Origin of the sequence: Streptomyces sp. A 4/2, from assembly GCF_940670765.1 — a bacterium.
GTDB lineage: Bacteria > Actinomycetota > Actinomycetes > Streptomycetales > Streptomycetaceae > Streptomyces.
Genome location: NZ_CALNVW010000010.1, coordinates 282,633 through 453,151 on the forward strand (window position 1 = coordinate 282,633; position 170,519 = coordinate 453,151).

At 70.5% G+C, this 170,519-nt stretch carries 163 protein-coding genes and 1 pseudogene (1 of these 164 only partly in view); 92 read left to right on the forward strand and 72 right to left on the reverse strand.

The annotated features are described in order from the left end of the window. On the forward strand, positions 1-516 hold the 3' end of the coding sequence (gene tsaD / locus NBY69_RS07970) for a tRNA (adenosine(37)-N6)-threonylcarbamoyltransferase complex transferase subunit TsaD (RefSeq protein ID WP_250299368.1). Its footprint begins 606 nt before the window's first position; only the last 516 of its 1,122 coding nucleotides appear in the window; its start codon lies off the left edge, out of view; it ends in the stop codon at positions 514-516. After that, entirely contained in the window at positions 513-770 is a 258-nt protein-coding gene (locus NBY69_RS07975) for a hypothetical protein (RefSeq protein ID WP_250299370.1), read from the forward strand. The genes tsaD and NBY69_RS07975 overlap by 4 nt, the downstream gene beginning before the upstream one ends. Before the next feature lie 46 nt (positions 771-816). Here the strand turns inward: NBY69_RS07975 and NBY69_RS07980 are convergent, their stop codons facing one another. Next, positions 817-1,536 (reverse strand): TetR/AcrR family transcriptional regulator, encoded by a 720-nt coding sequence (locus NBY69_RS07980; RefSeq protein WP_250299372.1) that lies wholly within the window; start codon positions 1,534-1,536, stop codon positions 817-819. Between the two features lie 129 nt (positions 1,537-1,665). On the opposite strand from NBY69_RS07980, the gene NBY69_RS07985 reads away from it, so the two are divergent. Beyond that, positions 1,666-2,343 (forward strand): hypothetical protein, encoded by a 678-nt coding sequence (locus NBY69_RS07985; protein WP_250299373.1) that lies wholly within the window; start codon positions 1,666-1,668, stop codon positions 2,341-2,343. Between the two features lie 51 nt (positions 2,344-2,394). Here NBY69_RS07985 and NBY69_RS07990 read toward each other — a convergent pair whose 3' ends face one another. Next, positions 2,395-4,026: an alpha/beta hydrolase gene (locus NBY69_RS07990; protein ID WP_250299374.1), complete on the reverse strand. Its 1,632-nt coding sequence runs from the start codon at positions 4,024-4,026 to the stop codon at positions 2,395-2,397. A 157-nt stretch (positions 4,027-4,183) separates the two neighbouring features. Here NBY69_RS07990 and NBY69_RS07995 point away from each other — a divergent pair, with 157 nt between their 5' ends. Further along, positions 4,184-4,549, forward strand: coding sequence for a hypothetical protein (locus NBY69_RS07995; RefSeq protein ID WP_250299375.1), 366 nt, complete (start codon positions 4,184-4,186; stop codon positions 4,547-4,549). Here NBY69_RS07995 and NBY69_RS08000 read toward each other — a convergent pair. Then, entirely contained in the window at positions 4,533-5,777 is a 1,245-nt protein-coding gene (locus NBY69_RS08000) for a class I SAM-dependent methyltransferase (protein WP_250299376.1), read from the reverse strand. The genes NBY69_RS07995 and NBY69_RS08000 overlap by 17 nt on opposite strands. Beyond that, on the reverse strand, positions 5,774-6,010 hold the full coding sequence (locus tag NBY69_RS08005) for a hypothetical protein (protein ID WP_374211231.1): 237 nt from the start codon (positions 6,008-6,010) through the stop codon (positions 5,774-5,776). Before NBY69_RS08005 ends, NBY69_RS08000 begins: the two co-directional genes overlap by 4 nt. A 213-nt stretch (positions 6,011-6,223) precedes the next feature. On the opposite strand from NBY69_RS08005, the gene groES reads away from it, so the two are divergent. Together groES and groL are read left to right on the forward strand one after the other, a co-directional pair. Then, positions 6,224-6,532 carry a co-chaperone GroES gene (gene groES, locus NBY69_RS08010; protein ID WP_030084405.1) on the forward strand — a complete coding sequence of 103 codons (309 nt, stop codon included), beginning with the start codon at positions 6,224-6,226 and terminating at the stop codon, positions 6,530-6,532. A 114-nt stretch (positions 6,533-6,646) separates the two neighbouring features. Further along, positions 6,647-8,269 carry a chaperonin GroEL gene (gene groL / locus NBY69_RS08015; protein WP_250299377.1) on the forward strand — a complete coding sequence of 541 codons (1,623 nt, stop codon included), beginning with the start codon at positions 6,647-6,649 and terminating at the stop codon, positions 8,267-8,269. A 161-nt stretch (positions 8,270-8,430) separates the two neighbouring features. Here the strand turns inward: groL and NBY69_RS08020 are convergent, their stop codons facing one another. The 5 genes from NBY69_RS08020 to NBY69_RS08040 all read right to left on the reverse strand — a co-directional run bounded on the left by NBY69_RS08020 (position 8,431) and on the right by NBY69_RS08040 (position 13,874). Beyond that, positions 8,431-9,459 carry a hydroxyacid dehydrogenase gene (locus NBY69_RS08020; protein ID WP_250299378.1) on the reverse strand — a complete coding sequence of 343 codons (1,029 nt, stop codon included), beginning with the start codon at positions 9,457-9,459 and terminating at the stop codon, positions 8,431-8,433. Positions 9,460-9,512: 53 nt separating this feature from the next. After that, positions 9,513-10,370, reverse strand: a complete 858-nt coding sequence (locus tag NBY69_RS08025; RefSeq protein WP_250299379.1) for a carbohydrate ABC transporter permease — start codon at positions 10,368-10,370, stop codon at positions 9,513-9,515. After that, positions 10,367-11,254, reverse strand: a complete 888-nt coding sequence (locus NBY69_RS08030) for a carbohydrate ABC transporter permease (protein ID WP_250299380.1) — start codon at positions 11,252-11,254, stop codon at positions 10,367-10,369. The genes NBY69_RS08025 and NBY69_RS08030 overlap by 4 nt, the downstream gene beginning before the upstream one ends. A gap of 5 nt (positions 11,255-11,259) precedes the next feature. Next, complete coding sequence (locus NBY69_RS08035) at positions 11,260-12,579, reverse strand: sugar ABC transporter substrate-binding protein (RefSeq protein ID WP_250299382.1); 1,320 nt, start codon at positions 12,577-12,579, stop codon at positions 11,260-11,262. Positions 12,580-12,773: 194 nt separating this feature from the next. Beyond that, positions 12,774-13,874, reverse strand: coding sequence for a substrate-binding domain-containing protein (locus tag NBY69_RS08040; protein ID WP_250299383.1), 1,101 nt, complete (start codon positions 13,872-13,874; stop codon positions 12,774-12,776). A gap of 168 nt (positions 13,875-14,042) precedes the next feature. Here NBY69_RS08040 and NBY69_RS08045 point away from each other — a divergent pair, with 168 nt between their 5' ends. Next, positions 14,043-16,091, forward strand: coding sequence for a DUF2264 domain-containing protein (locus tag NBY69_RS08045; protein ID WP_250299385.1), 2,049 nt, complete (start codon positions 14,043-14,045; stop codon positions 16,089-16,091). Then, complete coding sequence (locus NBY69_RS08050) at positions 16,088-17,626, forward strand: right-handed parallel beta-helix repeat-containing protein (protein WP_250299387.1); 1,539 nt, start codon at positions 16,088-16,090, stop codon at positions 17,624-17,626. Before NBY69_RS08045 ends, NBY69_RS08050 begins: the two co-directional genes overlap by 4 nt. 44 nt (positions 17,627-17,670) lie before the next feature. On the opposite strand, the gene NBY69_RS08055 is transcribed toward NBY69_RS08050, so the two are convergent. Both NBY69_RS08055 and NBY69_RS08060 read right to left on the reverse strand, forming a co-directional pair. Next, entirely contained in the window at positions 17,671-18,444 is a 774-nt protein-coding gene (locus tag NBY69_RS08055) for an SDR family oxidoreductase (RefSeq protein ID WP_250299390.1), read from the reverse strand. A 40-nt stretch (positions 18,445-18,484) separates the two neighbouring features. Beyond that, entirely contained in the window at positions 18,485-19,162 is a 678-nt protein-coding gene (locus tag NBY69_RS08060; RefSeq protein ID WP_250299393.1) for an MOSC domain-containing protein, read from the reverse strand. A 79-nt stretch (positions 19,163-19,241) separates the two neighbouring features. Between NBY69_RS08060 and NBY69_RS08065 the strand changes: the two genes are divergently transcribed. After that, a complete protein-coding gene (locus tag NBY69_RS08065; RefSeq protein WP_250299395.1) occupies positions 19,242-20,132 on the forward strand; it encodes a LysR family transcriptional regulator in 891 nt (296 codons plus the stop codon). A gap of 70 nt (positions 20,133-20,202) precedes the next feature. On the opposite strand, the gene NBY69_RS08070 is transcribed toward NBY69_RS08065, so the two are convergent. Next, the gene (locus NBY69_RS08070) at positions 20,203-20,526 is read right to left on the reverse strand and encodes a WhiB family transcriptional regulator (protein WP_250299396.1); all 324 of its coding nucleotides are present in this window, start codon (positions 20,524-20,526) and stop codon (positions 20,203-20,205) included. A 357-nt stretch (positions 20,527-20,883) separates the two neighbouring features. Here NBY69_RS08070 and NBY69_RS08075 point away from each other — a divergent pair, with 357 nt between their 5' ends. From NBY69_RS08075 to NBY69_RS08090, 4 genes are all read left to right on the forward strand, one after another. Then, entirely contained in the window at positions 20,884-21,495 is a 612-nt protein-coding gene (locus tag NBY69_RS08075; RefSeq protein ID WP_003948568.1) for a response regulator transcription factor, read from the forward strand. A 234-nt stretch (positions 21,496-21,729) separates the two neighbouring features. Continuing rightward, on the forward strand, positions 21,730-22,317 hold the full coding sequence (locus NBY69_RS08080) for a sigma-70 family RNA polymerase sigma factor (protein WP_250299398.1): 588 nt from the start codon (positions 21,730-21,732) through the stop codon (positions 22,315-22,317). A 222-nt stretch (positions 22,318-22,539) separates the two neighbouring features. Then, positions 22,540-24,042 carry an IMP dehydrogenase gene (guaB, locus tag NBY69_RS08085; RefSeq protein ID WP_250299400.1) on the forward strand — a complete coding sequence of 501 codons (1,503 nt, stop codon included), beginning with the start codon at positions 22,540-22,542 and terminating at the stop codon, positions 24,040-24,042. A 105-nt stretch (positions 24,043-24,147) separates the two neighbouring features. Further along, entirely contained in the window at positions 24,148-25,272 is a 1,125-nt protein-coding gene (locus tag NBY69_RS08090; protein WP_250299402.1) for a GuaB3 family IMP dehydrogenase-related protein, read from the forward strand. A gap of 83 nt (positions 25,273-25,355) precedes the next feature. On the opposite strand, the gene NBY69_RS08095 is transcribed toward NBY69_RS08090, so the two are convergent. Both NBY69_RS08095 and NBY69_RS08100 read right to left on the reverse strand, forming a co-directional pair. Continuing rightward, entirely contained in the window at positions 25,356-25,883 is a 528-nt protein-coding gene (locus NBY69_RS08095; RefSeq protein WP_250299404.1) for a hypothetical protein, read from the reverse strand. A 115-nt stretch (positions 25,884-25,998) separates the two neighbouring features. Next, positions 25,999-27,249 carry a nucleotide sugar dehydrogenase gene (locus NBY69_RS08100; RefSeq protein ID WP_250299407.1) on the reverse strand — a complete coding sequence of 417 codons (1,251 nt, stop codon included), beginning with the start codon at positions 27,247-27,249 and terminating at the stop codon, positions 25,999-26,001. Positions 27,250-27,465: 216 nt separating this feature from the next. On the opposite strand from NBY69_RS08100, the gene NBY69_RS08105 reads away from it, so the two are divergent. The 6 genes from NBY69_RS08105 (at position 27,466) to NBY69_RS08130 (ending at position 40,171) form a co-directional block, all read left to right on the forward strand. Further along, positions 27,466-29,175: a glycerol-3-phosphate dehydrogenase/oxidase gene (locus NBY69_RS08105; protein ID WP_250299409.1), complete on the forward strand. Its 1,710-nt coding sequence runs from the start codon at positions 27,466-27,468 to the stop codon at positions 29,173-29,175. Positions 29,176-29,644: 469 nt separating this feature from the next. Beyond that, positions 29,645-31,558, forward strand: a complete 1,914-nt coding sequence (locus NBY69_RS08110) for a serine/threonine-protein kinase (RefSeq protein ID WP_250299410.1) — start codon at positions 29,645-29,647, stop codon at positions 31,556-31,558. A gap of 133 nt (positions 31,559-31,691) precedes the next feature. Next, entirely contained in the window at positions 31,692-34,499 is a 2,808-nt protein-coding gene (locus tag NBY69_RS08115) for a protein kinase (RefSeq protein WP_250299412.1), read from the forward strand. A 274-nt stretch (positions 34,500-34,773) separates the two neighbouring features. After that, complete coding sequence (locus tag NBY69_RS08120; RefSeq protein ID WP_250299573.1) at positions 34,774-36,327, forward strand: serine/threonine-protein kinase; 1,554 nt, start codon at positions 34,774-34,776, stop codon at positions 36,325-36,327. 315 nt (positions 36,328-36,642) lie between these two features. After that, positions 36,643-38,265 carry a succinic semialdehyde dehydrogenase gene (locus NBY69_RS08125; RefSeq protein ID WP_250299414.1) on the forward strand — a complete coding sequence of 541 codons (1,623 nt, stop codon included), beginning with the start codon at positions 36,643-36,645 and terminating at the stop codon, positions 38,263-38,265. A gap of 61 nt (positions 38,266-38,326) precedes the next feature. Further along, positions 38,327-40,171, forward strand: a complete 1,845-nt coding sequence (locus NBY69_RS08130) for a GMC oxidoreductase (protein WP_250299417.1) — start codon at positions 38,327-38,329, stop codon at positions 40,169-40,171. A gap of 164 nt (positions 40,172-40,335) precedes the next feature. Here NBY69_RS08130 and NBY69_RS08135 read toward each other — a convergent pair whose 3' ends face one another. Continuing rightward, entirely contained in the window at positions 40,336-41,424 is a 1,089-nt protein-coding gene (locus NBY69_RS08135) for a hypothetical protein (protein ID WP_250299420.1), read from the reverse strand. 541 nt (positions 41,425-41,965) lie between these two features. Next, positions 41,966-42,277 carry a chorismate mutase gene (locus NBY69_RS08140; RefSeq protein ID WP_250299422.1) on the reverse strand — a complete coding sequence of 104 codons (312 nt, stop codon included), beginning with the start codon at positions 42,275-42,277 and terminating at the stop codon, positions 41,966-41,968. A gap of 295 nt (positions 42,278-42,572) precedes the next feature. Between NBY69_RS08140 and guaA the strand changes: the two genes are divergently transcribed. The 5 genes from guaA to NBY69_RS08165 all read left to right on the forward strand — a co-directional run bounded on the left by guaA (position 42,573) and on the right by NBY69_RS08165 (position 48,778). Next, positions 42,573-44,147, forward strand: a complete 1,575-nt coding sequence (guaA, locus tag NBY69_RS08145) for a glutamine-hydrolyzing GMP synthase (RefSeq protein WP_250299423.1) — start codon at positions 42,573-42,575, stop codon at positions 44,145-44,147. A gap of 136 nt (positions 44,148-44,283) precedes the next feature. After that, on the forward strand, positions 44,284-45,084 hold the full coding sequence (locus NBY69_RS08150) for a class II aldolase/adducin family protein (RefSeq protein WP_250299425.1): 801 nt from the start codon (positions 44,284-44,286) through the stop codon (positions 45,082-45,084). A gap of 288 nt (positions 45,085-45,372) precedes the next feature. After that, positions 45,373-46,623 carry a hypothetical protein gene (locus NBY69_RS08155; protein ID WP_250299428.1) on the forward strand — a complete coding sequence of 417 codons (1,251 nt, stop codon included), beginning with the start codon at positions 45,373-45,375 and terminating at the stop codon, positions 46,621-46,623. A 570-nt stretch (positions 46,624-47,193) separates the two neighbouring features. Next, the gene (locus NBY69_RS08160) at positions 47,194-48,126 is read left to right on the forward strand and encodes a hypothetical protein (RefSeq protein WP_250299430.1); all 933 of its coding nucleotides are present in this window, start codon (positions 47,194-47,196) and stop codon (positions 48,124-48,126) included. 148 nt (positions 48,127-48,274) lie between these two features. Continuing rightward, the gene (locus NBY69_RS08165; protein WP_250299432.1) at positions 48,275-48,778 is read left to right on the forward strand and encodes a DoxX family membrane protein; all 504 of its coding nucleotides are present in this window, start codon (positions 48,275-48,277) and stop codon (positions 48,776-48,778) included. Here NBY69_RS08165 and NBY69_RS08170 read toward each other — a convergent pair. Both NBY69_RS08170 and NBY69_RS08175 read right to left on the reverse strand, forming a co-directional pair. Next, complete coding sequence (locus NBY69_RS08170) at positions 48,688-49,032, reverse strand: hypothetical protein (RefSeq protein WP_250299433.1); 345 nt, start codon at positions 49,030-49,032, stop codon at positions 48,688-48,690. The two genes, NBY69_RS08165 and NBY69_RS08170, sit on opposite strands and share 91 nt — an antisense overlap. Beyond that, positions 49,022-50,350, reverse strand: a complete 1,329-nt coding sequence (locus NBY69_RS08175; RefSeq protein WP_250299435.1) for a PspC domain-containing protein — start codon at positions 50,348-50,350, stop codon at positions 49,022-49,024. Before NBY69_RS08175 ends, NBY69_RS08170 begins: the two co-directional genes overlap by 11 nt. A gap of 130 nt (positions 50,351-50,480) precedes the next feature. On the opposite strand from NBY69_RS08175, the gene NBY69_RS08180 reads away from it, so the two are divergent. The 4 genes from NBY69_RS08180 (at position 50,481) to NBY69_RS08195 (ending at position 54,163) form a co-directional block, all read left to right on the forward strand. Continuing rightward, entirely contained in the window at positions 50,481-51,767 is a 1,287-nt protein-coding gene (locus NBY69_RS08180; protein ID WP_250299438.1) for a PspC domain-containing protein, read from the forward strand. Beyond that, positions 51,764-52,462, forward strand: coding sequence for a response regulator transcription factor (locus NBY69_RS08185; protein WP_250299440.1), 699 nt, complete (start codon positions 51,764-51,766; stop codon positions 52,460-52,462). Before NBY69_RS08180 ends, NBY69_RS08185 begins: the two co-directional genes overlap by 4 nt. 424 nt (positions 52,463-52,886) lie before the next feature. Further along, positions 52,887-53,468 (forward strand): HD family hydrolase, encoded by a 582-nt coding sequence (locus NBY69_RS08190; protein ID WP_250299441.1) that lies wholly within the window; start codon positions 52,887-52,889, stop codon positions 53,466-53,468. A gap of 47 nt (positions 53,469-53,515) precedes the next feature. Continuing rightward, positions 53,516-54,163, forward strand: coding sequence for an FMN-binding negative transcriptional regulator (locus NBY69_RS08195; RefSeq protein ID WP_250299443.1), 648 nt, complete (start codon positions 53,516-53,518; stop codon positions 54,161-54,163). Between the two features lie 16 nt (positions 54,164-54,179). On the opposite strand, the gene NBY69_RS08200 is transcribed toward NBY69_RS08195, so the two are convergent. Next, positions 54,180-54,635, reverse strand: coding sequence for an ATP-binding protein (locus tag NBY69_RS08200; RefSeq protein ID WP_250299445.1), 456 nt, complete (start codon positions 54,633-54,635; stop codon positions 54,180-54,182). 92 nt (positions 54,636-54,727) lie between these two features. On the opposite strand from NBY69_RS08200, the gene NBY69_RS08205 reads away from it, so the two are divergent. From NBY69_RS08205 to NBY69_RS08215, 3 genes are all read left to right on the forward strand, one after another. Beyond that, the gene (locus NBY69_RS08205; protein WP_284347896.1) at positions 54,728-55,522 is read left to right on the forward strand and encodes a helix-turn-helix transcriptional regulator; all 795 of its coding nucleotides are present in this window, start codon (positions 54,728-54,730) and stop codon (positions 55,520-55,522) included. A gap of 8 nt (positions 55,523-55,530) precedes the next feature. Next, positions 55,531-55,761, forward strand: coding sequence for a DUF397 domain-containing protein (locus NBY69_RS08210; protein WP_374211237.1), 231 nt, complete (start codon positions 55,531-55,533; stop codon positions 55,759-55,761). A gap of 232 nt (positions 55,762-55,993) precedes the next feature. Further along, on the forward strand, positions 55,994-56,893 hold the full coding sequence (locus NBY69_RS08215) for a hypothetical protein (RefSeq protein WP_250299450.1): 900 nt from the start codon (positions 55,994-55,996) through the stop codon (positions 56,891-56,893). Here NBY69_RS08215 and NBY69_RS08220 read toward each other — a convergent pair. Continuing rightward, positions 56,851-57,498 (reverse strand): TetR/AcrR family transcriptional regulator, encoded by a 648-nt coding sequence (locus tag NBY69_RS08220; RefSeq protein ID WP_250299452.1) that lies wholly within the window; start codon positions 57,496-57,498, stop codon positions 56,851-56,853. The two genes, NBY69_RS08215 and NBY69_RS08220, sit on opposite strands and share 43 nt — an antisense overlap. Before the next feature lie 124 nt (positions 57,499-57,622). Between NBY69_RS08220 and NBY69_RS08225 the strand changes: the two genes are divergently transcribed. Then, entirely contained in the window at positions 57,623-58,318 is a 696-nt protein-coding gene (locus tag NBY69_RS08225) for a hypothetical protein (protein ID WP_250299454.1), read from the forward strand. A 125-nt stretch (positions 58,319-58,443) separates the two neighbouring features. Here the strand turns inward: NBY69_RS08225 and NBY69_RS08230 are convergent, their stop codons facing one another. Further along, positions 58,444-58,908, reverse strand: coding sequence for a LysR substrate-binding domain-containing protein (locus NBY69_RS08230; protein ID WP_250299456.1), 465 nt, complete (start codon positions 58,906-58,908; stop codon positions 58,444-58,446). Positions 58,909-59,127: 219 nt separating this feature from the next. On the opposite strand from NBY69_RS08230, the gene NBY69_RS08235 reads away from it, so the two are divergent. Further along, on the forward strand, positions 59,128-59,520 hold the full coding sequence (locus NBY69_RS08235) for a PadR family transcriptional regulator (RefSeq protein ID WP_250299458.1): 393 nt from the start codon (positions 59,128-59,130) through the stop codon (positions 59,518-59,520). Further along, on the forward strand, positions 59,517-60,107 hold the full coding sequence (locus NBY69_RS08240; protein WP_250299460.1) for an HAAS signaling domain-containing protein: 591 nt from the start codon (positions 59,517-59,519) through the stop codon (positions 60,105-60,107). The genes NBY69_RS08235 and NBY69_RS08240 overlap by 4 nt, the downstream gene beginning before the upstream one ends. A gap of 85 nt (positions 60,108-60,192) precedes the next feature. Here the strand turns inward: NBY69_RS08240 and NBY69_RS08245 are convergent, their stop codons facing one another. Both NBY69_RS08245 and NBY69_RS08250 read right to left on the reverse strand, forming a co-directional pair. Next, positions 60,193-60,474 carry a hypothetical protein gene (locus tag NBY69_RS08245; RefSeq protein WP_250299461.1) on the reverse strand — a complete coding sequence of 94 codons (282 nt, stop codon included), beginning with the start codon at positions 60,472-60,474 and terminating at the stop codon, positions 60,193-60,195. 50 nt (positions 60,475-60,524) lie between these two features. Then, a complete protein-coding gene (locus tag NBY69_RS08250) occupies positions 60,525-61,415 on the reverse strand; it encodes an SPFH domain-containing protein (protein ID WP_250299574.1) in 891 nt (296 codons plus the stop codon). A gap of 449 nt (positions 61,416-61,864) precedes the next feature. On the opposite strand from NBY69_RS08250, the gene NBY69_RS08255 reads away from it, so the two are divergent. Continuing rightward, a complete protein-coding gene (locus tag NBY69_RS08255; protein WP_250299462.1) occupies positions 61,865-63,049 on the forward strand; it encodes an esterase family protein in 1,185 nt (394 codons plus the stop codon). On the opposite strand, the gene NBY69_RS08260 is transcribed toward NBY69_RS08255, so the two are convergent. Then, positions 63,013-64,080 (reverse strand): C40 family peptidase, encoded by a 1,068-nt coding sequence (locus NBY69_RS08260; RefSeq protein ID WP_250299575.1) that lies wholly within the window; start codon positions 64,078-64,080, stop codon positions 63,013-63,015. The two genes, NBY69_RS08255 and NBY69_RS08260, sit on opposite strands and share 37 nt — an antisense overlap. 313 nt (positions 64,081-64,393) lie before the next feature. Between NBY69_RS08260 and NBY69_RS08265 the strand changes: the two genes are divergently transcribed. Further along, on the forward strand, positions 64,394-64,747 hold the full coding sequence (locus tag NBY69_RS08265) for a hypothetical protein (protein ID WP_250299463.1): 354 nt from the start codon (positions 64,394-64,396) through the stop codon (positions 64,745-64,747). 88 nt (positions 64,748-64,835) lie between these two features. Here the strand turns inward: NBY69_RS08265 and NBY69_RS08270 are convergent, their stop codons facing one another. Beyond that, positions 64,836-65,984 (reverse strand): NlpC/P60 family protein, encoded by a 1,149-nt coding sequence (locus NBY69_RS08270; RefSeq protein ID WP_250299464.1) that lies wholly within the window; start codon positions 65,982-65,984, stop codon positions 64,836-64,838. Between the two features lie 332 nt (positions 65,985-66,316). Here NBY69_RS08270 and pcrA point away from each other — a divergent pair, with 332 nt between their 5' ends. Beyond that, complete coding sequence (gene pcrA / locus NBY69_RS08275) at positions 66,317-68,824, forward strand: DNA helicase PcrA (protein WP_250299465.1); 2,508 nt, start codon at positions 66,317-66,319, stop codon at positions 68,822-68,824. A gap of 54 nt (positions 68,825-68,878) precedes the next feature. On the opposite strand, the gene NBY69_RS08280 is transcribed toward pcrA, so the two are convergent. After that, the gene (locus NBY69_RS08280) at positions 68,879-70,525 is read right to left on the reverse strand and encodes a M23 family metallopeptidase (RefSeq protein ID WP_250299466.1); all 1,647 of its coding nucleotides are present in this window, start codon (positions 70,523-70,525) and stop codon (positions 68,879-68,881) included. Positions 70,526-70,741: 216 nt separating this feature from the next. Further along, on the reverse strand, positions 70,742-71,617 hold the full coding sequence (locus tag NBY69_RS08285) for a triacylglycerol lipase (protein WP_250299576.1): 876 nt from the start codon (positions 71,615-71,617) through the stop codon (positions 70,742-70,744). A gap of 329 nt (positions 71,618-71,946) precedes the next feature. Here NBY69_RS08285 and NBY69_RS08290 point away from each other — a divergent pair, with 329 nt between their 5' ends. Together NBY69_RS08290 and NBY69_RS08295 are read left to right on the forward strand one after the other, a co-directional pair. After that, on the forward strand, positions 71,947-72,360 hold the full coding sequence (locus NBY69_RS08290) for a cobalamin B12-binding domain-containing protein (RefSeq protein ID WP_250299577.1): 414 nt from the start codon (positions 71,947-71,949) through the stop codon (positions 72,358-72,360). After that, positions 72,357-72,680 carry a hypothetical protein gene (locus NBY69_RS08295; protein ID WP_250299467.1) on the forward strand — a complete coding sequence of 108 codons (324 nt, stop codon included), beginning with the start codon at positions 72,357-72,359 and terminating at the stop codon, positions 72,678-72,680. The genes NBY69_RS08290 and NBY69_RS08295 overlap by 4 nt, the downstream gene beginning before the upstream one ends. Positions 72,681-72,697: 17 nt before the next feature. On the opposite strand, the gene NBY69_RS08300 is transcribed toward NBY69_RS08295, so the two are convergent. After that, positions 72,698-74,272 carry a DUF5691 domain-containing protein gene (locus tag NBY69_RS08300; protein WP_250299468.1) on the reverse strand — a complete coding sequence of 525 codons (1,575 nt, stop codon included), beginning with the start codon at positions 74,270-74,272 and terminating at the stop codon, positions 72,698-72,700. A gap of 92 nt (positions 74,273-74,364) precedes the next feature. Then, the gene (locus NBY69_RS08305) at positions 74,365-75,786 is read right to left on the reverse strand and encodes an SWIM zinc finger domain-containing protein (RefSeq protein WP_250299469.1); all 1,422 of its coding nucleotides are present in this window, start codon (positions 75,784-75,786) and stop codon (positions 74,365-74,367) included. A gap of 127 nt (positions 75,787-75,913) precedes the next feature. On the opposite strand from NBY69_RS08305, the gene NBY69_RS08310 reads away from it, so the two are divergent. The 5 genes from NBY69_RS08310 (at position 75,914) to sucD (ending at position 83,179) form a co-directional block, all read left to right on the forward strand. Beyond that, entirely contained in the window at positions 75,914-77,017 is a 1,104-nt protein-coding gene (locus tag NBY69_RS08310; RefSeq protein WP_250299470.1) for an AAA family ATPase, read from the forward strand. Continuing rightward, on the forward strand, positions 77,014-79,509 hold the full coding sequence (locus tag NBY69_RS08315) for a DUF5682 family protein (protein ID WP_250299471.1): 2,496 nt from the start codon (positions 77,014-77,016) through the stop codon (positions 79,507-79,509). The genes NBY69_RS08310 and NBY69_RS08315 overlap by 4 nt, the downstream gene beginning before the upstream one ends. After that, positions 79,506-80,678, forward strand: a complete 1,173-nt coding sequence (locus tag NBY69_RS08320) for a VWA domain-containing protein (RefSeq protein WP_250299472.1) — start codon at positions 79,506-79,508, stop codon at positions 80,676-80,678. Before NBY69_RS08315 ends, NBY69_RS08320 begins: the two co-directional genes overlap by 4 nt. 417 nt (positions 80,679-81,095) lie before the next feature. After that, positions 81,096-82,271: an ADP-forming succinate--CoA ligase subunit beta gene (gene sucC, locus NBY69_RS08325; protein WP_250299473.1), complete on the forward strand. Its 1,176-nt coding sequence runs from the start codon at positions 81,096-81,098 to the stop codon at positions 82,269-82,271. 20 nt (positions 82,272-82,291) lie between these two features. Further along, the gene (gene sucD / locus NBY69_RS08330) at positions 82,292-83,179 is read left to right on the forward strand and encodes a succinate--CoA ligase subunit alpha (protein ID WP_250299474.1); all 888 of its coding nucleotides are present in this window, start codon (positions 82,292-82,294) and stop codon (positions 83,177-83,179) included. Positions 83,180-83,283: 104 nt separating this feature from the next. On the opposite strand, the gene NBY69_RS08335 is transcribed toward sucD, so the two are convergent. Next, positions 83,284-84,495, reverse strand: a complete 1,212-nt coding sequence (locus NBY69_RS08335; RefSeq protein ID WP_250299475.1) for a helix-turn-helix domain-containing protein — start codon at positions 84,493-84,495, stop codon at positions 83,284-83,286. Between the two features lie 135 nt (positions 84,496-84,630). Between NBY69_RS08335 and NBY69_RS08340 the strand changes: the two genes are divergently transcribed. Then, on the forward strand, positions 84,631-86,484 hold the full coding sequence (locus tag NBY69_RS08340) for a DUF6350 family protein (RefSeq protein WP_250299578.1): 1,854 nt from the start codon (positions 84,631-84,633) through the stop codon (positions 86,482-86,484). A gap of 106 nt (positions 86,485-86,590) precedes the next feature. On the opposite strand, the gene NBY69_RS08345 is transcribed toward NBY69_RS08340, so the two are convergent. After that, positions 86,591-87,505 carry a hypothetical protein gene (locus NBY69_RS08345; protein ID WP_250299476.1) on the reverse strand — a complete coding sequence of 305 codons (915 nt, stop codon included), beginning with the start codon at positions 87,503-87,505 and terminating at the stop codon, positions 86,591-86,593. Between the two features lie 157 nt (positions 87,506-87,662). Between NBY69_RS08345 and purN the strand changes: the two genes are divergently transcribed. Together purN and purH are read left to right on the forward strand one after the other, a co-directional pair. Next, positions 87,663-88,364: a phosphoribosylglycinamide formyltransferase gene (gene purN / locus NBY69_RS08350; RefSeq protein WP_374211232.1), complete on the forward strand. Its 702-nt coding sequence runs from the start codon at positions 87,663-87,665 to the stop codon at positions 88,362-88,364. Further along, complete coding sequence (purH, locus tag NBY69_RS08355; protein WP_250299478.1) at positions 88,276-89,904, forward strand: bifunctional phosphoribosylaminoimidazolecarboxamide formyltransferase/IMP cyclohydrolase; 1,629 nt, start codon at positions 88,276-88,278, stop codon at positions 89,902-89,904. The genes purN and purH overlap by 89 nt, the downstream gene beginning before the upstream one ends. Before the next feature lie 117 nt (positions 89,905-90,021). Here the strand turns inward: purH and NBY69_RS08360 are convergent, their stop codons facing one another. Then, a complete protein-coding gene (locus tag NBY69_RS08360; protein ID WP_250299479.1) occupies positions 90,022-90,600 on the reverse strand; it encodes an RDD family protein in 579 nt (192 codons plus the stop codon). Between the two features lie 212 nt (positions 90,601-90,812). Here NBY69_RS08360 and NBY69_RS08365 point away from each other — a divergent pair, with 212 nt between their 5' ends. From NBY69_RS08365 to NBY69_RS08380, 4 genes are all read left to right on the forward strand, one after another. Next, complete coding sequence (locus NBY69_RS08365) at positions 90,813-91,667, forward strand: bifunctional methylenetetrahydrofolate dehydrogenase/methenyltetrahydrofolate cyclohydrolase (RefSeq protein ID WP_250299480.1); 855 nt, start codon at positions 90,813-90,815, stop codon at positions 91,665-91,667. Beyond that, positions 91,657-92,448, forward strand: coding sequence for a DUF3017 domain-containing protein (locus tag NBY69_RS08370; RefSeq protein WP_250299481.1), 792 nt, complete (start codon positions 91,657-91,659; stop codon positions 92,446-92,448). The genes NBY69_RS08365 and NBY69_RS08370 overlap by 11 nt, the downstream gene beginning before the upstream one ends. A gap of 481 nt (positions 92,449-92,929) precedes the next feature. Beyond that, positions 92,930-93,919, forward strand: a complete 990-nt coding sequence (locus NBY69_RS08375; RefSeq protein WP_250299482.1) for a malate dehydrogenase — start codon at positions 92,930-92,932, stop codon at positions 93,917-93,919. Between the two features lie 141 nt (positions 93,920-94,060). Then, the gene (locus NBY69_RS08380; RefSeq protein WP_250299483.1) at positions 94,061-94,504 is read left to right on the forward strand and encodes a DUF3592 domain-containing protein; all 444 of its coding nucleotides are present in this window, start codon (positions 94,061-94,063) and stop codon (positions 94,502-94,504) included. A gap of 57 nt (positions 94,505-94,561) precedes the next feature. On the opposite strand, the gene NBY69_RS08385 is transcribed toward NBY69_RS08380, so the two are convergent. Further along, positions 94,562-95,287 (reverse strand): isocitrate lyase/phosphoenolpyruvate mutase family protein, encoded by a 726-nt coding sequence (locus tag NBY69_RS08385; protein ID WP_250299484.1) that lies wholly within the window; start codon positions 95,285-95,287, stop codon positions 94,562-94,564. Between the two features lie 11 nt (positions 95,288-95,298). Further along, on the reverse strand, positions 95,299-95,826 hold the full coding sequence (locus NBY69_RS08390; protein WP_250299485.1) for a carboxymuconolactone decarboxylase family protein: 528 nt from the start codon (positions 95,824-95,826) through the stop codon (positions 95,299-95,301). Between the two features lie 47 nt (positions 95,827-95,873). On the opposite strand from NBY69_RS08390, the gene NBY69_RS08395 reads away from it, so the two are divergent. After that, positions 95,874-97,265 carry a PLP-dependent aminotransferase family protein gene (locus NBY69_RS08395; protein WP_250299486.1) on the forward strand — a complete coding sequence of 464 codons (1,392 nt, stop codon included), beginning with the start codon at positions 95,874-95,876 and terminating at the stop codon, positions 97,263-97,265. 79 nt (positions 97,266-97,344) lie between these two features. Here NBY69_RS08395 and NBY69_RS08400 read toward each other — a convergent pair whose 3' ends face one another. After that, on the reverse strand, positions 97,345-98,187 hold the full coding sequence (locus NBY69_RS08400) for a hypothetical protein (RefSeq protein WP_250299579.1): 843 nt from the start codon (positions 98,185-98,187) through the stop codon (positions 97,345-97,347). 277 nt (positions 98,188-98,464) lie between these two features. Between NBY69_RS08400 and NBY69_RS08405 the strand changes: the two genes are divergently transcribed. After that, positions 98,465-98,737, forward strand: coding sequence for a hypothetical protein (locus NBY69_RS08405; protein ID WP_250299487.1), 273 nt, complete (start codon positions 98,465-98,467; stop codon positions 98,735-98,737). Between the two features lie 21 nt (positions 98,738-98,758). After that, complete coding sequence (locus NBY69_RS08410) at positions 98,759-99,955, forward strand: glutathionylspermidine synthase family protein (RefSeq protein WP_250299488.1); 1,197 nt, start codon at positions 98,759-98,761, stop codon at positions 99,953-99,955. A gap of 115 nt (positions 99,956-100,070) precedes the next feature. On the opposite strand, the gene rocD is transcribed toward NBY69_RS08410, so the two are convergent. The 3 genes from rocD to NBY69_RS08425 form a co-directional block, all read right to left on the reverse strand. After that, entirely contained in the window at positions 100,071-101,276 is a 1,206-nt protein-coding gene (gene rocD / locus NBY69_RS08415) for an ornithine--oxo-acid transaminase (protein ID WP_250299489.1), read from the reverse strand. Positions 101,277-101,385: 109 nt separating this feature from the next. Continuing rightward, positions 101,386-101,757, reverse strand: coding sequence for a hypothetical protein (locus NBY69_RS08420; protein ID WP_250299490.1), 372 nt, complete (start codon positions 101,755-101,757; stop codon positions 101,386-101,388). Then, on the reverse strand, positions 101,750-102,445 hold the full coding sequence (locus tag NBY69_RS08425) for an RNA polymerase sigma factor (protein WP_250299491.1): 696 nt from the start codon (positions 102,443-102,445) through the stop codon (positions 101,750-101,752). Before NBY69_RS08425 ends, NBY69_RS08420 begins: the two co-directional genes overlap by 8 nt. 46 nt (positions 102,446-102,491) lie before the next feature. On the opposite strand from NBY69_RS08425, the gene trpS reads away from it, so the two are divergent. Then, positions 102,492-103,505: a tryptophan--tRNA ligase gene (gene trpS / locus NBY69_RS08430; RefSeq protein ID WP_250299492.1), complete on the forward strand. Its 1,014-nt coding sequence runs from the start codon at positions 102,492-102,494 to the stop codon at positions 103,503-103,505. Between the two features lie 124 nt (positions 103,506-103,629). Beyond that, positions 103,630-104,211 carry a 2'-5' RNA ligase family protein gene (locus NBY69_RS08435; RefSeq protein WP_250299493.1) on the forward strand — a complete coding sequence of 194 codons (582 nt, stop codon included), beginning with the start codon at positions 103,630-103,632 and terminating at the stop codon, positions 104,209-104,211. Between the two features lie 30 nt (positions 104,212-104,241). On the opposite strand, the gene NBY69_RS08440 is transcribed toward NBY69_RS08435, so the two are convergent. Together NBY69_RS08440 and NBY69_RS08445 are read right to left on the reverse strand one after the other, a co-directional pair. Beyond that, positions 104,242-104,997: a decaprenylphospho-beta-D-erythro-pentofuranosid-2-ulose 2-reductase gene (locus NBY69_RS08440; protein WP_250299494.1), complete on the reverse strand. Its 756-nt coding sequence runs from the start codon at positions 104,995-104,997 to the stop codon at positions 104,242-104,244. Positions 104,998-105,145: 148 nt separating this feature from the next. Continuing rightward, positions 105,146-106,498 carry an FAD-binding oxidoreductase gene (locus tag NBY69_RS08445; protein ID WP_250299495.1) on the reverse strand — a complete coding sequence of 451 codons (1,353 nt, stop codon included), beginning with the start codon at positions 106,496-106,498 and terminating at the stop codon, positions 105,146-105,148. A 189-nt stretch (positions 106,499-106,687) separates the two neighbouring features. Here NBY69_RS08445 and NBY69_RS08450 point away from each other — a divergent pair, with 189 nt between their 5' ends. The 4 genes from NBY69_RS08450 to NBY69_RS08465 are packed head-to-tail and all read left to right on the forward strand — an operon-like array spanning position 106,688 to position 109,537. Then, the gene (locus NBY69_RS08450) at positions 106,688-107,167 is read left to right on the forward strand and encodes a phosphatase PAP2 family protein (protein ID WP_250299580.1); all 480 of its coding nucleotides are present in this window, start codon (positions 106,688-106,690) and stop codon (positions 107,165-107,167) included. Then, on the forward strand, positions 107,160-108,152 hold the full coding sequence (locus NBY69_RS08455) for a decaprenyl-phosphate phosphoribosyltransferase (protein ID WP_250299496.1): 993 nt from the start codon (positions 107,160-107,162) through the stop codon (positions 108,150-108,152). The genes NBY69_RS08450 and NBY69_RS08455 overlap by 8 nt, the downstream gene beginning before the upstream one ends. A gap of 15 nt (positions 108,153-108,167) precedes the next feature. Further along, positions 108,168-108,590, forward strand: a complete 423-nt coding sequence (locus NBY69_RS08460) for a GtrA family protein (protein ID WP_250299497.1) — start codon at positions 108,168-108,170, stop codon at positions 108,588-108,590. Beyond that, positions 108,578-109,537, forward strand: a complete 960-nt coding sequence (locus NBY69_RS08465) for a YihY/virulence factor BrkB family protein (protein ID WP_250299498.1) — start codon at positions 108,578-108,580, stop codon at positions 109,535-109,537. The genes NBY69_RS08460 and NBY69_RS08465 overlap by 13 nt, the downstream gene beginning before the upstream one ends. Here the strand turns inward: NBY69_RS08465 and NBY69_RS08470 are convergent. After that, on the reverse strand, positions 109,440-110,675 hold the full coding sequence (locus NBY69_RS08470) for a D-alanyl-D-alanine carboxypeptidase (protein ID WP_326694172.1): 1,236 nt from the start codon (positions 110,673-110,675) through the stop codon (positions 109,440-109,442). The genes NBY69_RS08465 and NBY69_RS08470 overlap by 98 nt on opposite strands. 121 nt (positions 110,676-110,796) lie before the next feature. Here NBY69_RS08470 and NBY69_RS08475 point away from each other — a divergent pair, with 121 nt between their 5' ends. Together NBY69_RS08475 and NBY69_RS08480 are read left to right on the forward strand one after the other, a co-directional pair. Continuing rightward, on the forward strand, positions 110,797-111,051 hold the full coding sequence (locus NBY69_RS08475) for an SCO4848 family membrane protein (RefSeq protein ID WP_250299499.1): 255 nt from the start codon (positions 110,797-110,799) through the stop codon (positions 111,049-111,051). A 161-nt stretch (positions 111,052-111,212) separates the two neighbouring features. After that, positions 111,213-112,769, forward strand: a complete 1,557-nt coding sequence (locus NBY69_RS08480) for an ABC transporter substrate-binding protein (protein WP_250299500.1) — start codon at positions 111,213-111,215, stop codon at positions 112,767-112,769. A 96-nt stretch (positions 112,770-112,865) separates the two neighbouring features. Here NBY69_RS08480 and NBY69_RS08485 read toward each other — a convergent pair whose 3' ends face one another. From NBY69_RS08485 to NBY69_RS08525, 9 genes are all read right to left on the reverse strand, one after another. Continuing rightward, positions 112,866-113,570: a TetR/AcrR family transcriptional regulator gene (locus NBY69_RS08485; protein WP_250299501.1), complete on the reverse strand. Its 705-nt coding sequence runs from the start codon at positions 113,568-113,570 to the stop codon at positions 112,866-112,868. A gap of 11 nt (positions 113,571-113,581) precedes the next feature. Beyond that, positions 113,582-113,974, reverse strand: a complete 393-nt coding sequence (locus NBY69_RS08490) for a thiol-disulfide oxidoreductase DCC family protein (RefSeq protein WP_250299502.1) — start codon at positions 113,972-113,974, stop codon at positions 113,582-113,584. Positions 113,975-113,980: 6 nt separating this feature from the next. Then, positions 113,981-114,406 carry a hypothetical protein gene (locus tag NBY69_RS08495; RefSeq protein WP_250299503.1) on the reverse strand — a complete coding sequence of 142 codons (426 nt, stop codon included), beginning with the start codon at positions 114,404-114,406 and terminating at the stop codon, positions 113,981-113,983. Positions 114,407-114,575: 169 nt separating this feature from the next. Beyond that, positions 114,576-115,085, reverse strand: coding sequence for a hypothetical protein (locus NBY69_RS08500; protein WP_250299504.1), 510 nt, complete (start codon positions 115,083-115,085; stop codon positions 114,576-114,578). Positions 115,086-115,233: 148 nt separating this feature from the next. Further along, entirely contained in the window at positions 115,234-116,001 is a 768-nt protein-coding gene (locus NBY69_RS08505; RefSeq protein ID WP_250299505.1) for a succinate dehydrogenase iron-sulfur subunit, read from the reverse strand. Further along, positions 116,001-117,755 carry a succinate dehydrogenase flavoprotein subunit gene (sdhA, locus tag NBY69_RS08510; protein ID WP_250299506.1) on the reverse strand — a complete coding sequence of 585 codons (1,755 nt, stop codon included), beginning with the start codon at positions 117,753-117,755 and terminating at the stop codon, positions 116,001-116,003. The genes NBY69_RS08505 and sdhA overlap by 1 nt, the downstream gene beginning before the upstream one ends. 26 nt (positions 117,756-117,781) lie before the next feature. Continuing rightward, a complete protein-coding gene (locus tag NBY69_RS08515) occupies positions 117,782-118,258 on the reverse strand; it encodes a succinate dehydrogenase hydrophobic membrane anchor subunit (RefSeq protein ID WP_250299507.1) in 477 nt (158 codons plus the stop codon). A 7-nt stretch (positions 118,259-118,265) separates the two neighbouring features. After that, positions 118,266-118,646, reverse strand: coding sequence for a succinate dehydrogenase, cytochrome b556 subunit (sdhC, locus tag NBY69_RS08520; protein WP_266641247.1), 381 nt, complete (start codon positions 118,644-118,646; stop codon positions 118,266-118,268). A gap of 168 nt (positions 118,647-118,814) precedes the next feature. Further along, on the reverse strand, positions 118,815-119,468 hold the full coding sequence (locus NBY69_RS08525) for a 2-oxo-4-hydroxy-4-carboxy-5-ureidoimidazoline decarboxylase (protein ID WP_250299508.1): 654 nt from the start codon (positions 119,466-119,468) through the stop codon (positions 118,815-118,817). A gap of 173 nt (positions 119,469-119,641) precedes the next feature. Here NBY69_RS08525 and NBY69_RS08530 point away from each other — a divergent pair, with 173 nt between their 5' ends. The 3 genes from NBY69_RS08530 to NBY69_RS08540 all read left to right on the forward strand — a co-directional run bounded on the left by NBY69_RS08530 (position 119,642) and on the right by NBY69_RS08540 (position 122,321). Then, positions 119,642-121,246 carry a glycoside hydrolase family 20 protein gene (locus NBY69_RS08530; protein ID WP_250299509.1) on the forward strand — a complete coding sequence of 535 codons (1,605 nt, stop codon included), beginning with the start codon at positions 119,642-119,644 and terminating at the stop codon, positions 121,244-121,246. Positions 121,247-121,490: 244 nt separating this feature from the next. Beyond that, positions 121,491-121,901: a hypothetical protein gene (locus NBY69_RS08535; protein WP_250299510.1), complete on the forward strand. Its 411-nt coding sequence runs from the start codon at positions 121,491-121,493 to the stop codon at positions 121,899-121,901. Positions 121,902-122,066: 165 nt separating this feature from the next. Further along, positions 122,067-122,321: a hypothetical protein gene (locus NBY69_RS08540; protein ID WP_250299511.1), complete on the forward strand. Its 255-nt coding sequence runs from the start codon at positions 122,067-122,069 to the stop codon at positions 122,319-122,321. A gap of 39 nt (positions 122,322-122,360) precedes the next feature. On the opposite strand, the gene NBY69_RS08545 is transcribed toward NBY69_RS08540, so the two are convergent. Both NBY69_RS08545 and NBY69_RS08550 read right to left on the reverse strand, forming a co-directional pair. Further along, complete coding sequence (locus NBY69_RS08545; protein WP_250299512.1) at positions 122,361-122,597, reverse strand: hypothetical protein; 237 nt, start codon at positions 122,595-122,597, stop codon at positions 122,361-122,363. 7 nt (positions 122,598-122,604) lie between these two features. Then, a complete protein-coding gene (locus NBY69_RS08550; RefSeq protein WP_250299513.1) occupies positions 122,605-123,303 on the reverse strand; it encodes a TNT domain-containing protein in 699 nt (232 codons plus the stop codon). A gap of 389 nt (positions 123,304-123,692) precedes the next feature. On the opposite strand from NBY69_RS08550, the gene NBY69_RS08555 reads away from it, so the two are divergent. The 3 genes from NBY69_RS08555 to NBY69_RS08565 all read left to right on the forward strand — a co-directional run bounded on the left by NBY69_RS08555 (position 123,693) and on the right by NBY69_RS08565 (position 126,217). Next, positions 123,693-124,172 carry a lamin tail domain-containing protein gene (locus NBY69_RS08555; protein ID WP_250299514.1) on the forward strand — a complete coding sequence of 160 codons (480 nt, stop codon included), beginning with the start codon at positions 123,693-123,695 and terminating at the stop codon, positions 124,170-124,172. A 360-nt stretch (positions 124,173-124,532) separates the two neighbouring features. Continuing rightward, positions 124,533-125,201 (forward strand): RNA polymerase sigma factor, encoded by a 669-nt coding sequence (locus NBY69_RS08560; RefSeq protein WP_250299515.1) that lies wholly within the window; start codon positions 124,533-124,535, stop codon positions 125,199-125,201. Next, a complete protein-coding gene (locus NBY69_RS08565; protein ID WP_250299516.1) occupies positions 125,201-126,217 on the forward strand; it encodes a hypothetical protein in 1,017 nt (338 codons plus the stop codon). The genes NBY69_RS08560 and NBY69_RS08565 overlap by 1 nt, the downstream gene beginning before the upstream one ends. Before the next feature lie 215 nt (positions 126,218-126,432). Here the strand turns inward: NBY69_RS08565 and NBY69_RS08570 are convergent, their stop codons facing one another. After that, positions 126,433-127,323 (reverse strand): L,D-transpeptidase family protein, encoded by an 891-nt coding sequence (locus tag NBY69_RS08570; RefSeq protein ID WP_374211234.1) that lies wholly within the window; start codon positions 127,321-127,323, stop codon positions 126,433-126,435. A gap of 241 nt (positions 127,324-127,564) precedes the next feature. Between NBY69_RS08570 and NBY69_RS08575 the strand changes: the two genes are divergently transcribed. Together NBY69_RS08575 and leuE are read left to right on the forward strand one after the other, a co-directional pair. Beyond that, the gene (locus tag NBY69_RS08575; RefSeq protein WP_250299517.1) at positions 127,565-129,163 is read left to right on the forward strand and encodes a methylmalonyl-CoA mutase; all 1,599 of its coding nucleotides are present in this window, start codon (positions 127,565-127,567) and stop codon (positions 129,161-129,163) included. 134 nt (positions 129,164-129,297) lie between these two features. After that, complete coding sequence (gene leuE, locus NBY69_RS08580) at positions 129,298-130,023, forward strand: leucine efflux protein LeuE (RefSeq protein WP_250299518.1); 726 nt, start codon at positions 129,298-129,300, stop codon at positions 130,021-130,023. Positions 130,024-130,107: 84 nt separating this feature from the next. Here the strand turns inward: leuE and NBY69_RS08585 are convergent, their stop codons facing one another. The 6 genes from NBY69_RS08585 to NBY69_RS08610 form a co-directional block, all read right to left on the reverse strand. Then, positions 130,108-131,001, reverse strand: coding sequence for a methyltransferase domain-containing protein (locus NBY69_RS08585; protein ID WP_250299519.1), 894 nt, complete (start codon positions 130,999-131,001; stop codon positions 130,108-130,110). 194 nt (positions 131,002-131,195) lie between these two features. Then, positions 131,196-132,170, reverse strand: coding sequence for an ATP-grasp ribosomal peptide maturase (gene tgmB / locus NBY69_RS08590; RefSeq protein WP_250299520.1), 975 nt, complete (start codon positions 132,168-132,170; stop codon positions 131,196-131,198). Then, positions 132,170-132,394: a hypothetical protein gene (locus NBY69_RS08595; protein WP_250299521.1), complete on the reverse strand. Its 225-nt coding sequence runs from the start codon at positions 132,392-132,394 to the stop codon at positions 132,170-132,172. The genes tgmB and NBY69_RS08595 overlap by 1 nt, the downstream gene beginning before the upstream one ends. Before the next feature lie 141 nt (positions 132,395-132,535). Beyond that, on the reverse strand, positions 132,536-132,835 hold the full coding sequence (locus tag NBY69_RS08600) for a hypothetical protein (protein ID WP_250299522.1): 300 nt from the start codon (positions 132,833-132,835) through the stop codon (positions 132,536-132,538). A 131-nt stretch (positions 132,836-132,966) separates the two neighbouring features. Beyond that, positions 132,967-133,275: a hypothetical protein gene (locus tag NBY69_RS08605; protein ID WP_250299523.1), complete on the reverse strand. Its 309-nt coding sequence runs from the start codon at positions 133,273-133,275 to the stop codon at positions 132,967-132,969. Between the two features lie 100 nt (positions 133,276-133,375). Beyond that, the gene (locus NBY69_RS08610; protein ID WP_250299524.1) at positions 133,376-133,804 is read right to left on the reverse strand and encodes an ATP-binding protein; all 429 of its coding nucleotides are present in this window, start codon (positions 133,802-133,804) and stop codon (positions 133,376-133,378) included. Positions 133,805-134,043: 239 nt separating this feature from the next. On the opposite strand from NBY69_RS08610, the gene NBY69_RS08615 reads away from it, so the two are divergent. The 3 genes from NBY69_RS08615 to NBY69_RS08625 all read left to right on the forward strand — a co-directional run bounded on the left by NBY69_RS08615 (position 134,044) and on the right by NBY69_RS08625 (position 136,102). Next, the gene (locus NBY69_RS08615) at positions 134,044-134,916 is read left to right on the forward strand and encodes a helix-turn-helix transcriptional regulator (RefSeq protein ID WP_250299525.1); all 873 of its coding nucleotides are present in this window, start codon (positions 134,044-134,046) and stop codon (positions 134,914-134,916) included. Beyond that, on the forward strand, positions 134,913-135,134 hold the full coding sequence (locus NBY69_RS08620) for a DUF397 domain-containing protein (protein WP_250299526.1): 222 nt from the start codon (positions 134,913-134,915) through the stop codon (positions 135,132-135,134). Before NBY69_RS08615 ends, NBY69_RS08620 begins: the two co-directional genes overlap by 4 nt. A gap of 308 nt (positions 135,135-135,442) precedes the next feature. Next, positions 135,443-136,102 (forward strand): MSMEG_1061 family FMN-dependent PPOX-type flavoprotein, encoded by a 660-nt coding sequence (locus NBY69_RS08625; protein ID WP_250299527.1) that lies wholly within the window; start codon positions 135,443-135,445, stop codon positions 136,100-136,102. Between the two features lie 42 nt (positions 136,103-136,144). Here the strand turns inward: NBY69_RS08625 and NBY69_RS08630 are convergent, their stop codons facing one another. Beyond that, entirely contained in the window at positions 136,145-137,608 is a 1,464-nt protein-coding gene (locus tag NBY69_RS08630) for an FAD-dependent oxidoreductase (RefSeq protein ID WP_374211235.1), read from the reverse strand. A gap of 38 nt (positions 137,609-137,646) precedes the next feature. Here NBY69_RS08630 and NBY69_RS08635 point away from each other — a divergent pair, with 38 nt between their 5' ends. Next, complete coding sequence (locus tag NBY69_RS08635) at positions 137,647-138,390, forward strand: TetR/AcrR family transcriptional regulator (RefSeq protein ID WP_250299528.1); 744 nt, start codon at positions 137,647-137,649, stop codon at positions 138,388-138,390. On the opposite strand, the gene NBY69_RS08640 is transcribed toward NBY69_RS08635, so the two are convergent. From NBY69_RS08640 to NBY69_RS08650, 3 genes are all read right to left on the reverse strand, one after another. Then, on the reverse strand, positions 138,365-139,501 hold the full coding sequence (locus NBY69_RS08640; RefSeq protein WP_250299529.1) for an acyltransferase: 1,137 nt from the start codon (positions 139,499-139,501) through the stop codon (positions 138,365-138,367). The two genes, NBY69_RS08635 and NBY69_RS08640, sit on opposite strands and share 26 nt — an antisense overlap. Before the next feature lie 146 nt (positions 139,502-139,647). Beyond that, positions 139,648-141,012 (reverse strand): alpha-2,8-polysialyltransferase family protein, encoded by a 1,365-nt coding sequence (locus tag NBY69_RS08645; RefSeq protein WP_250299530.1) that lies wholly within the window; start codon positions 141,010-141,012, stop codon positions 139,648-139,650. After that, positions 141,009-141,992 carry a glycosyltransferase family 2 protein gene (locus tag NBY69_RS08650; RefSeq protein ID WP_250299531.1) on the reverse strand — a complete coding sequence of 328 codons (984 nt, stop codon included), beginning with the start codon at positions 141,990-141,992 and terminating at the stop codon, positions 141,009-141,011. The genes NBY69_RS08645 and NBY69_RS08650 overlap by 4 nt, the downstream gene beginning before the upstream one ends. A gap of 187 nt (positions 141,993-142,179) precedes the next feature. Between NBY69_RS08650 and NBY69_RS08655 the strand changes: the two genes are divergently transcribed. From NBY69_RS08655 to NBY69_RS08715, 14 genes and pseudogenes are all read left to right on the forward strand, one after another. Continuing rightward, on the forward strand, positions 142,180-143,487 hold the full coding sequence (locus NBY69_RS08655; protein ID WP_250299532.1) for a DUF6716 putative glycosyltransferase: 1,308 nt from the start codon (positions 142,180-142,182) through the stop codon (positions 143,485-143,487). Beyond that, positions 143,487-144,785, forward strand: a complete 1,299-nt coding sequence (locus NBY69_RS08660) for an acylneuraminate cytidylyltransferase (RefSeq protein WP_250299533.1) — start codon at positions 143,487-143,489, stop codon at positions 144,783-144,785. The genes NBY69_RS08655 and NBY69_RS08660 overlap by 1 nt, the downstream gene beginning before the upstream one ends. A 76-nt stretch (positions 144,786-144,861) precedes the next feature. Then, positions 144,862-145,785, forward strand: a complete 924-nt coding sequence (locus NBY69_RS08665; protein WP_250299534.1) for an N-acetylneuraminate synthase family protein — start codon at positions 144,862-144,864, stop codon at positions 145,783-145,785. Between the two features lie 20 nt (positions 145,786-145,805). Beyond that, on the forward strand, positions 145,806-146,858 hold the full coding sequence (locus NBY69_RS08670; protein WP_250299535.1) for a hypothetical protein: 1,053 nt from the start codon (positions 145,806-145,808) through the stop codon (positions 146,856-146,858). 360 nt (positions 146,859-147,218) lie between these two features. After that, entirely contained in the window at positions 147,219-148,907 is a 1,689-nt protein-coding gene (locus NBY69_RS08675; protein WP_250299536.1) for a LamG domain-containing protein, read from the forward strand. A gap of 85 nt (positions 148,908-148,992) precedes the next feature. Further along, the gene (locus NBY69_RS37315; protein ID WP_266641216.1) at positions 148,993-149,121 is read left to right on the forward strand and encodes a hypothetical protein; all 129 of its coding nucleotides are present in this window, start codon (positions 148,993-148,995) and stop codon (positions 149,119-149,121) included. A 192-nt stretch (positions 149,122-149,313) separates the two neighbouring features. Then, positions 149,314-149,861, forward strand: a pseudogene (locus tag NBY69_RS08680) (ATP-binding protein); the annotation flags it as partial. A 171-nt stretch (positions 149,862-150,032) separates the two neighbouring features. Continuing rightward, positions 150,033-151,307 carry an amidohydrolase gene (locus NBY69_RS08685; protein WP_250299585.1) on the forward strand — a complete coding sequence of 425 codons (1,275 nt, stop codon included), beginning with the start codon at positions 150,033-150,035 and terminating at the stop codon, positions 151,305-151,307. 140 nt (positions 151,308-151,447) lie between these two features. Next, positions 151,448-152,503, forward strand: coding sequence for a BMP family protein (locus tag NBY69_RS08690; protein ID WP_250299537.1), 1,056 nt, complete (start codon positions 151,448-151,450; stop codon positions 152,501-152,503). A 172-nt stretch (positions 152,504-152,675) separates the two neighbouring features. Continuing rightward, positions 152,676-154,271, forward strand: coding sequence for an ABC transporter ATP-binding protein (locus NBY69_RS08695; RefSeq protein ID WP_250299586.1), 1,596 nt, complete (start codon positions 152,676-152,678; stop codon positions 154,269-154,271). Next, the gene (locus NBY69_RS08700) at positions 154,268-155,398 is read left to right on the forward strand and encodes an ABC transporter permease (protein WP_250299538.1); all 1,131 of its coding nucleotides are present in this window, start codon (positions 154,268-154,270) and stop codon (positions 155,396-155,398) included. Before NBY69_RS08695 ends, NBY69_RS08700 begins: the two co-directional genes overlap by 4 nt. Beyond that, positions 155,395-156,684, forward strand: coding sequence for an ABC transporter permease (locus NBY69_RS08705; protein ID WP_250299539.1), 1,290 nt, complete (start codon positions 155,395-155,397; stop codon positions 156,682-156,684). Before NBY69_RS08700 ends, NBY69_RS08705 begins: the two co-directional genes overlap by 4 nt. Further along, complete coding sequence (locus tag NBY69_RS08710; RefSeq protein ID WP_266641213.1) at positions 156,681-157,070, forward strand: cytidine deaminase; 390 nt, start codon at positions 156,681-156,683, stop codon at positions 157,068-157,070. The genes NBY69_RS08705 and NBY69_RS08710 overlap by 4 nt, the downstream gene beginning before the upstream one ends. A gap of 194 nt (positions 157,071-157,264) precedes the next feature. Further along, positions 157,265-158,548 (forward strand): thymidine phosphorylase, encoded by a 1,284-nt coding sequence (locus NBY69_RS08715; RefSeq protein WP_250299540.1) that lies wholly within the window; start codon positions 157,265-157,267, stop codon positions 158,546-158,548. A 28-nt stretch (positions 158,549-158,576) separates the two neighbouring features. On the opposite strand, the gene NBY69_RS08720 is transcribed toward NBY69_RS08715, so the two are convergent. From NBY69_RS08720 to NBY69_RS08730, 3 genes are all read right to left on the reverse strand, one after another. Further along, on the reverse strand, positions 158,577-159,566 hold the full coding sequence (locus NBY69_RS08720; RefSeq protein ID WP_250299541.1) for a sigma-70 family RNA polymerase sigma factor: 990 nt from the start codon (positions 159,564-159,566) through the stop codon (positions 158,577-158,579). A 100-nt stretch (positions 159,567-159,666) separates the two neighbouring features. Continuing rightward, entirely contained in the window at positions 159,667-160,365 is a 699-nt protein-coding gene (locus NBY69_RS08725; RefSeq protein WP_250299542.1) for a L,D-transpeptidase family protein, read from the reverse strand. Positions 160,366-160,567: 202 nt separating this feature from the next. Continuing rightward, positions 160,568-161,848 carry an MFS transporter gene (locus tag NBY69_RS08730; protein ID WP_250299543.1) on the reverse strand — a complete coding sequence of 427 codons (1,281 nt, stop codon included), beginning with the start codon at positions 161,846-161,848 and terminating at the stop codon, positions 160,568-160,570. Positions 161,849-161,910: 62 nt separating this feature from the next. Here NBY69_RS08730 and NBY69_RS08735 point away from each other — a divergent pair, with 62 nt between their 5' ends. Beyond that, positions 161,911-162,882 (forward strand): LysR family transcriptional regulator, encoded by a 972-nt coding sequence (locus tag NBY69_RS08735; RefSeq protein WP_250299544.1) that lies wholly within the window; start codon positions 161,911-161,913, stop codon positions 162,880-162,882. A 110-nt stretch (positions 162,883-162,992) separates the two neighbouring features. Here the strand turns inward: NBY69_RS08735 and NBY69_RS08740 are convergent, their stop codons facing one another. Then, the gene (locus tag NBY69_RS08740) at positions 162,993-163,757 is read right to left on the reverse strand and encodes an alpha/beta hydrolase (protein ID WP_250299545.1); all 765 of its coding nucleotides are present in this window, start codon (positions 163,755-163,757) and stop codon (positions 162,993-162,995) included. A gap of 103 nt (positions 163,758-163,860) precedes the next feature. Between NBY69_RS08740 and NBY69_RS08745 the strand changes: the two genes are divergently transcribed. Further along, positions 163,861-165,015, forward strand: coding sequence for an adenosine deaminase (locus NBY69_RS08745; protein WP_250299546.1), 1,155 nt, complete (start codon positions 163,861-163,863; stop codon positions 165,013-165,015). Positions 165,016-165,142: 127 nt separating this feature from the next. Then, positions 165,143-165,496 carry an ATP-binding protein gene (locus NBY69_RS08750; RefSeq protein WP_250299547.1) on the forward strand — a complete coding sequence of 118 codons (354 nt, stop codon included), beginning with the start codon at positions 165,143-165,145 and terminating at the stop codon, positions 165,494-165,496. Between the two features lie 79 nt (positions 165,497-165,575). Here NBY69_RS08750 and NBY69_RS08755 read toward each other — a convergent pair whose 3' ends face one another. The 5 genes from NBY69_RS08755 to afsQ1 all read right to left on the reverse strand — a co-directional run bounded on the left by NBY69_RS08755 (position 165,576) and on the right by afsQ1 (position 169,448). Then, the gene (locus NBY69_RS08755) at positions 165,576-165,779 is read right to left on the reverse strand and encodes a PspC domain-containing protein (protein WP_250299548.1); all 204 of its coding nucleotides are present in this window, start codon (positions 165,777-165,779) and stop codon (positions 165,576-165,578) included. A gap of 94 nt (positions 165,780-165,873) precedes the next feature. After that, positions 165,874-166,407: a VanZ family protein gene (locus NBY69_RS08760; RefSeq protein WP_250299549.1), complete on the reverse strand. Its 534-nt coding sequence runs from the start codon at positions 166,405-166,407 to the stop codon at positions 165,874-165,876. Positions 166,408-166,636: 229 nt separating this feature from the next. After that, complete coding sequence (locus NBY69_RS08765) at positions 166,637-167,242, reverse strand: hypothetical protein (RefSeq protein ID WP_250299550.1); 606 nt, start codon at positions 167,240-167,242, stop codon at positions 166,637-166,639. Then, positions 167,239-168,774, reverse strand: a complete 1,536-nt coding sequence (locus tag NBY69_RS08770; protein ID WP_250299551.1) for a HAMP domain-containing sensor histidine kinase — start codon at positions 168,772-168,774, stop codon at positions 167,239-167,241. Before NBY69_RS08770 ends, NBY69_RS08765 begins: the two co-directional genes overlap by 4 nt. Next, a complete protein-coding gene (afsQ1, locus tag NBY69_RS08775; protein ID WP_250299552.1) occupies positions 168,771-169,448 on the reverse strand; it encodes a two-component system response regulator AfsQ1 in 678 nt (225 codons plus the stop codon). The genes NBY69_RS08770 and afsQ1 overlap by 4 nt, the downstream gene beginning before the upstream one ends. Positions 169,449-169,704: 256 nt before the next feature. Between afsQ1 and NBY69_RS08780 the strand changes: the two genes are divergently transcribed. Continuing rightward, positions 169,705-170,460, forward strand: a complete 756-nt coding sequence (locus NBY69_RS08780; protein WP_250299553.1) for a SigE family RNA polymerase sigma factor — start codon at positions 169,705-169,707, stop codon at positions 170,458-170,460. Positions 170,461-170,519: the final 59 nt, after the last annotated feature.

Here is a 170,519-nt window from a genome sequence, read left to right on the forward strand (position 1 = left end):
CGCGGTCTCACCGGCTCGCGCGACCCCGCGTACGACTTCTCGTTCTCCGGACTGAAGACCTCCGTGGCGCGGTGGATCGAGGCGAAGCGCGCGGCGGGCGAAGAGGTCCCGGTACGTGATGTCGCGGCGTCCTTCCAGGAGGCCGTCGTCGACGTCCTCACCCGCAAGGCCGTCCGCGCCTGCAAGGACGAGGGTGTCGACCACCTGATGATCGGCGGCGGTGTCGCCGCCAACTCCCGGCTGCGCGCGCTCGCCCAGGAGCGCTGCGAACGGGCGGGCGTCCGGCTGCGGGTGCCGCGTCCGGGGCTGTGCACGGACAACGGCGCGATGGTGGCGGCGCTCGGCGCGGAGATGGTGGCGCGGAACCGGGCCGCGTCGGACTGGGACCTGTCGGCGGACTCCTCGCTGCCGGTGACGGACCCGCACGTCCCGGGGACGGGCCAGGGGCACGCGCACGGCCACGCCGTCGATCACGACCACGTGCACGAGATCAGCAAGGAGAACCTCTACCCGTGACGGTCGCACTGATGTGGGAGGCCCGCGCCGCGGACGGCCGGGGCGCCGAACTGCTGGCATGGGCGCGGGCGCAGGTGCTCGACGGGCAGCCGCTGCGCCGCGAGTTCCTGCGCGCCCCGCAGGACCGGGTGCTCGTCCTCACCTGGTGGGACGCCCCCTACGACGCGGATCTGCCGGAACTCCCGGAGCCCGCAGCCGAGTTGGTCATCCGCGCGGTGCACCGCTGGCGCTTCGAATCGGTGGCGGCGGAGTAGTCCGGCTCTTCCGGCGCGCCCGCGCCGGGCGCCGCGTCAGGCGGGTTCAGCGCTTGCTCAGCAGCCCCTCGATGACCGCGTCGAGCTGCTCCGCGATGTCGTACGACTCCGTCATCTCGCGCCAGCGGTCCGCCAGCGCGGTGAGGTGCGGCAGTTCGGCGGCGTCCTCGGCCGTGAGCAGTTCGGGGAAGAGGCGCCCGCCCCCGGGCTGTTCGGCGGCGCGTTTCGCCAGGGCGTTGCGGAAGACGAGGTCGCCGTAGGCGCAGTGCCAGATGGTGCGGTACGCGCGCACTGCCTGGGTCTCACTCAGTCCGCAGGCCAGACCCGAGCCGATGATCTCGTCGACCATCCACAGCGCGGACTTGTCGGTGAGCTCGCCGAGGGTGAGGATCTCCACCACCCAGGGGATCTGCAGCAGTACGTCGTGCATGTGGACCGAGACGGCGAGCATCCGCGCGCGCGGATCCGACGGGAGTTCGGGGCGGGGGAAGCCGTCCGCGATTCCGGCCAGGGTGAGCATCAACAGCTCGTCCTTGTCGCGCACATGGTGGTAGAGCGCCATCGGGGTGACGCCGACCTCTTTGGCGACCCGGCGCATGGACAGGGCGTCGACGCCCTCCTCCTCGATGATGCGGCGGGCGATCCCGACGATCTTCTCCGGCTCGACCCGACGCGGCCGTCCGACAGCTCTCTTGGCGGTCGGACCTGCCTCGCCGTGTGCTCCCCGCTGTGTTCCGGTCGCCGCCGCGCTCTCGTCTCCTGGCACTCGCCCATTCTCCACCTCCCTTCTCCCCTTGTTTCTATACGCGTACAATAATCTGTGAGGGATGAGGAACTCACCGCCTTTCCGAACGAAGCTGATCCCGGCCCCATGCGCTCGCTAGAGTCTGGTGCCGTGTCACTCCCGGATCTCGACCCCGCCCGCCGATACGCCCTCGCGCGGCAGTTGATGAACACGCTGGAAGCCGAATTCCCGGGTTCCGTAGCCGAGTTGCGGGGTTCGCTCGCCTCGGGTGCGGCGGATCCGTACAGCGACATCGATCTCGCCTGGACCGTGCCCGACGCGGATTTCGACGCCTGTCTGGCGGGCGTCGAGGCCTGCCTGGGACGTGTGCGGGACGTCGCTTCGCTGCGCAGCGACCCCGATCTCCAGCGGTCGCGCAAACGGCGGCTGCTGTTCGTCGCCTTCCGGGATCTGCCGCTGTTCTGGCGGCTGGACCTGGAGATCTCGGCGCGATCGGTGGCCGGAGACCCCGCGTACGACCGCGACAACCCTGCGGCGCGCGGCGACGACTGGTCCGCCGCGGCCAGCGCGCTCGCCAATGCCGTGGCCGTCGTCAAAGCGGTGCTGCGCCAACGGCCGGACGTGGCAGCCGGGTTGCTGGAGCGCGGGCTGCGGCGGGTCGGTGTGGCCGGGGACGCGGCAGCGGATGCGGCAGAAGCAGGGACGGCGAGCGGGCGCTGGCAGGCGGGTGTCGTACGGCTCGCCGATGCGGCCGTACGGCACGAGCCCGCCCAGCGCCCCCTCGCAGACCGGGTCAGACGTCTCGCCGCGGAACTGCTGGAGCCCTGAGCGGCGCCCCTCCCGGGCACACCCGCGAGGGACGGACGCCAGGCGCTCGCGTCACGAACAGCTCGTCCCGTACGCCGGGACCTTCCCGTTCAGCAGATACGCGTTCGCCGTACCGTCGATGCACGCGCTGCCCTTGCCGTACGAGCAGTGTCCCTCGCCGCCCTTCCAGCTCACCAGCACGCCCACGCCCCGGCCGAGCCGGTGTGCCATCCGCTCGGCGCCGCCGTACGGGGTCGCGGGGTCGCCCGTGTTGCCGATGACCAGGATCGGCGGGGCGCCGTCGGCGGTCACCTCCATGCGCTTCGTGGCCCCCTCGACCGGCCAGTACGTGCACTGGTTCAGCGCCCAGGCGAACTGTGCGCCGAACAGCGGGGACGCCTTGCGGTAGGCGGGCAACTGCCGCTGGATCTCCGCCTGCTGGACCGGCACGCCGAAGTCCGCGCAGCTGGTCGCCGAGAAGACGTTGTTGCTGTTCGCGTAGTGGCCCTTGGCGTCGCGGCCCGTCATCTGGTCGGCCACGGCCAGCAGCGCGGACGGGTCGTGGCTGCGGAGATACCCGGCCACCGCGCGGGAGATTCCCGACCAGCCGGAGGCCGGGGAGTACAGCGCGCCCTCGATCGCGGTGAGTGCCAGCGAGTCGTTGAGCTTCCGGCCGCCCGGGGCGGTCGCGGGGTGCTTCTCCAGACCGGACACCAGGTCGATCAGTACCTGCTCGACCGCCTTCGGGGTGGAGCGGTGCAGCGGGCAGAGGTACGTGGCGGCCACGCAGGCCCGCGCGTAGTGGTCCAGGGCCAGTTGGAAGCCCTTGAGCTGGTAGAGCGCCCCGTCCTCGTAGTCCTTGTCGGGGTTCATGACACCGTCGAGAACCATCCGGCCGACCTGCTGCGGGAAGAGGTGGGCGTAGGTCGCGCCCAGTTCCGTACCGTAGGAGAAGCCGTAGTAGTTCAGCTTCTCGTCCCCGACGGCCGCGCGGATCCGGTCCAGGTCCCGGGCCACATCGGTGGTCCGCAGGTGGGGGAGAAGCGGGCCGGACTTCTGCTCGCACCGCGTCGCGAAGTTCCGGGTGGCGTCCATCCAGGCCTTGGCCTCGGCCGGGGTGTCCGGGGTGGAGTCGACGGCGTTCAGCGCGTCGGTCTCCCGGTCGGTGAGGCAGTGCACGGGGGCGCTGTTGCCGACCCCGCGCGGATCGAAACTCACCAGGTCGTAACGGGTGTTGAGCTTCGCGAAGGTGGGGCCGAAGGCGGGCAGCGCGTCGACCCCGGAGCCGCCGGGGCCGCCGAAGTTGTAGACCAGCGAGCCGAGGCGCTTGCCGGGGCCGGTGGCGCGGTGCCGGATCAGGGCCAGCGGGACGGTCCTGCCGCCGGGGGCGGCGTAGTCGAGCGGGACGTCCAGGGTGGCGCAGGTCCACCCGGCGCCGGGCGCCTTGCCGCCGCCCTGGTCCACGGAGGGTGCGGGGCAGGCGGCCCAGACCGGCCGCTGGTGCGGCTTCGCCGGGGTGGTGGCGGCTGCCGTGCCGCCGAGCAGCAGGGACGTGGCGGTCGCGCAGCCCACCGCGCAGCCCACCGCGCGGACCACGGCCCGGCGGAGCGGCCGGGCGTACGGCTCGCGGTACGGCCTGCGGGGCGACGAGCGATGGGGCTTACGGGACGTCACATTACGCGGCGTCACATCATGAGGCGTCATGTCGATCATCTTCGGGTGACCGTGCCCGTCGCGCCTCGCGCACGGGCCGTACGGGGGACCCCCGGGCACCCCCGTGAGTTGTCCACAGGCCTACGGCTCCGGACGCACCTGCGCGTAACCTGGAATCGGACACGTACTCCAGGGGGAGGGGTCGCAAGTGCAGTGGTTCTGGTGGGTATTCGCCTTCTTCATGGTGGGCGGTTTCGGCTGGATCGCCGACGCCGGCCGCACCGCGCTGCGCACACGCCACGAGCGCAGGATGGAACGGCTGGAGACGGCCGAGCGGGAACGACGGGAGATCGAGGCCGCGCACAGACCGCCCGAGCCGGTCTGCGGCTGCACGCACCATCTCGCCAAGCACGACCGGCAGGGCAAGTGCCACGAGACCGTCGAGATACCGACGGCCTGGGACGAGAACAAGAAGCCGGTGGGTTTCGAGCCCGGCGTCTGCAACTGCCAGCAGTACGTGGGACCGCAGCCGCTCTCCCAGGTCTACGCGGACGAGCTCACCGACCTGGCGTGACCGCCGTCGCGGGCCGCCCGACGAGCATGGTGGGTGCGCCCGCGACCCGGGTGAGGAAGACCGTCGCCGCGTTCGGCCCCTGTGGCTTCACCTTGCGGCGCACCTCTTCCGGCTCGACCGCCGAACCGCGCTTCTTGACGGTCAGGTTGCCCACCTCCCGCTCGCGCAGCAGGGCCTTCAGCTTCTTCAGACCGAAGGGGAGGGCGTCGGTGATCTCGTAGGCGGTCGCGTACGGCGTGGGGCGCAGCTCGTCCGCCGTGATGTACGCGATCGTCTCGTCGATCAGCCCGCCGTCCAGCTCCTCGGCGGCCTCGGCGACCAGATGGGCGCGGATGACGGCGCCGTCCGGCTCGTACAGGTACCGGCCGAGCGGCCGGACCGGCGGGTCGGGCAGACCGCGGCCGGTGAGGACCGCGCCGGAGGGGAGCAGGGTGGCGCGGCGCAGCCCCGGTCGCGTACCGAACCAGAGCACCGCCTCCTTGACGTCCCCGCCGTCCGAGATCCACTCCGCCTCGGCGTCCCCGGGGATCATCTCGTGCGGGATGCCGGGGGCGATCTTGATGGCTCCGGTACCGCCGCGTACCGCCTCGGTCGCCCAGGACAGCGGTGGTGAGTACGCCTCGGGGTTGAAGATCCGGCCCCGCCCGCCACGGCGCGCGGGGTCGACGAAGACTGCGCCGTGCGAGGCGGCGTCGGACGGGGCGGTGTCGGACGGAGCGGCGTTGGACGGCGCGCTGTACGGGGCCGTGTCGATCTCCTGCACGTCCGCGCAGCGCACCTCGATCAGGTCGCTGAGGCCGAGGGCGACGGCGTTGGCCCCGGCCACGGCCGCCGTCAGCGGATCGCGGTCGACCGCCAGTACGGAGATCCCGGCGCGGGCGAGCGCGATCGCGTCCCCGCCGATGCCGCAGCAGAGGTCGGCGACGCTGCGTACATCCAGCTCGGCCAGGCGGCGGGCGCGGTGTTCGGCGACGGAGCGGCGGGTGGACTGCTCGACGCCGTTGGGCGTGAAGAACATCCGGTACGCGTCCTCGGCCCCGAACTTCGCCACCGCCCGCTGCCGCAGCCGGGCCTGGGCCAGCGCGGCCGTGACCAGTTCGGCCGGGTACGCGCGGCGCAGCCGGGTGGCGACGGCCAGTTCCTGCGCGGGGTCGTAGTCCCGCAGGGATGCCAGCAGGGCGGGGCCCTCGTCGGTGAGCAGCGCGGAGAAGGAGTCGAGGTCGGTCACCGGTCCATTGTGGGCCTTGACCGGTAGAGCGAGTCGAGGGCGATGCTCATGGGGAAGGGGACGGCGAGCCGCCGCACCACCTGGCTGTGGAAGCCGGTCTGCGGCGACCTCGTGACGAGCGCTCCGTCGATGAGCTCGAACCGCGGTGCCGACGGAGGAATCCGGTCCGGATCGTCCACCGTCCAACCGCCGGGCGGTGGAGGGAACCAGTCGGGGAGCGGTTCCGCGGTCATGGCGGCAACGGTGGCGGCGCTCGGACATCGACGGGCCGAATTGGCACTCCGCTTGACCGAGTGCTAACCGCCGTCCTAGTCTCAGTTCTGGCACTCCCCACGGGAGAGTGCCAAATATGGCGACGGGCCGGTCCGGCACCCGCGACGACGGATCCATCCGGTCGCCACCCAAACAGTTCACCCCGTGAGATCTCCGAAGGGGGAGACCGGATCGTGTCGACAACCAGCTCCAAGGTTGCCATTAAGCCGCTTGAGGACCGCATCGTGGTCCAGCCGCTCGACGCCGAGCAGACCACGGCCTCCGGCCTGGTCATTCCGGACACCGCCAAGGAGAAGCCCCAGGAGGGCGTCGTCCTGGCCGTGGGTCCGGGCCGCTTCGAGAACGGCGAGCGTCTTCCGCTCGACGTCAAGACCGGCGATGTCGTGCTGTACAGCAAGTACGGCGGCACCGAGGTGAAGTACAGCGGCGAGGAGTACCTCGTCCTCTCGGCTCGCGACGTTCTCGCGATCGTCGAGAAGTAATTCACCGACGTTTTTCTTGATCTGCGCCCCTGGCCCCCCACATCTGCTGTGTTCGCACACCGAGTGACGGGCACCAGGGGCGCAGTTCTTTTTTGAGAGGACTGAATCAGCTCCATGGCGAAGATCCTGAAGTTCGACGAGGACGCCCGTCGCGCCCTTGAGCGCGGCGTCAACAAGCTTGCCGACACGGTCAAGGTGACGATCGGCCCCAAGGGCCGCAACGTCGTCATCGACAAGAAGTTCGGCGCGCCCACCATCACCAACGACGGTGTCACGATCGCCCGCGAGGTCGAGCTCGACGACCCGTACGAGAACCTCGGCGCGCAGCTGGTGAAGGAGGTGGCGACCAAGACCAACGACATCGCGGGTGACGGCACCACCACCGCCACCGTGCTGGCCCAGGCGCTCGTCCGCGAGGGCCTGCGGAACGTCGCCGCCGGCGCTTCCCCCGCCTCGCTGAAGAAGGGCATCGACGCCGCGGTCAAGGCTGTGTCCGAGGAGCTCCTCGCGACCGCCCGTCCGATCGAGGACAAGTCCGACATCGCTGCCGTCGCCGCGCTCTCCGCGCAGGACAAGCAGGTCGGCGAGCTCATCGCCGAGGCGATGGACAAGGTCGGCAAGGACGGTGTCATCACCGTCGAGGAGTCCAACACCTTCGGTCTGGAGCTGGACTTCACCGAGGGCATGGCCTTCGACAAGGGCTACCTCTCGCCGTACATGGTGACCGACCAGGAGCGTATGGAGGCCGTCCTCGACGACCCGTACATCCTGATCCACCAGGGCAAGATCGGTTCGATCCAGGACCTGCTGCCGCTGCTGGAGAAGGTCATCCAGGCCGGTGGCTCCAAGCCGCTGCTGATCATCGCTGAGGACGTCGAGGGCGAGGCCCTGTCGACCCTGGTGGTCAACAAGATCCGTGGCACGTTCAACGCCGTCGCGGTCAAGGCCCCCGGCTTCGGCGACCGCCGCAAGGCGATGCTCGGCGACATGGCCACCCTCACCGGTGCCACGGTCATCGCCGAGGAGGTCGGCCTCAAGCTCGACCAGGCCGGTCTGGACGTGCTGGGCTCCGCCCGCCGCGTGACGATCACCAAGGACGACACCGTCATCGTCGACGGCGGTGGCAAGTCCGACGAGGTCGCCGGGCGCGTCAACCAGATCAAGGCCGAGATCGAGTCCACGGACTCCGACTGGGACCGCGAGAAGCTCCAGGAGCGCCTCGCGAAGCTGGCCGGCGGCGTGTGCGTGATCAAGGTCGGCGCCGCCACCGAGGTGGAGCTGAAGGAGAAGAAGCACCGTCTGGAGGACGCCATCTCCGCGACCCGCGCCGCGGTCGAGGAGGGCATCGTCTCCGGTGGTGGCTCCGCTCTGGTGCACGCCGTCAAGGTGCTCGAGGGCAACCTCGGCAAGACCGGCGACGAGGCCACCGGTGTCGCGGTCGTCCGCCGCGCCGCTGTCGAGCCGCTGCGCTGGATCGCCGAGAACGCCGGTCTTGAGGGCTACGTCATCACCGCGAAGGTTGCCGAGCTCGACAAGGGCCAGGGCTTCAACGCCGCGTCCGGCGAGTACGGCGACCTGGTGAAGGCCGGCGTCATCGACCCGGTCAAGGTCACCCGTTCCGCGCTGGAGAACGCCGCGTCCATCGCTTCGCTGCTGCTCACGACCGAGACCCTGGTCGTCGAGAAGCCGGCGGAGGAGGAGCCCGAGGCGGGCCACGGCCACGGCCACTCGCACTGAGGCTGAATCACCGCACGGCTGAGGCCCGGCACCCCTGCGAAGGGGTGCCGGGCCTCAGTGCTTTCCGCTTCCGGGCCGTTCGTACGGGTCCGGTTCCCGGATACCCGGCGCTCCCAGGTTGTCCGGGCACCGGGGTTGCCCAGGGCCTGTTTCCCGGCCGGTTACGCGGAGTGGTTCAGGTCCGACGGAAGCACCGGGTCCGCGAACTCCTGCCCGGACGCGTACCGTTCGAGCTCGTCCAGCGCCTGGTCCGCCATCCGGTACAGCTCCCCGCCGAGCGATCCCGCGACATGCGGCGTCAGCAGTACGTTCGGCAGGTCGTAGAGCGGCGATCCCGCGTACGGGGTCTCGGGATCCGTCACATCGAGCACGGCGTGCAGCCGCCCGCCCGCCAGCTCGGGCAGCAGCGCCGCCTCGTCGATCAGCGAGCCCCGCGCGGTGTTGATCAGCGTCGCCCCGTCCGGCATGGCCGCCAGCTGACGGGCGCCGATCATGTGCCGGGTGGCGGGGAGCTGCGGGGCGTGCACCGACACGATGTCGCTGCGGGTGCACAGTTCGTCCAGCGGGACCGCTTCCACCCCGAGCGCGGCGGCCCCGGCCGCGTCGACGAACGGGTCGTACAGCAGGACCCGCAGGTCGAAGGGGCGCAGCAGCTCGATCACCCGGCGTCCGATGCGGGACGCGCCGATGATGCCGACGGTGCGGCGGTAGTTGCCCGCGCCGTCGAGTGCGTCCCGCCAGTCCTGGTCGCCGCGCATCGCGCGGTACCGGTGCGCGGACTGGAGCACCTGCTTGTTGGCGAAGAGGATCGCGGCGAGCGTGTACTCGGCGACGGGCAGGGCGTTGGCCGCGGCGGCCGAGGCGACGGTGATGCCGCGCTCCCAGCAGGCCTCGGTGATGTGGTGCTTGACCGAGCCCGCCGCGTGGACGACGGCCCGCAGCCTGGGCGCCGCGTCCAGGACCTGAGGGGTGAGCGGGGTCGCTCCCCAGCAGGTGAAGAGGACTTCGGCCTCGGCGAGGGCGGCGGCGACCTCGGGGGTGGGGTCGGCGAGGTCGTGGGCGACCAGTCGGCTGTCCGTACGGGCCAGGGCGGTGAGCCGGACGTGGTGGCGCTCGGTGAGCAGGCGCTCGGCGATGCCGGGAGCCATGGCGAGCAGGACGCCCGGCCGATTGTCAGTGGCGTGGTGCATGGTGGTCCCAGTGCTCCTTCTCGGGTGCTCCGGCGGGGGTCAAGAGGCGGGGGTCACTTGACACTTCCGGCTGTCAGGCCGGCCTTCCAGTGCCGCTGGAGGGAGACGAAGGCGACGATCAGGGGGATGACGGCGAGCAGGGACCCGGTGACGACGAGCGGATAGAAGCTCGGCTCGCCGTGGGTGTTGGTGTTCCAGGAGTACAGACCGAGGCTCAGCGGGAAGAGGTTCCGGTCCGAGAGCATCACCAGGGGGAGGAAGAAGTTGTTCCAGATCGCGGTGAACTGGAAGAGGAAGACGGTCACGAACCCCGGCATGACCATGGGAAGACCGATCGACCAGAAGGTGCGCAGCTCGCCCGCCCCGTCGATACGGGCGGCCTCCAGCGCCTCGTTCGGGATGTAACCGGCGCTGAAGACCCGGGCGAGGTAGACGCCGAAGGGGTTGACCAGCACCGGGATCAGCACCGACCAGTAGGTGTTGACGATCCCGATCTTGCTGGCGAGCAGGTACATCGGCAGCGCGAGCGCGGTGGTGGGCACCAGCACGCCCAGCAGGACGAGGCCGAAGAGCTTCTCCTTGCCGCGGAATTCGTACTTGTCGAAGGCGTACCCGGCGGCGACACAGATCAGCGAGCAGACGACAGCGCCGACGCCCGCGTACAGCAGGCTGTTGCCGTACCAGCGGAAGTAGACGCCGTCCCCGTAGGAGGCCAGGTCGGACAGGTTCTGGCCGAGGTTGAAGCCCTTGAAGGAGAAGGCGTTCCCGGCGAGCAGGCCGCCGGTGTCCTTGGTGGAGGCGGTGACCAGCCAGATGAGGGGGAAGAGCATGTAGACGACGGCCAGGACGAGTGCGCCGTTGACCGCGGTCTTCGAGAGCCAGCGGTTCCTGTGCGCGGGGCGGGGGCTCATGCGTTCTTCCCCTTGCGGCCGGTGAAGCGGGTGACGAGGAACGACAGCAGCGCGGCGGCGAGCGCGAGGAGTACGGAGGCGGAGGCCGCGAGCCCGTAGTCGTTGCGGGAGAAGGCCGCGGTGTACGCGTACATGTTCGGTGTCCAGGTGGAGGAGACGGCTGACCCGGAGCCGCTGTTGAGGATCAGCGGCTCGGTGAACAGCTGGAGCGATCCGATGACGGTGAACAGCGCGACCATCACGACGGAGGCGCGGATCAGCGGGAGTTTGATGCTGAGGGCGGTGCGCCAGCCACCGGCGCCGTCCACCGTGGCCGCTTCGAGCACGGACCGGTCGATGGCCTGCAGCGCGGCGTAGAAGATCACCATGTTGTAGCCGAGCCACTCCCACAGCGCGATGTTGACGATGGAGGGGAGAGCACCCGAAGAGGAGAAGAAGTTGAATCCGATGCCGCCGGAGTGCATCGCGGAGACCACCGGGCTCAGTCCGGGTGTGTAGAGGTACACCCAGATCAGTGCGGCGATGATGCCGGGCACGGCGTGCGGCAGGAAGAGCGCCAGCTGGAAGAAGCGCTTGGCACGGGCCAGCGCGGAGTCCAGCAGCAGCGCCAGTGCGAGGGCCCCGCAGACCATCAGGGGGATGTAGATGACGCAGTATCCGAGGAGTACGCCGAAGCCCTCGCGGAAGGCCCGGTCACCCAGCGCCGCCGCGTAGTTGTCGAGACCGGAGAAGACGGACTCGGTGCCGCCGAACCCCAGTCCCGACTGCTTCTCGGTGAAGAGGCTGAGCCAGACCGCGTATCCGATCGGCACCAGCATCACAGCGGTGAACAGGACGTAGAAGGGGGTCAGCAGTATTGCGGCGGCGCGGGTGCGGGCCTTCATTCCGATCAGCCCTCGACCTTCAGGCCGCGCTTCTTCAGTTCCTTGACGGTCGCGTCATGGCCTGCCTTGACCGCGTCGGGGATCGTGGTGCCACCACTGGCCACCTTGCCGAACTCGTCCTTGATCGCGGTGTTCGTGGTGCCGGTCGCCGGGCCCCAGGTCCAGCCCTGCTTGATCGAGGCAGCCGCGGTGCCGAACAGCTGGTAGATGTCCTGGCCGCCGTAGAACGAGGCGTCGAAGGACTCCTTCGCGACGGGCAGCAGCTCCGTGGCGGCCGGGTAGGCGCTCGAAGTACCCGAGGAGATACGGGCCTTGACGCCCTCCTTGGTGGTCGACATCCACTTGGCGAACTCGACCGCGGCATCGACGTGCTTGCTGCCCTTGGTCACGGCCCAGGTGGAGCCGCCGAGCATGCCGCTGGCGGGCTTACCGTCCCAGGACGGCATCGGGGCGACGGCCCACTTGCCGCTCTGCTCGGGCAGCGTCGCCTTCATGACGCCCGCTCCCCAGGCGGCGCCGAGGTAGCCGATGGTGCCGCCGCTCTTCAGGGAATTGGTCCACTCCGGGCTGAACGACGCCTGCGAGCGGATCAGGTCGTCCTTGACCAGGCCCTGCCAGTAGTCGGAGACCTTGGTGGTGGCGGGATCGGTGGTGTTGATCTTCCAGGTGTCACCGTCGGCCTTGAACCACTGGGCCCCGGCCTGCCAGACCATGGCCTGGAAGGTGGTCGGGTCGTCCGGGAAGAAGGTGCCGATCCGGGCCTTCTTGTCGGCCTTCTTGATCTTCTCGGCGGCCTTGCGGAAGTCGTCCCAGGTCTTGGGGACTTCGACGCCGTACTTGGTGAAGAGGTCCTTGCGGTAGTAGAACGCCTGCGGCGACGCGTCGAAGGGGACGGCCCAGTTCTTGCCGCCGAGGGTGGTCTGCTCCACGGCCTGCGGCAGGAACTTCTTCTTGACGTCGTCGGTCATGTACGAGCTGATGTCCTGGAGCGCGCCCTGGCTGACGTACTCCGGCAGCTGCGGGTACTCGATGGAGACCAGGTCGGGGGCGTTGCCCGCCTTGACCGCGTTGGAGATCTTGGCGTAGCCGCCCGCGTTGCCGGACGGGATCTCCTCGAACTTCACGTGGATGTTCTTGTGCGAGGCGTTGAACGCGTCCACGGTCTCCTTGGAGCCCTTGGTCCAGCCCCAGTAGGTGATGTTCGCGGGCTTGCCGTCCGTGGCCTTCGCGGTGTCGTCGCCGCTGCCGCCGCAAGCCGTGAGGACGGCCAGGGCGGTGGCGGCGCCGGCTATGGAAAGGGACGTTCTGCTCCAACTGCGGCTCACAGCGAGACTCCTGAGCTAGCGGCGACATTGACGTTGGCCGTGATCCTTGGCCTCTCAATGACCGAAGTCAAGAGCGAAAGATTGAATGATCGAAAAAAGATCAGAGCGTTATCGGAATCCAGGGTCCGCCGGACGCGCTCCGGGGGCCTGCTACGGGCCGCCCGCCAGCCTGCTACGGGCCGCCCGTCGGCCCCCTACGGGAGCGCGCCGGCCCCGCAGGAAGCCCGTACGTGGAGCCGGGGCAGCAGCGCCAGATGCCTGCCCGGCTCCAGCCCGCGCGGCTCCGTGCCCAGCCGCTCGACCAGCAGCCGGGTCCCGTGCCGCCCCACCTGGCGTTTGGGCGGAGCCACCGCGGTGAGCGGGGTGTCCGCCAGCGCGGCCACCTCGTCGTCGTAGGCCACCAGGGCCAGGTCCTCGGGCACCCGGACACCCAGCTCGGCCAGGCGCTGCACCAGGTGGATCGCGTCCACGTCGTTGTGCACCAGGGCCGCCGTCACCCCGCCCGACACGACGGCCTCCTGCACGGCCCGTACGGCCTCCTCGAAGCGCCCCCGGTCCAGCTCTGCGGGCACCGAGCCGATCACCGGGCGCGGCTGCTCCAGACCCAGCGCACCCAGCGCCTCGTCGTACCCGGCCCGTACGGCCAGCGCCGTCGGACTGTCGGCGCGCGCCACCAGCAGCGGCGCTCCGTGGCCGAGGCCGACCAGGTGGCGCACGGCCAGCAGCACCCCGTGCCGGTGGTCGGAGCAGACCCGGTCCAGATCGTCCAGGGCGCTGCCAGGCGCGGGCTCCCGCTCCAGCAGCACGGCGGGCACGGGCAGTTCGGCCATCCAGTCCCCGTACGCCGCCTGATCGCCCGCGCCCTGCCAGCCGGGCGCGATCAGCAGCCCCTCGGCGCCCGACGCGAGCAGCCCCTCCGTGCGGGCCCTGTCCTGCTCGGGGCGGTAGTCGGAGATCCGCAGGATCAGCCGGGCGCCCGCTTCGGCCGCCGCCTCGTGCGCGCCTCTGATCACTTCGGCGAAGTAGTACGTCGCCGAAGGGGCCAGCAGGCCGAGGACCGGCCCGCCGCTGCCCGCGGACGAGCCCGTCCCGCCCGCGGCTGCCGCCGACTGCGGCCAGGAGACCGACCCGTGGACCCGGTCGAGCAGCCCGCGCTCGGCCAGCGCCTCGACGTCCCGCCGCACCGTGACGGGGGAGACCCCGAGGCGGCCGGCGAGATCGGAGACCCGGGCCGAGCCCTGTTCCCGTACCAGTTCGAGCAGTCGGTCATGACGTTCGGCAGCGCTCTCGCGCACGGCGGCACTCCCCCTCGCGGTGTGGTGGCTCGCTCTCAAGGCGAGACCCTAATGCAATTTGATCGAACGATGGGAGTTTCGATCATTCGTCACTCTTCCATTGACGTTCGATCATTCCCGGGTTCAAGATTCCGGCGACGCCGCAGTCCGCCGCCTTCAGGGAGCATCATGCCCACGCCGACCCCGCACCCAGCGAGCCCGTACACCGGCTGGACCCGCGCGCACTGGGAGAAGGCGGCCGATGAACTCCTGCTGGCGGTACGGCCGTGGGCATCGCCCCGTCACGGCCTGATCAACCTTCCCGGCCTCCGCCCCAGTTGGTCGGGGACGCGTTCCGACGGCCTCGAAGGGTACGCCCGTACCTGGCTCCTCGCCGCGTTCCGGGTCGCCGGGGCGGAGGGCCGGGATCCGCACGGCTTCCTCCCCCGGTACGCCGAGGGCCTGGCGGCGGGCACCGCGCCCGGTCCGGCGGGTGCGGCGGGTACCGCATCGGGTCTGCTGGGGCCGGACTCCTGGCCGCAGATGGCCGGAACCCGGCAGGCCGTCGTCGAGTCCGCGTCCGTCGCGCTGGGCCTGCGCGTCACCCGCCCCTGGCTCTGGGACACCCTCGACGACCGCACCCGGCAGCAGGCCGTCGACTGGCTGCTGCCCGCTCTCGACCCGTCACCGGTGAACAACAACTGGTGGCTCTTCGGCCTCACCGTTGCCGGATTCCTCCAGGACGCGGGTATCGAGACCGACCGGGCCCGCCGGACGATCGACCGCTCGCTGGAGCGCATCGAGGAATGGTGGCTCGGCGACGGCTGGTACAGCGACGGCCCCAACCGCTCCTTCGACCACTACAACGCCTGGGCGATGCACTTCTACCCGGTCCTGCACGCCCATCTCGCGGGCGACCAGGAACTCCTCGCCCGGTACGGGCCCCGGCTGCACGCCCATCTCGACGCGTACACGCGGATGTTCGGCGCGGACGGCGCACCCATGCCGTACGGCCGCTCGCTCACCTACCGGTTCGCCGCCGCGGCAGCCCCCTGGCTCGGCGCGCTGACCGGCCACACCCCGCTCAGCCCTGGCGCCACCCGCCGCCTCGCCTCCGGCACCCTGCGCTACTTCCTGGACCCGGCCGCACCCGATGGCCGTACGCACGAGCGCGCGACCGACGAGCACGGGCTGCTCACGCTGGGCTGGCACGGTCCGTACGCGCCGATCATCCAGACGTACTCGGGCCCCGCGTCCCCGTACTGGGCGTCCAAGGGATTCCTCGGTCTGCTGATGCCCGCCGACCACCCGGTGTGGACGGCGGACGAGGAGCCGCTGCCGTCCGAAACGGCCGACACGGTCACCACCCTGGCCACGCCCCACCTGCTGATCCAGTCCACCGCCGCCGACGGACTCGTACGCCTCCACAACCACGGCAGCAACCACGTGGGCCAGGACGAGGACCCGGGCTACGCCCGCTACGCGTACTCCACCCGCACCGGCCCCACCAGTCCCGCCACTACCACCGGCCCCGCCACTACCACCGGCCCCGCCACCACCGACTCGGGCTCCACGGACGCGGCTGCCGCCGGTTCCGGCTCCGGCACCGATTCCGGTGCCGACGCCACCGAACACGCCCCGCGCGACAACCACTTCGCGCTCCTCACCGACGCAGGACCCACCGTCCGGAGCCCGGCCACCCCCCTGACCAGCGGCTCCGGCTGGGCCGCCTCCGTCACCACCCCGCTCCCCGGCGTACGGATCGTGTCCGCCACCCTCGCCCACGGCCGCGCCGAACTCCGCGCCCACCTGGTCCTCGGAGCCGAGCCGGGAACCCCCGTACGCCAGACCGGCTGGGCCACCACACCGGCCACACCCGTACCGGCCGCACCAGCCACCCCGACACCGGCCGCACCCACAGCACCGCCCGCCTCGCCCGGCACAGCCGCCACCGGCGCACTCACCGCCCAACTCCACCCCGTCCACGGCTACACCGGGACCCCACGGCAACTCGCCGCAGGTTCCACCCTGTTCGGCCCGCGCTCGGACGTCCTCGCGCTCGACGGCCGTACCACCGCACCCGCGTCGCTCTTCGTCAGCCTCGCGTCGCTCACCGCCGAGCCGGACCCCGCCCCCGCGGACACGCTCGCGGACATCCGCGTCAACGACCCCCGCACGATCCATGTGACCTGGCAGGACGGCACCACCGCCGTACTGCACCTCCCGGAGGAATCATGAGACATCGCCGTACGTACACCGCCCTGACCGCCGCGTCCCTCACCGCGCTCGCGGTCACCGGGCTCACCGCCCAGGCCCAGGCGGCGCCCCGGCCCGGCGCCACGTTCCACGTCGACTGCTCGGCCACCGCGGGCAGCCGGAGCGACGGCTCCGTCCGGCACCCCTGGACCACGCTCGACCAGGCCAACGCGCACACCTACGGCCCCGGCGACCGTCTCCTCTTCAAGCGGGGCGCGACCTGTACGGGTTCCCTCACCCCGAAGGGAGCGGGCTCGTCCCGCGCGTCCTTCACGATCGCCGACTACGGCACCGGCCGGGACCGTGCGGTGATCGACGGAGCGGGCACCCACGATGCCGTACTCCTCTCCAACACCCAGTACGTCCACCTGTCCGGGCTGGAGATCACCAACGCCGAGAACCCGGGCAGCGAGCGCAACGCAGTGCGGCTGCGGCTGACCGACTACGGCACCGCGCACGGCTTCGAGATCGACCACCTCTACATCCACGACGTGCGTGGTGGTGACTCCAAGACCCTCACCGGTTCCAGCGCCATCCACGTCGACGTCGAGGGCACCGCCAAGGCGAGCAACTACGACGGCCTGGACATCCACCACAACCGCATCGAGGACGTCGACCGGGAAGGCATCTACTTCAAGTCGACCTTCTCCAAGCGCGATCTGGTCGGCGAGCAGCAGGACCCGAACGTGTACCCGGGCGCCTGGACCCCGTCGACCCGTGTCCGGGTCGCCGACAACACGCTGAAGTCCATCGGCGGCGACGGCATGAAGCTGGACACCACCAGCGGCGCGGTCGTGGAGCACAACCGTGTCGACGGCTTCCAGCTGCGCTCGCCCTCCGCCAACGCGGGCATCTGGACCTTCAACACCGACGACACGCTGATCCAGTACAACGAGGTCTCGGGCGGCGGGAACAGCCACGACGGCATGTCCTTCGACGCCGACGGCGCCTCCAGCCACACGGTCTTCCAGTACAACTACAGCCACGACAACAAGGGCGGCTTCCTGCTGGTCTGCCCCTACAGCGGCGCGAAGACCGTGGACACGGTCGCCCGTTACAACGTGAGCCACAACGACGGCACCCGGCTGCTGCAGAACTGCGCGGGACCGATCCTCAACACCCAGATCTACAACAACTCGTTCTCCAACAAGGAGACGATCCCCGGCTACCTGGTGCAGGACGACAACGGCAGCCCCGCCACCACGCAGCACGAGCAGTACATCCGCAACAACATCTTCGTGAGCGAGGGCACCGGCGGCTACGGCTTCAGCAACCCGACCGCAGGGCTCTCCTTCGACCACAACGCCTTCTACGGCATCGACATGACCCGCCCCAACCCGGGAGGCATCACCGCCGACCCGCTGCTGCGCGATGACTTCAAGCTGGCGAAGGGCTCGCCCGCCCTCGGCGCGGGGACGGTCGTGGCGGACAACGGAGGCAAGGACTACTTCGGCAACAAGCTGAAGCCGGGCGCCCCCAACATCGGCGCCTACGCGGGCCCCGGCACCGACCGTTAGCGGCCGGCGGGACCAACGGTCCCGCGGGACCGGGACGGTCGGTCCTACTGCGGCCCGTACTTGCGGCCTGTCTTGGAGGTGATCCCTCCGAGCAGGCCGCGCGGCGCCAGCTTCGCCGCACCCATCAGAGCCTTGTACCGCGGGTCCGGGATCGACAACGACTTGCCGCGCGCGAGATCCGTGAGCGCGGCAGCCACCAGCTTGTCCGCGTCCAACCACATCCAGCCGGGGATGTTGTCCGTACCCATCCCGGCCCGCTCATGGAACTCGGTACGGACGAACCCCGGGCACAGCGCCATCAGCCGTACCCCCGAACCGGCCAGGTCCCGCGCCGCGCCCTGGGTGAACTGCACGACCCACGCCTTCGAAGCGCCGTACGTCCCGCGCGGCAGGAACGCCGCCACCGAGGCCACATTGACGACGCCGCCGCGCCCGCGGTCCCGCATCCCCGGAACCGCGGCCGAGGTCAGCCGCAGCACCGCCTCGCAGTGCACCTTCAGCATCATCAACTCGTCCGCCACGGAGACGTCGAGGAAGCGGCCCTTGTTGCCGAACCCGGCGTTGTTGACCAGCAGATCGATGGCGTTCCGCGGGTCCGAGAGACGCTCCTCGACCGAGGAGATCCCGTCCTCGGTGGCCAGATCCGCGGTCAGCACCTCGGCCTCGATGCCGTGCAGATCGTGCAGTTCGGTCGCCTGACGCCGGAGCCGTTCGGTATCGCGCGCCACCAGGACGAGGTTGTGCCCGTCCGTGGCCAGACGCCGTGCGAAGGCGGCTCCGATTCCCGCTGTGGCGCCCGTGATCAGTGCTGTTGTCATGGGCGGAACGTTAGACGGTCCCGTAGACGGCGAGCGGCCTTCACTGCCCCGCTACCCCGTACTTGGCGGTGTATGCACGCGCCTCCCGGAGCAGCCCGGACTCCATCCACTCCGCTGCCACCAGCGTGCCCGGCAGCAGCTCGCGTTCGACGGTCGCCGCCCGGAACAGCAGCGCGACGGTGATGTCGTGGTCCGGGCGGTGCACGACCTCGATCGGGTCGCCCGCGGTGAACGCACCCGGCTCGATCACCCGCAGCAGCGCCCCGGGCGCCCCGGCCCGGGTGAACCGCTTGACCCACCCCGGCTCGCCGACGTGATTCTGGAACGTACGGCAGGGGATGCGCCCGCCGGTGACTTCGAGCACCACCTCGGGCCCCACCCGCCACCGCTCCCCGATCAGGGCGCCGGTCACATCGACCCCGCCGGTGGTGAGGTTCTCGGCGAACGCGCCGTCGGCCAGCGGGCGCCCCAACTCCCGCTCCCAGGCGTCGAGGTCCTCGCGCGCGAAGGCGTACACCGCCCGGTCGTCGCCGCCGTGGAACCGCAGGTCGCAGACCGAGTCGCCCTCGACCCCGCCGGCGCCGACCCCTGGCGGCCCCGGCGAGAACACCCGTACGGGCCCTTCGACCGGCCGCTTGTCCACCCCGGTCATCCCGCCCACGGCATCCGTGTACGCGGCGGACCGGGCCTTCCCCACATTCACCGACAGAAGCTTCATGGAGAAAGGCTAGAGGCTCACCATCAAAGCCACTACACGATTATCCGCACCCTCCCCAAGAACCCCTTATGCTCGAATCATGATCGAGGCCCGTCACCTCCGTGTCCTGCGCGCCGTCGCCACCACCGGCTCCTTCTCCGCCGCCGCGCGGGAACTGGGCTGCACCCAGCCCGCGGTCAGTCAGCAGATGAAGGCGCTGGAGGCCTCGTCGGGTACGACGCTGCTGATCCGTACGGGCCGCGAAATGCGCCTGACCCAGGCCGGTGAGGCCCTGGTGCGCCACGCGGCGGGCATCCTCGCCGGGCTGACCGCCGCGGAGGAGGAGGTCGCCGCCATCGCCGGACTGCGCGCGGGCCGCGTACGGCTGGTGTCGTTCCCCAGCGGCAGCTCGACGCTGGTGCCCACGGCCCTGGCCGCACTGCGCGCCGCACACCCGGGTACCCGGGTCTCCCTGGTCGAGGCGGAGCCACCGCGCTCGGTCGACCTGCTGCGCGACGGCGACTGCGACGTCGCACTCGCCTTCCGCTACGGGCCCGCCACGGACGAGTGGGACGACCTGGTCGTGCGCCCGCTGCTCACCGACCGCATGGTCGGACTGGTCCCGGAGGGGCACCGGCTGGCCGATGCGGACACGATCACCGTCGGCGATCTCGCCGAGGAGTCCTGGATCGCGGGCTGCCCGCGGTGCCGCCGCCAGCTGGTGGAGGTCTGCGAGGGCGCCGGCTTCACGCCCCGCATCGACTTCGCGACCGACGACTATCCGGCGGTGATCGGCCTGGTCGGCGCGGGCCTCGGGGTCGCGGTGCTGCCGGAACTGGCGATCGAGTCGGTGCGTCCGAAGGGTGCCAGGACGGTGTCGGTGGAACCGGCCGTACAGCGCGAGATCGTCGCGCTGACCCTGCCCGACCTGGCACAGGTGCCCGCGGTGGCGGCGACCCTGGACCGGCTCGCCCAGGCCGCCACCCGCTGAGCCGACGGCAGGGGTACGGGCCGAGGCCCCCTGAAGGAACGTTTCTCCTTCGGTGAGCTGCGGGTGACCGTCAAGCGGGGCCGGGGCCGTTGGGTGTGGCGGCGGTGATCAGTCGGTTGCGGGCCCGGCCCATGAGTTCCTCGCGTTCGTCCTCGGTCAGCCCACCCCACACTCCGTACGGCTCGCGCACGGCGAGCGCGTGCGCGGCGCACTCGGCACGGACCGGGCAGCGCATGCACACCTCCTTCGCCGAGGTCTCGCGGGCGCTTCGCGCCGCACCTCGTTCGCCCTCCGGGTGGAAGAAGAGCGAGCTGTCCACCCCACGGCAGGCCGCGAGGAGCTGCCAGTCCCATAGATCGGCGTTGGGTCCGGGAAGGCGGGAGAAATCTGCCATTGCTTGTCCCCTTTAAGCCGTGACCGTGCATCCACGATGTAAGTAGATGTAAATATGACTCATTACGAATCTAGTCACAGACACCACCAAAATGGAAGAAGAGCAGCTAAATGGGTCACAACTGCTCAATACGGGCAATTGGGGCGTGGGGCTCTCCTCTGCGACCGTCCCCTCACGTAGAGTGTCGAAGGCGGCGGTCCCGCCCGTAACTCTTTCGAGTGACCATCGTTGAGAGTGCGTGGGCGGTTGAGACAAGAACCACTCGGGCACATGTCCGAGAGGCATCGACCGCACAGGTGACGATTCGTACCCAGCCTGGAGGCCCAAGGTGACGCGCATCAGCTGCGGAGGGCGGTCATGACATCCGTCCTCGTCTGCGACGATTCCCCGCTTGCCCGAGAAGCGCTCCGTCGGGCGGTCGCGACCGTGCCCGGCGTCGAGCGTGTGACCACGGCGGCCAACGGCGAGGAAGTTCTTCGCCGCTGGGGTGCCGACCGTTCGGACCTGATTCTGATGGACGTACGCATGCCCGGTCTGGGCGGCGTCGAGACGGTGCGGCGGCTGCTCTCCGCGGACCCCGGTGCCCGGATCATCATGCTGACCGTTGCCGAGGACCTGGACGGTGTCGCGCTGGCGGTCGCCGCCGGTGCCCGCGGCTATCTGCACAAGGACGCCTCGCGCGCCGAACTGCGGGCGACGGTCACGCAGGCGCTCGCCGATCCGACCTGGCGGCTCGCCCCGCGGCGGCTGCGTTCGGCCGAGATGGGCGCGGCACCCACGCTCACCGCGCGGGAGATCCAGGTGCTCGAAGGGATGAGCCACGGCCGGTCGAATGCGGAGATCGGCCGCGAACTCTTCCTCTCCGAGGACACGGTGAAGACGCACGCCAGGAGGCTCTTCAAGAAGCTCGGAGCGTCGGACCGCGCCCACGCGGTGGCGCTCGGTTTCCGATGGGGCCTGGTTCGTTAGAAGATGACCGGCAGGACCCCCCGTCCGCTCGGTGGCGGACGGGGTGGCGGACGCCCCAACTCTGTTTCCCGCGTGATGCCGCATCCTTGAGTTGTGGAGTTCCTCGGGGACGAGTCGTTCGAGCGGGAGGGGAGGGCGCAGGGGATGAGTTCCGGCGCACCTGCTCATAACGCTTCAGTGCACAACTACGAGCGCGGTGAAGCGGATGGTTCGGTGCCGAGGCACCATGGACCGATGCGCGACGACGAGGCTGCGAATGCCCATGGGGCGATCGGTGCACTCGTTCACCTGGCCGTCGACGGCGACCAGCAGGCGACGCACGATCTGCTGGCCCATGTCCACCCACTGGCCCTGCGCTACTGCCGTACGCGGCTGAACCGGCTGCCCGGTGATGCCCGCCACTTCGTGGAGGACCTCGCGCAGGAGGTCTGTGTCGCCGTCCTGATGGCGCTGCCGCGCTACAAGGACACCGGCCGGCCCTTCGAGGCCTTCGTCTTTGCCATTGCCACGCACAAGGTCGCCGACCTCCAGCGGGCGGCCATGCGGCATCCGGGGTCGACGGCAGTGCCGTCCGACGAGATGCCGGAACGGCCCGACGATTCGCTCGGCCCCGAGGAGCGCGCGCTGCTCAGCAGCGATGCCGCCTGGGCCAAGAAGCTGCTCGCCAATCTCCCTGAGAACCAGCGGGAACTGCTCGTCCTGCGGGTCGCGGTCGGGCTGACCGCCGAGGAGACCGGGCAGCTGCTGGGCATGTCCCCGGGAGCGGTACGGGTCGCGCAGCACCGCGCGCTGAGCAGGCTGCGGGCGCTCGCCGAGCAGTAGGCGGGGCCGATCGGGCCCACCGGGACCGGCGGGGCTGTGCTGTCCGCCGTACGGAAACGCGCCTCTGCACGGAACGCGTCTCCGCGGCCCGCGCGGAGGGCGGCTCCCGCGCGCGGTAGGAACCTCCAAGGATTCCCGATCAGGTCGATCGTGGAATGAGACGCCTCCCGAGCCCGTTAGCATGGACATCCGCACCGATCAAGGCCATATGGGGAAGGTGTCATGACTGCAAACGTCGACGGAGTGCCCGAGAAATTCGCGACGCTCGGGCTGACATACGACGACGTGCTGCTGTTGCCGGGCGCATCGGAAGTGCTCCCGAACGCGGTCGACACCTCGTCCCGCATCTCGCGGAACGTCACCGTGAACATTCCGCTGCTGTCCGCCGCCATGGACAAGGTCACCGAGGCCCGTATGGCCATCGCGATGGCACGTCAGGGCGGCGTCGGCGTGCTGCACCGCAATCTTTCGATCGAGGACCAGGCCAACCAGGTCGATCTGGTCAAGCGCTCCGAGTCCGGCATGGTCACCGACCCGATCACGGTGCACCCCGACGCGACGCTGGGCGAGGCCGACGAGCTGTGCGCCAAGTTCCGCATCAGCGGCGTGCCGGTGACGGACCCGGCGGGCAAGCTGCTCGGCATCGTCACCAACCGTGACATGGCCTTCGAGTCGGACCGCAGCCGCCAGGTGCGCGAGGTCATGACGCCGATGCCGCTGGTCACCGGCAAGGTCGGCATCTCCGGGGCCGACGCCATGGAGCTGCTGCGCCGCCACAAGATCGAGAAGCTTCCGCTGGTCGACGAGGCGGGCATCCTCAAGGGCCTGATCACGGTCAAGGACTTCGTCAAGGCCGAGAAGTACCCCAACGCCGCCAAGGACGCCGAGGGCAGGCTGCTCGTCGGCGCCGCGGTCGGGGCGAGCCCCGAGGCGCTGGACCGGGCCCAGGCGCTGGCCGAGGCCGGAGTCGACTTCCTGATCGTCGACACCTCGCACGGCCACAACAGCAACGCCCTCAACTGGATGGCGAAGATCAAGTCGAGTGTCGGCGTGGACGTCATCGGCGGCAACGTCGCGACCCGCGACGGCGCCCAGGCGCTGCTCGACGCGGGCGTCGACGGGGTCAAGGTCGGTGTCGGCCCCGGCTCGATCTGCACCACGCGAGTGGTCGCCGGTATCGGCGTCCCGCAGGTCACGGCGATCTACGAGGCCGCGCTCGCCGCGCGAGCGGCCGGTGTCCCGGTGATCGGTGACGGCGGCCTCCAGTACTCGGGCGACATCGGCAAGGCGCTCGCCGCTGGTGCCGACAGCGTCATGCTCGGCAGCCTCCTCGCGGGCTGCGAGGAGTCGCCCGGCGAGCTGCTCTTCATCAACGGCAAGCAGTTCAAGTCGTACCGGGGCATGGGCTCGCTCGGCGCGATGCAGACGCGCGGCCAGGCCCGCTCGTACTCCAAGGACCGCTACTTCCAGGCCGACGTCTCCTCCGACGACAAGCTCGTGCCCGAGGGCATCGAGGGTCAGGTGCCCTACCGGGGTCCGCTGGCCAACGTCCTGCACCAGCTCGTCGGCGGGCTGCGCCAGACGATGGGCTATGTGGGCGCAGCCACCGTCGACCAGATGGAGAGCAAGGGCCGGTTCGTCCGGATCACCTCGGCGGGCCTCAAGGAGAGCCACCCGCACGACATCCAGATGACGGTCGAGGCACCGAACTACACCCGGCGCTGAGGCGTACGCACCACCTCGGAAGCCCGCGGGCCGGACGGCCCGCGGGCTTCCGCGCGCGCGTCGGGGATACTGGAACGGCAGACATAGAGGGAAAGGCCACACATCGTGACTGAGATCGAGATCGGGCGCGGCAAGCGCGGCCGAAGGGCGTACGCGTTCGACGACATCGCCATCGTGCCGAGCCGGCGCACCCGGGACCCGAAGGAGGTCTCGATCGCCTGGCAGATCGACGCCTACCGGTTCGAGCTGCCGTTCCTGGCCGCCCCGATGGACTCGGTCGTGTCACCGCGGACCGCGATCCGGATCGGCGAGATGGGCGGCCTCGGCGTACTGAACCTCGAAGGTCTGTGGACGCGGTACGAGGACCCGCAGCCGCTGCTGGACGAGATCGCCGAGCTGGACGAGGAGACGGCGACCCGGCGTCTGCAGGAGATCTACGCGGCGCCGATCCAGGAGGACCTGATCGGTCTGCGCATCAAGGAGGTGCGCGACTCGGGTGTGGTCACCGCGGCGGCGCTCTCCCCGCAGCGCACCGCCCAGTTCTCCAAGGCGGTCGTGGACGCGGGCGTCGACATCTTCGTCATCCGCGGTACGACGGTCTCGGCCGAGCACGTCTCCGGTGCCGCCGAGCCGCTGAACCTGAAGCAGTTCATCTACGAGCTGGACGTCCCGGTCATCGTGGGCGGCTGCGCGACGTACACCGCGGCCCTGCACCTGATGCGCACCGGCGCGGCGGGCGTGCTGGTCGGCTTCGGCGGCGGCGCCGCGCACACCACGCGCAACGTGCTGGGCATCCAGGTCCCGATGGCGACCGCGGTCGCCGATGTGGCCGCGGCCCGCCGCGACTACATGGACGAGTCCGGCGGCCGGTACGTCCACGTCATCGCGGACGGCGGCGTCGGCTGGTCGGGCGACCTGCCGAAGGCCATCGCGTGCGGTGCGGACTCGGTGATGATCGGCTCCCCGCTGGCCCGCGCGTCGGACGCGCCGGGCCGGGGCCACCACTGGGGCATGGAGGCCGTCCACGAGGACGTGCCGCGCGGCAAGCTGGTGGACCTGGGCATCGTCGGTACGACCGAGGAGATCCTGGCCGGCCCCTCGCACATCCCGGACGGTTCGATGAACTTCTTCGGTGCGCTGCGCCGCTCGATGGCGACCACGGGCTACAGCGAGCTGAAGGAATTCCAGCGCGTCGAGGTGACGGTGGCGGACGCGCAGCACAAGCGCTGAGCCCCTGAGGCGGATCTACACGACGGGGCCCCGTTGCCGGAACCGGCAGCGGGGCCCCGTCGTGCGTACGGCGGGAGCGGCGGTCAGGCGGCTGCCTTCCTGGCACCCGAGAAGGCGGCGATGACGCCGAGGGCCAGGAAGACGAACGACATGAAGTCCAGGCTCTCCTTCCAGGCGCTCGACAGCAGGCCGAAATTCTGGAAGAACAGCTCGGACACGGAGACCGGCGCCGACTTGGCGATGATGATGGCCGCGCCGAGCAGTTCGCCGAGGTAGATCGCGACGAGTGCGAGGGCCGCGCTGACGAAGGGAAGCACGGGGTTGCGCCCGCCGACCTTGCCCGCGGCGAAGCCGATCACGAAGCCCACGCCGAGCGCGGCATAGCTCACCTCGCGCTCGATGGCGCCGCCGAGGGCCCCGTAGATCCCTGCGGCGACGAGCGCGACGACCAGCGCGACCACCACACCGCCCGCCAGGTTGTCGCGCACCGGTGCCGGAGGCGGTGCCATCGGGTAGCCGAAGGCCGACGGCTGTCCGGGCTGGGGCTGTCCGGGCTGCTGGGGTGCGTCGTTCGGGTCCGACGGGTACGGCGGTGGCACGGGCTGGCTCATGGTGGGTCCCCCCTGGGACAGAAGCGCACGACTGTGCGAGAAGCGAACGTCGCACGCTAGCAGTCCCCACCGACAATCACCCACGGCATTCCCTCACGGCATTCACCCAGGACCTTCACAGCCGGTGGGCGGCTCCCGCCGGGGTGGCTCCCCTGGTGTCCAGCAGGAGCTGGGCCTTCACGGAGAGGCCCTGGAGGTCGTAGGTGCGGTGCTGCTGGAGCAGAACGGTCAGATCGGCGCCCGCCGCCGCCTCGTACAGCGAGTCGGCACGGGGCACCGGCACGTCGCGGATGCGCCAGTCGGGGACGTACGGGTCGTGGTAGCTCACCGAGGCGCCGAGGTCCATCAGACGCCGGGCGATCTCTCCCGCGGGGGAGTTCTCCTGGTCGGCGAGATCGGGCTTGTACGTCACGCCGAGCAGCAGCACGCGGGCGCCGCGCGCCGACTTGCCGTGCTCGTTGAGGAGGGTGGCGCAGCGCTGGATGACGTACTGCGGCATCCGGTCGTTGACCTGCTGCGCGAGTTCGACCATGCGCAGCGGCCGGACCGTGTGCGGGGGACCGGCGGTGTCCACCGGGACGCCGTGGCCGCCGACGCCGGGGCCCGGACGGAAGGCCTGGAAGCCGAAGGGTTTGGTCTCGGCGCAGCGGATGACGTCCCAGAGGTCCACGCCCAGCTCGTGGCAGAGCACGGCCATCTCGTTGACCAGGGCGATGTTGACGTGCCGGTAGTTCGTTTCGAGGAGTTTGGTCATCTCGGCCTCGCGGGGACCCCGGGCCCTGACGACCTTGTCGCTCAGTCGGCCGTAGAACGCCGCCGCGGATTCCGTGCAGGCGGGGGTCAGGCCGCCGATGACCTTGGGTGTCGCGGCGTAGGGGTGGTTGCGGTTGCCGGGGTCGAGGCGGCTGGGGGAGTAGGCGAGGTGGAAGTCCCGGCCGGCCCGCAGCCCTGAGCCCTCCTCCAGGAGGGGGCGCAGGATCTCCTCGGTGGTGCCCGGGTAGACGGCCGATTCGACGATGACCGTGGTGTGCGGGCGCAGCCGTGCGGCGAGCGCACGGGTCGCGTCGGCGACCGGGGTCAGATCGAGCGCCCGGTCCTCGCCGAGCGGGGTGGGCGCGCAGATGACGGCGGTACGCACCCGGCCCAGTTCGGCCGGATCGGTGACGGGCCGGAAGCCCCCCGAGAGCATCCGGCGGATGTCGGCCGCGCTGAGGGAGCCGTCGACGGGGGTGTGACCGGCGGCGAGTTGGAGGAGTCGGCGTGGGTCGGTGTCGTATCCGATCGTTTCGAGGCCGGTGGCGACTGCGGCCTGGGCGAGCGGCAGGCCGAGGTGACCGAGTCCGATGACGGCGAGATCTGCGGGCATGGGGTGATCCGCTTCCCAATAGCCGGAGGGGGACGAGAGCGCAAGTCCTGTGGACCATGCAATGTCAGGTTAGGAGTAAATATGACCGATTTGCGGTATTGGGCGGGTCCGGGTGTCCGTGTGTTGTCCACAGGCGGTGGCTGAAGTCGGCGAGGGCGGACAGAATCGGTGGTGTGCCGGACACCGTTCTGGCGGCCTGATCAACGGGAGGCAGCAGTGAGGACAGCGACACTGGGGCCCGAGGAGCGCACGGCAGCGCTCGCCGGGATGGCCGAGCGTGAACTGGATGTACTGGTCGTAGGGGCCGGTGTGGTCGGTGCGGGGACGGCGCTGGACGCCGCGACGCGCGGGCTCGCGACCGGTCTCGTCGAGGCGAGGGACTGGGCTTCGGGCACATCGAGCCGGTCGAGCAAGCTCATCCACGGCGGCTTGCGCTATCTGGAGATGCTCGACTTCACGCTCGTACGGGAGGCCCTGAAGGAGCGCGGGCTGCTCCTGGAGCGCCTGGCGCCCCATCTGGTGAAGCCGGTGCCGTTTCTCTATCCCTTGCAGCACAAGGGCTGGGAACGCTGGTACGCGGGCTCGGGCGTCGCGTTGTACGACGCGATGTCGGTCTCGTCGGGACACGGCCGCGGACTGCCGCTGCACCGGCACCTGACGCGCAAGCACGCGCTGCGGGTGGCGCCGGCGCTGAAGAAGGACGCGCTGGTCGGGGCGTTGCAGTACTACGACGCGCAGATGGACGACGCGCGCTATGTGACGACGCTGGTGCGGACGGCCGCGAGCTACGGCGCACTGGCCGCGAACCGCGCCCGGGTCATCGGCTTCCTGCGGGAGGGCGAGCGGGTCGTCGGCGCGCGGGTGGAGGACGTCGAGACCGGTACCGAGTACGAGATCCGTGCCAAGCAGGTCGTCAACGCCACCGGGGTGTGGACGGACGACACCCAGGCGCTGATCGGCGAGCGCGGACAGTTCCATGTGCGGGCCTCGAAAGGCATCCATCTGGTCGTACCGAAGGACCGGATTCATTCCTCCACCGGGCTCATCCTGCGGACCGAGAAGTCGGTGCTGTTCGTGATCCCGTGGGGACGCCACTGGATCGTCGGGACCACGGACACCGACTGGGACCTGGACAAGGCGCACCCGGCCGCGTCCAGCGCCGACATCGACTACCTCCTCGAACACGTCAACTCGGTGCTTGCGACGCCCCTGACCAGGGACGACGTCCAGGGCGTGTACGCGGGCCTGCGGCCGTTGCTGGCCGGGGAGTCCGATGCGACCAGCAAGCTCTCGCGGGAGCACACGGTGGCGCATCCGGTGCCGGGCCTGGTGGTCGTCGCCGGCGGCAAGTACACGACGTACCGAGTGATGGCGAAGGACGCGGTGGACGAGGCGGTGCACGGGCTGGACCAGCGGGTCGCCGAGTGCGTCACGGAGAACGTGCCGCTGATCGGAGCAGAGGGCTACAACGCCCTGTGGAACGCGCGGGCGCGGATCGCCGCGCGCACCGGTCTGCACGTGGCCCGGGTCGAGCACCTGTTGAACCGCTTCGGCTCGATGACCCAGGAGCTGCTCGACCTGATCGTGGCGGACCCCTCGCTGGGCGAGCCGCTGGGCAGCGCGGACGACTATCTGCGGGCCGAGGTCGTCTATGCCGCTTCGCACGAAGGGGCCAGGCATCTGGACGACGTGCTGACCCGGCGTACACGCATCTCGATCGAGACCTTCGACCGGGGGACGCGCAGCGCGCGGGAGGCCGCCGAGTTGATGGCGAAGGTGCTCGGCTGGGACAAGGGCCGGACGGAGAAGGAGATCGCGCACTACGAGAAGCGGGTGGAGGCGGAGCGGGAGTCGCAGCGGCAGCCGGACGACCTGACGGCGGACGCGGCGCGGCTCGGGGCGCCGGACATATTGCCGCTGGGGTGACCGGGTGAGGACGGGCTGTCCGGGCCGGAGGCGGTCCGGACAGCCCGCGGGGGAAGCCCCGGGGCGGACCGGGTCCGCTCAGGGGCGGAACACCTCGCCCAGGACCTGTGGTTCGAGGTCCGGGCTGACGGGTCGTCGTCCGTGTCGGTCCGCATCGTCACGGCGTGACTGCCGGGGGGATCCGTCTTCGGGGACCAGCCGTCCAGCGCCGTGCGCACGGGCTTGACCTCCGGTTCCCGGGGCAGGGACCCGTTGGCGGCGCCGAGCGGCGTCAGCAGCGGAGGGGCGGCCGGGACACGTCCCAGGGCAGGTCCTAGAACCTGTCCGACCAGCAGACGGTGTATCGGCATGGCGGGAAGACCTTCCTCCATGGCCCATGATGGTCGCCCGCGGACCCGGCACCATCACCGGTCCCGGAGTGAGAGACAATGGACGCTCTGCCAGGGCGGGTTGAACGCAGAGGGGACGCATGTCGGAGGCGGAGCAGGCGAAGGACACCAAGGGGCGCCTCCTGGCTGGGCGGTACCGGCTTGGAGAGGTGCTCGGCAAGGGCGGCATGGGCACGGTCTGGCGGGCCGTGGACGAGACGCTCGGCCGCACCGTCGCCGTGAAGGAGCTGCGCTTTCCCTCGGCCATCGACGAGGAAGAGAAGCGCAGGCTCGTCACGCGCACACTGCGCGAGGCGAAGGCGATCGCGCGGATCCGTAACAACGGCGCGGTGACCGTCTTCGACGTCGTGGACGAGGACGACCGGCCGTGGATCGTGATGGAGCTCGTCGAGGGCTGCTCGCTGGCCGAGTTGGTACGGGAGAAGGGTGCCCTCACACCCGTGCGCGCGGCCGAGGTGGGTCTCGCGATCCTCGACGTGCTGCGGCTGGCCCACCGTGAGGGCATCCTGCACCGCGACGTGAAACCGTCCAACGTGCTGATCGCCGAGGACGGCCGCGTCGTACTGACCGACTTCGGGATCGCCCAGGTCGAGGGCGACCCGTCCGTCACCTCGACGGGGATGCTGGTCGGCGCCCCCTCGTACATCTCGCCCGAGCGTGCCCGCGGTCACAAGCCGGGCCCTCCGGCCGACCTGTGGTCGCTGGGCGGGCTGTTGTACGCGAGCGTCGAGGGCGTGCCGCCGTACGACAAGGGCTCGGCCATCGCGACCCTCACCGCCGTGATGACCGAACCGGTCGATCCGCCGAAGAACGCGGGACCGCTGACAGAGGTCATCTACGGGCTGCTCGCGAAGGATCCGGCCCAGCGGCTCGACGACGCGGGGGCGCGGCGGCTGCTCAACGATGTGATCCACGCTCCGGTGGCGCCCGCCGCGGACGAGCCGGTCGCGCTGGACGCCACGCGGGTGGTTCCGCTGCCGCCCGTGCCCGACGAACCTGCGGCTGCGGACCGGTCGGGACGGGCCGGGGCCACGAACCCGTCGAAGCCCGCCAGGCAGCCCAGGGCTCCGAAGCCCGCGAAGCCTCCGCGGTCTCCGAACACCCCCGGCGCCAGGGACACGGCCGCGGCTGCCGCCGACCGGATGCGTGGCGCGCTGAAGTCCGTACGGAACGCCAGGTCCGAGCCCGCTCCGGCCGCGCCCGCGGCGGTACCCGCCGGTCAGGCCGCCCGGGTGCGGGCCTCGCTCACCGATGTCGTACCGCGCCGCACGCTGGTGATAATCGCGGCCGTCGTCGTGCTCCTGGTGCTCGGTACGGTCCTGGCCTTCGCCCTCAACGGGGGCGGCGACAAGGACAACCAGGGCAAGCCCAAGGGTGACAAGGGCACTTCGAGCTCCGCGACGGCCGGGGACGACAGCAAGGACAAGGGAAAGACGGGCGGGCAGGGCAAGAACGGCGGCCAGAACGACGGCAGTACCGCGCCGACGCCCGGCGACAAGGCGACCGAAGCCTCCAAGCCGTCCGCTGACGCCCTGCCCAGCGGGTACAAGAAGGTCTCGGACGGCCGGTTCCACTTCAGCATGGCGATACCCGCGGGGTTCCACCGCACGGGTATCGCCGGGCAGAACTCGGGCGGGATCTACAACGCGTCCGAGGGCGGCTTCCCGCGCGTCCAGATCGACTTCAACAGCTCGCCCGGGAACGACGCCGCCGGTGCCTGGCGGTCCGCGGAGGGCGGTGCTTCCAGGAGCATGGGCGCCTACAAGGGCCTCGGCATCCACGAGGTCGACTACAACGGCTATCCGACCGTCGCCGACTGGTCGTTCGAGCGGGACCAACACGGTGAGCGCGTCCGGGTGCTCAACCGCGGATTCAAGGTGGACGCCCACCGCGGGTATTCCATCATGGTCAGCTGCAAGGCGAGCGAATGGGACGGCGACGCGTGCACCACGCTGCGTAACACGGCGTTCAAGACATTCGCCCCCAAGAAGTGACCCAGGACACGTAAGGTGAGAAGTCGCGGACCGTACGCAGCCGCAATAGGCCCGTAATCGACCGTAATTGACGGTTTGACGTGACCTGAGACCAGTGATGTGACCAGGGAACAGCGCGCTTCGGGGAGGCGTCGTGGACGAGTACGCGGGAAGGGTCCTTGCCGACCGCTACCGTCTTCCGCTGCCGCCTTCCGATGAGTACGAACTGGCGGAGACCCGCGCGTTCGACACCTACAGCGGGCAGGAAGTCCTCGTCCGGCAGGTGCCGTTGCCGGAGGTCGTGGACGCGGAGATGGTCGAAGAGGGCGGCGCCGGGGCGCGGGCCGCCGGCGGGCCCGGGGTGCCGTCGCAGCGGCGGATGTCCGGGCGTACCACCCGGCGGCCCGCCGAACCGGCCGTACTGCGCGCCATCGAGGCGGCCCAGTCCGCCGCGCAGATCCCCGACCACCCCCGTCTCGACCAGGTCTTCGACGTCTTCGCCGAGGGCGGCTCGCTCTGGGTGGTGAGCGAACTGGTCGACGCCAGGCCGCTGGCCGCGATGCTGGCCGAGCGCCCGCTGAATCCGTACCGGGCCGCCGAGATCGCCTCGGACGTGCTCACCGCGCTGCGCGTGCTGCACGCGCACGGCTGGACCCACCGGAACATCACCGCCCGCACCGTGCTGGTCTGTGAGGACGGCCGGGTGGTCCTGACCGGTCTGGCGGCGGGCGCGGCGGAAGAGGCGCTGTGCGGCTACGACCCGGTGCCGGGGACGGATTTACCGGATCTGCCGCAGGCGCTCGCGGCCGGGACGGTCGGAGCGGACGGGCCACTGCCGGTGGAGCAGGTGTTTCCGGTGGAGCGGGCGCTTCCGGTGGAGCGGGCGCTTCCGGCCGGGCCGGAGTTGCCCGCCGGGTACACCCAGGATCCGGGCCGCGAGCAGGCGCGCGAGCACCCGGCGCGCGGCCGGATGTACGACCAGATGCAGGACCCCGAGCGGGACCCGGCGCGGAATCCGGTGCGGAATCCGGTGCCCGGTCAGCAGGCCGCCTCCCGCCAGGAGACCGGGCTGCCCGCCGTCCCGGGCGGTGCCTCCAGTGACATCCGCGCGGCCCGTGCCGGTGCCATAGCGGCCTACCGAGCGGGGGCCCGCGCCGCCGCACGGGTCAGTGAGGACGAACGAGGGGACGAGCGGGGGAGCGAGCGGCAGGGCAGCACCGGGGGCCTCCCGGTCCAGCGGCCCGCGACCGGGGCCGATCCGCGGGAGGCGGGGCGGCAGGAGCCGATGGGCCTCTGGCACGGCGCGGGGCCGCGGTCCGGCGCCGGGGACGGCATGCGCGCCGACGACCTGCGTGACGCCCACGCCCGGGATGCCCACGAGCAGGACGTCCATGCCCGGGACACCCTCTCCCGGGACACCCGGTCCAGAGAGATCCAGGCCAGGGAGATCCAGGCCAGAGAGATCCAGCCCGGAGACACCCATGGACCCCTGACCGCCACGGACCGGCAGGGCTCCGCAGGTCAGCACAGTCCTGCCGATCGCCACGCCCCCGCCGATCAGTACGACTCCGCCGATCAGTACGACCCCACCGCCCAGTACGACCCCACCGCCCCCCGGCACCGCGGTCCCACCACGCCCCTCGCCGCCGAGCGGGCCCGGCAGGCACGTATCACCGTCGTGGGCGCCGTCACCGAACGGTGGGCCCCCGAGCAGGCGGGCCCCGTCCACGGGCACTGGCAGCTCGCCGCCCCCGTCGGGCCCGCGACCGATCTGTGGGCGCTCGGCGCGTTGCTCTTCCGGGCCGTCCAGGGGCACGCCCCGTACCCCGAGGAGAGCGCGGCCGAACTGGTCCAGCTGGTTTGCGCCGAGCCGCCCGCCTTCGCCGAGGAGTGCGGCCCGCTGCGGCCCGTCGTGGAGTCGCTGCTGCGTCAGGACCCCACCGAACGCCCGGACATAGAGGAACTGCGCGGCTGGCTGCGTTCGCTCGTACGGTCGGCGCCGGAGCCGGACGCCGGTCAGCAGATCGTGCCCGTACCTGCCGACGACGCCACGAAGCTGCCGATCGTCCGGCGCCGGGGCGAGCTGGTCCGCAGACGCCGCAACGCCCGCGGGGACGGTACGCACGGCCGTCACCGCCAGCAGAGGAGGAACGGCAGGCGCGGCGACCCGGTGAAGGGCCGGTCCGCGCGGGCGGCGCAGCCCGCGCAGTCGATGCACTCGGTGGAGTCGGGGCCAGGGGCGGGAGCGGCCGGGCAACAGCCCCGGGCGGAAGGCAGACCGCGCTCTCTCGGTCGGACGCTGCTCGTCGTCGTCCTGGTGGTCCTCGTCGCTGCCCTGGTGTACGCGCTGAAGTTCATGCCGAAGGCCGGTGAAGCCGACCAGGCCGTCTCCGGCGCACCCGCCTCCGTCCCGACCGGCGCCGCGTCCGGGCAGCCGGACTCCCCGTCAGCACAGCAGTCGGGGACGACCGGTTCCCCGCAGGGCACCGAGCCCGACAGCGGTGGACCGGCCACCGGTTACGCCCTCCGCAAGGACCCCGAGGGTTTCCAGGTGGCCGTGCACAAGGACTGGGAGCGACGCCCCGTCAACGATGCCGGACAGATCCGCTTTCTCGGCGGCGACTTCGAACTCGTCGTCGTCCCGGGCCGGGACAGCGTCAAGGACGAGGGCGCCGACCCGATGGCGTACCAGCGCAACAAGGAGCGGGAACTCCAGCCGTTCCGCGACTCCACCTGGTCGTCCGCGTCCGGGCTGCGCCGGATCGACGTCGGCAAGCAGGCCATGGCCGAGGGGCAGTTCACCTGGCAGGACAGCAGCGGCCGTGAGGTGTACGTGCGCAATGTGGCGATGATTATCGACGGCCGCTACCACATCGTGCAGGTCATCGGCCCCGAGGCGCAGCGCGACAAGGTCACGGAGATCTACCAACAGGCCATGTCCTCCTACCGAACCGTGAAGTGAGCGGACGTCGAACCGTGAAGTGAGCGGACGCCGAACGGCGAGTTGAGCGGAAGCCGAACCGTGAAGTGAACGGAGTGCCGAACCGTGAAGCGAGCGGAGTACGCCATTCCCGTCACAGTGCGGTATCACGGTCCGCCCCGAGGTTCCACGACCGAATGCCCGTCCGTAACCTGGCAGTCGAGGGAACGGACAGGGGCACGTGGAACACACTCACAGCGCGGACTTGCTGCTCGCCGACCGCTATCGGTTGGGCGAGCTCATCGGTCGTGGCGGCATGGGCAAGGTCTGGCGCGCACACGACGAGGTGTTGCACCGGACCGTCGCCGTCAAGGAATTGACGGCTGGTCTGTACGTGTCCGAGGCGGACCGGGAGGTCCTGCACGCCAGGACGCAGAAGGAGGCGCGGGCCGCGGCCCGCATAAACCACCCCGGGGTCGTCACCGTCCATGACGTGATCGAGTTCGACAACCGGCCGTGGATCGTCATGGAGTACGTCGACGGACCTTCGCTCGCCGACGCGGCCAAGGAGTCCGGACCGCTGGACCCCCGTGAAGCCGCCCGCATCGGACTCCACGTGCTGGGCGCCCTGCGCGCCGCACACGTGGCGGGTGTGCTCCACCGGGACGTGAAGCCCGGCAACGTGCTGCTCGCCAAGGACGGCCGCGTCCTCATCACCGACTTCGGTATCGCCGCGATCGAGGGCGACGCGGAGATCACCCGGACCGGCGAGATCGTCGGCTCCATCGACTATCTGGCACCCGAGCGGGTCTACGGCGAGGCTCCCGGCCCCGCGTCCGACCTCTGGTCGCTGGGCGCCACCCTCTACACGGCCGTCGAGGAACGCTCGCCCTTCCGCCGTACGTCACCGATCTCCACCCTCCAGGCCGTGGTGAACGACGAGCCGCCGCCGCTCACCCGCGCCGGGCCGCTCACGCCCGTCATCACGGCGCTCCTGCGCAAGGACCCCGCAGATCGGCCCGATCCGGTCGAGGCCGAGCGGATGCTGCTGGACGCGATGGAGGGGCGCCGCCCCAAGCAGGCCGAGGCGTACGTCCCGACGCAGACGGTGAGGGAGGGGCTGCTCCAGGACGCGACGCCGACGAGCAAGCTGCCCACGCCCGAGCCGGAGACCCCGGCCGAGCCCGCCCCCACGGCGCCGCCAGCGGCTCCGGTGCCCGCCGGCCGCAAGCGCGGCCGTCTGCGTACCGCCGCACTGGTGGTGGCACTTGCCGTGGTCGTCGGTGGCGGGGCCGGTTTCGCCGTCATGAAGTACGGGAACGGGAACGGCGGTTCCGACAAGGAGGCGGCGCACGACCCCGGGCCGACGACGACCGGCAGTGGACGGACGAGCACGCCGGAGAAGAAGAAGCCGTACAGCGACATTCCCGCCGGCTGGCACCGGGTGACCGAGCCCGAGGGGTACAGCATGGCTGTCCCCGACGGCTGGAAGCGCCAGATGGACGGCTCGGGCGAGATCGACTACACGCCTGACGACGGCAACCACTTCATCCGGATAAGCATCGACACGACGCCCGACTACGCGACCCCGTACCTGCACCAGCTGGCGCTCGAACCGCAGCTGAGCCGGCTGCCCGACTACAGGCGGCTGACGCTGCACGTGAACAACTTCCGCGACCAGGACGCCGCGCTGTGGGAGTTCACCTGGAGAGAGACCAAGGGTCACCCGGGCAGGCGCCGCGCCATAGACCAGATGTACAACGTGGACCACGGGCGGGCCGAGTACGCGATCTACATGGGCGGTCCGTCCTCGGACTGGAACCGCGAGCGGTTCGACACCGTCCTGCGTTACTGGCAGCCGCCGAGCTGAACCGCCGAGCTGAACCGCCGAGCTGTACCGCCGAGCTGAACCGCCGAGCTGAACCGCCGAGCTGAACCGCTGAGCTGAGCCACCGAGCTGAGCCACCGAGCTGAACCGTCGCGCTGCGCGGTGGGGCCCGGCCCGTGGTCCCTGTCCGTCCGCCGGTAGGAACACCTGCGAGGAGACCGCACGGCGGTACCCGTACGGCGTAAGCCCACTGATCAAGGCTTATCCCGCCAGTGATCACTGGCGGGATATGTGGGGACCCTGAAAAGGCGTTACTCACGGGTACCGAAACTCTCCGTCTGGGCATAGCCTCCCCTCATGACGGACTCGCAGGCTCCCACCGCCATGGCCCCCCGGGCCACGAACCCGATCGCCCCCACACCCTCCGGTGCACGCACCGCGGCCGATGTGGTCACCCCCGAGGTGGTCGCGCATCTGACGCGTGGCGTGGTGGGTTCCGGGAGTACGGCCAACCACACCCCCTTCACCGGGGAGAAGCTGGCCGACCTGCCCGAGTCCACCCCTGAGGACGTGGCGACCGCCTTCGAGCGGGCCCGAGCGGCCCAGCAGGCGTGGGCCGCGATACCCGTGCGCACGCGGGCCGCCGTCCTGCTGCGCTTCCACGACCTGGTGCTCGCCCGGCAGGCCGAGGTCCTCGACCTCATTCAGCTGGAGACCGGCAAGGCCAGGCTGCACGCCCACGAAGAGGTCCAGGCCGTCGCCGTCGCCGCGCGCCACTACGGCCGCAAGGCACCCTCGTACCTCCGGCCCAAGGGCCACACCGGCGCGATCCCGACCCTCACGAAGGTCACCGAGCTGCGCCAGCCGCGCGGCGTGGTCGGTCAGATCGCCCCCTGGAACTACCCCTTCGAGCTGTCCATCGGTGACGCGCTGCCCGCCTTCGTCTCCGGCAACGCCGTGGTGATGAAGCCCGACACCGAGACCGCACTGACCGCCCTCTGGGCCCGTGACCTGATCATCGAGGCCGGACTGCCGCCCGAGGTCTTCCAGGTGGTGCTCGGCGAGGGCCCGGTGGTCGGCCCGGAGCTGGTCAAACACGCCGATTACGTCTCCTTCACCGGTTCGACGCGCACCGGCCGCGAGGTCGCCCAGGGCGCCGCGGCCCGGCTGATCGGCGTCTCGCTGGAGCTCGGCGGCAAGAACGCCATGCTGGTCCTGGAGGACGCCGACATCGAGAAGGCGGCGGCGGGCGCGGTACGGGCCTGCTTCTCCTCGGCGGGTCAGCTCTGCATATCGATCGAGCGGCTGTACGTCCACGAGTCGATCGCGGACACTTTCCTGGAGCGCTTCGCGGCCCGCACGAAGGCGATGCGGCTGGGCAACGCCCTCGCGTACGGCGCCGACATGGGCTCCCTCGTCGGCGAGCGGCAGCTGGAAACCGTGCGGCGGCACGTCGACGAAGCGGTGGCCAAGGGCGCCGAACTGATCGCGGGCGGTGTGCACCGTACCGACATCGGGCCGCTCTTCTACGAGCCGACCATCCTCGAAGGGGTCGACACCCCGATGGCGGTCTGCTCCGAGGAAACCTTCGGCCCGGTCGTCTCCGTCTACCGCTTCAAGGACGAGGACGAGGTGGTCGACATCGCCAACGCCACGCCCTACGGCCTCAATTCGAGCGTCTGGACCAGGAACGGCAGGCGCGGCCACGCCGTCGCCGCCCGGCTACGGACCGGCACGGTCAACATCAACGAGGGGTACGCGCCCGCGTACGGCAGTGTGCAGTCCCCGATGGGCGGCATGAAGGAGTCCGGGCTCGGCCGCAGGCACGGCTCGGAAGGCATCTACAAGTACACCGAGGCACAGACCGTCGCCCACCAGCGGATCATGCCGATGGCCCCGGCGTTCGGCATGAACGACGAGAAGTACGCCGCGTTCATGAGCCGCAGTCTCCGGGCGATGAAGGCCTTCCGCCTCCGCTGATCCCGCAGCCGCAGCCCGGCGGTCCCGTCACCCCGTCGCCGATCGTCCACGAGGAGAGTCCATGTCACAGGAGAGCTCTGTCCACGGCCCGGACGAGGGAACCGACGAAGGAACCGCCGCGGCCACCGCCGGGGAGCCGGACGACCAGGTGTACGACTACGACGTCCTCGTCGTCGGCTCCGGCTTCGGCGGCTCGGTCACCGCGCTGCGGCTCACCGAGAAGGGTTACCGGGTCGGCGTCCTGGAGGCCGGCCGCCGTTTCACCCCGGGCACGCTCCCCAAGAACTCCTGGGACATCAAGAACTACCTCTGGGCCCCGGCGCTCGGCCTGTACGGCATCCAGCGCGTCCACCTGCTCGGCAACGTGATGGTGCTGGCGGGCGCGGGCGTCGGTGGCGGCTCCCTCAACTACGCCAACACGCTGTACATCCCGCCCGCGCCGTTCTTCCAGGACCGCCAGTGGGCGTCCATCACCGACTGGCAGGCCGAGCTGGCGCCGTACTACGACCAGGCGCAGCGGATGCTGGGCGTGCGGCTCAACCCGACGATGACGCCGTCCGACGTCCATCTGAAGGCGACCGCCGAGGTGATGGGGGTGGGCGACTCCTTCCACATGGCGCCCGTGGGGGTCTTCTTCGGCGACGGGGCGGATGCCGACGGCAGGTCGAAGGCCGAGCCCGGCACGGCGGTCGACGACCCGTACTTCGGCGGCGCGGGCCCCTCCCGCAAAGCCTGCACCGAGTGCGGCGAGTGCATGACCGGCTGCCGTCACGGCGCGAAGAACACCCTCACCGAGAACTACCTCTACCTCGCCGAGAAGGCTGGTGCGGTCATCCGCCCGCTCACCTCGGTGACCGCGATCACGGAGCACGGCGAGGGCGGCTACCGGGTCAGTACCGTTCCGACGGACGCCCGCAGGAGGACGCCCGAGGTGCTGCGAGCGCGTCAGGTGGTGGTCGCGGCCGGGACGTACGGCACCCAGACCCTGCTCCACACCATGAAGGACCAAGGCCTGCTGCCGCGCATCTCGCCGAAGCTGGGCGAGCTGACCCGTACCAACTCCGAGGCCCTGGTGGGCTCGCAGACCACCGACCGCCGTTACCGCAAGAAGCACGGCGCTCCCCGGGCGGACTTCACCCGGGGCGTGGCCATCACCTCGTCCATCCACCCGGACGGCGATACGCACATCGAGCCGGTGCGGTACGGCAGGAAGTCCAACGCGATGGGCGCGCTGACGATCATCCAGGTGCCCTACAGCTCGCGGCGCGTGCTCGGCTGGTTCGGCAATGTCGCCAAGCACCCCTGGCTGACGGCCCGTTCGCTCTCCAACCGCCGGTGGTCCGAGCGGACCATCATCGGCCTGGTGATGCAGTCCCTGGACAACTCCCTGACCACCCACCGCAAGCGGGCCGGCCTCGGCAAGGGCCTGCTCACCGCGGTGCAGGGGCACGGTGCGCCCAACCCGAAGCAGATCGCCGAGGGCACCCGGGCCGCGACGCTCATCGCCGAGGAGATCAACGGCTTTCCCGGCTCGAACATCGGGGAGCTGATGGGCACCCCGCTGACCGCCCACTTCCTGGGCGGCTGCCCGATCGGCGCGTCCGCGGCGGAAGGGGTGATCGATCCGTACCACCGGCTGTACGGGCACCCGGGCATCTCGGTGGTCGACGGCTCCGCGGTCTCGGCCAATCTCGGGGTCAACCCCTCGCTGACGATCACCGCGCAGGCGGAGCGGGCGATGGCGTACTGGCCGAACAAGGGTGAGGAGGACCCCCGCCCGGAACAGGGCCAGGAGTACGAGCGGCTCGCGGCGGTCGCGCCGAGGTCTCCGGCCGTTCCCGGCGAGGCGTTCGGCGCGCTGAAGCTTCCGTTCCTGGGGATGCCGGTGGTCCCGCCGAAGAAGTGACCGCGCCCCCCCCGCACGGTCAGGACGTCCCGCACGGTCAGGACGGACTGCACGGTCAGGACGAACCGCACGGTCAGGACGAACCGCACGGTCAGGACGGACCGGACGTGCGGGAGGGCTGCACCCCCCTCCGAGTGCAGCCCTCCCGAGTCTGTGCGGGTCCGTCAACCGGTGGCGCCGCGCCCGCGCCGGTGCACGCCGAACACCACGCCCGCGCCGAGCACGACCGCGAACCCGCCGGTGAGCGCCAGGACGGGCAGGGGCGAGGGCGAACCGGTGTCGGCGAGGTCCCCGCGCACGGGAATCACGCGGGTCGAGAGGGCGTGGGGGGCCGCTGTGGGACCGGTGCGCCGCACCTTCCGACCCGTCCCGTTCCCGTTCCCGTCGCCGGCCGGGGTCCCGGCACCAGGACCCCCGCTGCCCGGCCGGGCCCCGGTGCTGCCCGCCGCGAGAACGGTGAACTCCCGCTCGGCGTACGCGTTGTGCACGCAGCCCGATTCCACGTCGACATAGCCGCCGAACCCGAAGGCGAAACTGTCCCCGGCCGGGGCGTCCTGGGCGATCTTCACCCGCAGCGGGATGTCGACGACGTCCCGGGCGCCCAGCTCGGTCTCGCCGAAGTAGACGCCGTAGCCGAACAGTTCCTCGTCGTCCAGGGACTCCCAGGTACCGGTGGTCCGGTCGAAGAACTGGACCGTGGCGTACGGCCCGAGCCAGTCCTTCTCGTCCTCGCTCTCGGAGTAGTTGTCCACCAGGGCGAGCCATTCGACCTTGCCGAGCTTCCGGCCGGTCGGGTTGGCCGCGCTGATCGTGAACGGATGCCAGCCGCTGCCCGCGACGATGCTGCCGGGCAGCCCGGAGATGCTCAGCCGGAGACTGCCCGTGGGATCGGTGACACCGTCGTCGGCCACCGGACAGTCGGCGGGCGGAGTGGTGACCGGCGGAGTGACGGGCGGCGCGGTGGTGGGCGGCGGGGTGACGACGGGCGCGGTCGTGGGCGGTTCCGTCGTGGGCGCCGGCTCGGTGGGCTGCGGGGCGGCGGAGTCCGGCGGGTCCGTGGTGGGCACGACGGCCGGGGGCGTCTCCACGTCGGCCGGAGAACCCACGTCGGCCGGAGCCACGGCCGCAGGCGTCCCGGTGGCAGGGGTCCCGCCGGAGGTCCCGTCCGCGTACGCAGCCGAGGCGGCCAGCAGAGCGACCGGAGCCATGACGGCGGTCGCGGCTGCGGCAGCCATCGTGCGGCGGAGCTTCATGCGGACCTCGTTGCGTACGGGACAGATGCGTTGCTGTGGTGCGGGGGCATACGGATGGGGCCACCAGCGGTACTGCATGAATGACCGGCCACCCCTGTGAATGGTTGCTTCCGTATTCACGGAATTCTTATGTGAGCTGCGTCACGAGAAGAGGGTCCGGGCGGGCACAGCAGTGGGCCCCGTGGAGGCGATTCCACGGGGCCCACTGGTTGCTCAACTGCGGATTGCTCAACTGCGGTGCTCACCTACGGGCTGGGAACCCGTGGACCGGGCTGCCGGTCCCGGGCGTCCCCGGAACCGACCGCCTTGGGTGACCGGACCGCTGTCCCCTGCCGTCCGGTCACGCGCGCTGAGACGTGGTCCCACGACGCACCTGCAGTACGTCACACGTCCCAGCGAAGCCACGCGTGGTTTTCCTCTTCCAACAAGGCCGCACCTGGCTGACACGGACGACTGGACCAACGAAGGCCCGCCGGGCCCGGTCACGCGCCGTACGGGTGAGAGCGGGCCCGAACTCAGATACGGGCTGTCGCCCCGGGTGTCAGATCCGCCCCCGGCACAGCTCCAGAACGGTCATCGCGAGCCCGGTGCCCGCCTTGCCCAGCGCCCCGCTGTAGTGGCCCAGGACCTCCAGCTCGCGCGAGAGGTTCACCCGGCGCCCGCCGGAGGCCGTCCGCGCCTCCTGGATGGTGGTCGACACGGCCATCCGTTCCTGGATCAGGCCGATGATCCGGTCGTCCAGGTCGTCGATGTGCTCACGTGCTCCGGTGATGAGGGCCGCCGCCTCGACGTTGCGGGCGCCGGTCTTCTCCGTACCGGCGGTGGCGGTGCTGGTGGCGGTGTTGGTGCTCATGTCCGTGACTCCTCAAGGGGTACGGCCCCCCGGGCTGCCTCGGTCCGGAATACACAGGCGCCCCGGACCTTGTCGGCCCGGGGCGCCTGGGGAAGTGTTTCTCAGTGGCTCAAGCAGCAGAACCAGAGAACCCACGGCAGCCGGTCGGGCCGGTGCCATAGGTAAAGACGAAGGTCAGCTGCTGATGCACGAGGTCAGTATGGACGGGTCCCGGAGGGAGAGACAACCCGGTTCCGCCGGCCCCGGTAGAATCGACATACCAGACCCCCTCATGTTCCCGCCGGAAGGCCGCCCCGTGCCAGCAGCACCCCCCGCCGCCCCCGAGGTCGTCCTCGTCGTCGACTTCGGCGCGCAGTACGCCCAGCTCATCGCCCGTCGCGTCCGTGAGGCGCGGGTCTACAGCGAGATCGTGCCGTCGACCATGCCGGTGGCCGAGATGCTGGCCAAGAACCCGAAGGCGATCATCCTCTCCGGCGGCCCGTCGTCGGTGTACGCACCGGGCGCGCCCACCGTCGACCGTGCGCTCTTCGAGGCCGGGGTCCCGGTCTTCGGTATGTGCTACGGCTTCCAGCTCATGGCGACCACCCTCGGCGGCACGGTCGACGACAACGGTGCGCGGGAGTACGGGCGTACCGGTCTCACCGTCTCCAAGCCCGCGTCGACCCTCTTCGAGGGCACCCCGGCCGAGCAGTCGGTGTGGATGTCGCACGGCGACGCCTGCTCCGCCGCCCCCGAGGGCTTCACGGTCACCGCGTCCACGGACGTCGTGCCGGTGGCGGCCTTCGAGAACGACGAGAAGAAGCTGTACGGCGTGCAGCACCACCCCGAGGTGCTGCACTCCACGCACGGCCAGCAGGTCCTTGAGCACTTCCTCTACCGGGGCGCCGGCATCGAGCCGACCTGGACCACGACCAATGTCGTCGAGGAGCAGGTCGCGCTGATCCGTCAGCAGGTCGGCACCAAGCGCGCCATCTGCGGGCTGTCCGGCGGTGTCGACTCCGCGGTGGCCGCCGCGCTGGTGCAGAAGGCCATCGGGTCTCAGCTGACCTGCGTGTACGTCGACCACGGCCTGATGCGCAAGGGCGAGACCGAGCAGGTCGAGAAGGACTTCGTCGCCGCCACGGGCGTGCAGCTCAAGGTCGTCGACGCCGAGGAGCGCTTCCTGAACGCGCTCAAGGGTGTCTCCGACCCCGAGACGAAGCGCAAGATCATCGGCCGCGAGTTCATCCGGGTCTTCGAGCAGGCGCAGGCGGAGATCATCGCCGACGCGGGCGAGGACGTCGCGTTCCTGGTGCAGGGCACCCTGTACCCGGACGTCGTCGAGTCCGGCGGCGGCACCGGCACGGCCAACATCAAGTCCCACCACAACGTGGGCGGGCTCCCCGAGGACATCGAGTTCGAACTGGTCGAGCCGTTGCGCCAGCTGTTCAAGGACGAGGTCCGGATGGTCGGCCAGGAGCTGGGCCTGCCGGACGAGATCGTCCAGCGCCAGCCCTTCCCCGGCCCCGGCCTCGGGATCCGCATCGTCGGTGAGGTCACCAAGGACCGCCTCGACCTGCTGCGCGAGGCCGACGCCATCGCCCGCGAGGAGCTGACGGCGGCCGGTCTCGACCGTGAGATCTGGCAGTGCCCGGTGGTGCTGCTCGCCGACGTGCGGTCGGTGGGCGTCCAGGGCGACGGCCGGACCTACGGCCACCCGATCGTGCTGCGGCCCGTCTCGTCCGAGGACGCCATGACGGCCGACTGGACGCGGATGCCGTACGACGTGCTCGGGAAGATCTCGACCCGCATCACCAACGAGGTCGCCGATGTGAACCGCGTGGTCCTCGACGTGACGAGCAAGCCGCCGGGCACCATCGAGTGGGAGTAGTCGCCACCGGGTGACTCCCCGACAGACCGCCGACGCCGCCGCCCGGGATTCCGGGCGGCGGCGTCGTGCTGTCCGGGGGCGGCTCTTTCCGTGCATGACTCTGTTCACCTGCGGTAACGCGCGGTAGCTTCCGGCCATGACTGAACCGGCCATGAGTGAGACGCCCGCCCCCGTACCGGTGGAACACCTGCGGTTCGCGATGCCGCCCGTCCACGAAACGCTCGCCGAGGAGCGCCAGTACCGCAAGGAACGGCTGGCGGGGGCGCTGCGGCTCTTCGCGCAGTACGGGTACGAGGACGGCGTCTCGGACCACATCACCGCCCGCGACCCCGGGTACGCCGACTGCTACTGGGTGAACCCCTTCGGGGTGCCCCTCGCGGACCTCGCGGCGCACGACCTGATCCTGGTCAACGGCGACGGGCAGGTCGTCGAGGGCAGTCGCCACGTCAACCAGGCCGCCTTCGCCGTCCACGCCCAGGTGCACCGGGCCCGGCCCGGTGTCGTCGCCGTTGCGCACAGCCACTCGCTGCACGGGCGGGCGCTCTCCACGCTGGGGGAACTGCTCGACCCCATCACGCAGGAGTCCTGTGCGTTCTACGAGGATCACGCCCTCTACGACTCCTACACCGGCGTGATCGTGGACGAGGAGGAGGGCCGCCGGATCGCCGCCGCGCTCGGTGCCCGCAAGGCCGTCATCCTGCGCAACCACGGACTGCTGACCGTGGGCGACTCGGTCGACGCGGCGGCCTGGTGGTTCGTCACCATGGAGCGCTCCTGCCAGGTCCAACTCGCCGCGCGTGCCGCCGGGAAGCCCGTGCTCATCGACCACCGGAGCGCGGTGGCCACCCGGGAGCAGCTGGGCAGCGATCTGGTCGCCTGGATCAACTACCAGCCGCTGTGGCAGCGGATCAGCCGTACCGGCCCGGACGCGCCGTGAGGGGTCGCGGACGCGCCGTGAGGGGTCGCCCGGAGGTGCTGTGACGGTTGCCCGGAGGCGCTGTGACCGGTCGGCCCGGGGTGCCGGTGCCGTGCCCGGGAACCCGACGCCGGAAGGCGTCAACCTGACGCCTTGTCAATCACCCCCGCTGACCTGACCCGACCTGACCTGCTGCGGGCACCGCCCGCTCGGTGCGGCACAATTCCCTTGAATTGCAAGGAAGTTCACGGGGGCAGGGAAAGGGCGGCGTTCTTCGTGGCGGTGCAGGAAGTAAGACAGGACGACGGTATGCGCGCCGGCGTACACGGCGGCGGCTGTACATGTCCGGACTGTCCGCACGGAGCACGCGAGGGCCACCGGCGGGCCGTCGCGGCATTTCTCGTGAAACGGGACGAACTGGCGGCCGGGCAGGGCCTGCCCACCGCCGTGGCCCACTCGGCGGGAGCCTCGCGCCAGTGGGTGTCCGACGAACTGACGGAGTCGGCGCGGGCGGTGGCCGAGCGCAGCAGGGAGGCCGGGGACGCCTGGTTCCCGCGGGTGTGGCAGCGCACGCTGGTGCTGCTGTGGGGGAGTGTGGTGGTCCTCGCGCTGGCCGAGTCGGCGACCGCGATCGGCGCGGGCTGGAGCGGGGCCCGTACCGCCGGGCTGCTCGCCGCGCTCGTCACGGCGGGGCTGCTGACCTGCGCGGCCCGCTTCCACCGGGCGCGCGGCGGACTCCTGGCCCCGGTGATCGGCGAGGACAACCGGCTCTCCACCTCGCGCGCGGTCGCCGCGTCATGGGTGCTGCTGGTGGTCTTCTCGGTGCTGGTCCTCATCCTCCAGCTCGCCGGAGCGTCCGGGCACCGTGAGCGCGACACCCTGATCGACGGGCTCGAACTGGCCCGGGGCGCGGGCATGGTGACCGTGCTCGCCCTGGTCTGCGCGATCGCCGTGGTGGCGCGGCGCGTGGTGTCCGTGCGGGTGCTGTCGCAGAAGCTCCAGAAGGTGCGCGCCGACCGCCCCCGCGCCGCCGATCTGCTCACCGACGACTCGGGGCGCGGCAGCTTCGCGGACGTGCAGTACGTCCTGGTGAGCACGGTCGCCGCGCTGTTCGCGGCGGTACGGCTGGCCCGCCGCCCCGACCAACTGCCCGACCTGCCGTGGGGGCTGGCGCTCCTGGTGGTGGTCTCGGCGGCCACGTACTTCGCGGGCAAGTACGCGGAGGGCGGACGCCCCGTGGTGCTCTCGGTGGTCCGCGCCCGGGAGGCCGGTGACCTGGACGCCCCGATCCGTACCGGCGACGACATCGAGATCCGCGGCGCGGGCTTCGTGCCGCCGGGCGCCGGGACACCCGACCGGCTGGCACGGATGGTGGTGCGCATCGGCGCGGTGCACGTCCACGTACCGCTGGTTCCCGTGCCGGGCGGCTTCGCCAACCCGACGGACACGGTGCTGACGGTGCCGGTACCGGTGGAGGTCGAGCCGGGGCGGGTGGAGGTACGTGTGATCACGGCGGCCGGGATGGAGACGGCGGCCTGCGAGATCGATGTGACGGATTAACGGTCCGCGATATACCGATTCTCGGTTTTCCAGATATTTCATTTCCGGCGTGTTCCTGAGCGGAAAGCCTGGGGTGGGTGACGGCGGGCGAAACGAATCGTTTCTACGGCCATGAGCACTTCTGACGCTCCAACCACGGCAGGCAAGGGACTTGGTTCCCTGATTCCGCAAGGAAATGCATATAAGCGAAACGAAAGCGTGCCGGGGCCACGTGCTTCGGGTTACCGGCGCGGGAAGCCGCCGTCGCACCGCATGTCGCCGCCGGCCGGATTCGACCGGACCGGATGTGACGGGGAGGCGACGCCGCTGTACGGGGAGTTGGTGAACCTCTGGGCCGCCCGGGGGGCCACACTCCCCGGTGCGCCGGACCCCGACTGGCGTCGTCTGGTCTCCTACCGCCACTTCCAGGAGGAGACGGAAGAGACATTGCGGATGCTCCGGCTCCAGGGTTCTTCCCTGCCCCTCAATTGGCCTAATGGTCAGGTTGTCCCGACGTCGGGGAATTGATCAATGAGGTGAATTTTGGGCTTTGTTAGGTTCTTTTGGCCTAGCTGAGCGTTGGTGCAGACCATGGAGTCCAGGGAATTGTGGGAGCGGCATGCGGTTCTGGCCGATGCCTTTTGCGGCGCGGACGACCATGTGCGCCGTGCACAGTCGGTGTTCGACGGCGCGCAGGCCGAGCGCGCGAGGATGCTGGCTGCCTTCGCCATCACCGTGGGCAGTGACGGCGCGGTTGCCGACATGCTGGGGCTGAACGAACGCGAGGTGCGGGTGGCGCGCCGCACCGTGGGCAAGGACGACGCGCGGTCGCTCGCCGACACGCTGCTCACCAGGCCGTCGGACGAGCAGCCCGAACCGGATGCGGTGCAGCAGGAGGATGCCGATTCCTTCCTGCTTCCCGCCTCCGGGAACCCGGGGTATCCCACGCCCCCGGCGCCCGCGCAGCCCCCCATTCCTCCGCCCCGCACCGAGCAGTTCCCGGCCCCGGCCCCCGATGTGCCGATGGCGGGTCCGGAGTGGTCCCCCGCGCTGGACGCGTTCCTGGTGGAGGGCTGGAACAACGGGATCGACGTCGTCGCGCTGGCGGCCCAACTCGGCATCGAACTGGCGCAGTTGGTCTCCCGGGCCCAGCATCTCTCCGCGGAGGGGCGGCTCGCGCAGGTACGGCGGGACGCGGGCCGCCACCGGCGTACGGCGGGGGACCCGGGGTCCGTCACGCAGCCCTCGCCCGACGCCGGTTACTTCATGGGCCCGCCGTCCGGCGCCGCCTGGCCGCCTCCGGGCCCCGGAGTCATGGCCGCGGGTCCCTGGCAGGGCGACACCCAGCACCAGGTCCCGTACGAGCAGTACGGGCAGTACGGGCAGTACGAGCAATACGGGCAGTACGCGCAGTACGCCCAGCCCGGATACGGGTGGGGTCCCGACGCCTCCGGGGCCCTGCCCCGGCGCGACTGGGACGGCATCCTGCACGACTGGGAACGCTCCTACCCCGCCGACCGCTGACCCTCGTCCGCGCCCCCGTCCGCACCCCCGTCCGCACCTCTCCCAACCCGCCAAGGAAAATCGTGCCTGTGCCACGCCACAGCGGAGGCGCACCACGGGGCAACCGGAGAGGGAGGACCAGATCATGGTTCAGGGATATCGGACGGGTATGCCCAGTGGGTTCGGCGCCGCACGGGGACGCCGTGGCGGTCGCTGGAAGGAGACCGCGCGCCGCCACTCGCTGCTTCCGCTCCGCGTCTTCCTCGGCGTCACGTTCTGCTACGCCGGAATCGACAAGCTCACCGACTCCGCCTTCCTCCACGCGTCGGGCGCCGGCTCGATCGGCGAGCTGATGCACTCCGTGCGCGACTCGGCGGCCGTGCCCGGCCTGGTGGACCTCGCCCTGAACGGCCCGTCCTGCTTCGGATACGCGATCGCCCTCGGTGAACTGGCCGTCGGCCTGGGCACCCTGCTGGGCCTCTTCGGCCGGGTCGCCGCGCTCGGCGGGGCCCTGATCTCGCTCAGTCTCTGGCTGACCGTGAGCTGGCGGTCCACGCCGTACTACTACGGGAACGACCTCGTCTACCTCATGGCCTGGCTGCCGCTCCTGCTCGCCGGGTCGCCGCTGCTCTCCGCCGACGCCTTCCTGGCGGACCGCCGCCGTACCCCGTAGGCGAGCCAGTTGACGATCCCCGCCAGCGCCAAGCCGATGCCGAGCATCGGCAGCGCGGCGCCGGACGGTGTCTCCCAGAGGCCGCCCGCGTCACCGAGGTACACGGTGGCGATGCCCAGCAGCGCCAGCCCCGCGACGAGCTTGCCCGGCCGGAACTCGTGCCGGAACTCGCGCCGGTACGTGTACGGCGGTGCGTACGGGGGCGTCGGCGGGGGCGTCTGCGGGGACTCCCGTCCCGATTGTTCACTTCGCACGGGTCACCTCCGCCTGTCCGACGCCGACTTCCACATACAGGTTCACGGTGCGCGGTGCGCCGCCGATCGCATCGTTGACCGCCTTGCCGACCACCGGTACGGCGGGGAGCGTCACCGTTCTGTCCTGGCCCGGCGAGATGTCGATGTCGTTCGGCCCTTCGCCGGGCAGTTGGACGTCCCCGAGGCCGACCGTGACCTTCAACCGCACTGTCACATTTTTCGGTACGACGACCGTCGCCCGCCCGGCGCCCACCACCACCCGGGTACTCACGGACTGACCCGGCGGCACATCGAGGCCGCCGAGGTTCAGCGTGCCGACGCCCGAGCCGACCTGGTAGCGGGGCCGGACGTCCGCCGGCGAGGTGGGCCGCCAATCCGTGCGCACCCAGTGCGGGGAGACATCCTTCGGCAGCGCGGTCGCCCCGGCCAGCAGCCCGGTGGTGAGCACCACCATGACGAGCGTGCCGCCGCCGGTCCGGCCGACGAACGCGCTGAGCAGCATGCCCAGCCCGAAGACCGCGAGCGCACAGGACAGCCCGATCTGGAGGCTCGTGCCGACCGGGTGGCCGTGCCACGCGAGACCGGTGCCGAGACCGGCCGCGACCAGCGCGAGCAGGAAGACCCGGCCGCCGATGCCGCGCGGCCCGCGGCTCGCCGCCGCCGGAGCGGCGGTCCAGGGGGACTGGCGGGACGGCGGCGGCTCCGCGGCGGAGTCCGAGGGCCCCCAGAGGTAGCCCGAACCGACCGGTCCCGTCGTGCCGTCCTTGACGATCGGGTCCCGCCACCAGGACGGACTGCCCGGCGTCGGCGGCGCCTTCGTCTCCGGCGGCGCGTCCGGCACCTTCTGCCCGGCCGTACCCGAAGCCCCCGGCGCCCTGGTGGCCCCCGGCACCGGCGAGGCCGTCTCGGGCGGCGCCATCCGGCGCCGCTCCGACCAGACCGCGCAGCCCGCGGTGGCCAGCGACAGCAGCGCGGCGAAGACCAGCACCGACACGTAGTGCAGCATCGACAGGAAGAACCCGCACCCGGCCAGCGCCAGGAGCACCGCCGCCATCGAAGCGCCCTCGACCCGGCCGGTCAGCAGCCTGCGCGCCTCGTTCTCGTCCTCGCCGTCCTGCTGGATCACCAGCCAGGCGAACCCGTAGAAGATCAGCCCGACACCGCCGGTCACCGCCAGCACACCGAGCACGACCCGGAAGACCACCGGGTCGAGGTCGAAATGCCTGCCCAGCCCGCCGCACACCCCGGCGACCACCTTGTTCTTCCGGTGGCGCCGCAGTTGCGGTCGCGGCTCGTCCTGCGGCGGCGGCGTTGTCATACGTCCATGGTGACGGTCGTCCCGTGCCGGTGGGGGCCGCGGCGACCCTGGCCGATCCCTGATTTCGCGCGCGGGAACCAGGGGGTTTTCCCTGATGCCCGCACCAGCCCGTACATGTGACGATCGAACCATGCCAGTCGCCCCGCCCCGCCCCGCAGGCGCCGCCGCCTCCGAAGCGCCGGACGAACCACCGCTGCGCAAGCTGTACCGCAGCGCCGAAGGGCGCATGCTGGGCGGCGTCGCGCGCGGGCTCGCCGGTCATCTCGGGGTGCCCGTCTCCTGGGTACGTGCCGCCTTCATCGTGCTCTTCACCCTGGAGGGCCTCGGGGCGCTGCTGTACGTCGCGTTCTGGTTCGTCGTACCGCTCGGCGCGGGCGGCGTCGAAGCGAACCGTTCCCTCTTCGAGGAGTCCCCGGACGGCCGCCGGAAGTTGCTGCGCAAACCGGACGGCGGCCAGATCGTCGCCCTGGTCGCGCTGATCATCGGCGTGGCGATCTTCATCGGGAACGTGGACATCGGCGGCGACGCGAGCCCGTACATCTGGCCCGTCCTGCTGATCGGCGCCGGTGTCGTCCTGGTCTGGCGCCAGGCGGACAATTCGCGGCGCGCCCACTGGACGGAGGTCGGCCGCCGCAGCCGGCTGCTCCCGCTGGGCCGCGCCCTGGCCGGGGTCGCACTGGTGGGCGCCGGTCTGGCCGCGTTCATCGTGATCCGCGGCTCCTCGGCCCAGCTCGGCAACGTCCTCACCGCGACCCTCGCCGTGCTCGCCGGTATCGCTCTCCTCGCGGGCCCCTGGCTCGTACGGATGACGCAGGACCTCTCCCAGGAACGCCTGATGCGCATCCGCGCCCAGGAGCGCGCGGAGGTCGCCGCCCACGTCCACGACTCCGTCCTGCACACCCTGACCCTGATCCAGCGCAACGCGGAGGACCCGGGCGAGGTCCGGCGGCTGGCCCGCGCCCAGGAACGTGAGCTGCGCGCCTGGCTGTACAAGCCCGAGGGCACCGGCAAGGACAAGGACGACGAACCCGAGACCCTCGCGGAAGCCGTCAAACAGTCCGCCGCCGAGGTCGAGGACAAGCACGGGGTCCCGCTGGAGGTCGTGGTCGTCGGCGACTGCCCGCTCGACGAGAAGCTGTCCGCACAGATGCAGGCCGCGCGGGAAGCCATGGTGAACGCCGCCAAGTACGGTGGCGAGGGCGGGGCGGTACAGGTCTACGCGGAGGTCGAGGGCCGTACGGTCTTCGTGTCCGTACGGGACCGGGGCCCCGGCTTCGACCTGGACGCGGTACCGGACGACCGCATGGGCGTACGAGAATCGATCATCGGCCGTATGCAGCGCAACGGCGGCACGGCAAGCCTGCGTTCCGCTCCCGACGGCGGCACCGTAGTGGAACTGGAGATGGAGCGAGCATGACCGAGCCCACCGAGACCGGAGCAACCGCAGAGAGCCGCAGGGTCCGGGTCGTGCTCGTCGACGACCACCGGATGTTCCGTACCGGAGTCCAGGCCGAGATCGGCCAGACGGAGACGACGGGCGTCGAGGTCGTCGGCGAGGCCGCCGACGTCGACCAGGCGGTCACGGTCATCAAGGCCACCCGCCCCGAGGTGGTCCTCCTCGACGTCCACCTCCCGGGCGGCGGCGGCGTCGAAGTCCTGCGCCGCTCGGCCGCGTTGATGTCCGACCCGGAGCACCCGGTCCGCTTCCTCGCCCTGTCCGTCTCGGACGCGGCGGAGGACGTCATCGGTGTGATCCGGGGCGGCGCCCGCGGCTACGTCACCAAGACGATCACCGGCTCCGACCTGGTCGACTCGGTCTTCCGCGTCCAGGACGGCGACGCGGTCTTCTCCCCGCGCCTCGCGGGCTTCGTCCTCGACGCCTTCGCCTCGACGGACGCCCCGCCGGTCGACGAGGACATGGACCGGCTGACCCAGCGCGAGCGCGAGGTCCTGCGGCTGATCGCGCGCGGCTACGCGTACAAGGAGATCGCGAAGCAGCTCTTCATCTCGGTGAAGACGGTCGAGTCGCACGTCTCGGCGGTGCTCAGGAAACTCCAGCTCTCCAACCGCCATGAACTGACCCGCTGGGCTACGGCGCGACGGCTGGTCTGACGGATGGCCGGCCGCCCGGGTCGACGGCCGGGCGACCCGGCCGGAACCCGGGCTCGTCCGGCACCCCGTCCCCGTATCTCTCCCGGTGCTCCCGGGTGGGTTCCCACTCCCTCCGGCAACCCGCGCAGTGCCAGCGCCAGTTGTCCGCAGCCGTCGGCGCGGTGAGGCTGGTGTCCTTCCACAGCGGGGGGCGCCGGGGGCAGTGGGGGCAGTTCGGCGGCTTCAGCACCATGGCTCACTCCTCAGGGATCCGGGTCAGCCTGGTGCGTCGGCGGATCGCGCGCCTCGCGGACGGGGTGGGGCCACTCGTTCGGGGGACGGGGGGCCTCCCCGCGGCTGACAGTGCCCGGAATCGGCCGAGGCCGGGGGCCCTGTACGGCAAGGTGGCGCCGAGGATCCCGCAGAGCGTAGAAGGAGACCGACGGTGACTGACGACCTGTCCTCGGTGGCGCACTTCCTCTTCGAAGCGGGCACGCTCAAGCAGGCGCGGCGCACTGGCTGGTGGATGGCCGGAGTGCGTGATCCGGAGAGCGTCGCCGACCACTCGTGGCGTACCTCGCTGATCGCCTCGATCATCGCGAAGCTGGAGGGCGCGGACCCGGCGCGGGCGGCGTTCCTCGCGGTGTGGCACGACTCGCAGGAGTCCCGTACCGGAGACGTCAACTACCTGGGCAAGAAGTACGCGTCGGGTGCGGACCCCAGGGAAGTGACCGCCGACCAGGTAGCCGGTATGCCGGAGGTCCTCGCGTCCACGGTGCGTGATCTGGTCGCGGAGTACGAGGCCAAGGAGTCGCCGGAAGCGGTCTGCGCCCGGGACGCGGACAAGCTGGAATGCCTGCTCCAGGGCATCGAGTACAAGGCACAGGGGTACGAGAACGCTCAGCGGTGGATCGACAACAGCCGACCTCGGCTGGTCACGGACACCGCGTGCCGTCTCGCCGACGAACTGCTCGGTCAGGGCTCGCTGGACTGGCTGCGGGAGGCGCTCGGAGAACAGAAGCGCTGAACGGCCCCGAAGCTCACCGCACCGCCGATCACGCAAGGAGACCCGCAATGTTCGTACAGCCCTGGGACGCCGGTCTGGACGAAGCCGAGTGGCGGACCTGGCTGGCCGAGGGGCACGACTTCGGGCAGCTGGCCGTCAACGGCCTGCCCGGCCACCCGCCGGTCGTCGTCCCCACCCACTTCATCTGCGACGGGCGCCACCTCCTGGTGCACCTCGCACGACCCAACCCCGTCTGGAAGGCGATCGAGCACGATCCGAACGTCGTCCTCGGTGTCATCGGCGACTACGCGTTCATCCCCGGCCCCTGGCGCGCCAAGGCCGACATCCCGCCCCAGGACGGCGTTCCCACCAGCTATTACGCGGCCGTCCAGTTCACCTGCCGCGCCACGGTCGTCGACGACCCGGAGGCCAAGGCCGAACTGCTGCGCCGCCAGCTCGCCCACTTCCAGCCCGAGGGCGACCACGCCCCCGTCGCCGTCGACCAGCCGCCGTACGGACGGATGCTGTCCGGCATCCGTGGCCTGAGTCTGGAAGTCACCGAGGTGCGGGCCAAGTTCAAGTACGACGACCACAAACCCGTCGAGTACCGGGCCGCCGTCGCCGACCACCTCACCGCGCGCGGCGCGGGACTCGACGTCCCCGCCGCCCGTCAGCAGCGCCGCCGCCTGGACCGCCTCGGTCCCTGGAAACCCTGACCCCGCCAACTGCCCGTCAACGAGCCCGGATCGCGTCGGGCTGTCCCGGCAGGATCTCGCCCGAAACCGGGTCCAGTTCGAACCACACCGTCTTCCCGATGCCGTAAGGGCGCGGCTCCGAGCCCCACGCGGCGGCGAGCGCCGACACCAGCTCGAGACCGCGTCCCGTCTCGTCGTCCTCGGCGGGGTGCCGGAGCTCCGGCAGCGCGTTGCACGCGTCCGTCACTTCGATACGCAGCGTGTCGTCCTCCCGCAGGATGCAGCGCGCCCACACCTCCCGGCCCGGGGGTACGTACGCGTGCCGCACCGCGTTCGTCATCAGCTCGCTGAGCAGAAGGACGGACGTGTCGGCCACCTCGTCCGGCACCTTCCAGGCCCGCATCTGCTCGCTGAGCAGCACACGGGCCCGGCCCACGCTGCGGGGGCGGCGGGGGAGCCGCCATTCGATGTCCTTGGGCATTCCGCTGTTCATGCTCATAGCGTGCCGAGAAGGGAATAGCGTGGGGAGTGACGGCATGTGTACGCAGGGTAGTTGTACACGTGGTGCCCCTGGGAGGCGTGCGAGTGTCGGAGGCGTGGCGGTACTGCGGTAATCAGATCAAGTTGTGGCGTACGCGCGCGGGGGTGACGCGGGATCAGCTCGGTGCGGAGGCCGGGTACAGCTATGACTACGTACGGTCGATGGAGGTCGGCAGGCGTAAGCCGACGCTGAGGCTGCTGGAGGCGGCGGACCATCTGTGTGAAGCGGGCGGGCTTCTGTGTGCGGCGCAGCAGTTCCTGCGGCCGGAGAAGTTCGCGGAGTATTCGCAGGCCTACGCGGAAGCCGAAGAGCGCGCGACTGTCGTCTATTGGTACGAGGTTGCACTCATTCCCGGCCTGTTGCAGACGGAGGCGTACGTTCGTGAGCTGATCGGGAACAGTTGCCCTCCACTCGACGAGGAGACGGTCGACGAACGGGTGGCCGCACGACTGGAGCGGCAGCAGATGCTGGCGGGCAAGCCGACGGTGCTGTTCAACTTCGTTATCTACGAAGCTGCGCTGCGCGCCAAGGTGGGCGGTCGGGAGCTGATGAAGCAGCAACTGCATCACCTGTTGGAGCTCGGGAAGTTGCGCAACGTATCGGTTCAGGTGCTTCCTGCCGAACTGGCCGCGTACCCGGGGCTGGGTGGCCCGTTGGTCCTGCTGGAGACCAAGGAGCACGAGCGGTTCGCCTACGTCGAGGGGCAGGAGACCGGGGTCCTCTACTCGGCGCCAGACAAGGTCAGTGCCCTCACGCAGCGCCATGGAATGATCCGCATGCAGGCTCTTAGCGTTGAGGACTCTGTCCGGTACATAAAGAAGTTGGCGGAGGAGCTGTGAGCAACGTGATGGCCTGGTTCAAGTCGAGCTATAGCAATGACCAGGGTGGCGCGTGCGTGGAAGTCGCCCTTTCCTGGCGCAAGTCCAGCTACAGCGACACCGAAGGCAGCGCGTGCGTAGAGGTCGCCACCTGCCCCGCGATCGTCCACGTCCGGGACTCGAAGCTGGTCGACAGTCCCCAACTCGCCCTCCCCGCCCCCTCATGGGCCGCCTTCCTCGCGTACGCCGCCCGGAACTGAGCGTCGGGATTCGGGGCTCGGGACCCGAGCTTCTTCTGTAAGGAATGGGTGGTCGGGTTCAACCCACCCACCCTCCCAACACCCCGCACACCCGCGCCTCTTGACTTTCGGTGATCGGCTTGCCACGGGCAGTCGTCACCCTCTAGCGTTTGCGGCAACAAACAGCCCCGGCAGGTGTTAGCGCACCGACCGGGGCCTGACCAACAAGATCGAGAACCAAGAAAGCGATCTCATGGCTGTTGCCAATTTTAATGCTGCCCCGTCCGCGTCCGCACACCCCCAGGCCAAGCCGGGGTACGGCAAGCGTTCCGCACCGGACCAAGCCCCGCGCCGTAAGGGCGATTTCGCGCATCTGCCGCCCCGTGAGGCGTACCTCGCCGCGTACATCGACCGGTTGCCCGAAGGCGCCGCGATGGACGTGAAGACCCTGGCCAAGGCCCAGCCGCAGTACGGGCAGCAGGCCGTCGCCGCCGCTCTCAACGCGCTTTCCGCAGCCGGTCATCTGCGCCGTATCCGCAGGTCCGTGGGGGAGGGCCGGACCCAGTGGGTGCAGCGGACGGCCTTCTCGCGGACCGCGCGGGAGGACTCCTGGTGGGCGCGGTTCCTGGACGGTGATGTGCCGCAGCCGGACGTGGTGCCCGCGCGGTCCGGGGCGTACGAGGCGCTGGCGTCCCTGGGGCGGGCCGACGTACGGCTGGTGCTCTCGGCGGGCGAGTGTGGCGCGCTGGAGGAGCAGGCCGGGGTGTGGCTGGCGCGGGACGGTGATCGCGGCCGGTTCGTAAGGGCGTTGACGGCGGGGCTGCCGTCGGAGGTCCATGCGGCCGGGGCGTTCGTACGGCAGCGGCTCACCGACAAGATGCCGCCGGAGCGGATGCCGACCGCCCCTGGTGCGAGGTCCGGGTGGGTCATGGAGTGCACGAACTGTGGCCGCCCGGGAGCCCCCGACGCGCTGCCCGGCGGCATCTGCGCCGAGTGCCGCAGCCTGCCCCCGGAGGAGGTGCACCGCCGGGTGGCGACCCTGCGCGAGGCGGGCGGGCTGCGGTCCGCGCGTACTGCGGGAGGCGAGAGCCGTGCGGGAGTGCGTTCGGCTCAGGTGTCGGCGCTGCGGCGCCGGTCGGGAGTGAACAGGTAGGCGATTGCCATGTTGCTGAGCTCGTCCGCGTACCGGCGCATGGCCGCTTCTTCGGCGGGGTCGGGGCGTACGGAGTTGTGGAAGCAGGCGCCCAGGACGGCGCGGGCCACGGTGTCCAGTGCCTGCTGCGGCTGGGAGCGGCAGATCTGGTCGGTGTAGGGGGCTGCTGCTTCGAGCAGGAGGCGGTGGAGTTCGGTGATGGTGCGGGCGCCGCGATCCAGTGACCTGGTCGCCCGCGTGCGCAGCAACTCGGGGAAGAGGCTGCTGCTGTCGGCGAAGGACTGCAGCAAGGCGTGTGCGTAAGCGTCCATGACGCCGGGGAGTGAGGGCTCGGCCGTACGCAGTTGCTCGGCCACGTACTCCTCCCGGCGCTCCAGCATCCGGTCGGACAGGGCGCTGATCAGCTGCTCTTTGTCTTCGAAGCGGCGGTAGATCGTGCCGACGGAGACCCCGGCGCGTTCCGCGACGCCGGCGATCGTCATCTCCTCCAGGCCGTCGGTGGAGGCGATCTCCTCGGCTGCCCGCAGTACGCGGGCCAGGGTCGCGGCACTGCGGGCCTGCCGGGGCTCCCGGTAGGCCGCTGGACGCTCCGGCTCCTCGGTCATGTCCCGCATGGTAGCGGCGGCGCTCTCACCAGGTCCTTTTGACAATTGATGTACTCCTCGGCCTCCTCGGCGTACGCTCGCGATGCGAACGTGAATTCGCATTCACATTTTAGGAGGTTCGACGATGACCGACAACCAGACTCTCCCGCCCGTCACCGTGACGCTTGAGGCCGGCCCCACCGGCGCCGGGAGCATCGACGACTTCGAGCTCTTCTACGCCCGCCGCGCCCTGGAGCGCTTCCGGACGCTGCTGGGCCGCCAGGGGCTCCTCGACCTTCTGGCCGCGGACATCGAGGAGGGCAACGCCTTCCTGCGCGAGAGCGCTCGCACCTCCGACGGCAGCTTCAAGGCAGGCACCACCGTGCTCACGACGAAGGGCCTCACCTCGGGTGCCTTCCTTGCCTGGATGGACAAGGCGTTCGCGGGTGACGAGAGCGCACTCCTCGCGGCGCACCCCGAGCACTACGTGATGGGCACCGACTCCATCGGAGCGCGCGTGGTGGAGAACATCGGCCCCCACGTCGCCGACTTCTACATGGGCGGCTGGGGAACGGAAGCTCTGGCCTGGGCCGCGGACGCGGACGAACTCCTTCCGGAGTCCGAGTTTCCGCGCAAGATGTCCTCGAACCTCTTCCTGGCCGACGGCACCGTCGTCGGGCGGGCGCTGATCCAGTTCGGTGACACCGCCGACGGCTTCACCGCGAACCTGACGGTCTACTTCCCCGTCACGTGCCCGGACGAGGTCCTGGACCACCACCTGCGGCACTACGCCGTCGAGTTCAGGAACTGGATCACTGCCGCCGCTGCCGCCCGCGCCTGAGATCCCGTGTCGACGCCAGGGCCGCCCCGGCGTCGACACGCCGCGCGGACCGCCCGTCCGAGCGCGCCGCATCCGGCTCGCAGGACCATACGGCCGGCCTCAATTCCATGACCACCGGCTCGGCGTCAACTGCTGGACCGCTGTGCCCCGAGGCCGTCCTCCGCCGGGGCTTTCGGGGTCCGTTCGCGCAGGAGTTGGAGGAATGCGCGGGCGGCGGGTGAGGCGCCGGACGCGGTCCAGACCGCGCGCACCGTTCGCGGAGGCACACCCGTCGTCGCCACCGCGCTCACCCCGGGCATGGTCGCTGCGGTGGCGGCGGGCACCAGGCCGATGCCGAGGTCGCGCGCCACGAGCTGTTCCAGCAGCGCCATGGTGTCGGCCTCGAAGGCGACGGTGCGGGTGACGCCCGCCGCCGTGAAGGCCGCGTCGTTGTGCCGGCGGATGCCGGAGCCGGGCGGCATGTCGACCATGTCCTCCTCGGCCAGCCTGCCCGGCGTCACCTGCGCCGTTCCGGCCAGCGGATGTCCGGTCGGGACGATGGGGGCTGTGGCGGGCGCCTGCCTGCTGGCCTTCGCCGTGCTCGTGCTCATCGCGCTGGCGGTACGCCTGCCCCCGTGCCCCCGTGCCCCCGTGCCCCCGTGCCCCCGTGCCCCCGTGACGCCCTGACCCCGGCCGTACGCGGTCAGGCAGCCGCGGCAGGGTGGGCGCGGTGTGGGCCGTACGGGTGCTGTCGTACCTCTTCCGGCCGCGCGAACCGTGCGGCTGTCCTGGTTGTGGTGTAGGACGCATCGCCTGGTACATTGCTATGCATGGAACGCGGTAAGGCAAGTCCCAAGGCGCCGGAGAAGGTCGAGAGCCAACTCCGCAAAGGGGTTCTGGAGTACTGCGTCCTGGCTCTGATGCGTGACGGGCCCAAGTACGGGGTCGAACTGCTGAGCGCGTTGCAGGACACCGGGACCCTGGCGACCAGCCAGGGCACGGTCTACCCACTGCTGTCACGGCTGAGACGGGACGAACTCGTCGTCACCACCTGGCAGGAGTCCGCATCCGGACCGCCGCGGCGTTACTACGAACTGACCGAGGCCGGGCACGCGGCGCTCGACGAGTTCGCCGGGATCTGGCCAGGATTCCGTGACGCCGTCGACCATCTCCTCACGCCGACCGCCGGGCATCGGCGCGACTCTGGAAAGGCACAACCATGAAGACCGACGACACTCTCGTCCGGGACTACCTCGCGGCCGTCGAGCGCGAGAGCGGGGCGCTGCCCCCGGCAGCCCGCCAGGAGCTCGTCGCCGACCTGGGTGAGCACATAGAGGTCGCGCTCGCCGAACGGCCCGGCAGCATCCGCGAGATCCTCCAGGAGGTGGGCGACCCGCGCACGATCGCCGCCACGGCGCTCCAGGAGCTCGGCCACACCCCTGACGCGCGCGCCCGCAAGCCCCGCCGTCGCCGCTCCCCGGCGTGGCTGCCGATCACGCTCCTGCTGGTCAGCGATGTCCTGCCCTACGCGGCGCCCAGTGCCAATGTCCTGTCCTTGATCAGCGTCGCCTTCATGATCGCTGCCCTCGTGATGGTGTGCCGCGCCGGCCACTGGACGGCGGCCCAGAAGTGGATCGGCCTCACGCTGACCGTCATCCTCCCCGTGGTCCTTCACGTCGTCTGGTACGCCGTCTTCATCGCCCCTGACGACAGCCATCCGAGCGGGGCGTTCCGCTGGACGGTCGTCGCCTTCGTGTTCGTCCTGACACTCGTCGGCTGCGGGTGGCTGTGGCGCACCAAGCGCTCCTGAGTGCACACCTCGGTGCCCACCTCGCAGGCCCGGCGCGGAGTGCGCATCGCCTGCTGAGCTGCTGAGCCGGTGAGCCGCTGAGCCGTTATGCCGACCCGGGCCCGGATTCGCGGCCCGAGGCCGGGGGCCTGCCCCGCCGGGGGATGGCGCCCGCGTCGCGCGGGAGGCGTCCCGCGTCGGCGAGCGCCCCGCGGAGCAGGAACTCGATCTGGGCGTTGGCGCTGCGCAGTTCGTCCGCGGCCCAGCGGGCCAGCGCGTCGTGCACGGACGGGTCCAGTCGCAGCAGGATCTGCTTGCGCGTCCGGGCCGCGCGTTTCGGCGGCGGAGCGCCGGAGGGGCCCGGGGTGCCGGGGGCTTCCTCGTTCACTGGCCCCTCCTCGTTCGCTGCGCCTTCCGCGTTCACTGGCCCTTCTGCGCTCACTGGTAGAGCGAGCCGGTGTTCAGGACCGGCTGGACAGCGCGGTCGCCGCACAGCACCACCATCAAGTTGCTCACCATGGTGGCCTTCCGCTCCTCGTCCAGCTCGACGATGCCCTGCTCGCTGATCCTGACGAGCGCCTGCTCGACCATACCGACCGCGCCCTCCACGATCTGCTGACGGGCCGCCACCACGGCCCCGGCCTGCTGCCGCTGGAGCATCGCCGAGGCGATCTCCGGCGCGTACGCGAGGTGGCTGAACCGCGACTCGATGATCCGCACGCCCGCCGCCCGTACGCGCGCGGTCAGTTCCAGGGACAGCTTCTCGGTGATCTCGTCGGCGTTGCCACGGAGGGACAGCGCGTCCTCGTCGTGCGAGTCGTACGGGTACTCGATGGCGATGTGCCGGACGGCGGACTCGGTCTGGGTGGCGACGAACTTGCGGTAGTCGTCCACCTCGAACAGTGCCTGTGCGGTGTCCTCGACCTTCCACACCACGACCGCCGCCAGCTCGATCGGGTTGCCGTAGGCGTCGTTGACCTTCATCACGGGGGTCTCGTTGTTCCGGACCCGGGTGGAGATCTTCCGCGAGCTGGTCAGCGGGTTCACCCAGCGCAGGCCGTCCTGGCGGATCGTGCCGACGTACCGCCCGAAGAGCTGGATGACACGGGCCTCGCCGGGCGCGACCATCTTCACGCCGGTCATGCAGAACAGCGAGCCGAGCAGGACGACGAGGCCGATGACGATCAGCGCGGCGCCGAGCCCGCCGCCACTGACGCCGCCGCCGATGAGCAGCCCGATCCCGACGACGACGCCGAGCACGGTCAGCAACAGGGCGGCCCCGCCCGCCATGCCGTGGGCCTGGGTCTCCTGGACGTGCGGTGCGGGCATGGCCGGGGTGTCGGCCTCCAGTCCGGCCGATGTGGTGGCGTGGGGTCCCGCCGGGGCCTTCGGGGGTATGCCGGGAGTCTCGGGCGCGCTGGGTGTACCGGGCGTGCCGGGTGTACTGGTCATGGGGTTCTCCGTCCTCGGGCTCCGGCCGTGACCGGTGCCGCCTGATCCTGCTCCCGTGAAGCTGATGCCGTGGGATGCTCTCGTGCAGAAATCAAAGTGATATCTAATTTCTAGCAGGCGCCCCGGGGGCGGGCAAGTGGTACGGGCCCGCCCGGTGCGGTCGCGGAGCAGTCGCTCATATATGTCGTGAGCATGCGCGAACTTGAGCAGTGTCGGGCGGAGAGTGAACGCATACGGACCGTGTCGGTCCCTGACCGCGCGTTACGATGTAAAAAGGGCGCAAAACAGGTAACCCCAACGCGCAATAGGGCATCTTTCCCTGCGTGATGAGCCTGACGGGGACCCCGTTCTTCCTGGCCGCGATCGCACTGATGGTCGTCGCGGTACTGCTGCCCCTGCTGCTGTGGGGACGGGTCGCCGGACCCGTGGCCCTGCGCGGTGCGGCGCGGCTGGTGATGGTGCTGTTCGCGCAGGCGACCGCGGTCCTGGTCGTCTTCGTCGCGGTGAACAACAGCAACGGCCTCTACGACAACTGGGCCGACCTGCTCGGTACCGGCGATCACGTCGTCGCCGCGCCCGAACTGGGCCCGGACGGCCTCGGCGGGCGGCAGTTGGCCGCCGAGCCGCAGCAGCGCGCCGTGTTCAAGCCGGTGAGCGACCCCCGGATGGGACCCGGCGTGCGCCGTACGGTGATGACCGGGCGGGTGTCCGGGGTGCGCGGCGAGGTGTACGTATGGCTGCCGCCGCAGTACAACGACCCCGCCTACCGGCACAAGTCCTTCCCGGTCGTGGAACTGCTCGCCGGGTTCCCGGGAACGGCCACGGCGTGGTTCGGGAACCTCAACGTGCAGACGCAGTTGGAGCCGATGATGAAGCGGGGCACGGTCGCCCCGTTCATCCTGGTGTCGCCGCGGACCTCGCTCCTCGGCAACCAGGACACCGGATGCGCCAATGTGACCGGCGTGATCAACGCCGACACCTGGCTGAGCGTCGACGTACCGGAGATGGTGACCGACAGCTTCCGGGCCCAGCGCGGCGCCCACGGGTGGGCCGTGGCCGGGTACTCGGCGGGGGCGCACTGTGCGGTGAAACTGGCGCTCGCGCACCCTGACCGGTACCGCGCGGCGGCCGGGCTCTCCGGCTACAACGACCCCGCCGCCGAGCACGCGTCCATCACCGCGAAGAACCCGACGCTGCGGCGCGACAACAATCCGCTGTGGATCCTGAGCCACGCCAAGAAGCCGCCGCACACCGCCCTGCTCATCACCGGGGCACGGCACGACGGCTACGACGACGGGCTGGCGCTGCGGGCTCACGCCAAGCCGCCGACCACCGTGCAGGTCGTCCTGGTGACGGGCGGGCACAGCAGGGCGGTCTGGCGGAAGCAGGTCCCGGACGTCTTCACCTGGCTGACCGCCGAGTTCCGGCCGACGGGGCCGCCGGGGCCGACCGGGCCGGCCGGTCCGACGGGCCACTACACGGGACGGGCGGCCCCCACGAAGGGCATCTGATCGATGGGCGCCAGCCTGACCGGGGCGCCGGGGTGCGGGGCGTGGATCATCTGGCCGTTGCCCACGTAGATGCCGACGTGGCTCACCCCGGAGTAGAAGAAGACCAGGTCACCGGGGGACAGCTCGGAACGGCTCACCCGCTGGCCCGAGTTGATCTGGGTGTACGTGGTGCGGGGGAGCGAGACACCCGCCGAGCGGTACGCGGCCTGCGTCAGGCCCGAGCAGTCGAAGGACGACGGGCCGGTCGCGCCCCAGACGTACGGCTTGCCCAGTGCCCCGTAGGCGAAGGCGACCGCTTGCGCGGCGCGTGAGTTGGGCGCCAGGACCGCATCGCGGACCGTCGAGCGGTCGGCGGCGCCGGAGCCGTGCGGGCCCGGCGATCCGTCCGACGACCCGCCCCGGGACTCGTACTGCGCGCGCTCGGGCGCGGAGAGCCGGGCGAGCAGCGCCTGCGCGGAGCGGATCCTGCTCTGCACCGCGGCCTTCTGCTTCTTCAGACCGGCCTGCTGGAGCCGGAGGTCGCCGAGCTTCGTGTGCGCCTCGGACCGCAGCTGCGCGAGCCTCCCGAGCTGCCGCTGCACCCCGCTGACCTCGGTGGCCTGGACGTCGCCCGCACGCTCCACGTACGCGGCCCGGTCCAGGTACTGCGCGGGGTCGGAGGAGAGGAAGACCTGCACGGACGGGGAGACGGCGCCGTTGCGGTACTGGGCGGCGGCCATCGAACCGAGCGCGGAACGGGCGGTGTTGAGCCGCGCGGTGGACCGGGCGGCCTCGTCCCGCAGGGTACGGAGCGACTTCTCCGAGGCCTTGGTCTGCTCCTTCGTCCCGTTGTACTTGTCGGTGGCGACCTCCGCCTCCTGGTACAGCTGGTCGACCTTGGCCTTGACCTGCGCGGGGGAGAGCTGGGGTGCCGCCTGCCCGACGCCTTCGAAGGCGGTGGCGGACGCGGCTCCCGCCAGCGCCACGGTGACGGCGGTCCGGGCCGCGGGACCGGTGAGCGGGCGTTGCTTGGGCTTTCGGTGAGCGGCCACGAGGGCGGTCCCGTCCTTCCGTACGTCCTTGCCGTGCCGACCGACGGCCGCCCGGTTGCGGGACGGCAGTGGGGAGTCGGTCATCTGTGCAAGGACGCTAAACCGGGAGTTACGGGAACGAGACCTCATCGGAGGAAGTGGTCATATCCGACCAGAGGTGGACCGCATGGTGACCATGTCGGACCGTTTGGTTGTCGACGTCACCGGACATCGCGTAGTTCTCCGACCGAAGCCGGGGATGCGGTCCCGGACCGTACGGGAGTGTGCCGGGCGGTGTCGGAGGGCCGGAAGGGGGTGGCTAAGGTCGAATCCCATGGACGTACTGATCAATGCTTTCGTGGGGCTGCACATCATCGGCATCGCCGCGCTGCTCGGCGGATTCCTGACCCAGATGAAGGCGATGCGCACGGGCGAGGCCCGCTTCGGGCCCTCGATGCTGCACGGTGCCCTGACGATGCTGGTCACCGGCGTGGCGCTGGTCGGCCTGAACCAGGCCCAGGGGAACACCATCAACACCGTCAAGATCGGGATCAAGCTCGCGATCCTGGTGGTGATCCTGGGGCTCGTCTACGTGAAGCGTGACGACGACCGGATCGAGAAGCCCCTCTTCGGGGCCGTCGGCGGTCTGACCGTCGTCAACATCTTCATCGCGGTGCTCTGGACCTGAGCGGTCGCGCGCGGCTGTGCGACCCGGCCTGTGCCGCCCGGGCCTGTGTGACCCGGGCCTTGTGCCGCCCGGGTCGCACGATGCCGTCCTATCCGGGCCGCACGCTGCCGTAGATCGGCATGTAGAAGATCGACTCCTCGCGCACGTACGCACCCGGCTTCGGGGCGTGGATCATCATGCCGTTGCCGATGTACATCCCGACGTGGCTGATGTCGTCGTAGAAGAAGACCAGGTCACCGGGGCGCAGATCCTTCGTGGCGACCCTGGTGCCGACGTTCACCTGGTCCCAGGTGGTACGCGGAAGGTCGACGCCGGCGGCCTTCCAGGCGGCCTGGGTGAGACCTGAGCAGTCGTAGGACTTGGGCCCTGTCGCACCCCAGACGTACGGCTTGCCGATCTGCGCGCGGGCGAAGGCGAGGGCGTCGGCGGCCTTGGACGACGTGCTGGAGCCGGTACCGGTGCCGGTGCTGGAACCCGTGCCGGAGCCGGTGCCCGAGCCCTTGGCCTCCTTGTTCTCCTTGGCCTTCTCCGCTGCCGCCTGCTCGCGCGCCAGCTTGTCCGCCTCGCGCTTGGCCTCGGCTTCCTTCTTCTTCTCCAGCGCCGCGAGCCGCGCCTTCTCCTCGGTGGTCAGCTTCGAGAGCAGCTTGCGCGCCTCGGTGAGCTTCGACTGCACCGACTGCTTGCTCTCCTTGAGCGCCGCCTGGGTCTCGGTCAGACCCTCCAGGCTGCGCGCCGCCTCGGCGCGCTTCTTGGCGGCGGCCCGCTGCTCGGCCTGGTAGTCGGTGACGGCCTTCTGCTGGCGGTCGCCGAGCCGCTTCATCAGCTGGTCCTGGTCGAAGTACGACTGGGGGCTGTCGGCGAGGAGCAGCGTCGCCGTGGACGAGAGGGTGCCCTCGCGGTACTGCGCGGCGGCGAAGTTGCCCAGCGTACGGCGGGACTCGTTCAGCTTCGCGGCGCGCTGGGCGACCTGGTCGAGGAGGGTGTCGACCGTCTTGCGCTGGGTGGCCGTGGCCTCTTCGGCCTGGTTGTACCGCTGGGTGGCGGTTCCGGCCTGGCGGTACAGACCGTCGACCTTCTTCTGCACCTCTTCGATGCTCGGCTTCGGCCCGGCGGCGGGCGCCGGGGCCGCGCCGGCGCTCTGGGCGAGCAGGGAGACCGAGGCGAGGGCGGCGGTGGTGACGCCGATGGCCGGGACGGTGCTGAGGACGTGGGGGCGCGGTTTTCGGTGCGATGCCAAGACAGGCATTTCCTTCCGTGGACCGCCTACCGGGTGGGGGGCTTCCGTTCGGGTCACGCCGGATCAGGGGGCGGGGTCTGGCCTGAGCGAGCAAGATAGCCAACTCCTGTGACGGGTGGGAAGGCTGATGTTCGATATGCCCGATACTTTTTCGTGACCTGGTGTTCGGACGCGGTTCGGACGGGCATCGGACGGGCCGGACAGGGCGAGCGGGGTACGGGCGCGGAATCCGGTGCCGGGCCGGTGCCGGGCCGGGCGCCGGGAGCCCCGGGGGCGGGCGTCAGGACGTACGGACCCGGACTGTCACCGGGTCGGCCTAGACTCGGTAGACGATGAGCAGCCTCTTTGACGACAGCTTCCTGGCGAACCTCCAGCCCTCGGAGGAAGAGCCCCCGCCCGCCGAGGACTCCGTCGGCGAGGACCCCTCCGGTGCGGGGCACGCCCCGGAAGAGGTTCCGCACGACCTCTTCGGCGGAATGTTCGACGGGCCCCCGCCCGAGCGCGACGCGTACTACCGCGACGGCGCCCCGCGCCCGGCCGTGGACCCCGCCGCCCTGCTGGAGGGGCTGAACACCGAGCAGCGCGCGGCGGTCGTGCACGCGGGATCCCCGCTGCTCATCGTGGCCGGCGCCGGTTCCGGCAAGACCCGGGTGCTGACCCACCGGATCGGGCACCTGCTCGGCTCACGCGGGGTGCACCCCGGCCAGATCCTCGCGATCACCTTCACCAACAAGGCCGCGGGCGAGATGAAGGAGCGCGTCGAGGAACTGGTGGGCCCGCGCGCCCAGGCCATGTGGGTCATGACCTTCCACAGCGCCTGCGTGCGGATCCTGCGCCGCGAGTCCAAGAAGCTCGGCTTCACCTCGTCGTTCTCGATCTACGACGCGGCGGACTCCAAGCGGCTGATGGCACTGGTCTGCCGGGACCTGGAGCTCGACCCGAAGAAGTTCCCGCCGAAGTCCTTCAACGCCAAGATCTCGAACCTGAAGAACGAGCTGATCGACGAGGAGACCTTCGCCGGGCAGGCGGCAGGGGAGCACCTCCCAGGCCCTTCAGGCTCTGGGGGAGGTTTCGAGAAGACGCTCGCCGAGGCGTACACGCTGTACCAGGCCCGGCTGCGCGAGGCCAACGCCCTGGACTTCGACGACATCATCATGACGACGGTGCACCTGCTCCAGGCGTTCCCGGACGTCGCGGAGCACTACCGGCTGCGCTTCCGGCACGTCCTGGTGGACGAGTACCAGGACACCAACCACGCCCAGTACACCCTGGTGCGCGAGCTGGTCGGCCCGGCAGGGGAGGGCAAGGCCCCGGCCGAGCTCTGCGTGGTCGGTGACGCGGACCAGTCCATCTACGCGTTCCGCGGGGCCACGATCCGTAACATCCTCCAGTTCGAGGAGGACTACCCGGACGCGACCACGATCCTCCTGGAGCAGAACTACCGCTCCACGCAGACGATCCTGTCCGCGGCCAACGCGGTGATCGAACGCAACGAGAACCGCCGCGCCAAGAACCTCTGGACGGAGGCCGGCCAGGGCGCGAAGATCATCGGCTACGTCGCGGACACCGAGCACGACGAGGCCCAGTTCGTCGCCGAGGAGATCGACCGGCTGACGGACGCGGGCGACGCCAAGGCGGGCGACGTCGCGGTCTTCTACCGTACGAACGCCCAGTCCCGTGTCTTCGAAGAGATCTTCATCAGGGTCGGGCTGCCGTACAAGGTCGTCGGCGGGGTGCGCTTCTACGAGCGCAAGGAGGTCCGCGATGTGCTGGCCTACCTGCGTGTCCTGGCCAACCCCGAGGACACCGTCCCGCTGCGCCGGATCCTGAACGTGCCCAAGCGCGGGATCGGTGACCGCGCCGAAGCGATGATCGACGCGCTCTCGCAGCGCGAGCGGATCAGCTTCCCGCAGGCCCTGCGCCGGGTCGACGAGGCGTACGGCATGGCCGCCCGCTCGTCGAACGCCGTCAAGCGCTTCAACGTCCTGATGGAGGAGCTGCGTACCGTCGTGGAGTCCGGCGCCGGACCCGCCGTGGTCCTGGAGGCCGTCTTCGAACGGACCGGCTATCTCGCCGAGTTGCAGGCGTCCACCGACCCGCAGGACGAGACGCGCATCGAGAACCTTCAGGAACTCGCCGCTGTGGCGCTGGAGTTCGAGCAGGAGCGCGGCGACGAGGAGGGCGCGGGCACGCTGGCCGAGTTCCTGGAGAAGGTCGCTCTGGTCGCCGACTCGGACCAGATCCCGGACGAGGACGACGACGGCTCCGGCGTCATCACCCTGATGACGCTGCACACCGCCAAGGGACTCGAATTCCCCGTGGTGTTCCTGACGGGCATGGAGGACGGTGTCTTCCCGCACATGCGCGCGCTGGGGCAGGTCAAGGAGCTGGAGGAGGAGCGGCGGCTGGCGTACGTGGGGATCACCCGCGCCCGGGAGCGGCTGTATCTGACACGTTCGACGCTGCGCAGCGCGTGGGGCCAGCCCTCCTACAACCCGGCTTCGCGCTTCCTGGAGGAGATCCCCGCACAGCACCTGGAGTGGAAGCGCACGGGCGCGTCGTCGGCTCCGGCGGGTCCGACGTCGGGGATCACGTCGTCGCTGTCCTCCTCGCGTTCCCGCTCGGGTTCGGGCGGCGCTTCGGGGTTCGCGACGCGACGGGCCAACGACAAGCCGGTGATCACGCTGACCGTGGGGGACCGGGTGACCCACGACCAGTTCGGTCTGGGAACGGTGATGCAGGTGACCGGCTCGGGCGCGGATGCCCAGGTGACGGTGGACTTCGGCGACGAGCGGCCGAAGAAGCTGCTGCTGCGGTATGCGCCCGTGGAGAAGCTGTAACGGACGGGGTCGCGCCCCGGGCGGCTGCGTTCCGCGCGGTTGCGTCCGGGGCGGTTACGTCGGGTCGAGCCCGTGGCTGCGCAGCCACGGCAGTGGGTCGATCGCCGCGCCGCCGTGCGGCCTCACCTCGAAGTGCATGTGCGGCCCGGTGGAGTTGCCCGAGTTCCCGGAGTACGCGATGACTTCGCCCGCCTTGACGGAACCGGAGCGGATCTTGGTGCTGCTGAGATGGCAGTACCAGGTCTCGGTTCCGTCGGGCGCGGTCACCATGGCCATGTTGCCGTAGGCGCTGTTCCACTGCGTACGGACCGTGCCGTCGGTCGCGGCCATGACGGGCGTGCCGTACGAGACGGGGAAGTCGATGCCGGTGTGCACGGACATCCAGTTGACCCCGGCCTGGCCGAAGTAGGCGCTGAGCCCCTTCTGCGTCACCGGAAGCACGAACTTGGGCCGGGCGGCCTCCTTGCGGGCGGCCTCCGCGTCGGCCTTCTTCTTCGCGGCGACCTGCCGCTGCTTCAGGTCGATGCGCTCCTGCGTGCGGCTGGCGCGATCGGCGAAGTCGTCGGCCTCATGGCTGAGGTCGGCGAGCTGGCTGTCCAGCTTGCTGTTGGCGGCCACCGGCTTGACGGACGAGGGGTCGGCGGCGGCCTGCGTCGTGGTGGCGTCGTCCTTGCCGCTCTCTCCGATTCCGCCGACCGTCGCGGCGGCGACACCGGCCACGCCCATCACGCAGACCGAGGGGACGGCCACGGTCAGGAGCGCGGAACGCTTGGCGGGGGTACGACGTCGGCCTCGGCCACCGGAGTTGCGACGCGCGACGGGGTGCGGGTCGAGGTGCGCGACAGGGAGCTCCGGTCCGTCGTCCGACGGCTGCGGCTCTGGGTTGACCGCGTTGTCTCGGTGGCTGGTGCGGCCCGTGAGGCCGACGATCTCCGTGAGGTCGACGGCCGCGAACTCGCTCGTCTCGAAGGCCGCTGTCTCTTCGCCGGGTGCGGGTGTGGATGCCGGAGTGGGTGCGGGTGCTGTGGCCACGGCTTCCGCATCGACGGAGTTCCAGGCGGTGGTGTCGTACGCCCCGGTGTCGTAGCTGCCGGTGCCGTAACTCTGCGCGGACCACTGCGAGGTGGCGGCTTCTGCGGGGGCTTCGGCTGTGGCTCCGGTTGTGGCTTCGGTTGTGGCGAACTGCCCGGTCCGGTTCCAGGCGTCGGCGTCCCACTGGCCGGTCGTGTCGTAACCGGTCGTGTCGTAACCGTCGGCGTTGTGACCGCCGACGTTGTGACCGCCGACGTTGTGACCAGCGGTGCCGTAACCAGCAGCCTGAGCCGGGAAGTCGTAGGCCCGGCCGGTGGATTCGTGCCGTGCGGATTCGTGCAGTGCGGATTCGTACCCTGCGGATTCGTACGGAGCGGCGTCGAACGGAGTGGATCCGAACGGGGCCCCGCCCTGGATGTCCTGACCGCCGTACGGCGACGCGTATCCGACGGTCTGGTGCGCGCCGGTGTCCCACTGGGTGGTGTCGTACTGCCCGCTGTGCTCCGCTCCGTACCCAACTGGCCCACCTGACCCGCCCGGAAGATCACCGAAGAGCGGATCGGTGACAGCGGTGGCGAAGGTGCCGGTGGAGTGGCTGCCGGTGGGGTGGCTGCCGGTCGAGTACGGGTCGTATCCGACATACCCGGCGTGGGGTTGCTGGTCGTTCACCAACGTCTCTCTCGCCTCGGCGGCAGGGCCCTGCGTCGGGGGTGACCCCGGGGGAAGCAGTGGCGCGACTGTACCCGGCGGTACGTGACGGCCACAATCTTCGGCAGGTATCGGACGTGTGAGAAACGGGCATTCGGCCGCCTTTCGACGGTCTATGGGGACAGCCTTGGCTCGGCGTTCGGTGTGCGTTCGACGATTTGGGGGCATTGGCGCCGTTCAGGCCACGGAGATCACGCTCTCCGAGGTTCCTGGCGCGGTCTCCGGCGAGTCGAGCGCCTGTCGGATGCGGGCCGCGACGGCCGGGTGGACGGGGAGGGCGAGATGGCCTATGCCGCTGACCCGGACGTTCGTCACGAGCAGGTCGGGGTGATCGATGCAGGCCGCCTCGATCGGGATCATCAGATGGTCGAGGTCGCTCCAGAAGCTGACGAACCGGGTACGACACCCGGCCGCCGGCCTGCGCAGTTCCTCGATCACGTCGGAGTGCGGGAGCATCTGCCGACCGAGGGGGTGGGCGCTCGCCAACTGGGCGACCTGGGTGCCCGCGTGCGGTGTACCGAGAGTGACCAGGGTGCGCACCCGGGTGTCACCGCCCAGTCGCTGTACGTAGTAGCGGGCGATCAGTCCGCCCAGGCTGTGCCCGACGATGTCGACCTCGTGATGCCCGGTCCGGAGGCATATCTCTTCGATGTGGCGCCCCAGCAGTTCGGCCGCGGCGCGGATGTCGCAGGTCAGCAGCGAGTAGTTGAGCGATTCGGGGTGCCGCCAGCCGTGCCGGAGCAGGGAGCGGCGCAGCAGGACGAAGACGGAGCGGTTGTCCACGAACCCGTGGAGCAGGACCACGGGCGGACGGTCCTGGCCCGGCGCGGGGAAGTGCCCGGCGGCGAGGGTGCCGATGGGGCCTTCGAGCGGTGTGTCCGGCCCGTCGAGCGGGGTGACGTCCGGGTGCTCGTCGATGATGCCGGACGGGTAGAGGAGCAGGTGCCCGGCGAGGATCGCGAGATCGAGGGCGGTGGCCCTGAGTGGCACGGACGAGAGCTGGATGCGGCGCACGAGCCACTGCGGGGAGAGGAATACGGGCAGGGCCTTCATGGGGTGACCTCCCGAACGGCGTACGGGGGCGACCTTGTCCTCGTACGCACTCATGGGTGCCACGGATGAGATTCGACCGATACAACCGATATATCGGTCACCGTGCCATCCACCGTGCAGCCGATGGTACGGGTGGTGCGGCCCTCTCGCCTGCGGCTCCCGGTGCGCCGACCCCCGGTGAGGCCGGTGCGGCGCAGAGCCGACCGGCGCGGGGCGTGACGCGTAGTGAATGTGTCCCATGTGTGATTTCCCCCTCCCTGACCACCGCGAAACGACCGGTTGCGGGATGCTGTCGATAACGTTCGTTCACATCGTGCATGGAGGCAGTGATGGGTGTGGTCGGTCCGATCCGCGTAGTGGTCGCCAAACCGGGTCTCGACGGGCACGATCGCGGGGCGAAGGTGATCGCGCGTGCGCTGCGGGACGCCGGTATGGAGGTCATCTACACCGGTCTCCACCAGACGCCCGAGCAGATCGTGGCCACCGCCATTCAGGAGGACGCCGACGCGATCGGGCTCTCCATCCTGTCGGGGGCGCACAACACGCTCTTCGCGAAGGTGCTCGAACTGCTGAAGGAGCGCGATGCGGAGGACATCAAGGTCTTCGGCGGCGGGATCATCCCGGAGGCGGACATCGAGCCGCTGAAGCAGCTGGGCGTGGCTGCGATCTTCACCCCGGGTGCGACAACGGCATCGATCGTGGACTGGGTCCACGCGAACGTACGGCAGCCTGCGGGCGCGTGACCGGACCGGTGTCCGGGGCGCGGGTGTCCGGTCGGGCCGCCGTGGGCGGGTACGGGCGGGGGCCCGCCGAGCGGACCCCACCGGGCTGGACCCTGCCGGGCTGGACCCTGCCGGGCTGGACCCTGCCGGGCTGGACCCTGCCGGGCTGGACCCTGCCGGGCTGGACCCTGCCGGGCTGGACCCTGCCGGGCTGGACCCTGCCGGGCTGGACCCTGCCGGGCCGGACCTCGCCGGGCTGGACCTCGCCGTCCCCTCGCCCGGCAATCGTCACTCGGCATTCCTCACCCAGTAGCCCTCACTCGGTAGCCCCGGTCCGGTAGCTCTCGTCCGGTATCCCTCATCCGGTGCCCGGGGGGCTCGGGTGTCCCGCCAGCTCCGTCTCCATCGCGGCCCTCAGCCGCAACGTCGAGACCAGCCGCTGGAACGCCTCCGACCAGTACCCCGCTGCTCCCGGCGACGCTCCCTCCGTCTCGTCCGGTATCGCGGTGAGCGCCACCAGCCGGGACGCTTCCGCAGGGTCCAGGCAGCGTTCTGCCAGACCCATCACCCCGCTGAAACTCCACGGGTAGCTCCCCGCGTCCCGTGCGATTTCCAGTGCGTCGACCACTGCCCGGCCCAGCGGCCCGGCCCAGGGGGTCTCGCAGACCCCCAGCAACTGGAACGCCTCGGACAGCCCGTGCCCGGCAACGAACTCCGCCACCCAGCGCGCCCGTTCCTCGTCCGGCAGTGTGGCCAGCAGTCGCGCGCGCTCGGCCAGTGATGTGGTTCCGGGCCCGGCGAGCAGTGCGCGGGACCACTCGGCGTCCTTCTGCCGCACCGCGGCGCGGCACCACGCGGCATGCAGTTCCTCGCTCCAGCCGTCGGCCACCGGCAGCGTGACGATCTCGTGAGGGGTACGGCCCCCGAGCCTGGTGGTCCAGACGGCGAGCGGAGTCGCCTCCACCAACTGCCCCAGCCACCAGGACCGTTCGCCCCGCCCCGCAGGGGGAACCGACGACACCCCGTCGCGCCGCATCGCCGCATCGCACTCGTGCGGTGCCTCGACCGCTATCCGGGTCAGGCTCTCGGCCAGGTCCAGGCTGACGCAGGTCACCGCGCGCTCCGCCATCCGCCCGGCCAGCGCGGACCCGGGCAGTGCGGAGAGCAACTCGGCTGCGGTGGCGCGGACATTGCGGCTTCGGTCGGCCAGCGCCTGCTCCAGGAACGGCTCGTCCGTGGGCGTGAGCCCGGTGCGCAAGGAGTCGAGAAACATCAGCCGGTCCTCGGCCCGCTCCGTGGACCACGTGGCGGCGAGCAGCTCCCGCCCGGCCCCTGGCGCCTCGGCCCGTACCGCGGACAGCAGTGCGACCCGCTCGGCGAACAGGCCTTCCTGCCAGAGGTGTTGAACGGACCGGGCGTCCGTGGGCCGGGGCAGCACCGCACCGCCCGGCGCGCCGCGCAGTGCGAATCTCCACTCCGGGTTGAGCCCGGCGAGCCACAGCCCGCGCGGCCCCGCGAAGGCCAGCGCCTGTGGCCGCAGATCCGTACGCGCCCTGGCCGCGTCGAGCAACGCGTCCAGGAGCGGGGCCGGAGCGCGGTAGCCGTGCCGCGCCGCTGCCGCCAGCCACTGGGGCAGCAGTTCGGTGAGGTCCGGCGCCGCGCCGCGCCTGCCTCCCGAACCCGCGGGCCCCGACCGGTCGGCGAGCAGCTGGGCCAGCCTGTGCCGGGCGGGCAGGGGCGGCTCGGGTCTTGGATCGGGCGCGGAAGGGGCGGGCCGCGCACCGGCCGGTGCGGGAAGCAGGCCCGCCCGGCGCCGTACGGTGTGCAGCGCTGCCGCATCCAGAAGAGCGGGCGCACCGGCCGGCGGCGGACGCCGATCGGTGCCGAGCAGAGCCGACGCCACGAGCTCTTCCCAGGTGACGGTGCTGGTCATCGGTTCCCTCCACGATTGGTTCGGATGCGGCTCTGCCGCCGGGTTCGACCCGGTCCAGGACATGTGTGGCCGGACAGGATCCGCCGCTACGTTCAGCTCACGGCCTGGTCCTGCCAGTGGCCGCCGCCCGTCAGCGGCACGGCGTCGCACGTGCCCGGGTCCCAGGCCGTGAGCGGGGTGAAGCCGCGATGGCCGCATTCGCCGAACACGGTCACGGGCCCCCCGCCCGAAAGCGCGACGAGCTTCCACAGCCCGGCCCGCGCGGACGCCTCCGGGGTGATGGGGAGTGCGAAGTCCCCCTCGGTATCGGCCAGTTGCCAGCCATTGGTGGTGTGCTCCCCGCCACCGTCCGCGCTGCTCCCCCCGGAGCCCGGTATCGGTACGACGGATCCGAGCGTCACCGGCCAGGCGCTCAGCCAGGGATCGTCCCGCAACGACTGCCCGTAGGCGGTGACGGCCTCGGTCGTCGACATGCCCACCGGCGGACCGCCGCCCTGCCCCGGCGGGGCGAACCGCTCTCCCAGCGAGACCCGCAACTGGCCCGCCCCCGGATACGGCGTCAGTTCCGCGTCCAGCGTCAGTCCCACCGGCAGGGCGATCCCCGGCGCCCTGCCCGCAGCGCCGAAGTCCAGCAGCTGCGCCGTTCGCCCGGACCGGCTGCCGAGCAGCCAGATCCGACGCGTGGTGAGTCTGCCGTCCGAGGAGTCGTGCTGGGAGAGCACCAACCACCGGTCCCGGACGGGCGGCCCCTGGGTGGTCGCGGGAAGCCCGATGCGCGTACGGACCGTCGCGGCCAGCGGCTCCGGCAGCTGCTCGCGGCCCAGCCAGGCCCGGTCCAGCAGATGCAGCATCGCGCACTCCTCCAGCAGCCGCACCGGCCAGCCGGGACCCGAAGCCGGTATGACTCCCAACTCCCGCACCCGCCCGGCCAGTCCCGGCGCCTGCGCGTCCACCATGCGGGCCGCCGTCTCCTCCCACAGCCCGTACCCCGCCTGCTCCGCCCCGGCCAGACCGCCCCGCAGCAGGTCGTCGAGCCGCTGCTCCAGCTCTGTCGCGCCCGCGGTGACCCGGGCGGCCCGACGCTCCGCCCTGCGCCTGGCCGCCTCGGGGTCGGCCGGTTTCGCCGATGCCGGGGCCGAACTCCCCTCCTGAGCAGCTCGGTTCCGGCGCGCGTCGAGCCACTCGCCGGCCCACTCCGGCGGTGTCTCCGTCTCCGCCATCGCTCCGTCCCCGGAGGCCCAGAGCAGCAGCAGCCCCAGCGCGTGCTTGCACGGGAACTTCCGGCTCGGACAACTGCACGTGTACGCCACCCCGGCCGTGTCGACCACGGTCCGGTACGGCTGGGCCCCGCTTCCTCTGCACTGCCCCCACACGGCACCCGAGCCGCCCCCGAACCCCGCTTCCGACCATGGCTCGGCCGAGCCGCCCAGCCTGCTTCCCGCTCTGCGTGACGCTGCGTCAGGAGCCAGTGCCAGCACCTGATCCGCAGTCCAGCGCACCCCCTGCTGATTCATGGCTCCGAAGGTACGTGCCACCACTGACAATCGGCTCCGACCTGCGGAAACGACCGATTGTCAGTGGCATGGTGCACCGTGGAATCACATCCGGTCGAACGAGCTGGAACGATCTGGAGGGGGATCCATGACCGCGCCCGAAAACACCGGAGCAGAGGTTCTGCGGCCGCACGCCGAAGTCGCCTTCGCCCACGAACTCACGGCACTCGCCGCCGCCGACGACCGCCCGCGCCCCGAGCGCTGGAAGCTCTCGCCGTGGGCCGTGGCCATGTATCTGCAGGGCGGCGCCCTGCCCGACGGCACGGTGATCACGCCGAAGTACGTCGGACCGCGCCGCATCGTCGAGGTCGCCGTCAGCACGCTCGCCACCGATCGCGCGCTGCTGCTGCTCGGCGTGCCCGGCACGGCCAAGACCTGGGTGTCCGAGCATCTCGCGGCGGCCGTGAGCGGTGACTCCACGCTGCTCGTCCAGGGCACCGCGGGCACCCCCGAGGAAGCGGTCAGGTACGGCTGGAACTACGCCCAGTTGCTCGCCCACGGCCCCAGCCGAGACGCCCTGGTCCCCAGCCCCGTCATGCGGGCCATGGCCGACGGGATGACCGCGCGGGTCGAGGAGCTGACGCGTATCCCCGCCGATGTCCAGGACACACTGATCACGATCCTGTCCGAGAAGACGCTGCCGATCCCCGAGCTCGGCCAGGAGACCCAGGCCGTCCGCGGGTTCAATCTGATCGCCACCGCCAATGACCGCGACCGCGGGGTCAACGAACTCTCCAGCGCGCTGCGCCGCCGCTTCAACACGGTCGTCCTGCCGCTGCCCGCCACGGCCGAAGCGGAGGTCGACATCGTCTCCCGGCGCGTCGACCAGATAGGGCGCTCGCTCGATCTGCCCGCCGCGCCCGAGGGCCTGGACGAGATCCGCCGGGTCGTCACGGTCTTCCGCGAGCTGCGCGGCGGAGTCACCGACGACGGCCGTACCAAGGTCAAGTCGCCGTCGGGGACGCTCTCCACGGCCGAGGCGATCTCGGTCGTCACCAACGGCCTCGCTCTGGCCGCGCACTTCGGCGACGGGGTGCTGCGCCCGGCCGATGTGGCCGCCGGACTGCTCGGCGCGGTCGTGCGGGACCCGGCCGCCGACCGGGTGATCTGGCAGGAGTACCTGGAGACGGTGGTGCGGGAGCGGGACGGCTGGCAGGGCTTCTACCGGGCCTGCCGGGAGGTGTCGGTATGACGGCACCTCCGACAGCACCCCCGGCGCCGGCCCGAGCGCCCGGCCCGGCGGCCGGGCCGCTGCTGCTCGGCGTGCGCCACCACGGCCCGGGGTCGGCCCGTGCGGTGCGGGCCGCGCTGGACGCCGCGGCGCCGCAGGCCGTACTGATCGAAGGGCCGCCCGAGGGCGACGCGTTGCTGCCGCTCGCGGCGGATCCGGGGATGAAACCTCCGGTCGCCCTGCTCGCCCATGTCGTGGACGACCCGGGCCGGGCGGCGTTCTGGCCGCTCGCGGAATTCTCGCCGGAATGGGTGGCGATCCGCTGGGCGCTCCGGCGCGGGGTGCCTGTTCGGTTCATCGATCTGCCCGCCGCCCACTCGCTCGCGATGACCGAGGAAGAGTGCGAAGGACCCGACGACGCGGCTGCGGTACGGGTCGATCCGATCGGGGTTCTGGCCTCGACCGCCGGATACGAGGACGCCGAGCGCTGGTGGGAGGACGTCGTCGAGCACCGGGGCCCCGGGACGGCGGACGCGCTCGCTCCGTTCGCCGCGCTCGGCGAAGCCATGGGGGCGCTGCGGGACACGTACGGCGACGGCGGATTCCCCCGTGATCTCATCCGCGAGGCCCATATGCGCATCCAACTGCGCGCGGCCCGAAGGGAGTTCGCCGACTCGGTGGCCGTGGTCTGTGGAGCCTGGCATGTCCCCGCACTGGCGGCTAGGACGACGGTCACCGCCGACCGCGCCCTGCTCAAGGGGCTCCCCAAGGTGAAGACCGAGATGACCTGGGTGCCCTGGACGCACCGCAGGCTCGCCCGGCGCAGTGGCTACGGCGCCGGCATCGAATCACCCGGGTGGTATGCCCATCTGTTCGGCGCGGACGACCGCCCCGTGGAGCGCTGGATGACGAAGGCCGCACGGCTGCTGCGGGACGAGGACCGGATGGTCTCCTCGGCCCATGTCATCGAGGCGGTCCGGCTCGCCGGGACCCTCGCCACTCTGCGCGGACGCCCGCTTCCCGGGCTCGCCGAGACGACCGACGCGGTGCGGGCGGTGATGTGCGAGGGCTCCGACGTACCGCTCGCGCTCGTCCAGGACCGGCTGGTGGTCGGTGAGGTGCTCGGGGAGGTCCCGGACACCGCCCCGGCCGTACCGCTCCAGCGTGACCTGACCCGCACACAGCGCGCGCTGCGGTTCCAGCCGGAGGCGACGGAGCGGGAGGCGGACCTCGATCTGCGCAAGCAGACCGACGCCGCACGGTCCCGGCTGCTGCACCGGCTGCGGCTCCTCGGGGTCGGCTGGGGGGAGCCGGCCGACGGACGGGGGAGTACGGGCACCTTCCGGGAGAGCTGGCGGCTGCGCTGGGAGCCGGAGCTCTCCGTGCGGGTCGCGGAGGCCGGGATGTGGGGGACGACGGTGCTCTCCGCGGCCACCGCGAAAGCCGCGGCGCAGGCCGTGTCGGCCACCGTGCTCGGCGAGGTCACCGCCCTCGCCGAGCAGTGCCTGCTGGCCGAACTGCCGGACGCGCTCCCGGTGGTGATGCGGGCGCTCGCCGACCGTGCCGCGCTGGACACGGACGTGGGTCACCTCGCGCAGGCGCTGCCCGCCCTGGCCCGTTCCCTGCGGTACGGCGATGTGCGGTCCACGGACACCACGGCGCTCGGTGAGGTGGCGTCCGGGATCGCGGAGCGGATCTGTGTCGGGCTGCCCCCGGCCTGTACGGGGCTCGACGCGGACGGTGCCGGCGAGAGACGCGGACAACTGGACGGTGTCCACACCGCGATCGGTCTCCTGCCGGACACCGGACTGCGCGACCGATGGGCCGGTGTGCTGCGCGGACTGGCCGGCCGGGACCCGGTCGCCGGGCTGATCCGCGGGCGGGCCGTGCGTCTCCTCCTCGACGACGGACGGCTCGCCGAGGACGAGGCGGCCCTGCTCATGGGCCTCGCCCTGTCGCCGGGCGCGTTGCCCGCCGACGCGGCGGCCTGGATCGAGGGCTTCGTCGGCGGGGTCTCCGGGGGAGGCATGCTCCTGGTCCACGACGAGCGGCTGCTCGGGCTGGTCGATGCCTGGCTGGCCGGTGTGCCGCCGGACGCGTTCACCGGCGTACTGCCGCTGCTGCGCCGTACCTTCTCGGCGTACGAGCCGGGCGTACGCCGCACCCTCGGCGAGCTGGTCCGGCGCGGCACCGGGGCCGGCCGGGGGACGGCCCGTACACCGGAGGCGGCAGCGCCGGGGTTCGGTACCGGGCTCGACACGGAGCGCGCGGACGCGGTGCTTCCGGTCCTGCGGCTGCTCCTCGGGCACGGCGACCCCGACAGGCACGGCCCCGACAGGCGCGACCCGGGCGGAAGAACCCCGGGCGGCGGAAGAACCCCGGGCGGCGGAAGAACCGCGGGCGGCGGAGGAACCGCGGGCGGCGGAGGGATCCCGGGCAGAAGGGGCCCTGAGGGAACCGGTCCTGCGGGCACCGGTCCGTACGACAACGGCCTGATGGGGGTGGCGGGATGAACACGGCGGACGAACGGCTGCGGCGCTGGCGGCTGGTGCTCGGGGGTGACGCGGCGGAGGGCACCGGCGTCTCGCTCGACGGGCGGGACGCGGCGATGGACGCAGCACTGGGCGCGCTGTACGGCGGCGGGCGCAAGGGCAACGGCCGCAAGGGCGCCGGACGCGGTGGCGACCGCACGGCCGGGCTCGGCGCGTCCGCGCCGTCCGTCGCGCGCTGGCTGGGCGACATCCGTGCGTACTTCCCGGCCTCCGTCGTCCAGGTGATGCAACGCGACGCCATCGAACGGCTGGGACTTTCGGCGCTGTTGCTGGAGCCGGAGATGCTGGAGGCGGTCGAGGCGGACGTCCACCTCGTCGGGACGCTGCTCTCGCTCAACAAGGCGATGCCCGAGACGACCAGGGAGACGGCTCGCGCCGTTGTCCGCAAGGTGGTCGAGGACCTGGAGAAGCGGCTCGCCACACGGACGCGGGCCACGCTCACCGGGGCGCTGGACCGTTCGGCCAGGATCAGCAGGCCGCGCCACCGGGACATCGACTGGAACCGCACCGTCCGCGCCAACCTGAAGAACTACCTACCGGAGCACCGCACCGTCGTTCCGGAACGGCTCGTCGGGTACGGCCACGCCTCGCAGTCCGTGAAGAAGGAAGTCGTCCTCTGCATCGACCAGTCGGGATCGATGGCGGCCTCCGTCGTCTACGCCTCGGTGTTCGGCGCGGTCCTCGCCTCGATGCGGTCCCTCGCGACGCGGCTCGTCGTCTTCGACACGGCCGTGGTCGATCTCACGGACCAGCTCGACGACCCGGTGGACGTTCTCTTCGCGACCCAGCTGGGTGGCGGCACCGACATCAACAGGGCGCTCGCGTACTGCCAGTCGCAGATCACCCGCCCCGCCGACACCGTCGTCGTACTGATCAGCGATCTCTACGAGGGAGGCATACGCGACGAGATGCTCAAGCGGGTGGCGGCGATGAAGGCATCGGGTGTGCAGTTCGTGGCGCTGCTCGCGCTGTCCGACGAGGGGACACCCGCCTACGACCACGACCACGCGGCGGCCCTCGCGGCCCTGGGCGTACCGGCGTTCGCCTGCACACCGGACCACTTTCCAGAAGTGATGGCGGCAGCGGTGGAGAAGAGACCCCTGCCTCCGAGCCCGGACCGTACGGCCTGAGGGGCCTGAAGCGCGTGAACCCGTGGTACCGGACACGCCGTGAACGGGTCCGCGTCAACTGTGTCGTCGGTCACCCCGGACCGTCCGGCCGACCCCCTCACCACCCGGCCTCGGCGCGCCCACCGAAGGTCCACAGGGTGCATCGGCGCAGCTCACCGGGGGGTTCCCGGCCACCGGGCCGATGTCCGGTTCGGGTGGGTGAGTTGTGACAGTAATCACCGCGCAGGTGTGATCTGCGATTTAGGGACCTAGCGCCCACGGGGATAACCTGCGAGACGGACATGCCGCGTACTCGGACACCGTCTACGCCTCCCTAGTGACAGCGCAGTCACGTTGCCCTTCGCGGCACGCCCACGCAGACAAGGAACCGCGATCACTACTGCGACGACGATTTAAAGCAAAGGGAGACGGACGCGCGTGGACCTGTTCGAGTACCAGGCGAGGGACCTCTTCGCCAAGCACGGTGTACCGGTGCTGGCCGGTGAAGTCATCGACACGCCTGAGGCGGCGCGCGAGGTGACCGAGCGTCTGGGCGGCAAGGCTGTCGTCAAGGCGCAGGTCAAGGTCGGCGGCCGAGGCAAGGCCGGCGGCGTGAAGCTCGCCTCCGACCCGGCCGACGCCGTGGCGAAGGCCGACGCCATTCTGGGCATGGACATCAAGGGCCACACGGTCCAGAGGGTCATGCTGGCCGAGACCGCGGACATCGCGGAGGAGTACTACGTCTCCTTCCTCCTCGACCGCACCAACCGCACCTTCCTCGCCATGGCGTCCGTCGAGGGCGGCGTGGAGATCGAGGTCGTCGCGGAGGAGAACCCCGACGCGCTGGCGAAGATCCCGGTCGACGCCAACGAGGGGTGCACCCCGGAGAAGGCCGCCGAGATCGTCGCCGCGGCGAAGTTCCCGGCCGAGATCGCCGGTCAGGTGGCCGACGTCCTGCAGAAGCTGTGGACCGTCTTCATCAAGGAGGACGCGCTCCTCGTCGAGGTCAACCCGCTGATCAAGTCCGGCGACGGCAAGATCATCGCCCTTGACGGCAAGGTCTCGCTCGACGAGAACGCCGACTTCCGCCAGCCCGAGCACGAGGCGCTGGAGGACAAGGCCGCAGCCAACCCGCTCGAGGCTGCTGCCAAGGCCAAGAACCTCAACTACGTCAAGCTCGACGGCGAGGTCGGCATCATCGGCAACGGCGCGGGTCTCGTGATGAGCACCCTCGACGTCGTCGCGTACGCCGGTGAGAACCACGGCAACGTGAAGCCCGCCAACTTCCTCGACATCGGTGGCGGCGCCTCCGCCGAGGTCATGGCGAACGGCCTGGAGATCATCCTCGGCGACCCGGACGTCAAGTCCGTGTTCGTCAACGTCTTCGGTGGCATCACCGCGTGCGACGAGGTCGCCAACGGCATCGTCCAGGCCCTTGAGCTCCTCAAGTCCAAGGGCGAAGCGGTCACCAAGCCGCTGGTCGTGCGCCTCGACGGCAACAACGCGGAGCTGGGTCGCAAGATCCTGTCGGACGCCAACCACCCGCTCGTGCAGCGCGTGGACACCATGGACGGCGCGGCCGACAAGGCCGCCGAGCTCGCGGCTGCGAAGTAAGGGAACAGGTCACCAACACCATGGCTATTTTCCTGACCAAGGAAAGCAAGGTCATCGTCCAGGGGATGACCGGCGCCACCGGCATGAAGCACACCAAGCTCATGCTCGCTGACGGCACCGACATCGTCGGCGGCGTCAACCCGCGCAAGGCCGGTACGTCCGTCGACTTCGACGGCACCGCCGTGCCCGTGTTCGGCTCCGTCGCCGACGCGATGGCGCAGACCGGCGCCGACGTGTCCGTCGTCTTCGTGCCGCCGGCCTTCGCCAAGGCCGCCGTCATCGAGGCGATCGACGCCGAGATCGGCCTCGTGGTCGTCATCACCGAGGGCATCGCCGTCCACGACTCGGCCGCCTTCTGGGCGTACGCCGGCTCGAAGGGCAACAAGACCCGGATCATCGGTCCGAACTGCCCCGGTCTGATCACCCCCGGTCAGTCCAACGCCGGCATCATCCCGGGCGACATCACCAAGCCCGGCCGCATCGGTCTCGTGTCCAAGTCCGGCACGCTGACCTACCAGATGATGTACGAGCTCCGTGACATCGGCTTCTCCTCGGCCGTCGGCATCGGTGGCGACCCGGTCATCGGCACGACGCACATCGACGCTCTCGCGGCGTTCGAGGCGGACCCCGAGACCGACCTGATCGTGATGATCGGCGAGATCGGCGGCGACGCCGAGGAGCGTGCGGCCGACTACATCGCGAAGAACGTGACGAAGCCGGTCGTCGGCTACGTCGCGGGCTTCACGGCTCCCGAGGGCAAGACCATGGGCCACGCCGGCGCCATCGTCTCCGGCTCCTCCGGTACCGCGCAGGCGAAGAAGGAAGCGCTGGAGGCTGCGGGCGTCAAGGTCGGCAAGACGCCGACCGAGACGGCCAAGCTGGCCCGCGCGATCCTGGCCGCCGCGTAGCAGTTACGCAGGTGCGCTGCGGGCCCGCGTTCCCTTCCGGGGAGCGCGGGCCCGTTCGCATGTCCGGCCCGGCCGGACCACGACAGGTCGCAGTCCGGCGGGTCTCAGTCCGTCGACGGCACCAGACGACCCGGACCGTTCGCCGGTTCGGTACGGAGCTTCTGCCGCAGCTTCACGTCCTCCGCTGTCAGTCGCTGCGGGCCGCCGCGCGGCGGGACGCCCTCGACGCGGTGCGGGGCACCCGTCGGTCTGGCGTAGTACGTGGGGGCCGTGGCCAGGGTGTAGCCCGTCGACGCGGTGAGCAGGACGACGAACCCGGCCGTGAGCCGCGTCCAGAACCTGATCCGGTGTTCGCTTCCCGTCCTGACCACCCGCGCCTCGGGGAGCTTCACCTCGGGACCGGTCGATGTGAGCGCGGCGAGCCGCTCCTGGAGCAGTTCGGGATCCGCCAGTTCCGGCACCTGCTCGGCGACGGCCGCTCGCGCGTACAGGAGACGGTTCGCGGTCGCGGGCGTGCTCGCCTCGGTCTCGGCCGCGGTGTCCGGGAGGTCCAGACCGAGACCGTCGTAGAGCAGCAGGGTGCGCCGGTACGCGGGCGGCAGGCCGAGGACCGCGTCGCGCAGCGGACCCTGGTCCGGGTCTGCGGGCTGCCGGTCGAGACGTTTGTGGCTGCGGCGTAACCGGTGCCAGGGCGACAGCGCGTACTCGTACGCCGCCGCGCGCACCCATCCGGCGGGGTCCCGGTCGGTCGCCACCTCCGGCCAGCGCTGCCAGGCCAGGTGGAACGCGCGCTCGACGGACTCCGCGGCGAGATGACGGCGGCCGGTGAGGGCGTACGTCTGGTGGACGAGGCGGGGCGCGGCCCGCGCGTAGAGCAGGTCGAAGGCTTCGGCCGGGGTGGCGTCGTGGAGCGGCCGGGGCTCGTCGCGGCTGCCCGGAGCCGGCTGCGACTCCGCCACCGAAGCTGATGCCGATGCCGATGCCGATGCCGATGCCGATGCCGATGCCGATGCTGATTCCGGTTCTGGCTCCGATGCCGATGCCGGTGCTGATTCCGGCTCCGGCAGGAGGGCGGGCTGCGGGACGGGCTCCCGGACGGGCTGAGGGACCGGCTCCCGGACGGGCTGCGGCGTCGGCCCGTGCGCCAGTACCTTCGCGTATGCCGCGTGCCGGTGGCCCTCCGGGCTCGTACGACCGGACTCCCAGGACCGTACGGTCGCCGGTGTCACCCCGATCGTGGCCGCGAGCTGCTTCACGCTCAGCGATTTCGCCTCGCGCAGCCGACGCCGTTCCTTCGGGGGCGGGAGATCCGTCATGAGATACCCCCAGCGCTGCTCATGGCAGTGCGCCAGTCCGAAAAGTACATAAACGTATATTGAGTGACACGACCGGCCTTTGCCTGTTACGCGGCGAAAGCGCGTGTCGTTGGCAGCATGGCCCGCGTGACCCAGATGACCGACCGCAGCCTGTCGCTCGTTCCCGTACGGACCCGTACCGCCGCGCTGTCCGACTGCGTGCTGCGCGGTGCGGTCGCGGCAGGGTTCGGGCTCAGCGTGCTCACCGTCCTGGTGATGCTGCTGTGGATCAGCTCGCCGTACCCCGACAGCGGCCTGGGCGGGGCGCTGCACGTCGCCGCCGCACTGTGGCTGCTGGCTCACGGTACGGAGCTGACCAGGCAGGACACCCTCTCCGGCGTTCCCGCTCCGCTGGGTGTGGTGCCGATACTGCTGGTCGTTCTGCCTGTCTGGCTGGTCCAGCGGGCCGCGCACGACGCGCTCGACCCGGCGAACGGCCGTCCCGGACCGTCGTCGCGAGGTGCCCTGTGCGCGGTCACCGGCGGCTATCTGCTGGTTGCCGTCGCGGTGGCGCTGTACGCGGCGGGCGGGACGCTGCCCGCGGAGCCGCTGAGTGCGCTCTGGCATCTGCCGCTCGCCGTCGGTGCTGCGGCGGCTGCCGGGGTGTGGCGGGCGCGCGGATGTCCGGGCGGACCGTTGCCCCGCCCGGTGCGGTGGATCCTGCCGAAGGGTGCACGTGCGGCCCTCGCCCGGCCCGGGATGCCGGACACGCTGAGGGCCGCTGCCGCCGGTGTCATGGTGCTGACCGGCGGCGGGGCGCTGCTCGTCGGGGGCGCGCTGGTGTGGCACGCGGGCGCGGCGCAGCAGTCGTTCCTCCAGCTCACCGGTGCCTGGTCGGGCCGGTTCACGGTTCTGCTGCTGGCTGTCTCGCTGGTGCCGAACGCGGCTGTCTGGGGGGCTTCGTACGCCCTCGGCCCCGGCTTCGTCCTCGGTACGGGGACCACGGTGACGCCGCTCGCGGTGACCGGGAACACCGTGCTCCCGCACTTCCCCCTGCTGACCGCGGTGCCCGGGGAGGGCCGGGGCTCTCCGCTCGGCTGGGCGGTGGCGGCAGTGCCGTTGGCGGCGGGCGTGGTGCTCGGCTGGTTCGTCGTCCGGGGAGGGGAGGAGGCCGGGCCGATCCCGCTGGGCGGCACCGTGCTCTCCGCTGTGTCGGCGGCCGTGGGGTGCGCGGCGGCGATGACGGGCCTCGCCGCCCTGGCGGGCGGGCCGCTGGGCACCGGCAGTCTGGCGTCCTTCGGCCCTGTGTGGTGGCGCACGGGTGCGGCAGCGCTGGTCTGGACAGTGGGAACGGGGCTGCTGGTCGCGCTGGTCCGGCGCTGGCGGGTCCTCCGGCGCAACCGGCCTGCCGCACCCGTCCCGCAAGCCGCCGGGGAACCGGAGTGGCACGACAGCGGGGCCAGGGTGGCGCGGTGGGCTGCGCTTCGGGCGGCGTCGGCGGGACTGAAGGCCAGGATTCCCCAGCCCGGTGACCAGCCCGGTGACCAGCCCGCTGACCAGCCCGCTGACCAAGCCGGTGATCAGCCGAGTGACCAGTCCGGTGACCAGGCCGATGGCTGTGCTGCCGCGGATCCGGGGGATGCGGACGCCGCTGCGAACAATGACGGGGCGCGCGGCGAGGACGGCGAGGACGGTGACGGTCCTGCTGTCGTTCAGCCCGGCCCGGACCGTACGGATAGGGCAGACGGCCCCGATGGCCCCGACGGCCCCGACGGCCCCGACGGCCCCGGCAGTACGGAGGTCCAGGACGGCACCGATGGCACTGACGGCACAAGCAGCCCGGGAAGCGACAACGACGTACCGGCTGCCGTGCCTGCCGTGCCTGTCACAGCCCCGGCCCCGCCCGCCCCGCCGGAAACGGGCGCCGAGGCCGGACCCCGCGCGGAACCCGGAGCCGGTCCGGGCATCGGCAGCGCCTGGCCCCCGATGTCGTACACCGACGGGGACTGACAGCCGCGCACCGCCGAACGGGGCGGGAACCCGGGCCTCCCCGCTCGCAGACGCGTGACGCGCGCCGCGTGCTACTCCCTCGCCCCTACCCCTTCATCTCTCGTCCCTACTCCTTCGTGCCGAGAACCGGGACCAGCGAGCCCGGCAGCAGCTTGTTGCAGGCGATCTGGCCTTGCTTCGTCAACGCATCGTCCACGCACGTGTAGTAGTCGCGGTACACGAGGTGCGAGGTGAAGACCAGCGCCACCATCACCAGTGCCATTCCGGCCGTCACCAGACCGCTCACCGCCGCCGTGATCTGCGGCTTCGACGAGCCTGCGTACGGACCGGGCGCCGGCGGCACGTGCGGTGCGGGCGGCGCTCCCGGTGCGGCCGGCCGGCCGTCGGTGGGGGTGGCCGGGGGCGGCTGGGTCGTCAGCGCCGTGGCCCCGCGGGTGTCGTGCTGCACCGGCTGCGGCTTCGCCCGGAGCGAGCTGATACCCCAGTACAACGCGAGCGACCCGAGCAGCAGGCTGACCTCGGGCAGATTGAAGAGCACGAAGAAGAACGCCCACATTCCGGCGAGCAGGGCGTATCGCGCCCGCCGCTGCGCCGGGTCCTTCGGGTCCCAGCGCAGGCCCGCGCCCGGACCGCCCGGCCCGTTGCCCGGCCCCTTCGGGCCGTCGCCCCGGCCGTTCCCGGGTTCGTTCGGGCCGCCCTGGGGCCGCTGCGGGCCGCCGCCCCAGCCGCCGCCCTGGCGGCCGGGCTGAACCGGGCTCCACTGGCTGCCCCGGCCGGGAGGCGGCGACTGGTCGTCACCGCTGCCGTCACCCCCGTTGCCGGAATGACCGGAGTTGCCCTCGTCGCCCCCGTTGGCCGGGCGCCGCGGCTGCCACGGCTGGTCCGGCCGGCCCTCCGGTGGCGGGGCGAAGGGGTTGTCGTCGGGCTCCGTCGAAGAGGGCCGGCGTTCCCGCAGCAGCAGCACTGAGTCCTGCCCGTGCCGTGGGGTGCGGAGAGTCGCGCGGTGGCGTCGGTCCTGCATCTGGTGAACGTCTTCCCCTCATTCGGTTCCCGTCCGGGAGACGGATCCTGTCCCCAGACGCTACCTCTCGGCCGGGCCCCCGTCCCGTGGGGGCCGCTCCGTGTGCCGGTATCGTTGCCGACGGTCGGCGCGTTCGTAGAGTTCCCCGTATCGGGAGATGCGATCGATTCGTACGACCGCACAAGTCGTATCCAGAAAGGGCCCCGCTGTGGCCTCCCCGCCCCCTCCCGCCCGCCTGGTCGTGCTGGTTTCCGGCTCCGGAACCAATCTGCAGGCCCTGCTCGACGCCATCGGTGACGATCCGGCCGCCTACGGTGCCGAGATCGTCGCGGTCGGCGCCGACCGCGACGGCATCGCCGGACTCGACCGCGCCCGCGACGCCGGGCTGCCGACCTTCGTATGCAAGGTGAAGGAGTACGCGGACCGTGCCGCCTGGGACGCCGCGCTGACCGAGGCCACGGCCGCGTACGCGCCGGACCTGGTCGTCTCGGCCGGATTCATGAAGATCGTGGGGAAGGATTTCCTCGCGGCCTTCGGCGGCCGGTTCGTCAATACGCACCCGGCCCTGCTGCCCGCATTTCCCGGGGCCCACGGCGTACGCGACGCGCTCGCATACGGCGCCAGGGTCACCGGCTGCACCGTCCACTTCGTCGACGACGGCGTCGACACCGGTCCGATCATCGCGCAGGGCGTGGTCGAGATCCGGGAGCAGGACGACGAAAGCGCTCTTCACGAGCGCATCAAAGAAGTCGAGCGAAGGCTGCTCGTCGATGTCGTGGGGCGTCTGGCCCGTAACGGCTACCGCATTGAGGGACGAAAGGTACAGGTCGGTGCACACCGAGAACACGGACACCGTTAAGCCCATCCGGCGCGCGCTCATCAGCGTCTACGACAAGTCGGGCCTGGAGGAGCTGGCCCTCGGGCTGCACGGGGCGGGCGTCACGCTCGTCTCCACCGGATCCACCGCGGCGAAGATCGCGGCTGCCGGTGTGCCGGTCACCAAGGTCGAGGAGCTCACCGGCTTCCCGGAGTGCCTGGACGGCCGGGTCAAGACGCTGCACCCGCGGGTGCACGCCGGGATCCTCGCCGACCTCCGCCTGGAGGACCACCGCAAGCAGCTCACCGAGCTGGGGGTGGAGCCCTTCGACCTGGTCGTCGTGAACCTCTACCCCTTCACGGAGACCGTCGCTTCCGGCGCCACCCCCGACGAGTGCGTCGAGCAGATCGACATCGGCGGCCCGTCGATGGTCCGGGCCGCGGCGAAGAACCACCCGTCGGTGGCGGTCGTCACCAGCCCGGAGCGCTACGCGGACGTGCTGACCGCCGTCAGCGGCGGCGGCTTCGACCTGGCCGCGCGCAAGCGTCTCGCGGCCGAGGCGTTCCGCCACACCGCCGCGTACGACGTGGCCGTGGCGGGCTGGTTCGCCGACGACTACGCGGCGGCCGACGACAGCGGCTTCCCCGATTTCCTCGGTGCGACGTACGAGCGCGGCAACGTCCTGCGGTACGGCGAGAACCCGCACCAGGGTGCCGCGCTCTACGTGAGCGGCACGGGCGGCCTCGCCCAGGCCGAGCAGCTGCACGGCAAGGAGATGTCGTACAACAACTACACGGACACCGACGCCGCGCGCCGGGCCGCGTACGACCACGCCGAGCCCTGTGTGGCGATCATCAAGCACGCCAACCCGTGCGGCATCGCGATCGGCACCGACCTCGCGGAGGTGCACCGCAGGGCGCACGCCTGTGACCCGGTCTCCGCGTACGGCGGCGTGATCGCGGTGAACCGTCCGGTCACCACGGCCATGGCCGAGCAGGTGGCCGAGATCTTCACCGAGGTCATCGTCGCTCCGGCGTACGAGAACGGCGCGGTCGAGATCCTGGCCCGCAAGAAGAACATCCGGGTGCTGCGCTGCCCGGACGCCCCGTCGGCCCCGGTCGAGGTCAAGCAGATCGACGGCGGCGCACTCCTCCAGGTCACCGACCGGCTCCAGGCCGACGGCGACAACCCGGAGAACTGGAAGCTCGCATCGGGTGACGCGCTCGGCGCGGCCGAACTCGCCGAGCTGTCGTTCGCCTGGAAGGCGTGCCGCGCCGTGAAGTCCAACGCGATCCTGCTCGCCAAGGACGGCGCGTCCGTCGGCGTCGGCATGGGTCAGGTCAACCGCGTCGACTCGGCGAAGCTCGCCGTGGAGCGCGCGGGCGAGGAGCGGGCCAGGGGTGCGTACGCCGCCTCCGACGCCTTCTTCCCGTTCCCCGACGGCTTCGAGATCCTGGCGAACGCCGGGGTGAAGGCCGTGGTCCAGCCGGGCGGTTCGATCCGTGACGAGCTGGTCGTGGAGGCCGCCGAGAAGGCCGGCGTGACGATGTACTTCACCGGGACGCGTCACTTCTTCCACTAGGACCTGCCCGGGACCGGTACCGGGGGCCGCCCGCACAGGCGGCCCCCGGAACGCCCGAGGGCCGTAACTCCTCGCTGAATGCGCGGAGTTACGGCCCTCAGGTGCGTGCGGCAGGTCCTAGTCGACCCGGACCACCACGGTGGAGCAGAGCTTGTCGGCGAACGTCTGCTTCTTGGAGTCCCACGCCGGCCACAGCCAGCCCAGGTAGCAGGCGATGCTGTCCACGAAGTGGGCGATCTTACGGACGAACGCCATGCCGAAGCCGATCGGCTGTCCGTCGCTCTCGCGCCGCAGGCTGATGCCGACGGCCTTCTTGCCGATGGTCTGCCCGTTGGTGCCCTCGTTGTAGAGCTGCCACAGGAAGATGGCTATGGCGACGAGGAGTCCGACGATCACGAGGGCGGAACCGGCGCCGCCACCGATCGAGCCGCCGATCCCGACCAGCACGCCGTACGGGATACCGGAGATGAGGCCGTCGATGATGGTGCCACCGACCCGGCGCCACCAGCCACCGAACTGCGGGGGCTGGCCGCCGTAACCGGGCGCCTGCGGGTAGCCCTGGACCGGGGGCGCCTGCGGGTAGCCGTACCCGGGCTGCTGCGGCACGCCCTGCGGGGCCTGCTGCGGGTAGCCGCCGGGCTGCTGGGGCTGGCCGTACGGGTTGTTCGGGTTCGGGTTCGGATCGCCGAAGCTCATGGCTGATTTCCTCCGTTGGTTCATGCGGGGACGACGCGGTTCGAGCGGAGGATTGGTACATAAATCGACTGAGCGGTCTAGCCCCCCGACACTGCCCGCGGCACTGCGGGCAACATGCTTCTAAACGCCACGTAAGTTTGTCCAGTCGCATTCCGTATGTGTTGTGCAAGTGCAACTTGGGCGATCATGGCGCCCCTGCAAGAATGGCTCATATGACAGCCCAGATTCTCGATGGCAAGGCCACCGCAGCCGCGATCAAGTCCGATCTGACCGCCCGCGTGGCGGCCCTCAAGGAGAAGGGGATCACCCCCGGTCTCGGCACACTGCTGGTCGGTGACGATCCGGGCAGCCGCTGGTACGTCAACGGCAAGCACCGTGACTGCGCCGAGGTCGGCATGGGGTCGATCCAGCGTGAACTCCCCGACACCGCAACGCAGGAAGAGATCGAGGCGGTCGTCCGGGAGCTCAACGAGAACCCCGAATGCACCGGCTACATCGTGCAGTTGCCGCTCCCCAAGGGCATCGACACCAACCGCGTCCTGAGCCTGATGGACCCGGAGAAGGACGCCGACGGGCTGCACCCGACCAGCCTCGGCAAGCTCGTACTGAACGAGACGGGCCCGCTGCCCTGCACCCCGTACGGCATCATCCAGCTGCTCCGCCACCACGGGGTGGAGATCAACGGGGCGCATGTCGTGGTCGTCGGGCGCGGCATCACGGTCGGCCGCTCCATCCCGCTGCTGCTGACCCGTAAGTCCGAGAACGCGACAGTGACCCAGTGCCACACCGGCACCCGTGATCTGCCCGCGCTGCTCAAGCAGGCCGACATCATCGTCGCTGCCGCCGGTGTTCCGCACATCATCAACCCCGAGGACGTCAAGGCGGGCGCGGCCGTTCTCGACGTCGGCGTCAGCCGGGACGAGAACGGCAAGATCGTCGGCGATGTGCACCCCGGTGTCGCCGACGTGGCCGCGTGGATCTCCCCGAACCCGGGCGGCGTGGGCCCGATGACCCGTGCTCAGCTGCTCGTGAACGTCGTGGAGGCGGCGGAGCGCAGTGTCGGCTGACGCGGTGGAGCGTACGGGGCCCGAGGAGCCGGGCGGGTCCGCCGGGCTCCCGGGGTTCGCCAAGCACTCGGGGGCCGACGGCCGTTCGGGTTCCGGGAGTCGTTCGGGTTCCGGGAGTCGTACGGGATCCGACGGGGGCGCCGCGCCGGAGGCGGCGGGCGGTCCCGAGGGGCCCCGCAGGTCCGAGACGCCGGACGGTGCCGAGGAACCCGGAAAGCCGGAAGCCCCGGCGGAGTCCGAGGCGCCTGCCGAGTCGGAGGGGGCTGCGGAGCCGGAAGAGGCTGCGGAGTCGGAGGAGACGGCGGAGTCCGGAGCGTCCGGCGAGGCCCGAGCCGAGGACGAGCCCGAGGGGGAGGACGCGGTCAGCGCTCCGGGTCCCGACGGGGAGCCCGTGCGCTCGACCCGGCGCTTCCCCTCGGTGACGCGCGACACCGCCCGCCCCGAGGGCGGCGGCCGGGCGGCCCCCGGCGACGCCCCCGCGCCCGCCCGGCAGTGGCCGCTGCTCACCGTGCTCGGCGCGGTCGCCGCGGGACTGCTGCTGGTCGCCTTCGACGTGACCCGGGTGGGGCTGTTGCTCGTCGGCGTCGCACTGATGGCAGGCGCGGCGATGCGCTGGTGGGTGCGGGCGGTCGGGATGCTCGCGGTGCGTTCGCGGTTCACGGACACGGTGACGTACGGCGTACTGGGCCTCGTGATCACGCTGCTCGCGCTGATGGTGCAGCCCAGTCCGTGGCTGGAGCTGCCGTTCCTGGAGGATCTGGTCCACTTCACGGTGCGCTGACGAGTTCACGGTGCGCTGACGAGGGCCGTGGCCGACGGGAGGCGGGGGCTGACGGCCCGACAGTTCCCGGCGGCAGAGCAGTTTCCGGCGGCGGACCCGGCAGTTCCCGGTTGGCGGAAAAGAAAAAACGTTGAGGGGGAATGCCCCGCGATTCACGGGGCAAGCGAGTGTTATCCCCCCACGGGTGCTTGCACCCGGCGGTGGCCGTCCGCGCCTCACCCCCCCTGGGCGCGGGCGGCCACCGTCGTTGCAGGGGGCGGACCTCAGGAGTGCGTACGGGCCAACACGGTTCCGTACGCCGGGGCGTGCGCGGGTCCGTGTGCGGCGTGCCACACGGGGGCGGGAGCCGGTCGGCCGCAGGGTCGGATAGCCTGACGTCGGAAGTCTCTTCACATCAAGATTCAGTTCGCGGTGTGAGCCTCCGAGATTTCCCGCACCAGGGGCAGGGACCCCCACCGCCAGCTGTCTTACGGAGAACGCCATGACCCGCACTCCTGTGAATGTCACCGTCACCGGCGCGGCCGGCCAGATCGGCTACGCGCTGCTCTTCCGCATCGCCTCGGGCCACCTGCTCGGCTCGGACGTGCCGGTCAAGCTGCGTCTCCTGGAGATCCCGCAGGGGCTGAAGGCCGCTGAGGGCACCGCGATGGAGCTCGACGACTGCGCCTTCCCGCTGCTCCAGGGCATCGAGATCACGGACGACCCGAACGTCGCTTTCGCCGGTGCCAACGTGGCCCTGCTCGTCGGCGCCCGCCCGCGTACGAAGGGCATGGAGCGCGGTGACCTGCTCGCGGCCAACGGCGGCATCTTCGGCCCGCAGGGCAAGGCCATCAACGACAACGCCGCGGACGACATCAAGGTCCTCGTCGTCGGCAACCCGGCCAACACCAACGCGCTCATCGCGCAGGCCTCGGCCCCGGACGTACCGGCCGAGCGCTTCACCGCGATGACCCGTCTCGACCACAACCGCGCGATCTCGCAGCTCTCGCAGAAGACGGGCGTCCCGGTCTCCGAGATCCGCCGTCTCACCATCTGGGGCAACCACTCGGCCACCCAGTACCCGGACATCTTCCACGCCGAGGTCGCGGGCAAGAACGCTGCCGAGACCGTCAACGACGAGAAGTGGCTGGCCGACACCTTCATCCCGACCGTCGCCAAGCGCGGTGCGGCGATCATCGAGGCGCGCGGCGCCTCCTCGGCCGCCTCGGCCGCGAACGCCGCCATCGACCACGTGCACACCTGGGTCAACGGCACGGCGGACGGCGACTGGACCTCGATGGGTATCCCGTCGGACGGCTCCTACGGTGTTCCCGAGGGCCTCATCTCGTCCTTCCCGGTCACCACCGAGGGCGGCACGTACAAGATCGTCCAGGGTCTTGAGATCAACGACTTCTCCCGCGCGCGTATCGACGCCTCGGTGAAGGAACTCTCCGAGGAGCGCGACGCGGTGCGCGAGCTCGGCCTGATCTGAGCCGTACGGCCAGGATTGTCCGGACAGTTCGGACGGTTCGGCCCCCGGCACGCGGCGACCTCTCCGTCCCGTGCGACGCCCCCCGCAACCAATGGATTGCGGGGGGCGTCTGCGTGGGCAGAACCGACACGGGGGTCGAACATGTCCGATGCGTTGTTCTACGTGGTGCCGGCGCTGATCGCCGTCGGCGCCGTCTGCATAGCGCTCCAGGCCGTCCGCGCGCGGCTGAGGATGCGGGCGGCCTGGCGCAGCGGTCTCACGGCGCGGGCGACCTGCCTGCGGACCTACACGACGACCAGGTACGACAAGGACTCCGGCAGATCCACGACCCGGCACCACGCGTACGAGTTCACGCCGCCCGGTGGGCGGCCGGTGTCCTTCGAGGAGAAGCACGGGCCCAGCACGAGGATCGGGGGCGACATCGTGACCGTCTACTACGTCGCGGACCGGCCCCAGCACGCCACCACGGTGCTGCCGACCACCGGTTGGAAGCACACGCTGGAGACGGCCGCCACCGTCGTGCTCTGTTCGGCGATGGTGGCGTTCTGCATGTTCTTCGTGGTGAAGGGCCCCATCTCGTGGTGAAGAGTCCGCTCTCGTGGCGAAGAGCCCCCTCTCGTGGTGAAGAGCCCCGATGCCCGGCTACCGGGTGCCGCCGGAGAGCTGTCCGGCCATGTCACGTACCGCGGCCAGCGCCCGGTGGTGCAGTCCGGGCCCGAAGGTGACGCGGGTGGCGCCGAGTTCGCCGAGTTCCCGCGGTGACGGCCCGTCCGGTACACAGAGCGCGTTGAGCGGAGCCCCGATCCCGGCCGCCAGTTCGGGGAGTTGGCCGGGCGGCGCCGCGATCGGGTAGACGCAGTCGGCGCCCGCCGCGAGGTACTGACGGGCGCGGACGACGGTCCGCGCCGGATCGCGCACCCCGCGGAGGTACGTGTCCACGCGGGCGTTGACGAACAGCGCGCCGCCCGCCGCCGCCCGTACCTCCGCGAGCCGGTCGGCCTGCTCACCGGGGTCGCGCAGGACGCCGTCCGTGGAGTCCTCCAGGTTGCAGCCGACAGCGCCGGTGTCGGCGAGCCGGGCCACCAGCTCCTTCGGCGGCAGGCCGTAGCCGTCCTCGATGTCCGCCGATACGAGGACGCCGAAACTCTCGACGGCCCGGACGATACGGGCGATCGCGGCGAACATCTCATCGGCCGGGGTCTGCCCGTCCGCGTATCCGAGCGAGGCCGCCACCCCGGCGCTCGGAGTGGCGAGCGCCGGGAAGCCGGCTTCCGCGAAGACCCGGGCGCTCGCGGCATCCCAGGGGCCCGGGAGCACCAGCGGGTCGGCGGGGGAGCGGCCCAGATGCAGGCTGCGGAAGTCGGTCATCAGCGGGCCCATCAGTGGCGGTGGGCGGTGGAGCCGGGGGTGTAGTGACCCGGGACCATGCGGGCGGTGACGGAGATGCGGTTCCAGGCGTTGATCACGGTGATCGCCGCGATCAGCTGGGCGAGTTCGGTCTCGTCGAACTGTTCGGCGGCGTGTGCGTACACCTCGTCGGGCACGAAGCCGTCGGTGAGCACCGTGATGGCCTCGGTCAGCTCGATCGCCGCGATCTCTTTCGCGGTGTAGAAGTGCTTCGACTCCTCCCAGCCGCTGAGCTGCACGATCCGCTCGACCGACTCGCCCGCTGCCAGGGCGTCCTTGGTGTGCATGTCGAGGCAGAAGGCGCAGTGGTTGATCTGCGAGGCGCGGATCTTGACCAGTTCGAGAATGGCCGGGTCCACGCCCCGACGGGCCGCCACGTCCAGCTGGATCATGGCCTTGTAGACCTCGGGGGCGAGCTTGGCCATGTGGAGCCGGGGGGTGTGCTCGGGCAGGAAGCCCGTGCTCTCGTCGGTCGTCCGGGGTGTCTCGTGCGTCGTCATGGAGACGACGCTACGTGGTGTGTGGCGCAGGGGTATGGTCCATTTCCATGACGGATTCCTGGGCCACTTTCGGTGTGGACCTGCACCTGGAGCTGACCGGTACCGGGCTGCGGGTGGGGCTCACGGACGCGCTGCGCAAGGCCGTACGCACGGGGCGGCTGACGCCGGGGACCCGGCTGCCGTCCTCGCGCACCCTCGCCACCGACCTGGGAATCGCCCGGAACACGGTGGCCGACGCCTACGCCGAACTGGTGGCGGAAGGCTGGCTGACCGCGCGGCAGGGCTCGGGGACCCGGGTGGCAGCCCGGTCCGTACCGCGTGCGGCGGCCCCGCCCGTCACCGTACGGCCGCCGCAGCCGCGGCACCCCGCGTACAGCCTGCTGCCCGGCTCGCCCGACCTCGCGTCCTTCCCGCGCGCCGAGTGGCTCAGGGCCGCACGGAAGGCGCTGACCGCCGCTCCCCACGAAGCGTTCGGATACGGGGACCCGCGCGGGCGGCCCGAGCTGCGGACCGTGCTGGCCGACTATCTGGCACGGGCCCGCGGGGTGTACGCCGACCCGGACCGGATCGTCGTCTGCTCGGGGTTCGCACACGGTTTGATGCTGATGGGGAAGGTGCTGCGGGGGAGACGGGTGCGGGAGGTGGCGGTCGAGTCGTACGGGCTGGACCTGCACCGGAACCTGCTCACCGACGCGGGGCTGCGCACCCCCGCGCTCCCTCTGGACGCACTCGGCTCGCAGACCGGTGCGCTGCGGCGCGAAGGTGCGGTGCTGCTGACGGCGGCGCACCAGTTCCCGTTGGGGGTGCCGCTCCACCCCGACCGGCGGTCGGCCGCCGTCGACTGGGCGCGGACCACGGGCGGGCTGATCCTGGAGGACGACTACGACGGGGAGTTCCGCTACGACCGGCAGCCGGTCGGTGCGCTCCAGGGACTCGATCCCGAACGGGTCGTCTACCTCGGCACCGCCAGCAAATCCATCGCCCCCGGGCTGCGGATCGGCTGGCTGGTGCTGCCAGGGAGCCTGGTGGCGGATGTCGTCACGGCGAAGGGGCACTCCGACTGGATGACGAGTGCGCTGGAGCAGCTGACGCTCGCCGAGTTCATCGCCTCCGGGGCGTACGACCGGCATGTCCGCGCGATGCGGCTGCGCTACCGGCGGCGCCGCGACCAGCTGGTGGCGGCGCTCGCCGAACGCGCGCCGGACATCCGGGTCACCGGGATCGCTGCCGGGCTGCACGCCGTACTCGAACTGCCGCCGGGCACCGAACAGTCGGTGGTCCAGGCGGCGGCCTGGCAGGGGCTCGCGCTGGGGGGCCTCAGTCCGTTCCGGCACCCGGACGCGGGCGAGGGGCGCGACGGGCTGGTGGTCGGATACGGGACGCCACCGGACAGCGCGTGGACGGGGGCGCTGGACGCGCTGTGCCGGGTGCTCCCGTAGGGGCGCGTACGCCAACGGGGCTTCGTTGTGGGGGATTCGGGGTGTTCGGCGGGGAGTCGGACCAGGCCGTGCTCGCCGGTCAGACCTTGCTGTCCATCGCCTCGTTCGCCGGGGCCTCTGCCGGAGCCTCGCCGAACCGTGCCAGCGCAAGCGCCCCGGCCACCGCCACCGCGAACCCGGCAATCGCCAGCGGGGCCAGACCGTCCCTCGTACGGTCCCCGAGCCAGACCACGCCGATCAGGGCCGGGCCGATCGTCTCGCCGATGACCATGCCGGCCGTGGCCGTCGTCACCGATCCGCGTTGCAGGGCCGAGGTGAGCAGCAGGAAGGCCGAGCCGCCGCCGACGAGCAGTGCGTACAGCGCCGGGTTGGTGAAGTCGACGGAGTCGATGAGCCGGACCGCCACCTCGACCACGCCGAAGCCCACGCCCGCGCCGAGGCCGAGCACCAGGGCGCGGGCCTTGCCCTTGAGTCGGCCGGCGACCACGCCCACCAGCAGGACCGCGAGAGCGACTCCGAGCATGGCCCAGCGCAGGGCGTCCGATCCCGCGGTGCTGCCCTCCGAACCGGAGGCGAGGCCGAGCATCCCCAGTCCCGCGCAGACGACGCCCACCGCACCCCATTCGGTGCCGGTGAGCCGCACGCCGAGGACCCGGGCCGCCACCACCGCGGTGACCGCGAGACTCGCGGCGAGCGCGGCGCCGACCGCGTAGATCGGGATCGAACGCAGCGCGATGATCTGCAGCACGAAGCCCACGGCGTCGAAGCCGAGCCCCGCGATGTAGCGCCACTGGCGCAGGGCGCGCAACAGCAGCGCCGCGTCGACCCCCGAGCCGGTCCCGGGGGCGGAGGCACGGGCGGCGGCGGCCTGGAACACGGAGGCCGTACCGAAGCAGACCGCTGAACCGAGCGCGCAGAGCATTCCAAGGAGCACGTAAGGACTCTACGGGTGAGCACCGACCGGGGAGCGTCCCACCTGCTCACCGGGGACGGAGGCCGACATCTAGTCTGTACACCGTCAGACACGGGATACTTGCCGTACAGCTGTACGGCGTCTGTGGCGCCGGGTCTGTGGCACAGCGTCTGTGACGACCGGTGTTGTTGGCACGGCGTCCGTGATGACGGTGTCCGTGATGACGGTGTCTGCGACGACGATGTTTGTGATGACGGTGTCTGTGAAGAACGGGAGAGGACAACGCATGCGCAAGATGAGGTCGGGCGCCGTGGTGCTCGGGGGCATGGGGATGCTGGCGGCGACGCTCACCGCCTGCGGTTCCGATGTGGACCGGCGGTGTGTGGACCCGGTGACCTACAAGCAGCTGCCGAAGTACGAGTGCGGCAAGAGCAGCGGCCACGGCACGTACTACTACGGCGGCTCCTCGAAGAACGGCAAGGTTTCGGGCGGCAGTTTCAACAAGTCGTCGGTGCACCGGGGCGGTTTCGGCGGCGGCTTCCACTCCAGCGGCGGCTGACCCGGGGCCCGGACCGACACCATGAAGCGTCACGCCGTCCAACCCCGCCCCGGCTGGCAGCAGATCGTCGAGGAGCAGGGGCTGATCTATCCGCTCACCCGCTACCCGGACGACTCGCTGCGCCCGTACTGGGACGAGAGCGCCTACTACTCCTTCTCCCTCCCCGAGGTCGAGGCGCTGGAGGAGGTCGTCGAGGAACTGCACGCGATGTGCCTTGCCGCAGCCGCCCACATCGTCGCCCGCGACCGTTTGGCCGACCTGGGGATCACCGACCCCCGGCTGGCCCGGCTGGTTGCCGAATCCTGGCACCGGAGGGACGAACTGCCGTCCGTGTACGGGCGGTTCGATCTGCGGTACGACGGCGACGGCCCGGCCAAGATGCTGGAGTACAACGCGGACACGCCCACCTCCCTGGTGGAGGCGGCCAGCCCGCAGTGGTTCTGGATGGAGGACCGCTTTCCCGGCGCCGACCAGTGGAACTCGCTGCACGAGCGGCTGGTCGCAGCCTGGCGGCGACAGGCCCCGCTGCTGCCGCCGGGACCGCTGCACTTCGCGCACTCCGACGCCGACGAACTCGGCGAGGACCTGATGACGGTCGCGTATCTGAGGGAGACCGCCCAGCAGGCGGGGATCGAGACCGAGGCGCTCTCCGTGGAGCAGATCGGCTGGGACCCGTTGTCCGGGCGGTTCGTCGACGAGCGGATGCGTTTCATCCGCAGCTGCTTCAAGCTCTACCCGTGGGAGTGGCTGACGACCGACAGCTTCGGTCCGCACGTCCTGGACACCCTCGACAACGGCGGGTCCACCGGCTCCACCTGCTGGATCGAACCCGCGTGGAAGATGCTGCTCTCCAACAAGGCGCTGCTCGCCGTGGTGTGGGAGCTGTACCCGGGACATCCGAATCTCCTGCCTTCCTATCTGGACGGCCCGCGCGAGCTCGCCCTGCCCACATCCAAGGGCTATGTCTCCAAGCCGCTCCTGGGCCGGGAGGGAGCGGGCGTCGTGCTCCACGAGGCCGGAGCGGGAACCGCCGCGGTCCTGCGGACCGACGAGGTCTGCTGCTACCAGGAGTTGGCCCCGCTGCCCGACTTCGACGGCAACCGTGTGGTGCTCGGTGCGTGGGTGGTCGAGGACGAGGCGGCGGGGCTCGGCATCCGGGAGTCCGTGGGGCCGGTGACGGACGAGTACGCCCGCTTCCTGCCCCACGTCATCCTCTGAATCCTCTGAGCGCCTCCTCCTCGCCCGGCCCCTGTCCTGCGCCTGGCCCCGCTTCGTCCGGCCCCTGCCCCGCGCCTGGCCCCGCCTCGCCCGGCCCAGGCCGGCCGCTGTGGTGTCAGCCGTTCAGGACGGTCCGCAGCTGGGCGAGGCCCCAGTCCAGATCCTCCTTGCTGATCACCAGGGGCGGGGCGATCCGGATCGTGGAGCCGTGGGTGTCCTTCACCAGCACCCCGAGATCCATGAGCCGCTCGGAGATCTCCCGGCCGGTGCCGAGCGAGGGCGCGATGTCCACCCCCGCCCAGAGACCCCGTCCGCGCACGGCCTCGACCGCGCCGCCGCTCACCAGCAGGCCCAGTTCGCGGTGGAGGTGGTCGCCCAACTCCGTGGCCCGTTGCTGGAATTCACCGGTGCGCAGCATCGCGATCACCTCCAGGGCGACGGCGCACGCCAGCGGATTCCCACCGAAGGTGGACCCGTGCTCGCCGGGGCGGTAGACGCCCAGCACCTCTGCCGACGACACCACGGCCGACACCGGCACCACCCCGCCGCCGAGCGCCTTGCCCAGGATGTACATGTCCGGCACGACACCCTCGTGCTCACAGGCGAAGGTCCGGCCCGTCCTGCCGAGTCCCGACTGGATCTCGTCCGCGATGAACAGCACGTTCCGGGCGCGGGTCAGTTCGCGTACGCCCGGCAGATATCCGGCCGGCGGCACCAGGACCCCGGCCTCGCCCTGGATCGGTTCGAGGAGAACGGCCACCGTGTTCTCGTCGACGGCCGCTTCCAGCGCGGCCAGGTCGCCGTACGGAACGATCTCGAAGCCCGGGGTGTACGGGCCGAAGTCCGCCCGCGCCTCGGGGTCCGTCGAGAAGCTGACGATCGTGGTCGTACGGCCGTGGAAGTTGTTCTCCGCGACGACGATCTTCGCTTGTCCGTCCGGTACGCCCTTGACCTTGTAACCCCACTTGCGGGCCGTCTTCACGGCGGTCTCGACCGCCTCCGCCCCGGTGTTCATCGGCAGCACCATCTCCATCCCGCACAACTCGGCGAGCTGGGTGGAGAAATCGGCGAACCGGTCGTGGTGGAAGGCCCGGGAGGTGAGCGTGACGCGCTCCAGCTGGGCCTTGGCCGCGTCGATCAGCCGGCGGTTGCCGTGGCCGAAGTTGAGCGCCGAGTATCCGGCGAGCATGTCGAGGAAGCGACGCCCTTCGACATCGGTCATCCACGCGCCGTCCGCAGAGGCGACGACGACGGGGAGCGGATGGTAGTTGTGCGCGCTGTGCGCCTCGGCGGACTCGATCGATGTTTCCGTAACTGACACCGGTTCTCCGTTCCTACAGCGTGCTGGGCGTACTGCCTTACGGCGTACGGGCCTTGGGGGCGCCAGTCCTGTGGCGGGCGGGCTGTCGTGCGCCTCTTCTTATCGTCGGTCACCGCGGGCGGGAAGAAACCTTGTCGTCCGGCGTGCCGGGGTCCGTCCGGCCCCGCGCAGGCGCATCGGCCTCCGGCACACGCACCGCGGGGGCGTATCGCACCTCGAACCCGCCGGGGGTGAACCGGTCCGCCACCCCGGCCCGTCGGCGCCCTCGCGCCCAGGCCCGTATGCGCGCGAAGCGGCCTGACGGCTCCGCCCGTACCGGAACGGGAATCGGCACCGCCTCCGCGATGATCCGTGCCAGCACCTGCTCGGCCATCGAGTCCCCGGCCGACCCCCAGCCGATGTCTGCGGCCTTCCCGGAGCCCAGCCCGCGCCCCAGCGCGCGCAGTTCACCGGGAAGGCGCCCGTCGTCCCCGTCACCCATGCTCGTCGCCTCCCTCGTCTGCTCTGCTTCTCCTGCTTCCGCCTCTTCTGCTTCCACGGTGTCCCTCGGCTCTCTCGCCGGCCGGGCTGCCGGGAGCGCCGTCCGGGAGGGGGAGCAGCTTGCCGAGCTTCTTCAGCGCCCGGTTCAGCCGCGACTTCACCGTGCCCCGTGGCCAGCCCAGCGCCTCCGCCGTCTCCGCCTCGTCCATGTCCAGCAGATAGCGGTACGTCACGGCCAGCCGCTGCTCGGTGCTCAGCCGGTCCAGCGCCGCGAGCAGCAGCCTCCGGCGTTCGCCCTCCAGAGCGGCCACCGCAGGGTCCGCCGATTCCGGTATCAGCGGCTCCGCCTCCGTCAGCGCCGCCGCGCGCCCCGCGGCGCACCGCAGCCGCACGGCGGAGCGCACGGTGTTCCTGGTCTCGTTCGCCACGATCCGCAGCAGCCACGGCCGGAACGACGCACCCGCCTTGAACCGGCCCAGCGCCTGGTACGCCTTGAAGAAGGCCGACTGCACCACGTCCTCGGCGTCCGCACCCGCACCGAAAGCCGCCGCCGCGCGCAACGCGATTCCCGTGTACGCACGCACCAGCTCCGCGTACGCCTGGGCGTCCCCCGCCCGTACGCGCGCGATCACATCAGCCTCGTCCGCAACAGCGGCGTGGCTCCCCTCCCGCGTTCTCACACCTTTCATACACCGCGCGGCGGAGATCGGTTCCGCACCTGAGAGAATGATGAACATGGCCTCTGATCGTCCCCGGGTGCTCTCCGGGATCCAGCCCACGTCAGGCTCGTTCCACCTCGGCAACTACCTCGGCGCGGTGCGCCAGTGGGTAGCCCTGCAGGAGTCGCACGACGCGTACTACATGGTGGTCGACCTGCATGCGATCACCGTCCCGCAGGACCCCGCGGAGCTGCGGGCCAACACCCGGCTCGCCGTCGCCCAGCTGCTGGCCTCGGGGATCGACCCGGAGCGCTGCACCCTCTTCGTGCAGAGCCATGTGCCCGAGCACGCCCAGCTCGGCTGGGTCATGAACTGCCTGGCCGGGTTCGGCGAGGCCTCGCGCATGACGCAGTTCAAGGACAAGTCGGCCAGGCAGGGCGCGGACCGCGCGACCGTCGGGCTCTTCACGTACCCGATCCTCCAGGTCGCCGACATCCTGCTCTACCAGGCCAACCAGGTCCCCGTCGGTGAGGACCAGCGCCAGCACATCGAGCTGACCCGCGACCTCGCCGAGCGCTTCAACACCCGGTTCGGCACGACCTTCACGATCCCGGAGCCGTACATCCTCAAGGAGACGGCGAAGATCTACGACCTCCAGGACCCGACCGCCAAGATGAGCAAGTCGGCGGCCTCGCCCAAGGGCCTGATCAGCCTGCTCGACGAGCCGAAGGTCTCCGCGAAGAAGGTCAGGAGCGCGGTCACCGACACCGACACGGTGATCCGTTACGACCTGGCGGCCAAGCCCGGTGTCTCGAACCTGCTGACGATCCACTCGACCCTCACCGGGACGAGCATCGCCGACCTGGAGCAGCAGTACGAGGGCAAGATGTACGGCGCGCTCAAGACCGATCTGTCCGAGATCGTCGCCGATTTCGTCACGCCTTTCCGGACCCGCACCCAGGAGTTCCTGGACGATCACGAGACGCTGGACGGCATCCTCGCCAAGGGTGCGGAGAAGGCCCGCACGGTCGCCGCGGAGACCCTGGCGCAGGCGTACGAGCGGCTGGGATTCCTGCCCGCGAAGCACTGACAGGCGCCGGCCCGAGCTTGTGACCTTGGACTCTGGTCAGAGCGAGGGCAGGCCCGCCACACTGCACATAGACGTCCGGCAGGTAGGCGGAACGTCCGGTGACCCGACAGCTGAGGAGATCGATGTGGGGACCGTAACGCTCGGCGTTTCGCTCGCGGTCCCGGAGCCGTACGGCAGCCTGCTCCAGGAGCAGCGCGCGGGCTTCGGGGACTCTGCCGCGCACGGCATCCCCACGCACGTCACCCTCCTCCCGCCCACCGAGGCCGATTCCGGTTCGCTGCCCGCGATCGAGGCGCACCTCTCCTCGGTCGCCGCCGCGAACCGGGCCTTTCCCATGCGGCTGTACGGGACGGGCACGTTCCGCCCGCTCTCGCCGGTCGTCTTCGTGCAGGTCGTGACGGGCGGATCGGCCTGCTCCTGGCTCCAGCAGCAGATCAGGGACGCGTCCGGGCCGCTGGTGCGCGAGCTCCAGTTCCCGTACCACCCGCATGTGACGGTCGCCCACGGCATCTCCGAAGAGGCGATGGACCAGGCGTACGAAGCGCTGTCGACGTTCGAGGCGATGTGGACCTGCGGATCCTTCGCCCTGTACGAGCAGGGGGCGGACGCGGTGTGGCGCAAGCTGCGGGAGTACGCGTTCGGAGGCGGCGGCGGTGTGCCCGGTCCCGCGGTGTACCGCGAGGCCCCGGCGTCGTCCCTGCCGTAAGGCCCTTCCGGTCCGCTGCCGCACCCTGTCCTACACCGGCAGCCGCCGGAACAGCGGCCTCGGCGCGTGGCGCATCGCGGACATGACGACGCGCAGCGTGCCCGGTACCCAGACCGTCTCGGAGCGGCGGCGCAGCCCCGTCTCGATGGCCGTCGCCACCGCCTCGGGTGTGGTGGCCAGCGGCGCCTCCGGCAGCCCCGCCGTCATCCTCGACCGTACGAAGCCGGGGCGGACGATCATCACGTGCACGCCCGTCCCGTACAGCGCGTCGCCCAGACCCTGGGCGAAGGCGTCCAGCCCGGCCTTGCTCGATCCGTAGATGAAGTTGGCGCGCCGGGCGCGTTCGCCCGCCACCGACGAGAGCACCACCAGGGAGCCGTGACCCTGGCCCTGGAGGGCCTTCGCGCAGATCAGGCCCGCTGAGACCGCCCCGGTGTAGTTGGTCTGGGCGACCCGGACCGCCGACAGCGGGGAGCTCTCGTCGCTGGCCTGGTCGCCGAGGATCCCGAAGGCCAGCAGCACCATGTCGATGTCGCCCTCCGCGAAGACCTTGCCCAGCGTCACCTCGTGGGAGGCGGGGTCCAGGGCGTCGAAGTCGGCGGTACGGACCTCCGCGCCCAGCGTGCGCAGGTGGGCGGCGGCAGCGTCGAGCGCGGGGGACGGGCGCCCGGCCAGCCAGACCGTACGGGTCCGGCGGGCCACCAGACGGCGGGCCGTGGCCAGCGCGATCTCGGACGTACCGCCGAGGATCAGCAGGGACTGCGGGGCACCGAATGCGTCTTTCACGGGTACGTCTCCTTGAGTCGTCGGCGGGGTCGTCGGCGGGGTCGTCAGCGGGGTCGGTGGCGAGGTCGGTGGCGAGTTCGGTGGCGGGGCCGGTCGCAGGACCGGCGGGCAGGTCCGGGGGCGGTGTCCGGCAGCCCCCGTACCCGCCCTAGAGGCCGAGGCGGCGGGAGAGGTCCGAGGTGAAGACGGACCCCGGGTCGAGCTCGGCGCGCAGCGCGCGGAAGTCGTCCAGGCGCGGGTACATCGCCGCCAGGTGGTCCGGGCGCAGCCGGGAGTCCTTCGCCAGGTAGACCCGGCCGCCCGCGCCCACCACCTCCTCGTCCAGTTCGTCGAGGAAGGCGCCGAGTCCGGTCAGGTTCGCCGGGATGTCCAGGGCCAGGGTCCAGCCGGGCAGCGGGAACGAGAGCCAGCCGGGGTCCGCCTCGCCGAAGCGCTTCAGCACCGCCAGGAACGACGGGCAGCCGCGCGCGGAGATGCGCCGCACGATCCGGCGCAGGGTCTCCTCCTGCCCGTACCCGACGACGAACTGGTACTGGACGAAACCGCCCCGCCCGTAGATCCGGTTCCAGTGCGGGACCCCGTCCAACGGGTGGAAGAAGGTGGTCAGCCGCTGGATCTCCCCCCGCCGGAGCCGGGGTGCCCGGCGGTACCAGAGCTCGTTGAAGATCCCGACCGAGGTGCGGCCGAGCAGCCCGTCGGGGAGGAAGGACGGCGGCGCGGGGAGCCTCCCCGGGCGGAAGGACAGCGGTGCGCGGCCGGCGCGGGCGGGGAGCGCGTCGAGTGGGGCGTGCTCCCCTCGGGTCAGTACCGAGCGCCCCGTCGACGCGCCCCGGGCGAGCAGGTCGATCCAGGCCACCGAGTAGCGGTAGTGGTGGTCGGTGGCCGTCAGCCGGGCCATCAGGTCGTCGAGGTCCGTCGCGCGCTCGGTGTCCACCGACATCGACGACGTCTCCACCGGCAGGAGCTGGACCGTCGCCGAGAGGATGACGCCGGTCAGCCCCAGCCCGCCGGCCGTCGCGTCGAAGAGCGCGGCTCCGGGCGCCGTGGTGTGCACCGTGCCGTCGGCGGTCAGCAGGTCGAGCGACCGGACGTGGCGGGAGAACGCCCCCGACACGTGGTGGTTCTTGCCGTGGATGTCCGCGCCGATCGCGCCGCCCACCGTGACGTACCGGGTGCCCGGCGTCACGGGCACGAACCAGCCCAGCGGCAGCAGTACCTCCATCAGCCGGTGCAGGCTCACCCCCGCGTCGCACACCACGACCCCGGTGTCCGCGTCGATGGAGCGGATCCGGTCGAGGCCGGTCATGTCGAGCACCGCGCCGCCCGCGTTCTGCGCGGCGTCCCCGTACGCACGGCCCAGGCCGCGGGCGATCGAGCCGCGGGCGCCGCACCCGCGCACCGCTGCCGCCGCCTCTTCGTACGTGCGCGGGCGGACCAGCAGCGAAGTCGTCGGGGCGGTGCGGCCCCAGCCCGACACGGACGTGGTGGTTTCGGCAGACATGGAGTAGACCGTATCGCCCATATACGCGGGGAAATGGGTGATTGGAGTGGTGTCAATCAGTTTGGACGCGATGATCGAGATATGTCACATAAGAGTGTTCTTCCGGTCTGCCGTCGGCCGGGAGGCTCCCGGCCGGCCAGGGGTGGCGGTATACGGCCCGCCGAGGCCGAACGCCGGCTCCTCTCGGCGATGCGCGACTGCGGCGCGTGTCCGCCGGTGGGCGCCGTGGCCCGGACCCTGTCCCGCAGCGGTGAGCACGGCGTGCTGTGGCTCGCCGCCGGGCTCACCGGCGCGCTCACCGACCGGGAACGGCGCGGCGCCTGGCTGCGCGCCACCGCCCTGATAGGCACGGCCCACCTCGCGAGCATGGGCCTGAAGCGGGTGGTACGCCGCCCGCGCCCCGGTCTCGGCGACCGGCAGCCCCTCGTACGGACCGCGGGCCACCACTCCTTCCCCAGCTCGCACGCGGCCTCCGCAGCCGCGGCGGCCGTCGCCCTCGGCGCGCTGCGCCCCGTGGGCCGCCGCCTCATACCCCCGCTCGCCGCCGCGATGTGCGTGTCCCGGCTGGTCGTCGGGGTCCACTATCCGACCGATGTCGCCGCGGGCGCCCTCCTCGGTGGGCTCACCGCCGGGCTCGGCGACCGGTGGATGCGAGGCACCCATGTCTGAAGTCTCCGAAGTGCCCGGCGTACCAGCGGTGTCCGGGGTTCCGGAACCGGCCCTGCTCGTCCAGGAACCGCCACGCCCCCCGCCGTCCCTGACCGGAGGCGGGGCCGCGGGCCTGGCGCTGGGGCTGCTCAGGACCGCCCGCCCCCGTCAGTGGATCAAGAACGTCCTGGTCGTCACCGCCCCCGTCGCGGCCGGTCAGCTGGTGTCGCGCCAGACCGCCGGTCAACTCGCCGTCGTCTTCGTCCTGTTCACGGCCGCCGCCTCCGCCGTCTATCTCGTCAACGACGCCCGGGACGCCGAGGCCGACCGCGCGCACCCCGTCAAGTGCCACCGCCCGGTGGCCGCGGGAGAAGTCCCCGTCCCCGTCGCGTACGCCGCTGGAGCCCTGCTCGCCGTACTGACGACCGCGGGCGCCGTCGTGTTCTGCAACGACATGACCGCCGCGCTGCTCTCCGCGTACATCGCCATGCAACTCGCCTACTGCGTCAGCCTGAAGCACATCCTGGTCGTCGACCTGGTCGTCGTCACGACCGGCTTCCTGATGCGGGCGATGATCGGCGGAGTGGCCCTCGACATCCCGCTCTCGCGCTGGTTCCTGATCACCGCCGGGTTCGGCGCGCTCTTCATGGTCGCGGCCAAGCGCTACTCCGAGTCCGTCCAGATGGAGGGAGCCGCGGCGACCCGGGCACTGCTCTCCGAGTACACCACCGGATACCTGCGCTTCGTCTGGCAGCTGGCGGCCGGGGTCGCGGTCCTCGCGTACTGCCTCTGGGCGATGGAGAGCGGCGGCCCGCCCGACAGCGGACTGCTGCCGTGGCGTCAGCTGTCGATGGTCCCGTTCATCCTCTTCATCCTGCGGTACGCCGTCTTCGCCGACCGCGGCACCGCGGGCGCCCCGGAGGACGTGATCCTGCGGGACAGGGCGCTGACCGTCATCGGCGCCGGATGGATCGTCGTGTACGTGCTCGCGATCGCCGACCTGTAGGGAGGGAGCCGGTCCATGGGTGTCAGCCGCCGGGAGGTCACCGGCTTCGCGCTCGCCGGGATCCTCGCGTACGCCGCCGACCTGGGACTCTTCCTCTGGCTGCGCGGATTCCTGCGCTGGGACCCGCTCGCCGCCAAGACCGTGTCGTTCCTCGCCGGGTGCACGGTCGCGTACCTCGGCAACGCCCTCGGCACGTACCGGGGCAGGCACGTCGGCTGGCGCGAGTACACCGTCTTCTTCGGTGTGAACGCCGCCGGAGCCCTCCTCCAACTGCTCTGCCTCACCGTGTCGCACTACGGCCTGGGGCTGACCTCGGCCCGCGCGGACACCCTCTCCGGCGCGGTCATCGGCATGGGGCTCGCCACCGGTCTGCGCTTCTGGGGGACGAGGACGCTGGTCTTCGGCGGCGAGGGTAGGCGTACGCCATGGACCGGCTGACGAAACTTCCCGTGATCGGCCCCTGGCTGGCCCGCCTCATGCGCACCCACGCCTGGCGCTCCTACGAGACCCTCGACCGGGTGCACTGGACCCGGCTCGCCGCCGCGATCACCTTTGTCAGTTTCCTCTCGCTCTTCCCGCTCATCACCGTGGCCGCCGCGATCGGCGCCGCGCTGCTCAGCACCGCCCAGCTGAACACCATGCAGCACACGCTCGCCCAGCAGGTGCCCGGCATCTCCGACCAGCTGGACATCGGCTCGCTGGTCGCGAACGCGGGCACGGTCGGTGTCGTCGCCGGGGCCGCGCTGCTGTTCACCGGCATCGGCTGGGTCGGCTCGATGCGGGACTGCCTGCGTGCGGTGTGGGAGATCGACGACGCCGACCAGGGCAACTTCGTGGTGCGCAAGCTCAAGGACGGCGGGATCCTGGTCGGCACGGGCGGCGCCGTACTGGTCTCGTTCGGCGCGTCGGCCGTCGGCACCAGCGCCGTCAACTGGACCGCCGACCGGGTCGGCCTCGAAAACGCGGGCTGGGGCGGCGCGCTCCTCCAGGGCGTGGCCTTCGTGCTGGCGGTACTCGCCGACTTCCTGGTCCTGCTGTACGTACTGACACTGCTGCCCGGCGTGGAACCGGCACGCCACCGGCTGATCACCGCCGGACTGATCGGCGCGCTCGGCTTCGAACTGCTCAAGGTGCTGCTCAGCGGCTACATGCGGGGCGTCGCCTCGAAGAGCATGTACGGCGCTTTCGGTGTCCCCGTCGCGCTGCTGCTGTGGATCAGCTTCACGGTGAAACTGCTGCTGTACTGCGCGGCCTGGACCGCGACGGGGCACACCGACGAGGAACCGGTCAGTGACGTGGAAAACGTCGTACCAGATCCGGCAGCGGCCAGCGCCGGTTCACCAGGAACACTCCGGCCGCCAACAGGAGCAACACGCCACCGCTGATGGCGAGGGCCGTACCCATGCCGCCGGAACCGCCGCCCGCCGGGGCCGCGGTGGTCCGCGCCGCACCCTTGCTGCCCTTCGCTCCCGCCGCGCCCGGGGCGCTCGCGGTGGGCTGCGGGGTCGCGAGGGCGGACTTCGGCGCGACCAGCTCACCGACCGGCGTGACCTTCCCCTCCGAGGCGAAGCCCCAGTCGAGGAGCCGCGCGGCCTCCTTGTAGACGGCGTGGCTCTCGGTCGAGCTCGGGTTCATGACGGTGACGAGCAGCACATGACCGTCGCGCTCGGCGACGGCCGTGTACGTGGCGCCCGCCATCGTGGTGTTGCCGTTCTTCACGCCTGCTATGCCCTTGTACTGGGTGACGCCGTCGGCACCGGTCAGCAGGCGGTTGGTGTTCTGGATGCCGAAGGTCTCGCGCTTCTTCCCCTTCTTCTTCATGCCGGGGAACTGCGCGGTGGCGGTCGAGCAGTACTCGCGGAACGCCTTCTTCTGGAGTCCGCTGCGGGCGAAGAGCGTCAGGTCGTACGCGCTGGAGACCTGGTGCGGGGCGTCGTAGCCGTCCGGCGAGACCACATGGGTGTCGAGCGCCTGGAGGTCGTCGGCGTGCTCCTGCATGTCCTTGACGGTCGCGGCCACCCCGTGGTTCATCGCGGACAGCACGTGCACCGCGTCGTTGCCGGAGCGCAGGAAGACCCCCAGCCACAGGTCGTGGACCGTGTAAGTGAGGTTCTCCTTGATGCCGACCAGGCTGCTGCCCGCGCCCATGCCGGCCAGGTCGGACGGCAGCACCTTGTGGGTCTCGGTCGGCTGGAACTTCGGCAGCAGCGTGTCCGCCATCAGCATCTTCAGCGTGGACGCCGGGGGCAGCCGCCAGTGCGCGTTGTGCGCGGCCAGCACCGAGCCGGACTCGGCGTCCGCGACGATCCAGGACCGTCCGGAGAGGTCCTTCGGCAGCACCGGGGCGCCGGCGCCGAGGTTCACCTGCGTACCCGACTGCCCGAGCCGGGCGCCGCCGACCTTCGACATGTGGCCGGGCGGCTTCGGATCGGCGCCGGTCGCGGCCGACGCGGGCACGGCGCAGAAGGCGGGCAGGCAGACGGCGGCGAGGACCGACAATGCGATCTTTTTCACGGCGGGCACGGGGGTGAACGTACAGGGCTTGTCCGGACGGCCCGACACCGCGGGTAGGAACTGCCGGACCGGGCCTTCCGCGCGGCCACCCTGACGGAACGGTGTGAAGTACGGAGTCGATAATGGGCGTATGAAGCTCAGCCGACCCGTCTCCTGGTTCCTGCTCGCCTTCGGGGTGTGGAGCTGGTTCATCTGGATCACTTTCGTCAAGAATCTCTGGCAGGACGGCAGCGGACTCGCCTTCGACGACGCGGGTGACCCGACCGCCTATTTCTGGATCCATCTGCTGCTCGCGATCACGTCCTTCCTTCTGGGGACGGCGGTGGGTGCGATCGGGTTCCGCGGATTGCGTGCGCTGCGCAGGGACGTCGCGTCCGATGTGTGAGGACGTCGTCCGACGACTGCGTGAGGGTGCCATCTAACGACTTGGCCTCATGTGGAGATTTTCTCTTTCACTTGTGAAATTCGTGTGGTTGGGTTGGCGCCGACTTGGGTCTGACGCGCGCGATCCGCGCGTCCACAGGGTGGGTTGAGGGGAACAGCACAATGCGTTCGATCCGAATGCGGATTCTGGCGATATGCGTCGTTCTGGCGTGCGCCGGTATCGGCGCTTGGCAATTGCTGCCCGACAGCGGCGGGAAGAAGACCCCGCTCGTCATCGGGACGACCGACGTGGTCTCCTCGCTCGACCCGGCCGAGGCGTACGACGCCGGTTCCTGGGCGCTCTACAGCACGCTCTACCAGTCGCTGATGACCTTCAACGTCGGCTCGTCGACCCCGGTGCCCGACGCGGCCAGCAACTGCAAGTTCACCGACGACGCGCTGCGCACCTTCACCTGCACCATGCGTGACGACCTCACCTTCTCCAACGGTCACAAGGTCACCGCCGAGGACGCGGCGTTCTCCTTCAACCGCGTGCTGCACATGAAGGACGGCAACGGGCCCGCGACGCTGTATCCGCTGCTGAAGAGCGTGGTGGCGTCGGGTGACAAGGTCACCTTCCACCTCAAGTCCCGTGACGCGACCTTCGCTTCGAAGATCGCCACCGGCGGTGGCGCGATCGTCGACCACACCGAGTACCCCGAGCACAAGGGGCGCAAGGGCAACTCGGTCGTCGGGTCCGGACCCTACGTACTCAAGTCCTACAAGGCCGGTGTCAGCGCGACGCTCGAACCGAACCCGAAGTACAAGGGCGCGGTCAAGAAGACCGGCGTGCCGGTCGAGATCCGCTACTTCAAGCAGCCGGACGAGCTCGCAGCCGCCTGGAAGCACAAGGACATCGACGTCGCGCACCGCGACCTGCCGCCCGGCATGCTGGCCCAGCTCTCGCCCAGCGACCCGGACGCCCAGGTCACCGAGTCCACCGGCAGCGAGATCCGCAACCTGGTCTTCAACGTGCGCAAGACCGCACCGCTGGCCGACATGAGGGTGCGGCAGGCCGCCGCGTCGCTCGTCGACCGCGCCCAGCTGGCCGAACAGGTCTACAAGGGCAGCGTGGAGCCGCTGTACTCGGAGATCCCGCAGGGCTTCACCGGCCACAGCACCGCGTTCTTCGACGCCTACCCGAAGGTCGACGTGTCGGCCGCCAAGCAGTCGCTGCTGGAGGCCGGTGTCCAGACCCCGGTGAGCTTCACCTACGGGTACTCCAGCACCAGCGTCACCGACGCGGAGGCCCAGCTGCTGAAGAAGCAGCTGGAGACGGGTGGCCTGTTCAAGGTCAAGCTCGTCAGGGAGACCGTCTGGCAGAAGTTCCAGGACGGCTACAAGAAGGGCAAGTACGACGCGTACGCCGTCGGCTGGATCGCCGACTACCCGGACGCCGACAACTACTCGCAGACGCTCGTCGGCACCGGCAACACGCTCTACAACGGCTACAGCAGCAAGCAGGTCGACAAGCTCATCGGCCAGACCCAGCAGTTCACCGACCGTGGCCGCACCGCCGACGACTTCAAGGCGATGCAGGACGCCATCGCCCACGACGTGCCGATGATCCCGCTCTGGCAGCGCAAGGACTACGTGCTGGCCAACAACGACGTGTCCGGCGGTCAGTACCTGTCGGACGGGAGCGGCGTCTGGCGCGTCTGGGAACTCGGCTGGCTGTAAGCCCCAGCCGGTAGCCCGCACACGCGGACAGGCCCCGGAACTCCCCGTACGACACGGGAGTTCCGGGGCCTGTTGCGTTCGGCCTGTTCCGTTCCGTCAGGACCGCTTGCGGGCCGTCGCCGTCTCGGCCATGCCCGGCAGGAAGTCGGTGAACAGCTCGTGCACCTCGTGGACGAGCGGCCGGAGCGCCCGGAACCTCGCCAGCGAGATGCCCCGGGTGGTGAGCCGCGCTCCCCGCCCCGCCAGCCGCCGGCTCCGCTCGCGACCGGGGGAGCGGTCGAAGACCCAGTACAGGACGAGTCCCATCTGGGACAGCCACATCAACTCCGGCAGGACGTCGACGAGTTCCGCGGGCACCTTCGCTCTGGTGCCCGCCAGCACTTCCCGGTGGATCGAGATGGACGCCTCACGGGCGGCCTCCGACTCGGTGGAGAAGGGGCTGAGCGGGCTCTCCGGGTCGGCGGCGTTCTTGAAGAACTGCGCCGCGAACTCGTGGTACGGCGCGGCGACATCGATCCAGGCCGTCAGCACCCCGGCCAGCCGGGTCTCCAGATCCGTCTCGTTGTCCAGCACCTGGCGCACCGCTGCCTGGTGTTCGGCGCCGATCCGGTCGTAGAACCCCTGGACCAGGTGTTCCTTGCTGGAGAAGTAGTAGTACGCGTTGCCGACGGAGACTCCGGCCTCCTGGGCGATGGCCCGCATGGTCGTCTTGTCGTAACCGCGCTCCTGGAAGAGCCGGAGCGCGGTTTCGAGAATGAGCGTACGGGTCTGTTCGCTCTTGGGGGCCTTTGCAGCAGTCACGGTGGATGAGCCTAACCGGGGACCTCGCACCGGTCACCGCAGGGCGGTGCGGTGACATTCCGGTACTTGGCCGCGGACAGCATCGCGACCCGGATGAAGGGAGTGCCCGCGGGGGTGGCCAGCCAGTGGGCCTTGGGCCGGTGTTCGGCCAGCGCCCACAGGCAGACGATCCAGGCGGCGGGCCCCCGGTAGATCTGGCCCTGGTCGCCGATCACGGTGATCTCCTCCAGGGTGGCCCGGTGGTCGAGCCCGGGGAAGCGCTCCACGGCCTCGGCGGACCCGGCGGGCACCATGTGCAGCGGCACGAGCTGGCGTTGCCCGCGCAGCCAGTGCCGCAGGTGGACGCAGAGCGGGCACCGGGCGTCGTACAGCACGGTCAGTTTCCTGACGGGGACGGCGGTCACGGCCGTTCAGGCCTTCGTGAACGGGCTGACCGGGTGGGCCGGGTTGACCCACCCCTGCGGTGCCACCGGCGGGGTCTGCTCGCGCTCCTGGATGCCGCGCCGGCGGAACCTGTTGAGCGCGTAGACGTTCCCGAGGTGCATCACGCCGAGGACGAGCAGCACGACGCCGAGCTTCCTGGACAGCGCCTCGAAGACTCCCCGGGTGTCACCGATGGTGGTGTCGTCCTGGAGGTACAGCGCCACGAAGCCCAGATTGACCAGGTAGAAGCCCACCACCAGCAGGTGGTTGACGGCATCCGCGAGCTTCTCGTTCCCGTGCAGCACATCGGCGAGGAACACCCGGCCGTTCCGGCTGAGGGTCCGCGCCACCCAGACGGTCAGTGCCAGGGCGATGACCAGATAGACGAGGTACGAGACAACGGTGAGGTCCATGACCCACCTTCCCTTGAACGCGTTCAAAAGCTGATGTCATGACTCTAGCGCTCCTTTTGAACACGTTCAACGCGCGGGGTCCGTCCACGACGAAGTCCGCCCCCGCGGTCCGGCATCGGAGCCGGACCGCGGGGGCGGACAGAAGTGGGTGGCAGGGAGGGGCGGGGAGTTACATGCTGCTCAGCGACCGTGCGTAGTTGAGCTGCCCCATCACCTGCTGGAACGACTGGGGGCCCCACGCCGGGACCATGGTCGTGTGGTGGCGGCCCCCGCTGGTCACCGAGATCTGGATGAAGCCGGTCGTCTTCTTCTCCTTCATCAGGAGGAAGAGCAGACCGACCAGACAGAACAGGGCGAAGACGATCGCCAGCACGACCGCGACCGTCGGGATCTTCTCCTCCGTACGGGACATGTCCGTCGCGTTCCAGACGGCGCCCCGCAGCGGCAGCGTGCCCGCCGGGGTGATGATGCCGTCCGGTACGACGGTGATGTCGCCGAGCGTCATCAGCGGGGCGCCGCCGCCCGCCGGTACCGGGAGGTTCGGCGGGGCCGGGTAGCCGTACGAGGGAGCCGCGTTCGGGTAGCCGTACCCGGGGCTCGCGGCGGGGTAGCCGTACCCCGGCACGGGCGGCCCCGAGGGCGGTTCCGGGCCCCACTGGTACGGATTCTGGTCACTCATCCCGCTCCCCGTTCTGTGGCGTACGTCAGGGAGATCCTGGCACAGCGCGACGCACGAGGGCCCCGCCGCCCGGATACCGGGAGTGCGGGGCCCTCGTGCGTATGCGGCAGTGCCGGTGCGGCAGTGCGCATGCGGTGGTGCCGGTGTGTCAGAAGCGGCGGGTGATGAGCGCGCGCTTCACTTCCTGGATCGCCTTGGTGACCTCGATACCGCGCGGGCAGGCGTCCGTGCAGTTGAACGTCGTGCGGCAACGCCACACGCCGTCCTTGTCGTTGAGGATCTCCAGGCGCTGCTCGCCGCCCTCGTCACGCGAGTCGAAGATGAAACGGTGCGCGTTGACGATCGCGGCCGGGCCGAAGTACTGGCCGTCGTTCCAGAACACCGGGCAGGACGAGGTGCACGCGGCGCACAGGATGCACTTCGTCGTGTCGTCGAACCGCGCCCGGTCCTCGGCGGACTGCAGACGCTCGCGCGTCGGCTCGTTGCCGCTGGTGATGAGGAAGGGCATCACATCGCGGTACGCCTGGAAGAACGGGTCCATGTCGACCACGAGGTCCTTGAGGACCGTCATGCCCTTGATGGCCTCGACCAGGATCGGCTTCTCGGGGTTGATGTCCTTGATCAGCGTCTTGCAGGCGAGCCTGTTCTTGCCGTTGATCCGCATCGCGTCGGAACCGCAGACCCCGTGCGCACAGGAACGGCGGAACGTCAGGGTGCCGTCCAGCTCCCACTTGATCTTGTGCAGAGCGTCGAGGACACGCTCCTTCGGGTCGATGAGGACCTCGAAGTCCTGCCACTGCGACTCGTCCGAGACCTCCGGGTTGAACCGGCGGATCCGGAAGGTGGCCGTGATGAACGGGGTGTCGGCGAAGCCGGCCTCGGCGGCGTCCGCCTTGTCCATGGTGGGGGTAGCCATCAGTACTTACGCTCCATCGGCTGGTAGCGGGTCTGGACGACCGGCTTGTAGTCGAGCCGGATCGACTCGGCGCCGTCGTCGCCCACCTCGCGGTACGCCATGGTGTGGCGCATGAAGTTGACGTCGTCGCGGTTCGGGAAGTCCTCGCGGTAGTGACCGCCGCGGGACTCCTTGCGCGCCAGGGCGGAGGTCGCCATGACCTCGGCGAGGTCCAGCAGGTTGCCCAGCTCGATGGCTTCGAGGAGGTCGGTGTTGAACCGTCGGCCCTTGTCCTGGATGGACACGTTCAGGTACCGCTCGCGCAGCTCGGCGATCTTGTCGACCGCCGTCTTGATCGTCTGCTCGGTGCGGAACACCATCACGTTGGCGTCCATGCACTCCTGGAGCTCCAGGCGCAGCGTGGCCACCCGCTCGTCACCCGTGGCGTTGCGCAGCCGCTCGACCTGGGCCTCGACCAGCGACGCCGGGTCCTCGGGAAGCGCGGCGAAGTCGCTCTTCGCGGCGTACTCGGCGGCGGCGATGCCCGACCGGCGCCCGAAGACGTTGATGTCGAGCAGCGAGTTGGTGCCCAGCCGGTTGGCGCCGTGCACCGAGACGCAGGCGACCTCGCCGGCCGCGTACAGGCCCGGAACGACCGTGGTGTTGTCCGCGAGGACCTCACCCTGGACGTTCGTCGGGATGCCGCCCATGGCGTAGTGCGCGGTGGGCTGGATCGGGATCGGGTCGGTGTACGGCTCGATGCCCAGGTACGTACGCGCGAACTCCGTGATGTCCGGGAGCTTGGCGTCCAGCTGCTCCGGCGGGAGGTGCGTCAGGTCCAGATACACGTGGTCGCCCTCGGGTCCGCAGCCGCGGCCCTCCCGGATCTCCGTGTAGATGGAGCGGGACACGACGTCACGGGACGCGAGGTCCTTCATGACCGGCGCGTACTTCTCCATGAAGCGCTCGCCGTCCTTGTTGCGGAGGATGCCGCCCTCACCGCGGGCGCCCTCCGTCAGCAGGATGCCCATGCGCCAGATGCCCGTCGGGTGGAACTGGAAGAACTCCATGTCCTCCAGGGGCAGACCGCGGCGATAGCAGGCGGCCTGGCCGTCACCGGTCAGGGTGTGCGCGTTGGACGTGACCTTGAAGAACTTGCCGGTGCCGCCGGACGCGTAGATCACGGACTTCGCCTGGAAGACGTGGATCTCGCCGGTGGCCAGCTCGTAGGCGACGACGCCCGCGGAGGTCTTCACCCCGTCGACCTCGACCAGCAGCTGGTCCAGGACGTAGAACTCGTTGAAGAACTCCACACCCTCCTTGACGCAGTTCTGGTAGAGGGTCTGGAGGATCATGTGGCCGGTGCGGTCCGCGGCGTAGCACGCACGGCGGACCGGGGCCTCACCGTGGCTGCGCGTGTGACCGCCGAAGCGGCGCTGGTCGATCTCCCCGGCGGGCGTCCGGTTGAACGGCAGGCCCATCTTCTCCAGGTCGAGGACCGCGTCGATGGCCTCCTTCGCCAGGATCTCGGCGGCGTCCTGGTCGACCAGGTAGTCGCCGCCCTTGATCGTGTCGAAGGTGTGCCACTCCCAGTTGTCCTCCTCGACGTTGGCCAGGGCGGCGGCCATGCCGCCCTGAGCCGCGCCGGTGTGGGAGCGCGTCGGGTACAGCTTCGTCAGCACGGCGGTCCGGCTGCGCTTGGTCGACTCGATGGCCGCGCGCATTCCGGCGCCGCCGGCGCCGACGATGACGGTGTCGTACTTATGGATCTTCATGATGAAAGCGCCTCGGTCCCGGGCTTCTAGGAGATGTTCGGGTCGAAGGTGAAGATCACCAGCGTGCCCAGCAGGATGGTGAACACCGTGGCGGTGTACAGCAGGCCCTTGAGCCACAGGCGCGTGTTGACACGCTCCGCGTAGTCATTGATGACGGTACGGAGGCCATTGGCGCCGTGGAGCATCGCCAGCCAGAGCATCAGCAGGTCCCAGCCCTGCCAGAACGGCGAGGCCCAGCGGCCCGCCACGAAGGCGAAGCCGATCCTGGCCACACCGCCGTCGAGCACCAGCTGGATCAGCAGGTGGCCGAGGACGAGGACGACCAGCACGATGCCCGAGAGGCGCATGAAGAGCCAGGCGTACATCTCGAAGTTGCCACGAGTGGACTTCGGCGTCTTCTTGGTCCGTGCGCGCGGGGGCTCGATGAGCGGCGCGGGGTTGTCGACGTCGAAGAGGGAGACGCCCTCGACGGGGCCGACAGCGGCAGAGGTCTCAGCAGACATTCAGTCCTCAGCTCCCGAACAGTTCGCGTGCGGCGTGGCCGAGTACGGGGTAGAGCGCCCCGATCATCAGCAAGACCCAGATGCCCACGACGGACCACAGCATCTGCTTCTGGTGGCGCGGGCCCTTGGACCAGAAGTCCACGGCGATGATGCGCAGGCCGTTCAGAGCGTGGAAGAGGATCGCTGCGACAAGGCCGTACTCAAGAAGGCCGACGATCGGCGTCTTGTAGGTAGCGATGACCTTGTCGTAGTCCTCGGGGGAGATACGGACGAGAGCAGTGTCCAGGACGTGTACGAACAGGAAGAAGAAGATGAGGACGCCGGTGACTCGATGAGCCACCCAGGACCACATACCTTCCCGGCCGCGGTACAGCGTTCCAGCCGGCACGGAAAAACCCTCCGGGAGCGGGGGACGGGGGTCATGCCGCCAGCTTCTCCCGGTGGGAGGAGCTGTGTCGGTCTGGCCCGGCCGGGTACGGTCCACCGGCCCCGGCCATCGTAGCGACGACTTGTCGGTTCCTTCGCGCCGGGGCCTGCGGTGTGATCAAACAGGCAATCAAACAGCCACGGACGGGCTACCGGCATGGCCTGTATCCGCCATAAGACGGGCGATTCGCCCTCGGGCGAGTCGGCGCAGCTCGTCCGCCGCGACCGCTCTCTCCTCGTCCGGCTCGTGCGAGAGCCGGGTGCGGATCCCGGTGAGTACCTGGTCGAGGTGTTCGGCCGGCCGGATGTCGTCGAGGCAGATCACGAAGGCGTGACCGAAGCGGCTCTCGTACGCGGCGTGCGCGGCCCGCAGCGCGGTGCGCGCGGCTCGGGGTGCGCTGTCGTGGAGCAGCGCGGACACCGGATCCTCCCAGGGGAGGCCGAGCGGGGAGTGCCCCGCGGCCAGAGCCTGCGCGAGGTCGGCGGGGGACAGGTCGTAGCCGGCTTCGTCGGATGCGGCGAACAGAGCGGCCAGATCGGGGTAGGGGCGGTGTGCGGCGAGCCGCTGGGCCCACCGGTGGCTGCCGCAGCAGGCGAGCAGCGCGGTTTCGGCGGCGCCCGCCGGTGCCGAGTTGAACCGGTCGAGACCGGGCAGCCGTTGGTGCTGTGCGGGTATCGCGGTGCGGGCCGGAGTGCGCGTGGTGTGGTGGAGTGTCGGCGGTCGCGTCGGAGCGCCGGCGTGGGAATCGCTGGACAGCGTGGACTCCTCGAACACGACAGGCATGACAGAAAGGTCGGGTGGCGGGTGGTGAGAGAGCCGCAACGCTATCGATGCATGGTGTCGAGTGTCCGACGGATGCACGAATTTCACCCGGAAGGGAGAGTTTCAAGGCGCGTGGTGGACGATTTGGTTGGCGTTTCGCCCTACCTTCGCAGTGAATGGGAGGTTTTTGAGTCATGAAGACAATCAAAGGATCGGTGCCCCTGACCGTAGGGGTGGGGGTCGTGGCTGCTGCCGCGCTGCTCACCGTCGCGGTCTGGCCGGACGACGACACGTACGGCGGGAGCGGGCCCGCGAGCCGTGGACCGGCGGTGGACTCCTCCGCGTCCGGCTCCGCGTCGGCGCGGACGTATCCGCTCTCCGCGGCGCCCCGCACCATCCCCTCGGTACGCGAGCACGGCCCGGCACGCGGTCCGGGCTGGCGCCCGCAGAAGGACTCCCGGGTACTGGTCGCCGAGGGCAGCAAGGGGCTCACGGACGAGGGCAAGCTCCTCGCGCACGAGCTGAAACTCGGTTACGCGTACGGCGGCAAGGCCCACGCCGGTGACATCGAACTCGCCCTGGCGCCGGACTCGAAGGCGCCCCGGGAGTCGTACACCCTCACCGCCCGCGACCAGCAGGTCAAGATCACCGGGCCCGACGAGGCCGGTGTCTTCTACGGCACCCGCACGGTCAAGCAGTCGGTGCTGGCGGACGGGCAGGTGCCGGAGGGCGTCGTGCACGACCAGCCCGACCGGCCGCAGCGCGGGCTGAACCTCGACATCGCCCGCAAGCCCTACAGCGCGAGCTGGATCGAGGACCGGGTGCGGGAGATGGCCGACCTCAAGCTCAACCAGCTGTGCCTGCACTTCTCCGACGACCAGGGCTTCCGCATCGCGTCGAGCTCCGACCCCGCGGTGGTCTCGCCCGACCACCTCAGCAAGGCCCAGGTCACCAAGATCGTCTCCCTCGCGTCGAGCCTGCACATCACGGTCGTCCCGGAGATCGACTCGCCGGGACATCTGGGCGCCGTGATCAAGGCGCATCCGGGCATCCAGCTGAAGAACGTCAACGGCGTCGCCACGCCCGGCGCGGTCGACATCTCGAACCCGGAGTCGGGACGCGTCGTCGACCAGCTGATCCATGAGTACGAGGGGCTCTTCCCCGGTGCGTACTGGCACCTCGGCGGCGACGAGTACCAGGCGCTGATGGCGAAGAACCCGGAGGCCTCCTATCCGCAGCTGGCCCAGGCCGCCCATAAGAAGTACGGCTCCAACGGCACGATCAAGGACCTGGCCACCGGCTGGCTGAACGACCGGGCGGCGGTCGTCATCAAGGACAAGAAGACGCCCAAGGCCTGGAACGACGGCTTCTACAGCGGCGTCTCGGTCGCCGCGAACCCGGCCATCGAGGCCGAGTACTGGACGGGCAAGGAGTACGGGGCCCGGCCGCCCGTCGACTATCTGAGCACCGGCCGGAAGATGATGAACCTCAACGACGAGTACCTCTATTACGTACTCGGCCAGCCGAACGACTTCACCTACCCGACGGGCAAGCGGATCTACGAGCAGTGGACCCCGCTGGTCATGCGCGGCACGACACCGGTTCCGTCGAAGTACTCGCACCTCATCCTGGGCGGCCGGTTCGCCGTGTGGGGCGACATCGCGAACGCGCAGACCCCGGCGCAGGTCGCCGCGGGCATCCGGATGCCGCTGATGGCGACGGCCCAGAAGCTGTGGGACCCGGACAAGCCGAAACTGACCTGGACGCAGTTCGGGAAGCTGGCGGCGAAGGTGGGCTGATCCGGGTGCGCCGCCGGGGTGGGACTCCGGGGTGAGGTGCCCGCGGTGTCCGGACGCGGTGCCGGGGCCGCTCACCCCTACGGAGGTATCCGCCCGTTCTGCCGGGGTGGCGGAGACACACAGGTCAGGACCGCTTTTCCCGGGCAGGCAGGCGCTACTCCGAGTGAGGTGGCGATTGCGCGGTGCAGGTGGCCTTCGCAAGGTGGCGGGAGTACCTCTCGCGGCTCCGAAAGGAACGTTCTCCATGCGAATGTCCCCGAAGGCCGGCCTCCTCGTCACCTCCGCCGCCTGCGGCGCGCTCACCCTGGGCGCAGCCGGGCCTGCGGCGTACGCGGCCGTCGGCGAACCGCCCGCAGCGAGCGAACCGCCCGCAGCGAGCGCACCGGCCGCGCCGGACCCGGGTGCCGCGCTCAAGGCGAAGGCGGCGGCCGGTCTCCGGGCCAAGGTCGACGCCCTGGTGAAGGCGTCCACGAGCGGCAAACCCGCGGAAGTCACCGCCGCGGCCCAGGCCGTGGTGGCCGCCCAGGTGAACGTCCTCGCCTCCATCGTGCTCGGCGGCGGTCTCCCGGCCGCCCACCTGCCGGCTCTGCCGACGCTGCCCAAGGTGCCCGGCGTGCCCCAGTTGCCCGCGGCCCCGGGCCTGCCGCTCTCCTGACCCGCTCTTCTGACCCGCCGTCCGGACCACGCATGAGCGGGGCCCGCGGTGCCGTCCGACGGTGCCCCGCGCCTTCGCGGTCACCGGTGACGGGTGTCCGGGGGTGTGCGGGTGGGCTTCGTCACTCGGCGGGCGTCAGCGCCCCGCGCGTCGTAGCGTCCAAGAATGGACTTCAACATCACCGCGGAGGAAGAAGCGCTGCTCCTCCGTATCCGTGAGCACCTGCACGCAGGCAACAGGCCCGGCGAGGCCGAACTCGCGGCCGAACTCGGCGACGACGTACGGGCGCAGGTGCGCAGCCTCGGCACACGCGGCTGGCTCGTCGTGCGGCCCGGGTCCGGCGGTGAGGTCTACGTCGAAGGGCTCTCGACCCTCGCGGAGTCGGCGCTGTCGAACCGGCGGGACGTGGGCGACCGCTGAGGGGCTGCGGGGTGACCCCGGGGAGCGTTCCGGCACCCGTCAGACGAGCAGTTGCAGCAGGTGCGCGCAGGCGTCCGGTTCGGTCGCGTACCGGCCGATGATCTCGTACAGGCCCCGTTCGAACGCGCCGGTCTCCCACGCCCCGCCGTCCGGAGTCCTCCGCAGGAAGAGGAAGTCGGGGGGCGTGGGGACCGGTTCATGGACCCCCTCGATGCGGTAGTAGCCGTCGGGCACTCCCGCCGTGCGCAGTGCGGCGTGCAGTTCGTGGCGGTCCATGGGCGTCCTACTTGCCGGTCGTGGTGGCGTACCCGAGGTAGTGATGGTCCAGCAGCCACTTCACGTTCAGCCGCTGGCCCTCGCCCGGGTTCAGGAACACCTGGTCGAGCTTGATCTGCTGCCCGCCGCCGGGCTGCTCGAACCAGGGGGCGATGCCGCCCTGCCACACCCAGAACGGCTTGGTGACCTTGTAGACGTGATAGTCGCAGGGCATCGTGGCGTCACGGGTGTTGAGGCTCTGCGGGGGCAGCGCCCGCTTGGCGTACGAGTCACCGGCGGGCGCGAGGTACGAACCGTACTCGGAACCGAAGCGGTCCAGACGCTCGCCGGTGCGGAGCTTCGAAGGCTCCTTGTCCACCTGGCCGTTGACCTCCTTGAACCCGTCGTTCGGCGGGTACTTCCAGCTGCCCGTGTCCGCGGGTCCCTCCCAGTACTTCGCCAGGAAGGCCGACGGGGACAGCTGCCCGGTCCGCTTGTACCCCTTGAGCAGGGGGCCCACCGGCTTCTCGTGCTTCGTCGGCAGCCACTGCGGCCCGAGCCGGGAGTCGGCGTGGAACTCCCCGGAGCAGGGGGCGTGCCGCTGCGCGACGGCCGGAGTCCGGTCCGCCTGCTGCGGGGGCGGCGGAGCGGCGCTCGCAGCAGCGGGAGCCACCACGGTCGCCGCGGTGATGGTGAGCGCGGCGAGAACGGTGCGAATTCGGTTCACTCAAGGTCCCCTTGTGTACTGAGGCCCGATTGGGCTGTATCACGCAAGGTAGCCGATCGGTCACGTTCTGCGGGGGGCTTTACGACAGGGGGGCGCAATACGGCAGTTGGGCGCGCTCGCGGGTCGTGCGAGGCTCGGCCGGTTCCGGCGTCCAGGTGCGGTCCCGGGGGGCCGGTGTGGAAGCGTGCGCGGTGGGGCCCGATGCGCGGGGGCGTGCGCGCCGGATGACCTGACGGAGTGTGTTTTGTCCGCTTTCTGTAACGCGGCGAAGTTTCTCCGGCTGTCCTGCCCGGTGCGGTTCAGAGTGTGGATGTCCGGCGCAGAGCCGGAAGTTCATCTGCACCATGCGTGGGCCGACCGGCGTACGCATGCCCTGATCTGGGGGTTCCATGTCGTCTTTGTCTTCGGGTTCCCGTCTCGCCGCAGTTGTGCTGGCCTCCGGGGCCCTGCTCGCCGCCGCCTTCCCGGCAGCGGCGACCGGCCATCACCACAACCACCCCGCACCGCACCCCGAGCGGTCCGTGGTCGCGCTCGGCGCCGTCCACTTCAACGGTCCGGGTCGTGGCCACCGCCCCGGCCAGGGCCTGGACGCCGAGTGGGTCACGGTCACGAACAACTCCCGCAGGCCGGTGGAGCTGAAGGGCTGGACGCTGAGCGACGCGCAGCACCACTCCTACCGCTTCCACGCGCTGCGTCTCGGTGCCCACAAGTCGGTGAAGGTCCACACCGGCACCGGCCGTGACAACGGGCGCGACGTCTACCAGAACCGGCACGCCTCGATCTGGGACCGGGCCGGGGACACCGCGACCCTGCGCAACGCGCGCGGCCGGATCACGGACACCGAGAGCTGGGGGCGCCATCACCGCTGACCGTCGAGGTGACATGAGGTGACATCGGTGCGCCACGAGTGGTCCCGCTCGTGGCGCACTGCTGTGCCGCCACGGGGAATTCCACCGGCGATGTCCGGGACCGGGAGACGACCGGGGCCGCCACCCCCCACAGGAGAGGCCCCGGTCGCCGTCCGCGGGAGCCGCGGAACGGTCCCGTATACCTTTCAGCGCCGGGCGTGCGTTTTCTGTCACACCGCGCAGAGTCAGTGAGCTGTTGCTGGTTGTACAAGTCGTGGACGAAGGCCGGGCGAGGCCGTAGCGTGACGGATCGCGCGAGGCAGCGCGGCAGTGGCGACCAGCTGCGGATCGGGGAGCAGTGCGGCGGGACGGGTTGAGGAAGTGCTGGGGGACGACGCGGGGCTGACCGCCGCGGTGCTCGCGGCGCAGGACGGGGACGAAGACGCCTTCCGGACTGTGTACCGCGCCGTGCACCCGCGGCTGCTCGGCTATGTACGGACACTGGTCGGCGACCCGGACGCCGAGGACGTCGCTTCGGAGGCGTGGCTGCAGATCGCCCGCGACCTGCAGCGGTTCAGTGGTGACGCGGACCGGTTCCGCGGCTGGGCGGCGCGCATAGCCCGTAACCGCGCGCTGGACCATATACGGATGCGGGGCAGGCGCCCCGCCACCGGCGGTGACGAGTCCGAACTCGCGGGGGAGCCCGGCGATGCGGACACCGCGGGCGAGGCCATCGAAGCCCTGGCCACCGGCCGGACGATGCGGCTCATCGCCCAGCTCCCGCAGGACCAGGCCGAGGCGGTCGTCCTGCGGGTCGTCGTCGGGCTCGACGCCAAGACCGCGGCCAGGACGCTCGGCAAGCGGCCCGGCGCGGTGCGGACCGCCGCGCACCGCGGACTGAAGCGGCTCGCCGAACTCCTGGGCCCGGACGCCGACCCGCACGGACCCGACGGCGCGTCCGTGGGCATCGCCGAGCGCCCCCCGCGCGAGGGCGCGGCGGCCGCGGTCGGTGTGACGCATTCGCGTCCGTGGACGCAGAAGGACATGTGATGGCCGACGAGCGGTGTGAATGGCTTGACAAGGACACTGCGGAGCGATTGCTGCGCGGTGAGCCGGTCGGTGCCGTCGACGATCAGGCAAGGGCGCGGGCCGCGCGGCTGTATGCCGCGCTGGACAGTGCGGCCCGGCCGGCCATGTACCCCGAGATCGGTGAACTCCCCGGTGAGAAGGGTGCGTTGGAGGCGTTCCGGCTGGCCAGGGACGAGTCGGGGACGCTGGGGCGGGTACGGCTCGGTTCAGCGGCCGGGGTCGGGACCGGGGCCGGGGCCGGCGGGCGGTTGCGCGGACCTGTGCGGTTCAGCATCGCCGCCGTGGTGGCCGGATGTGCGCTGAGCGGGGTCGCGGTCGCCGCGGGGACGGGCCTGCTGCCCTCGCCCTTCGGCCGCAGCGAACCCATGCCCGCCTCCTCGGTGTCCGGGGTCGCGACACCCAGCCCGCTCATCTCCGAATCGCCGACGGACGACGCCACGGGTGCGTCGCCGGGCCCCGGGACCGGCTCACCGGCCGACGACGCCCCCGACGGCCGGACCGCGCCGCCCGCCGGACACGAGGACGACGACGGCGAGCACAGCGGGAACACCGACCGGGCCGAGGGCGCGGGCAAGGGTCTTGGCACAGGCGGCAAGGGCAAGGCGAACGGTAAGGGCAGCGGCAAGGCCGACGGCAAGGACAAGTGGGCACCCGCCGGCGGTAACAACCACACCTCCGGGGACGTCTACCGCAGGCTCGCTGCGGCCTGCCGCGACTACCGCGCGGGACACGTCGACAGCGAGCGCAGGCGGAGACTGGAGTCGGAGGCCCGCGGGGCGGAGAAGGTCGCGAAGTTCTGCGACCGGCTGCTGGGCCCCGGCCGCGGACCCGACCACCCCATTTCCTACGTGCCGGCGCCGCCCCTCTCCTCCGCGAGCCCCGCTCCGTCACCCTCGCCCTCGGTCAGCCTTCCGGTGACACCCCAGCCGGGTGACGGAGGCGGCGGGAAGGCCTCGGCGGGCTCGAGCGACTCGTAGGCGCGCGGAGCTTGTCCGGCGGATCAGCGCCGGACGGGACCCGGGTGTGACACTTTCCGAGCGTCCGGCGCAGTACAGAGTGAGCCGACTGGTCATCGGCCGCGTGTGAGCCGGGGTTCCCCCCGTACCTTCGGCTCCGCGCAACCGGCGCGGGTGGGTTACGTTCCCCCGGACCCACCCGCGCCCCCAACTCCTCCGGCTCCTCCGGGCGCTCCTCACCTGTAGACGACGACCTTGTCGCCGGTCCGCACCTGGTCGAAGAGCGACGCGATCTTCGCCTCGTCCCGGACGTTGACGCAGCCGTGCGAGGCGCCGTTGTAGCCGCGCGCCGCGAAGTCCGACGAGTAGTGCACCGCTTGGCCGCCGCTGAAGAACATCGCGTACGGCATGGCCGTGTGGTAGATCGTCGAGACGTGGTGCCTGCTCTTGAAGTCGACGTGGAAGGTGCCTTCGCGGGTCGGCGTGTACTGCGAGCCGAAGCGCACATCCATCGTCGAGAGCACCTTGCCGTCGTTGACCCAGCTCAGGCTGCGGCTGGTCTTGCTGATGCAGAGCACCCGGCCCTTCAGGCAGCGCGGATCGAGCTTGGCCGGATGAACGCTGCCCTTCGTGCCGTTCAGCTCGTCGCGCGTCGGGGTCCGGGTCATCGTCAGCAGCTTCTGCCAGGTGACGGTGTCCGTGGCGCCGGTGGCGGCGAGGCCCCGTTTGTCCTGGAAGCCCTTGACCGCGGCGGCGGTCACCGGTCCGTACGTCCCCGTCGGCGTCCCGCCGAACCAGGCGATCTGCCGCAGCCTGGCCTGGAGTTCGCGCACCTGCTTGCCGGTGGCGCCGCTCGCCATCAGCGTCCTGCCGGGCGGGGGCGGCGTGGGCTTCGCGGGCGTCCCGGACGTCTCGGACGCTGATGGGGTGGGTCTCGGCTTGGGTGCGGCGCTGCCCGGCGAGCGGGTGGCCGGGGCGTCCGGTGACCCGGAAGCCGTGGTCCGGCCCGCACCCCCGGGTTTCCCGTCGCCCGCGTCCGCCGTCTTCGCCGTCTCCACGGAACAGCTCGCCGTCACGGCCACCACCGCCGCAGCGGCAACTGCTCTGCACAGCAACATCTTCTGCATCTACGCCCCCTCGTCTCTCCGGTGCCACTCGGGCCACTCGGCGCCACTCGGCGCTCCTGGTGTTCCTGGTGTTCCCTGGGACTGATTCCCGCTCCGGGCGGTTGCGAAAGCCAGGAGAAGGCCACGGCTGTGAGCAAGGTCCCAGCGTGTGCGACTCCACCCGCCGCACACCCCCCGCTACAGTCCGTCGCGAGGACCGGGACCTACCAACAGGTAACTTCTCAGCGGGAGGCAGCAGCAGATGGCGAGCGAAACCGGCAGTGACCGGCTGACCGAGAGCGGGTTCGCGATCGAGCCGGTGTACGGACCGGACGCCCAGGACGGCTGGGACCCCGCCGCGAAACTGGGCGAGCCCGGCGCGTACCCCTACACCCGGGGCGTCTACCCGTCGATGTACACCGGCCGGCCGTGGACCATGCGCCAGTACGCCGGGTTCGGCACGGCCGTGGAGTCCAACGCCCGCTACAAGCAGCTCATCGCCAACGGCACCATGGGCCTCTCCGTCGCCTTCGACCTGCCCACGCAGATGGGCCACGACAGCGACGCCCCGATCGCGTCGGGCGAGGTCGGCAAGGTCGGGGTCGCCATCGACTCGCTCGACGACATGCGGGTGCTGTTCGACGGGATCCCGCTGGACAAGGTCTCCACCTCGATGACCATCAACGCCCCCGCCGCGCTGCTCCTGCTGATGTACCAACTGGTCGGCGAGGAGCAGGGCGTACCGGCCGACCGGATCACCGGGACCGTCCAGAACGACGTGCTGAAGGAGTACATCGCGCGCGGCACGTACATCTTCCCGCCCAAGCCCTCGCTGCGGCTGATCGCGGACATCTTCCAGTACTGCCGCGCAGAGATCCCCAAGTGGAACACCATCTCGATCTCCGGCTACCACATGGCCGAGGCGGGTGCCACGCCCGCGCAGGAGATCGCCTTCACGCTGGCCGACGGCATCGAGTACGTACGGACCGCCGTCGCGGCCGGGATGGAGGTGGACGACTTCGCGCCCCGGCTCTCCTTCTTCTTCGTCTCGCGCACGACGATCCTCGAAGAAGTCGCCAAGTTCCGTGCGGCGAGGCGGATCTGGGCCCGCGTGATGCGCGAGGAGTTCGGCGCGAGGAACCCCAAGTCGCTGATGCTGCGCTTCCACACCCAGACCGCGGGCGTCCAGCTCACGGCCCAGCAGCCCGAGGTCAATCTGGTGCGGGTGGCCGTGCAGGGACTGGCCGCCGTCCTCGGCGGTACGCAGTCGCTGCACACCAACTCCTTCGACGAGGCCATCGCGCTGCCCACCGACAAGTCGGCCCGCCTCGCGCTGCGCACCCAGCAGGTCCTCGCCTACGAGACGGACGTCACCGCCACCGTCGACCCGTTCGCGGGCTCGTACGTGGTGGAGAAGCTGACGGACGACGTCGAGGAGGCCGCCCTGGCGCTGATGGAGCGGGTCGAGGACATGGGCGGTGCGGTGGCCGCCATCGAGAACGGCTTCCAGAAGGGCGAGATCGAGCGCAGCGCGTACCGCATCGCCCAGCAGACCGACAGCGGTGAGCGGGTCGTGGTCGGCGTCAACCGCTACCAGCTGGACGCGGAGGAACCGTACGAACCGCTGCGCGTGGACCCGACGATCGAGGCCCAGCAGGCCGCCCGGCTGGCGGCGCTCCGCGCGGACCGGGACCAGCCCGCGGTCGACACGGCGCTCGCCGCGCTGCGGGAGGCGGCCGGGGGTACGGAGAACGTGCTGTACCCGATGAAGGAGGCGCTCAGGGCGCGGGCCACGGTCGGCGAGGTCTGCGACGCGCTGCGCGAGGTGTGGGGGACGTACGTGCCGACCGACGTGTTCTGACGGGCTGTTCCGGAGCGGGGGCGGGGCCCGGGGCGAGACCGGAAGGAGGCCGGAAGCGAGGGCCGGAGGAGAGGCCGGGGTCCATCGTTCGCACGCCGGGACCGGATGTCGTACCCGCGTGCGAGACTCGGTCCATGCTCGGCGTCACTGATCTCCCGACCTACCTCGCCGGCCTGGTGCTGATCGTTCTGCTGCCGGGCCCCAACTCGCTGTACGTACTCTCCGTTGCGGCCCGGCGCGGGGTGCGCACCGGCTACCGGGCGGCGGCCGGGGTCTTCTGCGGGGACACCGTCCTGATGACCCTCTCCGCGGCGGGGGTCGCCTCGCTGCTCCAGGGCAACGCGCTGCTGTTCGGCATGGTGAAGTACGCGGGCGCCGGGTACCTCACCTACCTGGCGGTCGGCATGATCCGGACGGCCCGGTCGCTCTGGCGCGACCGGCAGGAGCGCGCCGAGCGTTCGGCGGACGGGGCGCCGGAGAGGGCCGCTGCCGAAAGCCCCGCGGGCTCGGCAGGTCCCGCGGGTTCCGCGGGCTCCGCGGCTCCGGAGGGCTCCGTGGCGGAACGTCCTTTCCGCCGGGCCCTGGTGGTCAGTCTGTTCAACCCGAAGGCGATCCTCTTCTTCATCTCCTTCTTCGTGCAGTTCGTCGACCCGCACTACGCCTATCCGGCGCTCTCCTTCATGGTCCTGGGCGCGCTGGCCCAGATCGCGAGCTTCCTCTACCTCACCCTGCTGATATTCAGCGGCACCCGGCTCTCGGCGGCCTTCCGCCGCCGCAGGCGCCTCTCGGCGGGCATGACGACCGCCGCCGGTGCGCTCTTCCTGGGCTTCGCGGTGAAGCTCTCGCTCAGCAGCGTGTGAGGTTGCCGGGCGTATTGCGCCTGAAGCGACGGTGAAGCAAATGTCAGCGTCCTCGCCCGGCTTGGGCAGGGGGCGCGAGTTCATTCATTCAGTGGGCAGGGCCCAGGAAGGGCCTTCAGGCTCCCGGTACCAGACGCGCTGACCTTCCGACGTGATCGTGAGACCGAATTCCTCTCGGGCCGGAGCGCCCTCCGGGAAGACGGAGGCCAGTTCTTCCACCTTGTCCCAGAGTCGCTGGGGGCCGATTTGCCGGACCTTCCCCGATACGTGGGCCGTGGCTGTGGACCCGTCCTCTGTCCACAGCCCGACGCCGGTCAGCTCGCCCGACTCGTCCCGCCAGGAACACGAGTTGTACCCGGGCAACGCGAGGGACAACGGGAACTTCAGCCGGTCGAGCACATCCGCGGCAGGTACATCGGTGGCCGTGCCGGTCGCCTGGGCCTCCAGCCCCGCGAAGTCAGGTCCACTGGCAGCGGGGGTCCGGCGCGGCATGAAGAACGCAGGCACGGACAGGAAACGTCCTGATGCCTCGCCCTTGCCCGCGACGACGACCTTGACGACACCGAATCCGATCGGCGCGACGATGACTGACCCTTCGCGGGTCTGGCCCAGCAGAGCGGGAGGAATGCAGTGAAGGCTGGCGGTAGCGATGATGCGGTCATAGGGTGCTCGGGCTGGATAGCCTTCCGCACCGTCCCCGGCAAACACGAAGGGGCGGTACGCCCCCTTCGCCAGGCGCTTCCGAGCGAGGTGGACGAGATCGGGGTCGACGTCCACGCTCACGACGTTGTCACTTCCCAGGAATGACGAGGCCAGGGCCGAGTTGTACCCGGTACCGAGGCCCAACTCGTAGAGCTGGTGACCGGGCTTTGCGTCAAGGGCGTCGAGCATGGCCAACATCAGGCTGGGCTGGCTGGATGACGAAGTAGGGATGCCACGCTCGTCCAGTTGTGTGGTCAGCGCGGTGTCCGAGTACACGGTCTCCCAGTAGCCCGGATCTCCACTGGAGACCTCCTGCCACCGGCCTTGCCCGTCCTGCCGGTAGAAGTCCGGGACGTAGTGTTCCCGCGGTACCTCGGCAAACGCTGCCAGCCATGGGCTCTGTCGCTCTTCACCGAGGGAGGCAGCGAACTTGACGCGCAGTACGGCCGGTGAGGGGTCGTTCGTCCGGGTCATGTCGTGGTCCCTTGCAGGTAATCAGCGTGTGCGGCGGCGATGGGTAATCCGGTGTGGTTCTCGACCCACGACCACGTGCCGGCCGGGTTGTTCTCGAAGAACACCCACTCGTCATCGGGGGTTACGGCGAAGTCGAAGGAGCCGAACACGATCCCGTACGAGGTCATGAAGCGGCGGACGGCCGTCGCGACCTTGTCGGGCACGGTGGTCGTGCCGTACCGCAAGTTCTCGTAGTCGGTTCGCCAATCGGTGCGTGCCTTCTCGGAGGTGCCGGTGATCGTTCCCGCGAACAGGTTTCCGTCCACGACGACCAGGCGTACCTCGTACTGCTTCGGGATGTCCTCCTGGAAGTAGTGCGCGGTCAGCCGAATGCTGTCGTCGAAGCCAACCGGGTCCACTCGGTGGGTGGCCACCATCAGTTGTCGGCCCTCGCCCGTGTCCAGGCGTCCACCGAGGACTGGCTTGCAGATCAAGGGGCCGTTCGCTGTCTTCGCGAAGGCGCGGGCTTCGCTTGGATCGTTGGTGATGATGCTGCTTGGTACCCGAAGGCCGGCACGGGTGGCCGCGACGAGCTGCTGCGGCTTGTGCGCGGCGATGCGGTCGTGATGAGGGTTGTTGATCCAGCGGACAGGCAGGGCGGACAGCAGGTTCAGCATTGCTGCATCCGCTTGGTTCTGGGCCCAGGTCGCATACGGCTCAGCCACGGTGTCGGCGATGACGGGGCGTCCGGGCCGCCTGTAGTAGACGGCCCGGACGTCCTCAAGCCGCACCGATCGGTGCTCGTCACTCAGTACGCCTTCCCATCCCGCGTCTGTCGGCCTATGGCCGGCAGACAGGGTCACGTGCTGGGGGAAGTCGGCCGAGTCGAATCGCATGACAGGTACGTCGCGCTGGTTCAGTTGGTCCACAACCATGTCAGCCGAGGCGTCCAGCCGTTCAGCGACGACGAGTACAGGTCGGGCGGCCCTCATCAGGAGGCGGGAGCGAAGTAGGGATCGCTCACGTCATCGCCCTTGCCGTCCAGGTTGGTATCGGTGGTCGACGCCGCGTGGTCGGCGGTGTGCCAAGGCGTGCCGTCCGCCTGCACGTTGAGCTGGTGCTCCCCGTCCCAGACAACTCCCTCGATAGATGTGGTGACCAGGCATGGCGGGGCAGCCGCACGGGCGGCGAACGGAATGACTGCTGTGCTGCTCATGAAACCTCCAACGAACTGTGCATGGACCTTTCCGGGCAGATGCTCGGAGAGGAGCTTGGGGAAGCGGCTACTTGGCCGCTTCAGGGAGTGCTGCCCTTCCTACGGCCGGGGCGAACGCTCAGGCCTTCCTGGCCGCTGCTGTCAGTGACTCAAGACGTCGACCGCCAGGGCGATCAGGAGACCGTAGATGGCGAAGTTCATGTAGAGAAGGTGCACCACGGCGGGGTATTGCTCCCGGACGGCCTTCAATGCCGCCAGGCCGGTCTTCTCATCAGTCTCAGCGCGGAGCCCGAACGCGGAGATCCGCAACGAGGTATGGCAGACAGGTGTGTCCGCGCTCCCCGGGTCGTCCGCCCACGTGTCACATTCGTCGTAGAGAACGAGCTCGCGCTCCAGACCGACGAAGGTACGGATTCGTTTCAAGGTCCGAAAGGAGGTCACGGCCTCGATTTCCTTCGCTTGGGTGCGGGGGCTTGGAACCGCTCTGGTCATGTGGGTGCGGGAACCCGATGTGTCTTACCCGGCCGGGTGGCTGGGCTTCCTTCAAGACAGCGTGTGAACAGAGCGGGGCATCAGGCGATCGCGCTGGAAACAGGCGTCGAGTCGCCCAACTCCGCCCCGAAGGCCGTAGAGGCGGGCCATGCGGAGAGGGAGTAGTAGGCAGACTGGTCGTAAACGGTGAGCGCGTACGGCTGGCCGCTGCCGAGGAGATGCAATGTCGTGTCCTGCTCACTCGCGTCGGCCACCCACGTCCTCAGCGCCGCCGCAGGGTCGGGGATGCGAAGGGACGCGTCCACCCGGTGCAGCGGAGCGTTGGCGACCCACGAGTCGGACGGGTCGGGATCAAGGGCCCGGACCACCCGTTGAGCCTGCTCCCGCATCCATCGAAGGGCAAGACGGCGATTTCTCGCCGGGAAGCAGCCAAGGATGATCGCCGATGACTGGTCGGTAGGCCCAGCAGCCAACTGGCACCAGTACGAATCACTGTCCATCGGGCGGGTCTTCAGCAACGCGGAGTTCAGCCCAGACAACCTTTCCCCACCGACGAATATCGGCGTCCCAGCGGTGAGCCAGCTCATCAACCAGAAGCAATCCCCTCCCAGTTACAGACTCCAGACGGGATTTCTGCAACCTCGGGTAGGCAGTTGACCTGTCCGAGACGGACAGAACCACATGTCCCGGGCCGAGCAGGGTGACACCGGCACGGAGGTGGTGAGACCTGCTGTGCTGCACAGCGTTGCCTACCAACTCTGAAGCGATCAGCTCGCCGTCAGAGACGAGCACGTCCAGGCCCCAGGTGTGTATGGCCATCCGGATCAAGTTGCGGGCACGGCCAGCAGACTCCGGCACGCAGGGCATGGTCTCGCTGTAGCCGGGGGCACCGATTGCGTTGGGCCTGGTCGCGGTCATGGCACGGTCATCCCTTCGAGGAAGCGTGAGCGGTCCGCACTGATAGGAGGACAGGGCGCGGCTCGTTCCTGGGAGCAACTACCGGCTGGCGCCGGGTGGTCGCTCTGTCATAGGCAACGATGGCGCATGAGAAACGTTGCTAGCAACTCTTTGGAATTAGAAACGTTGCTCAAAGTGGAAGTTGGCATATGTCAGCCACGAGAGCGCGCGATACGCTGCGGGCCCGAGGGAGGTGGGTCATGGTGGAAGCGCGTCCCAACGTGCACAGGCGAAGGTTTGGTTCGGCGCTGCGATCACTCCGTCACGCGGTCGGCTACGGCATGGAGGAGGCCGCGGAACGCCTCGGGTTGTCCGGCAAGCCAGCTCTGAGCAAGATCGAGAATGGCAAGCAACGGGTTTCGGGCCTCGGTTTGACCGCGTTCTTCCAGGTCTATGGCGTGGAGTCGGAGGAGACGAGGCAGAGGGTCAAAGCCATGGCCGCCCTTGCGGCTTCGGGAAGACGGACGAACCTGCTGGACGAGTTCCAAGACGCGATCCAGACCGACGCTTTCGAGGACTACCTACACCTGGAAGGCATGGCGACCGAGGCCGATGTCTTCTTCCTCCAAGTCATTCCGGGTCTGCTGCAGACCAGGGCGTACGCAACGTCGATCGTGGAGCGGAGCAAGGTGTGGTCCTCGAAGCGAGAGGTTGACCGCTTCGTGGATCTCCGGCTGGCCCGGCAAGCAGTCCTGTCCCGCGAAGAGCCGCTCAACCTGTGGTGCATTTTGGACGAGGCCGCGCTGCGTCGGGTCGTGGGTGGCCCGAAAGTGATGCAAGAACAGCTTGCTTGGCTACTGACGGTGACAGAGGAGCGCAAGCATGTGGATGTACAGGTGCTCCCTTTTGATGTAGGTGCTCACGCAGGCGTCGATGGTTCGTTCCAGCTTCTAAAATTCCAGGTGGGATCGCCGGTTGCCGTGGTTGAGGCCAAGACAACCAGCCTGTACCTGGAGGACGATGTGCCCGTGGACCGGTATCAATCTGCGTTCGACGACCTCCGGAAACAAGCCCTCGATCCGCAAGCATCCCGTCGCTGCATCCAGAAACTGATCAAGGACTTCGAGACATGAAGAAGCAGGTCGACCTGACCAACGCCGAGTGGGCGAAGAGCGAACTGTCCAGCGGCGGGAACAACTGCCTGGAGGTCGCGTTCGTGGACGGTGTCGTGGCGCTGCGCGACTCCGTCGACGTGGGCGACCCGGACGCCCAGGTTCTGATCATCTCCCGCCAGGATTACGACTTGTTCACCAGGAGCGTTCGGGCGGGGCAGGCCAACCTACTGCCTTGATCACACTCCCGAGACATTGGCCGACGCTCGCCCCCTGAGTGGGGCCCAGGAGTCTGCCAGGGCGACTTCGTTCTCTGTGCCGGCCGGCACTCCCAGCAGAAGGAAGCGTCGACCAATCGCCTTGACGGTTGGTGAGGTTCAACTCGGGATGTCGTGCTGCTGATCAGGCGGGTCGGATGGCTGGGCCGGTTTCGGTGGCACAGCCGTCGATCACCTTTTCGGAGTCGCTCGTGGGCGGCCGTCTCCATGCCCCCACGCTCACCGGCCAGGACCAATCGCAGGCCGGCCCACTGGCTAGGGTCGGAGGCATGACGACACCCCCTGCCGGCAATGCCTTCGACTCGCTCCGCCTCGACGCCGTGTCCGATCAGGAGGCGCTGCGCCGGGCCTACGGACTCCCCAGCGACGTGTCCGTGCGGAAGCAGATGACCGAACTCACCGAGCAGACGCGGAGGTTGATCGGCTGCTCCTCGCTGGTCCTGGTCGCCAGCGCGGACGCCGAGGGCAACTGTGACGTTTCCCCGCGCGGTGGTCCCGCCGGGTTCGCCGCCGTCCTGGACGCGCGGACGGTGGCGATACCGGACGCGACCGGCAACAAGCGTCTGGACACCCTGCAGAACGTCATCGCCACCGGGCGGGCCGGGCTGCTTTTCCTCGTCCCGGGGCGCACCACGACGCTCAGGGTGAACGGCCGGGCCTGCGTCTCCACCCGACCGGAGCTGCTGTCGCAGCTGACCGCCGTGGGCAAGCCGCCGGCCAGTGCGCTGGTGCTGGGGATCGAGGAGGTCTACCCGCACTGCCCCAAGTCGCTGCTGCGGAGCGCGGCCTGGAAGCCGGAGCAATGGCTGTCGGCCGACGCCCAGCCGACCTCGGCCGAGGTGACGCTGGCCCAACTGCGGATGCCGGAGCTGACGATCGCCGACATCGAGCAGGCGGAGGCGGACTCGCTGAAGTACCGGTACGAGTAACGATCGACGGAGCGTCGGCGGAGGCCGCCGTGAAGCTCTCGCTCAGCAGCGTGTGAGGTAGGCCAGGAGTCCGTCCGGGTCCTCGCCCGCCCAGCCGATGTAGCCGTCGGGCCGGACGAGGAAGAGGCCCTTGCCGTACGGGGCGTACGCGTCGGTGCGGTGGACATGTATCGACTCGCTGTCCAGCGGGGGCACTTGTGCGTCGGTGCCGACCGCGAGCAGGGTGAAGTGCGGGCCGCGGAAGGCGTCGAGGAACGTACCCTTGCCCAGGGGGCCGTCCGGTGCCCGGTCGCCCGCTTCCAGGGCGCCCGCGCGGCCGGTGGACAGGGGGCCGCCGCGGTACCCGATGGCCAGCTGCTGGGTGGCCGCGCCGCGCCGCTGTTCTCCGCGGTGCACCCGGGTGGAGAGCCCCAGCATCTCGGCCGCGTTGGGCCGCCGCTCCTGCTCGTACGAGTCGAGCAGGGCCTCGGGGGCGCCGTGGCGCAGTACCCGGCCGAGCTTCCAGCCCAGGTTGTACGCGTCCTGGACGCTGGTGTTGAGGCCCTGGCCACCGGCCGGTGAGTGGACGTGGGCGGCGTCCCCGGCCAGGAAGATCCGGCCCTCCCGGAACCGGTCGGCCAGCGCCGCGCGCGGGCGGAAGTCCGAGGCCCAGAGCACCTCGGTGACCGCGTCGGCGGCGAGATGTGTGCGGGCGGCGACCTCGGTGCGGATGCTGTCGATGGACAGGTCGGGGCGTTTGCCGGACGGGAACTGCGCGACCAGCTGGAAGGCGTCCGTGCCGGGCAGGGGGCAGAGCGTCAGGAATCCGCCGTCCCCCGGGAAGACGTGCCAGTTCAGCCGGTCCAGGGCGGGGACGAGGACATCGGCGACCAGAATGGACGAGGGATCGACGGCCTCGCCGGTCATCCCGATGGAGAGCGCCTTGCGGACCGTACTGCGACCGCCGTCGGCCGCGACCGCGTACGCCGCGCGCACGCTGCCGCCGGTGGAGAGCCCGGCGGTGACCCCGGACGCGTCCTGGGTGATCGACGTCAGGGCGGTGGAGAAGGAGACCCGTCCGCCCAGTTCCGTCAGGCGGTCGAAGAGGATCTGCTGGGTGCGCCACTGCGGCAGGATGCGCGGCTGCCCCGCGTACGGGGCGTCCGGGGTCGGTTCCGAGGCGTCGAACATGGAGCGCTCGCCCTGCCGTTCGCCGTCCTTCCACCTCATCAGGAGCGGTGCGGGTCCGCTCGACGCCAGCACCGCTCCGACCACCCCGAGGTCGTCGAAGACCTCCATCGTGCGGGGCTGGAGGCCCTTGCCCCGGGAGCCGGGGAAGAGGCCGTCTGCCTTCTCGACCACGACCGTGCGCACCCCGCGCCTGGCCAGATCGGTGGCGAGGGTGAGGCCGGTGGGGCCCGCGCCGACGATCAGTACGTCCGTCTCCACCCGTGTTTCCGTGCCCGTGCCCGTGCCCGTGCCCGTGCCCGTGCCCGTGCCCGCGTCCTTAACGTTGTTAAGTTGCATGTTTCCGACGATGCCCTTAACGCTGTTAAATTGTCAAGGTGGGAACGACGAAGATCGACCGGGCGCGCGTCGCCACGACCGCGCTGCGGCTGCTGAACGAGGTGGGCCTCGACGGGCTGACCCTGCGCGCCATCGCCAAGGAGCTGGACGTCAAGGCGCCCGCCCTCTACTGGCACTTCAAGGACAAGCAGGCGCTGCTCGACGAGATGGCCACGGTGATGTACCGGCAGATGCTCGCCGAGGACCGGCCACGCGTCTCCGCGCCGGAACGGGAAGGGGCGGAACGGGGCGGGCCGGAACGGGAGGACCGGGAGCGGGACCGGCCGGAGGCCCCCGGTGACTGGCAGCAGGGGATCCTGGCCTACAACCGGGCCCTGCGCGCCATGCTGCTGCGCCACCGGGACGGCGCCAGGGTCTACAGCGGCACCCGCCTCACCGGCATCGACCACGCGGACTCGCTGGAAGAGCATCTGCGCATGATGGTCGGCTGCGGTTTCGAGTTGGCGCAGGCGGTGCGGGCGACCACCACCGCGTACGCGTTCACGCTGGGCTTCGTCACCGAGGAACAGGGTGTCCAGCCCATGCCGGACGAGCGCCGCGCGGGGTACGACGTCGAGGAGCGGGCGCGGCGGCTCGCCGACTACCCGCTCGCCGCCGCAGCGGGCCGGGAGATGTTCACCGACTTCGACCGGCGCTTCGAGGAGGGCCTGCGGCTGGTGGTCGCGGGGATCGAGGCGGTGTACCGGCCGCGGGGTGTCAGCGGGGCGACGCCGGAGCGATGACCCGGGACAGGGCGCCGCGGAGGAGCGGTGTCAGCCGGTTCTCGACATAGCGGTTGAGCAGCCAGGCCAGCCCCAGCATCGACAGTACGGTGAGGACGAGCGTCGCGTACGAGGGGATGCCCAGGTGACGGTGGAGCACCCCCACCACCACCCAGCCCAGGTGTTCGTGCACCAGGTAGAAGGGGTACGTGAGCGCTCCCGCGACCGTCAGCCAGCGCCAGTCCGCCCAGCGGAAGTACCCCAGGGCGATGGCGCCGACCAGGACGAAGCCCAGCGTCACGATCGCGATGATCACGGACGTGTGCCGGTACGAGAAGAACGCGGGGTCGGCCCGGTGCCACAGCCCGGTGACCGCGTAGTGCTGGCCGATCGCCCAGCTGACGCCGACCACGCCCCAGGCGATGACGTCCCGCCGGTCGCGGTGCAGCAGGTAGAGGCCGACACCGCCGATGAAGAACGGGGCGTACTCGGGCATCAGGACGGTGGACAGCAGCGGCTGGTGCACCGCGTCGGTGATCGCGGCGGCGAGGGTCCATACCCCGCAGAAGATCAGTACGCGTTGCCGGTTCGCGCCCGGCAGCACCACGAAGAGCGCGAAGAGGGCGTAGAACCGCAGCTCGGCCCAGAGCGTCCAGCACACCCCGAGCACCCGGTCGGCGCCGATCGGCTGCTGGAGCATGGTGAGGTTCACCAGTGCGTCGCTCGGAGAGACGGTCTCGTACACGACCCAGGGCAGCGCGAAGGTCGCCGTGACGAGGACGATCGCCGCCCAGTACGCCGGGTAGAGCCGTGAGACGCGCGAGGCGAAGAAGGAGCGCAGCGGTCTGCCCCAGCCGCTCATGCAGATCACGAAGCCGCTGATGACGAAGAAGATCTGCACGCCGAGACAGCCGTAGGCGAACCACTCGGAGAGCGTGGGGAACTGGTGACGTGGTGAGCCGCCCCAGGCCCGGCTGATCTCGCCGCCCCGGCCGCCGTAGTGGTACGCGGCGACCATCAGGGCGGCGACCAGCCGCAGGCCGTCGAGCGCCCGCAGCCGCCCGCCCGTGCGCGGCGGCCGGCCGGCGGGGGCCGCCGGGGCCGCCGCCGGTACCGGCAGCACGGGCGGCATCGGCGTCCCGGCCCCGGCGGCGAGGCTGCCGGGAACGGGGGTGCCGTGACCAGTGGCACCAGGACCAAGGGTGCTATCGGGACCGGTCCCGGAACCAGATCCAGGGCCGGCCCCCGGACCGGTCTGCGGGGGTGCGGGCGTGGAGGTCATCCGAGGGCAACTCTCTTGAGGGAACGGGCCCGCCGGGCCACTCGCCGTACCGTCGCGTTGCGCGGGATGAACGCCAGCTGCGACGGCACCCCGCCCGGCAGCCCCAGTACCGTCAGCCTGCGCCGCTTGAAGTAGCGCCAGGTGTGTTCGGTCAGGTGCCGGGCGAGATACGCCTCCGCCGCCGGACGCAGGTCCGGCCGCAGCAGCGGCTGCATCGCGAAGCCCACGGCCGCGACGAGTCCCGGCAGGTCGTCGGCCGGCGCGGACTCCGGGTCCTCCAGGTCGGGCAGCAGCGCGTCGACGACGGTCACCGGGACGCGGTTGCTGTTCTGGTACGGGGCCAGCCGGTTCAGCAGCAGCTCCGTACCGGTCCGGGCGACCGGGATGCCGTAGAACGCGCTCGCCGTCAGCAGCGCGGTGGAGAAGCAGCCCACCACCAGTGCGGGACGCATCCGCTCGTACAGCGTCTCGGCGAGCAACGGCGTGTCCACGACGGTCAGTTCGACGTCCAGCCGGTCCGCCTCCCGCTCCAGCAGCCGGGACCAGCGGGCCGGGGCCGTCGGGTGGGGCTTGAAGACGACCGTACGGTGACCGCGCGCGACCGCGCCGCGCAGCATCCGCACATGGAGGTCCTCCTCCTGCTGCGGGGTGAGGATCTCCAGCGCAGAGAGGTACTGGCCGAGCAGCAGCGCCGGAGGTTCGGCGCACTCGGGCAACTCCGTTGCCGAACCGGCCAGTTCACCGAGCACCTTCAGGAAGGCGGCGTCCGGCACGATCTCCGGCTCCACCCCGAACTCCGCGAGCAGCAGCGGCTTCAGGTCCGGCACCAGGTCCAGGTGGAGGAGCCTGCGCACCCGGGTGCCGATCAGCGGATCGATCTTGTTGCGGGTCGGCCCGTACGACATCAGCCCGTCCGCGTACACCGTCACCGGCGCGTCCTGGAAGAGCAGGGCGAGCGCCTGCGCCGGGTTGACCTGGATGGACTCGACCGCCAGCTCGACCCGGTCGTCACCGAGCTCCCAGAGCAGCCTCAACTGCCGCTCCCACAGCGGGATGTCGTCGGGGCGGGGCGACCAGCCGCCCGGATGGAGCGGGGCGATGGTGTCGTTCCAGGACAGCACCCCGTCGAACCGGTCGCGCAGTTGCTCGAAGCCCGGCATCGTGTCGAGCGCGGGCGTGGTCTCCGGGATCGCCGCGTTGTTGCTGACCAGCAGCAGCCGCCGGTCCGCTCCGTCGAAGCAGCCGCTGTCGATCGCGGCGGCGACGGTGGCGGCTCCGTACAGCGTGGACACGTAGAAGATCTGCGTCGTCCGCGCGCCGGGCAGTGCGGGGAACACCGAGGTCGAGGCGGGGCGCGTCATGCCGCGACCTCCGCCGTCAGCGCGGCCGGGCGGCGGCGCAGCCTGCGCAGCCGGGACGCACGCGGGGTGTCCATCGAGTCGAGCGCGTCGGTCAGCAGATCCTGCGGCATGCGCTTCAGCGCGGCGGCGCTCAGCGTCCGCAATTTACGTGCCACGGCCGGTTCGAACCTTTCGATGGAACCCAAGTGGTGCGAAATGATCGCGCAATAGGTGCGGACGGCTTTGGGAAGGAGAAGATCGGCATCCGGGTCCTTCGCGGTGTCGTCGAGAACCTGGTCGAAAGCGCGGATGAAATCGAGCTGGCGTACGTCGCCGATCTGCGTCAGGGACGAAGCGACCCCACGCCGGTAGAAGATTCCCAGCAGACCGAGCACGGCGAACGATTCCGCCTCGCGGTGCAGCCGCCAGATCCACGGGCGGTCCTCGGCGGTGCGCAGCCCGTCCGTGAAGTGCAGCAGCCCGCGGTCCAGGAGCCTGCGGTGGTACATGCCGGCCCAGGCGAACGCGTAGTCGACGGGCGTGGACCGGTCGGCGGGCAGGATCACGTCACGCGGATTCAGCACCTCGCCGCGCCTGCCGTACGGGACCCGCTGGACCGCGCGGGCGCTGCCCGTGCACTGCACATGGTCGGTACGGACGAAGTCGCATCCCAATCCCTCCATGGCGGCGAGCAGGTGGGCGTAGTACCCGGGGGCGAGCCAGTCGTCGCCGTCGAGGAAGGTGATGTATTCGCCGCGCGCGGCGTCCAGCCCGGTGTTGCGGGCGGTGGCGAGTCCTCCGTTCTTGGGGTGTCTCAGCAGGACCGCCCCCGGAAGCTCGCGCTCCGCACGTTCGAGGATCTCCGGGGTCCCGTCCGTCGAACAGTCGTCGACGAGCAGGAACTCGAAGTCGTCGCGTGCGTTCGCGCGCAGACTTCTGAGGGTGTCGGGGGCGTATGTCTGCACGTTGAAGAACGGCACGATGACGGAGAGCTTAACCACCCGCGTGACGCTAAGAGGCTCCCCGGCATTCGGCCTGAAGCCCGGTGATATGGCGGGTGAACTGAATATGGCGGAACAGTGAACCGGGCGGCGGGCCGGGCTCATTCTCTCTCCGTCGGCCCGCTGTTAACCGTTTGTTGCTGTTGAGTTGGGCCGCCGAACCGAATGCCTTTCTACCTTCGTCGTTGTGCCAGCAAGTACCAGCGATGTTCTCCGCGTTGCCGTGATCGCCGATTCCGACACCCGTTGGAAATGGGGCGCGCTCACCGCACGCCGCCTCTCCACCGGGGAGGCCCACCTCAGCGGCTTCCTGCTGCGCGGCCGGGCCACGCCCACCCCGCGCCAGCTCGCCGAGGTCGGGGCCGGGGTGACCACGGCAGAGGTACGTGAGGTCACCGGGGCCGAATTCCTCCGGGCCGTCGAGCAGGGCTCCCCCCAGGGAAGCTACGACGTGGTCGTCCTGGCGCTCGTCGGCGGGGCGGTCCAGGCGATGCTGCACGGACTGGCCACGCTCGGCCGCCGGCCCGTCGTCGTCACCGGCTATGTCGGCGTCGTCTACGAGAAGCTCGCCGACGGTCTGCTGCTGCGGCACGGCGCCGATGTCGTACTCGCCAACTCCCGCCACGACGCGGAGCGTTTCCGCGCGGTGTACGAGGGGGTGGGCGCCGACGCGTCCGCGGTGACCGAGGCCGCGCTGCCCTTCCTCGGCGGCACGCCCTACAGCGGCGACCGGCGGGACGTCCGGACGGTGGTCTTCGCCGCGCAGCCCTCCGTACCCGAGTCGCGCGAAGGCCGTACGTACCTGCTGCGCCGCCTCGTCGAGCACGCCCGGCTGCACCCAGGCCGCGAGGTGCAGCTGAAGCTCCGCTCCAAGCCGGGCGAGCACACCACGCACATCGAGGAACTGCCCTACCAGAAACTGGCCGAGCGGATTCCGGGCGGTCTGCCGTCCAACTTCCGCCTGGTGTACGGCCACATGGGCGAGGTGCTGGACCGCACCGACCTGCTGGTCACGGTCTCGTCGACCGCCGCCCTGGAGTCCCTGCACCGCCGGATTCCCACCGTGATCCTCACCGACCTCGGCATCCGGGAAGCGCTCGGCAACCACCACTTCATCGGCTCCGGCTGCCTGGCCTCCTGGGACCAACTGGACGCCGGTGACTGCCCGGAGGCCGACCCGGCGTGGCTGGCCCGGCAGGGCGTGGCAGCCGACGGTTCGTACGCGACGGCCTTCGACGCCGTACGCGAACGGGTCGCCCGCCTCGTCGCCGACCGGGACCGGCTCCCGCCGCTCGCCCCCTACTACACCCACGCCACCGCGCCCGGATACCTCCCCGGCATCCTCGCGCGCTACCGCCTCGATGCCGCGCCGGTCGCCGAAGTCGGCGGTGTACGCCGGGTGGTGCGCGACGCCGTACGCGACGCGGCCCGCGGGGCGTACCGCCACGGCGTACAGCGCGTGGCCCCTGTCATCCGCCGCATGGGAGAACTGTGATGCCCACCGAGACCGACCGGACCGACCGGACCGATGTAACCGACGGAACCGCGCCCGCCGCGACGCCCGCGCGGCCCGCGAAGGTGCTGGCCGTGATCCCGGCCCGGGGTGGGTCCAAGGGCGTACCTGCCAAGAACCTGGCCGTGATCGGCGGCGTCCCGCTCGTCGTCCGCGCCGTCCGGGCCTGCCTGGGCGCCCGCCTCGTCACCGATGTCGCCGTCTCCACCGACGACGAGCGGATCGCGGCGGCGGCGCGCGAAGCGGGCGCCGATGTGGTGCTGCGCCCCGCCGAGATCGCCGGGGACACCGCGACCAGCGAGGCCGCGATCCTGCACGCGCTGGACGCCTACCCCGGTACCGACGTGGTGCTGCTCGTCCAGTGCACCAGCCCCTTCCTCACCAGCGAGGAGATCGACGGGGTCACGGCGGCGGTCGCCCACGACGGCGCCGACACCGCGCTGACCGTCGCCCCCTCGCACGGCTTCCTCTGGCGCGAGGGCGTGGAGACGACGGGCGGGAGCGCGGAGGAGGCCCGCAGCGGTACGGGAACGACCGGCGTCAATCACGACAAGGCGTCCCGCCCCCGCCGCCAGGACCGGCCCCAGGACTACCTGGAGACCGGAGCGGCGTACGCGATGGACGCCGACGGTTTCCGCGCCGCCCGCCACCGCTTCTTCGGCCGCACCACCCTCGTCCGTACCGACCCGGCCCGCGTCCTGGAGATCGACGACCCGCACGACCTGGCCCGCGCCAGGGCCCTCGCGCCGCTCCTCGACACCCGTACGCTGCCCGGCCGCGACGACATCGACGCCGTGGTCCTGGACTTCGACGGCACCCAGACCGACGACCGGGTCCTCATCGACTCCGACGGCCGCGAACTGGTCGCCGTGCACCGGGGGGACGGCCTCGGCATCGCCGCCCTCCGCGACCGTACGGACCTCAAGCTGCTGATCCTCTCCACCGAACAGAACCCGGTGGTGGCGGCCCGCGCCCGCAAACTGCGGCTGCCCGTGCTGCACGGCATCGACCGCAAGGACCTCGCACTCAAGCAGTGGTGCGACGAGCAGGGCGTCGCACCCGAGCGGGTGCTCTACGTCGGCAACGACGTGAACGACCTGCCGTGCTTCGACCTCGTCGGCTGGCCCGTCGCGGTCGCCCAGGCCCACGACGTCGTACGCGGCGCCGCCCGCGCGGTCACCACCACCCCCGGCGGCGAGGGCGCGATCCGCGAGATCGCCGCCTGGCTGCTGGGCCCCGACCTCAACACTCCCCACACCCCCGACCCATCGGTCAAGTAACCCCCGAAGCCGAGCAACACCCCGCACCACACATCGACATCACCCCAACTCGTCCGTCACGTAAGGAAGAACCCTCATGAGCACCACCCGCCTCCGCACCCTCGGCACCAAGACCGCGGGCCCCGGCCACCCCGTCTACATCACCGGCGAGATCGGCATCAACCACAACGGTGAGCTGGACAACGCCCTCGCCCTGATCGACGCCGCCGCCGAAGCGGGCTGCGACGCGGTCAAGTTCCAGAAGCGCACCCCGGAGATCTGCACCCCGCGCGACCAGTGGGACATCGAGCGTGACACCCCCTGGGGCCGGATGACGTACATCGACTACCGCCACCGCGTCGAGTTCGGCGAGGCCGAGTACCAGGCCATCTCCGAGCACTGCGCCAAGCGCGGCATCGACTGGTTCGCCTCCCCGTGGGACACCGAGGCCGTCGCGTTCCTGGAGAAGTTCGACGTACCGGCCCACAAGGTCGCGTCCGCCTCCCTCACCGACGACGAGCTGCTGCGCTCGCTGCGCGCCACCGGCCGTACGGTCATCCTCTCCACCGGCATGTCCACCCCGCGCCAGATCCGCCACGCGGTCGAGGTCCTGGGCAGCGACAACATCCTGCTCTGCCACGCCACTTCGACGTACCCGGCGAAGGCCGAGGAGCTCAACCTCCGCGTCATCAACACCCTCCAGGCGGAGTTCCCGAACGTCCCGATCGGCTACAGCGGCCACGAGACCGGCCTCCAGACGACCCTCGCTGCCGTAGCGCTCGGCGCGGCCTTCGTCGAGCGCCACATCACCCTGGACCGCGCCATGTGGGGCTCCGACCAGGCGGCCTCCGTCGAGCCGCAGGGCCTCCAGCGCCTGGTGCGCGACATCCGCACCATCGAGGCCTCGCTGGGCGACGGCGTCAAGAAGGTCTACGACTCGGAGCTCGCCCCGATGAAGAAGCTGCGCCGGGTCGCCGGTGTCGTCGCCGAAGGCGCGGACCGCGAGCCCGCGTCCGTCTGACCAGCAGGAGACCCGCCACAGTGAAGAGCGCCCCCGCCACGCTCGCCTTCGTGGAGAGCCCCGTCCAGCTGCTGAACCTGCTGGAGTGGGCCCACACGGCGACCACGGACCTGACCGTGGTCGTCCTCTCACCGCTCGACCCCATGTCCCGGGGGCAACTCCGCCGGGTGGCTGAACTGGCCCGCGACGAAGGGGTCACGGTGCGGTGGGAGGAGGCGCGTGGCGGCGTGGCGGCGCCCTTCAAGACGATCGGCGGCCTCGCGCCGATGCTGCGCCGGGCCGACCGGATCGTCATCGGGGACCCGTTCTCCCGGTACGTACAACTCCTCCTCACGATCACCGGCGCCCGCGATCTGACGGTGGTCGACGACGGCACGGCCACCATGGAGTTCATCGCCCAACTCGCCGCGAAGCAACCGCTGGTCCGCTGGCACCGACGCGGCCGCCGCAGCCCCCGGGACCTGCTCTTCGCCCCGATGTCGTCGGCGGCCCGCCGCAGGCTGACCCCGTCGGGCAGCCGTACGGTCGAGGTGTTCAGCTCGATGCCGGTCCGGGACGCGCCGCCCGGACTGACCGTCACGGCCAACGACTTCGCCTGGACCCGGTCCCGCTTCGGCCCGCCGAGAATCACCCGTACCTCGGACCTGGTGGGCACCTCCCTGGTGGAGACGGGCGTGGTCGACTGCGACCGCTACATCGCGGCGGTCACCGCGCTGGCCCGCACCCACAACGTGACGCGCTACTTCGCCCACCGCCGCGAGTCCACCGAGAAGCTCCACCGCCTGCACGCCGAGACGGGCCTGGAGATCGTCCGCCCCGACCTCCCCTTGGAACTCATCGCCCGCAGGGGCCCCATCGGCCGCACGATCGTCAGTTTCCCGTCGACGGTGGTGCACACGCTCCCGCTGGCCCTGGCGGGCACGGAGGTACGCGTCGCGGTCTGCGACATCGACCCCAACTGGCTTACGGAGACGGCATCCCCGCGCGCACAGGGCTTCCTGGCGGGGGTGACGGGGACGGCCCGCGACGTGCAGCGGCTGGGACCGATGAACGCGGCGGCCGGGGGCGCGTGAAGCAGATGTGTGCCCGCTGAGACTTGATGTGAATATTCAATTCCTGACGGGTGCACGACCTGCACATGACCTCCTCTTGATCAGGCCCATGCCCTGCCTTGGCCGGGCGGCTGGCAGGCTCCTTGATCGTTAGGTGTGGGGGCCAACTTGTTTGGCGTACAAGGGGTGGGGCAAGCCGTGAGGCGATCCAGGGGGAGTGGCAGACGCACGTCCGCACGCGGGGTGTGGCTGGTGTGCGCGGCGCTTTTGGTGCAGGTGGCGGGGGGTGTTACCGCCACAGCGGCACAGGCCGACGGGCATCGTCCAGGAAGCCGGTCCGCCGGCTCCGTGCAAGGTACTCAACCGGTCCGTGACCGTCGGATGCTCGACGCTCCGACGATCTCCTCCGACGACTACCCGGAGTGCGGAGCGGACGGGTGCGCCTCGTCCGGGGGTGTGGATGTGCCGGGCACCTTCACCTTCACCACGTCGGACACGGACGTCGTCAAATTCACCTACTCGCTCAACAACACGCTTGAGGTCACCAAGACGGTCCCGCCAGGAACCACCAGCACCACCGTGACCCTCGCACCGGACCAGAGAGGGCTGAACCAGCTCGCCGTAACGGCCTGGGACGCTGCGGGCGACGCATCGACGACCGCGACCTATTACTTCAGCGTCGCGCCGAACGCCCCGGCCACCGGAGGCTGGTCCTTCGACGAAGGCAGCGGCAGCACGGCGGCGGACAGCGCGGGATCGCACCCCGCGACACTCGTGGGCGGCGCGTCCTGGTCCAGCCACGCACGCCTGGGGAAGGCCCTCGACCTCGACGGCACGCAGGGCTACGCCTCGGCGGCCGGCGCGGGACCCGACACGTCCCGCTCCTTCACCGTCTCCGCCTGGGCCCGCCCGACCGGCCTGACGCACGACGCGGTGGCGGTGTCCGAGGCGGGCGCCGACGGCTCGGCGTTCGCGCTCTCCTACTCGGCTGCCTCGCACGCCTGGGTCTTCAGCCGGGACACCTCGGACTCGGCCTCCTCGGCCGTCGTACGCTCCGTCTCGACGGCAACCCCTGTACCGGGGGTCTGGACCCACCTGACCGGCGTGTACAACGCCCAGTCCGGGACAGTGCAGCTGTACGTCAACGGCGTTGCCCAAGGTGCCCCGGTCCCCTTCACCCCCTCCTGGCAGGCCGGCGGCGACCTGCAGATCGGCCGCGGCCGGTCAGGCGCCGCGTACGGCGGCTACTTCCCCGGTCAGATCGACGAGATCCAGACCTGGGACCGCGCGCTCTCGCCGAAGGAAACCGCAGACCTGGAGGCCGAGGTGGATCCGGAGACCGGCCACTCGCGTCCGGCCCTCGCGGCCGACTGGGAGCTGAACGAGGCCTCGGGCAGCACGGCCACCGACTCCTCCGGCTACGGGCACACCGCCGCCCTCTCCTCCGGCGCTGCGTTCGCCACCGACAACGACGGCGGCAAGGGTGGTGTCCTGTCGCTGGACGGAACCTCGGGCCACGCCTCGGCGAGCGGCCCGCTGGTCGACGGACAGGGTGACTTCACCATCGCCGCCTGGGTGAGGCTCGACGCCTCCGCGCTGAGTGACACGAGCGTGGAGCACACGATGCGAATCGCCGGTCAGAGCGGCGGCAACCAGGACTCCTGGGGACTCTGGTACACCCAGCCGGCCGGTATGTCCGAGGGCATGTGGGCGTTCGGCCGGACCGATGCGGACACCCCCGGCGCCACCACGGTGACCGCACCGACAGGCATTGCCGGCGCGCAACTGGTCGACCCCGGCGACGACTGGACACTGGTCACCGGCGTCTACGACGGAGCGCACCATCAACTCCTGCTGTACGTCGACGGGGTCCGCCAGACTGCCCCCGTCACGTTCGACTCACCGTGGCAGGCCACCGGGGACTTCACCGTAGGCGTGGGCCGCACGCCCGACGGCTCCTCCGGCGATGCCACGGCGGGCCTGGTGGATGCGGTGCGGGTGTGGACCGGGGTGACCGACGGGGGCGACATCGACCTGATGTACCTCAACGAGATGCCGATCCCGTTGTAGCTGGTGCGGCCGGTGCGGCGGTGCGGCCGGTGCATGGGCTCTGGCCACACCCTGTGAGTTGGACGGGGAGGGCGAAAAGATCCCCATGGCTGGGAAGTTCGCCCGCTTCAAGGTGAGGACAGCCGACGGTTCGTACGATCTGGGCATCCCGAAGAAGGACGTGGAATTCGTCCGCTTCGCTCTGACCGACGGCCACTCGCCCAGTAGCGGCTGATCCTTCGCTTCGGCCCGTCGCCCCTGACGCATCACCCAGTATTGCGCTGGGACTGTGGGCGCGGGGTCTGGCGAAAGGCGGACCTCAAGTGAGCGGCACAGAAAGGTCAGTTCGAATGGCGTCGCGTCGTCAGTCAGCCGTTCGGGCCGTACGCTGACGGTGTTATGGGCCGTGCAGAGAGGGGCAGGTCCACATCCGGTCATCACGCTCGCGGATCCGGTCATCCGCTTCAACCAGCTGATCACGCTCCCGCAGGCCGCATCGGTGGAGCAGGGGTTCGCCGAGCAGATCTGGCAGGCGTCCGCCCCCACCTTCCACTCCAAGATCCTGGGTCCTCACTTCGAAGACCTTGCGCGTGACTGGACCCGGCGCTTCGCCCACACGGTTCTTCCCGACGGACTCCCGGGACCGGTCGGTACCGCGGAGGTGGCCGACCCCGCCGCTCGTACCAAGCATGAAGTCGACGTCATGGCCCTGGCCCTGGGGGAGCGCCCTCAGTCGCCGCGTGCCCGCATCGCGCTCCTGGGCGAGGCGAAAGCCACTGCGGCCCGTCGGGGACCGGTGATCTGGAGCGGCTGGAACATATCCGCGCGCTGCTGGCCGAACAGGGCTACGACACAGGGGGGACCACACTCGCCCTCTACTCGCTGCACGGTTTCTATCCCGACCTCGTGAAACTCGCCGCGCGTCGCCCCGATGTTCTGCTCGTGGACCTTGCCGCGCTCTACGGGATGGCCTGACCGGGGACCGAGAGTGACTCGACCGGGGATCGGGGGCCAATGACAGTACCCATCACACCCGCCCCGCATACGCCGCGAACCATGATTCTTTCGCCTAAGCGGCTGAACTTTTGCTGTTCGATGGCTAGTTGGGCCATGAAGGGGCCTACCCTTCAACGAGTGAACCAGTTGATGTCCCGTGAGCCCGACGCTTCCGACCTGCCCGCCTGTGCCGGTGACACCGGTCCGGCCGGTGACGCCCCGCTCGTCGGTGTGCTCCCCGCCGAGCTGCGGGACGAGCTGATCGCCTTCCGTCGTGACCTGCACATGCACCCCGAGCTGGGGAACCAGGAGTTCCGCACGACCGCGGCCCTCAAGGCGCGGCTGGAGCAGGCCGGGCTCGCGCCGCAGGTGCTCAGTATCGGGACCGGGCTCATCTGTGACATCGGGAACAGCGGGGACGCCGGGAGTGCAGCCGAAGCCCCGCGCGGCGTGCTCGCCCTCCGCGCCGACATCGACGCGCTCCCCATCCCCGACACCAAGACCGCCTGCGCCTACCGCTCCACCGTCCCCGGCATGGCGCACGCCTGCGGGCACGACATCCACACCACCGTCGTCCTCGGCGCCGGGCTCGTCCTCGCCCGGCTGCACGAGGCCGGGCAGCTTCCGTACCCCGTGCGGCTGATCTTCCAGCCCGCCGAGGAGGTGCTGCCGGGCGGTGCCCCCGATGCCATCGAGTCCGGGGTGCTGGACGGCGTCGGGCGGATCGTCGCGGTGCACTGCGACCCCAAGGTCGACGCCGGGCGGATCGGGCTGCGGGCCGGGCCCATCACCTCCGCCTGCGACCGTCTCGAAGTCAGCCTGGACGGGCCCGGCGGGCACACCGCGCGGCCCCACCTCACCACCGATCTGGTGACCGCCGCCGCGAAGGTCGCCACCGACGTGCCCGCGCTGCTGGCCAGGCGGATCGACGCGCGGTCCGGGCTCGCCGTGACCTGGGGCCGGATCGACGCCGGGCACGCCTGCAACGTCATCCCGCAGCACGCCGAGCTGTCCGGGACCGTACGGTGCCTCGACCTGGACGCCTGGCGGTCCGCGCCCGATCTGGTGCACGAGGCCATCGCCGAGGTGGCCGATCTGCACCGGGCCAAGTCCGTGATCAATTACGTCCGCGGGGTGCCGCCGGTCGTCAACGACGGCGCCGTGGCCGAGCTGCTGCGCGACGCCATGGCCGCGCGCCGCGGACCGTACGCGATCGAGGACACCGAGCAGAGCCTCGGCGGCGAGGACTTCTCCTGGTACCTGGAGCAGGTGCCCGGCGCGATGGCCAGGCTCGGGGTGCGTACGCCGGGAGACAGCGCCCGGGGCGACCTGCACCGGGGGGATTTCGACCCGGACGAGGCCGCGATCGAGGTCGGCGTGGAGCTTTTCACCGCCGCTGCGTTGCTGGACGTACATCGTTCGTAACCGGCCACGTCGGCTCCCGTTCGCGTCGATCCGATAACAGGTTCCGAACAGGCCTTTACCTGACATCTACGCGCGTTACGATCCTGGCGAAAACCAGCGCCGGAAGAGGCGCTCCAGGTTTGGTTTGAAGGGACCTCCTCTTGCGCCGGGTAACCAAGATCGCTGCGTCGGGCATAGCCACCGCAGCCCTCGCTCTCTCCGTCTCTGCCTGTGGCAGCACCTCGACCCAGAACGACTCCGACTCGTCGTCGAAGTCGTCGTCCAAGGGCGTCAAGGTCGGCGTCGCCTACGACGTCGGCGGCCGTGGCGACCACTCCTTCAACGACTCCGCCGCTCGCGGCATGGACAAGGCGAAGAAGGAGTTCGGCGGCGACATCAAGGAACTGACCGCCAAGACCACCGACACCGAGGCCGACCGCGTCCAGCGGCTCACCGACCTCGCCGACGCGGGCTACAACCCGATCGTCGGCATCGGCTACGCCTACGCCAACTCGATGAAGCAGGTGGCCGCGAAGTACCCGAAGGTCACCTTCGGCATCGTGGACTCGGTCGTCGACGCGAAGAACGTCGACAACATCGTCTTCACCGAGGAGCAGGGCTCCTACCTCGCGGGTGTCGCCGCGGCGCTGAAGACCAAGACGGACCACGTCGGCTTCATCGGCGGTGTGGACGTCCCGCTGATCAAGAAGTTCGAGGCGGGCTACGTCCAGGGCGTCCAGGACACCAACAGCAAGATCAAGATCGACCGGCAGTACCTGAGCCACGGCTCGGACACCTCCGGCTTCGCCAGCCCCGACAAGGGCAAGGAAGCCGCGCAGGGCATGCTCGACAAGGGCGCGGACGTCGTCTACACGGCGGCGGGCTCCTCCGGCAACGGCGCCATCGAGGCCGTCAACGGCAAGAAGGGCGCCTGGGCGATCGGCGTCGACTCGGACCAGTACAACATCGCCTCGCTGGCGAAGTACAAGAACTCGATCATGACCTCGGTCGTCAAGAACGTCGACATCGGCGTCTACGACCTGGTCAAGTCGGTCCGTGCCGGCAAGCCGATCACCGGCACCAATACCTACTCGCTCGCCGAGGGCGGTGTCTCGCTGGCCACCAGCGGTGGCTTCATCGATGACATCAAGGCCAAGCTCGACGCGGCCCAGAAGAAGATCATCGACGGCGCTGTCAAGGTCAAGACCACTCCCTGACCTGTCCCGTCACGTGGGCCCGGCGCGGGGGATCGCTGTCTCCCCGCCGGGCCCATAACGATGTGTCAACTCTACGCGTGTAGCGTGCAGTTGGCGCGTTAGCGTCACCGCACCCCCCGCCTCCGCCGGGGCCCCTCCGCCCCCACCGCTCCTTCTCCGAGGAGAGTGCGTCATCAACGCGTCCAGCCCTCCCGCCGTCGAACTGCGCGGCATCACCAAACGATTCCCCGGTGTCATAGCCAACCGCGACATCGACATCACCGTCCGCAAGGGCACCGTGCACGCCCTGTGCGGTGAGAACGGTGCCGGTAAATCGACCCTGATGAAGATCCTCTACGGCATGCAGAAGCCGGACGAGGGCACCATCACCGTCGACGGCGAACAGGCCGTCTTCGCCGGCCCCGCCGACGCCATCGCCCGCGGCATCGGCATGGTGCACCAGCACTTCATGCTCGCCGACAACCTCACGGTCCTGGAGAACGTGGTTCTCGGCGGCGAGAAGCTGTACGGCATCGGCACCAAGGCCCGTAACAAGATCCGGGAGATCTCGGACGCGTACGGTCTCGGCGTCCGCCCCGACGCCCTCGTCGAGAACCTCGGGGTCGCCGACCGCCAGCGCGTGGAGATCCTCAAGGTCCTCTACCGCGGCGCCCGCACCCTCATTCTCGACGAGCCGACCGCGGTCCTGGTCCCGCAGGAGGTCGACGCGCTCTTCGACAACCTTCGCGGCCTCAAGTCCGAGGGCCTGACCGTCATCTTCATCTCGCACAAGCTGGGCGAGGTGCTCTCCGTCGCCGACGAGATCACCGTCATCCGGCGCGGTACGACGGTCGGCACCGCCGACCCGGCGACCACCACGACCAAGCAGCTGGCCGAACTGATGGTCGGCAGCGAGCTGCCCTCGCCGGAGACCCGCGAGTCGACGGTCACCGACGAGCCGATGCTCGACCTCGACGGCCTCCAGCTCACCGCCGTCGACACCGACGGGGTCGTACGCGAGGTGCTCTCCGACATCTCGTTCACGATCCACCGGGGCGAAGTCCTGGGCATCGCGGGCGTCGAGGGCAACGGCCAGGCCGAACTCGTCGAAGCGATCATGGGGATCCGGAATCCGGACGGCGGGGTCATCACCCTCGGTACCACCGACATCTCGCACGCGCCCACCCGCAAGCGCCGGGAGAGCGGCGTCGGTTACATCCCCGAGGACCGGCACCGGCACGGCCTGCTCCTTGAGGCCCCGCTCTGGGAGAACCGGATCCTCGGCCATGTCACCGAGCGGCCCAACTCCCGGCACGGCCTGATCGACGCCAAGGCGGCCCGCGCCGACACCGAGCGCATCGTCACCGAGTACGACGTCCGTACGCCCGGCATCGACGTCACCGCGGCCTCCCTCTCCGGCGGCAACCAGCAGAAGCTGATCGTCGGCCGCGAGATGAGCCACCGCCCCAAGCTGCTGATAGCCGCGCACCCCACCCGGGGTGTGGACGTCGGCGCGCAGGCGCAGATCTGGGACCAGATCAAGGAGGCCCGCCGCGACGGGCTCGCCGTCCTGCTGATCTCCGCCGACCTGGACGAGCTGATCGGCCTGTCCGACACCCTGCGGGTGATGTACCGCGGCCGGCTCGTCGCCGACGCGGACCCCGCCACGATCACCCCCGAGGAACTCGGCTCCGCGATGACCGGCGCCGCCACCGGACACCTGGACCACGACGAGGACGTCGCCGGCCAGGGCGCCACCGGTGCAGAGGCTGGGGGAGAGGACCGATGAAGAAGCTCACCGCACGCATCGACCGGGAGCGGCTGCTCCTCGCGATAGCGGCCCCCCTGCTCGCGGTGGTGGCGGCCCTGGTCGTCACCACGCTGGTCATCCTGGCCACCGGCAAGGACCCGTTCGCCGCGTTCAGCGACATGCTGACGTACGGCTCGGCCAGCGACAGCCAGATCTACATCCTCAACAAGGCGACGACGTACTACCTCGCCGGTATCGCGGTGGCCGTCGGCTTCCGGATGAACCTCTTCAACATCGGCGTCGACGGCCAGTACCGGATGGCCGCCTTCTTCGCCGCGGTCGTCGGCGGCGCGCTGACGCTGCCCGGCGCCGTCCAGATCCCGCTGATGATCGTCACCGCGATGCTGGTCGGCGCGATGTGGGCCGGTGTGGCCGGTGTGCTGAAGGTGACCCGCGGGGTCAGCGAGGTCATCTCGACGATCATGCTGAACTCGATCGCCACCGCGATCATCGGGTACCTCATGCAGCCGGGCAGGCTCGGCCAGCTCGACGACGCGGGCACCCTGGTCTCCACCAAGCCGCTGCCGAAGTCGTCCTGGTTCTTCTCCATCGACACCGGCCCCGCGGGCACGCTCTGGGGCTTCATCTTCATCGCGGCGCTGGCCGGTGTGGCGTACTGGTTCGTGCTGGGCCGTACCCGCTTCGGCTTCGACCTGCGCGCGGTCGGCCAGTCCGAGTCCGCGGCCTCCGCGAGCGGCGTCAGCGTCAAGAAGATGATCGCCACCAGCATGATCATCTCTGGTGCGATGGCCGGTCTGATCGGTATGCCGACGCTGCTCAACGACAGCCACATGTACAGCAACGACTTCCCGCTGGGCATCGGCTTCACCGGTATCGCGATCGCGCTGCTCGGCCGCAACCACCCCATCGGCATCGCGCTCGGCGCGCTCCTCTGGGGCTTCCTGGAGCGCACCACCAACCACCTTGAGTTCAAGGGGTACGACAAGGAGATCCTCGGCGTGATCCAGGGCGTCATCGTCCTGTGCGTCGTGATCGCCTACGAGGTCGTGCGCCGCTACGGGCTCAAGCGCCAGCAGCAGAAGGTCGGCGCCGAACTCGCCGCGCAGGCCGCCGCCCACTCGAACCAGCAGGAGGTGACGGCATGACCGCGACCATGACCAAGACCCCGCCTCCGGCGGCTCCCCAGGCGGCGAACGCCAAGTCCGGCCGTTCCAAGCTCTCGCTCCCGAAGGTCCTGCTGATCATCGCGGGCGCCTTGATCCTGCTGTCGCTGGTACGCATCGTCACCGGCGCCGACCAGCTCACCTCCGAGGGCCAGATCAGCGCCTCGCTGGGGCTCGCCGTGCCGATCGGCCTCGCGGGCCTCGGCGGTCTGTGGTCCGAGAGGGCCGGTGTGGTCAACATCGGCCTCGAAGGCATGATGATCCTCGGCACCTTCGGCGCCGGCTGGATCGGCTGGCAGTCCAGCCCCTGGCTCGGACTCCTCGCGGGCATCACCTTCGGCATGCTCGGCGGGCTGGTGCACGGCATCGTCACCATCACCTTCGGTGTCGACCACATCGTGTCCGGTGTGGCGGTCAACCTCCTCGCGCTGGGCCTCACCCAGTACCTCGCCAAGATCTTCTTCAACCACGGCGACGCGGTGGCGGCGGGCGGCAACCCCAAGCAGTCCCCACCGGTCGACTCGCTGCCCAACGTCACGATCCCCGGGCTCTCCGACGGTCTGTCGTCCATCGAGAAGCACCACTGGTTCTTCGTCTCCGACCTGGCCGGCATCATCGGCGGCCTGGTCACCGACGTCTCGGTGCTGACGATCCTGGCCGTGCTGCTCTTCGTCGGCACCTGGTGGGTGCTGTGGAAGACCCCGTTCGGTCTTCGGCTGCGCTCCTGCGGTGAGAACCCGATCGCGGCGGAGTCGCTGGGCGTCAACGTCTACACGTACAAGTACGCGGCCGTCGCCGTCTCCGGCGGACTGGCCGGGCTCGGCGGCGCGTTCCTGGCGATGGTCCCCTCGCACATCTACCTGGAGAACCAGACCGGCGGCCGTGGCTACATCGGTCTCGCCGCGATGATCTTCGGTAACTGGCGTCCCGGCGGACTCGCCATGGGCGCGGGCCTGTTCGGCTTCTCCGACGCGCTCCAGCTGCGCAACGGCGGCGAGACCGTCCACGCGCTGCTGCTGCTCATCGTGGTGCTCCTGGCCCTGCTCGCCGTCTGGAAGCTGTACAAGAAGGCGATGCTCCAGGGCGTCATCAGCGCGGTCGTGGCCGTACTCATCCTGGTCTGGTACCTGTTGACCGATGATGTCCCGTCCGACTTCGTGGGCGCCACGCCGTACGTCGTGACCCTGCTGGTGCTCTCGCTCTCCGCGCAGCGGCTGCGGATGCCCAAGGCGGACGGCATGCGCTACCGGAAGGGCCAGGGCAAGTGACACAGGTCGACTGGGATGTTCTGCGGGAGGCCGCGCGGGGCGCGATGTCCCATGCGTACGCCCCGTACTCGAAGTATCCCGTCGGCGTCGCGGCCCTGGTCGACGACGGGCGCACGGTCGTCGGCTGCAACGTGGAGAACGCCTCGTACGGCATCGGGCTGTGCGCCGAGTGCGGTCTGGTCTCCCAGCTCCAGGCGACCGGCGGCGGCCGGCTGACGCACTTCACCTGCGTGGACGGTGCGGGCGCGGTACTCGTGCCGTGCGGGCGCTGCCGCCAGCTGCTGTACGAGTTCGGCGGGCCCGAGCTGCTGCTCGAAACCCCGGACGGGGTGCTGCCGCTCTCCGAGATGCTGCCGCAGGCGTTCGGCCCGCAGCATCTGAACTGACGCGGTGTCCGTGGCCCTCCCACCGCGGTGGGAGGGCCACGGACACCCCTTCTCTCTATGCGCGTAGAGTCGCGCGATACGCGCACGGCCACCTCCCGTCACGTACCCCGTCACGAACACCCTCACGTAGCCCCGTCACGTACACCTGTCACGTACTCCCTCACGTATCCCTCGCCGGAAGGAACGCCAACTCCATGGACGCCATCTCTGTCATCCGCACCAAGCGGGACCGGGGCGAACTGAGCCCCGAGCAGATCGACTGGGTCATCGACGCGTACACCCGCGGCGAGGTGGCCGATGAGCAGATGTCGGCGCTGGCCATGGCGATCCTGCTGAACGGCATGAACCGTACGGAGATCGCCCGCTGGACCGCTGCGATGATCAACTCCGGTGAGCGGATGGACTTCTCGGCCCTCTCCCGGCCCACCGCCGACAAGCACTCCACGGGCGGCGTCGGCGACAAGATCACGCTGCCGCTCGCCCCGCTGGTCGCCGCGTGCGGCGCCGCCGTGCCGCAGCTCTCCGGCCGGGGCCTCGGCCACACCGGTGGCACCCTGGACAAGCTGGAGTCCATCCCCGGCTGGCGGGCGCTGCTCTCCAACACCGAGATGATGGACGTCCTGGACTCGGTCGGCGCGGTCATCTGCGCGGCGGGCGACGGGCTGGCCCCCGCCGACAAGAAGCTGTACGCGCTGCGCGATGTCACCGCCACCGTCGAGGCCATCCCGCTGATCGCCTCCTCGATCATGTCCAAGAAGATCGCCGAGGGCACCGGCTCCCTCGTGCTGGACGTCAAGGTCGGCTCGGGCGCCTTCATGAAGAACCTGGCCGACGCCCGTGAACTGGCCTCGACGATGGTCGGCCTCGGCACCGATCACGGTGTCCGTACGGTCGCGCTGCTCACCGACATGGCGACCCCGCTGGGCCGCACCGCGGGCAACGCCCTCGAAGTGCGCGAGTCCGTCGAGGTGCTCGCCGGTGGCGGCCCCGCCGACGTCGTCGAGCTGACCCTCGCGCTGGCCCGCGAGATGCTGGACGCGGCCGGGCTGAAGGACGCCGACCCGGCCAAGGCCCTCGCCGACGGTACGGCGATGGACTGCTGGCGCCGGATGATCTCCGCCCAGGGCGGCGACCCGGACGCGGCCCTCCCGGTCGCCCGCGAGCAGCACGTCGTCACCGCCCCGTCGAGCGGTGTGCTGACCCGCCTCGACGCCTACGACATCGGCGTCGCCGCCTGGCGCCTCGGCGCGGGCCGGGCCCGCAAGGAGGACCCGGTGCAGGCGGGCGCGGGCATCGAACTGCACGCCAAGCCCGGCGACCGCGTGACCGAGGGCCAGCCGCTGCTGACCCTGCACACGGACACCCCGGAGAAGTTCGACTACGCGCTCCGGTCGCTGCCCGGCGCGTACGACATCGCCCCCGCGGACACCGCGTTCACGGCGAGCCCGATCGTGCTGGACCGCATCGCCACCGCCTGAGGTCCCGTGCGGACCGGCCGGGACCTGTTCAGGGCAGGTCCCGGCCGTCCAGCCGGGCGGGCAGGCCGAAGAGCGGGAACCAGCGTGCCGTGTCCAGGAACGCGTTCAGCCCGATGATCTTCCCGCCGGATATTTCGAGCACCTGGAGCGCCCACGGCTCGTGACCGCGGCCCGTCGCGCCCGGCCGGTACTGGCCGAACGCCGGGGTGCCGTTCGCTACGGTCGGCAGCAGCCGTGACCCCTTGCAGCCGATGCCCTGTTCCAGGTGCCAGGCGGCGATGTCGGCAGGGCCGCGCAGCCACAGGTCGAAGGGCGGCATCGAGAGCACCGCGTCCTCGTGGAGCAGCGCGGTGAGGGAAGCGATGTCGTACCCCTCGAAGGCCGCCACGTACCGGTCGAGGAGCTTCCGCTGGTCCTCGTCGAGCGGATCCGCCGGGTCCGACGGTCTGATCTCCGTCGCGGACAGCGTCGAACGGGCCCTCTGGAGCGCGCTGTTGACCGAGGCGACCGTGGTGTCGAGCAGCTCGGCCACCTCGCTCGCCCGCCAGGCGAGCACCTCGCGCAGGATCAGCACCGCCCGCTGCTTGGCGGGCAGGTGCTGGAGCGCGGCCACGAAGGCGAGACGCACCGACTCCCGCGCCACCGCCGCCTCGGCCGGGTCCGCGGTGGACGGCAACACCCGTCCGTCGGGGACCGGTTCGAGCCAGGTGGCCTCGGAGCGTTCATCGAGCACGGCCGTGGTCTGGGCCTGCGGGGCCGACAGATCCATCGGGCGGGCCCGTCTGCTGCCCGCGGCTCGCATGTCCAGGCAGACGTTGGTCGCGATGCGGTAGAGCCACGACCGCAGCGAGGACCGTCCCTCGAAGCGGTCGTAGCTCCGCCAGGCGCGGACCATCGTGTCCTGTACGGCGTCCTCGGCCTCGAAGGGGGAACCGAGCATCCGGTAGCAGTAGCCCGTCAGTTCGGTCCTGTGCCCCTCCAGGCGCACGTCGAGATCTGTCGCCGCGAGGTCGCTCATCGGGTGTGCCCCCTGCTCGGAATCCTGATCGCACCAGCGATTCAGAAACTACCGGGGGCCACTGACAGTCGCTGTCCGGCCAACGGTCGTACGCCGGGCGTCAGGTGCCCGGCTTGCGCCCGTAGACGTAGACCTCGTCGCCCTTCTTGAGGAGGGACCAGTACTTCGCGGCACTGGTCTTGGTCATGTTCACGCAGCCGTGGGAGCCGGGCTGGTTCCACATGCTCACGCCCACCGAGTGGAACGCCTGGCCGCCGTCGAAGAACTGGCTGTAGGGCATGGCCACGTCGTAGAGCGAGGACACGTGGTTCTTGTCCCGCCAGTAGACCTTCTTGAGCCCGGTCCGGGTCTCGTAGCCGTTGCGGCCCGTGCGTACCGGCACCGGTCCGTACACCAGCTTCTTGCCGTCCTGGATCCAGCTCAGCTGCCGGGTCAGGTCGACGCAGGCGATACGCCCCTTGTTCACCGGGCACGTGCCCGCCTTGTTCGGAGTCCTGCCCGCGGCCTGCTGCTGGGCCACCACCTTCATCACGCCCCAGGTGACCGACCCGGCGTAGCCGATGGTCGGGGTGATGCCGTGCGCGCTCTGGAAGGAGCGGATCGCCGTGCAGTCGGCTGCCGACTGCTTGCCGTCCACCGGCCGTCCCAGGAACTTCTCCGCCTGCTTCTGGTACGGACCCGTGCTGGTCGTGCACGAGGCCGCCTGTGCGGGTGTCGCCCCGCCCAGGGCCATGGTCAGCGGCACCACCAGAGCGGTGATCCCGGCGGCCACGGCGCCTCTCCGTCGTATGTGTCCCATGCGTTCCGTCCCCTGTTTTCCGGGCGCCCCTCACCCGGGTGGATTCCCGAGGTGCTGGTGCCCGGATGCTGATTCCCCCGGTGCCGCGCGAACCGCGCGTCTTGTGAAGGAGACGGACGAAGAGGGGCAACCGTTGCACCCCGGGGGGAAACAGTCTTCGGCCGGGCCGCGCCCGCGTACGCCGTCCCGCCCCGCGTACCGCTCAGTGCCCTGCTGTGGCGGGCATCCGCCGGGTGGCTCGGGCGCTGTACGACCCGTACAGCGTGACGGACACGACACCGAGCACCGCGAGCAGTCCCAGCGCCACCGTGCCCGCCCAGCCCGCCGAGTGGAAGGCGACAGCGCCGAGCGCGCCGCCCAGGCTGCTGCCCAGGTAGTACGCCGACTGGTAGAGCGCCGACGCCTGGGCGCGGCCCGTCTTCGCCGTACGGCTCACGGACGAGGAGGCGACGGCGTGCCCGGCGAAGAAGCCCGCCGTGATGAGGACGAGCCCCAGCAGTACCGCGGCGAGCGCGTCGGCCAGCGAGATCAGCAGGCCCGCCGTGGTCGCCGACACCGCGAGGTAGAGCGCGCCCCGGCGGCCCAGCCGGGCGACGAGCCGGCCGGCCGCGGCGGAGGAGACCGTACCGACCAGATAGACCAGGAAGATCGAACCGACCAGTCCCTGCGGCAGGTTGAACGGTTCGCCCACCAACCGGTAGCCGATCACCGTGTAGACCGCGCCGAAGACCGTCATGAAGAGCGCGCCGATCGCGTACAGCCTGCGCAGCAGCGGGTCGCCGAGGTGGGCGGCGACGGTACGGCCCAGCGCGCGCGGGTTCAGCGGGGCCGGGTGGAAGTTGCGGGCCGGGGGGAGCAGCAGCCGGAAGACCACCGCGCACACCACGGCCATCAGCCCGATCGCCCCGAGCGCCGCCCGCCATCCCCAGGCCTGGGCCACCCACCCGGCGACGATGCGCCCGCTCATGCCGCCGATGGAATTGCCCGCGACGAACAGTCCGATCGCGGCGACCAGCGCCTTCGGCCGTACCTCCTCGGCGAGGAAGGCCATCGCGGACGCGGGCAGCCCGGCGAGCGCGGCACCCTGCACGGCGCGCAGCGCGATCAGCCAGCCCAGGCTCGGCGCGAAGGGGACGAGCAGCCCGACCGCCACCGCGACCGTCAGCGAGGCCGTCATCATCGTCCGCCGTCCGAACCGCTCGGACAGGGCGCTCAGCGGCAGGACGAACAGGGCGAGACCGCCCGTCGCCGCGGAGACGGTCCAGCTCGCCCGGCTCGCCGCCCCGCCGAAGTCGGAGCTGATCGCGGGCAGCAGCGCCTGCGTGGAGTAGAGCAGGGCGAAGGTCGCCATTCCGGCGGCGAAGAGCGCGAAGCTCATCCGGCGGTAGCCGGGCCCGCCCGGGGCGAGCTGGAGCTGCGGGGGAGAGGACGGCGCGGCGGAGGCACTCACGGTGGTGAGTGCCCCGGTACTGGCAGGAGGCATACGGCGAACGTAGGCCGGGTCCCTTCATGCGTCCAATGCATGGACCGGCGATAATCGTTCCCATGGTGCATGAGCAGAGGTCACGGGCCCGGCTGTCACGCAGCAGTTACGAAGAAGACATCAGTGACGAGGAAGACATCCGCCGCCTGCTCGCGCCGCGCCTCGCGTACTTCGAGGCGGTCGCCCGGCACGAACACGTCACCCGGGCCGCGCAGGAACTGTCGGTGCCGCAGTCCACCCTCTCGCGCGCCATGGTGAGGCTGGAGGCGGATCTGGGCGTGGCCCTGTTCGCCCGCAGGGGCCGTACGGTCTCGCTGACGCCCGCGGGCCGGACGTTCCTCCGCACCGTCGAGCGGGCGCTCACGGAGGTCGGGCGGGCCGCCGACTCGGTACGGGCGGACGCGGATCCCACGGCGGGCCGGATCGCCTTCGGGTTCCTGCACACGCTGGGGTCCGAGACGGTTCCCGGGCTGATCCGGGCCTTCCGGGCGGACCATCCGCGGGTGCGTTTCCAGCTCGTGCAGAACTACGGCGAGGCGATGCTGAAGCGGTTGCGTGCCGGGGAACTCGACCTCTGCCTCACCTCGCCGGTCCCCGACGCGCCCGGCCTCGTCGGGCGGCGGCTGGACGAACAGCGGCTGCGTCTGGTGGTCCCCGACGACCACCGGCTGGCCGCCCGCAGACGGATCAGGCTCGCCGAGGCCGCCGAGGAGACCTTCGTGACGCTGGAGCCGGGGTACGGACTGCGGCGCATCACCGACGACCTGTGCGCCGAGGCCGGGTTCACCCCGCGGATCGCCTTCGAGGGCGAGGAGGCGGAGACCCTGCGCGGCCTGGTCGCGGCGGGTTTGGGGGTGTCGCTGCTGCCACCGCCGGCGGTGGCGCGGCCCGGGGTGGTGGAGTTGACGGTGACCGCGCCCCGGGCCGTACGGGAGATCGGGGTGGCGTGGCTGGACGGGCATCCGGACACGGCCCCGGTGGCGGCCTTCAAGCAGTTCCTGCTGTCGCGGCGGGGGAAGCTGCTGCCGGAGTGAGGAACCGCCCCTCCGGCGACCAGGGACCGGCGACCAGGGAGCAGTGATCGAGGGGCGGCGATCGGGGAGCGGCGATCGAGGGGCGGTGATCGAGCGGCGGGCCCCGGCGCCTACCGTCCCAGCGTCCGCCCGAACCCCGCGGCCAGCGGCATCCGCAGCCCCAGCGGCGGCGGCGCGGCGAACGCGTCGGCGACCGGTCTCGCGTACGCCCGCGAGAACAGTGCCCCCCGCACGAAGTCCGCTGCCAGCGCCACGACCTCGGCCCGGTGCTGGCGCAGCCCGTGGCCGTCCGAATGGACCTCGAAGCGGCAGGTGTCGCGGTTGGTCTTCTTCGCGCGTTCCGCCAGCCGGTAGGAGAGTTCGGGGTCCGAGCGGGCGTCCGTGGTGCCGTGCACGATCAGCACCTGACGGCCCACCAGCTGCTTCACCGGCTCCGGGTCCGCCGCCAGGTCGTCGTCGGGCAGCCAGGGGGCCAGGGCCAGTACGGACGTGACGGCGTCGTGGCCCGCCGCGTGCAGCGCGGCCCGGCCGCCCATACCGTGCCCGGCCAGGCAGACGGGGACGTCGCCGTACCGCCGCACCACCTCGTCCACCGCCCAGGCCGCGTCCCGGGCGAGGTGCGCGTCGGTGCCGTTCCAGCCGCGGAAGCGGTAGCGGACGACATGCGCCGCGAGCCCGTCGTCCCGGGCCGCGCGGGCCAGCCGGCGGGCGGTGCGTTGCAGGGCGGCGTACGGGAGGGCGGAGGAACGGCGTCTGGAGACCGGGTCGCCGTCGGGGAGCAGCAGCACCACACCGCTGACCGCGACCGGCGCTCCGCTTGCCCCAACTGCCCGTCCCAGCCGGGCCTCCGGCAGGGCTGGTGCTTGCTGTGCCATGACGGAACAGTCTCAGAAGCCGAGGTGTACTCCACCCGTCGGAACGGTCACTGTTACATATCGACCAGGCGCGATCTACGCGCGTAGGGGCTAAAGTGCACAGATGACGAGCCAGACCATTCCCTCACCCACCACGGACCAGATCAGCCGAGCTCCGAAGGTGCTGCTCCACGACCACCTCGACGGAGGCCTGCGCCCCGGCACGATCATCGAGCTCGCCCGCGCGAACGGGTACCAGGGCCTTCCCGAGACGGATGCCGACAAGCTCGGCATCTGGTTCCGTGAGGCGGCCGACTCCGGCTCGCTGGAGCGTTATCTGGAGACCTTCGCGCACACCTGCGCCGTCATGCAGACCCGCGAGGCGCTGGTGCGCGTCGCCGCGGAGTGCGCCGAGGACCTCGCCGCGGACGGTGTCGTCTACGCCGAGATCCGGTACGCCCCCGAGCAGCACCTCGAAGGCGGACTCACCCTCGAAGAGGTCGTCGAGGCCGTCAACGAGGGCTTCCGCGAGGGCGAACGGCTGGCGCGCGAGAACGGCGACCGGATCCGGGTCGGCGCGATGCTCACCGCGATGCGGCACGCGGCCCGCGCCCTGGAGATCGCCGAACTCGCCAACCGCTACCGCGATCTGGGCGTCGTCGGCTTCGACATCGCGGGTGCCGAGGCGGGCTTCCCGCCCACCCGTCACCTCGACGCCTTCGAGTACCTGAAGCGGGAGAACAACCACTTCACGATCCACGCGGGCGAGGCCTTCGGGCTGCCGTCGATCTGGCAGGCGCTCCAGTGGTGCGGCGCCGACCGGCTCGGACACGGAGTGCGGATCATCGACGACATCGAGGTCGCCGACGACGGCACGGTGCGGCTGGGGCGGCTCGCCTCGTACGTACGGGACAAGCGCATCCCGCTGGAGATGTGCCCCACCTCCAACCTCCAGACCGGTGCCGCGGCCTCGTACGCCGAGCACCCGATCGGGCTGCTGCGCAAGCTCCACTTCAGGACGACCGTGAACACGGACAACAGGCTCATGTCGGGGACCAGCATGAGCCGCGAATTCGAGCACCTGGCCGAGGCGTTCGGCTACACGCTCGACGACATGCAGTGGTTCACCGTCAACGCGATGAAGTCCGCGTTCATCCCTTTCGATGAACGACTTGCCATGATCAACGATGTGATCAAGCCCGGATACGCGGAGTTGAAGGCGGAGTGGCTGTTCCGGCAGACCGTCGTGACCAGTGGTTCCGCGGTCACCGCAGGCTGACAGCAGGTGCGCACCGGCGGCCGGGGATTCCGATTTCCGGCCGCTGTCGGGTGTTTGCGGGCCGTGCGACGGGGTGGCTACCTTGCGTAGCCGCTCACCTTCCCCCCGTCGCAAGGACGTTTTCCTCATGAAGCTGTCTGCTGCCAAGACCCTCGGTGTCGCTGTCGTCGGTGCGGCCTTCGCCGCTGCCGCCGCGGGTTCCGCCTCGGCGGCCGTCGCTCCGGCCACCCCGGACGTGAACGGCACGCTGGACTCCGTCACGCGGACGCTCCCCCTGGAGAGCGTCACGTCGAAGCTGCCCGCCGGGGCCGGTCGGGCCGTCGAAACCGGGAAGACCGTGCTCGGCAGCCAGGCGGCCACCCTGCCGTCCACCGTCGCCGGCGCGGTGTCGACCGTGCTGCCCGGTGCCGCGGCAGCCGGCCAGGTCGGCAGCCTCCTCGGCGGCCTCCCCACCGGAGCGGTGCCCGGTCTCGGCCGCTGAGCACGTCGTACACGCCGACGGGGCGCGCACCCATCCCCCTGGGTGCGCGCCCCGTCGGCGTATCAGGGACCGGCCCTGGTCACCAGGCCGCCGACGCCGGCTTCTCGCCGGGCAGCAGGATCCACAGCGCCAGATAGAGCAGGAACTGCGGCCCCGGCAGCAGGCACGAGACGATGAAGATCACGCGCATCGTGGTGGCGGAGGTGCCGAAGCGGCGGGCCAGCGCCGCGCACACTCCACCGAGCACACGGCCTTCACGCGGGCGGGCAAGTGCTGCGGACATGAGGGGCTCCTTCGCGAAGCGTTCGGGGGGAGACTTCCGTTCGGCTCTCCCGGTACTTCCATGGTCGCGCGGAGCGGCGCCGGAGCGAATCGCCCTACGGGGCGATCCCGACCCTGGGAATGCTCGGGGTAGGACCGTGTCCGGCTTCCTCCGCGCGGACGGCTGCGTGCCCCGCGTGCTCCTGCCTGCGGCGTAGCCGGGACCGGGCGGCGGGCACCACGACGACGTGCGCGAGGGCCACTCCGGCCGTGTTCAGCAGCAGCGAGTCCACATCCACGACCTGTCCGGGCACTCCGGTCTGGAGCAGCTCTATGGCGAGCGAGATCAGTGAGCCCGCCGCGACCGTACGGGCCAGCGAGGCGCAGGAGGAGACGTGCAGCCGCCCGCCCGCCAGCGGCAGCAGTACGCCCAGTGGCGCGAGCAGCAGCAGGCCCTTGCTGATCCGGCGGGTCGCCTCGAAGGCACCGAGGGCCAGATCGGCCCGGATTCCGGCGAACGGGGTGAAGTTCGAAGCGGTCACCCACATCACGTCCAGGGGACGCAGCGTCAGCCAGGCGACGACCAGGAGATGCGCGGCGAGGAGGAGTATCCCCACGACGCGTGAACGGATGACGGTGCTACCGCCCATTCCTTGACGCACGTTTTCCAAGACGCCACGACCGGTGGGATCGGTTCCGCCGACTTTGTCACCGTGCCGTCACCGTGTGGTCACCGCGCCCCGCACCCCCGCGACCGGTGCGTATCCGGTCCCTGGGACCCGGGGGCGTACGACAGCCCCGCGACCGGGTACGTACCCGGCCCGGAGCCCGGTGCGTACGGCAGCCCCCGCGAGCCCGGCGTGATCCAAACGAGAGGCCCTAGCGGCGCAGGTCGCCCAGGATCGGGTCCGAGCCCGGCCGCGTCTTCAGCTTCTGGGTGCAGGAGTACGCCCGTGGCGGGTCCGTGCCCGGTCCGCCGAGCACGACCGAGCCGTCCGTCTCCGACGCCGCGCTCCCCGCGTACGTACACACGATCTGCGCCAGCGCGTTGGCGGGCAGGTCCTGCGGTTCGCTGCTCAGCCGCAGTGCGCCGGCCGGATCGTCCCGGCGTCCGGGGCCCACGGACAGCGGCGGGCGCACGTCCGTGGAGAACCCGGCCTCCTTCTCGGCTGCGCTCGGGGTCTGCCGCAGCTCGTCGAGGAGCTTCTCCGCGACCTGTAGCCCGTCGCCCAGGGGCCGGCCCGACACGATCTGCACCGTGCGGTCCACGGAGACCAGCTGGTTCCCGCAGAGCAGATAGACCCGGACCGGTACGTCCTGCAGCGCCTGGGGCGCGGAGTCGTCCGTCGGCAGGTCGCAGGGCACGCGGGACGGCGCGGCCCCCGCGTCCACCGGTACCGAGGTGTCCCGGATACCGCAGCCGGCCGTCAGGGCGCAGAGCGCTGCCGCGCCCATGACCGCCGCCGTGAGTCGTCCCGCTCTCATGCGCCGTCGCCTTCCTGGCCGGTCCCGGCCGGACCGGCGGTGTCCGACGGGTCCGACGGATCGGCCGGATCCGACGGATCGCGCGGCAGCCGCAGTACGAACACGGCTCCGCCGTCCTTCGCGTTGGCCGCGGTGATGTCGCCGCCGTGAATGTGTGCGTTCTCCATCGCGATGGAGAGGCCGAGCCCGCTGCCCTCGGAGCGCGGCCGGGACGCGCTCGCCTTGTAGAAGCGGTCGAATACATGGGGGAGTACGTCCTCGGGGATACCGGGACCGTGGTCCTGCACCGCGATGACCAGCTCGTCCCCGTCGATCCGGACCGCGACCCGGACCGGCGAACCGCCGTGCTTCAGCGCGTTCCCGATCAGATTCGCCAGGATGACGTCGAGGCGGCGCGGGTCGAGGCGGACCATGATGCCGCGGTCGGCGTCCAGCTCCACCGCGTCCAGCCAGGCGCGGGCGTCGATGCAGGCGGTGATCTGGTCCGCGATGTCCACGTCGTCGAGCACCAGCCGGGCCGTCCCCGCGTCGAAGCGGGTGACCTCCATCAGGTTCTCCACCAGGGTGTTGAGCCTGCGGGTCTCGCTCACCACCAGCTGCACCGCGGGCCGGATCATCGGATCGAGGCTGTCCGCCTCCTCCTCCAGCACCTCCGACACCGCGGTGATCGCGGTGAGCGGCGTCCGCAGTTCGTGCGACATGTCGGCGACGAAGCGGCGGCTCGCCTCCTCCCGCGCGCTCATGTTGCTGACCTTCGTCTCCAGCGCCTCGGCCGTCTTGTTGAACGTCCGGGACAGATCGGCCAGTTCGTCCGTGCCCGAGACCCTGAGCCGGGTGTCGAGCTTGCCCTCGCCGAGCCGCCGGGCCGCGTCACCGAGCCGCTGCACGGGCCGCAGCACCGTCGTCGCCGCGGCCTGCGCGAGCAGCGCCGAGCCGATCAGGGCGAGCGCCGTGGCGATGGACAGCGACCAGGCAAGGGAGTTGAGATCTTCCCGCTCCTGGGCGAGCGAGGTGAGCATGTAGCCGGTGGGGCCGCCCCCGATGATCTTCGCGCCGCCCACCAGGTACGGCTTGCCGCGCAGCGTGATGCGCTGCCAGAAGAGGTGGTACGGGTAGTGGTTGCCCGAGCCGATCTCCTGCTGCTTCGCCACCGCCCTCTGCAACGGCTCCGGCACGTCGGCCAGCGTGAAGGTGTCCAGGTTCGAATAGCCGACGACCGGCTTGCCCTTCGCCCGCTCACCGACCAGCAGCACGCTGTAACCGGGGTTGCTGCTGCCCGCTATCTGCACGGCGGCCGTCTGCAGTTCGTTCTGCGTCGGCCCCAACGGCAGGGAGGCGGCCCGGCTCTGCATCTCCTGCCGGAAGTCCTTGAGCGCGGAGTCCTGCGTACGGGTCAGTACCGCCTCGCGGTTGAGCCAGTACGCGATACCGGAGGCGGAGACGGCAGCGGTGAGCGCCACCAGCGCGAAGACGACGACGAGCCGCAGCCGCAGACTCGTCCAGCGCAGTCCGTGGAAGAACGTACGACTCACTGAGGCGTGTCCAGCCGGTAACCGACCCCGCGGACCGTACGGATCAGGGTCGGCGAGGACGGTACGTCCTCCACCTTCGCCCGCAGTCGCTGCACGCACGCGTCGACCAGCCGGGAGTCACCGAGGTAGTCGTGCTCCCAGACCAGCCGCAGCAACTGCTGCCGGGACAGCGCCTGTCCCGGCCTGCGGCTCAGTTCGAGCAGCAGGCGCAGCTCGGTCGGGGTGAGCTGAAGATCCTCGCCGTTCTTGGTCACGGTCATCGCGGAGCGGTCGATCACCAGACTGCCGAAGGCCGCCGAGTCGGTGGACTCCCGCTCCCCGCGGCGCAGTACGGCCCGGATCCGGGCGTCCAGCACCCGCCCCTGCACCGGCTTGACCACGTAGTCGTCGGCGCCGGACTCCAGTCCGACCACCACGTCGATGTCGTCGCTGCGCGCGGTCAGCAGAATGATCGGCAACTGGTCGGTGCGTCTGATCCGCCGGCACACCTCGAAACCGTCGATTCCGGGCAGCATCACATCCAGCACGATCAGATCGGGCCGCTGCTCGCGCAGCAGCTGAAGACCGTCCTCGCCGGTGGCGGCTGTGGCCACACGGTGCCCCTGGCGTGACAGAGACAGCTCAAGAGCCGTACGGATGGCGTCGTCGTCCTCGATCAGCAACAGGAAAGGCACGGGGGCCATTCTGGCCCATGGGGCAGGGGAGTTCGACCTCTGGACCCCTTCCGCCCTGCTTCCACGCCCCTCGCCTGCGGCTTCTCCGCTCCTTCTCTGCTTCTTCTGCTCTGCTTGTTCGCTGCTTTGTTCTCTGCGGATCTCGGCAGACGTCCCTTGTGACGCGCCTGTGACAGTCGGCAGACAACCCCATGAAACTGCGGCGGCAAGCTCTTCACCACAGACCGAAGCACGACTCCACGACGGGGGGCGCGAGATGAACGCACTGCACAGCAAAAACTCCAGCGCAGTAATCACGCGGCTCCACGACGTGGTGGCCGCACGGAACACCGAGAAGTCCGGTGCCGCAGGAGGGCGGGGGTGCTCTCGCGGTACCGGGCGTCAGCACACGTCGTACATGGCGGTCGTCGACGCACCCATGAGGCCGGCGGCGCCGGTCTCCACCCCTCCGGCGGCGTACGGGGAGACCACGGGGGAACAGCCGTCGCTGTCGGAGGCGGAGTTCACCGCCTTCGTACAGGAACGCCGTGCCTCCCTGTACGCCACGGCCTACCACCTGACCGGTGACCGCTTCGAGGCCGAGGACCTGCTCCAGAGCGCGCTCTTCTCGACGTACCGCGCCTGGGACCGGATCAGCGACAAGGCGGCGGTCGGCGGCTACCTGCGCCGCACCATGACCAATCTGCACATCAGCGCCTGGCGCCGGCGCAAGCTCAACGAGTACCCGACCGAGCAGCTTCCGGAGACGGCGGGCGAGACGGACGCGATGCGCGGCACGGAGCTGCGCGCGGTGCTCTGGCAGGCACTGGCCCGGCTGCCCGAACCGCAGCGCACGATGCTGGTGCTGCGCTACTACGAGGGTCGTACCGATCCGGAGATCGCGGAGATCCTCGACATCAGTGTCGGCACGGTGAAGTCCAGCATCTGGCGCTCCCTGCGCCGGCTGCGCGAGGACCAGGTCCTCAGCTTCGGCCGTGACGAGGAGGAGTCCTTCGGCGAGTTGGTCGCCTGAGGGATCGGGGGGCCGCTGTTCGGGGGGACGGCGGGCCTGCGGGGGGTACGGGGGAGCAC

Excerpts from the sequence above, each read along its gene's own strand:
- NBY69_RS07990 (WP_250299374.1), bottom strand. The coding sequence starts at position 4,026 with ATGACGCCTCATGATGTGACGCCGCGTAATGTGACGTCCCGTAAGCCC.
- NBY69_RS08005 (WP_374211231.1), bottom strand. The coding sequence starts at position 6,010 with ATGACCGCGGAACCGCTCCCCGACTGGTTCCCTCCACCGCCCGGCGGT.
- groL (WP_250299377.1), top strand. The coding sequence starts at position 6,647 with ATGGCGAAGATCCTGAAGTTCGACGAGGACGCCCGTCGCGCCCTTGAG.
- NBY69_RS08020 (WP_250299378.1), bottom strand. The coding sequence starts at position 9,459 with ATGCACCACGCCACTGACAATCGGCCGGGCGTCCTGCTCGCCATGGCT.
- NBY69_RS08025 (WP_250299379.1), bottom strand. The coding sequence starts at position 10,370 with ATGAGCCCCCGCCCCGCGCACAGGAACCGCTGGCTCTCGAAGACCGCG.
- NBY69_RS08030 (WP_250299380.1), bottom strand. The coding sequence starts at position 11,254 with ATGAAGGCCCGCACCCGCGCCGCCGCAATACTGCTGACCCCCTTCTAC.
- NBY69_RS08045 (WP_250299385.1), top strand. The coding sequence starts at position 14,043 with ATGCCCACGCCGACCCCGCACCCAGCGAGCCCGTACACCGGCTGGACC.
- NBY69_RS08050 (WP_250299387.1), top strand. The coding sequence starts at position 16,088 with ATGAGACATCGCCGTACGTACACCGCCCTGACCGCCGCGTCCCTCACC.
- NBY69_RS08055 (WP_250299390.1), bottom strand. The coding sequence starts at position 18,444 with ATGACAACAGCACTGATCACGGGCGCCACAGCGGGAATCGGAGCCGCC.
- NBY69_RS08060 (WP_250299393.1), bottom strand. The coding sequence starts at position 19,162 with ATGAAGCTTCTGTCGGTGAATGTGGGGAAGGCCCGGTCCGCCGCGTAC.
- NBY69_RS08065 (WP_250299395.1), top strand. The coding sequence starts at position 19,242 with ATGATCGAGGCCCGTCACCTCCGTGTCCTGCGCGCCGTCGCCACCACC.
- NBY69_RS08070 (WP_250299396.1), bottom strand. The coding sequence starts at position 20,526 with ATGGCAGATTTCTCCCGCCTTCCCGGACCCAACGCCGATCTATGGGAC.
- NBY69_RS08075 (WP_003948568.1), top strand. The coding sequence starts at position 20,884 with ATGACATCCGTCCTCGTCTGCGACGATTCCCCGCTTGCCCGAGAAGCG.
- NBY69_RS08080 (WP_250299398.1), top strand. The coding sequence starts at position 21,730 with ATGCGCGACGACGAGGCTGCGAATGCCCATGGGGCGATCGGTGCACTC.
- guaB (WP_250299400.1), top strand. The coding sequence starts at position 22,540 with ATGACTGCAAACGTCGACGGAGTGCCCGAGAAATTCGCGACGCTCGGG.
- NBY69_RS08095 (WP_250299404.1), bottom strand. The coding sequence starts at position 25,883 with ATGAGCCAGCCCGTGCCACCGCCGTACCCGTCGGACCCGAACGACGCA.
- NBY69_RS08100 (WP_250299407.1), bottom strand. The coding sequence starts at position 27,249 with ATGCCCGCAGATCTCGCCGTCATCGGACTCGGTCACCTCGGCCTGCCG.
- NBY69_RS08110 (WP_250299410.1), top strand. The coding sequence starts at position 29,645 with ATGTCGGAGGCGGAGCAGGCGAAGGACACCAAGGGGCGCCTCCTGGCT.
- NBY69_RS08120 (WP_250299573.1), top strand. The coding sequence starts at position 34,774 with ATGGGCAAGGTCTGGCGCGCACACGACGAGGTGTTGCACCGGACCGTC.
- NBY69_RS08125 (WP_250299414.1), top strand. The coding sequence starts at position 36,643 with ATGACGGACTCGCAGGCTCCCACCGCCATGGCCCCCCGGGCCACGAAC.
- NBY69_RS08130 (WP_250299417.1), top strand. The coding sequence starts at position 38,327 with ATGTCACAGGAGAGCTCTGTCCACGGCCCGGACGAGGGAACCGACGAA.
- NBY69_RS08135 (WP_250299420.1), bottom strand. The coding sequence starts at position 41,424 with ATGAAGCTCCGCCGCACGATGGCTGCCGCAGCCGCGACCGCCGTCATG.
- NBY69_RS08140 (WP_250299422.1), bottom strand. The coding sequence starts at position 42,277 with ATGAGCACCAACACCGCCACCAGCACCGCCACCGCCGGTACGGAGAAG.
- NBY69_RS08150 (WP_250299425.1), top strand. The coding sequence starts at position 44,284 with ATGACTGAACCGGCCATGAGTGAGACGCCCGCCCCCGTACCGGTGGAA.
- NBY69_RS08155 (WP_250299428.1), top strand. The coding sequence starts at position 45,373 with ATGCGCGCCGGCGTACACGGCGGCGGCTGTACATGTCCGGACTGTCCG.
- NBY69_RS08160 (WP_250299430.1), top strand. The coding sequence starts at position 47,194 with ATGGAGTCCAGGGAATTGTGGGAGCGGCATGCGGTTCTGGCCGATGCC.
- NBY69_RS08165 (WP_250299432.1), top strand. The coding sequence starts at position 48,275 with ATGCCCAGTGGGTTCGGCGCCGCACGGGGACGCCGTGGCGGTCGCTGG.
- NBY69_RS08175 (WP_250299435.1), bottom strand. The coding sequence starts at position 50,350 with ATGACAACGCCGCCGCCGCAGGACGAGCCGCGACCGCAACTGCGGCGC.
- NBY69_RS08180 (WP_250299438.1), top strand. The coding sequence starts at position 50,481 with ATGCCAGTCGCCCCGCCCCGCCCCGCAGGCGCCGCCGCCTCCGAAGCG.
- NBY69_RS08185 (WP_250299440.1), top strand. The coding sequence starts at position 51,764 with ATGACCGAGCCCACCGAGACCGGAGCAACCGCAGAGAGCCGCAGGGTC.
- NBY69_RS08195 (WP_250299443.1), top strand. The coding sequence starts at position 53,516 with ATGTTCGTACAGCCCTGGGACGCCGGTCTGGACGAAGCCGAGTGGCGG.
- NBY69_RS08200 (WP_250299445.1), bottom strand. The coding sequence starts at position 54,635 with ATGAACAGCGGAATGCCCAAGGACATCGAATGGCGGCTCCCCCGCCGC.
- NBY69_RS08210 (WP_374211237.1), top strand. The coding sequence starts at position 55,531 with ATGGCCTGGTTCAAGTCGAGCTATAGCAATGACCAGGGTGGCGCGTGC.
- NBY69_RS08215 (WP_250299450.1), top strand. The coding sequence starts at position 55,994 with ATGGCTGTTGCCAATTTTAATGCTGCCCCGTCCGCGTCCGCACACCCC.
- NBY69_RS08220 (WP_250299452.1), bottom strand. The coding sequence starts at position 57,498 with ATGACCGAGGAGCCGGAGCGTCCAGCGGCCTACCGGGAGCCCCGGCAG.
- NBY69_RS08225 (WP_250299454.1), top strand. The coding sequence starts at position 57,623 with ATGACCGACAACCAGACTCTCCCGCCCGTCACCGTGACGCTTGAGGCC.
- NBY69_RS08230 (WP_250299456.1), bottom strand. The coding sequence starts at position 58,908 with ATGAGCACGAGCACGGCGAAGGCCAGCAGGCAGGCGCCCGCCACAGCC.
- NBY69_RS08235 (WP_250299458.1), top strand. The coding sequence starts at position 59,128 with ATGGAACGCGGTAAGGCAAGTCCCAAGGCGCCGGAGAAGGTCGAGAGC.
- NBY69_RS08240 (WP_250299460.1), top strand. The coding sequence starts at position 59,517 with ATGAAGACCGACGACACTCTCGTCCGGGACTACCTCGCGGCCGTCGAG.
- NBY69_RS08250 (WP_250299574.1), bottom strand. The coding sequence starts at position 61,415 with ATGCCCGCACCGCACGTCCAGGAGACCCAGGCCCACGGCATGGCGGGC.
- NBY69_RS08255 (WP_250299462.1), top strand. The coding sequence starts at position 61,865 with ATGAGCCTGACGGGGACCCCGTTCTTCCTGGCCGCGATCGCACTGATG.
- NBY69_RS08265 (WP_250299463.1), top strand. The coding sequence starts at position 64,394 with ATGGACGTACTGATCAATGCTTTCGTGGGGCTGCACATCATCGGCATC.
- pcrA (WP_250299465.1), top strand. The coding sequence starts at position 66,317 with ATGAGCAGCCTCTTTGACGACAGCTTCCTGGCGAACCTCCAGCCCTCG.
- NBY69_RS08285 (WP_250299576.1), bottom strand. The coding sequence starts at position 71,617 with ATGAAGGCCCTGCCCGTATTCCTCTCCCCGCAGTGGCTCGTGCGCCGC.
- NBY69_RS08290 (WP_250299577.1), top strand. The coding sequence starts at position 71,947 with ATGGGTGTGGTCGGTCCGATCCGCGTAGTGGTCGCCAAACCGGGTCTC.
- NBY69_RS08300 (WP_250299468.1), bottom strand. The coding sequence starts at position 74,272 with ATGACCAGCACCGTCACCTGGGAAGAGCTCGTGGCGTCGGCTCTGCTC.
- NBY69_RS08305 (WP_250299469.1), bottom strand. The coding sequence starts at position 75,786 with ATGAATCAGCAGGGGGTGCGCTGGACTGCGGATCAGGTGCTGGCACTG.
- NBY69_RS08310 (WP_250299470.1), top strand. The coding sequence starts at position 75,914 with ATGACCGCGCCCGAAAACACCGGAGCAGAGGTTCTGCGGCCGCACGCC.
- NBY69_RS08315 (WP_250299471.1), top strand. The coding sequence starts at position 77,014 with ATGACGGCACCTCCGACAGCACCCCCGGCGCCGGCCCGAGCGCCCGGC.
- NBY69_RS08320 (WP_250299472.1), top strand. The coding sequence starts at position 79,506 with ATGAACACGGCGGACGAACGGCTGCGGCGCTGGCGGCTGGTGCTCGGG.
- sucD (WP_250299474.1), top strand. The coding sequence starts at position 82,292 with ATGGCTATTTTCCTGACCAAGGAAAGCAAGGTCATCGTCCAGGGGATG.
- NBY69_RS08335 (WP_250299475.1), bottom strand. The coding sequence starts at position 84,495 with ATGACGGATCTCCCGCCCCCGAAGGAACGGCGTCGGCTGCGCGAGGCG.
- NBY69_RS08340 (WP_250299578.1), top strand. The coding sequence starts at position 84,631 with ATGACCGACCGCAGCCTGTCGCTCGTTCCCGTACGGACCCGTACCGCC.
- NBY69_RS08345 (WP_250299476.1), bottom strand. The coding sequence starts at position 87,505 with ATGCAGGACCGACGCCACCGCGCGACTCTCCGCACCCCACGGCACGGG.
- purN (WP_374211232.1), top strand. The coding sequence starts at position 87,663 with ATGCGATCGATTCGTACGACCGCACAAGTCGTATCCAGAAAGGGCCCC.
- purH (WP_250299478.1), top strand. The coding sequence starts at position 88,276 with ATGTCGTGGGGCGTCTGGCCCGTAACGGCTACCGCATTGAGGGACGAA.
- NBY69_RS08360 (WP_250299479.1), bottom strand. The coding sequence starts at position 90,600 with ATGAGCTTCGGCGATCCGAACCCGAACCCGAACAACCCGTACGGCCAG.
- NBY69_RS08365 (WP_250299480.1), top strand. The coding sequence starts at position 90,813 with ATGACAGCCCAGATTCTCGATGGCAAGGCCACCGCAGCCGCGATCAAG.
- NBY69_RS08375 (WP_250299482.1), top strand. The coding sequence starts at position 92,930 with ATGACCCGCACTCCTGTGAATGTCACCGTCACCGGCGCGGCCGGCCAG.
- NBY69_RS08380 (WP_250299483.1), top strand. The coding sequence starts at position 94,061 with ATGTCCGATGCGTTGTTCTACGTGGTGCCGGCGCTGATCGCCGTCGGC.
- NBY69_RS08385 (WP_250299484.1), bottom strand. The coding sequence starts at position 95,287 with ATGACCGACTTCCGCAGCCTGCATCTGGGCCGCTCCCCCGCCGACCCG.
- NBY69_RS08390 (WP_250299485.1), bottom strand. The coding sequence starts at position 95,826 with ATGACGACGCACGAGACACCCCGGACGACCGACGAGAGCACGGGCTTC.
- NBY69_RS08395 (WP_250299486.1), top strand. The coding sequence starts at position 95,874 with ATGACGGATTCCTGGGCCACTTTCGGTGTGGACCTGCACCTGGAGCTG.
- NBY69_RS08400 (WP_250299579.1), bottom strand. The coding sequence starts at position 98,187 with ATGCTCTGCGCGCTCGGTTCAGCGGTCTGCTTCGGTACGGCCTCCGTG.
- NBY69_RS08405 (WP_250299487.1), top strand. The coding sequence starts at position 98,465 with ATGCGCAAGATGAGGTCGGGCGCCGTGGTGCTCGGGGGCATGGGGATG.
- NBY69_RS08410 (WP_250299488.1), top strand. The coding sequence starts at position 98,759 with ATGAAGCGTCACGCCGTCCAACCCCGCCCCGGCTGGCAGCAGATCGTC.
- NBY69_RS08420 (WP_250299490.1), bottom strand. The coding sequence starts at position 101,757 with ATGGGTGACGGGGACGACGGGCGCCTTCCCGGTGAACTGCGCGCGCTG.
- NBY69_RS08425 (WP_250299491.1), bottom strand. The coding sequence starts at position 102,445 with ATGAAAGGTGTGAGAACGCGGGAGGGGAGCCACGCCGCTGTTGCGGAC.
- trpS (WP_250299492.1), top strand. The coding sequence starts at position 102,492 with ATGGCCTCTGATCGTCCCCGGGTGCTCTCCGGGATCCAGCCCACGTCA.
- NBY69_RS08445 (WP_250299495.1), bottom strand. The coding sequence starts at position 106,498 with ATGTCTGCCGAAACCACCACGTCCGTGTCGGGCTGGGGCCGCACCGCC.
- NBY69_RS08450 (WP_250299580.1), top strand. The coding sequence starts at position 106,688 with ATGCGCGACTGCGGCGCGTGTCCGCCGGTGGGCGCCGTGGCCCGGACC.
- NBY69_RS08455 (WP_250299496.1), top strand. The coding sequence starts at position 107,160 with ATGTCTGAAGTCTCCGAAGTGCCCGGCGTACCAGCGGTGTCCGGGGTT.
- NBY69_RS08460 (WP_250299497.1), top strand. The coding sequence starts at position 108,168 with ATGGGTGTCAGCCGCCGGGAGGTCACCGGCTTCGCGCTCGCCGGGATC.
- NBY69_RS08465 (WP_250299498.1), top strand. The coding sequence starts at position 108,578 with ATGGACCGGCTGACGAAACTTCCCGTGATCGGCCCCTGGCTGGCCCGC.
- NBY69_RS08475 (WP_250299499.1), top strand. The coding sequence starts at position 110,797 with ATGAAGCTCAGCCGACCCGTCTCCTGGTTCCTGCTCGCCTTCGGGGTG.
- NBY69_RS08480 (WP_250299500.1), top strand. The coding sequence starts at position 111,213 with ATGCGTTCGATCCGAATGCGGATTCTGGCGATATGCGTCGTTCTGGCG.
- NBY69_RS08495 (WP_250299503.1), bottom strand. The coding sequence starts at position 114,406 with ATGGACCTCACCGTTGTCTCGTACCTCGTCTATCTGGTCATCGCCCTG.
- NBY69_RS08500 (WP_250299504.1), bottom strand. The coding sequence starts at position 115,085 with ATGAGTGACCAGAATCCGTACCAGTGGGGCCCGGAACCGCCCTCGGGG.
- NBY69_RS08505 (WP_250299505.1), bottom strand. The coding sequence starts at position 116,001 with ATGGCTACCCCCACCATGGACAAGGCGGACGCCGCCGAGGCCGGCTTC.
- sdhA (WP_250299506.1), bottom strand. The coding sequence starts at position 117,755 with ATGAAGATCCATAAGTACGACACCGTCATCGTCGGCGCCGGCGGCGCC.
- NBY69_RS08515 (WP_250299507.1), bottom strand. The coding sequence starts at position 118,258 with ATGTCTGCTGAGACCTCTGCCGCTGTCGGCCCCGTCGAGGGCGTCTCC.
- NBY69_RS08525 (WP_250299508.1), bottom strand. The coding sequence starts at position 119,468 with ATGCCTGTCGTGTTCGAGGAGTCCACGCTGTCCAGCGATTCCCACGCC.
- NBY69_RS08530 (WP_250299509.1), top strand. The coding sequence starts at position 119,642 with ATGAAGACAATCAAAGGATCGGTGCCCCTGACCGTAGGGGTGGGGGTC.
- NBY69_RS08535 (WP_250299510.1), top strand. The coding sequence starts at position 121,491 with ATGCGAATGTCCCCGAAGGCCGGCCTCCTCGTCACCTCCGCCGCCTGC.
- NBY69_RS08540 (WP_250299511.1), top strand. The coding sequence starts at position 122,067 with ATGGACTTCAACATCACCGCGGAGGAAGAAGCGCTGCTCCTCCGTATC.
- NBY69_RS08545 (WP_250299512.1), bottom strand. The coding sequence starts at position 122,597 with ATGGACCGCCACGAACTGCACGCCGCACTGCGCACGGCGGGAGTGCCC.
- NBY69_RS08555 (WP_250299514.1), top strand. The coding sequence starts at position 123,693 with ATGTCGTCTTTGTCTTCGGGTTCCCGTCTCGCCGCAGTTGTGCTGGCC.
- NBY69_RS08565 (WP_250299516.1), top strand. The coding sequence starts at position 125,201 with ATGGCCGACGAGCGGTGTGAATGGCTTGACAAGGACACTGCGGAGCGA.
- NBY69_RS08570 (WP_374211234.1), bottom strand. The coding sequence starts at position 127,323 with ATGCAGAAGATGTTGCTGTGCAGAGCAGTTGCCGCTGCGGCGGTGGTG.
- NBY69_RS08575 (WP_250299517.1), top strand. The coding sequence starts at position 127,565 with ATGGCGAGCGAAACCGGCAGTGACCGGCTGACCGAGAGCGGGTTCGCG.
- leuE (WP_250299518.1), top strand. The coding sequence starts at position 129,298 with ATGCTCGGCGTCACTGATCTCCCGACCTACCTCGCCGGCCTGGTGCTG.
- tgmB (WP_250299520.1), bottom strand. The coding sequence starts at position 132,170 with ATGAGGGCCGCCCGACCTGTACTCGTCGTCGCTGAACGGCTGGACGCC.
- NBY69_RS08595 (WP_250299521.1), bottom strand. The coding sequence starts at position 132,394 with ATGAGCAGCACAGCAGTCATTCCGTTCGCCGCCCGTGCGGCTGCCCCG.
- NBY69_RS08605 (WP_250299523.1), bottom strand. The coding sequence starts at position 133,275 with ATGCGGGAGCAGGCTCAACGGGTGGTCCGGGCCCTTGATCCCGACCCG.
- NBY69_RS08610 (WP_250299524.1), bottom strand. The coding sequence starts at position 133,804 with ATGACCGCGACCAGGCCCAACGCAATCGGTGCCCCCGGCTACAGCGAG.
- NBY69_RS08615 (WP_250299525.1), top strand. The coding sequence starts at position 134,044 with ATGGTGGAAGCGCGTCCCAACGTGCACAGGCGAAGGTTTGGTTCGGCG.
- NBY69_RS08620 (WP_250299526.1), top strand. The coding sequence starts at position 134,913 with ATGAAGAAGCAGGTCGACCTGACCAACGCCGAGTGGGCGAAGAGCGAA.
- NBY69_RS08625 (WP_250299527.1), top strand. The coding sequence starts at position 135,443 with ATGACGACACCCCCTGCCGGCAATGCCTTCGACTCGCTCCGCCTCGAC.
- NBY69_RS08630 (WP_374211235.1), bottom strand. The coding sequence starts at position 137,608 with ATGCAACTTAACAACGTTAAGGACGCGGGCACGGGCACGGGCACGGGC.
- NBY69_RS08640 (WP_250299529.1), bottom strand. The coding sequence starts at position 139,501 with ATGCCGCCCGTGCTGCCGGTACCGGCGGCGGCCCCGGCGGCCCCCGCC.
- NBY69_RS08645 (WP_250299530.1), bottom strand. The coding sequence starts at position 141,012 with ATGACGCGCCCCGCCTCGACCTCGGTGTTCCCCGCACTGCCCGGCGCG.
- NBY69_RS08660 (WP_250299533.1), top strand. The coding sequence starts at position 143,487 with ATGCCCACCGAGACCGACCGGACCGACCGGACCGATGTAACCGACGGA.
- NBY69_RS08665 (WP_250299534.1), top strand. The coding sequence starts at position 144,862 with ATGAGCACCACCCGCCTCCGCACCCTCGGCACCAAGACCGCGGGCCCC.
- NBY69_RS08675 (WP_250299536.1), top strand. The coding sequence starts at position 147,219 with ATGCTCGACGCTCCGACGATCTCCTCCGACGACTACCCGGAGTGCGGA.
- NBY69_RS37315 (WP_266641216.1), top strand. The coding sequence starts at position 148,993 with ATGGCTGGGAAGTTCGCCCGCTTCAAGGTGAGGACAGCCGACGGTTCG.
- NBY69_RS08685 (WP_250299585.1), top strand. The coding sequence starts at position 150,033 with ATGTCCCGTGAGCCCGACGCTTCCGACCTGCCCGCCTGTGCCGGTGAC.
- NBY69_RS08700 (WP_250299538.1), top strand. The coding sequence starts at position 154,268 with ATGAAGAAGCTCACCGCACGCATCGACCGGGAGCGGCTGCTCCTCGCG.
- NBY69_RS08705 (WP_250299539.1), top strand. The coding sequence starts at position 155,395 with ATGACCGCGACCATGACCAAGACCCCGCCTCCGGCGGCTCCCCAGGCG.
- NBY69_RS08715 (WP_250299540.1), top strand. The coding sequence starts at position 157,265 with ATGGACGCCATCTCTGTCATCCGCACCAAGCGGGACCGGGGCGAACTG.
- NBY69_RS08720 (WP_250299541.1), bottom strand. The coding sequence starts at position 159,566 with ATGAGCGACCTCGCGGCGACAGATCTCGACGTGCGCCTGGAGGGGCAC.
- NBY69_RS08725 (WP_250299542.1), bottom strand. The coding sequence starts at position 160,365 with ATGGGACACATACGACGGAGAGGCGCCGTGGCCGCCGGGATCACCGCT.
- NBY69_RS08730 (WP_250299543.1), bottom strand. The coding sequence starts at position 161,848 with ATGCCTCCTGCCAGTACCGGGGCACTCACCACCGTGAGTGCCTCCGCC.
- NBY69_RS08735 (WP_250299544.1), top strand. The coding sequence starts at position 161,911 with ATGGTGCATGAGCAGAGGTCACGGGCCCGGCTGTCACGCAGCAGTTAC.
- NBY69_RS08740 (WP_250299545.1), bottom strand. The coding sequence starts at position 163,757 with ATGGCACAGCAAGCACCAGCCCTGCCGGAGGCCCGGCTGGGACGGGCA.
- NBY69_RS08745 (WP_250299546.1), top strand. The coding sequence starts at position 163,861 with ATGACGAGCCAGACCATTCCCTCACCCACCACGGACCAGATCAGCCGA.
- NBY69_RS08750 (WP_250299547.1), top strand. The coding sequence starts at position 165,143 with ATGAAGCTGTCTGCTGCCAAGACCCTCGGTGTCGCTGTCGTCGGTGCG.
- NBY69_RS08755 (WP_250299548.1), bottom strand. The coding sequence starts at position 165,779 with ATGTCCGCAGCACTTGCCCGCCCGCGTGAAGGCCGTGTGCTCGGTGGA.
- NBY69_RS08760 (WP_250299549.1), bottom strand. The coding sequence starts at position 166,407 with ATGGGCGGTAGCACCGTCATCCGTTCACGCGTCGTGGGGATACTCCTC.
- NBY69_RS08765 (WP_250299550.1), bottom strand. The coding sequence starts at position 167,242 with ATGAGAGCGGGACGACTCACGGCGGCGGTCATGGGCGCGGCAGCGCTC.
- NBY69_RS08780 (WP_250299553.1), top strand. The coding sequence starts at position 169,705 with ATGAACGCACTGCACAGCAAAAACTCCAGCGCAGTAATCACGCGGCTC.